Raw genomic sequence first — 214007 nt, 5'->3', positions numbered from 1 at the left:
ACGCGAATTTGCCGGCATCGAGAGATGCAACGTAAAAGAATCGGTGGAGCGGTAGTTCAGTTGGTTAGAATACCTGCCTGTCACGCAGGGGGTCGCGGGTTCGAGCCCCGTCCGTTCCGCCACTTATTTAATTATGCCTGCTTTATTAGCAGGCATAATGTTAAGCGAGATTTAGGGGCGTAGCTCAGTTGGTAGAGCACCGGTCTCCAAAACCGGGTGTCGCGAGTTCGAGTCTCTCCGCCCCTGCCATATTAAGAACCCTTTGCGAAAGCAAAGGGTTTTTTTTTACCTATTATCCCTTCCCTTAGTGCATTCCCGCTTTGGAAAAGAGCGCTTTTGACGCTATATGCCGAGGTTTGCCCGATCCTGGCTGCTTCATGTTCTTCCGAGCTTTACCCTGCACGCCTCCGGATTCTCTTATCGTTTTGCATTATCTTCTCTCAGAAGGCGATGGGCGGCTTTTAGCATGATAGACAGTCATTACCACGATGACGGCATTTAAGGCCGCCATAATGCTTTAGGCTGCGGTATTTAAAGGTATTTTAAGTAATTGCCGAATCAAAGGCTGTTGATCGCTGTTTTGCAACCAGACGGCATACAGTGGGCGGATAATCGGCGGGATCTCAGTAGTGGCCACCAGCTGCGGATACTCCTTTTCCCACTGGCTGGGCAGGAAAGCGCATCCGCCCGTGGTTTCCAGCAACTGACGCGTCAGATGAGCGGAGGTAGTCGTGAGGACCGGCACGTTATCACCTTCCAACATGCGGCTTTCCTGTTGGTGGAAGTCGGCTCCCCATTCCAGCTTGATGTAGGGCATTGGGGCCTGTTTGTCACGATACGCGGATGAGAACAGGCGTAATGAGAAATTGCTCAGCTGTTGGCTGGCCAATTCGTCCATCTTCGGCGGTTCGGTGGTGATCAGTAAATCGAGCTGCCTTTCATGCAGTTGTTTTACCAAAGAGTGCCTTAATGCCACCCTGGCTTCGAGCTGCAGCGCCTCGCGTTGTTGATAGAGCGCCTGCAACCAGGGGGTCAGGTAGGCCTCCCACAGCGAAGCGGTAGCTCCGATCGACAACTCGGTGTGTTGCAGTGAACGCACGACCTCCTTCTTCGCCAGCTGCCAGGTGTTCATCAGGCTTTCGGCATAAGGCAGAAGCCGCTCACCGGCAGGCGTCAGGCGGATATTGTTGCGATGACGGGTAAATAAATTTGCGCCCAGCTGGTTTTCTAACTGGCGGATGCGGAAACTGACCGCAGACTGCGTTAAGTACAAAGATTCTGCGGCTCTGCCAAAGTGACGCGTTCTACTGACCTCCAAAAAGGTTTTCAGTAATTCGGTATCCACACCTATCTCCAAAAAAATTTGTCGTTAAGATTTAAATGTTTTGTTTTACACGCTGTCAAGCCTATCTAATACTCCGCGCCATAAACAGCACGGCCATAAGAGAATTAGGAGCGTGTCAGATGGCGGATAGCTTCACCACGACCAATCGTTTTTTTGATAATAAACATTACCCTCGCGGGTTCTCCCGTCACGGCGATTTCACCATTAAAGAGGCGCAATTGCTAGAGCGTTTCGGCTACGCGTTTAACGAGCTGGACTCGGGTAAACGCCAGCCAGCGACTGAAGAAGAACAGCTGTTCGTCGCAGTGTGCCGAGGTGAGCGCGAAGCGGCTACCGAGCAGGAAAAAGTATGGGCTAAATATCTGGCGCGCACACGTCGCCCGAAGAAATTCCATACTCTGTCCGGCGGTAAACCGCAGGCTGACGCAGTGGAAGATTACAGCGACAGCGAAGACTAAAGACGATGGGGCCTGCGGGCCCCATTTTCATTCCAGACTACGATGCAGCTGTAACAACAGACGGTCCATACTGCGATAGCCCAGCGCTTCGCTGAGGTGGCGCCTGTCGAGCTCAGTATCTCCCGCCAAATCCGCCAGCGTGCGAGCCACTTTCAGGATGCGCTGCCAGGCGCGTACCGATAGCCCTAACGCGTTTAATGTCGCTTCCAGAAACTCGGCGTCTGCCGGCTGCAACATGCAATCCCGTTCTACTTCGCGGTTGCTCAACAGCGCATTGACTTTACCGGCGCGTTCGAGCTGGCGGGCGCGTGCCAGTTGCACTCTTTCCTGAACCAGCTCACTGCTTTCTCCCTGCGTTTGCCGCTTACTGAGCGTACCCGGCGGCAACAGCGGCACTTCGATAGACAGATCGAAACGGTCGAGAAAAGGCCCTGACAGCCGAGCCAGATAGCGCAACACCTGCTGCGGCGAGGCGCGGTTGTGCAACCCATGATAATGCCCTGTCGGGCTGGGGTTCATTGCCGCGATCAACTGTACTCTGGCAGGGAAACAGACCTTGGCGTTGGCGCGTGAAATCACGATCTCGCCGGATTCCAACGGCTCGCGCAGCGCATCCAGGACCTTACGCTCGAATTCCGGTAGCTCATCCAGAAACAGCACGCCGTTATGCGCCATCGAGATCTCGCCCGGACGCGGCAGTGAGCCGCCGCCGACCAATGCCGCCATCGATGCGCTGTGATGCGGCGCGCGAAACGGCCTCTGGCGCCATGGCAGAGCGCTAAGAACAGGGTGTTGCAAGCTGGCGATCGCCAGGCTTTCCAGCGCCTCAGGCTCCGTCAGCGGCGGCAGTAGGCCCGTCAGTCGGCTGGCCAGCATGGTTTTGCCTGTGCCCGGCGGCCCAATCAGCAGCAGGTTATGCCCGCCGGCGGCGGCGATCTCCAGCGCCCGCTTGGCCTGCTCCTGGCCGATGATGTCGCGCAGATCGGCGTTTTCGTACGCATTGCCGGCTGCGGGAGGTGTGACGGCCACCGGCAGTTCGCCCTGGCCGAGTAAAAAAGCACAGACCTCCAACAGGTGTTGGGCGGTATGGGATTGTGACTGTGCGATCAGGCCGACCTCGGCGGCGTTGTCCGTCGACAGGATCAATTGTCGCCCGGCGTCAGCCGCCGCCAGTGCCGCCGGGATGGCGCCTCTGACCGCACGCAGTGCGCCGGACAGCGCGAGCTCGCCAAGAAACTCGTAGCGTGCCAACGGTGCGAGGGGCAGTTGCTCGGAGGCGGCGAGGATCGCCAGCGCTATCGGCAGATCGTAACGCCCGCCTTCTTTCGGCAGATCGGCCGGTGCCAAATTGACGGTGATGCGCCGGGCGGGAAAGGTGAAACCGTTGTTGATCAGGGCGCTGCGCACCCGATCGCGCGCCTCTTTTACCGTGGTTTCTGGCAGACCGACCAGCGTCAGGCCGGGCAGGCCGTTGCTGATATGCACCTCCACCGTCACGGAAGGGGCCTGAACGCCGATGATGGCGCGGCTATAGATTACCGCCAGTGACATATCGCTCTCCTTGCTGAGGGCGGCATGATGCGCGATTTATCCAGGTACCGCGCGGCGTTCTTGGCATTTTTTCCATGAAACTCGCAGCATAATCACTGATTTTCATCGAATTGAACGAGATTGTGCGAACCGCCTCGCAACCTGCGGCAATACCCATTAACAATTCGCTGAAGGCTGCAACACATTAGCGGCCCATACGCATTGCAACCATAGGGTTAACGGGTGTATTTAACAATTGATTAAAAGAAAAATCACTTCTTTAACACACTCCGACCGCCGCCGCAGTCTGCCCGGCAGCCGCTAAACCTCCTGACTTCGTACTCTACGGTAGGGATAACACTATGTTTGGTTGGACCCCGCTGCAACGCAACGCGGCAATTGCCAGTTTTTCAAGCTGGACGCTCGACGCTTTCGATTTTTTCGTGCTGGTATTTTTACTCAGCGACATCGCGCAATCTTTTCACGTCGGTCTGGAACAGGTCACGTTGGCTATTCTGCTCACGCTGGCGGTGCGCCCGATCGGCGCGCTGATCTTCGGGCGTGCGGCGGAAAAATATGGCCGCAAACCGATCTTGATGCTGAATATCGTCTTCTTCTCGGTGTTTGAGCTGCTCTCCGCCGCCGCGCCCTCGTTGACGGTCTTCTTGCTGTTACGAGTGTTGTACGGCGTTGCGATGGGCGGTATCTGGGGTGTGGCGTCGTCATTGGCGATGGAAACCATACCGGACCGCTCGCGCGGCCTGATGTCGGGCATTTTCCAGGCCGGCTATCCGTTCGGTTATCTGCTGGCGGCGGTGGTGTACGGCCTGCTGTTCGAAACGGTCGGCTGGCGCGGCATGTTCGTTATCGGCGCGGCGCCGATCCTGCTGCTGCCGTTTATTTATTATTGCGTGCAGGAGTCGCCGGTGTGGCTGGCGGCACGTGAGCGCAAAGAAAGTACGGCTTTATTGCCGGTGTTGAAGAGCCACTGGAAGCTATGCTGCTATCTGGTGCTGCTGATGGCGGCGTTCAATTTCTTCTCTCACGGCACGCAGGATCTGTATCCGGTGTTTCTGAAAGTTCAGCACGGTTTCGACCCTAAAACCGTCAGTATCATCGCTATTAGCTACAATATTGCGTCAATTATCGGTGGCGTTTTCTTCGGTTCATTATCGGAAAAAATCGGTCGTAAAAAAGCGATCATTATCGCCGCGTTGCTGGCCTTACCGGTGATCCCATTGTGGGCATTTTCCAGCGGTTCGCTAATGTTGGGGATCGGCGCTTTCCTGATGCAGTTCATGGTGCAGGGTGCCTGGGGCGTGATACCGACCTACCTGACCGAACTGGTGCCGGCCAACACCCGTGCGGTGCTGCCGGGGTTCGTGTACCAGCTGGGTAATCTGATCGCCTCGGTCAACGCTACGCTGCAAGCCACCATCGCCGAGCATCATGGGCATAATTACGGCTTGGCGATGGCGATCGTTGCCGGTACGGTGGCGGTGGCGATCGCCCTGTTGGTGTTCTTCGGCAAGGATACGCGCGGCAAGGCGATCACCGACGCGGTGAGAAATCCGGGCGTGCGCGCCAACGTGTGAAAGAGAGGCGATTCGCGTGAGGTATGACCAGATTGCGCCGAATAATAACGCAAAAAAAGTGTTGTCATGTCGCGCGCGGCTGTGGTACCTCTGTAAGCATTAGTTCTGAATGAGCACAGTGAACAAACCCATTATGAAAGCCTTTGCCCAAGTGATTAGCCTAGTCGTGATTAGCGTGGTGGTGATTATTATCCCACCGTGCGGGGCTGCACTTGGACGAAGAAAGGCTTAGCAAACAAGCCGGAATCGCAAGAGAACCCCCGCACCGTCAGGTCCGGGGGTTTTTTATTGGCAAGAGAAAAGTGGAGCAAGGGGCAGAGCATGAAAAACAGAACAAAATCCTGCGGTTGTCGAAGTAAGGCGGGGAAATAACTATGAATGGCGCTCAGTGGGTAGTTCAAGCGTTGCGTACGCAGGGGGTGGATACCGTATTCGGCTATCCGGGCGGGGCAATCATGCCGGTGTATGATGCGCTGTACGACGGCGGCGTGGAACACCTGCTGTGCCGCCATGAACAGGGCGCCGCCATGGCCGCCATCGGCTACGCCCGCGCCACCGGCAAAGTCGGTGTCTGTATCGCCACTTCCGGCCCCGGCGCCACCAACCTGATCACCGGCCTGGCTGATGCGCTGCTCGATTCCGTTCCCGTTGTCGCCATCACCGGTCAGGTGGGGTCCGCGCTGATCGGCACCGATGCCTTTCAGGAGATCGATGTTCTCGGCCTGTCTCTGGCCTGCACCAAGCACAGCTTCCTGGTGGAATCGCTGGACGCCTTGCCGGGCATCATGGCGGAAGCGTTCGCCATCGCCGCCGGCGGCCGTCCCGGCCCGGTGCTGATCGATATCCCGAAAGACATCCAGCTGGCGCAGGGCGACCTGCATCCGCACCTGATGCCGGTCGATGAAGCGCCGGCGTTCCCGGCGGCGGCGTTGGCAGAGGCGGCCGAGCTGCTGGCGCAGGCGCACAAACCGATGCTGTACGTCGGCGGCGGCGTGGGCATGGCCCAGGCGGTGCCGGCGCTGCGCGAGTTCATCGCCGTGACCCGCATGCCGAACGTCGCCACCCTGAAGGGGCTGGGCGCGCCGGATGCGCAAGATCCGCTGTACCTCGGTATGCTGGGCATGCACGGCACCAAGGCTGCCAACCTGGCGGTGCAGGAGTGCGATCTGTTGATCGCCGTCGGCGCGCGTTTCGATGACCGCGTGACCGGCAAGCTGAACGCCTTCGCGCCGCACGCCAAAGTGATCCACATGGATATCGACCCGGCGGAGATGAGCAAGCTGCGCCAGGCGCATGTCGCCCTGCAAGGCGATTTGAAAACGTTGCTGCCGGCGTTGCAGCGCCCGCTGAACATCGCCGCCTGGCAGCAGCAGGTGATAGCGCTGAAAGCCGAGCACGTCTGCCGCTACGATCACCCCGGCCAGCCGATCTACGCGCCGCTGTTCTTGCGCCAGCTGTCCGCCCGCAAGCCGGCCAACAGCGTGGTGACCACCGACGTCGGCCAGCACCAGATGTGGAGCGCGCAGCACATGACGTTCGAGCGCCCGGAGAATTTCATCACCTCCAGCGGCCTCGGCACCATGGGGTTCGGCGTGCCGGCGGCGGTCGGGGCCCAGATCGCGCGTCCGCAAGATACGGTGATCTGCGTCTCGGGCGATGGTTCCTTCATGATGAACGTGCAGGAACTGGGCACCATCAAGCGCAAACGGCTGCCGCTGAAGATCGTGCTGCTGGACAACCAGCGTCTCGGAATGGTGCGCCAATGGCAGCAGCTGTTCTTCGACGGCCGCTACAGCGAAACCAACCTGTCCGATAACCCCGACTTCCTGATGCTGGCCGCCGCCTTCGGCATTCCCGGCCAGCGCATCAGCCGCAAGGATCAGGTGGAGGGCGCGCTCGAGGCGCTGTTCAATACCGAGGGCCCTTATCTGCTGCAGGTCTCTATCGACGAACTCGAAAACGTCTGGCCGCTGGTGCCGCCGGGCGCCGGTAACGAAACCATGTTGGAGGAAATATCATGATGCAGCATCAACTCTCGATCCAGGCGCGTTTTCGCCCCGAAATGTTAGAGCGCGTATTGCGGGTCGTGCGTCATCGCGGCTTTCAGGTTTGTGCTATGAATATGGTTTCCCCGGCCAACGCCGACAGCATCAATATCGAATTGACCGTTGCCAGCCCGCGCCCGGTCGCCCTGTTGTCATCTCAATTAAGCAAACTGATGGACGTCTCCTGCGTCGAGATCCAGCAGCCAACATCACAACAAATACGCGCCTGAGGCGCTGAGAAGGATAAATAACAATGACTAAGAAAGCCGATTACATTTGGTTCAATGGTGAGATGGTGCCTTGGGCCGAGGCCAAAGTGCACGTGATGTCGCACGCGTTGCATTACGGCACGTCGGTGTTTGAAGGCGTACGCTGCTATGACTCGCACTTGGGGCCAGTGGTATTCCGTCATCGCGAGCATATGCAGCGCCTGCACGATTCGGCGAAAATCTACCGCATGCCGGTGTCGCAAAGCGTCGACGAGCTGATGGAAGCCTGCCGCGCTACGCTGCGCAAGAACAACCTGGTCAGCGCGTACATTCGCCCGCTGGTGTTCGTCGGCGATGTCGGCATGGGCGTCAACCCGCCGGCCGGTTACAAAACGGACGTGATTATCGCGGCGTTTCCTTGGGGCGCTTATTTGGGTGAAGAAGCGCTGGATCAAGGCATCGATGCGATGGTCTCCTCCTGGCACCGCGTCGCACCAAACACGATCCCCACTGCGGCCAAGGCCGGCGGCAACTATCTTTCCTCCCTGTTGGTGGGCAGCGAAGCGCGTCGCCACGGCTATCAGGAAGGCATTGCGCTCGACGTGCACGGCTACATTTCCGAAGGGGCGGGCGAGAACCTGTTTGAAGTGAAAGACGGCGTGCTCTATACCCCGCCGTTCACCTCGTCGGCGCTGCCGGGCATCACCCGCGACGCGATCATCAAGCTGGCGAAAGACATGGGCTTCGAGGTGCGCGAGCAGGTGCTGTCGCGCGAATCGCTGTACCTGGCCGACGAAGTGTTCATGTCTGGCACCGCGGCGGAAATCACGCCGGTGCGCAGCGTGGACGGCATTCAGGTCGGCATCGGCAAATGCGGCCCGGTGACCAAACAGATCCAACAGGCGTTCTTCGGCCTGTTCAGCGGCAAGACCGAAGACAAATACGGTTGGCTGGATCCGGTAAACCCGTAACGACAAGGCTCGCCGCGCCGCGTGGCGGACGACAAGACAGACAAGATAAGAATATCCAGGCGGTTCGTTCGCCGCCTGTCATAAATACATTTGGAGTGAAAAGAGCATGCCTAAGTACCGTTCCGCCACCACCACCCATGGCCGCAATATGGCGGGTGCCCGCGCATTGTGGCGCGCGACCGGGATGACCGACGCCGATTTCGGCAAGCCGATCATCGCCGTGGTCAACTCCTTTACCCAGTTCGTGCCGGGCCACGTGCATCTGCGCGATCTGGGCAAACTGGTCGCCGAACAGATCGAAGCCTCCGGCGGCGTGGCCAAAGAGTTCAACACCATCGCGGTGGATGACGGCATCGCCATGGGCCACGGCGGCATGCTCTATTCCTTGCCGTCGCGCGAGCTGATCGCCGACTCGGTCGAATACATGGTGAACGCCCACTGCGCCGACGCGATGGTGTGCATCTCCAACTGTGACAAAATCACCCCAGGCATGCTGATGGCGGCGTTGCGCCTGAACATTCCGGTGATCTTCGTTTCCGGCGGCCCGATGGAAGCCGGCAAAACCAAACTCTCCAACCAGATCATCAAGTTGGATCTGGTAGACGCGATGATCCAGGGTGCGAACCCGAACGTCAGCGACGCCGACAGCGAGCAGATCGAGCGTTCCGCCTGCCCGACCTGCGGCTCCTGCTCCGGCATGTTTACCGCCAACTCGATGAACTGCCTGACCGAAGCGCTGGGCCTGTCGCAGCCGGGCAACGGCTCGCTGCTGGCCACCCACGCCGATCGCAAGGAACTGTTCCTCAACGCCGGCAAGCGCATCGTCGAGCTGACCAAACGCTATTACGAGCAGGATGACGAAAGCGCGCTGCCGCGCAATATCGCCAACAAGGCGGCGTTTGAAAACGCCATGACGCTGGACATCGCCATGGGCGGCTCGACCAACACCGTGCTGCACCTGCTGGCTTCGGCGCAGGAAGGCGAGGTGGACTTCACCATGGAAGACATCGATCGCCTGTCGCGCAAAGTGCCGCACCTGTGCAAGGTGGCGCCGAGCACGCAGAAATATCACATGGAAGACGTGCACCGCGCCGGCGGCGTGATCGGCATCCTCGGCGAGCTGGACCGCGCCGGCTTGCTGAACCGCGAAGTGAACAACGTGTTGGGGCTGACCCTGCCGCAGACGCTGGAAGCTTACGACGTGATGCTGACCCGCGACGAAAGCGTCAAGAAAATGTACTCCGCCGGGCCGGCCGGTATCCGCACCACGCAGGCATTCTCTCAGGATTGCCGCTGGGATTCGCTGGACACCGACCGCAAGGAAGGCTGCATCCGCACCCGTGAGCACGCCTACAGTCAGGACGGCGGGTTGGCGGTACTGTACGGCAACCTGGCGGAAAACGGCTGCATCGTCAAAACTGCCGGCGTGGACAAAGAAATCCTCACCTTCCGCGGCCCGGCCAAAGTGTATGAAAGCCAGGACGACGCGGTAGAAGCGATCCTCGGCGGCAAAGTGGTGGCGGGCGACGTAGTGGTGATTCGCTACGAAGGGCCGAAAGGCGGGCCGGGCATGCAGGAAATGCTTTACCCAACCACCTACCTGAAATCGATGGGGCTGGGCAAGGCGTGTGCGCTGATCACCGACGGGCGTTTCTCCGGCGGCACCTCCGGGTTGTCCATCGGCCACGCTTCGCCGGAAGCGGCTAACGGCGGCCTGATCGCCCTGGTGCAGGACGGCGACATGATCGCGATCGACATTCCTCATCGCGGCATCCAGCTGGATGTCAGCGAGCAGGAGTTGGCGGCGCGGCATGAGGCGGAACTGGCGCGCGGCGACGCGGCCTGGACGCCGAAAAATCGTGAACGTCAGGTGTCCTTCGCGCTGCGCGCTTACGCCTCGTTGGCCACCAGCGCCGACAAAGGCGCGGTGCGCGACAAGAGCAAACTGGGGGGATAAGCAGCATGGCGGTCTCTCAACCCCTACCCAGCGCCCCCTGCGGCGCGGAATATCTGCGAGCGGTACTGCGCTCGCCGGTTTACGAGGTGGCGCAAGTCACCCCGTTGCAGGCCATGAGCAAAATCTCTTCGCGCCTCGGCAACACCATTTTGGTGAAGCGCGAAGATCGCCAGCCGGTGCACAGCTTCAAGCTGCGCGGGGCCTATGCGATGATTGCCGGGCTGGACGAAGAGCAGAAGGCGCGCGGCGTCGTGACGGCTTCGGCCGGCAACCACGCGCAGGGCGTCGCCTTCTCCGGTAAACGGCTGGGCATCAAAACGCTGATCGTGATGCCGGTGTCCACCGCGGACATCAAGGTGGATGCGGTGCGCGGCTTCGGCGGCGAAGTGTTGCTGCACGGCGCCAATTTCGACGAGGCCAAAGCGAAGGCAATCGAGCTTTCCCATCAGCAAGGCATGACCTTCGTGCCGCCGTTCGATCACCCGACGGTGATCGCCGGGCAGGGCACGCTGGCGATGGAGCTGTTGCAGCAAGACGCGCATTTGGATCGGGTCTTCGTGCCGGTCGGCGGCGGCGGCTTGGCCGCCGGGGTGGCAGTGCTGATCAAACAGCTGATGCCGCAGATCAAAGTGATCGGCGTCGAAGCGGAAGACTCCGCCTGCCTGCGCGCGGCGCTGGATGCCGGCCATCCGGTGGATCTGGCGCGCGTCGGGCTGTTCGCCGAAGGCGTGGCGGTGAAGCGCATCGGCGACGAAACGTTCCGCCTGTGCCGTGAGTATCTGGACGACGTGATCACCGTGGACAGCGACGCCATCTGCGCGGCGGTCAAAGATCTGTTCGAGGACGTGCGCGCCATTGCCGAACCTTCCGGCGCGCTGGCTTTGGCGGGGCTGAAAAAGTACGTCCAGCAGCACAATATTCAGGGCGAGCGTCTGGCGCACGTGCTGTCCGGCGCCAACCTCAACTTCCACGGGCTGCGCTACGTTTCCGAGCGCTGCGAACTGGGTGAACAGCGCGAAGCGCTGCTGGCGGTGACCATTCCGGAACAGCAGGGCAGCTTCCTCAAGTTCTGCCAACTGCTGGGCGGCCGCTCGGTGACCGAATTCAATTACCGGTACGCCGATGCCGACAACGCCTGCATTTTCGTCGGCGTGCGGCTGACGCGCGGCCACCCCGAACGGCGGGAGATCATCGACGAACTCAACGCCGACGGTTACCAGGTGGTGGATCTGTCGGACGACGAGATGGCCAAGCTGCACGTGCGCTACATGGTGGGCGGGCGTCCGTCGAAGCCGCTGCGCGAACGGCTGTACAGCTTTGAGTTTCCGGAGTCGCCGGGCGCGCTGCTGAAGTTCCTGCAGACGCTGGGCACGCACTGGAACATCTCGCTGTTCCACTATCGCAGCCACGGTACCGACTTCGGCCGGGTGCTGGCGGCCTTCGAGCTGGCGCAAAGCGAGCCGGAATTCGAGCGGCACCTGCAGGCGCTGGGCTACGATTGCCACGACGAAACCGACAACCCGGCGTTCCGCTTCTTTTTGCAGGGGTGAGTCGGATTGATAAGTAACCGTGACGCATGAGTCAGTTTATGGGTTGCGCGGTTGTGATTTTGTCGTGCATTTTTATACTGCCAAGACTTCTGACGTATAGGGATGCACGACAATGAACACTGCTTTTTCTACGCCGTTCGGTTCTCCCGAAGACGATTTGACCAACGCCGAGTTTGCCCGCCTGTTGGGCAATACCGGCGTACAAGAATTCTATCGCGATATTAATCTGCAAGCCTTGCAGGACTCGCTGGACTGCAGCCTCGCCTTTCATGGCGTGGGAATTATTTTTTCCGACGGGCAAAACTCATTTTTAGTCCGCCCGACGCAGCACACCGGTTACTCGAACGCTTCGCAGGTTACCCACGTGGTCATCAGCAAAACGGTGGCTCATACCTCGCGCGTTGCCGCGACCAATACGCTGTCGGAAGCGTTGAGCAAACCCAGCGTCAGCAAAGAGCTGGCCTCGGCCGCGCTGTCGTGTGGAACGCTGCTGGTATCGGTCTTTTTACTGGCGTCGGGCAGCGTCGCCGTGCCATTTACCGGCGGTACCAGCTCAGCGGTGGCTTATCTGGGCTATGCCGGCATGGCCGCCAGCGCGTTGCAGTGCGGTAATGGGCTGTACCGCGTCAACAAGCTTTATGACGGGAAAGGCGATGAATTGGCTCAGCTCGATTCAGAGCAGTGGTATATCGCCACCAGTACCGTGCTCGATGTGATCTCGCTGGCCAGCGCCGGGGCCGCCCTGAAGGAAGCGACGATGACCTATCGCGCCATGCGCCGCATTTCGGCGCGCAAGGCGACGGAGTGGCTGAAAAGCATGCCCCGCAGCGAAAGGAAGCGACTGACCGAAAACATCATTCGGGCGGAAAATCCGGGAATTTCCAACAACGTCTTGAAAGAGATGGTGAAGAACGGCCTGTACCCGAAACGCTACCCGACGGAAGCGATCCAAAACGGGCTGCGCCAGCAATTGCACTCGGCGCTCAATAACGCGTTGACGTTTGTCGGCAGCGGCATCAGCGGCACCCTGTCGGCGCCGGTGAATGTGAAAACCACCGGGCAGTATTTTGTGGGCATTATGCAGAAATTGCCGCAGATGGTGAGGTAATGGCGGAGTGGATGATTAAACGCCTGATCGTGCAGGGTCGGGAGATGGAAAGCCAAATCGCGGCGCGCGATCGCGCTCTTTTCGCCGGTGTGGATGCGCAGCTCGAGCAGCATTTCATGACGCCGGGCCAGCGGTTGTCGCCGCCGGGCGTCGGCAACGTCATGTTGCTGATGGTGTGCCTGACGCTGGGGCTGGCGGGCGTGATGGGTCTGGTCACGGATGTGGCGGCCGCCTGGAGCGGCAAGACCTCCGCCGCCGTGTTGATGGGCAGCGGCGCGATCGTGGCGGTGTGGATGACGTTGATCCTGTTCCAACTGGTGCAGGGTAAAAACAGCGGGGTGGTATTGTTGCAATATTACCTTGGCATGCTCGGTCTGTGTTGCCTCGGCGCCGCGGCGGCGTGGGCGGCGGGCATGACCGGCATCGCCACCGGCGCCCTGCTGCTGGGGGGCGTGGTTGGCGGTGCGCTGTTCAGCAACCGGGCGGCGTTCTACCTGTATGTCGCCTATTTCCGCACGCGTCGGCGCGTGTTTATCAAACGCCGTTGGCAGAGGGAAGATCTGCGCAACACCCGATAAACCGTCAGAACGGAAAAACTTATGACGCAACCTTTCTCCGGCTTTAGCCAGCAGGGCCTGAATTTCCTGCAGCAGGTGCGGATCGAGAACGATAAGGCCTGGTTCGACGGCAATCGCGACATCTACGATCGCGAGCTGCTGGCGCCGTTTCGCGCGCTGGTGGAGCAACTGGCTCCCGGCATGCTGGCGATCGACCCGCAGTTCGAGACCCGCCCGGCGATCGGCAAAACGCTGTCGCGCATTCATCGCGATACGCGGTTTTCTCACGATAAATCGCGCTACCGCAGCCGCATGTGGCTGACGTTCAAGCGCCCGAGTAAAGACTGGAAAGACGCGCCGGTCTACTTTTTCGAACTGGGGCCGGACATGCTGCGCTATGGGCTCGGCTACTACAGCGCCAACAAGCCGACCATGGATCTGTTCCGCCATACGCTGAGGCAGCGGCCGCAGCCTTTCCTGGAGGTGGCCGCCTGCTGCCGGCCGCCGTTCGAGCTGGTGGGCGAGCGCTACAAGCGCCCGCTGGTGAAGGAACAGGCGGCGGAGATCGCCACCTGGTACAACCGCAAGTCGTTTGCGGTGATGGTGACGGACAGCGAAGTGGAAAAGCTGTTCAACGCCGATCTGGCGCCGCTGCTGGCCGGGGCATTTTTGCAGCTTGAGCCGCTCTACCACTGGTTGATGCAGGTAGAGACGATGAAGCAGATCGATCCGGCAGACCTTTGAAACCCCGCGTCAGCGGGGATGCAGCAACCGCCAAAAGGCGTCGATCAACGGATCGCTGAGGCGCTTTTTCTGAACGCAGACCCCCAGTTCAAACGGTTCGACCATCGAGATGTTATCCAGCTGCGAGATGCGGTTGCGCACCGGCTCCGGGCTGTTGTCCACCACCACGCTTGGGATCAGCGCGATGCCGCAGCCCAGGGCCACCATCGACACGATGGCCTCGTGGCCGCCGACGGTAGCGTAAATCAGCGGATTGCTGATGCGATGGCGGCGGAACCACAGCTCGATGCGTTTTCGCGAGGGGCCGTGCTCCGGCAGGATGAAGGGGATCTCGGCCCAGTCGGGCTTGTCGGCGAACGCCTGGCTGCGCACCGCACAGGGCAGCGCCGGCGCGATCAGCACCAGCGGAATTTCGCCGATTTTGGTGAACGCCACGCTGGCGGGCAGCGTTTCCGGCCGGCCGGCGATGCCGAGATCGGCCTCGTTGGATTGCACCTTGTCGACCGCGTCGGCGGCATCGCCGGTGGTCAGCTTAATCTCTACCAGCGGGTGCTGCGCACGAAAGCGATCGAGGATCGGCGGCAGGTGGCTGTACGCCGCGGTCACCGAGCAGAACAGCCGCAGTTCGCCGCTCAGCGAAGGGCCGTGCTGGCCGAGCGAGTGCTTCAGCTGCTGATACTGCAGCAGCGTTTGCTGGGCGAATTCTTTCAGCTGTTCGCCGGCGTCGGTGAGCTGCACGGTGCGGTTATCGCGCAGGAACAGCGGCTGCCCGAGGATCTCTTCCAGCCGCTGGATCTGGCGGGAGAGCGTCGACGGGCTGACGTGCATCGCCTTGGCGGTGCGCCCGAAGTGATGGCTTTCGGCCAGATGCAAGAACAGCTTTAAATCACGTAAATCCATATCGATACGCTCGCAGTGAGAGTGTTGCAAAAATTGCAATGTCACGTTCTCAATATATCAATTTAAGCAACGCATTTCCTGTTATACATTGAGTTTAACGAATCTCCGCACAGACAGGGCGGGGAATGAAAATAACAATGCAAGACAACATCAAACCGGAGTACCACCATGGCTAACTATTTCAACACATTGAACCTGCGTCAGCAGTTGGCGCAATTGGGTAAATGCCGCTTTATGGCGCGCGACGAATTTGCTGACGAAGCCGGCTACCTGAAAGGTAAAAAAGTGGTGATTGTCGGCTGTGGCGCCCAGGGCCTGAACCAGGGGCTGAACATGCGCGATTCCGGTCTGGATGTCGCCTATGCCCTGCGCAAAGAAGCGATCGACGAGAAGCGCGCTTCCTGGCGCAAGGCGACCGAAAACGGCTTTAAGGTCGGCACCTACGAAGACCTGATCCCGCAGGCGGATCTGGTGGTCAACCTGACGCCGGACAAGCAGCACTCTTCCGTAGTGCGTGCGGTGCAGCCACTGATGAAAGACGGCGCGGCGTTGGGTTACTCCCACGGCTTCAACATCGTTGAAGTGGGCGAGCAGGTGCGCAAAGACATCACCGTGGTGATGGTCGCGCCGAAGTGTCCGGGCACCGAAGTGCGTGAAGAGTACAAGCGCGGCTTCGGCGTGCCGACCCTGATTGCGGTTCACCCGGAAAACGATCCGAAAGGCGAAGGCATGGCGATCGCCAAGGCCTGGGCGGCGGCGACCGGCGGCCACCGCGCCGGCGTGCTGGAGTCTTCCTTCGTCGCTGAAGTGAAATCCGATTTGATGGGCGAGCAGACTATTCTGTGCGGCATGCTGCAGGCGGGTTCGCTGCTGTGCTTCGACAAGCTGGTTGCTGAGGGTACCGATCCGGCTTACGCCGAGAAACTGATTCAGTTCGGCTGGGAAACCATCACCGAAGCGCTGAAGCAGGGCGGTATCACCCTGATGATGGATCGCCTGTCCAACCCGGCCAAGCTGCGTGCTTATGCGCTGTCCGAACAGCTGAAAACCATCATGGCACCGCTGTTCCAGAAGCACATGGACGACATCATCTCCGGCGCTTTCTCCAGCGGCATGATGGCCGACTGGGCGGAAGACGACGTGAAACTGCTGACCTGGCGCGAAGAGACCGGCAAAACCGCGTTCGAGAATGCGCCGCAGTTTGAAGGCAAGATCGGTGAACAAGAGTACTTCGATCATGGCGTGCTGATGGTGGCGATGGTGAAAGCAGGCGTCGAGCTGGCGTTCGAAACCATGGTCGATGCCGGTATCATCGAAGAGTCGGCTTACTACGAGTCACTGCACGAGCTGCCGTTGATCGCCAACACCATTGCGCGTAAGCGTCTGTATGAAATGAACGTGGTCATCTCCGATACCGCGGAGTACGGCAACTACCTGTTCGCCAACGCGGCGGTGCCGTTGCTGAAAGACTTCATGACCACTCTGCAGGCGGGCGATTTGGGCAAAGCCGTGGCGGGTACGGCGGTGGACAACGCGCAACTGCGCGACGTGAATGAAGCGGTGCGCAGCCACCCTATCGAAACCGTTGGCCGTAAACTGCGTGGCTACATGACTGACATGAAACGCATCGCCGTCGCGGGCTGATTTTCCGCAAGGCAAAGCACAAAGAGCCGGCAGCGATGCTGGCTTTTTTATGCTTCCGGCGGTGCGATAAGCTGCCGCTCGAGACAGCGCCGGATCGCGTGTTTGGCGTTCGTGACCCCCAGCTTACGCACCGCATTGCCGATGTGAAACTTCACCGTACGGGTTTTGATCCCCAGGATCAGCGCGATCTCGTGGTAGGTTTTGCCCTGGCTGGCCCAATAGAGAATTTCCCCTTCGCGCGGCGAGAGTCGATCCGTCCGGTTCGCCTCGGCATTGGCCAATGTCAGCGCGTGCTGGTGGGTATCGACCAAGACCATCTGCAGGTTGGCCCTTTCGTCTTCCATCAGCTGCCGCAGTTCGGCGTCATCGGCCGCCGTCGCGCTGATCGACAAGATCGCCAGGTTGTTGTCGTGATCGTGCAAAACAAAGCTGCAGCCGTGCACGATGTCGTACTCCCGTGCCTGGCTGAAGATCTTCCGGTAATGCCGATCCTCGGTGGTGATTGGGGTGTCGTGCCACATAAAGGGCGCGCAGCGACTATGGGCGGCGCGCACGACGGGGTCGATGCGTTGATAGCGATTGTCGCTGTAGATGTTCAACCATTCTTGCGGGTAGCTCGATACCAACAGATGGCGATCGGGATGGTGTTTGTTGAAGGTCAAATAAGCATATTTGAATCTGCCGAAGGCGTGCAGCCGGCTGTCCAGATGCAGTCTTGCGGCGACGGCGTTGGCGAATGCGACGGCCATCGGTAACCTCCCTGTCGTTCGGCGATTCAGCCCGACCTGCACCAAAGTCCAGCTAGTCAGTGCGGCGGATTGAAATTTATACTCGGCTAATAAATTCAAAAAGTCGGCAATGCCAAGACCTGAGCTTAGCAGTTCTGGGTATCAATAAGCCAACGCCAGGGAAATTCTTCAATCATCCTCTCATCAATACGTCTGGGAGCCATTGCGCCGGCGGCGAGGTCACCTCGCCGTCGTCTTATTGGTTGGGCATCGCTGCTGCGGGAATGATGGCGCCGCGATGTTGGATCACCGATGCGGCGAGCAGATGGCCGCGCTGCGCCGCCTGCTGGGCGCTGCCGCCGTTCAGGCGTACCGCCAGGTAACCGGCGCTGAAAGAGTCGCCTGCTGCGGTGGTATCCACCACGCGCTCCGGCGGCAGTGCGATCGCCGGTACCTCAAGCCGCTCTCCCTCCACGCTGAACACCAGGCAGGCCTCTGCGCCGCGTTTGATAACGATCTCGCCGACGCCGAGCGCCTGCGTGCGTGCCACCACCTGTTCAACCGGCTGCGCGCCCCACAGCAACGCTTCGTCATCCAGCGTCAGGAAGGCGATGTCGGTGCAGGCCAGCACCTCACGGTAGGCCTGCTGCGTTTCCTCACGGCTTGGCCACAGGCGCGGACGGTAGTTGTTGTCGAAGATGACTAGACCACCGTTGGCACGGCAGCGGCGCAGCAGCGCCAGCAGCTTCGTGCGGTCGGCAGGCGCGAGGATCGCCAGGCTAATGCCGCTGAGGTACAGGTAATCGAATTGCGCCAATCGGTCGCACAGTGCGTCGGCCTGGGGGCCCGCAAGCCAATACCGGGCGGCGGCGTCGTTGCGCCAGTAGTAAAAGGTGCGTTCGCCGGCGGCGTCGGTTTCGATCACGTACAGGCCCGGCAGTTTGTTGTCCAACTGCTGAATCAACCCGGTTTTGATGTTCTCCTGCCGCCAGGCCAGCAGCATCTCGCCGCTGAAGCTGTCGGTGCCGAGTGCGGTGACGTAATGCACCTGCAGCGTCTGTTCCGGCATTTGGCGGGCAAGGTAGACGGCGGTGTTGAGGGTATCGCCGCCAAAGCCGCGCGTCAGCTGTGCGCCCTGCTGTGACAGCTCGATCATGCATTCGCCGATCACGGCGAGATTTCGGATAGTCATCGTCAATAAGCCCTGGCTAAAGAAGAAGCAACAGCCGCCAGTCTCCACGTAAGGCGGTCAGGGAGTCAATAAATTAAAACAGTGTTTTAATTTTTTATGATCGCGATCGACCAACGCCAACAGGGTGAAGAGGAAAGCCTGCGGTAATTCGTGCTTAAAGTTTTACGCGGCGCGGCCGATAAGCTGGGTAAAGAAACAGCGGCAGCGCTCTCACTTCCCCGCCACGGCGATAGTACCGATGATAACCAACCTGATCTCGGGTCTGCTGGCGCCCTGTTTTGCCCTCTATGCCTGCGCCAAATCGCGGCGCTACTGGCGGCAATGCCGGCGCTTGTATACCTTCCAGCCGATTTATCGCACCAGCGGCGCGTTGCTGGCGGTGGAACTGCTGACGGCGGTGTATCACCCTAATGAGCCGGACAAACGGCAATCCCCGGAACAGTATTTTGCCTCGCTCGGCGTCGCCCAGCGTTTGCGGGTGATCCAGGAGCAGTTGGCGCTGTTGCAGCGCTGGCAGGCGTTGTTCATTCGCCACGCGGTGATGGTGTCGGTCAATATCGATGGTATGGCGCTGCAAGCGTTGCAGCGTCATGATGCGTTGCAACGGCAGATCGCCGAGATGCCCTACCTGCGCTTCGAGCTGGTGGAGCAAGCCGCAACGGCGTCAAACCGCCCGTTACAGCAGATCGTCGGCGGCGAACGGTTGTGGCTGGACGATTTCGGCAGCGGGCTGGCCAACTTCTCCGCCGTCGGCGCCTGGCGCTATCAATACATCAAGGTGGCGCGCGAATTGTTCACCTTGCTCAAACAGTCGGAAGAGGGCGTACAGCTGCTCGGCACCCTGATCAAGATGATGAATCAGCACAGCGACGGGGTGATCGTCGAAGGCGTGGAAACCGAACAGGAGTGGCGGCTGGTGCAGCGTTCCGGCGCGTTGGCCGCGCAGGGTTACTATCTTTCCCGCCCGGCGTGCTTTGAAACTTTACACAGCGTACCGACGCTGTTTGCCGCGCCCGGCGCGCCGGCGTGAACTCCGGCCTATCCTCAGCTAGGCTTAAACGGGGCTGCTCATTCCTTTTCCTTTCATTCGGCAGCCCGGTTTATGTGCTGAGGGAGCCCTATGACAAGAACAGGAAAGGTTTTCAGCTGGCTGGGCGGCATTGTGCTGCTGGTGCTCGCCGCGCTGGCGATCTTCATCGCCACCTTCGACTGGAATCGACTCAAGCCCACCATCAACGACAAGGTGTCGGCCGAACTGCGGCGGCCCTTCGCCATCCGCGGCGATCTGGGCGTCGACTGGTCGCGTAACCCGGATGAGGGCGGCTGGCGCGCCTGGGTGCCCTGGCCGCATATTCACGCCGAAGACGTGTGGTTGGGTAATCCGAAAAACATCCCCGGCGACAGCATGGTGACGCTGCAGCGCGTCGACGCCAGCATCGCACCGCTGGCGCTGCTGAGGAAAGAACTGCTGATCCCGCGCATCTGGCTCAAGCAGCCGAATGCGTCGTTGCAACGCCTGGCCAACGGCGACAACAACTGGACGTTTGACCTGGCCGGCGGCCAGGATCCCAAGCAGCCGCCTTCCGCCTGGTCGTTCACTGTGCACGATATCGTGTTCGACAAGGGACAGATCGCCTTTAAAGACGCCACGCTGAAGGCGGATTTCCGCGCCGTTATCGATCCGCTCGGCAAACCGCTGCCGTTCAGTGAAGTGACCGGCAAACAGAGCGGCGGCAAGGTCGCTACACCCGATTATGTTTTCGGCTGGCAAGTGAAAGGCAAATATAACGGCGAACCGCTGAGCGGCAGCGGCAAGATCGGCGGCATGCTGTCACTGCAGAGCGCCGATCTGCCGTTCCCGCTGCAGGCCGACGTGCGCTCCGGCAGCACCCGGGTGGCGGTGGCGGGCACCTTGTCCGATCCGCTGAACCTCGGCGGCCTGGACGTGCAGCTGAAATTTTCCGGCGAAAGCCTGGGCAATCTCTATGGCCTGACCGGCGTGCTGCTGCCGAACACGCCGCCGTATGCGACCGATGGCCATCTGATAGCCCGCCTGCATCAGCCGGGCGGCGCCGTGTTCGAATATCAGAAGTTCGACGGTAAAATCGGCGACAGCGACATTCATGGCGACTTGAAATACGTTGCCGGTAAGCCGCGGCCGACGCTGAGTGGCGCGGTGAGCTCCCGGCAGCTGAGGCTGGCGGATCTGGCGCCGCTGATCGGCGCGGATTCCAACGCTGCCAAAGCCGGCCGCGGCGAGAAGAGCCGCCAGCCGGCGGATAAGGTGCTGCCGGTTGAACAGTTCGATACGCAAAGCTGGAGCAAGATGGATGCGGACGTGAAGTTTGCCGCCGCGCGCATCGAGCGCGGCAGCGATTTACCGCTGAGCGATCTGGCCACGCACCTGAAGCTGAACAATGGCGAGTTGCGTCTGGATCCGCTGCGCTTCGGCATGGCGGGCGGCAGCCTGAACGCCGTGGTGCGCCTCGACGGCGGCAAAAAGCCGATGCGCGGCCAGGTAGATATGCACGCGCGCAAACTCCAGCTCAAACAGCTATTGCCTAACGTGGCGGCGATGAAGCGCAGCCTCGGGCAGATGAACGGCGACGCGAGGCTGACGGGCAGCGGTAATTCAGTGGCCGAGCTGCTGGCGACCAGCAACGGCGATCTGCGCCTGCTGATCAATAACGGGGTGATCAGCCGTAGCCTGATGGAGATCCTCGGTCTGAACGTCGGCAACTATCTGGTGGCGCAATTGTTCGGTGACGACGTGGTAGGCATCAACTGCGCGGCGGCGGACGTCGGCATCCGCAGCGGCGTCGCCGCGCCGCGGCTGTTCGTGTTCGACACCGAGAACGCGGTGATCAACATCACCGGTAACACTAACCTCGCCACAGAGCGGCTGGATTTATCCATCGATCCGGAAAGCAAGGGGATGCGCGTGCTGACCCTGCGATCGCCGCTGTACGTGAAAGGCACCTTCAAGCACCCGGACGCCGGGGTGAAAGCCGGGCCGCTGATCGCGCGCGGCGCGGCGGCGGTGGCGTTGGGGGCGGTGCTGACGCCGGCGGCGGCGCTGCTGGCGCTGGTCTCGCCCAGTGAAGGCGGCGAGGAGAACCAGTGCGGGCAGATCCTGCGGGAGATGAAAGGCAAAAAATAATCAGGCGCGCGGCGGTGGCGTAAGCAGCCGGCAGTCGTGATCCTGGATCTCTTCCGCCGAGGCCAGGGTGAACGGCAGCAGGCTGCGCTCGGTCGCCAGCAGCAGGAAATCGCCGTCCGGCAGCGCGGTCATCGCCAGGCCGAAGCTGCCCATGCGCCCGTCGGCGCGCGGCAGGCCGGCAGCCAACAGGCGGAAGGCGCCCTGTTGCTCCAGCTCGGCAGGGGTTACCCGCCGCCCCAGATAGTCATGTCCCAACAGGCCGCCGGGCAGCGGTTGCCATTGCTCGATGAAATCGGGGCCGATCTGCGCCAAGCGCTGTTTTACCGCCGGCAACAGGCAGGAGATATGAATGTGCAGCTGGTTTTGCGTGCGGCCATATTCCGAATTGATGGCCAGTGAAATATCACCGTCGTCGATGGGTTTGCCATAGCGTTCCGCCATCACGTGGCGCGCGCGCCAGGCCTGGGCGAAGAAATTCGGCGTGGCGGCATCCAGCACCGCCGGGCTTTCTATCCCGGTGATTTTGGCGCTGGGCATCAGCAGGTATTGCAGCGGTCCGTTGCGATCTTTAAACACCACGAAGCCGGCCTGCACATCCACCTGCTTGCAGGGCGCCGGGTTGTCATGCGCTTGCTGATTGGGCAGACATTGCTGGCTGACGATGCGCCACAGCGCATCGGGATGGTCGGGCTTCAACCCGTAATAGAGCGCGATGGCGAGAGCCGCCAGCAGCGCAACGCAGACAAATACCCCACGACGCAGAGACATCGGCCGATCCTGTTACCGAGATAAACATCCAGCATAGCCCGGTTTTATGACAGGAAACGAACAACGCGTGCGGCCCCCGCAGTGAGGGGGCCGCAGGGGATCACAGCGACTGGTGGCGGGTTTCTTTCATCAACAGCAGAGCCAGTAGCGTCAACCCGGCCATTGCCGCCAGGTACATGCCGACGTAGAACAGCCCGTAATGGGCCGCCAGCCAGGTGGCGATATAAGGCGCCACGGACGCGCCGAGGATCGACGCGACGTTGTAGGAGAACGACGCGCCGGTATAGCGCACTTCGGTAGGGAACAGCTCCGGCAGCAGCGCGCCCATCGGGCCAAAGGTCAGCCCCATGATGCTCAGGCCGCACAGCAGGAAGCCCATTACCAGCGCCTGGTTGCCGGAGCCCAGCAGGGTCGGGAACAGAAACGCGAAGCCGATCATCAGCAGGGTAATGGCGATCATGGTCTTGCGGCGGCCGAACGCGTCCGCCAGCAGGCCGGCGATCGGCACCATCACGCCGAAACCGATCACCGCCACCATCAGCATCCACAGGAAGCTGTTACGGGAGTAGCCGAGGCCCAGCGGCTGCGGCGCGGTGCCGTAGGTCATCGAATACACCGTCATCAGATAAAACAGCGTGTAGGTCGCCAGCATGATGAAGGTGCCGAGGATGGTGGCTTTCAGATGCTTGCTCAGCAGCGTGCCGAGCGGCACTTTTACCTGTTTGCCGGCCTTGGCCGCTTTGGCGAACACCGGCGTTTCATGCAGCGATACCCGCACGTACAGGCCAATCAGCACCAGCGCGGCGGAGAGAATGAACGGCACGCGCCAGCCCCATTCCATAAACTGCTGGTCGCTCAGCAGCCAGGAGAGCAGCAGGAAGGTGCCGTTGGCGAAGAAGAAGCCGATCGGGGCGCCCAACTGGGGGAAAGAGCCGTATAGCGCGCGCTTTTTGGCCGGCGCGTTCTCCGTTGCCAGCAGGGCGGCGCCGCCCCATTCGCCGCCCAGCCCCAGGCCCTGGCCAAAGCGCGCCAGCGCCAGCAGGATAGGGGCGAAGATGCCGATGGTTTCATAGCTCGGCAGCAGGCCGATCAGCACGGTGGAAATCCCCATGGTCAGCAGCGAGGCGACCAGCGTCACCTTGCGCCCCACGCGATCGCCGAAGTGGCCGAACAGCGCAGAGCCGATAGGGCGCGCGACAAAGGCGACGGCGAAGGTGGCCAGCGACTGCAGCGTCGCGGTGGTCGGGTCGCCCTGCGGGAAGAAGATGTGCGGGAACACGATCACCGCGGCGGTGGCATAGATGTAAAAGTCGAAGAACTCGATGGCGGTGCCGACCAGCGAGGCGACGATGACTTTCCCGCGGGAATTCACCGGTGTAGACGCGTCGTCGGCGTCGAGTGGGGGTGCGATGGTGGCTTGCATATCTATTTCTTATTGTTGGAGGGGGTAAAAATCCATCTTAGTGACAGCATTCCGCCTTTTCAACGCTGTAACTCTGGGCTGCGCCGCCGCTAACCGGTTAAAAAGACTAATGTTTTACCGGGCTTCTTTTCTGTAGCGTTAAACGTTGAGAAATGGGTTTCATACAGAGGGAATGGCTGTAAAAACGGGAAAGAAAAGTGAATGGGTAGTTTGTTATGCTGGTTTTCCGAATGTCATGCCGCATGATTTAGAGGGATTGACTGGGTTTTTGCTTATTAACCAGAGGAAAGTGCCGGCGTGTGCGATAACACCGGCACGATTGCATGGCTTCAGGGGGCCGGTGGCTCGCGTTCCGGCAAGGCTTTGTCACCTTTGTAGTCGGCGGTAGCGATCCAGGCGGCACAAAACAGCGTCAAACGGGCGAAGAAGTAGAAGAACGCCATCAGCCCGATCACCGAGCCGAAGGCCGCGCCGGAAGGCGATTTCGCCACCTGCGGCAGCGTCATCGTCATCACGAACTTGATCACCTCAAATCCGATGGCGGCGAGCAAGGTACCGCGCAGCAGCGCTTTTTTCTTCGGTTTGTGGCGCGGCAGCATCCAGAAAATCCACAGGAACAGCAGATAGTTGGCGAAAATCGAGATCGACAGCGCGATCGTCGTCAACGCCGGCCGCAGCCATTCGATGCCGTCCAACCCCAGCGCGTTGACGATCGCCGCCTGTGCCGATCCGGCGACCGAGGTCAGCGACAGCGTAATGATCAGCGCGACCACCAGGCCGGTCAGCGAGATGAAGTCGCGGGTGTACTTGAAATAGATTTTCTCCTGATCCTGCGGATTGCGCTCCCAGACGTCACGCGACTGTGCGCGGATCGCCTCGCGCAGGTTGCCCATCCAACTGATGCCGGAATAGAGCGCCAGCGCCAGACCGGTCAACCCCACGGTGGTACGCTGCTGAATGGCGGTGTTGACGGTGTTCTTCAGCGTGCTGGCCAGCGTCGGATCGCTGATGCTGCCGACGATCCGGTTGATCAATCGGGCCAGCAGATCCGGGTTGGAGGCCAGCACGAAACCGGCGGCGGCGAATGACACCATCAGGATCGGGATCAGCGAGAGGAATGAAAAATAGGTGATGGCGGCGCCGAACTGGCTACCCAGCCGATCGTTAAAGCGTTCGGCCGCGCGCAGCAGGTGCGCAACGCTCGGCCAGGCTTTGATGCGTTCAATCAGACGTGAAAAACCACCAATGCGGCGGTCGAGGGTCTCATGGCCGGTCTTGATGGCGATAAGCGGCTTCGGCGGCGTGTCTTGTGCGGGCTGGCGGCGTTCCTGGTCTGGTCCTGTAGGCATTACTTCACGATTTCCTTAACGTTAAACGGCATGTATCCGTATTGATTATAGCCAAAGCCTCGCAGCGTTTTGAGCGCCGGGGCGGCAAACGGTCAATTTCCGAGCTTAACGCGTTAGCGCCCGGCATGAAATGCCGACGATGGCGCGATAGGTAAAATTCCTATGAAAAGCCCGTGGCGCCTCGGTTTTTTTCACTTCCCTACCTCCAATTTTTATCTGTTTCGTCGGCGAGAAAGCGTTTACTCATGATGTGGCGTCGCGCTTTACCGACCGCCGCTCCGCTGCAGCCGTAGGGGCTGGAACGGTCTCATCCGTCATCAACAGAAAAACTGGAAGGTCTTATGAAATGGCTTAATCACCCCACCTGCCGTCCGTTTACCGAAGCGGGCAATCTGTCGCAGCTTTCCGCCTACTATGAAGAGGAGAGGCATATCATGTGGATGCTGCTGCGCGCTGCGCCCCGCCCCTGCTTCAACCAGGCGCTGATCGAAGACATCATGACGCTGGCGCAGGCGGCGAAGGAGTCTTCGCTGCGATTCGATTTCTGGGTCACCGGCTCGCTGGTGCCGAACATGTTCAACGTCGGCGGCGATCTGCAGTTCTTCGCCGAAGCGATCAAAAACCGCAGGCGCGAGGCGATGATGGCCTACGCACGGGCCTGCATCGACTGTGTGCATGCCGCTGCGCGCGGTTTCGACACCGGCGCGGTCAGCATTGCCATGGTTGAAGGTAGTGCGCTGGGCGGTGGCTTTGAAGCAGCGCTGGCGCACCATTTCGTGTTGGCGCAGAACAATGCGCGCATGGGGTTCCCGGAGATCGCGTTCAACCTGTTTCCCGGCATGGGCGGTTACTCGCTGGTGGCGCGCAAGGCGGGCATGCGCTTGGCTGAGGAGCTGATTTGGGGCGGCGAGTCGCACACCGCAGAGTGGTTCGAGAGCCGCGGGCTGGTGGATCAGCTGTTCCAGCCCGGCGATGCCTATATGGCGACGCGCACTTTCATCGATACCATCCGGCCGAAGCTCAACGGCATGCGCGCCATGCTGCGGGCGCGTCAGCGCGTATTGCAACTGACGCGTTCCGAGCTGATGGATATTACCGAGGATTGGGTCCACTCGGCCTTCACCATTGAGGAAAAAGATCGCGCCTACATCGAGCGGCTGGTGATGTTGCAGGATCGCCACACCCTGAACCTGCGTCGTGCCGGCTAACGTTAACGCGCCCGCCTCACGCGGAAGGTGAGCGCGGGCGATAGGACTGCAGCCAATGCTCCAGCTGTTCCGGGAGCATTGGCCGCGCAAACAGAAAGCCCTGTTTTTCGTCCACGCCGACCTCGTCGAGGAAGTGGTTTTCGCTCTCGGTCTCCACCCCTTCGGCGATCACCCGGAAGGCCAGCGCCTCCGCCGCCGCGACGATCGCGCGTACCAGGGATTGCGATACCGGATTGAAATTCACCCCGCGCACGAAGCTTTTATCCAGCTTGATGGCGTCCAGAGGTATACGCGCCAGCTGCGCCAGTGACGAATAGCCGGTGCCGAAGTCGTCGAGATGCACCTGCGCGCCCAGTTCGCGTAGCCGGGTGATCAGCGCGCGCGCGCGGTTCTCGTCTTCAATCAGGCTGCTTTCGGTCAGCTCGAAGTCCAGCAGACAGGGGGCCATGCGATGGTGGCGCAGCACCCCGAGCAGGTCGTTGACGATGCCGTCGTCGGCCAACTGCCGGGCGGAGAGGTTGACCGCTACCCGCAGGTTCAATCCCTGTTCTTGCCACTGCGCTGCCTGGCTGGCGGCGGTCTGCAGCACCCATTGGCCCAGCGGGCCGATCAGGCCGGACTCCTCGGCGTAGGAGATGAACTGCAGCGGCGGGATCAGGCCGCGCTCCGGCGAATCCCAGCGCACCAGCGCTTCCACACTGTGCACTTCGCCGCTGCGCGCGTCGATTTTAGGCTGGTAATACAACACCAGCTGATTTTGCTCCAGCCCTTTACGCAGATTGGTGTCCAGCCACATGTATTCGGCGACGCGTTTGTTCATCTCCGGCGAGAAGACGGTATAGGTGCGTTTGCCGTGCTCCTTGGCGACGTACATGGCGGTATCGGCGCTGCGGATCAGGCTGTCGAGATCGTTGCCGTGCTCCGGGCACAGCGCGATACCGATCGAACAGCCGGTATACACCTCAATCAGGCCGATGCGGAAAGGGGTTTTCAGCCTGTCGATAATGCGCTGCGCCAGCGTTTGCAGGCGCTCGCGATCGGTTTGCGGCGCCAGCACCAGAAATTCGTCGCCGCCGAGGCGGGCGAGCACCTGATCCGGGCTCAGGCAGCCGAGGATCGCCAGCGCGACTTCGACCAGCAGCCGATCGCCGAACATATGACCGTAGGCGTCGTTGACCTTTTTGAAGTTGTCGAGATCGAGGTACACCAGGCCGAAGCTCTCTTCGCTGCGCGTAGCGATGGCGTGGTTGATCTTATCCTGGATGGCGTTACGGTTAGGCAGGCCGGTGATAAGATCGGTGTTGGCCAGCACCCGCAGCCGTTCCTGCGCACGGCGTTCTTCGGTGATGTCGGTGCCGGAGCAGATCAAAAACACCTCGTTCTTGCCGCTGCCGCTGTGCACGAACTTATTGCGGAACAGAAACAGTCGTTCGCCCTTGACCGTCTTTACCCAACGCTCCACCTCATAAGACGATCCGTTGCGGAAGAAGCCGGCGATGTTGCGCCGCGAGGCGGCGGCTTCTTCCGGGCTCATAAACAGCTGGAAAACGTTTTTGCCGATCACCTCGTGTTCGTGCAGCCCGGTGTACTCCTCGCTCAGCCGGTTGAAACGCTGAATGCGGCCGTGCTGATCGACGATCACGATCACCGAGTTGGCTTCGGACACCACCTGCTCGGCAAAGGAGAGGCCGTGCACCAGATCGCGCGCCACGGATGGGGTGTCGCTGAAGGCGGAAGCGGTGCCCGCCCATTCGAGGTTGTTGACGCGGCGCCCGACCAGATGCAGATGCAGCGGTTCGCCGGCCAGCGTAATGGTCAGCTCAAGGCTGGCGGTTACGCCGCTCAGACGGCGAATTTTCGCCGCGTCCATGGCGCTGAGTGCCACCGCGACGTGGGCTTTGCCCTTAACGGCGGACAGCTCCAGGGCATTGCTGTCAAACGCCAGCCGCCAGTGGGGGCTTTGGGTGCCGAAGTGGGCGTTAAGAAGCTCAGGGCCTTGGTCTGCGGGCATGATGATTCCTCAAAAGAGCACGGGCGGCCGGTCGGCGCAGCTCCGGGCAGCCTGTTGGCCCGAAAGCGATCGCCGTACGCATCTGTGCATCATATAACAGGTTTTTGCAGGCGGGACGGGTGATGGAAACTATTATATAAGCAATGATTAGTTTTGCGGTGTAAACGTCGCCCGGCGGCCGCTTGCCTTAAAGTGTAGGAGAACATCGGATCCTATGATGCTTGTACTGACTTCCCCCTGCTATCGGAAAACGGTTGAGGCAAGATTGCCGTGCTGGCGAGTAAATTATAGCGGTGAGGGGAAAGCGGAAAAATAACTCCACCGGGGGGATTTTTGCCGAGAAATTAAAATTTCCATCAAATAAACGCCATCTTCATAGTTTTCTCATAATTGGTGAATAAATCCGAGACGGGTTTTAAAAAGTTTACACACCCTCGCATTACTTGAATTTTATCAGCCTATTATTATCTCCGACGACGAATGGGCCTGTTAACGTACAGCGCTCCTGATGAAGAAAAACTTTTAAGGAAATGATTATGCGTAAATTGACGGCTTTATTTATTGCTTCCACGCTGGCTCTGGGTTCTGCTTCCGCGGCGTTCGCCGCCGATACGGTGACTGCCCCGGCGGCGGATGCGGCGCCGATGAAAATGATGCATCACAAGGGTGAAGGTAAAGGCGGCCCGTTCGCCGGGTTGAACCTGACCGAGCAGCAGCGCCAGCAGATGCGCGATATCATGAAAGAGTCGCACCAGAAGCGCGGGCCGGGCATGAAAGAAGAACGCCAGGCGCTGCACAATCTGGTCGCTTCCGACAGCTTTGACGAAGCGAAGGCGAAGGCGCAAATTGACGCGATCGGCAAAGCACAATCCGAACGCATGCTGGAACGCGCCAAAGCGGAAAATAAAATGTATAACCTGCTGACGCCTGAGCAGAAAAAACAATACAATGAGAATTATCAGAAACGCGAGCAAAAGATGATGGACCACATGAATAAAATGAAGGAGCAGATGTCCTCCGGTCAGTAATATCCGCTCGCGGTGAGTAAAAAAGGGCCAGGCTATTTGTCTGGCCCTTTTTCTATTTGGCGTTATCGCCGGCAGACTTTGTCGTGAGTGATAATCATTCTCCGCCGACAATGTGCTGGAAATGTTCGGCAACGGCCTGCGCAAAGCACGGGTCGTTAATATGATAAGGCGTTTTTATCAACCGGCGTTTGTCGGTGGCGTGCACCGTTTCTTCCAGCGCCTGCGTAAAGGCGGCCAGCGCCGCCGGATCCCAGAACGGTTGCCCGGGCGCATCCAAAGCCGATACGCCGCCTGTCGGGATAACGAAACGCACTTCGCCCGCGCAGGCGTTGATTTTTTCGCCCATCCAACGCCCCATTAACGCATTCTCCCGCGCGCTGGTACGCACCAGCGTCACTTGTGGGTTGTGATGGTGACGCAGACGGTTGGCATAGCGAGCCGGCACCGTATTCGGCGCGCCGAAGTTGATCATGTCTATCGCGCCGCAGGAGAGCACGCACGGGATGCCGGTACGCGCGATGGCACCGAAACGATCCATATTGCAGGGCAGCACACCGCCAAACAGGTAATCGGCCATTTCGGTGGTGGTCAAATCGATGGCGCCGTGCAGTTGGCGGTTATCGATCAGTTTTTCCAACGACCTGCCGCCGCTGCCAGTCGCATGAAACGTCAGACAATCCCATTGTGTTCCCAGTTCGGCCACCAACGCCTGAACGCAGGGCGTGGTGACGCCAAACGTCGTCAGGCCGATCGCGGGTTTGTTGTCGTGATAGTCGACGGCGGCGAAGTGCACTGCGCCGGCTATCTGGCGTGCCGCGTTGCCTAGCACCTGTCGCGAGATGCGGTTAAGACCGGCGAGATCGGTGACCGAATACAGCATGTTGATATCGCTGGCGCCGACATAGGCGGAAACGTCTCCTGCCGCCATGCTTGAGACCATTATTTTCGGCAGGCCAATCGGCAGCTGCTGCATGGCCGGCGTGATGATGGCGGTGCCGCCGGAGCCGCCCAGACCCAGCAAGGCGGCGATATCGCGGCGCGTCAGGATAAAACGTTCGAAAGCGGTTGCCATAGCGGCGATCGCCTGGCCGCGACTGGCGCAAAAGACCGCACCGGCGCCTGCCGGATGGTGGCGAGCAACGTCCTCTGGACCGATATCGGCCGGGGAGTCAAACGGCAAGCGACGAGTGGAAAGATCGACGGTTCGCGTGGGTAAATTCAGGGCAGCGATTAGCCGCCGTACATACTCCAACTCTTGTCCTTTCGTATCTGCTGTGGTAGCAATATAGACAAAATTTGAAGTTTCTTTCATGTGTCTTCCTGGGGTGTTTCTAATTTTTATTTAAAAATCATTTTATTATATTTTTTAGGGTGCCCTGGTGTTGGCATTTAAATTAAATTGATTAATGTATTTATATAATGAGACGGCAGTATCATTTTTGCAAGGGCAGCTCAGTGCAAAATGGGACTCCTGTCTCATTTTTGAGCTTTTCAACGTGGCCGGCGCTTTGCCGGCAGCCAGTCGACAGAGGCGCATCCTCTGTTGCGCAAGCGTGTGCAGATGTATGAGGTTTAAGTGCCGATAAATGCTTTTCCCACCCCGTTCGATCCTTCACTGACTTCCACACGGGCAAAAACCTACCGTTTGTTGCTGGCCAGCGCGATGGCGCTGTATGACGAAGGGGCGTTTCCTTCGATCACCGAGCTGGCGGCGCATGCCCAGGTATCGCGCGCGACCGCCTACCGTTATTTTCCGACCCAGAGTGCGCTGATTAGCGCCGTGGTGGCGGAAAGCCTGGGGCCTATTCTGGAATGGCGCCCGCAGGACGACGATGCCCTGAAGCGTATCCAGCAGTTGCTGACCTTCGCCTATCCTCAGATGGAACGGCACGAGGGAGCATTGCGTGCGGCACTGCAGCTCTCTTTGCAGCAGTGGGCGCACGCCACGCCGGGCGAAAAATTCGTGCGCGGCAACCGCAAGCGTCTGTTGGCGCTGGCGGTAGAACCGTTGCAGGGCAAACTGCCGCCGGATTCTCTACAGAGAGTGATTCATGCTTTCTCGCTGATTTACGGCTCGGAGGTATTCCTGGTGTTGAAAGATATCTGGGGGCTGGAACTTGAGGGCATTCAGGACGTCACGCAATGGATGGCCAAAGCCATCCTGCGTCAGGCGGAAGAGGACGCGACGAACCGCAAAAAAACATCAGCAGGATAATCCAATTTTTGCCGATGACCGAGTGAAAAACCAGCATAATTCACTGAGTGAATATTGGCAAAATTTATAATTAAAAGTGATAAAAGACGCCTGTTAAGCACTTTTCAGGCGGCCATCTCCTTCATTCGATCTTTGTTTATATTTTTATTTATCAGCGTATTAAGGTTTTTCCTCTCGCTTATTATCGCCGCTTCGCTACCGGCAAACGTCATTGCCATTTCTTATTGGCGTTGGCCTGATTCACCCCTGAAACGTTCTCTCCCCCCGCCGAACTGCCGAGTGACACATTAAGCGCACTTGAGATTGTTGTGCTTTATTTATTTGGTGTTACCAAACTGTTACACAAAAAATCTTATAAAACATTTGCAAACAACAACGGACGGTATCTGGGATGGAGAAGAAACTTAGAGGAGTCAAATCCGCTCGGGCGGCCTTCGGCTGGCCTGAAATCGGAGTTCATCGCGCACAATGGAGCGCGATGCTGATCTGCCTGACGGCGATCGGCGGGGCGCAGGCCTCCAGCTATATAGAGAACGGCAAAGCGGGCGATCCGGCCAGTTGGCGCAGCAGTGAGTTCAACGCGGAATGGGGGCTGGGAGCGATCCACGCCGACCAGGCCTACGCCGCCGGTTATACCGGAAAAGGCATCAAACTCGGTATTTTCGATCAGCCAGTCTACGCCAAGCACCCCGAATTTTCCGGCCCAGATAAGGTGATCAATCTGGTTACCCATGGCACTCGCGAATACACCGATCCCTATATTCCAGTGAAAAAAGGCGATGACTTCCGCTATGACGGTACGCCAAGCACCGACTCCAGCGGCAAATTAGGCTCGCACGGCACCCACGTGGGCGGCATCGCCGCCGGCAGCCGCGACGGTGGCGCCATGCATGGGGTGGCATTCAACGCGCAGATCATCAGCGCAGAAAACGGCGACCCCGGCCCGGAGGACGGCATTGTGCTCGGTAACGACGGCGCGGTTTACCAGGCCGGCTGGGAGGCGCTGGTGGCCAGCGGCGCGCGCATCATCAATAACAGTTGGGGCATCGGCATCACCGAGAAATTCGATGAAGGCGGGTATGACCCGGCTTATCCGCACTTCACGGTGAACGATGCGCAAAAGCAGTTCGATCAGATCAAAACGATCCTGGGCACCAAGCCCGGCGGCGCCTATCAGGGCGCGATCGACGCGGCGCGCAGCGGCGTGGTCACCATCTTCGCCGCCGGCAACGACGGTAACCTCAACAACCCGGATGCCATGGCCGGCCTGGCCTATTTCGTGCCGGACATCGCGCCGAACTGGCTGTCGGTCGCCAGCCTGCAGGATCCCACCAATAGCGGTGATTACAGCATCAGCACCTTCTCTTCCCGTTGCGGCTATACCGCCAGTTTGTGCGTCTCGGCACCGGGTACCCGGGTGTACAGCTCGGTGATCGCGGGCACCGGTGTGGACGACCTGACGACCGGCTATGCCAATAAAAGCGGCACCTCGATGGCGGCGCCGCACGTGGCCGGCAGCGTTGCGGTGCTGATGGAGCGTTTCCCGTATCTGAATGGCGCGCAGGTGGCGGAAGTGCTGAAAACCACCGCCACCGACATGGGCGCGCCGGGCATCGACGCGCTCTACGGCTGGGGGATGATCAACCTGGGCAAAGCCATCAACGGTCCGGGCATGTTGGTGACCGCCGAGGATATTCCCGAAGAATTCCGTATTCCGGATCCGACGGGCGTGGCTTATGGCCCGACCCAGTTCGTGGTCGATCTGCCGGGCGTCGGCGCGGTGCTGGACAAGGGTAAACCGACCGAGCGCGTCTGCAGCAGCGATCTTTGCGGCCTGGACTTCTGGAGCAACGACATCTCCGGCCACGGCGGCCTGACCAAGCAGGGCATCGGCACCCTGGTGCTGACCGGTAACAACACCTATGCCGGCCCGACGCTGGTCAATCAGGGGCGGCTGGCGATCAACGGCTCGGTCACCTCGGCCGTCAGCGTGCAGAGCGGCGGTATTGTCGGCGGCAGTGGCACGGTCGGTTCGCTGACCGCCCGTGATGGCGGCACCGTGGCGCCGGGCAACTCGATCGGCACCCTGAACGTGGCCGGCAACGTCAGCTTCGAGCCGGGCTCGCGCTACGCGGTGGAAGTGGGCCCGAACGGCCAGAGCGATCGGATCCAGAGCAGCGGATCGGCGACGATCGGCGGCGGCGAGGTGGCGGTGACGCTGGAGAACAGCCCCAACCTGCTGACGCAAAGCGAGGTGCGCAGCCTGCTGGGCCAGCAGTACACCGTCCTGAGCGCGCAGCAGGGGGTCAGCGGGCAGTTTGACGCGGTGGCGCCGAACTACCTGTTCCTCGGCACCGGGCTGAGCTACCAGCCGACCGGGGTGACGCTGAGCGTCGGGCGCAACGGCACGAGCTTCGCCAGCGTGGCGCAGACCTCGAACGAGCGGGCGGTGGCGGTGGCGGCGGATGCGCTGGCGGCGGGCAACCCGTTGTACGAGAGCCTGCTCACCAGCGGCACGGCGGGCGAAGCGCGGCAGGCGTTCCGTCAGCTGTCGGGGCAAATCCATGCGGATATCGCCTCGGCGCTGGTGAACGACAGCCGCTACCTGCGTGAGGCGCTGAACGGGCGTCTGCGTCAGGCGGAAGGGCTGGCGAGCTCGTCGGCCATCAAGGCGGACGAGGACGGCGCCTGGGCGCAGCTGCTGGGGGCATGGGACCACGCGTCGGGCGACGCCAACGCCACCGGCTATCAGGCCTCGACCTACGGGGTGCTGGTGGGGCTGGACTCGGCGGTTGCGGGCGACGGGCGACTGGGGGTGGCGACCGGCTACACCCGCACCTCGCTGCACGGCGGTTACGGGTCGAAGGCGGACAGCGACAACTACCACCTGGCGGCGTACGGCGACAAGCAGTTCGGGGCGCTGGCGCTGCGCGGCGGGGCGGGCTACACCTGGCACCGCATCGACACCAAGCGGTCGGTGAACTACGGGATGCAGTCGGACCGTGACACGGCGAAGTACAGCGCGCGCACCGAGCAGCTGTTCGCGGAAGCGGGCTACGGCGTGCAGGGTGAATGGCTGAACCTGGAGCCGTTCGTCAACCTGGCGTACGTGAACTTCGAAAACAACGGCATCGCGGAAAGCGGCGGCGCGGCGGCACTGCGCGGCGACAAGCAGCATACCGACGCGACGGTGTCGACGCTGGGGCTGCGTGCAGACACCGCGTGGCAGGTGACCCCGGGCACGACGGTGGCGCTGCGCAGCGAGCTGGGGTGGCAGCACCAGTACGGCGGTCTGGACCGTGGCACCGGGCTGCGGTTCAACGGCGGCAACGCGCCGTTCGTGGTGGACAGCGTGCCGGTGTCGCGTGACGGCATGGTGTTGAAGGCAGGGGCGGAAGTGGCGGTGAACGAGAACGCCACGCTGTCGCTGGGCTACGGCGGACTGCTGTCGCAAAACCATCAGGACAACAGCGTCAACGCCGGTTTCACCTGGCGCTTCTAAGCAACATCGACTCAATCCTTGTACGGGAACCGTCTGCGGGCGGTTCCTTTTTCACATCCTGCTAATGAGAACCCGGCGCACCTGGGGCGTCGGCCAATAACAAGCAAAAGGTAAGGAAATGACAACAACAATGGGTTTTGATAGCAAAGGAAACGCTCGCCGCTTGCCGTGGCGGCTGAACGCGTTGGTCTGCTGCATGGCGCTGGCGGGGTATGCACAGGCGGCGCCGCACGAGGTGAACGGCCAACCCGGCGATCCGGCCAGCTGGCGCAGCGCCGAATTCAACGCCAACTGGGGGCTGGGGGCGATCCACGCCGATGAGGCCTACGCCGCCGGCTACACCGGCAAAGGGCAGAAGGTGGGCATTTTCGACACTCCGGTCAACCGTCATCCCGAGTTCGCCGGTGACGGCAAACTGATCAACGTCGTCACCGAGGGCTACCGCGCCTATACCGATCCACACCGGCCGGGGATTAACGCCGGCGATCGTTTTTACTTCGACGGCACCTTCCACTTCTACAGCGGCTCGCAGGGCATGCTGAGCAATCACGGGGTGCACGTCGCGGGGATCAGCGCGGCGAACCGCGACGGCATCGGCATGCACGGCGTGGCCTTCGATTCGCAGGTGATCAGCGTCGATAACGATAACGACGGCCCGGCCTACGGCGAATTCCTCGGCCTGGACGGCGCCGTCACCAATGCCGGCTGGCAGGCGATGATCAACAGCGGTGCACGGGTGATCAACAACAGCTGGGGCGTCAGTATTCCCGATTTCCTGTCCGACGGCGGCCGCGATCCTAACGCGCTGCACTTTGAGCTGAAGGATGCGCAGGAACAATTCGATCAGGTCAAACCGCTGCTCGGCAGCCTGGCCGGCGCAGGCTATCAGGGCGCGATCGATGCGGCGCGCAAAAACATTCTGGTGCTGTTCGCCGCCGGCAACGACGGCAACTACAACCAGCCGGATGTGATCAGCGGGCTGGCCTACTTCGTGCCGGACATCGCGCCGAACTGGCTGTCGGTCGCCAGCGTGGCGCAGGATGCGGCATCGACCAACAGCGTGCCTTATACCATCAGCAGCTTCTCTTCCCGCTGCGGCTATACCGCCAGCTTCTGCGTCTCGTCGCCGGGCAGCAAAATCTACAGCACCGTGGCCAACGGTTCCGATCCGGCCAACCTGGTGTCGGACTACGGCAATAAAAACGGCACCTCGATGGCGACGCCGCACGTGACCGGCGCGGTGGCGGTGTTGCTGCAGCGCTTCCCGTACATGAGCTCGGCGCAGATTGCCGACGTGCTGAAAACCACCGCCACCGACATGGGTGCGCCGGGCATCGACGCGCTCTACGGCTGGGGGATGATCAACCTGGGCAAGGCCATCAACGGCCCGGGCATGTTCTATACCGTCGAAGATATTCCTGCGGAGTTCCGCATCCCGGATCCGACGGGCGTGGCCTATGGCCCGACCCAGTTTGTCGCCAATATTCCGGGGAGGGGCGCCGAGGTGGATGCCGGTACGCTGCACGCCAGGAAATGTGATGATGTCCACTGTGGATGGGAAATCTACTCCAACAACATTTCCGGTCACGGCGGCCTGACCAAAGAGGGCGCGGGAATCCTGGTGCTGACCGGTAACAACACCTATGCCGGCCCGACGCTGGTCAATCAGGGTCGGCTGGCGATCAACGGCTCGGTCACCTCGGCCGTCAGCGTGCAGAGCGGCGGCATCGTCGGCGGCAGCGGCACGGTCGGTTCGCTGACCGCCCGCCGCGGCGGCACCGTGGCGCCGGGCAACTCGATCGGCACCCTGAACGTGGCGGGTAACGTCAGCTTCGAACCGGGCTCGCGCTACGCGGTGGAAGTGGGGCCGAACGGCCAGAGCGATCGGATCCAGAGCAGCGGAGCGGCGACGATCGGCGGCGGTGAGGTGGCGGTGACGCTGGAGAACAGCGCCAACCTGCTGACGCAAAGCGAGGTGCGCAGCCTGCTGGGCCAGCAGTACACCATCCTGAGCGCGCAGCAGGGGGTGAGCGGGCAGTTTGACGCGGTGGCGCCGAACTACCTGTTCCTCGGTACCGGGCTGAGCTACCAGCCGACCGGGGTGACGCTGAGCGTCGGGCGCAACGGCACGAGCTTCGCCAGCGTGGCGCAGACCTCGAACGAGCGGGCGGTGGCGGCGGCGGCGGATGCGCTGGCGGCGGGCAACCCGGTGTACGAGAGCCTGCTCACCAGCGGCACGGCGGGCGAAGCGCGGCAGGCGTTCCGTCAGCTGTCGGGGCAAATCCATGCGGATATCGCCTCGGCGCTGGTGAACGACAGCCGCTACCTGCGTGAGGCGCTGAACGGGCGTCTGCGTCAGGCGGAAGGGCTGGCGAGCTCGTCGGCCATCAAGGCGGACGAGGACGGCGCCTGGGCGCAGCTGCTGGGGGCATGGGACCACGCGTCGGGCGACGCCAACGCCACCGGCTATCAGGCCTCGACCTACGGGGTGCTGGTGGGGCTGGACTCGGCGGTTGCGGGCGACGGGCGACTGGGGGTGGCGACCGGCTACACCCGCACCTCGCTGCACGGCGGTTACGGGTCGAAGGCGGACAGCGACAACTACCACCTGGCGGCGTACGGCGACAAGCAGTTCGGGGCGCTGGCGCTGCGCGGCGGGGCGGGCTACACCTGGCACCGCATCGACACCAAGCGGTCGGTGAACTACGGGATGCAGTCGGACCGTGACACGGCGAAGTACAGCGCGCGCACCGAGCAGCTGTTCGCGGAAGCGGGCTACGGCGTGCAGGGTGAATGGCTGAACCTGGAGCCGTTCGTCAACCTGGCGTACGTGAACTTCGAAAACAACGGCATCGCGGAAAGCGGCGGCGCGGCGGCACTGCGCGGCGACAAGCAGCATACCGACGCGACGGTGTCGACGCTGGGGCTGCGTGCAGACACCGCGTGGCAGGTGACCCCGGGCACGACGGTGGCGCTGCGCAGCGAGCTGGGGTGGCAGCACCAGTACGGCGGTCTGGACCGTGGCACCGGGCTGCGGTTCAACGGCGGCAACGCGCCGTTCGTGGTGGACAGCGTGCCGGTGTCGCGTGACGGCATGGTGTTGAAGGCAGGGGCGGAAGTGGCGGTGAACGAGAACGCCACGCTGTCGCTGGGCTACGGCGGACTGCTGTCGCAAAACCATCAGGACAACAGCGTCAACGCCGGCTTCACCTGGCGCTTCTGACCTTCAACGGTCATCACAATGACAACGGAGCCGGCATGCCGGCTCCGTTTTTATTTGCGGCTGCGGGGTGAGTCCGTATGATGGCGCGGCGCCAGGGCAATAAAAAACCGGGACCCTGACGGATCCCGGCTCAAAAGTGGGTAAAACAGATTAGCGCTAAAGGCTCAAGCCCCGTTTTGCTTGTGCAGTCCGAGCGATGTGATCATCGTCTCAGTAGCGGCAACGGAACAAATTTTCCCTGGTGTTACTATGGTTATTATTAAAAAACGTGCTGGTGTTATTTTTTATAGTGTATTGCTGTATGTCTCTTTTGATACCATGTTTGACGATGCAACATGGTATGTCAAGCAACGTTTTTAACGCATAATTGCATCAGATGCTAGTTTTAGATGTGGCTTTTTCAGCGGAAATAATCAAAACGACTGATAAATCAGTAAAAAAAATCGAAGGAACAAATGGATAACAATCACCAAAAATTCGATTCACAGTCGATTGCCAATCGGGTCAGGGAGCTGTTTTTACATTACGGGATTGGAAAACGTCAGCATGCCCGCGAGCTCAGCCGCATCTTGGATCTGAGTTTTTCACATGCGCACCGCAAACTGAAAGGGCAAAGCCCCTGGACGCTGGAACAGATCAACAGCGTCGCGGCCGCGCTCGGAGAAACGCCGGCGGCGATCGCCGATTTGAGCGCCGAACACGAGACTCCCGAGCCAAACATGGCGCGCGATGCCATCTTTGTCGTGGCGGGGGTGGCGATACCTTGCGTCGGGCACATCGGCGACGAGCTTCCTGCCGGGCGGCCGGCGGAATTTGTGGCGCTGCGCGTGGAAGGGCAGTGGCATATCTATCGCACCGATGAGGCGCCGGCAGGCCCGCGTTACGGCGTCGATCTGATCGAAATCCGGCCCGGCTTCGGCGACGACGAGCGGCTGAGCATCGCGGTATTGGACGATTCGCATCAGGCGGCCGATGAACTGGCCAAGTATCTGGGTGGCTGCGGGTTCAACGCGGTGGCGTTTTACGACGTCGACAGTTTCTGTCAGGCGTTGCAGCAAAGCCTGTTCGACGGTTACGTGGTGGACTGGTTGATCGGTGAGGAAACGGCGGATCGCTGTATCGCTACCATCCGCGCCTCCGACAATCCGGACGCGCCGGTACTGGTGCTGACCGGTGAACTGGGCACCGACCGACGCGAATCGGAAATCGCTCAGGCGATGCGCGAGTACGACGTGCTCGGCCCTTATGAAAAACCGGTGCGGCTCCATGTGATCGAAGCCGCACTGCAACGCTGTTTTAATCTTTAGCGGGGAACACCTCGGCCAGCGCGCTCGACAGCGCATCCAGTCGAACCGGCTTCATCAGGTAGTTATCGAACAGGGCGCGCTGATCCGCCGTTAACTGCTCCGGCGTGTAGGCGCTGATGCCGATGATCGGCACATGGCGGTTGGGGCCGCGACGGTTGCGCAGCTGCCTGGCCAGAGCAGCGCCGTCGATGCCCGGCATCTGCAAATCCAGCAACAGCGCATCGTAAGGACGTCTGAGCAGCTTCTGCAGCGCGCGTTCCGGCGAGTCGCACAGTTCGTGCTGGTAACCCAGCTTGTCCAGCAGCGCCGCAAAGGCGTCACCCACCGACTTGTTGTCATCCACCACCAGAACCTGCTGCGGCTTATGCTGCAGAGAGGCATTGGCAGCGGCGGGCTCGTCGGCACGTTCGTCTTCACTGATCTGCACCGGAATGCTGACGATAAAGGTGCTGCCCTTCTTGATTTCGCTGTACACCGTGATGGTGCCGTTAAGCAACGTCACCAGGCCGTGCACGATCGCCAACCCCATCCCCACGCCGGCGTACTGCTTGGTATGCGACTGATCCAACTGGGTAAAGGGCTTGAAGATCTGATCGAGCTGGTCTTTTTCGATACCGATGCCGGTGTCAGTCACTTCGATAATCAACGAACTGCCGCCCGGTTGGCGGCGCAGGCAGCTGTGCAGCGTAATGCTGCCGCTTTCGGTGTACTTGTAGGCGTTGGTCAGCAGGTTGACGATAATCTGCCGGATGCGCAGCGGATCGGAGTGCACCAGCAGGTGGCTGCATTCCACTTCACAGCTGAGTTTGACCTGTTCTTTGCGGGTCAGGGTGGCGATTTCGTTGGCGGTCTCCGCGATCAGCTTCTGCGCGTCGAACGGTACGATGCGCAATTCCATCATGCCGCTGTCGAGGTGCGCGTAGTCGGTCAGATCTTTCATCTGGCTTTCGATTTGCTGCGCGGCGGTCTCCAGCCGCTGGAAGGTGTCCGCATGCTCTGCCGACACCCGGGTATTCACCAGCACGTCGATGGCCGACATCACGCTCTGCAATGAGGTGCGCAGCTCGTGGCCAATAGCGCCGAGGAAGGCGTTTTTGGTGCGCGTCGCTTTCTCCGCCTCAATCGCCTTGGCCTGTTGGCGAATGGTCAGCCGCTGCTGGCGGAACACGATCAGGGTGATGGCGATCAGCGCGATCACCGAGAACATGACGATCACCAGCCCATAGAAAATAATGTGCCGCTTCTCGATGTAGTCCTCATAGGCGGCGGTGCGCTGCTTCACCTCGGCATGGTCGGTCAGGTTGGCCATTTCGATGGAGTAAGGCTTGATGGCCTTCATGGCCGCGAAAACCTGGTCGAAGTCGATTTTCGGGCTGTCCAGCAGCTTATCGATGCGATCCATCTGCAGGCGCATCTGTTTGACCACTTCCGGATAACCCGGCTCGGCGTACAGCGGCTGGGTCGATTCGGAGACGGTTTCCAGCACGTAAAAACGCGAATAGAGGATTTCGAACCGCAGCCGCAGGTTGTCGTTGTCCACCTGCGGCGCGTGACTTTGCTGTTCGACCAGCGTGTCGAACTCCGCCAGCTTGATGGAGAACTTGGCGATCGACCAGGAGTAGTTCTCCTGCGTGCCGGCGATGGCATACAGCCCTTTCTTCGACAGGGTGGCGCTGTAGTAATAGAGCGTGACGGTCGAAGCCACTAAAAACAGCGCGGCAAAGATGGCCGGGATCGCCAGCCTGCTGCCGTTCTTAAAGGTCGTCAGCTTCATTTGATCACGATCCTGTCGACTTGCCAGATAAAGCGTGAATTGTACAACGGCGAGTTCAGTTCAGGCCCGGCGGCGTCACGCGGGTACACCAGGAACAGCGGGCCGAAGTTTCTGAGCTTCAGCATTTCCCCGTCCATCCTGTAGGCTAGGATCATGTTGTATTTCGTGACGTCGGACAGCGGCACGTCGATGTAATAATCGTTCAGCGCGTAGAAAGTCAGCGTCTCGCCCTTGGCGCCGACGCGCTCCAGGATATCGGCCACCGAAATCCCTTCAAATTTTCTCTGCGGCGTCCAGGAAGTGGAGGTGGTGATGCTGCGCACCGGCATCGCCAACAGCTGCTTATCGGTGAACAGATAGCTTTTTTTGACCGGGTCGGTCACGTTGTCGATCTTGCCCGCCACTTCCAGGGTAAAGCTGAGGGCGCTGCTCTGGGCGATAATCAGGGCCACGCAGGCCATCGCAAGGGTTTTGCATAGTTTGAACAGCATCGGTGTTCTCCAGAGGCGCGGGGAGGTTGTATCAGTCCCGCTAATTTATCAGGCAGAATAATGGCAGAAAAAGCAGGCGGGTGCGAAGGGAATAGTAAACCGCACAAAAAGAACAGGTCTGGGTCGGTCGGCCCGTGCGCGTAACCTTTCCCTTCCGTTTGTCAGCCGTTCCGATGTGCTTTCAACAGCTGGGCCAGCTGCGTCAGGCCTGCCGTTAGCTCGTCCAGTGAGGGGGAACCCAGGCACAGGCGAATACCCGATTCACTTTTGCCGTCATTGACCATGACCGCGGCCGGCGGCGTGACTTTAACGCCCGCCAACGCGGCGGCGGCGGCCACAGACTCGGCGGTTTCGCGCGGCATCGGCAGCCAGACATGGTAAGCGTCGGGATGCGATACGCATTCGTCGGCATCGAATATCGAGGTAGCCAGATGCACTCTTCGCTGAGCCTCATGGCGCAACGCTTGCGGTATCGCCTCGATCGCGCCGCTGGACAACCACTCCCCCACCACGGCGCAAGACAGTGGCGAAGGTGCGAAGGGAATATCTTGCAAGGCTTCTTCCGCCGCGGTTTGCATGTCGGGCGGTAGAGTCAGCATACCGATCCGCAACCCCGGGCCGAGCGTTTTCGACAGGCCATTGACATGGAACACCCGCTCGGGTGCCAACGTCGCGAGCGCAGGCACTGCTGAATGCCCTAGGGCATACACGCCATCCTCGATGATCCAGACATTCGCCTGCCGGCATATCTCGACGATAGCCCGCCTGCGCTCGGCGCTCATGGTGGCGGTCGTCGGGTTATGCAGCGTCGGTGTCAGATAGACCGCAAGATGGCCGGAGGAGACGCGCTCGAGCGCGCTCGCCAGCGCCTGCGGCACCATGCCTTGCGCATCGATCTCCACGCCGATCAGGCGATGGCCTTTACGTCGGGCCAGCGCGATCGCGCCGGGGTAGGTCAGCCTCTCGGTCAGTATCGTCCCGCGTGGCCCGCAGGCCAGGTCAAATGCCAACGAAATCGCCTGACGGGCATTGCTGGTCAGCGCCAGGTGCGACGGTTCGATCGTGACGCCGGCGTTTTCCAGCCAGCGGGCCAACAGACGCCGATGTTCCAAGTGCCCGGTCGGAGGGGAATAGAGGTTCAGATGATCTGCATCCATTTTCCGTGCGATGCCGGCCAGCGTGCGTGCCAGCAAACGGTCAGTCAGCATCGCCGGCGGCGCATTGGACGAGAGATCGATTTCACGTTCTTCACGGGCGCGGCGGATCGCCACGAACATCCCGCGCCCCTTCACGCTGCGGACCAGCCCGCGTCGTTCCAGGATGGCGTAGGCTTTGGTCACCGTGCCCAGACCGATCGCCAATTGCCAGGCGAGGGGGCGGTGTGCCGGCAAACGATCGCCTCCTTGCAGCTTGCCCTCGATAATGTCGTCAGCCAACGCCAGCACCAGCCGTTCGACGGTAGTGGCTTCCACGTTGGCCAGGCGGGGTTGCCAGGGGGATTGAAGCCGCATGGTCGCTCTCCGGAGAAAGAATATAGTGTCACGTGACACTATTTAAATAGGCGAAAAGTGTAACACATACTATGTTGGTGAGGAGTCCCGGCGTTTTCAACAACGGCTCGGCCGTAAGGCGGGCCAGCGGAGTTTTTCCATGATGGTCAGTCAGCTTGCGTTGGTTTACGGCGCCTATCTCCTCGCTACCGCCAGCCCCGGCCCCAGCAACATGGCGATCATGGGCGTGGCGATGCGTGACGGCCGCAGGCCCGCATTGGTGCTGGCCGCCGGCGTGATGACCGGATCGCTGTGCTGGGCGATGTTGGCCGCGACCGGCCTTTCCGCCGTGTTGGCCACGTATGCGCAGGCGCTGTGGACCATCAAAATCGTTGGCGGCGTGTATATGCTGTATCTGGCGCTGCGCGCTGGAAAGTCCGCGTTACGAACGTCCGCCGCGGCGCCGGGCATGGCCGCAGGGCGCGATGCGCGGCCTTATCGGGCGCTTTATCGGCAGGGCGTGCTGATGCACCTCGGCAATCCCAAGGCCATCATGTCCTGGATGGCGATCATGTCGCTGGGATTGCGGCAAGGCCCGCCTGAGCAGGTTTTACCGGCAATTATTGGCGGTTGCGCGCTGCTCGGCGTGACGATTTTCGGGGGGTATGCCCTGCTGTTCTCAACGGCGCCGATGATCGCGTTTTACACCCGGGTGAGGCGCTGGATTGAAGGAACGCTTGCGCTGCTGTTCGCTTTGGCGGGCCTGGAGCTGTTGATATCGCGGGGGTAATGAACGCCCGGCGTTAACCTGAGGAGAGAAGCGATGGTTTTTGGCATGCAGATGGTGGATGTCTTTGGCGCCGGGCCGCTCGCCGGCAATCCGTTGGCGGTGATCACGGGCGCCGGAGCGTTGTCGACGGAAGACATGCAGTGTTTGACGCGTTGGTTCAACCTGTCGGAGACGGCCTTTTTGCTGCCGCCGACGCACCCCCAGGCGGATTACCGGGTGCGGATATTCACCCTGGATCGTGAAATGCCGTTTGCCGGACACCCGACGCTGGGCAGTTGTCATGCCTGGCTCACTGCGGAGGGGATGCCGCGCAATAGGGCGGAGATCATCCAGGAATGCGGGGCGGGCTTGGTGAGCATTCGCCGCGAGGCAGGACGGCTGTGTTTTGCCGCGCCGCCGTTGATTCGCTCCGGGGCGCCCTCAGAAGAGACGTTGGCCGACGCGCTGCAGTTTTTAGGTATCGCGCCTGAGGAGGCGCTCGATGCCGCCTGGATCGATAACGGTCCGGGGTGGCTGGGGATCCGGCTGGCCAGCGCTGAGCGGGTACTTTCCCTTACGCCGGCGAGAAGCTGGCCGCGCAGAGTGGACATTGGCGTCGTCGGCCCACATGCCGATGGTGACGCAGCCTTCGAAGTTCGCGCCTTTTTGAGCGATCATCTTGGCGCTATCGTCGAAGATCCGGTCACCGGCAGCCTCAATGCCTCGCTGGCCCAGTGGTTGTTCGCAAGCGGCGTGGTCAGCGGTGGCTATATCGCCGCCCAGGGCCGCTGCCGTGGGCGCAACGGGCGCGTGCATATCACCCGCGACGAGAGCGGCCGGATTTGGGTGGGCGGCAATACGCGCACTCAGGTCGAAGGGCGGCTGCAAGGGATTGGCACGGCGTAGAAAGCGTCGCCGCACTGTGTGCGGCTGAACGGAATATCGATTTTCATCCGATGATAAGGAGTGAACAGTATGTCTGCGATGCCACCAAACGATACCCCCGTCGAAGCTGATATTATGCAGCCGACGACGGTCACCGAAACGTTGAAAATGCTGGTACGTTACAAAGCGTGGGCGAATGCGCTGACCTTTGACACCGTGATGTCCTTGCCGGCCGGTGAAGCCTTACGGCAGCGGCCGACCCGTTTTGGCAATATGGTGCATACCTTAAATCATGTGTATGTGGTGGACGATATCTTCAGGCACCATCTGCAAGGTCGAAAACATGGCTACCTCGCGCGCAACACCGAGCAAACGCCTGCGCTTGACGACTTGCGGTGTGCGGTGGAGGAAATGGACCGCTGGTATATCGAACAGGTGGACAACTGGTCACCCGAGGCGCTGGCGCAGGTGGTACATTTCGAGTTCGTCGGCGGGGGGGAAGGCCGGATGACGCGCCAGGAAATCGTGCTGCATGTCGTCAACCACGCTACCTATCATCGCGGTTTTGTCGGCGATATGCTCTATCAAGTACCCTTCGCCTCGCCGGCGAACGATTTGCCGGTGTTTCTTCGCGATCATTACCGCCGGGCGCGGTGAGGCGAGCGAGAGAAATAAAAAAGCCAGACGCTTTCGCGCCTGGCCTGTTACGCGCCGAAACCCGGCGAAGTTGCGCCTCAGCGCATGGTGACGAACTCTTCCGCCGCGGTCGGGTGGATCGCCACGGTGTTGTCGAAGTCCTTCTTGGTGGCGCCCATCTTCACTGCCACCGCGAAGCCCTGCAGGATTTCATCCATGCCGAAGCCGATGCCGTGCAGGCCGACGATCTTCTCTTCTTTACCCGCGCACACCAGCTTCATGCGGCACGGCTGGCGGTGCTGCGTCACGGCGCTGTACATGGCGGTGAAGGAGGATTTGTACACCTTCACGTTGTCCGCGCCGAATTTCTCGATGGCTTCCGGCTCGGTCAGGCCGACGGTGCCGATCGGCGGGTGGCTGAATACCACGGTGGCGATGTTGCTGTAATCCAGGTGCTCGTCCGGCTTGTTGTTGAACAGGCGCTCGGACAGGCGGCGGCCGGCGGCCACGGCGACCGGGGTCAGCTCTACCGCGCCGGTGTTGTCGCCCACCGCGTAGATGCCTTTGACGTTGGTGTTCTGGAACTTATCGACGTCAATGTAGCCTTGCTCGTTGGTTTTCACTCCGGTGACGCCGAGGTTCAGGTTGTCGGTCGCCGGTTCGCGGCCGATGGCCCAAATCAGGCAGTCGACGGTGAATGCTTTGCCGTTTTCCAGCTGCAGCGTCAGGCTGCCGTCGGCGTTCTTGACGATCGCTTTCGGCACCGATTCGGTGTGCAGGCTCGGCCCCTCGGTGTTCATTACTTCCACCAGGGTTTCGACGATCATCGGATCGAAGCTGCGCAGCGGCGCGTGCTTGCGCACGAACAGGTACGTTTCCGCGCCGAGCGCGTTCAGCACGCCGGCGATCTCCACGGCGATATAGCCGGCGCCGACTACGGCGACGCGTTTCGGCATGGCGTCCAGCTCAAAGAAGCCGTCGGAGTCGATGCCGTATTCCGCACCCGGAATAGCCGGATGGCTCGGGCGGCCGCCGGTGGCGATCAGGATGTGGTCGGCGGTGATGGTCTCGCCGTTCACCTCCACGGTGTGCGCATCCACGAAGCGCGCGAAGCCTTTGATCACGTCGACCTTGTTCTTGCCCAGCACGTTATCGTAGGAGTTGTGAATGCGGTCGATATAGGCGGTGCGGTTGGCGACCAGCTTCTTCCAGTCGAAGGCGTTGACGGTGGTGTCGAAGCCGTAGTCCGGGCCGTACTGATGGATGGCCTCGGCGATCTGCGCCGCGTGCCACATGACTTTTTTCGGTACACAACCCACGTTTACACAGGTGCCGCCCAGCTCTTTGGCTTCAATCAGCGCACACTTTTGGCCGTACATGGCTGCCCGGTTGATCGATGCGATACCGCCGCTGCCGCCGCCAATTGCTAGATAATCGTAATGTTTCGTCATCTGGGATTTCCATGAGTTGTGAATTTGAAGAGGGTAAGAGTTTAACGCCTGACCGGGGTTTGTCGCAAAGATTGCGTCGATGGCTGCGATAGGTGGACGCAGGGCGCGGCAAACCGCGCCCTGATGGGGATTATTCTGGTACCACCCAGTTCACCAGATGGTGACCGATGCCCGACGGCACCAGCACCTTGTGCAGCCACGGCAGCACGTTTTTCATCTGCTGTTCCAGCTTCCACGGCGGGTTGATGACGATCATGCCGGAGGCGGTCATACCGCGCTGATCGCTGTCGGGTTTCACCGCCAACTCGATCTGCAGGATGCGGCGAATGCCGGTGGCTTCCAGATCGCGCAGCATGCGTTTGATCTGCTGGCGCATCACCACCGGGTACCACAGCGCATAGGTGCCGGTGGCGAAACGCTTGTAGCCTTCCTGAATGCCTTTGACCACGTCCTGGTAATCGGTCTTCATTTCATACGGCGGGTCCATCAGGATCAGGCCGCGGCGCGACAGGGGCGGCAGCTGGGATTTCAGCTGCTGATAGCCGTCGGCGCGCTGCACTTTGGCGCGCTCGTCTTTCTGGAACTCGCTGCGCAGCAGCGGGTAGTCGCTCGGGTGCAGCTCGGTCAGGTGAATTTTGTCCTGTGGGCGCAGCAGCTGGCGGGCGATCAGCGGCGAGCCGGGATAGTAGCGCAGCGTGCCGGAACGGTTAAAGTTGTGCACCACGCTCATGTAGGCCGCCAGCTCTTCCGGCAGATCGTCGCGTTGCCACAGCAAGCCGATGCCTTCCAGGTATTCGCCGGTGCGCTCGGCGTGTTCGCCGCTGAGCTGATAACGGCCCGCGCCCGAGTGGGTATCCAGGTACAGGAACGGCTTCTCTTTTTCCTTCAGCGACTCGATGATCAGGCTCTGAACGGTGTGTTTGAGCACGTCGGCGTGGTTGCCGGCGTGGAAACTGTGGCGATAACTTAACATGACGGGTGGCGGTTCCTTGTGCTCCGCAGACGGAGCATTCAATGCAATAAGGCTTATAATCTGCACAGTATAAACTGTCTGGCCGGGAAAAACCGGACTCCGTTGCCGCAGACGTTAACAGAAAGGGACAGGACGATGAGCAAACAGGCGATTTTGGCGAATTACCCCGACGCGGCGCGCTGGGCGTTCGGCGACGGCCCGGCGTTAGCCGACGAACTGCTGGGATTGGTGCTGAGCGGGGATAAAACCGCCACCTGCAGTTCCTATGCGAGCTATCGTCGGGAACAAACCCCGCGGATCGGCGATTACAGCATCGTTCTCGATGGCCGCGGCGAACCGGCCTGCGTGATCAGAACCCTGGCGCTGCGCCTGGTGCGCTACGACCAAGTGACCGCCGAGATGGCGGCCAAAGAGGGCGAAGGCGACAAAAGCCTGGCGTTTTGGCGCGAGGGGCATCAGGCATTCTTTACCCGCGAGGGGAGCTTTGCGCCGGACATGTGGCTGGTGTTCGAAGAATTCGAACGGGTTGAAACGCTGTGAATCACAAGGAGAAAGGATGAGCTGCATTTTTTGCGACATCGTGGCGGGCAAGGCGCCGTGCCATAAAATCTGGGAAGACGACGACCATCTGGCGTTCCTGTCCATCTTTCCCAACACCGACGGCTTCAGCGTGGTGATCCCCAAGGCGCACCACCCGAGCTACGCCTTTGACCTGCCGGACGAGGTGCTGAGCGCGTTGATGCTGGCGACCAAGCGTGTGGCAAAGCAGCTGGATCGCGCGTTCGACGACGTCGGCCGCTGCGGCATGGTCTTCGAGGGCTACGGCGTTGACCATGTGCATGCCAAACTGATCCCGCTGCACGGCACCGCGTCGCTGGATCAGTGGCGGCCGATCGAATCGACCTCGCCGAAGTTTTTCGAACATTACGAGGGCTACATTTCCTCCCACGACGCCGCGCGCGCCGACGACGAACAGCTGGCGGCGCTGGCCGCACGCATTCGCCAACGCGCCGTTTAAGGCACGAACGATCAACGCCGGGCATTGATTTTCCTGTTGCCTGGCTCCATGTTAGAGATTCATACGCATTTTAAGGCTCGCCCCCGTGGCGGGCCCCAACGCTAATCAGGACTGCCCTATGACAAATCCGTTGCTGACCCCGTTTTCCCTGCCGCCGTTCTCGGCGATCCGCCCTGAAGATATCGTGCCTGCGGTGCAATCCGCGCTGGCGGACTGCCGCGCCGCGGTAGAGCGCGTGGTCGCGCAGCCGGGGCCGTTCACCTGGGACAATTTGTGTCAGCCGTTGGCGGAGTCGGACGATCGCCTGTCGCGCATCTGGTCGCCGATCGGGCACCTGAACTCGGTGAAAAACAGCCCGGAGCTGCGCGCCGCCTATGAGCAGGCGCTGCCGCTGCTGTCCGAGTACGGCACCTGGGTCGGCCAGCACGAAGGGCTGTACCAGGCCTACCGCAGCCTGAAAGAGGGCGCGGCGTTCGAGGCGCTGAGCGTGCCGCAGCGCAAGGCGGTGGACAACGCGCTGCGCGACTTCGAGCTGTCGGGCATCGGCCTGTCGGCGGACAAACAGCAGCGCTACGGCGAGATCGTCGCGCGCCTGTCCGAGCTGGGTTCCACCTACAGCAACAACGTGCTCGACGCCACCATGGGCTGGAGCAAACTGATTACCGACGAAGCCGAGCTGAGCGGCCTGCCGGAAAGCGCGCTGGCGCAGGCCCAGGCGATGGCGCAGGCCAAAGAGCAAGACGGCTGGCTACTGACGCTGGACATGCCGAGCTACCTACCGGTGCTGACCTACGCCGACAACCGCGCGCTGCGCGAAGAGATGTACCGCGCCTTCGCCACCCGCGCCTCCGATCAGGGGCCGAATGCCGGCAAATGGGACAACAGCGAAGTGATGGCGGAAACGCTGGCGCTGCGCCATGAGCTGGCTCAGCTGCTGGGCTTTGACACCTACGCCGACAAGTCGCTGGCGACCAAGATGGCGGAAAGCCCGGAGCAGGTGATCGGCTTCCTGAGCGATCTGGCCAAGCGCGCCCGCCCGCAGGCCGAGCAGGAGCTGGCACAGCTGCGCGCCTTCGCCAAACAGCACTATGGCGTGGACGAGCTCGACGCCTGGGACATCACCTACTACGGCGAAAAACAGAAGCAGCACCTGTTCTCCATCAGCGACGAGCAGCTGCGCCCGTACTTCCCGGAACAGCGTGTGGTGGAAGGGCTGTTCGAAGTGGTGAAACGCATCTACGGCATCACCGCCAAAGAGCGTAAAGACGTGGAGACCTGGCATCCGGACGTGCGCTTCTTCGATCTGTTCGACGCCGACGGCGAGCTGCGCGGCAGTTTCTACCTCGATCTGTACGCCCGCGAAAACAAACGCGGCGGCGCCTGGATGGACGACTGCGTCGGCAGCCTGCGCAAGGCTGACGGCACGCTGCAAAAACCGGTCGCTTACCTGACCTGCAACTTCAACCGTCCGCTGGGCGACCAGCCGGCGCTGTTCACCCATAACGAAGTGACCACGCTGTTCCACGAGTTCGGCCACGGTCTGCACCATATGCTGACGCAGATCGATACCGCCGGCGTCTCAGGCATCAACGGGGTGCCGTGGGATGCGGTCGAACTGCCGAGCCAGTTTATGGAAAACTGGTGCTGGGAGCCGGAAGCGCTGGCGTTTATCTCGGGCCATTACCAGAGCGGCGAGCCGCTGCCGAAGGCCATGCTCGACAAGCTGCTGGCGGCCAAGAATTACCAGGCGGCGCTGTTCATCCTGCGCCAGCTCGAGTTCGGCCTGTTCGATTTCCGCATGCATTTCGAATACAGCCCGGAAAAAGGCGCGCAGATCCTGCCGACGCTGGCGGAAGTGAAGAAAATGGTGGCGGTGGTGCCTTCGCCGAGCTGGGGCCGCTTCCCGCACGCCTTCAGCCACATCTTCGCCGGCGGCTACGCGGCGGGTTACTACAGCTACCTGTGGGCGGAAGTGCTGTCGGCCGACGCCTACTCGCGCTTCGAAGAAGAGGGGATTTTCAACGCCGAGACCGGCAAATCCTTCCTCGACAACATCCTGTCGCGCGGCGGTTCGGAAGAGCCGATGACGCTGTTCAAACGCTTCCGTGGCCGCGAGCCGCAGCTGGATGCTATGCTGCGCCATTACGGCATTAAAGGATAACCCGACACGTGAGCGTGTGTTTATTGTGTGAAGCAGGCGCCGATCCCGGCGCCTTGTCTGTTTTGGCGCAGCGCTGGCAGCTGGTGTCCGATGACGATGCGCCGATGGCGCTGGTACTGACGCCGGAACGGCTGGAGCTGCGTAAGCGCGACGAGCCGAAGCTCGGCGGGATCTATGTCGACTTCGTCACCGGCACCATGGCGCACCGGCGCCGTTTCGGCGGCGGCCGCGGCGAGGCGGTGGCCAAGGCGGTCGGCATCAAGGGCAGCTACCTGCCGGACGTGGTGGACGCTACTGCCGGGCTGGGGCGCGACGCCTTCGTGCTGGCGGCGCTGGGCTGCCGGGTGCGGATGCTGGAGCGCAATCCGGTGGTGGCGGCGTTGCTGGACGACGGACTGCAGCGCGGCTATCAGGATGCGGAAATCGGCCCGTGGCTGCGCGAGCGCCTGACGCTGTTGCACGCCTCCAGCCTGACGGCGCTGGCGGATCTCAGCCCGCGCCCCGAGGTGGTGTATCTCGATCCGATGTTCCCGCACAAGCAAAAAAGCGCGCTGGTGAAGAAAGAGATGCGGGTGTTTCAATCGCTGGTGGGCAGCGACGATGACGCCGACGGCCTGCTGGAGCCGGCGCGCCGCCTGGCGACCAAGCGCGTGGTGGTGAAACGCCCGGACTACGCGCCGCCGCTGGCCGACGTGCCGGCGCACGCCGCCACGCTGACCAAAAGCCACCGTTTCGATATCTACATGCCGCTGTAATGTCAGCCGGGCCCGCCGTGTCGGGCCCTCAGTTTTCCTCCCGCAAACTTTTCCCCACGCCGCCGCCCGGATGCACCGCCAGCAGGGTCTCCTTGTCGTAACCGCTGCGCGCCATCAGGCAGGCGCAGGCGGCGTCGAAGATCGCCAGCACCAGCACAATTGAGGTGGTGGCCAGCATGTTCAGCGGATCTATCTCCTTTTGCACCCCGGTGGCGATCGTTAGCTGCGCCGCCTGCGCGATGGCGGAGTGCGGGTTTTCCGTCACCGCGATCAGCGTCACCCCCTTGGCCTGCAGCGTCGGCAGCAGGCGGGTCAGCTCGTCGGAATTGCCGCCGCGCGAGATCAGGATCAGCAGATCGTCGGCGCGCAGAAAACCCAGATCGCCGTGCGCCGCGCCGGTGGCGTCGAGGTAGACCGCCGGCCGTTCCACGCAGGCTAGCATGTGGGCTATCTTGCGCGCCGCAATCCCCGAGGTGCCGACGCCGGTGACGGCGATTTTACCGCGGCAGTCGGTCAGCAGCGCCAGCAGCCGTTGCCAGGTGCGCGCGTCGAGGCGCTCGCCCAGCTGCGCCAGCTCCTGGCTGTAGGTTTGCCAACCCTGCACGGCCTGCCGCCATTCCTGCTGCATCACGCCTCCTCCTGCATCAGCTGGCGGTATTTCATGTGGTCGTTGTACAGCTCATGGAACACCCGGTATTTGCGGTCGTAGTAGCTTTTTATCTGGTTGGTCTGCGGCGTCACCGTCTTGCCGATGCGGCTCATGGCGCTCATCGCCTCCGGCAAGGTGTCGAACACGCCCGCCGCCACGGTGCCCATCATCGCACCGCCGAGCAGCATCGCTTCGCTTTCCTCCGGCAGCAGCATGGCGCAGCCGGTGGCGTTGGCGTGCTCCTGCACGAAGATCGGGTTCTTGGTGCCGCCGCCGCTGGCCATGATGGTGTCGATGCTGTAGCCGCTGTGGTTCATGGTTTCGATGATGTGGCGGGTGCCGAGCGCGATGGCCTGAATGGTGGCCAGGTAGTGCAGCGCCATATCCTCCGGCGTGCGCGACAGCTTCAGCCCGGTCAGGATGCCGGTCAGCGTCGGGTTGGCGCGCGGCGAGCGGTTGCCGTGGAAGTACGGCAGCATGTGAATGTCCTGCGTCAGGAAGGCGATATTCTCCGGCTCGCCGGCCATGCGGCGCAGAATGGCGTTCAGCACCTCATAGATGGTCTGCCCCTGGGTTTTCGCCTGCGCCAGCAGCTCCGGGTAGCACGGGTGCGACTGGATGACGTGGTCGATCAGCGCGCCGGTGGCAGACTGGCCGCCCTCGTTCAGCCAGTATTCCGGCAGGATCGCCGAGTAATACGGCCCCCAGACGCCGCCGATAAAGCGCGCGGTGCGCGACATCGCCATATGACCGGTGGAGGTGCCGCCGATCAGCGCGACGCGGCGGTTGAAGTCGGCCACCTCACCGGAGACGCCGGTGGCGCCCAGCGTGCCGAGGGTGCCGGCGTGGGCATCGATTATCGATACGCTCACCGCCGTGCCGGCGATCAGCCCCATCTCGCTGGCGGCGCGCTGAGTCAGGCCGTGGCCCAGCGGCTCGCCCATCATTTTAACGTCGCTGCCGATCTTGGCCGCGTCGTGTTCCAGCACGTCTTCCAGCCCGATCTGCTGGAAGTAGCTCTTGTCCCAACGCTGCTCGTGGCCGAGATAGGTCCACTTGCACACCGTCGAGCACAGCGAACGGGTGGCGTCCTGGGTGGCGCGCCAGGTGAGGAAGTCCGGCAGATCGAACAGGTAGCCGGCGTTGGCCCAGGTGGTGGGCATGTGCTGTTTCAGCCACAGCAGTTTCGGCGTCTGCATCTCCGGCGAGATAATGCCGCCGACGAAGTCCAGCACCCGGTGTTTGGTGGCGTTGATGCGCTCGGCCTGGGCGATCGCCCGGTGATCCATCCACACGATGATGTTCTGTTCGGTACGGCCGGAGGGGCTGACGGTCAGCGGCTTGCCCTCTTTATCCAGCACCACCAGCGAACAGGTGGCGTCGAAGCCCAACCCCTTGACCTGGATCGGGTTGATGTCGGCCTGGTTGACCGCGTCGCGCACCGCATTGCACACCGCCTGCCAGATGTTATCCGACGACTGCTCGACGAAATCCGCCTTCGGCCGGTACAGATCGATGGCCCGGCTGGCCTGGCCGACCATGCGGCCGTTGAGATCGAATACGCCTGCGCGCGCGCTTCCGGTGCCCACATCTACGCCAATAAAATAGCTTGCCATTATTTTCTCCTCAGGCTTTTCGATTCTGTAACGCGATAAACAGGATCAGCACGCCGCCCCACAGGGCCATGGTCAGGTAGCTGCTGACCCCCAGCAGATTGAGGCCGCTTTCCAACATTTGCAGCACGATCAGCGCCAGCACCAGCCCCAGAATACGGCCGAAACCGCCGTCCGGGTTAATGCCGCCCAGCACCGAGGCCAGAATGGTCACCAGCAGATAAGATTCGCCGTAGCCGGCCTTGGCCGAGTTGAACTTGGCCATCATCAGCAGCGCGGCGCCCCAGCCGAGCAGCGCCGACAGGATATACACCGCGATCTGCACCCGCGCGGTGTTCACGCCGCTGAAGCGGGTGGCCTGCTCGTTGGAGCCGATCAGGTACAGGCTGCGGCCCAGCGTGGTGTGCTCCAGCAGCAGCCACAGCCCGACCGCTACCAGCAGGAACAGGATCAGCGCCACCGGCACGCCGAGTACGGCGCCATTGCCAAGAAATTGAATCGCCGCCGGGAAGCCGGAGATCACCGCGCCGTTGGACAGCAGGATATTCAGGCCGGTGATCAGGGTCATGGTGCCGAGCGAGGCGAGGATGGGCGAGACGCCGATCCAGGCCACCAGCACCCCGTTCAGTGCGCCGATTGCCACCGCCACCAGCAGGCCGGCCAACAGCGCCAGTGCCAGGAACAGCGGCTGGTCGGGATGGCTGACGATGATCGCCGCCATCACCAGTGAACAGGCGTTGGCGCCGGCGATGATCGACAGATTGATGCCGCCGGTCAGCATGGTGATGCCCATGCCGAGCGCCAGCAGGCCGAGGATCGGCAGCTGCGAGGCGATCGACTGGAAGTTGCCAAGGCTGAAGAAGCGCGATCCGAGCAGACCGGCGAACAGCAGCGCCACCGCGATGATGATCGCGCCCTGCAGACGAATGATCCGATCGCTTGGGATCAACCGAGTTAACTGCGTCATGTCAGATCTCCTTGAGCAGCTTGCGTTTTTCGTTCCAGGCGGTGGTGCTGATGCTGATCAAAATGATCGCGCCGCTGAACACCTGGTGCCAATAGGCCGAGACGCTGAGCAGCGTCAGCCCGTTTTGCAGGAAGGCCAGCAGCACCACGCCGAGCAGGGTGCCGGTCAACGATCCGCGGCCGCCGCTCATGCTGGTGCCGCCCAGCACCACCGCCGCCAATACCGTCAGCTCGAAGCCGAGCAGCGAGTTGGGCGCCACCGACTGGGTGATCTGCGCCTGCACTACCGCCGCGACGCCGGCCAGAATGCCCATATAGCCGTAGACGCAGAAGTGCAGCCGCAGCAGGTTCAACCCCAGGCGCGACGCCGCGTCGCGGTTGCCGCCCATGGCGTAGATCTGGCGCCCCAGCCGGGTGCGGTTCATCAGCACGCCGGTGACGACGATGGTCGCCAGCAGGCACAGCAGCGGCAGCGTCAGGCCGTAGTCGTAACCGTCGGCGCCCTGGAACGAGAACCAGTTGATGCCGTTCATGAACCAGTCCGGGAAGCCGTACAGCCAGGTGCCGTTGGTGGCGTACACCAGCAGGCCGTAGAACAGGTTAAGGGTAGCGATGGTGATGATGATCGCCGGCACCTTCAGCCAGTACACCAGGAAACCGTTCACCAGCCCGAGCAGCAGGCCGACGCCGATCGCCAGGGCGAACGCCAGCGGGAAGCTGCCGCCGTGCTGGATCACCCAACTGGCCATCACATACTGGGCGATGGCGGTGACCGCCGGGAACGAAATGTCGATGCCGCCGGCGATCAGCACCACGAACAGCCCGCAGGCCAGAATGCCGAGAATGGCGTAGCTGGTGGCGACGTCGGTCAGGTTGCCGAGCGTCAGAAACTCATCGGTGCCGGCGCTCAGGCCGATCGCCAGCAGCAACACCAGCAGGCCGAGATAAAACTCGTGCCGCCCGGCCAGGCGGGCCAATAATGACTTATCCATTCACCACCTCGGCGATCTGTTGTTCGGTACTCTGGTGCGGCGCGAACTCGGCGATCAGCTCGCCTTTGCGCATCACCATCACCCGATGGCTGTTGTAATAGGCTTCCGGGATCTCGTCGCAGATCATCAGCACCGCCATGCCCAGCTGCGCCAGATCGCGGGCGATCTGGTAGATCCCCTCTTTGTTGGCGATGTCCACGCCGACGGTAGGCGAGTCGAGGATCAGGATCTTCGGCTGGGTCGCCACCCATTTGGCGATGGCGATACGCTGGGCGTTGCCGCCGGACAGGGTTTTCACCGGCAATGCGCTGTCGGACACCTTGATGTTCAGATCGCGGATCAGCCGGTTGACCAGCTCGGTCGCCCTGGCGTGATCCAGCAGCCCGAGCGAGGTATGCAGCCGATCGAAGACGGTGACGATGGTGTTGTCGTAGATCGATTGCTCCATGATCAACCCCTGCGTCAGGCGATCCTCCGACACATAGCCGATGCCGTGGCGCACCGCTTCGCGGTTGTTGTGCAGCTGCACCGTCCGGCCCTCGATGCGGATCTCGCCGCTGTCCGGCCGCGTCATGCCGAAGAGGCTGAGGCACAGTTCGGTGCGGCCGGCGCCGAGCAGGCCGACGATCGAGACGATCTCGCCGCCGCGCAGCGCCAGATTGACGTTGCGGTATTTCTCGCCGCGGCTGAGGTTGCGCACCTCGAGCAGCGGCGCCTGTTCGGCCGGCGGCAGCGGCGGCAGCGGGCTGTAGTGGAAGCGTTGGCCGGTCATCAGGAACGCCAGTTCATGGCTGTCCAGCTCGCTGGCCGGCCAGGTGCCCACCAGCTTGCCGTCGCGCATCACGCTGATGCGATCGGCGACTTCCATCACTTCGTCCAATCTGTGGCTGACGAACACCACGCAGATGCCGGCCGCCTTCAGTTCGTTAACCACCCGCAGCAGGCCGTCGACCTCCTGGCGGGTCAGCGAGGCGGTCGGTTCGTCCATGATAACCAACCGCGCTTCGGCGGCGATGGCGCGGCAAATCGCCACCAGCTGCCGATCGGCGATCGACAATTTTTCCACCTTTTTATCGGGATCGATGTGTACGCCGACCCGTGCCATGGCGTCCAGCGCCGTCTGGCGCATCACCCGCTTGCGCACCCAGAAGTGGCCGCCGGGCAGGTAACGGTGGATAGCGATGTTTTCCGCCACCGTCAGGTTAGGGAACAGCGACAGGTCCTGGTAGATCACCTGTATGCCGTAATAACCGGACAGCTGCGGCGTCAGGGCGTGGAAGAGTTTGCCTTCCAGCGAAATGTTGGCGCCTTTTTCCGGCTGATAGACGCCGGAGATGATTTTAATAATGGTGCTTTTGCCGCAGCCGTTTTGCCCGGCCAGGCAGTGCACTTCGCCTTTATTCAGCGTCAGGTTGATCTGGTCTAATGCCAGCACGCCTGGGAATCGCTTGCTGATATTCTCCAGGGTGATAAATGCGGGGGAGGCTGTCATAACGTTAACCTGTGCTTGCGTAGCGGCCGAAGCCCTGGGCGCAGCAACGCTGCGCCCCTACGAGGGTTTAACTTCTTTCCCGGTGTGGCGAAATTACGCGAAAAATCAGAATCCGAGCGATTTGGCGTTGTCTTTGGTCACTTCCAAAATCTTATTAAACCGAATCACTTTGTGTTCCATATCGACGTCGGCCTTACCGAGGCCCTCAATCGACAGGTCCTTATTCACTTCCTTGCCCTGCAACAGCTGGTCGGCCACCGTCACCAGCGCATAACCGGCGTCTTTCGGATCCCACAGCAGCGCTTTCTTGATGTCGCCGCGCATCAGGTAAGGGGCGGCCTGCGCCGGCATGGCGATGCCCACCACCGCGATTTTGTCCTTGGCGCGTTTCTTGGCCACCGCCTGGCCGGCGCCGATCGGGCCGAGCGAACCGAAGCCGATGATGCCCTTCATCTGCGGATAGGTTTTCATCAGATCCAGCGTGGTGGCGTAGGATTTGTCGATGCTTTCCGCCACCGGCAAGCGCGAGGTGACTTCAAACATGTCCGGGTATTTTTCTTTCTGGTATTTGATGGCGAAGTCGGCCCAGGCGTTGTGCAGCGGCACGGTCAGCGAACCGACGTAGATCGCATAGCCGCCTTTGCCGCCCATGTCTTTCGCCAGCTCATCGACGTTGGCCTGCGCGTATTTCTCGCTGTCGATGGTCTCGATGTCCCACTGGCCGATCTGCTGGTCCGGGGATTCATGGGTCAGCACCACGATGCCTTTGTCGCGCGCTTTTTTCAGCACCGGTTCCAGCACCTTGGCGTCGTTCGGCACCACGATGATGGCGTTGACGTTCTTGGCGATCAGATCCTCAATCACCTTGACCTGCGCGGCCGGATCCGGCGTAGACGGGCCGGTCTGGTAGGCGTTGACGTCGAGTTTTTTCGCCGCTTCGTTGACGCCCACTTCCATGCGGTTGAACCACGGGATGCCGGTCACTTTGGCGACTACGGCAATCTCATACTTATCAGCGGCGAACACAGGTGTTGTCGATAACATGCACGCAGAAACCACACATGCATTTAATAATGCGAGGTTAAATTTCATTAGCTGTACCTTTTTTTATCTGTAGGGGTGGCGGTTTTTCCACCGCTGCAGATTACAAAGGAATGGAAGAGGGGGCGTAGCTGAAGTTAATGAAATGTGATCTGCGCACATTTAAGTAAAATATTGGCGTATTTAGTGTTAAATAAATGTTTAATTATTTGATGGTGGTAAATTTACTACCAATTAAATGGTAATAAATAACTATTTATTAACTTTTATTTAACTAGTTTGCATCATTCTGATGGCGTGAAGGCATAAAATAATGCCGGCGCAGAGGCCGGCATTGAAGCATTTAATCGATGTGTGAACAAGATCACCTTTACGACGGATTACAGCACGCCTTGGGCCAGCATCGCCTCCGCGACCTTGACGAAACCGGCGATATTCGCGCCGTGTACATAGTGGGTTTGCTTGCCCTCGCCGCCGTATTCCACGCAGGCATGGTGAATATCCGCCATGATATGTTGTAAACGTACATCCACTTTTTCCGCCCGCCAGCCGATGCGCGCGGCGTTTTGCGCCATCTCCAGCCCCGACGTGGCCACGCCGCCGGCGTTGGCCGCCTTGCCGGGTGCGAACAGCACCCCGGCGTCGAGGAAGGCGTCGGTGGCCTGGATGGTGGTCGGCATGTTGGCGCCTTCCGCCACCGCCTTCACCCCGTTGCGGATCAGCGTCTGCGCCGCCTCGAGATCCAGTTCGTTCTGGGTGGCGCACGGCAGGGCGATATCCACCGGCACGTTCCACGGCTGTTGGCCCGCCAGATAGGTCAGGCCGCGTTCGCGGGCGTAGTCCGCCACCCGGCCGTAACGCTGGTTTTTGATCTCCGCCAGGTGCGCCAGCTTCTCGGTAGTGAAGCCGTCTTCGTCCACCAGGGTGCCACCGGAATCCGACACGGTGATCACGCGCGCGTCCAGTTCCAGCGCTTTTTCGATGGTGTACTGCGCCACGTTGCCGGAGCCGGACACCGCCACCCGCATGCCCTCAAAGCCCAGGCCGTGGCGCTGCAGCATGGCGTCGGTAAAGTACACCAGGCCGTAGCCGGTCGCCTCGGGGCGGATCAGGCTGCCGCCGAAGGAGAGGCCCTTGCCGGTAAACACGCAGGCGGTGTTGTTGGACAGTTTCTTCATCATGCCGGCCATAAAGCCGACTTCACGGCCGCCGACGCCGATGTCGCCGGCCGGCACGTCGGTGTCCGGCCCCAGATGGCGGTACAGCTCGGTCATCAGCGCTTGGCAGAAGCGCATGATCTCGCCCTGGCTTTTGCCCTTCGGATCGAAATCGGAGCCGCCTTTGCCGCCGCCCATCGGCAGGGTGGTCAGCGCATTCTTGAAGGTCTGCTCAAAGCCGAGGAACTTCAGGATCGACAGGTTTACCGATGGGTGGAAGCGCATGCCGCCCTTATAGGGGCCGATGGCCGAGTTGAACTGCACGCGGAAGGCGCGATTGACCTGCACCTGGCCGCGATCGTCCACCCAGCTGACGCGGAACTGAATGATACGCTCGGGCTCCACCAGGCGCTCCAGCAGCGCCTGTTCGCGATAGCGCGGGTTGCGCTCGATAAACGGCCACAGCGAGGTGAACACTTCGCGCACCGCCTGTAGATATTCCGGCTGGTGGGGGTTATGGCGTTGTAACGAGGACAGGAAAGACTCTACCGATACGGCATATTCCATGGATAACTCCTTTTCGCATTAAATTTCCCCCGCTATTTCTTATAGATTTGGGTGTCGATGATGCCCGGGGGAGGATGTTGTGTCTTTAGCGACTATATCATCGGAGGGCGGTTGATTATCAAGCGATTAATCGGCGTGGCGGCATGAAAAACGCCCGCAGGGCGCGGGCGTGGGGTAGTTAGGTTAGCAAGCGCTTACTTTATTCGTCTTCTTCGTCGCGCAGCGGCACGATCAGCATATCGATGTGCACGGTATTGATCAGCTGGCGAGCGGAAGACATCAGCTTGCTCCAGAAGTCCTGGTGGTGGCCGCACAGCACCAGGTCCATGTCGTATTTCTTGATGGCATCGACCAATACCTGCGCCAGATCGCCGCTGCCGCTCAGGGTCTCGGTGATCGGGTAGCCGGCGTTCTGCGACAGCTCGGTCAGCGCCTGATGGGTTTCCTCAGAGATGCGTTTTTGCATGTCGCCGAGATTGACGTCGATCAGGCCAGTATAGAGGTCGGAATAGTTGACATCGACGTGGATCAGAGAAACTTTAGCGTTGTACGGCCGCGCCATCGAGACGGCTTTTTCTACCAGGATCTTGCTTTCCGGGGATAGGTCCACCGCGATCAGTATGTGTTTGTAAGCCATAAGAATACTCCTTCCATAAACATGCCGATTAAAAAGGGTTAGCAGGCGTTCCGTTTACCCGCCTGGCGCTTTTGGTTCCATAGTATCATTCGGATAACGCAATGATATGTTGGGGCGATCACACTGCGCCGCATCGAAAATCTCTCCGCCCGATACCTTTCGTTGTACACCCGCGCGGCGTAAAAGCCTATGGGTTATGCGGGCTTTAACGGTCTGACCGCTTGAATTATAAGCGTTATTAAACAAAGTATAGCGCTAAATGTGCAATCAGCGCTCCAGATGCGGCTGCAGTAGGCTTTCAAACCACTCATGAAACACCGCCAGGCGGCGCGATCGCTGGCGGCGATGGGGGTAGATCAGGGCGATCGGCATGGAGGCGGCGCGGTAACCGGGCAGGACTTCCACCAGTTCACCGGCGTCGAGCAGGTGTTGCACGTCGTAGCGCGGGATTTGCATCAGCCCCAGCCCGGCGCGGCAGCAGGCGATATAGCTTTCGGCGTTGTTGACCACCACCCGGCTGGGCAGTTCGAGGCGTTGCGTATGGCCGTCGTCGGTCAGGTATTCCCAGGGGGATTCGCGGCCGGTTTTGGGCGAGGCGTAACCGATGCTCCAGTGCCCCTCAGCGAGGTCGGCGGGCTGGCGCGGATGGCCGAATTCGCTCAGGTAGGCGGGGCTGGCGCAGTTGATCAGCGCGATATGGCCGAGCGGGCGCATCACCAGGCTGCTGTCGTGCAGATCGCCGACGCGCACCGCGCAGTCGACCCCTTCCTGCACCAGATCGATGGCGCGATCGGCGGAGCCGAGCACCAGTTGCAGATGAGGGTGGCGCCGCAACAGGCTAGGCAGCGCCGGGGCGATCAACCGGCGAGCGATGCGGCTCGGCACGTCGACGCTGAGCCGCCCGGAGGCCTGCCGTTGGCTGGCCTGAAACGACTGATCGATGTCTTCCACCTCGGCCAGCAGCGGGCGCAGCCGCTCGAGCAGCTGTTCGCCGTCGGCGGTCAGCCGCACTTGCCGCGTGGTGCGGTGCAGCAGGCGCACGCCCAGCTGCGTTTCCAGTTGTTGCACGGCGGCGGACACCGAGGCGCGCGGCACCTCCAGCGCGTGGGCCGCCCGGATAAAGCTGCCCATTTCTGCCACCTGTACGAATACGCGGTATTGATTGAATCTGTCCATCTCGTGACCTGCTGTTCCTTGGCGCCGTTTCTGACAGAGAGTGTAGCCGTATGACGCGGTTGCGCGCGAGCAGGTGCGGGGGCATCTCCGTCCCCCGTCGAACTTATTTGGTGGTGTAGCCGCCGTTGATCAGGATGGTTTGGCCGGTTACCCACCAGCCGTCGCTGACCAGATGGCGGATGAACGGCACCACGTCTTCGATATCGGTCAGGCCGGTTTTGCTGAACGGCGACAGCGCCGCCGCCGTCTTGTGGTAGGCCACGGCGTCCGCACCCTCAGCCGGGTAGAAGAACGGGGTGTCCATCGGGCCGGGGCCGACCGCCGTCACGGAGATGCCACGCTCGCCGAACTCCTTGGCGGCGGCGCGGGTGAAGTGCTCCACCGGCGCTTTGGTGCCGGCGTAAGCGGCGTAAAACGGCGTGAAGGCGCCGAGCAGCGAGGTGACCAGCGTGCAGATTTTACCGTTGTCGTTAAGGTGCTTGCCCGCTTCTTTCAGGAAGAAGAACGCGGTTTTGGCGTTGACCGCCGTCATCTCGTCGTACTCGGCTTCGCTGATGTCGACCATCGGCTTTTTCAGCACTTTGCCGACGGTATTGATGGCGATATCCGGCTTGCCGACGGCGGCGACCGCATCGGCGAACAGCTTCTCGACCGCGCCCGCGGTGGTCAGATCGGCCTGCAGCGCGACGCCTTGCGCACCGGCGGCCTGAATGGCGGCGACGGTTTTCTCCGCTTCGGCTTTGGAGGCGGCGCTGTTGTAGTGGATCACCACCGCTTTGGCGCCTTGCTCAGCCAAATCGCGCGCGATCAGCCCGCCGAGGTTCTTGGCGCCGCCGGCGATGAGGACGGTTTTTCCCTTGATTGAATGGTTTGCCATAACAGTTTCCTTGGATGAACGTAACGGAAACCTGAGTCTAGCCAGCGTGGGGGGAAAGATCAGCGGCGTGGCGCGGGATAGACTATCCATAAAAACCGCCTAATCGAAAACGGGCGGTTATCGCTTATAACGTCCCGGCAGGTGACTTTTCGGCACAGGGCGGTAAATTTTATCCACTGCTCAGGCCAGTTTGCGTTTCATTAACCTACAATGATGGATATGGGCCTCATCATTTCCCCTCTGAGTGGAACCACGCCGTGCAAATCTCTCTGTGCGGTGCGGTAACGTCTCCGGAGGCGGTGGGTTATGGGCATGGCCCGTGCAGGCAAAAAAGGGGATGAGAGCGGTAAGCTCCAGCAGAGTATCGGGTAATGAGGTAGGGCGGTTGGACCCGGCGGAAGGCCGCGGATAACAACGCCTTGAGGGGGTAATCATGATCAGTACCGTCGCGCTGTTTTGGGCCTTATGTGTGGTGTGTGTGGTAAACATGGTGCGGTATTACTCTTCTCTGCGCGCGTTGCTGGTGGTATTGCGCGGCTGTGACCCGTTGCTGTACCAGTACGTCGACGGCGGCGGTTTTTTCACCGCCCACGGGCAACCCAGCAAGCAGCTGAGGCTGGTGCGCTATATCTTCGCGCAGCGCTATGTCGAGCATCACGATCCGGAGTTTATCCGCCGCTGCGAGCGGGTGCGCGGGCAGTTTATGCTGACCTCGGCCCTGTGCGGCCTGGTGGTCATCAGCCTGATAGCGCTGATGATCTGGTATTAATGCCTTCCTGTTTCCCTTGATGCAGGCAAAAAAAAGGCGGCCCTGGGGCCGCCTTCCTCATGATGCTTATCGCTTAGATCAGCTTCAACGCAACCCAATACAGCGCACCGGAAAGCAGGATCGAGATTGGCAGGGTCAGTACCCAGGCCAACAGGATGTTCTTCACGGTTTTGCTCTGCACGCCGCCGCCGTCCACGATCATCGTCCCGGCAACCGCCGAAGAGAGGACGTGGGTGGTGGAGACCGGCATGCCGGTATAACTCGCCACGCCGATAGACAGCGCTGCGGTCATCTGGGCCGATACGCCCTGGGCGTAGGTCATGCCTTTCTTGCCGATCTTCTCGCCGATGGTGGTGGCCACGCGTTTCCAGCCCACCATGGTGCCGAGCGACAGCGCCAGCGCGACGGCGACGATGATCCACATCGGCGCGTACTCGACGGTCTGCAGCAGATCCTGACGCAGGTTCTTCAGGAAACGCTGGTCGGCGGATGAGGTTTCCGGCAGCTTGGCGACTTTATCCGCCGTGTCGGTCACGCACATCAGCAGGCGGCGCAGGTGGCTGCGCTGGTCAACCGTCAGCTGATCGTAGCTTTGCAGGTTGGTCAGCATGCCCTGAGCCAGCTCGATCGCCGGCATGGCGCGCGAACTGTCGCAGTGGAACTCGGCAGGCTTGCCAGGCGCGGCTTCGTCATCCGGGCTTGGCACCAGCGGCGTCAGCGACACCGCATGCGACAGCGCGTCGCCGTGCTGCTGGTAATATTGCTGCAGGTGGGTCACGGCATCACGCGTACGGGTGATGTCATAACCGGTTGCATTCATATTGACCACGAAGCCGGCCGGCGCAACGCCGATCAGCACCAGCATGATAAGGCCGATACCTTTCTGGCCGTCGTTGGCGCCGTGCGAGAAGCTGACGCCAATCGCCGACAGGATCAGCGCGATACGGGTCCAGAACGGCGGCTTGCGTTTGCCGTCGACCTTTTCACGTTCCGCAGGGGTCATGTGGATACGCTGGCGTTTCTTGGTGCCACTCCAATAGCGGCGCAAGGCGAACACCATCACTCCCGCTACCATCATGCCGACCAGCGGCGAGAACAGCAGAGAAAGGAAAATGCCAATCATTTTCGGGACGTTAAGCGCATCCACGACCGAGGTGTGGGTCATCAGGGCGTTGGTTAAACCGACACCGATGATTGCGCCTATCAGCGTATGGGAACTGGAGGCCGGCAAACCGAAATACCAGGTGCCGAGGTTCCAGATGATTGCCGCCAGCAGCATGGAGAAGACCATGGCTAATCCGTGTGCTGAACTGACGTTCAACAACAGATCGGTAGGCAGCAAGTGGACGATGGCGTAAGCAACACTCAAACCGCCGAGCATTACGCCAAGAAAGTTGAACAAACCTGCCATCACGACCGCAAGTTGCGAGCGCATGGCGCGGGTATAAATAACTGTAGCGACCGCATTGGCCGTATCATGAAAACCGTTGATGGCTTCATAAAACAACACGAACAACAATGCGAGAATTAACATCAGGCCGGTATGGAAATCCAGGCCAGCGAACAAATGCAGCATAAGCGTTACGCCAGTTTGTGGACATGAACGCCGCGCATTATCAGTGACAACCGGTGCCGGGGAAAAGGAAAATATGACGTTTTTTTGATTTGGACATGACGAAACGATGACGCGCCTATAACAAAAATATGGAATATCAACGCGTTAATCTGCTCTGACCTCTGTAATATTTTCTTACTATGGCGTTGGCGCCGCCGGGGCTTTACAATCTGCCGCCGTGAATTTGGCGGTGACCGGCGGCGAAACGGCGTAATATGGCGCTCTTTTGTCGCGATTGTGGTTTTGATAAGTGAGGCTCAGGTGGAACAGTTTGATGTCGTAGTGATTGGGGCGGGCGCCGCCGGCATGTTTTGCGCCGCGCAGGCGGGGCAACTCGGTTGCCGCGTATTGCTGCTCGACAACGGCAAAAAACCGGGCCGCAAGATCCTGATGTCCGGCGGTGGGCGCTGCAACTTCACCAACATGTACGCCGAACCGGCGGCCTATCTGTCGAACAACCCGCACTTCTGCAAGTCGGCGCTGGCGCGCTATACCCAGTGGGACTTCATCGATCTGATCAACCGTTACGGCATCGCTTACCATGAAAAAACGCTGGGGCAGCTGTTCTGCGACGATTCGGCGCAGCAGGTGGTGGATCTGCTGGTCAAAGAGTGCGAGCTGGGCCAGGTGACGATGCGCCTGCGCAGCGAAGTGCTGGACGTAGAGAAAACCGAGAATGGCTACGCGCTGGCGCTGAATGGTGAAAAAGTGAGCGCTCGCTCACTTGTGGTGGCCAGCGGCGGATTATCCATGCCGGGGTTGGGCGCGTCGCCGTTCGGTTACAAACTGGCTGAGCAGTTCGGTCTTAAGGTGCTGCCGACGCGCGCCGGGCTGGTGCCGTTTACCCTGCATAAACCGCTGTTGGAGCATGTACAGACGCTGTCCGGCGTCTCGGTGCCGGCGGTGATCACCGCCGAGAACGGCGTCAGCTTCCGTGAAAGCATTCTGTTTACCCATCGCGGCCTGTCCGGCCCGGCGGTGCTGCAGCTGTCCAGCTACTGGCAACCGGGTGAGTATGTGAGCGTTAACTTACTTCCTGAGCTGGATCTGGCGGGCTTCCTGGATGAACAACGCTTGCAGCACCCGAACCAAAGCCTGAAAAATACCCTGGCGCTGCACTTGCCGAAGCGGCTGGTGGAGTGCTTGCAGACCCTGGGACAATTGCCGGAGGCGACGCTGAAGCAGCTGAATGCGCCGCAGCAGGCGGCGCTGGTGGATCTGTTGCAGAACTGGCGCGTGCAGCCGAACGGCACCGAAGGCTACCGCACGGCGGAAGTGACGCTCGGCGGCGTCGACACCAACGAACTTTCTTCCAAGACGATGGAAGCCCACAAGGCGCCGGGGCTCTACTTTATCGGCGAAGTGGTGGACGTGACCGGGTGGTTGGGCGGTTACAACTTCCAGTGGGCCTGGAGCTCGGCCTGGGCCTGCGCCCAGGCGCTGGCAGCGCAGGGGCGTTAACGTTCAGCAGTGACGGGTTAGGTCGATTTTTTTGGCATAAAACGCAGACACAACCCCGCGACAGCGGCATAAAGCATTAGCAGGCAGGTTGTCGAAAGCGCTTGCGGATCGCCGAGACCCCATTCATTAGACTTGTGAACCATTTCCAACGCCATGTCCGGTGTCAGCAGCAGCCGAGAGGGAATGATGTTCGGCAAGACAGCGAATACCAGGACAAAAATCACCGAGGCGATCGGTTTTCTCATATGGGGCAGCGCCTCTCATAGCCAATGACATTGATAGAACCATAAGCTAGCAGCTTATTGTTGGTGCGTGGAACACCTACCCGTGGCGTTCAAACAGATGGGGCCGATAAGGCTCCATTATCTATGGCCCGTTAATCTCATCCCGCCGGCCCTTTCAATTCCACGCGATTACCGTCCGGATCGCTGAAATAAATGGACGGCCCGTCGCCTTCCGCCCCATAGCGCGATTCGGCGGGATCAACGCCGATCCCCTGCGATCGCAGATAGGTCAACAACGCCTCTTCGTTGAACGGATCGATGCGCAGGCAGACGTGATCGACATTTTGCCTATGAGGATCGGGCGCTTCGCCGCCTTTTTTCCCCAGCACGCCATTGATGTCCACCAGGTCGATCATGGAGGCACCGGCGCGCAGGTGCACCAGCCCCAAATCCGGTCGCTGTTTGGCGATATCACAGCCGACGATCTGGGTATAAAAACGCAGGCTGTTCTGCATATCGCGCACGCGCAGAACCACATGATCCAGCCGTTGCAAGTTGAAGGGGCGCACGGTCATCTCCTCAAATGAACATCTCCTTTACAGCATAAGCGGCGATGACGGATTTATCCTGCTGCGCGGCGTGCCCGCTCGTGCACCCAAACCCCAAAAAAAAACGGCCGATGGGTGCAGCCATCGACCGTGGGGCTTAAGTGTTTAAGCGTTAACGAGGGAAGTTGCCGCTCAGCGCATCCAGGCCGCCCTGGTAGATGCCGCTGAACAGGGCGATGGCCTCGTCGTCGCTGATGTTGACCGGCGTGAAGCTGCCCGACCATTCCACGCGCGCCACGTTGGCGTCGTCGGTGGCGTGCACTGACAGGGTGGACAGGTAATTCACCACCGGGAACGGCGCTTGCATGATGGAGTAGCTGTAGCTGCGTTGACGATTGTCGAACGCTTCCAGCCGCTCGATGACGGTACCGCCGTCGGCGGTGGTTAAGGTACGCACGCGGCCGCCTTCAGAAACGACGCTTTTCGGGATGAACGGCAGCCAGTCAGGCAGGGCGTCGAAGCCGCCGATCAGTTGCCATACGGTGTCGGCAGATGCCGGGATGTCCATAGAGACGGATGTAGTAGCCATTTTCTTTCTCTCTTAATATCGGTTTCGGGTACAGGGTTACATTGCCAGCGTATCTACGACGCCGCCGTCAACGCGCAGCGCCGCGCCGGTGGTGGCCGAAGACAGCGGAGACGCGAGGTAAACGGCCAGGTTGGCCACTTCATCGACGTCCGCCGCGCGCTGAATGATGGAGCTTGGGCGTTCGGTTTTAACGAACTCGTCGGCCTGATCGCGTGCGCTGCGCCCGGATTTGGCCGCCGCATCCGCCAGCATTTCTTGCAGGCCTTCGGTAAAGGTTGGCCCCGGCAGGATGGCGTTGACCGTCACACCGGTGCCGGCGAGGCGTTTCGCCAGGCCGTGAGACACCGCCAGGTTGGCGCTTTTGGTGACGCCGTAGTTGATCATGTCCGCCGGGATGGCGACGCCGGATTCGGACGACACGAAAATAATGCGTCCCCAACCCTGCTCGGTCATGCTCCGCGCATAGTGGCGCGCAAGACGCACGCCCGAGAGGACGTTGACGTTATAGAAGTGCATCCACTCGCTGTCGGGCACGGTAAAGAAGTCTTTATCGTTGAAAATGCCCAGGTTGTTGATCAGCACGTCGGCTTTCGGTTCCGCGGCGAACAGGGTGGCAGCCCCTTGTTCCGTCCCGAGATCCGCGACCACGCCGCGCACCTGCGCGCCGGGCACGTTGGCGCTGATGTCGGCGATAGCGTTATCGACCCCGGTTTTCTGACGGCCGACGATCACGACGGTGGCGCCCGTTTTGGCGAGCCCGCGCGCGATGCCGAGGCCGATGCCGGAGGTGGAGCCGCTGACGACGGCGACTTTGCCTGATAGATCCAGTTTCATCATGTATCTCATCGAGTTAATGGGGGTAATGGGGCCATGCGGCCCCATAAAACTTAACGAATCGGCAGCGGCGCGTTGTCGGCCACCAGTTTCTGACGGCGCATTTCGGCCCAGAATTCAGCCGGGATAACGGCGTCCAGCGCAGCCAGATCTTCGGCCATGCGGCCAGGGCGGCTCGAACCGGGGATCACGGCGGCGACCGCCGGGTTAGCCAGCGAGAACTGCAGCGCGGCGGCTTTGACGTCGACCTGGAAGCGAGCGGCGATCGCCTTGATTTGCGCTACCTTTGCCAGCACCGCCGGGGACGCTTTCTGGTATTCGTAGTGCTCGCCGCCGGCCAGCACGCCAGAGTTGTAAGGGCCGCCGACGACGATGTCGACGTTGCTCGCCAGGGCTTCCGGCATCAAACGCTGCAGGGCGCGTTCATGATCCAGCAGGCTGTAACGGCCGGCCAGCAGGAAAGCGTCCGGCTGCGTTTCGCTCAGGCCCAGCGCCAGTTCACAAGGCTCGACGCGGTTGACGCCGAGGCCCCAGGCCTTGATCACCCCTTCTTCACGCAGACGGGTCAGCGCGCGGAAAGCGCCGGTGCGAGCGATGTTGAACTGCTCAATCCAGTTGTCGCCGTAAAAGTCCTGGGCCGGATCGTGGATCCAGACGATGTCCAGACGGTCGGTTTTCAGGCGCTTCAGGCTGTCTTCAATGGAACGCAGCGTGGCGTCGGCGGAGTAGTCGTTGACGATCTTGTTCTTCAAACCGTGTTCGAACAAACCGCCTTTCTCACCCAGATCGCGGGCGGAGGTGTCTTCTTCTTCGTCCAGCATGATGCGGCCCACTTTGGTGCTCAGCACATACTCGTCACGTGGGTATTGCGACAGCACTTCACCCATGCGGATTTCCGACAGGCCGGAACCGTAGAGCGGCGCGGTGTCGAAGTAGCGGATGCCCAGATCCCAGGCGCCGCTGACGGTGGCTTGCACGTCCTCTTGCGGGATGTTGCGGAACATATTGCCGAGCGGCGCGCCGCCCAAACCGATCTTGCCGGGTAAAATATTTTTGATGCTCATAGTCGATCCTCAATACGTTATCTTTTCAGGGAAACTTATGGGGCTCATACCTGTCTGCCCCGTCACGAGGCTAAAGATAACGTGGCAAGTTGTGACTTGATAGGACATAATTCGTCTAAGTTAAGTCCTTTGAGGTCTCACATGATCGATTTACGTCAGTTGAAATACTTTGTCGCGGTGGCGGAAGAGGAGCACGTCGGCCGCGCCGCCGAACGGCTGCACATTTCCCAGTCCCCGCTGAGCAGGCAGATTTCCCAGCTTGAGGAGCGCCTCGGGTTGATGCTGTTTGAGCGCAATCAGCAGCGCATCCGCCTGACGGCCGACGGCCAGACGTTTCTGGCCGAAACCCGCGCGCTATTGACGCACGCCAACCGGCTTGAGTCGCTCGGGCGCCGCCTGGGACGGGGGGAAGACGGCGGGCTGTGCATCGGCTATATCGAAAATGCGATGCACTCCGGCGTTTTGTCGAACGCATTGCGGGCGCTGCGGGTGTCCCGGCCGGATGTGCACATCGTGCTTTACAGCCAGCCTTCTTCCATGCAGCTCGAAGGGCTGCGGCAGCGTAGCCTGGACGTGGCGCTGGTCAATACGGCGCCGGATCGCGACGATCAGGATTTGGACTATACGCAGGTGTTGGACGATCGCATGCTGCTGGCCCTGCCGCAGACGCATCCGCTGGCTGAAAGGGAGACGCTGCAGCCGGCGGATCTCACCGATCAGGCCTGGATCTCGGTGATCCACAAAGAGGATGCCCATTCGCGCGACGACTTCGTGGCGGCCTGCGTGAAGGCCGGGTTCGATCCGGATATTCGGCTGGAAGCGGGCGAACCGCTGACCGCGCTGGGGCTGGTCGCCGCCGGGTTGGGGATGACGCTGATCCAGCACAGCCTGCGGCATAACGCGCCGCAGGGCGTGGTGCTGCGCGAGCTGCCCTGGATGCAATACACCACGCAGCTGTGGGCAGTGTGGCACAAGGCCAACCTGCGCCCGCTGGTCACCCATTTTCGCGAAGTGATGTCGGCCGGGCCGGCCTGCCACTGATTACGCGGCGGCGCCCGGCCCGGATTGCGCCCGCTACGGCACAGCGCGCAGGGTGGCGACGATCGCCGCCAGGTCGGCGCGCTGCTCGTCTGCCAGCGCGGGCTGCGCCTGCGCGGCATTCTCCGCCAGCAGGGTTTGCAGGCCGATCAGCCAGTCATAGATATAAAACGCGGTATTCTTGGTCGGCGTCGGCGCCAGCCGGGTTAGCCGCTGCTGGCCGCTCCAATCCACCGCCGGCTGCGGCGGCGGGGTAAAGATCGGTTGGCCGGGATTGACGCGGCTTTCGGGGCGCGTTGCCACATCGCGCCGCGGGAAGCCGAGCCAGGCGACGAAGTCGCCCAGTAGCGCCAGCGCCTGACTGATCTGCCGATCTTCACCCTGTTCCGGCAGGCCCCCGGCGCACAGTGCACGCTCCAGTTCGTCGTCGAGCTGCAGGCGGCAGGCGGCGCCGATCAGCGCATCGACCAGCAATTCCAGGTGTGGTTTCTCGACGCCGAGCAGATCCAGCAACCGGCGGCTGTCCGGCAGCGCACGCAGATGATTGACCCAGTCTGCGAAGATCCGTGCGGCAAAAGGCGATGCGGGCTGCTCGCCGGGCGCCGCAGGGTCTTGCTCGCCGAACAGATCGATATCCAGCCCGAACGGTGAAGGCGCCATCGTCGGAGCCGGTGCGGTGTGCTGCTGTTGCTGATAAAGCTGGCGCAGCGTATCGCGCTGGGGTAGCAACCGCTCCAGCAGTTCGCCGTGGCGGCCGGCCTGTGCCTGCAGTGCGCGCAGCAGCTGTTGCGCGCGTTGCTGCGTCGCGTGCGGATCGGCGGCGGTGAGCCAGTTGCCGAGCAGGCTTTCCGTCAGCTCGCGCTGCAATTCCTCACGCTGTTCGAGCAGGCGCGCTTGCTTGTGGGCCGGACGCGCCTGAGCGGCCAGGTAGTTCACCATGCGGCGACAGTCCTGTTCATCCAGCGCCAGCAGCGTGGCCCAGCTGTCGCCGGGCTCGCCGACCTGACGCTGGACGGCGTCGTCGGGCCGCGCTTTGCCTTCCTGACGCGAGTCGAACGGCGTGATTGCCCAGATTAAACCGGGCTTGCGGCGTTGGCGCAGCGCCGGGGTTTCCCCCTGGGTGTGGTTGACCCAATCGCCGAGCGCCTGGCCGACGCGCGCAGCGTCCTGCGGCGTGGCGGCGGCATCGGTTACCAGCAACAGATTGGCGTGCAGGCCGTCCGAGCAGCGGGTCAATAAATGGGCGCGCTTTGCCTGTTGCAGACGCTGCGCCGGCTCCGCCTGCGGACAGCTGCGGCTGCCGGGCAGGTCGATCAGCGCCACCTCGGCGGGCAGGCCCGCCTGCGCCGTCTGCGGCAGAACGGTGGTCACTTCGGCGGTCAGCCAGGCCAGATCGCTCAGTGCGATCTCCCGTTCATCGCCGTTTTCGGTCATGACGGCGATCGTGGCGTTTTCCGGTGCGGCGTTTGCGGTCAGCAGCGCCAACGCGCGGCGCGGGGCATGAACCTGTCGGCTGCCGCCGAGGGTATGCAGCGCGTGCGCCAGCTGGCGATAACGCGCCGTCAACGTCGCCTCCTCTCCCCACAGCGGTGCAAACAGGCGCGCGCGATCGTCGATGCTCAGCTGCGGCGCCAGCGCCACGGCCTGCGGCCAGAAGTGCCTGTCGAGCGTGGGTTGCTCTTTGCCGCCGTGGCGGCGTTGGTTGTCCCACAGCGCCAGCACGGCGTTGCCATCGAGGCCATCGAGGGCGACGGCTTGGCGGTGGCGCGCCAACGCTTGCAAATGGCCGGCGATGGCGCGGGCGTCCCAGTCCGGGCGAAAGCCGCGCATCGCGGCGGCGTCGATCGTGATGGCCAACCACTGCGCTTCGTTGAGCAGCGCGAGGGCGATCGGATAATCGGCGGGCCCCGTTTCGGCCGCCGTGCAGTAGCGCACCGCGAGCGACAGGTCCGCGTTGAAGCGTTTGGCGCCAGGCGCCAGCGCCGCCAGCAGATGGGCCTTGGCGGCGGCGTTGTGGCCATACAAACCGATGGCGACCTGCGCAGGCCGGGTGTTTTCCAACTGGACGGCGCGGTTATGGCAACCGCGCAGACGCAGCGTCAGGCGATCGGCTTCCCGCTCCAGGCGGGCGGATTGTCGGCGTGTGGCGTCCACCCAGTCGATCGCCTGCACAATGCCGGCGCTGAGCGCGTTATTCGGAGCCGCTGGGGCAAAGGTGTGCGTTTTCATCGTGGGTAAATGCTCCCGCTGTCTATCCAGTAGTGGGTCGCACCGGAGGCGCTGGCAGCCAGGGTATTGAGTTTCAGTTGCAGGTGGTGAGCCGGGACGGGGCTGCCGTCGGCCAGCACCGCCTGCGCGATCTTGACGCTTTCGGCGCCCTGTTCGGCGCTGGCGGTGATGGCCAGACGCAGGCCGATCACCGCGTCGCCGGCCAGCTTGCGCGCCAGCTGGGCGTCATTGATGGTCAGCGTATAGAGCGGGGAGGCCGGCCAACGTTCGTTGTCCAACTGGCGGAAGCCCAGACGCAGTGGGCCGCGCAGCTGAAAGCTGACGGCGGGATCGAGCGCGAAATCGGCGCGATCCAGATCGATGTCGCGGTAATAGACGTTATCGTCCGCCAGCATATTGTTGCCGTCCAGCATGCCCAGATAGCGAATGGTGGAGTAGGGCTGGAAATCGCCGACGTTGAAGTAAAAGCTCTCCAGCCGCAGATCGATCGCCAGCAGGCACAGCATGGCGCCCACGGCAGCGGTGGATTTCGGGTTGTCGATGCGGCCGCGTTTGTTGAACGGGTACCAACTGCGGGTGTGGTAGCCCTCGAGCGGCAGAATGCGGCTGGCGGGCAGCGGCTGCAGGTGGCGCAGCAGCGCCTGCACGCCGGGGAAACGCGCCGGGCGGCCGGTCAGCAGCAGCACGTCGCAGGTATACAGCGCCACCACTTCGGCCAGCAGGCGCAGGCAGCGGCCGATGCCGATGCGATCGGACAAGAAGGCGGCGTGCAGATCGGCCAGGCGGGTCACCAGCGGGGTGTGCAGAATATCGAAGGCGTCGCTGTCGGCTTCGCGCTGCACTTCGCCGTTGATAAACGCCAGCACCTGCGGCGTCGGCGGCTGCGGCAGCAGATCGCCGAGGTTGGCGGCGATTTCCGCCCGGCTGTCCAGCGGATCGTACTGCTCATAGGCGGCGAGCAGCGCGCGTCCGGCGGGCATGAAGATCTGCAGCGCGGCCTGCTGACGCAGGGTGGAAAGCCCGTCCATGCGCCCTTCGTTGCCGAACAGTTTGTCCATCAGTGCCGCGGCGGCGCTCACGCCGGCGGCCTCGAACGCCTGTTGCACGGCGGGCAGGACAAACTGCTGGATGATGTCCAGCAAGATATCGTCGCCGGCGACCTTAAAGCCCTCGCGGAACAGCAGGCGCGGGTTGATTTTGATGTTGTTGCCTACGCCGTCATCGAGCGAGTAGTGCGTGATCGCCAGATCGGTGGTGCCGCCGCCGATGTCGATGGAGGCGATGCGCAACGTCTTGCCGGGCTGTTCACCCGGCGCCAGCGGCCGATCGGGCCGCGCCATGGCGGCGAAGAAGGCGTCGGTGCGGCCGGCGAAGTTCACCTGGGTTTCGTTGTACAGATAGACCATCTGGCCGCAGGTGGCTTCGTCCCACTCGATCTGCACTTGCGGCGCCGGGAAGCGGGTGTGCTCGCCGTTGAACGGCGCATCCTGCGGGTGCCAGCCGAGGGCTTTCCATACCAGCCCAATCGCTTCCTGCATGCGGCGGCGGAAGATCTCGCGCTCCGGCTTCGGCATCGCCGAAGGCAGCGTCAGGATGATGGCGCGTAAACGGCGCGGCGCGGTGGCGTTCGGCATGCGGCTGCGTTGGGCGATGCTGTTGATCTGCATCAGCGCCTGCGCCAACAGCTCGCTCAACATCAGGCTCATCACCGCACTGCGGCTGTAATGGGCGGCGAACACCGGCAGCCGTTCGGCCGTCGGCAGGGCGGACAGCGGCACGCCCTCATCGTTGATCAGGGTGGTCAACGGCGCGGCGGCGGCCATCGGCTCGTGCCGCTCGTTGAAGCGCCAGCCGGGCGCATAGCGCTCCTCGTCCCACAGATAACGCCGTGGGCTGGAGATGCCGGTGGTGCCTTCATGCCCTTCGCGTCGCTGCGCCAATTGCGCGGCTTCATGGCCGACGCGGGTGATGGACGGCCATTGGAAGGCATCGTCGCGTCCGCTCTGGAAGGACAGATGCGGCTTGCCGAACGCGGCCCGAGAAAACTCCACCCGGCTCTCGAACAGTTCGTTGTAGACCTGATGCGGTTCGGACAGCGAGCGCAGCTGCAGCTCATAGGTTTGCTTCAGGCCGTTGCTCTCTTCCGGATGGTCCTCGACCAGCACGCCGCAGGTGTGAGAATTGCCGACGTCCAGCACCAGATCGACGTCGATCGCCGGTTGTTGCAGCGTCGCCGTCACCATTTTTATCTGCGGCACCGTCAGCTGATGGCCGAGCATGTGCAACAGGTTGAGGTAGTGCGCCTGATACTCGAAGGTTTTCAGCCCGGCGTTGATCTCCGCCTCGGCGCGCTGTTCCCGCTCGGTGGCGCGCTGGCTGAACGCCTCGCGCAGCCAGCCGTCCACCCAGGTCAGATCGAGGAACTCGCCCAGCTCGTGGTTGCGGTGCGCCAGCGTGAAGTTCAGCCCGGTGCCGAGATCGCTTTCGCCCGGCGCCAATGCTTCCTGGCCGGGCGCGGCGGCGCGGGTGTCGAAGGCCAGCACCACGCGCAGCAGGTTACCGTCCTGATCCGGCTCATCCAACTGCACCACCTGCAGACGTGCCCAGTTATCCGGGCCCGATAAAAACATTCCCGAGGTGGTGTAGCGCAGGAACGGCAACGGCAGCCAGAGCTTATCCAGCAGGTGCAGCGACTGCTGCAGCGGATAGCTGAACTCCGGCCGCACCACTTCGGCGGCCTGGTCGCCCACGGCCGGCAACTGGTATTTGCCGCTCTCGGCCTCCCATTGCAGGCGCAGCAGCGGGCCGCTGGCGGTCTTGCGCACGAATTTGCCGGGAAACTCGGCGTCCAGCCGCGGCGTCAGGGCAAAGTCCAGAAACTGAATGCCGCTGTCCTGAATCAGCGTAACGCCGTGTTTGTAGTCAGTAAGGGGGGCCAGCATCATTTACTCTCGCGCTTGAACGTCATGGGATAGGTGGTGTCCGCATCGTAGCGGCCGGTGCACTCCGCCGCGCCGGTCTCGCCTTGGCGGCAGACGATTTCCGGGATCTGATAGCGGCTGCCGTCGCTGCAGCGCGCCTTGGTGCGGCTGTTGATCACCAGATTGCCGGACTGCATCAGGCCGGCTTCGACCGCGACCCGACAGGTGACGCCGTCGCCGTAGGCGATGATGGCGTTGCCTTTGCCCGCGTTCAGGCGGTATTGCAGGCTGGGGCGTTTGCCGGTGATCGGATCTTTCAGCGCCACCGTGGCGCGCCATTTGCCGTTAAGGAAACGGGTGGAGCCAGCCTTCACCGCCTCGGGTGGCAGCACCAGCGCATTTTTGTCCAGCGGTTGCGGGATGGTCGGCGCCGGGGGCGGCGGCATCAGCGTGGCGTGCGCCAGCGGCAAGCGCAGCTTAGGCAATGGCGCGGCGGTTTTTTCCGGTGGTGCCGGAGGGTGCACCTCAGCCGGCATCGCCGGTTGCGGCGTCGGTGAGCGGTGCAGCCAGGCGGCCAGCGCCGCACTGCCTAACAGCAGTACCGGTAACAGCCACAGCGCGTGGCGCCGACGCGGGCGCACGACGGCAGGGGATTCGACGGGGGCCGCCGGAGCGAGCACCGGTTCAGGCTCGGCGGCCGGTGTTGGTTTTGCCGGTTCAACAACGGCCGGCTTGCGTGGTGCGGCGGCGATCGGCGCCGGTTTTTCCACTTCCGATTCGAGCGGGCGCAGGCAGGCTAACGGATCGTCCGGGCTCTGCGCCTGCGGTTTGATAAAGCCCCAAAAGGTCAGCACCGGTCGGTCGTCTACCAGGTAGACGTGGTTGGGATCGGGAATATGCATCGCTTTGGCCAGCAGCGCGCCGAACAGGCGGTGGCTGGGATGATCGGTCGCCCGGGTCTGTTCCGTCAGGCTGCGGAAGGTCGCCAGACAGTGTTCCAGGTGGCGCACCGCCTGCGCGCGCTGGGCGTCGCTTGCCGCCAGCCAGGAGGTCACCTTTCCCGGGAAGGGCGCATACCAGTCGATGCGGGTGCCGCTTTCGTTCGGCTGGGGGATCGCCAGACAGTCGGCGGCCTGCGGATGCCGGCGAAGACGCAGGGTTTCCCGCAGCTGCTGCGCGCAGGCGTAGATCGGTTGCCCGTTCTCGCCTAAAGCGAGCACATCATCCAAACTGCCACTGCGTAAGAAGGGTTTCACCACGGCACCGCACCTTGTCCTGTTCTGCAAAAACGCATAAAAGTCCATGATACCCCGCAGGCGGCGGCGCCAAACGGCCAAGGACAGCCCGAAAAACGCCCTTCTTCGGCGTTAGCGATGCGCTTTGGCAACCGGCACAGTGAAAATCTCGCTATCTGGACCTGTCCGTGAGCCGCTTTATCTGAAAAATAGAACGCAACCCCGGCAAGCGACGCCGGGGAATGCTGTTCTCTTTCACTATGACCTCGCCTCGCGGGTTGCCGATTTCGGTATGCCTCAGGCGTGCGGAGCGTTCGCATCATGGACAGTCAGTCTGAAAAAACTCTCGTTGTTACCCCCGCTCATCCCGTTGTCGGGCATTCCGCTCAGGGCTGGATGAACGGCTTCCTCGGCATGATTATCTTCAGCGGCTCGCTGCCCGCCACGCGGGTGGCGGTGCTGGAGCTCGATCCGCTGTTTCTGACGGCAGTCAGGGCGGCGATCGCCGCCTTGCTGGCCCTGTGCGCGTTGCTGATCACCCGCCAGGCGCGGCCGACGCGGGCCGATTTGCCGCCGCTGCTGTTTGTGGCGCTCGGCGTGGTCATCGGCTTCCCGCTGCTGACGGCGCTGGCGCTGCAGCACACCACCTCGGCGCATTCGCTGGTGTATATCGGCCTGCTGCCGCTGGCGACCGCCGGTTTTGGCGTCTTGCGCGGCGGAGAGCGGCCCAAGCCCGCTTTTTGGGCCTTTTCCGGTATCGGGGCCGCGCTGGTGGGGGCGTTCGCGCTGAGCCAGGAAAGCGGCGGTGCCTGGCAGGGGGATGCGCTGATGATCGGCGCGGTGCTGCTGTGCGGTCTGGGTTATGCCGAAGGGGCGGTGCTGTCGCGCCGGATCGGTGGCTGGCAGGTGATCTCCTGGGCGCTGGTGGTTGCCTTGCCGTTGACGCTGGTGGCGGCGTGGTGGGCGGCGCCGGCCACTTGGCCTGCCGTCAGCGGTGCCGCCTGGCTGTCGCTGGTGTACGTCTCGGTGTTCAGCATGTGGATTGGGTTTATCTTCTGGTATCGCGGCCTGGCGCAGGGCGGCATCGCCGCCGTCGGGCAGCTGCAGCTGCTGCAGCCGTTCTTCGGCCTGATGCTGGCGGCCTGGCTGCTGCAGGAAACCGTTCAGCCGATGATGATCGCCGTGATGGCCGGCGTGGTGGTTTGCGTGTTCGGCGCCAAGCGTTTTTCCCGCTAGGCGCCGCTGCCGGCGCAGGCCAGGATCACTTCGCCGAGCCGTTTCACCGCCTGCTGTACCTGGCGTTCATGGTAACCGCCCAATCCCAGCACCAGACCCGGCTCACCGTGGCCGGGCGCATACATCGGCGACACCGCCCGCAGCGCCAACCCGGCTTCGTTGGCGCACTGGGCGACCCGCACGTCATCGAGATCTTTCCTCAGCCACAGCACCATGTGCATGCCCTGATCGCAGGGCTGCACTACCGCCAAATCGGCGGGGATATGCGTGTTGATCGCCTCGATCAGCACCCGGCGTTTCTCAGCGTAGACGCCGCGCATTTTGCGGATATGCCGGTCGAGATACCCTTCGGCGATAAAGGCGGCCAGTACGTGTTGATCCGCGCTGGGCGGGTGACGATCCATCAGGATCCGGGCGCCGCAAAAGGCGTCGACCAGCGGCGGCGGCACGATGGCGTAACCCAGCCGCAGCGAAGGGAACAGCACCTTGCTGAAGGTGCCGAGATAAAGCGTCCGCTCGGGCGCCAACCCTTGTAGCGAGGGGAACGGGTGGCCGGCGTAGCGCATCTCGCTGTCGTAATCGTCTTCCACGATCCAGGCCTGCCGCTCTTTGGCCCAGGCCAGCAGGGCGCTTCTTTTCGCCATGCTCATCGGCATGCCCAGCGGGTATTGATGCGACGGCGTGACAAAGGCGGCTCGGGCGTCGGCGGCCAGGCGCACGCCGGCGGCGACGTCGATGCCGTCGTTAGCGACGGGTACCCTGATCATGTGCCGATCGCGAAACAGGCTGTTAAAAAGGGCGGTGATGCCGGCGTAGGCGGGGTCCTCGACCCAGGCGCTGTCGCCGGCGTCCAGCAGGATCTGCGCGGCCAGATACAGTCCTTGCTGGGTGCCGGCGGTGATGAGGATTTGCTGCGGCGTGCAATTTACCGAGCGGGAACGGCGCACATAGTCGCAGATGGCTTCGCGCAGCGGCAACGCGCCCAGCGGATCGCCGTAGCCCGACGGGGCGCCGGGGCCGCGCGCCCGGATGCGGTTGCCGAGCCGCCGCCAGACATCGTCGGGCGCGGTATCGCCGATCGGCACCGAGACGGTGAACGGCACCGGCGGCAGCGCCCGCACCTGGGCGGCGAAGCGCGCCAGATGCTGCGCCTGTGAAGAAAGCGGAACCGCTACCGCCGAACTCGCCTGTACCGTGGCGCGTGGCGTGCGGCGCGGCGCCTGATAGTGGGCAACCCGGGTGCCGGAACCGGGTTGCGGTTCGAGAAAGCCTTCCGCCGTCAGCTGAGCAAAGGCCTCCAATACCGTGCCGCGCGCCAGATTCAGCGCCGCCGACAGCCGGCGTGTCGAAGGCAGCAGATCGCCCGCTTTCAGATCGCCTTTGTGGATAGCCCGGCGCAGGGCCTGCGCCAGCTGGTGGCTAAGCTGCCCCGCCTGGCGGTCAATCTCGCCGAGGGCGGGGACGTCAACGACTTGGGCTGTTCTGGGCATGCATTCCGGCTCGCTTTGCAGTACAAAAATGAGTATTCAGAGTAAACCACTCTGATATCACTCGCGAGCCTGTTGTCGCTCAGCCAAGCCCCCGCTGATTCAGCAGCACCTTATTCAACTCGCTGTTTTTACGCACGTTAAGCTTGCGCATCGCCGAACGCTTATGGGCGCTGATGGTTTTCTGGCTGCGCTGCAGCAGGCCGGCGATGCTGCAGGCAGACATGCCGCTGCTCATCAAACCCAGCACCTTTTTTTCGCAGTGGCTGAGCGCGGCGATGCGGCAGGCCTGGCATTTCCACAGGCCGGCGGCGTGCAGCGCCACCCACGGATGCTGGATGAACTTTTCCAGCGCCATCTGCAGCTTGAGACGGATGGCATAGGCCGAATCGCGCCGATGGATGCTGAACAGCGGCGGCAGGTTTTTCACCTGTTGCTGGGTCGTGTCGTCGAGGATCAGCAGGGTCAGCTGCCGCTGGCGCGGGATGCCGTAGGCGCTCTGGTAGCAGCAGGCGCAACCCCAGCGCTCTTCCGGCGTGCGAAACACGATTTCGATGTTATCCAACGCCTGCAGCGCCAGCGGCGAGAACTGCGGGTACAGACGCTGGCATTCGTTCAGGGAGTGCAGATAGTCCTGCAGCAGCAGACGCAGCCCCTGCTGGTAGAAGTTATCGCTGTCGAACAGCGTGAAGCGAATATCTGGCATGGGTGGCTCCTTAAAAGGGCCGTGGCACCGCGCCGGAGCGAACGGTGACGGCCCATTGCCGGCGTTCGCGCGCCGGTCGTTTTCCTGATTTCCCTGGGGTGGTGCGGGCTTATTGGTACGCCAGCACAAAATTGGCGACGGAACTGAATGCGCCTTCGGTAAGGGTTTTATCTTTAATCGCGCTCGGCCGCGCCTGGACATAGGCGCTGAACCTCAGGGCATTGGGTCCGTCTTGCAATGTCACCGCATCAGCCGGCGTACCCAGATCAATCGCTTTGCCCGCACCGTCGAACAGCGCGATGGCGGCGCCGTTGGCGCCATTGTTGATCGCCAGTTTGCCCGGCAGTTCGGCATCTTCAGTGCCGGTAAAGGTGGCGGTGACTGATTTGAAAACGGCGGTTTTACAGTCGGTTAAGCGAATGGAAAATGACACGGGGTTGGTATGGCCGTAGTGGTACAACGTTTTGATCAACACCGTATCCATCTCGACGGTTTGGTGAAGAGACTGCGGGTCGATATTGCAGGGCCTGCTTACCACGGAACCGAAAAAGTCTATTTCCTTATTTTCCGCCGCGACTGCGGAGGAAAATAGAAAACCGATGCCGCACAGAGCGGTGATTGTCCGATAGCTATTCATCATCACCCCCCTTAAATATAATTAATCAGCAAGATTACGGTCTTGCGGAAATTGCCTTCCTGTCCTTCCCCGGTGGCCTGCAATGAGGCGCTGTAGGATTTTTGCACCTGATCGCGACCATTCATGTCGGCGAAACTGTCGAACTGATTGTATTTAATCCATTTGGGGTTGGAATTATCGTGGATGCGCAAGGTTGAGCCATTATCCATATTCAAGCCGGTAGCGTCGGTCAGCGTGCCGTTTTTCACCATGAAATTGGCGTCCAGCGCGAAGCTGTCGCTGCAGCCGTTTTTGCGGATCAAGATGCTGAAATCCTTGCTCGCTACGGTGCCCGCATTGGGTTTCCAGGTGGGGATTTCACCGAAATCAACGCCTTCCGGGGTTGAAAGCTCCACCGACGCGGCGCACTGGATGACTTTGATCTTATCCAACCCGGTTAGGGTGAAACGGTAATTTTTCCCTGGGTGGACGTTGATGCCGCCTACGCCATCGAGCTGAAAAACGGCGATCTGGCTGGCGCCTCCCGCGATGATTTCTCCGGTTTTTTGCAAATACACCTGGTAATTGACGTGACCGAGCTCCCGTTGCTTGGGGGTACGAAACATATCGGTTTGTACCCGGGAATTGATCAGGCCAAGATCCTGGCCGTTATAAATCACCCCCATGGAGATGCCGGCGGCGAATTGCCGGTTATCCGGATTGGGATAGAAATAAACCCATTCCCCTTTGGGTTTGCTGGAGTGCGCCCAGCACATAACGTCGCGGCTCATCGGTTTAGAGGTCCAAAGCCGGCTGCCGACCGGTAAGGTGGCCGGTATTGTCAACCGGCCGATATCCTCGCTCTCTTCGGTAATGCCGTTCTCGGTATTCAGGTGGCATTCCAGCGCCTGAGCGCCGAATGGCGTCGCCAGGCAACCCAGCAACGCCAGGCGTTTATAAATAGACCAACTGGACATGCACCACTCCTTTGAATTGGTTTGCTTCGATGAACTGACGGGTTGATTCCAACTGAGCGCTGAACCACAACGTATTGCCGCCGGGCTGCAAGACATAGGGGGCGCCGGGTTGGTTGAGGGACAATGCGCGGCCCCGTTGATCTTTCAGCCGCAGGCCAACGCCTTGTACGCCGCCGTGCAGCTTCAGCAACTGCGGATTGTCGGGATCGCTTTCACCGAGGAACACCAGCGTGGCGGCCTGCTCCCCCCGCAGGTAGAGCAGGCCGGCATCGCCATTGCGCATCCCGGCCGGATTGTCTGCCAGCGCCCTGGCGCCCAGCAGGCAATGGTAAAAGGCGAGACGAAAACGTACCGGCGCGCTTTGATCGCCGACATGCCGGAAGGCGATCGTACCGATCTCACCGAGATCGACCGACTGATCGCGGCTATCCGGCGCCAGGCTGCAGGGGGAGCTCAGCAGAGCGCCCTGAAAACCGACGGTGCCGCTGGTGCCCTGAACCTCTCCCGGCGGAGAGGCCATTGTGGCGCCGTTACCGAGCAGCAAGGCGCCGATCAGCAGAGGCCGCAGGCGGCCGGTGAAGTCAGCCATGCCGTATCTCCTTATTTTTTTCCGGGTGCGGCGGTGCAGAGGCTAGCGCTGCAGGTGAAGCGCAGCTCGGGGTGGCCGCCGAAATCATTGATATAGGTGACGACGAAGGCGTCGAACCCATTGTCGCGCAAACGCACATTTTCGCTGGATTTGGGGGACAGCATCACCGGCTTAAAATCGCCGATCGCGCCACTGCCTTGCTTCTGCGTCTGACGGGCGATGCCGGTCAGCGTGATGTGGAACGGCGTCGGGTTTTCGATGGTGAAGCCGTCGACGGTTTTGTGGAACACCAGCTGCTCTTGCCATACCTCACCCTGCGGGGCGACGATGGCCTTCGGGCGGAAGAACAGTTTGATCTGCGTTTGCAGCGCCAGTTGCATCACGTTGGCTTTGCTGCTTTTGGGCGGAATTTCGCGCAAATTGAAATAAAACACCGATTCGCGATCTTGCGGCAATAGCTCAGCTTCCGGCGTTTTGGTAATGCGCACGACGCTGCGTTCTCCGGCTTCCACCCGTTGCAACGGCGGCAATACCACCAGCGGCGAAACGATCTTTTGATGTTGCGCATTCTCGATCCAGGCCTGAGCAAGAAATGGCAACTCTTTGTTCTCATTGGTTATGTTAAGGCTGATCGATTTGGCGTCGCTCACATAGATGGCGCGCGTGCGATCCAACGCGATCGCCGCGTCGGCCGTCGAAGCCAGCGTCATCAACGCCAGGCTGCCCGCGGTTACTGCTATCGAATGTTTGTTCATGTTATTCGTCTACTCTCAATGTGTTGCGGATTACGGTTTGGCGCACGGCAACAGCAGCCGGTCCAGCGGTTTGGCGGCGCCTGGGATGGCGATGCGGCACTGACGGCGGCCTTCCCAGGCGACGTCCAACCGTTCTTCCGGTTGGACGCCGGTCAGATATACCGATCCGCCGTCGTTCACCACCGCGATCTCCCGTCCGGTCGCACTCAGCACCGTGGCGCCGAACGGCGGTTCGCTGCCGTCCGCCAGCTTGATGGTGGCCAACAGCTTGCTGCCTTTCACCACCTCGAAGTGGCGATAACCGATGGCGCCTTCAGTCAGCGTGCCCTGCACCACCGCGCGTGTGGCTTCAACGTCGTCCGCCAGCTTGTTGACGTCGATGCGCGTATCGGTGTTGTAGTAGCTGGTGATATCCGAGATCACCGCCAACCCGAAGCGGTTGCTGTAAGCGCGGCCGTTGTTGATTGGCACGCCGGCGACACCGTTGGTATCCAGCATCATGCGGCTGCCGCCGTTGCCGGCGTTCTGGTGCGCGGCGACGCCGTGCCGGGTAGCGGTCAGGCCGCCGCGGAAAGTTCCGCCTATCGAGGAGTAACTGCCCTGCTGATAAGACGCGTTGGCGTTGAGCGTGCCGAACGACGCGTTATGGGTGTAGTAACCGCTCGCCGTCGGTTTGCCGGACTGGGTGACGCCGCTGCCGACCTGCCAGGTATTGTTGATGTCGCTGTTGTCGGTGTAGGTCGCCGTTTGGGTCACGTCGTGATTATTGACCTGCAGCGCGTAGCCCAGGCGGTTGTGCTCGCCGATAGGCACGGTGAAATTGAGCATCGCGCTATCGTCGGTGCGGCCCCGATAGTGAGTGCGATAGGCCGCCAACGAGGCGGTGATGTTGCTGATCCCGCCGAAGTCGAACAGCTTGCTGGTCGACATGCCGTAGCGATTTTGCGCACCGGCGTCCCAGTAAGTCTGGTGTGAGTAGGTCAGATAAGCGGTGATCGCCTGAGCGCTGTCCTCCGCCATAAAGGTTTTGCTGGCGGTGACGGTATACAACTCTTTTTGTCGGCCGCTGTAGCGATCGTCAATGTCGCCGTAGCGCGCCTGCAGGTACTGCGACATGGTCATGAACTTGCGCTGCGAAAAGCGGTAGCCGGCAAAGGTGATTTGGCCGTTGAGTTCGTCGAAACGTTTGGCGTAGTTGACCTTGAATGACATGCCTTTGGCGCTGGATTCATCGGGCAGGCGCGCGATCGACTGCGTGGCGTCCACCGACAGGGCGCCGAACAGGTTCAGGTCACGCCCCAGGCCGAGGGCCCAGGCGTTGTAATCGCCGCCGAGCAGTGCGCCGCCGTATAGCGACCAGGCGTTGCTCAATCCCCAGGAGAAATCGCCGGCAGAGAACACCGGCCCTTGCGTGCGGTGATCGTAGGCAGACGGCTTGCCCAGCGCCATGTTATAGCGCACGTAGCCGGGGCGGGTCAGATAAGGAATGCTGGCGGTATCTACCTGAAAAGTGGAAACGCTGCCGTCTTGTTCTTCCACTTTCACATCCAGTTTGCCGCGTACCGAACTGCTGAGATCCTGGATGGCGAACGGCCCGGCGGGTACCGTGGTTTGATACAGCGTGCGGCCTTCCTGAGAGACGGTGATCCGGGCATTGCTTTTGGCGATGCCGCGCACTTCAGGCGCGTAACCCTGCAGGTTGGGCGGCAGCATGCGCTCGTCGCTGGCGAGATTGAGGCCGGTAAAACGGTAGGCGTCGAACACCGGCGAATTCAGGTAGGTTTCACCCAGCGTCAGCCTGGCGGCCTGCATCGGCAGCGCGCGGTATGCGTAGATCTGATTCCAGTCGAAATTGCTGTCGCGGCGGCCGTATTGTTGGTTGAAGTCGGTCTGGTAATCGGCGCGCAGGCGCCAGGCGCCCAGGTTGGCGCCCAACGTACCGTAGCTGCTGAGGCTTTCGGCGGTGCCGTTGTCGTGGTGCTGTTTGCCTATTTGGCCGCTGAGATTGTAATCCAGCAGTATGCCGGGGATGCCATCGTCCCACTGCTCGGGCGGCGTCCAGTCGGGATCGGAATATTTCATCCAGGCCTGCGGAATGGTGATCGCCAGTACGCCGCCGCTGATGCGATCGGAAACCGTTGCGCCTTTGATGCCGCGAATGTCGGCACACTGGTTGTCGTGCCACAGGGTGACTTTTTTGGCCGCATCTTCTTTCAGCGCCATTTTTTCCACCAGGTCAGGCGGCAGGCACACCTGGCTGCCGCTCTTGTCATCCGGCGACGGGAAATACTGAATGCTGCGCTGGGGCAGCGTTTTCTGGTTGATTTTGATATCCAGCAGATAGGTGCCCGGCATGACGTAACCGGCGTCGGAAAAGCGGGATAAGTCCACTTTGCTGCGTTCGCCGATATCCAACACGTCGGTATTGAATTCCGTGGCGGAAAAGACCGGTTTTGCCCAGAGAAAAGAGAGAATGACGATGATGGGCGTTTTTTTTATTGTCAGTAAAGACGTCATAGAATGATCACTCATGGCAAATCCGCGCCTAATAGCAGGTCATCCCGTACGACCTGAATACGTAATGCTGTACAGCGTTCCTAACGAAAACCGGCTACAGATAAGACAGGGTAAATTTGGCCAATGAGCTGAAACCGCCCGCCCGTGCCCTGTCGGGGTGAATGCGCAACTGGGTGCCAAAGCGCAGCGTGTTGTCGCCGGTGACGATCAGATAATCTGCCGTCGTGCTGCCGAGCGGGATCGGGGTACCGGCGTCGGTCAGCAACTCGATAGCCATGCCGCGCGCCTCGCCTTGGACGGCGAGCCATTGCGGATCTTGGCTATCCGCGATGCCGCTGAAGGTGAGGTTGGCCGCGCGATAAATAAAATCGGGCTTTATCTGGCTGGCCAGTTCGCAGTTCACCAGCCTGATGGCGAAGTGGCGGCGGCTTCCGATGAGGCTCGGCTGGGCATCTCGCCCGGCGTCGCTCATTGAAACCAGCCCGAAATCAACGGTTTGATCCAGACTGTCGCCGGCGATGTTGCATGGCGTTTCGACGATTTCGCCGCCCAGGCTGACTTTGCCGTGGCCCTGAGTTTTCGCCGTGGCGCTAGCGCTGCTGATGCTGAGCGCGATCAGCAATGCGCCTCGCCAATGGATGGTCATGCTGGCTTCTCCCTGTCGAGATCGGTTCCTTTGCCGGAGCCGGCGTCGTTAAGCATGGGGATGCCCGTGCCGGCATCCCCAACGAGGCTTACTGATAAGCCAGGGTAAAGTTCGCCACGCTGGTGAACTTGCCCGGCACGACGGCGCCGGAAGCGCTGTTACCTTGCAGGTATGCGGCGAATTTCAGGGCGTTGTTGCCTTCGTTCAGGCCCTGGCCGTCCGTTGCGGTGCCCAGCTCAACGTCCTTGGCGTGCAACTGGTCGTAAATCACGATGCCCGCGCCGCTGGCGGAACCGCTCAACGCCAGCAGTTTGCTGTTGACGGCATCCGGCGTGCCGGTGAAGGTCACCTTGACGTTTTTCATGGTGTTGAGCGCGCAGTCTTTCAGCTCAATGCTGAAGGGTTCGGCGCTGGATTTGCCTTCTTTGGCCAGGATGCGGCTGCTGATCTGGCCCATCGGGACGGTTTGATCGACGGAGTCCGGCGTGATGCTGCAAGGCGCATCGATAATTTCACCGCTAAAGGTTACGGTGCCGCTGCCCTGGTTCGGGGTCGGTGCCGCATGTGCAACGGAGGCGGTGGAAAAAGCAATGACGGTCGCCAGCATTAATTTATTCAGTTTCATTTCTCAGGTTCCTGTAGAGAGTATTTAAATAAAAAGAAAAGCACACCTAAATCCCCGCAGAGCGGCAACGCCTTGTCAGCTGCGCTGCGACGGGAGCCAGATCCTTTTGCTTTGGGCAATACGCACACCCTTCGTTATTTGTTTTCAATAACGAAATGGTTATGTGATGTTTAGTCGGTTTTATTTGATTTTAAAAACCGAATGTCGGCATGGCGTTTTGCTGGGAATATTCTTGCAAACAATAGCATTGCTTGGAAATAGATTTTATTAAAATAAGTCAAATTCAGAATATAAAACCAAAAGGAAAAAGTTAAATATAAGATCAAAAACCAATAGATCGTATGTAAATATTATCCAGAATAAATCACTGTATAAATAAGGTTATGCGAGATATTAGATCGACTGGAATAGCTGTTGCCCTACAATGCACAATATCGCTTTGCTAATATTACGCTTTGACGGCCATTGAAAAATTTTCTTTATGAAACAAAATGAAAAACATAAGCATTTGTTTTATATAATTTTGTGTGGTTAGTTTTCCGTATGGCGTTCCAACGCCAATTCCTAGGTTGCCGAATTGGTTTTAACAAAAAAATAACAACATAGCAGAGGGAAGATTATTCTTATTGGATGCTATTTTTTGGACGCATTTATGTTATTTAACCCATTGTGATTAACCAGAAAAGGGCAGGAAATGCCATGTTCATCATATAATAATGACCTAAGTGATAATGAAAGGATGAACAATGGAATGATTACTGGGATTAATGCTTTAAGCAGAGGTAAGGCGAATGCGTTGACGATGTTGATAATTATTTCTTCACGGTTCGTTATGGGATTGTTTAAACATCTTCGTACCATGATAACCGTGAAAAAAATTGCACAGAAAAATCCTAGTGAAAAATCCGAGGGTCAATGCATGACATTTTATCTGCAAAGATTGGATTCATTAATAAATATTCATTCTCGCGGTTTTCGACAGCGCCAGGTCTATTTTATCGGAACAACGCTGTTTGCGCGGATACCGCCGTGATTTATCCCCCTGCGCATCGCTGACGTGCAGCCATGAGCGGGGAGCTCAGCAGTAACCACTCAGGAGGAATGCTATGGCCAAGGTGCCGAAAACGTTTGAAAGTAGAAAATCGCTGATGCTGGATGTGTTGCAAGGATTGTGCAGGGAGCGTGTGGAAGGCTCCGGGGGCCATCATCCCCCGCCGGAACAGTGGCCGAAGACGCGCGAGCTGGCGGATAAATGCGGCGAAAATATTTATACCACCCGCACCCTGCTGCTGGCGCTGGAAAAGGAGGGCAAGGTTCACTGCACCCACCGCAGCATCAACAATTCTCTCCGTTGGTACAGCTGCGACGAACAGGCAGCGATAAAAAAAGAGTGATTCGACCCTGGTGGTCGCTTTTGACTATTCCCACAGCTAATCATTAATTAAATTTATCATTTGACGGGGCGTTTCGCTCCGTCAATCCTCGCTCTTCGTTCACTGCCATCCGCACAGCCATTGCTAAGATGTTTTTTGCAGCCATATACTTATCGCTCAGACGGGAACAGGTGTAGGGAGCCGGCATCGTAATGAAGGAAAAGAAAGACATACTGAGATTGGATGATATTCATTATCAAATAGACAGCCAGGTGATCCTGGATTCCGTCTCTTTCACGCTGGGTGAAGGCGAGTTCAAACTGATCACCGGGCCTTCCGGCTGTGGGAAAAGCACCCTGCTGAAAATCATCTCTTCCTTAATGGATCCGACCAGCGGAAAGCTCTATTTCGACGGCCAGGCGATCGACGAGATGTCGCCGGAGGCGTATCGCAAGCAGGTCTCTTACTGCTTCCAGACGCCGTCACTGTTCGGCAATACGGTTTACGACAATCTGGCGCTGCCCTACCAGATCCGTCAACAGCCGCCGGCCGAGCGAAAAATGAAGGCCGATCTGGCGCGTTTCGGCCTGCCGGAGGCGATGCTGACCAAAAGCATCAATGAACTGTCCGGCGGGGAGAAGCAGCGCGTGTCCCTGATCCGCAACCTGCAGTTTATGCCGCGGGTGCTGTTGCTCGATGAGATCACCAGCGCGTTGGACGAGGAAAATAAGCGCAACGTCAACGAAATAGTGCATCAATTGGTGGCGGAACACCGGCTGGCGGTGCTGTGGGTGACGCACGATACCGAAGAGATAGCGCATGCGGACGAGGTGATCACCCTGCGCGCGCATGGCGCCGAGCAACAGGAGCAACAGCATGAATCAGCATAACATCACCAACGAATCCTTGGGCTTGTCGATGGTGCTGGTGGTGGTCGCCATCCTGATCAGCCACCGGGAAAAACTGGCGCTGGAAAAGGACATTATCTGGAGCATCTGCCGCGCGGTGGTGCAGCTGATCATCGTCGGCTACGTGCTGAAGTATATTTTCGACCTGGATAACGCCGTTCTCACCGTGTTGATGGTGCTGTTCATCTGCTTTAACGCGGCCTACAACGCCAAGAAACGCAGCAAGTACATCGAACACGCGTTCGTGACGTCGTTTATCGCCATTACCACCGGCGCGGTGCTGACGCTGGCGGTGCTGGTATTGACCGGCTCCATCGAATTTACGCCGATGCAGGTGATCCCCATCTCCGGGATGATCGCCGGTAACGCCATGGTGGCGGTGGGGCTGTGCTACACCAACCTCGGCCAGCGTTTCAAAGGCGAGCAGCAGAAGATTCAGGAGATGCTCAGCCTGGGGGCGACGCCCAAGTTCGCGTCGGCGGCGCTGATCCGCGACAGCATCCGTGCTTCGCTGATCCCGACCGTGGACTCGGCGAAAACCGTTGGGCTGGTCAGCTTGCCGGGCATGATGTCCGGGCTGATCTTTGCCGGTATCGATCCGGTGAAAGCGATCAAATACCAGATTATGGTGACCTTCATGCTGCTTTCTACTGCCAGCCTGTCAACCATCATCGCCTGCTATTTGGCCTACCGTAAGTTTTACAACGAGCGCCACCAGCTGGTGGTCGGCAACCTGAAGTAACGCCATGAAAAACGGCCTCCGCGGAGGCCGTTTTTTTACCCTTGCAGCAGGGCGATGCTCTGGCGGATTTCCCGTTCGATATCCGCCTCGCTCCAGCTGTCCAGTTGTGAAGAGAAGGGCTCGAAGGCATAGACGCCGGTGTAGCCCAGGCGTTCGAGGTTCTGTACCTGGCGGCGGCTCTCTAGCCGATCGCCCTCGCTCAGCATAATGCGCTCTTCGTCGCTCAACGTGCCTTTATCCCGCCCGTCCTCCACGCCGGACAGATGCACCAGGCCGATCTGCGCCACCTGGATCTGCGCGTCGAAGTCGGCTTGCGTCACGCCGCTCAGATAGTGGTGGAACGTATCGAGCACGATACGGTACGGCGCGCCCGAGTCGCGGATGAGCGCCTGGGTCAGCAGCGACGATCGCAACGAGCTGATGCCGAAGCCCAACGGTTCGACGTATCCCTGTACGCCATAGCGCGCAAACAGCGGTGCCAGCAGCCGCAACGCGGCGAGGGTGTCGTCGCGTTTTTGCTGCTCGCTGCGCGTGTCGTCGGCGCTGCAGTGCGGGCACAGCACCAGCGCCCGGCTGTGGATGGCCTGCGCCTGCGCCAGCAACGCTTCGGCGCGCTGCTGCAGCGCCGCCGGGTCATCCATCAGATTGAACATGCCGAGGGCGTTGATCGTGACGATTTCAATGCCGTATTGCGCGGCGAGCGCGTTGAGCTGCGCGTCGCTCAGATCGTCGGTCACCTTGCCGCTGGGCATGTCGTTGCGCAGCTCAACTTTGCTGAGCCCGCAGCGTTTCACCAGGCGGAAAAAATGGTCCAGATTGAGATTCGGCGCGATCTTGCGGTTAATGCAGAAGCGGTCCAGCGCAATGTTCATGGGCATGACTCCAGCGGTCAGGGTTGAGAGATCAGGATTTGCCGTTTTCCAGCGGCAGCGGCTTGCCGTCGGGCAGGGATTGGCGGTGGCGTTTGGCCATCACCACCTGCTCCATTTTTTCCAGTGAGACGCCTTTGGTTTCCGGAATGTAGCGGCCGATGAACCAGTAGCTGAACAGACAGCAGGCGGCGAAGATCCACATCGGGAAGGCGCCGTGGAAATGCGAGAACAGGTAAGGGTGGTCGTTGATCATCGGGAACGACTGCGACACCGCGAAGTTGGCGACCCACATGCAGCCGACGGCGATGCTCATTCCCTGCGCGCGCATGCGGTTCGGGAAGATTTCCGACACCAGCACCCAGGCGCCGACGCCCCAGGACAGCGCATAAAACACCATGAAGAACAGCATGCCGAACAGCGCGAAATAGCCGGTGGCCTGCGTGTAGAGCGCGTACGAGGTGAGCAGCAGGCCGGCGATGGCGCCCAGCGTGCCGTAACGCATCAAGGGAATACGGCCCATGCGATCCATCAGCATGGCGCCGATGACCGAACCGACCAGCTGCAGCACGCCGATCCAGATGGTCTGGAACAGCGCTTCCTGCGCGTTTTCGGTGACGGTTTTCAGCACCACCGGCGCGTAGTACATCATCACGTTGACGCCGGTGACCTGCTGTAACATGGCGATCATGCAGCCGACGAACAGGATAAACCGCACCCGCACATCGCCGTAGTTCAGCTTCCGGTGCTGCTGCTGTTGATCCTGCTGCAGCGAGTCTTTGATTTCTTTCAGCAGATTCTGCGCGTGGGCGGCGTTGGAGACCTTGGTCAACATCGCCAGCGCCTGATCGTCGCGGCCCATCATCACGTTCCAGCGCGGCGATTCAGGAATGACGAACACCAGGATGCAGAACAGAATGCAGGGGATCACGCCCGAGGCGAACATCCAGCGCCAGCCCATTTCCACCAGCCAGGCTTCGCTGGCGATGCTGGCGATTTTGAAGTTGACGTAGAAAATCACGATCTGGCCAAAGACGATGGCGAATTGCTGCATGCTGAGCGCCCGCCCGCGCATGTCTTTCGGCGACACCTCCGACATGTACATCGGCGACACGGTGGCGGCAATGCCGACCGCCAGCCCGCCGATGATGCGGTAGATGACGAACCAGGTGAAGGTCGGGGCCAATGCGGCGCCGACGGCGGACACGGTGAACAGCAGCGCCGCCAGCATCAGCGCCTTTTTGCGGCCCCAGCGCGCCGCCAGCGGCCCGGCGGCGAAGGCGCCGACCACGCAGCCGATCACCACGTTGGAGACGGCCCAACCGGTTTCGGCCGGGCTGAGATCGAAATAGGTTTTCAACGCTTCGATCGCGCCGGAGATCACGGCGGTATCGTAGCCGAACAGAATGCCGCCCAGGGCGGCGATGCCGCAAATTCGCAATATGTAGCCGGTATTGTGCTTACGCTGATATGACATGTGTTGCTCCGATTTTTATCCTGGCTTCCGTCCGCACGGTCGGGGTGTCGGGAAGAGGGCGAGCGGAAGGGTGTGAACCGTGCCTGTCATCAAGGCGATGTCGTCGATAAATGCTGGAACAAACAAGAACATTTATTTCATAATTAGTGAATAATGGAATATTGATTTTTAGATCCAGTTCAAAAAAAACCGTCACCTCTGCGCCAGGCGCCTTGGGCGTTCGGGGGCGGACGGTAACGGCGGCAGAGCAGGCTCAGTGCGGGTTTTCTGTAGCAAAGTCAGTGTGTATTAGCTCTGTTTTCTCCGCCGCTGTTGTGCTTTCCCTGGCACGACAATGAAAGCGCCAATCCGATCGACACCGCAAAATTGCGACCTCACGCACTAAAAACAAATTTTTCAAAACAATTTATTTGAAACTTTTTTTTCAATGAAATAGAGTTTGCTGCATCCGGTCAGGATTTAGCCGGCTTGCCGACGGAGTTTGGCGAGCGGGACGATTAACGCCGCGCCGCCTGTGAGTGGCCTGGCGACAGCGGACTTGAAAAGAGGGCGTGACATGAAAACCGTGGGTAATTTTATTGACGGGCAGGTGTGCCTGAGCAGCAGCAATCAAACCATCGACGTGCACAACCCAGCCAGCGGGCAGGTTGAGCGGCGCGTCACGCAGAGCACCGCCGCCGAAGTCAAACAGGCCATCGACGTGGCGCATCGGGCGTTCGCCGACTGGTCGCGCACCACGCCGCTGCGCCGTGCGCGCATCATGTTCAATTTCAAGGCGCTGTTGGAACAACACCGCGACGAGCTGGCCGAGCTTATCGTCAGCGAGCACGGCAAAGTGTATTCGGATGCGCTGGGCGAACTGACGCGCGGCATGGAAGTGGTCGAATTCGCCTGCGGTATCCCGCATCTGATCAAGGGAGAGTATTCGCCGGACGTCGGCAGCGGCGTCGACAGCTTCTCGCTGATGCAGCCGCTGGGTGTGGTGGCGGGCATTACCCCGTTCAACTTCCCGGCGATGGTGCCGATGTGGATGTTCCCCATCGCACTGGCCTGCGGCAACACCTTTATCCTCAAGCCGCCGGCGCTGGTGCCTTCGGCCTCGGTGCGCTTGGCTGAGCTGCTGAAAGAAGCCGGCCTGCCGGACGGCGTGTTCAACGTGGTGCACTGCGCCAATGAAGATGCGGCGCAGCTGTGCACCGATCCGCGCATTCAGGCGGTGAGCTTCGTCGGTTCCTCCACCGTGGCGGAACATATCTATACCACTGCCAGCGCGCACGGCAAGCGGGTACAGGCCTTCGGCGCGGCGAAAAACCAGGCGATCGTCATGCCGGACGCCGATCTGGACGCCACGGTCAACGCGTTGATGGGCGGCGCGTTCGGCTCCGCCGGCGAGCGTTGCATGGCGCTGCCGATCGCCGTGGTGGTCGGTGACGATACCGCCGACAAACTGATCGCCAAACTGAAGCCGCTGATCGCGCAGCTGCGCGTCGGGCCGGGCTTGCAGCAGGGTGGCGAAGAGAATGAAATGGGGCCGCTGGTGTCGTCTGCCCACCAGAAAAAGGTGCTGGGCTACATCGATCTGGGCGTGGAAGAAGGCGCAACCCTGGTGGCCGACGGCCGCAATTATCAGGTGCCGGGCTACCCTGAAGGCTACTACGTCGGCGGCACGCTGTTCGACCATGTGAAGCCGAATATGCGCATCTACCGCGAAGAGATCTTCGGGCCAGTGCTGGGCATCGTGCGGGTGCCGGACTATCGCACCGCCATCGACACGGTCAACGGCCATGAGTTTGGCAACGGCAGCGCCATCTTTACCGGCAGCGGCCACTACGCGCGTCAGTTCGTGCAGGAAGTGCAGGCCGGGATGGTCGGCGTCAACGTGCCGGTGCCGGTGCCGATGGCGTTCCACAGCTTCGGCGGCTGGAAGCGCTCGGTGTTCGGCGCGTTGAACGTGCACGGCACTGACGGCGTGCGCTTCTACACGCGCATGAAGACCGCCACCGCACGCTGGCCGGCCGGGCAGCATACGGTGTCCGAATTCAGCATGCCGACGCTGGGTTAAGCGCTGTCATATTCAGGCCAGGCCGTTGCTCCTTCGGGGCAGCGGCCTTTGCACGGGTCATTAACAGGAGAATCGAGATGTCTTCACTGCTTGCCAAATGTCAGACGCCGAATGCCGAGGGGCGTATTCAGCACGTGACGCCGGAAAATGCCGGTTGGCGCTATGTCGGCTTTGACGTTTACCGCCTGGCCGCCGGGCAGTCGCTGCAGCTGGAATGCGGCGACCAGGAACTGTGCCTGGTGCTGGTTGCCGGTATCGCCTCCGTCGCCACGCTGCGCGCCGAATACCCGCATATCGGTAAACGCATGAGCCCGTTCGAACGTACGCCGCCTTACGCAGTGTATGTGCCGCACCACGATCGCATCGACGTGCGGGCAGAAACCGATCTGGAGCTGGCGGTGTGCAGCGCGCCCGGCAGCGGCCACCTGCCTTCACGGCTGATTACGCCGGCGGATATCGGCGTGGAGCGGCGCGGCAAGGGGCGTAACCAGCGGTTGGTGCATAACATTCTGCCGGACAGTGAGCCGGCCGACAGTCTACTGGTGGTGGAGGTTTACACCGACGAGGGCAATACCAGCTCCTACCCGAGCCACAAGCACGATCAAGAAGACTCACCGCACGAAACCTATCTTGAAGAGACGTACTATCACCGCATACAGCCGGAGCAGGGGTTCTGCATGCAGCGCGTCTATACCGACGATCGCACGCTCGATGAGTGCATGCCGGTCTACAATCGTGACGTGGTGAAAGTGCCGCGCGGTTATCACCCGGTGGCGACCCTGGCGGGTTACGACAACTATTACCTCAACGTGATGGCCGGGCCGGTGCGGCAGTGGAAATTCACCTGGGAAAAAGACCACGCCTGGATTAACGGCGACGGCTATCCCGCCGCGCAATAAGCGCCTGAGGCCCGGCTTGCCGGGCTTTTTTGTCAGCCTTACTCGTCCCGGGCGTTATTCAGCGCCAGCGAGACCGCCAGCGTCTGCGCCAGGCACATCGAAGCCACCTGCGAGCGGAACCCGTCCACCTGCGCTTCGCGCACCACGAAACAGACGTCGCTGAAGGCGGCCAGCGGGCTGACCTGGCTGTCGGTGATGGCGATCTGCTGCGCGCCGCGCTTGGCGCCCAATTCCACCAGTTCCACCGCCTCGCGGGCGTATGGCGAATAGCTGATGGCGATCACCACGTCCTTCGGTTTCACCATGCTCAGCTGTTCGGTGAACATCCCGCCCAGGCCGTCGATCAGAAACGCGCGGCGCTCCAGATGGCGCAGCGCATAGGTGAGGTAGGAAGCGACGCTGAACGAGCGGCGCAGGCCGATCACGTAGATGTTTTCAGCGTTGTTGAGCAGCTCGACGGCGCGATCCAGCTGCTCGGGAGCGATCTGCATCGCCAGCTGCTGCAGCGCCTGCGCGTTGACCATGGTGAATACGTTGAGAATCTCCGCCGGCTTCTCCGGCGCGACGTTGTCGTCGGTGGAGGTTTGGCGGAACAGGCGCGCGCGCTCGGTATAGTTCACCGTCTCTTCCATCAGATGCTGACGGAACACCTGCTTCATTTCGTTGAAGCCGCTGAAACCGAAGGCGTTGGCGAAACGGATCAGGGTGGAAGGCGGCACGCTGGCCTGTGCGGCGATGGAGGCAACGGTATCGAAAGCGATGCTGTTACTGTTATCCAAAATATAGCGCGCCACCTGCTTCAAACGCTTGCTCAGCGTTTCATAACGGTGGCGGATCTCGTCCTGTAACAGCGAAAGTTGAGTTGGGTTGTTCATCCATTCGGCTCGCAGTGGGGTGAAGGCGCATTGGCCTGACGCCTGAAATATTGACAGGGTATTTTAACAGACGGAGCGGAAATTTCATTTCCTCAAAAAGCGATTTATTCGATCGCACATTGCGCGACTTCACAGAAAATGGGCAAAAAAATCCCCTTAAAGCGGCGAAATGGCCTTAAGGGGACGTGAACCTGCTCTCGCTGTCAGTGCGTGCCGCCCGCCTGTGGACGGTACTGGCGCCAGAAACCGATCAGCGTCAGGTATTTTTGTTTCACCTGCTCGATCAGGGCCGCGTCGTCGATTTCCCCCTGCAGCCAGCGGCGCGAAGGTTGGCCGAAAATAGTGCGGCCGACGGCGAAACCTTTCACCCAGCGCGCATCTGCGGCGGCGGCAAAGCCCGCCTTCAGCACCGCCTCTGGGGAATCGAGCCCCAGGATCAGCACGCCGCGGCAGTCGGGATCGTAGGCGTCGATCAGCGCGCCGACCTGCTGCCAGTTTTCCGCGCTCAGCGGCGGCAGTTTCCACCAGTCCGGCTGAATGCCCAACCGGTAGAAGTGTTCAATCATCTCCAGGTAATAGCGCTCGTCCTTGTCGGCGTTGCCGTCCGGCAGGATCACTTCCAGCAGCAGCTCATGGCCGGATTTGCAGCAGCCGCGGTAGACGTCGGCGATCAGCTCATCCTGTTCGCGGCGCAGTTCTGCCGCGTCGTGCGGATGATAAAACACCAGGCACTTCACCACGTGCTCCTGCGGCCAGTCGATCAATTGCGAACCGATGTTGCCGTGCTCCAGGCGCAGCGGGCGCGAGCTGGGCAGCTCCACCGGCCGGCCAATCCACCATCCCTGACCGGTGATTTCGTTCAGCGCCGCCTGCCCGTAGGTGGTGTCGGCCAGAATGCCGCTGTTGCCGTTGAGGCCGGCCTGCGCGGCAGCCTGTTGCGCCGCCGTTAACAGCAGGGTTTTCAGGCGCGGAATGCGTTCCTCGCTGACGCCGGCTTCGCGCGCCATGTCCGCCAGCTGCTTGCGGTGATCGAAGGCGAATACGCACAATTCCGGCCACTGTTGCTTGCGGGTGGTGACCCGGTGCAGGTGATTCAGGCGTGCGTCGCGGTCCGGGCGCGTGACCTGTTGTTCACGCTGCAGATAGTCATCCAGCTCCCGTTTGGTCGGCATGGCCGGGGCGCAGCCGTGACGCGAGACCACCAATGCGCCGCAGGCGTTGGCGTAGCGGCAGGCCTGATCCCAGCCCTCATCGTTCAGGTAGCCGCGCAGCAGGCCGGACATAAAGGCGTCGCCGGCTCCCAGCACGTTCAGCACCTCCACTCGCACACCAGCGTGCAGCTTCACCTGTTCCCAGTCGTCGGCGATGTCATCTTCGAACACCGAACAGCCCTGCGCGCCGCGCTTGCACACCAGCGTGGCCGCCGTGGCCCGGCGCACGTTTTTCAGCGCCGTCAGCGTGTCGGTGCTGCCGCCGGCGATATGAAATTCCTCTTCGGTGCCGACGATCAGATCGAAATGGTGCAGCACCTCTTGTAGCTCGCGCGTTACCTGATCCGATTCCACAAAGCGGGTTTCGCCGTCGCCCAGCGACGTCAACCCCCACAGCACCGGGCGGTAATCGATGTCCAGCGCGGTGCGCAGGCCGTGGCGGCGCGCGTATTCCAGCGCCTTCAGCACCGCGGCGCGGGTGTTCGGGTGCGACAGGTGCGTGCCGGTGATGGCCAGCGCGCGCGCGGAAGCAATGTAGGCCTCGTCGATGTCGTCGGGCGTCAGCGCCATGTCCGCGCAGTTTTCGCGGTAGAAGATCAGCGGGAAGGTTTCCTGATCCTTGATGCCGAGGATCACCAGGCCGGTTAACCGACGTTTGTCGGTGATCAGGCAGCGAGTATCGGCCCCGACGCGCTGCAGCTCTTCGCGCAGAAAGCGGCCCATGTGTTCATCGCCGACGCGCGCCAGCATGCCGGATTTTAACCCCTGAATGGCGGTGCCGTAGGCCACGTTGCCGGAAGATCCGCCGAGGTACTTGGCGAATGTGCCGGCGTCTTCCAGCCGCGCGCCGATCTGCTGAGCATAGAAATCGACGGCGATGCGCCCGAGACAAATGACATCAAGCTGTTTTTCTTGTGTAGCCATACCCGTTTCCTTCTGTTTAAGCAAAACTCCGGCGGCGGCCCGAGCGTGGCGCCCTGCAGGAAGCATGTGGATAGTATGGGGAATGAAAATTTCAATTTCAATATAGAATGAAATTTACACCCCGAAAATGTGATGCGTTTAAAACATCGACAGGAGAACGGGAAAAGCCGATGAAGCGGCCATAAGACGGCGACCGGGCGCGCGCAGAAAAGGGGGTTAGATCAGGATAAAAGGCTGTCAGCCCGTGTGGTAACGGTTGTTATCGGCCGGTGCGCGGCGCGAAGCCAGTAAAGGCTGAATCACGAGATGAAACGGGCTTTTCATGTAATATGCGATCTTTATCGCAAAATGAAATGTTTCTTCTGTAATGTGATTTTATGAAAAATATATTTGTTTATAATCGCTTCACGTTTCAGGTTGTCGACTTCGTGAGCAGCGGGCATCGCCTGCTCAAGATAATAGCTGCCGCCGCGTAATACAAACACGGGATTGTCGGCTCGGCGCGAGCCCTTTCCGGGGCGGCCCTCAATCTAAAGGGTGAGTAAATGGGCAAGATCAGGCTAACCATGGCGCAGGCGCTCGTCAGATTTCTCGATAACCAGTATCTGCTGGCCGACGGGGTGGAAACCAAATTCGTCGCGGGCATTTTCGCGATTTTCGGCCACGGCAACGTGCTGGGGCTGGGGCAAGCGCTGGAACAGGATAGCGGCGATCTGCGGGTGCATCAGGGCCGCAACGAGCAGGGGATGGCCCATGCGGCGATCGGCTTCGCCAAACAAAAACTGCGCCGGCAGATCTACGCCTGCACTTCATCGGTCGGCCCCGGCGCCGCCAATATGATCACCGCCGCGGCCACCGCCACTGCCAACCGCATTCCTTTATTGCTGCTGCCGGGCGACGTTTACGCTTCCCGCCAGCCGGACCCGGTGCTGCAGCAAATCGAACAGTCTTACGATCTCAGCATCAGCACCAACGACGCGTTCCGCGCGGTGAGCAAATACTGGGACCGCATCGTGCGACCGGAACAGCTGATGAGCGCCTGCATCAATGCGATGCGCGTGTTGACCGATCCGGCGGAAACCGGCGCGGTGACGCTGTGTCTGCCGCAGGACGTGCAGGGGGAAGCCTACGACTACCCCGACTATTTCTTCCAAAAACGCGTGCACCGGCTCGATCGCCGTCCGGCGACCGACGGCATGTTGGCGGACGCGTTGGCGCTGCTGACGGCCAAACGCAAACCGCTGCTGGTGTGCGGCGGCGGCGTGAAATACTCGCAGGCCGGGCGGGCGCTGCGCGAATTCGCCGAGCGCTTCGGCATTCCGTTCGCCGAGACCCAGGCCGGCAAAGGCGCGGTGCCGAGTGACCATGAGTTCAACCTCGGCGGCATCGGCGAAACCGGCTGCCTGGCGGCCAACACGCTGGCCCGTCAGGCCGATCTGGTGATTGGCGTCGGCACCCGTTACACCGATTTCACCACCTCGTCTAAATGGCTGTTTCAACACCCGGACGTCAGCTTCCTCAATATCAACGTCAGCGCCTTCGACGCCGGCAAGCTCGACGGCGTGCAGGTGCTGGCGGACGCCCGCGAGGCCCTGAGCGAACTGGGCGCGCTGCTGACGCAAACCGAGTACCGCGCCGGCTGGGGCGACGCCATCGCCGCGGCGCGCGCTGCCCAGCATGAAGAGACCGAGCGGGTTTACGCGGTGGAATACAGCGGCGCAGGCTTTGTGCCAGAGATCGACGATCACCTCGATCGCGAGCGGGTGTTCGCCGAATTTATCGCTCAGACCGACTCGGCGATGACGCAAAGCCGGGTGCTGGGGGTACTGAACCGCGAGCTCCCGCCGGACAGCGTGATCGTGGCCGCCGCCGGCAGCCTGCCGGGCGATCTGCAGCGGGTGTGGCATAACCGCGGCGAGCACGGTTATCACGTGGAATACGGCTACTCCTGCATGGGGTACGAGGTGAACGCCGCATTGGGGGTCAAGCTGGCCGAGCCGCAGCGTGAGGTGTACGCGATGGTGGGCGATGGCGCCTTCATGATGCTGCATTCCGAACTGGTCACCTCGATTCAGGAAGGTTGCAAGATCAACGTGGTGCTGTTCGACAACATGACCAACGGCTGCATCAACAACCTGCAGATGGAACACGGCATGGACAGCTACACCACCGAATTCCGCTTCCGCAATCCAGAGGGCGGCAAGCTCGACGGCAAACTGGTGCCGGTCGATTTCGCCATGCTGGCGGCGGCTTACGGCTGTAAAACCTATCGCGTCACCACCGAGCAGCAGCTGCTCGATGCGCTGGCCGACGCCCGCAGGCAGACCGTGTCCACGCTGCTGGACATCAAGGTGCTGCCGAAGACCATGGTGCACAAGTATCTCAGCTGGTGGCGCGTGGGCGGCGCTCAGGTGGCCGACAGCGAGAAAATCGTCGCAGTGGCGCGCAAGCTGCAGGAAAACATCGATAAGGCGCGCGATTACTGATTCGTTTTCGAACACAACACACTTTCCAGAGGGTAGCGAAAATGACATTGAACATTGGGGTTATCGGCACCGGCGCCATCGGCCGCGATCATATCCGTCGCTGCAGCAAAGTTTTGCAGGGCGCCCGCGTCGTGGCGGTGAACGACATCAATCGCGACAACGCCGCCAAGGTGGTGAGCGATCTGCAGCTGGATGCGCGGGTGTATGACAACGGCCACGATCTGATCAAGGCCGCCGACGTGCAGGCGGTGCTGGTCACCTCCTGGGGGCCAAGCCACGAAGAATTCGTGCTTGCGGCCATCGCCGCCGGCAAACCGGTGTTCTGCGAGAAGCCGCTGGCGGTGACCGCGCAGGGCTGCAAGAACATCGTCGATGCCGAAGCGAAGCACGGCAAGCGGCTGGTGCAGGTCGGCTTTATGCGCCCCTATGACCAGGGCTATCGCGCGCTGAAACAGGTGCTGACCAGCGGCCAGATCGGCGAACCGCTGATGTTGCACTGCGCGCACCGCAACCCGACGGTCGGCGAGGCCTACACCACCGATATGGCGATCACCGATACCCTGATCCACGAAATCGACGTGCTGCGCTGGCTGCTCGACGACGACTATGTGTCGGTGCAGGTGGTGTTCCCACGCAAGAGCCCGAAGGCGTTCCCGCATCTGAAAGATCCGCAGATTGTGCTGTTTGAAACCGCCAAAGGCACGCGCATCGACGTCGAAATTTTCGTCAACTGCCAGTACGGCTACGACATTCAGTGTGAAGTGGTGGGGGAAACCGGCATTGCCAAACTGCCGGAGCCGTCCTCGGTGCAGATGCGCAGCGGCGCCCGCCTGTCGACCGAAATCCTGACCGACTGGAAGGATCGCTTTATCGACGCCTATGACGTCGAGCTGCAGGGGTTCATCAACGACGTGGCCGCGGGCCAGCTGACCGGGCCTTCCGCCTGGGACGGCTACGCCGCCGCCGTGACCGCCGACGCCTGTGTGGCGGCCCAGCTCAGCGGTGAGATCGTACCGGTGACCCTGCCGGCGCGCCCGGCGTTTTACAACAAGCCATCGGCTTGAACCCCGTACCCATGATTGCAGAGGAGTGACCATGAAGATCGCTTTTGATGTCGACGTTATCCGGGATTTGGGCGTGACCAAAATGGTTCAGCAGGTGGCGGACTGGGGCTATAAATACATCGAGCAGTCGCCGCACCCGCAGATCAACCCGTTTTACAAGCATCCGAAGGCCAGCCGCGAAATCATGGCGGAGTATAAAAACGCCCTGAAAGCGACCGGCGTGGAGATCTCCTCATTTATCGTGGTGTATCGCTGGTCCGGGCCGGGCGAAGATCGCCGCCAGGCGGCGGTCAAAAACTGGCGACGGATGATCGAGATCGCAGTAGAAATGGGCGTGCAGGTGATCAACACCGAACTGGCCGGCAACCCCAACGAGCCGGAGATCTGCGAGGAGCTGTGGTATCGCTCGATGGAGGAGCTGCTGCCGATCATCGAGCGTGAAGGTATCCGTATGGAGATCCAGTCGCACCCGTGGGACTTCTGCGAGCTGAGTAACGAAACCGCCGATCTGGTGAAATCGCTGCGCAGCGACCACGTCAAATACCTCTACAGCGTGCCGCACACCTTCTACTACGACAAGGGGCAAGGCGATGTGGCCGGCATGTTGCAGTACGCCGGGGACGATCTTTCCCACGTGCTGATTGCCGATACCATGAATCACACCAAGCATTGCCGTTATATCGTCAATCCGCCGGGCGTTGACGCCGCGGTGCATCAGCACGTCGGCATCGGCGAAGGTGAGGTGAATTTCGACGCCCTGTTCCAGACGCTGCGCGACATGGAATTTGCCAACCGCAGCTTCAAGGCCGGCGGCGAATCGATCATCTGCACCTCGTTGTTCGGCTATCCGGAAAAGATGCCGAGCCAGGCGGTGGCGACCAGAGAGCGCATCGAAAGAGAGCTGTTGGGCAAATAATCTTATTTGGCTCGCCGGCGTCATTTGCACCGGCGGCCCTCCAAGGACCGAGGCAGACCATGAATAAAGACAACGTGAAATTGGCCATCGCGCCAATCGGCTGGACCAACGACGACATGCCCGATCTGGGCAAGGAAAACACCTTCCAGCAGTGCGTCAGCGAAATGGCGCTGGCCGGTTTCACCGGCAGCGAAGTGGGCAGCAAATACCCGCGCGATCCGGCGGTGCTGAAACCGATGCTGGATATTCGCGGCATTCAGATCTGCAACGCCTGGTTCAGCACCTTTTTCGCCGACGGCCAAAAAGACAAAACCATCGATGAATTTATCAACCACATGAATTTCCTGCATGCCATGGGCGCCAGGGTGATTGGCTGCTCCGAGCAGAGCAAGAGCATTCAGGGCACCACCAAAGGCGTGTTCGAAGAGAAGCCGTACTTCAGCGATGAAGAGTGGCAGCGCGTGGCCGACGGTTACAACGAGCTGGCGAAGATCGCCGCCGGCAAAGGCATGCAGGTGTGTCTGCACCACCACATGGGTACTGGCATTCAGACTACCGCCGAAATCGATCGCTACATGAGCATGGTCAACGACGACGTTTACCTGTTGTTCGATACCGGGCACGCCTACTATTCGGAAGGCAGCCAGCAGGCGATGATGGCGATCCTGGAGAAGTATCTGCCGCGCATCAACCACGTCCATCTGAAGGACGTGCGCGATGAGGTGGTGGCGGAAGTGAAGGCCAACAAGCTGAGCTTCCTCGATGGCGTGAAGAAGGGCACCTTCACCGTGCCGGGTGATGGCGTGATCGACTTCAGGCCGGTGTTCAAGCTGCTGGACGAGCGCGGTTACAAGGGATGGATGGTGGTGGAGGCCGAGCAGGATCCGGCGCTGGCCAACCCGTTCGAGTATGCGGTGAAAGCGCGCCGCTATATTCGGGAAACCGCCGGTATTTAAGCGGTAAGGGTGAATAAAGATCGAGGGGCGCTGCCAGCGCCCCTTTTTTGATGGCGGCGCGTTAGCCGCCGAGCGTTTGCCAGGTTGCGACCTGGCTGCCTGGCCATGGTGTGGCGGCATGCACGCCACGGGCGATCGCCCGAGCGAGGGTGTCCGCCGCCAGCGCGCCGATTTGCAGCACCGCCAGTTCGCGGCTGCCCTGTACCTCGCGCTGCCCGGTGGACAGGGCGAACACCACGTCGCCGTCAAACGGGCTGTGCAGCGGGCGAATAGCGCGCGCCATACCGTCTTGCGCCATGATGGCCACCCGTTTCAACTCCACTCGCGTCAGCGCCAGGTCGGTGGCGATGCAGGCCAGGGTGGTGTTCTTTCTGCCGCCCTGCGGCTCTTGCACCATCCCGTCTTCACCCTGCGCATGCAGTTGCGCCAGCGCCGCCGCGCCGCCGTTGCCAAATTCACCGTTAATTTCATAAGGCGTCGCCCAGAAGGCGCGGGTGCCGGGTGCGACCACCGCACCCAAACTGTTGACCGCCACCAGCGCGCCGACGGTAGCGCCGTTGGTGGCCACGATCGACGCCGAACCGAGGCCGCCTTTCAGCTTGCCCATGCCGGTCATGGCGCCGTAGCCGGCCCCGACGGTGCCCAGCGGAAAGTCCAGGCCGGCCTTGCCGACCGCCTCGATGCCCAACTGGCGATACGGCGGCGTGAGCTGCCAGTTTTTGTCGCCGCCGTTGGCCAGATCGTACAGGCAGGCGGTGGGCACGATAGGGGAGACCGGCACGCCGGGTGCTGGGCGCAGCGCGTAGCCTTTACCCTGTTGCCCCAGCCAGGCTGCGACGCCATCCGCCGCCGCCAGACCGTAAACCGAACCGCCGCTGAACGTCAGCGCATCGATGGTCTGTACCAAATTGTCCTCACCGAGCGCGTCGGTTTCCCGGGTGGCGGGGCCGCCGCCGCGCACGTCCACGGCGGCAATCGCCGGGCTGTCCGGCAGGATCACCGTCGCGCCGGTGCGCACCCGGCTGTCCTGAGCCACGCCGACCTTCAGGCCGGGCACATCGGTAATCAGGTTGCGGGAGCCTGGGCGCCCGGCGGCGGAAGTTGGCATAGCGGCACCTAATGGGGTGAGAGGAGAGAATATGCCGACGGCGGCGGTCAGGCCGGCCAGCGCGTGTAAAAAGGTTCGGCGGTTGATATGCAGGGGCCGGCACAGCGGCCCCTGCGGGTGGGGAATATTACGCATCGCCGTGCGGCTGCCCGGAGCGCAGACGCGCCATATGGTAGGCATCGACCAGCACGCCGTCGCGCATGGCATAGGCGCGGCTGGTGCCCTCTATCTCGAAACCGAATTTGCGGTACAGCGCGATGGCCGCCGGGTTGTCGGTGAACACCGTCAGTTCGATGCGCTCAATGGCTGCCCAGTTGTCGCACAGGTCGATCATCGCCTGCATCAGGCGGCTGCCGACGCCTTTGCCGTGGTAGCGCGGATCGACGCCGATGCCGAAGGTGGCGACGTGGCGGCGGCGAACGCGCTGATTCAGCATCACAACCAACTGGCCGGCAAGCTGCCCGTCGATGATGGCCGCCAGGTTATGCGTGCCCGGTTCGGGATTGGCGAGTCGCTTCTGCCAGGACTCGACGGACGGTAGCGGGAGCTGCAGCGTATCGCGGTAGACGGGCGTCTGCGAATAAAGATGATGCAGGGCTTGCGCATCCGTTGTTTCCACGTGGCGTATCACGATCTCGCTCATGTCGCTGCTCCTTTTGCTTACCGGTTGAATAACCTCTGAATTTATCCGTTTACTGCCTTGAGTCAATATTATTTCAACGGGTCAAAAAAAACGCTTTACAGGTGCGAATGATAATGATTATTATTGCGATGCGTTCCGGGGAGGGCATCAACCCTTGATACTCTCGCTGCGAAGGCACGACATTGCTCACATTGCTTCCAGTGTTTACTTAGCCAGCTCGGGTGCTGGCTTTTTTTTTGCCCTTTTTCAGCCGTTTCCGCCTTCAACAAATCCGCTGCCCATCCGCTGTTTCATTCCATCGAAATTTTTGAACAGAGGCATGAGTTTTTTACGCTTTCTTATTCTGCTGGCAGGACTAGACTGTAAAAAAACATTGAGGAGAGTTGAATATGATTTATGTACGTAAAGCGGAAGACCGCGGCCACGCCAATCATGGCTGGCTGGATAGCTGGCACACCTTCTCATTTGCCGATTACTACGATCCGAACTTTATGGGATTCTCGGCGCTGCGGGTGATCAACGAAGATGTGATCGATGCAGGGCAGGGTTTCGGTACTCACCCGCATAAAGACATGGAAATCCTGACCTACGTGCTGAGCGGCACGGTGGAACATCAGGACAGCATGGGCAACAAGGAGCAGATCCAGGCCGGTGAATTCCAGATCATGAGTGCGGGCACCGGGGTGCGTCACTCCGAGTACAACGCCAATCAGGATCGTCCGTTGCACCTGTACCAGATTTGGATCATCCCGGATCAGGTCGGGCTTGAGCCACGCTATGAGCAGCGCATGTTCGACGCGCCGCAGGGCCGTCAGCTGGTGCTGTCGCCGGATGCGCGTGACGGCTCGCTGAAGGTGTTCCAGGATATGACGCTGTCGCGTTGGGCGCTGAATAAAGGCGAGCAGGGGGAATGCCCGATCGCCGCCGGCCGTCGCGTTTGGATCCAGGTGGTGCGCGGCAAGGTCTCGGTCAACGGCCAGACCGCCGGCATCAGCGACGCGTTCGCGGTGTGGGATGAATCGGCGCTGACGATCCAGGCCGACGAAGAGAGCGAAATCCTGCTGTTCGATCTGCCGCCGGTGTGATTAAGCGGTAAATATCAAGGGCTCACGGTGTGAGCCCTTGAGGTGAGTGACTCGCCTGCCGACGTTGCCTGACTTAACGCCGGCAAAACATATAAAAACAAGGAAAATCAATTTATTGATTTTCGGCTGATCGTCACAAAGGGGGAGAAACCACGCTTTTTCCCCTTTGTCTGCGTATGAAGGGCTCACGATGTGAGCCCTTTTTGCGTTGGCCGTCGCATAACCGACAATATCGGCCCGCCGTTTTTTTTGCTAAAATGACTGCCCATTCATGGTTAGTCAGTTCATTGATAATGAAGAAAAAACGGCCGGTACTCCAGGATGTGGCGGACAAGGTGGGCGTGACCAAGATGACGGTGAGCCGTTATCTGCGCAATCCCGACCAGGTTTCCGTCGCCCTGCAGCAAAAAATCGCCGTCGCGCTGGATGAGCTGGGCTACATCCCCAACCGCGCGCCGGACATCCTCTCCAACGCCACCAGCCGGGCGATTGGCGTGCTGTTGCCGTCGTTGACCAACCAGGTGTTCGCCGAAGTGCTGCGCGGCATCGAAAGCGTGACCGACGCGCACAACTACCAGACCATGCTGGCGCACTATGGCTACCTGCCGGAGCGTGAAGAAGAACGTCTGACCTCGCTGCTGTCTTACAATATCGACGGCCTGATCCTGTCTGAGCGCCATCACACGCCGCGCACCCTGAAAATGATCGAGGTGGCGGGCATTCCGGTGGTGGAGCTGATGGACTGCGTCTCGCCGTGTATCGATCTGGCGGTGGGCTTCAACAACTTCGAGGCGGCGCGCCAGATGACCCAGCAGATCATCGCGCACGGCCACCGTCACGTGGTCTATTTCGGCGCCCGTCAGGATGAACGTACCATCATCAAGCAGCAGGGGTATGAGCAGGCGATGCGTGAATCCGGCCTGGAGCCGTACAGCATCATGACCGCGCGATCTTCCTCCTATTCCGCCGGCGGTGAACTGCTGCGCGTGGCGCAGCGCGACTATCCGCAGATCGACAGTATCTTCTGCACCAACGATGACCTGGCGATCGGCGCGGCCTTCGAGTGCCAGCGGCAGGGGCTGTCGATCCCGCAGGACATGGCGATCGCCGGCTTCCACGGCCATGACATCGGCCAGGTGATGGTGCCGAAGCTGGCCAGCGTGCTGACGCCGCGTGAACGCATGGGGCAGATCGGCGCCGAGCGCTTGCTGGCCCGGCTGCGCGGTGAAACGGTGTGCCCACGCATGGTGGACGTCGGTTTCACCGTGATCCCCGGTGGCAGTATCTGAGCCATTTTAACGTTCTGTTTTAACACCCTTTCTTTTTGCAGCGCGCTCTGAGGCGCGCTGGTTATCCCGCCTGTAAGCCCGCCGCTCGTTGCCGACATAAGTTTGATCTCTGTCCCAGAACGCGAATTTTAGCCGCTTACCCGGTTCCGGCGCTCATGTTGTTACCGGTATCATGATACCGGTAACAACGAGTGTGCGGTCATCTTGCTGCAAGACTGAACCTCTGACTCAACAACACCTACAGCTCTTCTTAAACACCGGGAAAGAGCCTAAAAATAAAACAACCGCACGCTTTACGCCTATCGTAAAGAGAGTCGCGATAAAAGGTTGGAGAAAAACTATGCCATTAGTGATTGTTGCAGGCGGCGTAGCGCTGCTGCTGCTGCTGATGATCCGCTTCAAGCTGAACGGCTTTATCTCTCTGGTTCTGGTTGCCCTGGCGGTCGGGATTGCACAGGGTATGCCGGTCGATAAGGTCATCGGCTCCATCAAGGCCGGCGTGGGCGGTACGCTGGGCAGCCTGGCGCTGATCATGGGCTTCGGCGCCATGCTCGGCAAGCTGCTGGCGGACTGCGGCGGCGCACAGCGCATCGCCACCACGCTGATCGACAAGTTCGGCAGAAAACACATTCAATGGGCGGTGGTGCTGACCGGCTTCACCGTCGGCTTCGCGCTGTTCTACGAAGTGGGCTTCGTGCTGTTGCTGCCGCTGGTGTTCACCATCGCCGCCTCCGCACGCATTCCGCTGCTGTATGTCGGCGTGCCGATGGCCGCCGCGCTGTCGGTGACTCACGGCTTCCTGCCACCGCATCCAGGCCCGACCGCCATCGCCACCATCTTCCATGCTGACATGGGTAAAACCCTGTTGTACGGCACGCTGCTGGCGATCCCGACGGTGATCCTGGCCGGCCCGGTCTATGCCCGCTTCCTGAAAGGCATCGACAAGCCGGTGCCGGAAGGCCTGTACAACCCGAAAACCTTTACCGACGCGGAGATGCCGAGCTTTGGCGTCAGCGTTGCCACGTCGCTGGTGCCGGTGATCCTGATGGCGCTGCGCGCGGTGGCTGAAATGGTGCTGCCGAAGGGCCACAGCCTGCTGCGCTTCGCCGAGTTCTTCGGCGACCCGGTGATGGCGACCCTGATCGCCGTGCTGATCGCCATCTTCACCTTCGGCCTGAACCGTGGCCGCACCATGGATGAAGTGATGGGCACCATCACCGACTCGATTAAAATCATCGCGATGATGCTGTTGATCATCGGCGGTGGCGGCGCCTTTAAACAGGTGCTGGTGGACAGCGGTGTCGAGCAGTACATCGCCGGCCTGATGGAAGGCAGCAACGTTTCGCCGATTCTGATGGCTTGGTCAATCGCCGCCGCGCTGCGTCTGGCGCTGGGTTCCGCCACCGTGGCGGCAATCACCGCCGGCGGCATCGTCGCGCCGCTGATCGCCACCACCGGCGTCAGCCCTGAGCTGATGGTGATTGCGGTCGGCTCCGGCAGCGTCATCTTCTCGCACGTCAACGATCCGGGCTTCTGGCTGTTCAAGGAGTATTTCAACCTGAGCATCATGGAAACCATCAAATCCTGGTCGGTGCTGGAAACCATCATCTCGGTGTGCGGCCTGGTGGGCTGTCTGCTCCTGGCGACGGTCGTATAATCTTTATCCGGCGCCCTGCGGGGCGTCGGCGTTCCAGAGTATCTTTATCAGTTGGGACGCATTTGGCGCGCTTGCGCCAGTTCCCATAGGGGCATGACACAATGAGCAATCCGCAGAATCACGTATTTATCCTGATGGGCGTATCCGGCAGCGGCAAATCCGCCGTAGCCAGCATTGTCGCCCACGAGGCCGAGGCCGCCATGCTGGACGGCGATTATCTGCATCCGCGCGCCAACATCAACAAAATGGCTGCCGGGCACGCGCTGGACGACAACGATCGCGCCCCGTGGCTGGCGGCCTTGAACGACGCCATCTTCGCCATGCAACGCACCAATCCCGTGTCGCTGCTGGTCTGCTCGGCGCTGAAAAAAAGCTATCGTGACCGCCTGCGCGAAGGGAATAGCAACCTGCATTTCCTCTACCTGAAAGGCGACAAGGCGGTGATCGAGGAGCGCCTGAAGCAGCGCAAAGGTCACTTCTTCAAACCGCAGATGCTGGTTTCGCAGTTCGCCACGTTGGAAGAGCCGGGCGAGCAGGAGCCGGATGTGCAAGCGATTGACATCAACCAGCCGCTGGACGGCGTGGTCGCCGATACGCTCGCCTATATTCGCCGCGTTACCGCCCGCTGAGCGCGGGCCGTTGTCGGCGCCGCCAGGCGCCTACAGCTTCATGTAAGCCCGCACGCCGTCCAGGAACATCTGGGTCGACAGCATCACCAGAATCAGCCCCATCAACCGCTCCAGCGCGCTGACGCCTTTGCTGCCCAGCAGGCGCAGGAACAGGTTCGACATCAGCAAAATGGCCGCAGAGAGACCCCAGGCGATCAACAGCGCTGCCACCAGATGGGGCAGCTGATGCGGATACTGGTGCGACAGCAGCATCAGCGCCGCCAGAATCGATGGCCCGGCCACCAGCGGGATCGCCAGCGGCACCAGGAACGGCTCCTCGCCGGCGGACAGCCCGGAGCTGTTCCCCTCCTGCGTGGGGAAAATCATCTTGATGGCGATCAGAAACAGGATGATGCCGCCGGAAATGGAGACGGTTTCGGTACGCAGGTTGAGGAACGCCAGAATTTTCTCGCCGGCGAACAGGAAGATCAGCATCAGCAGTAGGGCGATCAGCAGCTCGCGGATCAGCACCACCCGGCGGCGGCGCGGCTCCAGATGCTTGAGCACCGACATGAAAATCGGCAGGTTGCCCAGCGGATCCATAATTAAAAACAGCAATACCGTAGCGGAAATCATCTCTGTCATGGTGACCTCGTGATCGGGAAAACGCCTCGGCCTTTTCGGCCGCGTCCTTGCCTATACCTATGGATTTCAAATTGCAGCTAGGCGCCCAGCGATCGCATCCCCAGGAGCTTACTCAAGTAAGTGACTGGGGATGCGATCGTGCAGGTAACAACGCTGCAGTTTGAAAGACGACGGGTATATAAGAAGGATTGCTGAGAAATCCTCAGCCATCGAATAAATTCACTTTGCGCCCGCGCCGACATTTTGTAAGGTGAGGAGATATTGCACACAACTCGTTATCACCTACATAAGCCCTTATCCGGGCGGGATACAGATATTATGAAAAACGTTGGTTTCATCGGTTGGCGCGGAATGGTCGGCTCGGTTCTCATGCAACGCATGACGGAAGAGCGCGATTTCGACGCCATTCGCCCGGTCTTTTTCTCCACCTCGCAGCACGGTTCTGCCGCGCCGGCCTTCGGCGGCCAGCAAGGCACGCTGCAGGATGCGTATGACATCGACGCACTGAGCGCGCTCGATATCATTATTACCTGTCAGGGCGGCGATTATACCAACGAAGTCTATCCTAAGCTGCGCGCCAGCGGTTGGCAGGGTTACTGGATCGACGCGGCCTCGTCGCTGCGCATGCAGGACGACGCCATCATCATCCTGGATCCGGTCAACCACGCGGTGATCCAGCAGGGCCTGGACAAGGGCATCAAAACCTTCGTTGGCGGCAACTGCACCGTCAGCCTGATGCTGATGTCCCTCGGCGGCCTGTTCGCCAACGATCTGGTGGAGTGGGCGTCGGTCGCCACCTACCAGGCGGCCTCCGGCGGCGGCGCGCGCCACATGCGCGAACTGTTGACCCAAATGGGTATGCTGCACGCCGACGTGGCGAAAGAGCTACAGGACCCGGCTTCCGCCATTCTGGATATCGAGCGCAAGGTGACCGAAGCCACCCGCAGCGGCAAACTGCCGACCGATAACTTCGGCGTGCCGCTGGCCGGCAGCCTGATCCCATGGATCGACAAGCAGCTCGACAACGGCCAGAGCCGTGAAGAGTGGAAAGGCCAGGCGGAAACCAACAAGATTCTGAATACCGGCAGCGTGATCCCGGTCGATGGCCTGTGCGTGCGCGTCGGCGCGCTGCGCTGCCACAGCCAGGCATTCACCCTGAAGCTGAAAAAAGACGTGTCGCTGCCGGACATCGAGCAGATGCTGGCGACGCACAACGACTGGGTGCGCGTGATCCCGAACGACCGCGAGCTGACCATGCGCGAACTGACGCCGGCGGCGGTGACCGGTACGCTGAATACGCCGGTCGGCCGTCTGCGCAAGCTGAACATGGGGCCGGAGTACCTGTCGGCGTTCACCGTGGGCGACCAGCTGCTGTGGGGCGCGGCCGAGCCGCTGCGCCGCATGCTGCGCATCCTGTTGTAAACCCGCACTTCCTGGGGGCTGGCTGATTTCAGCCCCCTAAAGCCTTATTTTCCGCCTTTTTGTTCGCCGCGCACCGCGTCGGACAACGTCACCGCAAGCCTCGTTTCACTGGGCTCCACCCCGCATATCGCCTCGTCGGCCGCCGCATTCAGACGCCGCCGGGCTGGCAGTTTTCTTAATGAAGAATTTTCCTGAGCAATGCTGAGCAGTTTTTAACAGACATTGGCTATGCTTAACGCATGGGTGAACACTTTTTCACCATGACTGAAATATTTCAAAAAATAAGCATAAAGAGCGAAATTCAGGTCGGCAGAGTAAAGATTGGTCAATAACCGACCGCAATCACGCTTTAGAGTCCGAATGCATTGCATGATGACCAAAACGGCCAAGGAATAACCAACAAGCCGTGCTTAGATCATGCTGTTAATCTAAGGAAGAAGACTATGCCTGTACTTCCCGATCGTGACGTGATTGATCAGATCATCTCCGGCCATTACGCCGATCCCTTTGCTCTGCTTGGCATGCATGCGACCGATAACGGTCTGCAGGTGCGCGCGCTGTTGCCGGACGCCGGCGCAGTCTGGCTGGTAGAACAGCAAACCGGCCGGCGGCTGGTTCAGCTGAACTGCGACGATCCGCGCGGTTTCTTCAGCGCCGTGGTGCCGCGGCGAAAAAATCCTTTCCGCTATCAGCTGCAGGTCAGCTGGCGCGATCACCAACAGACTGTCGACGATCCCTACCGGTTTGGCCCGCTGCTGCAGGATATCGACAGCTGGCTGCTGGCCGAGGGCACGCACCTGCGCCCCTATGAACGCCTGGGTGCCCACCTCGCCACGCTGGATGACGTCGACGGCGTCAGTTTTGCCGTCTGGGCGCCCAATGCCCAGCGCGTCTCGGTGGTGGGGGAGTTCAACTTCTGGGACGGCCGCCGCCATCCGATGCGTCTGCGGCGTGAAAACGGCATCTGGGAGCTGTTCCTGCCCGGTGTGCGGGCCGGCCAGCTGTATAAATATGAAATCGTCGATTGCTACGGTAATACCCAGCTGAAAGCCGATCCTTACGCCTTCGAGGCGCAGATGCGCCCGGACACCGCCTCGCTGGTGGCGCCGCTGCCTGAGAGAGTGCCGTCGACGCAGGCGCGCTGCCGTGCCAACGATTTTGACCAGCCGATCGCCATCTACGAGGTGCATCTCGGCTCGTGGCGTCGCCACACCGACAACCACTTCTGGCTCAGCTACGGCGAGCTGGCGGTGCAGCTTATCGACTATGTGAAGGACATGGGATTCACCCATATCGAGCTGCTGCCGATCAACGAGCACCCGTTCGACGGCAGCTGGGGCTATCAGCCGCTGGGGCTGTATGCGCCGACCCGGCGCTTCGGCACGCCGGCCGATTTCAGGGCGTTCGTGGCGGCGGCGCATGAGGCGGGCATCAACGTGATCCTTGACTGGGTGCCGGGGCACTTCCCGAGCGACGCCTACGGCCTGGCGAATTTCGACGGCACCGCGCTGTACGAATACGCCGATCCGCGTGAGGGCTACCACCAGGACTGGAATACGCTGATCTACAACTACGGCCGTCACGAGGTGCGCAACTACCTGGCGGGCAACGCGCTGTATTGGCTGGAGCGTTTCGGTATCGATGCGCTGCGAGTCGATGCGGTGGCGTCGATGATTTATCGCGACTACAGCCGCGCCGACGGCGAGTGGGTGCCGAATTACTACGGTGGCAACGAGAACCTGGAGGCCATCGCCTTCCTGCGTTATACCAACCAAACTATTGGCCAGGCGCAGCCGGGCGCGGTGACGCTGGCGGAGGAGTCCACCGACTATCCCGGCGTCACTCTGCCGCCGGACGCCAACGGCCTGGGGTTCCACTACAAATGGAACCTCGGCTGGATGCACGACACGCTCAATTACATGAAGTGCGATCCGGTGCACCGCAAATATCACCACAACCAGATGACCTTCGGCATGCTGTATGCCTATACCGAGAACTTCGTGTTACCTATCTCGCACGATGAAGTGGTGCACGGCAAAAAATCGGTCCTCGACCGCATGCCGGGCGACGCCTGGCAAAAGTTCGCCAACCTGCGCGCCTATTACGGGTTTATGTGGGCGCATCCGGGCAAAAAGCTGCTGTTTATGGGCTGCGAATTTGCGCAGGGGCGCGAGTGGAATTTCGATACCAGCCTCGACTGGCATTTATTGGAAGGGTTGGATAACTGGCATAACGGCGTGCAGCGGCTGGTGCGCGATCTGAACCACTGCTACCGGCAGCAGGCGCCGCTGTACGAGCGCGACTACCGGCCGGACGGCTTCGAGTGGCTGGTGGTCGACGATCACGATAACTCGGTGTTCGCCTTCGCGCGCTACGATTCGCAGGGCAATGAGCTGATCGCCATCAGCAACTTTACCCCGGTGCCGCGCTACCGCTACCGCATCGGCCTCTCGCGCGCCGGTGACTACCGCGAGATCCTCAATACCGATTCGCACCACTATCACGGCAGCAACGCCGGCAATCAGGGGCGGGTCTCTTCTGAAGCGGTCGGCAGCCACGGCCGCGACTTCTCCATCTGCGTAACGCTGCCGCCGCTGGCGACCATTTATCTGCTGCGGGAGGCGCCATGACGGAGCTGACGGCCGGCCTCGCCGCGCCGCTGGGCGCGCATTACGACGGCGAAGGCATCAACTTTACCCTGTACTCGGCGCACGCCGAGCGGGTGGAGCTGTGCCTGTTCGACGGCCAGCAGCGCGAAGTGCGCCTGCCGCTGCCGGCGCGCAGCGGCGATATCTGGCATGGCTATTTGCCGGGCGGAAGGCCGGGGCAACGTTACGGTTACCGGGTCTACGGCCCGTTTGACCCGGCGAACGGACAGCGTTTCAACCCCAACAAACTGGCGCTCGATCCAGCCGCGCGCGCGGTGGAAGGGCCGGTGGGGGACCACCCGCACCTGCACGGCGGTTACGAGCAGCCGGACCCGCACGACAGCGCAGAGCTAATGCCGAAATGTGTGGTGGTGGACGAACGGTATGACTGGCAGGACGATCGCCCGCCTGCCACGCCCTGGGGCCAGACGGTGATTTATGAAGCGCACGTGCGCGGCCTGACGCTGCTGCACCCGAAGATCCCGCCGGCGCTGCGCGGCAGCTTCGCCGCATTGGGGCACCCGGAGATGATCGCCCACTTCAAACGCCTCGGCATCACCGCGCTGGAACTGCTGCCGGTGCAGCAACATACCTCCGAACCGCGCCTGCAGCGGTTGGGGCTGATCAACTATTGGGGCTATAACGTGCTGGCGCCCTATGCGCCGGACAACCGCTACGCCAGCCTGAGCACCGATGCCACGCCGCTGAACGAATTCCGCGATGCGGTCAAGGCGCTGCACCAAGCCGGCATCGAGGTGATCCTGGACGTGGTGTTTAACCACAGCGCCGAGCTGGATAGGGACGGGCCGATGCTGTCGCTGAGCGGCATCGATAACCTGAGCTACTACTGGCTGACGCCCGAAGGGGACTATGTCAACGACACCGGCTGCGGCAACACGCTGCGGTTGGATCAGCCGCAAGGCGTGGCCTGGGTGATGGATTGCCTGCGTTTTTGGGTACGGGAGTGCCACGTCGACGGCTTCCGTTTCGATCTGGGCAGCGTGCTCGGCCGCACGCCGGAGTTCGATCGCGATGCCCCGCTGTTCCAGGCGATGCTGGCGGACGATGTGCTGTCGCGCTGCAAGCTCATCGCTGAACCCTGGGACGTTGGCCCCGGCGGCTATCAGGTGGGGGCGTTTCCCGGCCGCTTCGCCGAATGGAACGACCATTACCGCGATGACATGCGCCGTTTCTGGCTGCAGAGCGGCGTGTCGCTCGGCCAGTTCGCCCGGCGTTTTGCCGCTTCCAGCGATCTGTATAACCAGCGCGGGCGAGCGCCTTACGCCACCGTCAATATGCTGACCGCCCATGATGGTTTTACCCTGCAAGACATGGTCAGCTTCAATGAGAAACACAATCAGCCCAACGGCGAGGGCAACCGCGACGGCAGCGATCGCAATTTCAGCAACAACCACGGCGTCGAAGGCCTGGTGGCCGACGACGCCATTGTACAACGCCGCAGGGCCAGCCAGCGGGCGATGCTCGCTACGCTGTTGCTGTCCCAGGGAACGCCGATGCTGCTGGCCGGCGATGAACAGGGACACAGCCAGCAGGGGAACAACAATGCCTATTGTCAGGACAACGCCACCACCTGGCTCGATTGGGCCACGGCGGACGATGCGCTAACCGATTACGTCGCGGCGCTGATCGCGCTGCGCCGCCAGATCCCCGCGCTGCAGCAGGACCGCTGGTGGCAGCAGGATGACGGCAGCGTGCAGTGGCTGAACGCGCAAGGGCAGGCGCTCGACGCGCAGCAGTGGGAGCAGGGCGAGCCGCTCATGCAGATCCTGCTGTCGCAGCGCTGGCTGCTGCTGATCAACGCCACGCCGCAAACGACGGAGATGAGGTTGCCGGAAGGCGATTGGCAGGTTGTCGCCCCGTTCACTCAGGAAGACTCACGGGCGGTATTGCCCGCCTGGCACCAGGCCGCGCGCTCGCTTTGCGTACTGGTACGGAAATAATAAAAGGAGTCCGCTATGGTTAGGTTTGAAAATAAAGACCCCCTGATGTTGGCGCGCCAGTTGCCGATTAAATCCGTAGCGCTGATCCTGGCCGGCGGCCGCGGTTCACGTCTGAAAGATTTGACCTCCACCCGCGCCAAGCCCGCCGTCCACTTTGGCGGCAAATTCCGCATCATCGACTTCGCCTTGTCGAACTGCCTGAACTCCGGCATCCGCCGCATCGGCGTGATCACCCAATACCAGTCGCACACGCTGGTGCAGCACATTCAGCGCGGCTGGTCGTTCCTCAACGAGGAGATGAATGAGTTCGTCGATCTGCTGCCGGCCCAGCAGCGCCTCAGCACCGAGCATTGGTACAAGGGCACCGCCGACGCGGTGTACCAGAACCTGGATATCATCCGCCGCTACGAGGCCGAATACGTGGTGATCCTGGCGGGCGATCACATCTACAAGATGGATTATTCGCGCATGCTGATCGACCACGTCGAGAAGGGCGCTCAGTGCACTGTGGCTTGCCTGCCGGTGCCGCGCAGCGAGGCCGGTGAATTCGGCGTGATGAAGGTGGATGAAAGCGATCGCATCATCGAGTTTCTGGAAAAACCCACCGATCCGCCGGCGATGCCGGGCAACCCGGATATGTCGCTGGCCAGCATGGGCATCTATATTTTTAATGCCGCCTACCTGTTCCAGCTATTGGAGGAGGATATGTCGACCCCCGGCTCCAGCCACGACTTCGGCAAGGATCTGATCCCGAAAATCACCGCGCAGCAGGCGGCGTGGGCACATCCGTTTACCTTATCCTGCGTGACGTCCAACCCCGACTTGCCGCCTTACTGGCGCGACGTGGGCACGCTGGACGCCTACTGGCGCGCCAACCTCGATCTGGCGTCGGTAACGCCGGAGCTGGATATGTACGACCGCGCCTGGCCGATCCGCACCCACATGGAGCCGCTGCCGCCGGCCAAGTTCGTGCAGGATCGCTCCGGCAGCCACGGCATGACCATGAACTCGCTGGTGTCCGGCGGCTGTATCGTCTCGGGCTCGGTGGTGGTGCATTCGGTGCTGTTCCCGCGCGTGCGAGTGAACTCGTTTTGCACCATCGACTCTACCGTATTGTTGCCGGACGTGAACGTCGGCCGTTCCTGCCGCCTGCGGCGCTGCATCATCGACCGCGCCTGCCATATTCCGGAGGGCATGGTGATCGGGGAAAACGCCGATGAGGACAGCAAGCGTTTTTATCGCTCGGAAGGCGGCATCGTGCTGGTGACGCGCGAAATGTTGTCAAAATTGTGAGTTAACGTGGGCGGCAGAACGATAGCCTGCCGCCCGATGAACGGTTCGATGGCTTGCGCAACGCGGCACACATAACAGCGGCAAGCCTGCTTTATTTCTTATCCAGAGGCCTTCGGCCGACTTTCAGGAGTGATAATGCAGGTCTTACACGTATGTTCTGAAATGTTCCCCCTGCTGAAAACGGGCGGACTCGCAGACGTGGTTGGCGCGCTGCCGGCGGCGCAAATCGCCGAAGGCGCCGATGTTCGGGTGCTATTGCCCGCTTTCCCTGACGTACGCAACGGCATTCCGGACACCGTGCTGGTGGCGGAAATCGATTCGTTCGCCGGCCGGGTGGGCCTGCGTTACGGCACCTATCATGGCGTGGGCATTTACCTGATCGATGCGCCCTGGCTGTATGACCGGCCGGGCAGCCCGTACCACGATCAGTCCATGTACGCCTACCCCGACAACCACCGGCGCTTTGCGCTGCTGGGCTGGATGGCCTGCGAGCTGGCCAAGGGGCTGGATCGCTACTGGCGCCCGCAGCTGGTGCACGCCCACGACTGGCACGCCGGTCTCAGCTGCGCCTATCTGGCCGCCAACGGCCACCCAGCGCGTTCGGTGTTCACGGTGCACAACCTGGCCTACCAGGGGCTGTTCTCCGCCCATCACGTGACCGAGCTGTGGCTGCCGGCGTCGTTTTACAACGTCTATGGCCTGGAGTTCTACGGCCAGATGTCGTTCCTCAAGGCCGGGTTGTTTTATGCCGACCACGTGACCGCCGTCAGCCCGACCTATGCGCGCGAGATCACCCGGCCGGAGTTCGGCTACGGCATGGAGGGGCTGCTGCAGGAGCGGCAGCGGCAGGGCAGGCTGAGCGGCATCCTCAACGGCGTGGACGACAAGATTTGGGATCCGGTCCACGACCCGCGGCTGAGTGCCCGCTACGACGCCGACGATCTGAAAAGCAAGGTCAAAAACAAGCTGCATCTGCAAAAGGCCATGGGGCTGAAGGTGGACGAATCGCTGCCGGTGTTCGCGGTGGTGAGCCGATTGACCAGCCAAAAAGGCCTGGATCTGGTGCTGCAGGCGTTGCCTGAACTGCTGGCGCAGGGTGGGCAGCTGGCGCTGTTGGGCGCCGGCGATGCGGTGCTGCAACAGGCGTTTCTGGCCGCCGCCGCCGATTATCCCGAGCAGGTTGGGGTGCAGATCGGCTATCACGAATCCTTCTCCCATCGCATCATCGGCGGCGCCGACGTGATTCTGGTGCCGAGCCGCTTCGAGCCCTGCGGCCTGACGCAGCTCTACGGTCTGAAGTACGGCACGCTGCCGCTGGTGCGTCGCACCGGCGGGCTGGCGGACACGGTGGTGGACTGCGCGCTGGAGAACCTGGCCGACGGCACCGCCAGCGGATTTGTGTTCGACGATTGCGACGCCGTCGCGCTGGGCAACGCCATCCGCCGCGCCATGGTGCTGTGGAGCCGGCCGAAACACTGGCGCCACGTTCAGCGTCACGCCATGAGCGTGGACTTCGGCTGGCCGGTGGCGGCGAAAGAGTATTTATCGCTTTATCAACGCTTGTAGCCCGCGTTTCGCGTCTCGGGTTGACGCACGGCGGGCAGCCGTAAGGGTAGATTGTCGGGGCGCGGCGTACCGCGTCCATGTTCAGCGGAGCCCGCTATTCCGCGGCGAATGGCGGGGCTCCCTACAAGGGATTAAAAAGCCATGACTTCACCGTTTAGTTACACCTCACCTACGGTCAGTGTGGAAGCGCTGAAACACTCCATCGCCTATAAGCTGATGTTTATCGTCGGCAAGGATCCGGCTATCGCCAACCGGCACGATTGGCTGAACGCCGTGCTGTTCGCGGTGCGCGATCGCATGGTGGAGCGCTGGCTGCGTTCCAACCGCGCCCAGCTGTCTCAAGACGTGCGGCAGGTGTATTACCTGTCGATGGAGTTCCTGATCGGCCGCACCCTGTCTAACGCGCTGCTGTCGATGGGCATCTATCAGGATATCGACAATGCGCTGAATGAGATGGGGCTGAACCTGGCGGAGCTGCTGGAGGAAGAGAACGACCCCGGGCTCGGTAACGGCGGTCTGGGCCGGCTGGCGGCCTGCTTCCTCGACTCGCTGGCCACGCTGGCGCTGCCGGGGCGCGGCTACGGCATTCGCTATGAATACGGCATGTTCAAGCAGAACATCGTCAACGGCCAACAGATGGAATCGCCGGACTACTGGCTGGAGTACGGCAATCCGTGGGAGTTTCCGCGCCATAACACCCGCTACAAGGTGCGCTTCGGCGGCCGCGTGCAGCAGGAGGGCGCCAAGGCGCGTTGGCTGGAGACCGAAGAGGTCGTGGCCATCGCCTACGATCAGGTGATCCCCGGCTTCGACACCGACGCCACCAACACCCTGCGGTTGTGGGGCGCGCAGGCCAGTAACGAGATCAACCTCGGCAAGTTCAACCAGGGCGATTACTTCGCGGCGGTGGAGGATAAAAACCACTCGGAGAACGTGTCGCGCGTGCTGTATCCGGACGACTCGACCTCCTCCGGGCGCGAGCTGCGGCTGCGGCAGGAGTATTTCCTGGTGTCGGCTACGGTGCAGGATATCCTCAATCGCCACTGGCTGATGCACAAAACCTTCGACAACCTGGCGGACAAGATCGCCATTCACCTCAACGACACCCACCCGGTATTGTCGATCCCCGAGCTGATGCACCGGCTGATCGACGAGCACAAATTCAAGTGGCTCGACGCCTGGGAAGTGGTGGAGCAGGTGTTCTCTTACACCAACCACACGCTGATGAGCGAGGCGCTGGAAACCTGGCCGCTGGACATGATAGGCCGCATCTTGCCGCGCCACCTGCAGCTGATTTTCGAAATCAACGATCACTTCCTCAAGATGGTGCAGGACGTGGCGCCGGGCGACAACGACCTGCTGGCGCGGGTCTCAATCATCGACGAAACCAACGGCCGCCGGGTGCGCATGGCGTGGCTGGCGGTGGTGGCCAGCCACAAGGTCAACGGCGTTTCCGCCCTGCATTCCGAACTGATGGTGCAGTCGCTGTTCGCCGACTTCGCCCGGCTGTTCCCGACTCGTTTCTGCAACAAAACCAACGGAGTGACGCCGCGTCGTTGGCTGGCGCTGGCCAACCCGCCGCTGGCGGCGGTGTTGGACGACTGCATCGGCCAAACCTGGCGCACCGATCTCAGCCAGCTGAGCGAGATCCAGGCCAATATCGACTACCCGAGCTTCCTGCAGGCGGTACAGCGCGCCAAGCGGCAGAACAAGGAGCGGCTGGCGCTGTATATCGCCAAAACGCTCAACGTGGTGGTCAACCCGGATGCGTTGTTCGACGTGCAGATCAAGCGCATCCACGAGTACAAACGGCAGCTGCTCAACGTGCTGCACGTCATCACGCTGTATAACCGTTTGCTGGACGATCCGGAGATCGAGCGCGTGCCGCGGGTGGTGATCTTCGCCGGCAAGGCGGCCTCGGCCTACTATGCCGCCAAGCAGATCATCCGCTTGATCAACGACGTGGCCAAAGTGATCAACAACGATCCGCGCGTGCATACCCAACTGAAGGTGGTGTTCATTCCGAACTACGGCGTCAGCCTGGCGCAGATCATCATCCCGGCGGCGGATCTGTCCGAACAGATCTCGCTGGCGGGCACCGAGGCCTCGGGCACCAGCAATATGAAGTTCGCGCTGAACGGCGCGCTGACCATCGGCACGCTGGACGGCGCCAACGTCGAGATGCGCGAGCATGTGGGGGAGGAGAACATCTTTATCTTCGGCAATACCGCCGAGCAGGTCGAGGAGCTGCGCCGCAACGGTTACAACCCGCGCCAGTACTATGAGCAAGACCCGGAGCTGCATCAGGCGCTGACGCAGATCGCTACCGGCTTGTTCAGCCCGGAAGAGCCGAAACGCTATGGCAATCTGTTCGACTCGCTGGTCAACCTCGGCGACCACTATCAGCTGTTGGCGGATTACCGCAGCTATGTGGACACGCAGGACAAGGTGGACGAGGTCTATCTCAATCAGGACGAATGGACGCGGCGTGCGGTGCTGAACATCGCCAACATGGGCTACTTCTCCTCCGATCGCACCATTCAGGAATACGCGGACGAAATCTGGCACATTCAGCCGGTGAAGCTGTAAAGCGGGACAGGAAAAAAGCAAAGGGCCGGATAACCGGCCCTTTTTCGTTACGCTGCGGCTCAGGAAGCCAGAGACAGCGCTTTCGTTTTCGCGTGTTCTGCCAGCCAGGCTTTCACTCGCGCCTGCTGCGCCTCGTCCAGCCACATACCCAGCTTGGTACGGCGCCAGATGGCGTCGGCCAGTTCTACGACCCACTCTTTCTCGGTCAGGTAGCGCAGCTCGGCTTCATACAGACCGTGGCCGAAATCTTCGCCCAGATCGGCGAGGCCGTTGGCGCCGGCCAGGATCAGCTCGCTCTGGCTGCCGTAGGTGCGGGCATAGCGGCGCGCGAGAGCTTCCGGCAACCAGCCGTGCGCACGGCGCAGTTTGGCCGCGTAGCCGTCGCGGTCGCCGTCGATGTCACCGCCCGGCAGCGTGGCGTTTTTGGTCCATGCCGGGCCGCAGCCTGGGTAGTAGTGGGCCAGTTTTTCCATCGCATGCTCGGCCAGCTTGCGGTAGGTGGTCAGCTTGCCGCCGAAGACCGACAGCAGCGGCGCTTTGCCCTGCTCATCGTGCACGTCCAGCGTGTAATCGCGGGTGATCGCCTGCGGTGAATCGGACTCGTCGTCGCACAGCGGACGCACGCCGGAGTAAGTCCAGACGATGTCGTCGCGGCCCAGCTGCTTCTTGAAGTGATCGTTGTACACTTTCAGCAGATAAGCGATTTCGTTCTCGTCGATCTTCACGTCCTTCGGATCGCCTTTGTACTCCACGTCGGTGGTGCCGATGATGGAGAACTCGTCATTCCACGGGATCACGAACACGATGCGGTGGTCTTCGTTCTGCAGAATGTAAGACTGCGGCTGATCGTGCACGCGCGGCACCACGATGTGGCTGCCTTTGATCAGACGGATGCCGTAAGGCGATTTCAGCTTCAGGCCGTCGTCGAAGAAGTTTTTCACCCACGGGCCGGTGGCGTTCACCAGGCCTTTGGCGCGCCAGGTGAAGGTTTTGCCGCTGTCGATATCGACCGCTTCCACCATCCACAGGCCGTTTTCACGCCATGCGCGGGTCACTTTGGTGCGGGTGCGCACTTCGCCGCCGCGTTTTTCCACTTCCTGCGCGTTCAGCACCACCAGGCGAGCATCGTCAACCCAGCAGTCGGAATATTCGAAACCGCGCTTCAGTTCAGGCTTCAGCACCGACTCTGGTCCAAAGCGCAACCCCTTGCTGCCCGGCAGGCTGGTGCGTTTGCCCAAGTGATCGTACAGGAACAGGCCGATACGGATCATCCAGGCCGGACGCAGGTGCGGCTGGTGCGGCAGGCGGAAACGCATCGGGAACGCGATGTGCGGTGCCAGCTTCAGCAGCACTTCACGCTCGGCCAGCGCTTCGCTCACCAGACGGAATTCGTAGTGTTCCAGGTAGCGCAGGCCACCGTGGATCAGTTTGGAACTGGCGGAAGACGTAGCACAGGCCAAGTCTTGCGCTTCCAGTAGCAGTACCGACAGCCCGCGCCCGGCAGCATCCGCCGCGATGCCGGCACCGTTGATGCCGCCACCGATAACGATCAAGTCTTTGGTTTCCACGTCATCTTCCTCCAGATGTTCGAAATAGCTCTTTCATGTTCGTTTTCGCTCATGATTGTAATCAAAAACCAACAAGCAAGCCAAGACTTAACCAAACAAAAACATTTAGGCGTGATAGAGGTAACAGTTTGGTGATGATAGTCACATAAATGATGTGGATATGGCGCGAGCGCGCAAACGGCTGTCGATGAAGAGGGCGGGGAGTAGGAAACGGGGCGGCGGCGCGCCCCGCAGGTTAACAGCGGATCAGCACAGCTCCAGTTGCACGTCGTACTGCTCGATGATTTTCATCACGCTCGGCGGCGGCAGCTGGTCGGTAAACAGGTAGTCGATCAGGTTCATGTTGCCCAGGTTGACCATGGCGTTGCGGCCGAATTTAGAGTGGTCGGTGACCAGCATCACGCAGCGGGAATTTTCGATAATCGCGCGTTTGGTGCGCACTTCGTGATAGTCGAATTCGAGCAGCGAGCCGTCCATATCGATGCCGCTGATGCCGAGAATGCCGTAATCGAGGCGGAATTGAGAGATAAAGTCCAGGGTGGCTTCGCCCATGATGCCGCCGTCACGGGTGCGCACTTCGCCGCCGGCCAGGATCAGGCGGAAGTCTTCCTTGGCGGTCAGCAGGGTGGCGACGTTGAGGTTGTTGGTGACCACGCGCAGGTTCTTGTGGTTCATCAGCGCATGGGCCACCGCTTCCGGCGTGGTGCCGATATCGATGAACAGCGTGGCGCCGTCCGGGATCTGGCTGGCGACGCGCTGCGCGATGCGGGCTTTCTCTTCCGACCACATCACCTTGCGATCGTTATAGGCAGCGTTGACCGAGCTGGAAGGCAGCGCCGCGCCGCCGTGGTGACGCTGGATCTTGTTCTGGTCGGCCAGGTCATTCAAATCGCGGCGAATCGTTTGCGGGCTGACGTCAAAATGTTCCACCAGCTCTTCCGTGCTGACGTAACCCTGCAGGCGCACCAGCTCGATAATTGCGTCATGACGCTGTGTTTGCTTCACGATAATCCCCTAAAACGCCCGCCATGCCCGCTGGGCACAGCTCCCGGCTGTTATTGTTCGTTGTGTGCGCGATGACGCGTATCCCAAAATGCCATCAATAACCCTAACACTAAACCGGCTACGTGTGCCGCGTTGGCGATCGACATTCCTAAAATATCGAAATATCCGGCCACCAGCCACAGCACCGAGAACACCATCAGGCCGCGTGGCAGCATCAGGCCGCGCTCCGGCGCCCGTTCCCCCGTCAGCCACACATAGCCCATCAGCGCATAGACCACGCCCGACAGCCCGCCGAACAGCGCGCCGCTGAACAGCGATTGCGCCCAGCCGCTGAAGAAGGCCGACACCACCGCCAGCACGAACAGCTTACCGGCGCCGAGGCGTTTTTCCATCTGGCCGCCGAGATACCACCACCACATCAGGTTAAACAGGATATGCAGCAGGGAGAAATGCAGGAACGCATGGCTGACCCAGCGCCACAGCTGCGTGTATTGGCTGCTGTCTTGCGGCCAGGAGAGCCAGTACATCACGGTATCGTCACCCAGCACCTGCATCAGGATGTAGACCGCGATGCACAGTACCATCACGCCGAGCGTCAGCGGCCCGGCCTTGCTGCGCAGGGTGTGCAGGTAGGATTCACTCTGATAGTGCAGGCCGGCGTCGGTATGGCCGGTCTGCCAACTGGCGGCCTGATAACGGCGGTTGAGCGGATCGACCAGAAACTGCTGCAGCTCGTGTTGCACCTGCTCGAGGTGGCTGTCGTCGGCCAGCCAGATTTCCGCCGCCTCGCCGCTGTTGCGCAGCTCAAGCCGGATGCCCTGGGTCGCCATATAGTCGACAAAGGCCAGCGCCAGGCGCGGGTTGGATATGGCGATTACTCTAACCATTGCTCTTCCGTCGTAAGTGAATGATTTTGGCCGCGGCTTGCTCGCCGATGACCCTGACGGCCGATTATAACGTCGAAATCCTGAGCGCTGGCAAACGGATCTGCGAAAAACCCGCGAAAACGCGCATAAAATCGAAGGGAAAAGCCCGCCGATGCGCAGCGGGCGGCGGGGATCAGGCAGAGGTTTCCACGTCTTGCGGGTACTGGCGGGCCCAGGCTTCGAAACCGCCGTCGATGCTGTAGACCGCGTCGAACCCCTGGTGCAGCAGGTATTGCGCCGCGCTGCGGCTGCTGTTGCCGTGGTAGCACATCACCATCACCGGCCGCTCGAAGTCGTTTTGCTGCATAAAGGCCGACAGGGTGGCGTTGGTGAGGTGAAAGGCGCCCGGCGTATGCCCGGCTTCAAAACTTTGCGGATCGCGGATGTCGACCAGGGCGGCGCTGCCCTCTTTCCAGCGGGTGTACGCCTGCTCAACGTTGATCGCTTCGAACTGTTCCATACTGCTGATTGCCTCGTTATTGGGGGACGCCGCTATTGTAACCAACTCGGCGGCGTTTAAGACCAGAGGGATATCAGGGTTTTTACGCGCCGTACCCCATCATCTTCAGCAGCTGCTGCGCCTGCTGCACCGCCTCCTGGCGATGGGCCACGCCCAGTTTCTGATACAGGTTGCGGATGTGCGTCTTGATGGTGGTGGCCGCCACGTCCAGCTCGCCGGCGATCTGGTCGTTGCTGTAACCGGAATAGATCAGCCCCAGCACCTGCCATTCGCGCTGGGTGAGAGGGCTGGTGCGGATCAGCTCCGGCACCTGCGGGTGGGTCAGCAGCTTATCGACGAAGTTCTCGTCAAAATGCGCGAACTTGTGTCGATGATGCTGGTTGATGTCGCGCAGGATACGCTGGGCGCGATGCTGCTCCAGCTCCGGCAGCGTGTTGAGCTGGATCAGCTGGCGCAGCTGCTGCGCCATCGCTTCGCCTTCGATGACGAAGTGGCTGATAAAGCCGGTGCGGTTAGCCAGCGACAGTGCTTCGATCAGCGCCTGCTGCGCTTCGCCCTTGCGCTCTTGCAGCCAGTACAGCTGGTTGCTGAGCAGCAGATTGCGGTTGAGATCGCTCACCAGCCGCAGGCGGCGGGCATTTTCGTTCAGTTCATCCAGCACTACGCCGGCCTCTTCATACTGGCCGAGTAGGATCTGCACCCGCGCGATGTTGCGCCATTGGCCCTGCGTGAAGTGGTTGTCCGCCATACCGGGTTTTTCGGTGTGGCGCAGCCACTGGGCGGCGGCGGCGGTGTCGCCGGTCATCTGCCAGTGGATCACCCGCGATTTGTCGGTGTTGGTCAGCCAGTCGCGATGGTAGTGGGCGCCGTGCAGCAGGGCTTCGCACCGCTGCAGGTGGGTATTGGCGTTGTCCAGGTCGCCGCGCGCCAGCGAGCATTTTGCTAACATGGCGATGCACTGCAGCTGCTGTTGCGGTTGGTAGTTCGCCAGAATTTTCAGCCCGGTGCGCGCCGCGTCTTCCGCTTCGTCCAGCCGCGACCACGACCACAGGATCTGCGCGCGAATGCGCAGCAGGAATTCGTGCATCGGCAGCTGTTCCAGGTGCTGTTCGCGGATCAGTTCGAAGGCCTTATCCTGGGTTTCGTAAGCGGCCTGCAGGTAGCCTTGGGCGATAAGAATTTCGCTCTGCTGCAGCAGCGCCCAGAGCGCGTAATGGTTGGCCTGATGACGACGCGCCATCTGTTCGGTTTGCTGCATCATCGGCAGCGCGCGCGCCAGCTCGCCCTTGCAGTGGTGCACTTCGCCGGTCACCGAGGTGGCGACGATGCGGCTGTAGTAGCTGGACAGCGGCAGGAATTTCAACGCTTCGGTCGCCAGCCGCTCGGCTTCTTCCGGTTTGCCGGCGTTGATCGCCACCTGGGCGCGCAGGGCGTCGAACTCGGCGTGCAGCGTTTGGTCTATCTCGATTTTCTGTTCGCGCATGGTGCGCTCGGCGCGCTCCAGCAGGGTATTGACCTCGCTGTAGCGGTGCTGGCTCTGCGCCAGCCAGGCCTGCAGCAGCGCCAGCTTGGGGTTTTGGATCAGGCGCTCATAGGGCAGCGCGTTGAGGCACTCCTCCAGCAAGGCCAGTTCGCTGTGGTGGAACAGCGACCAGGCGTGTTGCAGCAGGATGTCGCGCAGCATGCTGACGTCGCTGGCCGCCAACGCGTGGTGAATGGCCTCCGCCGGATACCCCAGCGCCAGCCAGCCCTCGGCGGCGGCGCGGTGCAACCCCGGCAGCTCCAGCGCCAGTTCCCACTGGCAACGCTGGCGCAGGAAAGAGGCGAACAGCGGGTGGAAGTTGAACCATTCTCCGGTGTCGTCCATGCGGTGGATAAACAGCCCCTGGCGCTCCAGCTCCTCCAGCCGCTGCTGGCCGTTGTCTTCGCCGGTCAGTCGCACGATCAGCGCATCGTTCATCGAACGCAGCACCGAACAGCGCAGAAGGAAAGCGCGCGCATCGGCATCGACGTGGTCCAGCACTTCGTCTACCAGGTAGTCGGACAGGTGACTGGCGTTCAGCCCCGCCAGGCGCTTGGCCGACAGCTGAGCCGACGAGGCGGACTGGCGGGCCGACAGCGCGATCAGCTGCAGCGCGGTGGCCCAGCCTTCGACTTCGTCGCACAGGCGGCTGCTGTCCTGCTGTTCCATCGGCGCCGCCAGGCGGCAGTCGAAGAACTGTTTGGCTTCCTGGTGGGTGAACGCCAGCTGCTGCGTGCCCATTTCCAGCAGCTGATCGCGCACCCGCAAATTGGCGATGCCGAGCGGCGGCAGGGTGCGTGAGAGCAGGATCAGCGTCAGGTTTTCCGGCTGATGGCGCAGGAAGAAGCGCATGGCTTCGTGGATGGCGTCGTTGGTGATCAGGTGGTAGTCGTCGATCACCAGGTACAGCGGCTGGTGCCAGTCGGCCAGCTCGATAAACAGCTGGGCGAACAACGCCGACAGGCTGGCGTACTGGTGTTTCTGGCTCAGCACCTCGCTCTTGACGCAGCGGCCGCCGCTGGCCTGCTGCAGCGCGGCGATCAGGTAGCTGGCGAAGCGCTCCGGCTGGTTGTCGCTCTCATCCAGCGAATACCAGCCCAGATCGGCCTTGCCGGCCGCCCATTGGGCGATCAGCGTGGTTTTCCCGTATCCCGCCGGGCAATTGACCAGTGTCAGGCGATAGTTGCCCGCGCTGGCCAGTTTGGCCAGCAGGCGATCGCGGATCACGGTATTTTGCAGCCGTACCGGGCGGCTCAGTTTTGATGGGATCAGCATAGTATTCCAGGGTATAAATCGCGGTTCCCGCCGGGATTGGAGTGGCGCTAATTATTTTATGGTTCGTAATTAATAGCTCCCCCTAACTTCTGCCAACCCTAAACGTATTGCAACAAGCTTCCGCATCGGCTTGGAGTTAAGTTGCTATCGATCACACTTTTTTACGTTTGGCGCCGGCGCGCGGCGATGCGGTCGCGGATCGCATTTCCGGCCATGGACAAAACTTCAGCAGCGCGAATACTTGTGCTAACGTCATGGTTAACGTTCTCAGTGCTCGCCGCACGCGTTGGCGGGCTTTTTTGCATCGTTGCAAGGGAGTCAAACAGTGCCTGAGATCACAATTCCAGCTACGCCCCAATCCTCCTCCCCAGCTAATCCCCAGGCGGGATGATGCCGTCAGGCTTTCTCACCGGCACGATAGCGGCAATTTGACCCACTTACTGGATAGAGAGTTTTCCTTATGTCACAGCCTACGCTCAAGAAGGATGCTTTTCTGGCGGCGCTCGCCCGTCAGTGGCAACGGTTCGGCCTCAGTTCCGCACAGCAGATGACGCAACATCAATGGTGGGAAGCCGTCAGTGCGGCGCTGGCCGAGCAGTTGGCCGCACAGCCGGCGCCGCGCAAAAGCGCCAAACCGCTGCGCCACGTGAACTACATCTCGATGGAGTTTCTGATCGGCCGGCTGACGGCGAACAACCTGATCAACCTGGGCTGGTACGACACCGTCGAGCAGGCGCTGGCCGAGCAGAACGTCAAGCTGGCGGATTTGCTGGAGCAGGAAACCGATCCGGCGCTGGGCAACGGCGGGCTGGGGCGTCTGGCGGCCTGTTTCCTCGACTCGATGGCGACGGTGGAACAACCGGCCACCGGCTATGGGCTGAACTACCAGTACGGGCTGTTCCGCCAGTCGTTCCGCGAAGGGCAACAGCAAGAGGCGCCGGATAACTGGCAACGCGAGAGCTATCCGTGGTTCCGCCACAACGCCGCGCTGGCGGTGGACGTGGGCATCGGCGGCAAGCTGGAAAAGCAGGCCGACGGCCGCGAACGGTGGCGCCCGGCCTTCACCCTGCGCGGCGAAGCCTGGGATCTGCCGGTGCTGGGGTATCGCAACGGCGTGGCGCAGCCGCTGCGCCTGTGGCAGGCGACCCATCAGCATCCGTTCAACCTGAGCGATTTCAACGACGGCAAATTCTTGCAGGCGGAGAAGCAGGGCGTAGAAGCCGACAAGCTGACCAAGGTGCTTTACCCGAACGACAACCATCAGGCCGGCAAGCGCCTGCGCCTGATGCAGCAGTATTTCCAGTGCGCCTGCTCGGTGGCGGACATTTTGCGCAAGCACCATCAGGCCGGCCGCAAGATTGAAGAGCTGCCGAAGTACGAAGTGATCCAGCTGAACGACACCCACCCGACCATCGCCATTCCGGAAATGCTGCGCATTCTGCTGGACGAGCACCAGCTGGAGTGGGAGGCGGCCTGGGCGATCACCAGCAACACCTTCGCCTATACCAACCACACCCTGATGCCGGAAGCGCTGGAGTGCTGGGATGAAAAACTGGTGCGCAGCCTGCTGCCGCGCCATTTCTCCATCATCAAACAGATCAACGCCAGGTTTAAAAAATTGGTGGATAAGCACTGGCCGGGCGACGAGGCGGTGTGGGCCAAACTGGCGGTGCACCATGACAAGCAGGTGCGCATGGCCAACCTGTGCGTGGTCAGTGGCTTTGCGGTCAATGGCGTGGCGCAGCTGCATTCGGATCTGGTGGTGAAAGATCTGTTCCCGGAATATCACCAGCTGTGGCCGAACAAATTCCATAACGTCACCAACGGCATCACGCCGCGCCGCTGGCTGAAACAGTGCAACCCGGCGCTGTCGGGCCTGATCGACGAGACGCTGAAGGTGGAGTGGGCGAGCGATCTCGACGCGCTGCGCGGGCTGGAAAAATTCGCCGACGACGCGGCGTTCCGCCAGCGTTATCAGCAGATCAAACGCGACAACAAGGTGGCGCTGGCCCATTACGTACACGGCGTAATGGGGCTGACACTTGACCCGGACGCGATCTTCGACGTGCAGATCAAGCGTCTGCACGAGTACAAACGCCAGCACCTGAACCTGCTGCACATCCTGTCGCTGTATCGTCAGCTGCGCGACAACCCCAACCTGGACATCGTGCCGCGCGTCTTCCTGTTCGGCGCCAAGGCGGCGCCGGGCTACTACCTGGCGAAGAACATCATCTACGCCATCAATCAGGCGGCCGAGAAGATCAATAACGATCCGTTGGTGAAAGATCGCCTGAAAGTGGCGTTCATCCCTGACTACCGCGTGTCGGTGGCCGAACTGATGATCCCGGCGGCGGATATCTCCGAACAGATCTCCACCGCCGGCAAAGAGGCCTCCGGCACCGGCAACATGAAGCTGGCGTTGAACGGCGCGCTGACGGTCGGCACGCTGGACGGCGCCAACGTCGAAATCGCCGAGCAGGTGGGCGAAGACAATATCTTTATCTTCGGCAATACCGTGGAGCAGGTGAAGGCGATAGTGGCGAAGGGTTACGATCCGCTCAGCTACCGCAAGAAAGACAAGCACCTGAAGGCGATTCTGGACGAGCTGGCGAGCGGCACCTTCAGCCACGGCGACAAGCACGCGTTCGACATGATGCTGCACAGCCTGCTGGAAGGCGGCGATCCCTACCTGGTGCTGGCGGACTTTGCCTCGTACTGCCAGGCGCAGCGCCGGGTCGACGAGCTGTATCGCGATCGGGACGAATGGACGCGGCGGACTATCCTTAACACCGCGCGCGTCGGCATGTTCAGCTCGGATCGCTCGATCCGCGATTACCAGCAGCGTATCTGGCAAGCCAAACGTTAAGGAGAGCGAATGGATCGCAAGCGTATCGATCAGGCGGCAGCGCAGGCGGGGATCGCCGCCGATTTCATCAATGCCCACGGCAAGCGGCAGGCGATTGAACCGCAGACCAAGCGCAAGCTGCTGGCGGCCATGAACCGAACCGATGCCGAGCAGGAAGGAGCGGCGCCGCCGTTACCGGCGGTCAAGGTGTTCTATCAGGGCGCGCCGCTGGCGCTGACCCCGGCGGGCGAAGGCGAGTACCTGTGGGCGCTGCAACGTGAAGACGGCGAATGCCTGCAGGGGCGCATCGGCGCGCGCAAGACCTTGACGCTGTCCGGCGATCTGCCGGTGGGTTACCACCAATTGACGCTGAGCCAGGGCGAGCAGCAGTGGCCATGCCGCGTGATCGTCGCGCCGAGACGCTGCTTCGAGCCGGACGCCTTGCTGACCGGTAAGAAGCTGTGGGGCGCTTGCGTTCAGCTGTATACGCTGCGCTCCGATCGCAACTGGGGCATCGGCGATTTCGGCGATCTGCGTCTGATGGTGGAGCAGGTGGGGGAGCGCGGCGGCGCCTTCGTTGGCCTTAACCCGATCCATGCGCTGTATCCGGCTAATCCGGAGAGCGCCAGCCCTTACAGCCCCTCGTCGCGCCGCTGGCTGAATCTGGCGTATATCGACGTCAACGCGGTGGAGGATTTCCAGCGCAGCGATGCGGCGCAGCGCTGGTGGCAGAAGCCGGCGACGCAGAAGCAGCTGGCCAAGGCGCGCGCCGCGGAGTGGGTGGATTACACCGCCGTGATGCAGCTGAAGCTGGCGGCGCTGAAGCTGGCGTTTCCGCTGTTTCAGGCGCGCAAGCCAAACGACGGGCAGCGTCAGGCGTTCGAACAGTTCGTCAGCGAGGGCGGCGACAGCCTGTATCAGCAGGCGGCGTTCGACGCGCTGCATGCCCATCTGGCGGCCAAAGATGCCAGCCAGTGGGGCTGGCCGGCCTGGCCAGAGCGCTATCGGCAGGGGCAGAGCGAAGCGGTACGGCTGTTCTGCACCGAACATCAGGATGCGGTCCGCTTTTACCTGTGGCTGCAGTGGCTGGCGGCCACGCAGTTCGCGCAGTGTTTTGACCAGAGCCGGCAGCAGCAGATGCCGATTGGCCTGTATCGCGATCTGGCGGTCGGGGTGGCGGAAGGCGGGGCGGAAACCTGGTGTGACCGCGAACTGTACTGCCTGAAAGCGTCGGTCGGGGCACCGCCGGATATTCTGGGGCCGCTGGGGCAAAACTGGGGCCTGCCGCCGATGGATCCGCACGTGATGGCGGCACGCGGGTACCAGCCGTTTATCGATCTTTTGCGCGCCAACATGACCAACTGCGGCGCGCTGCGCATCGATCACGTCATGGCGCTGCTGCGGCTGTGGTGGATCCCGTATGGCGAAACCGCCGATCGCGGCGCCTACGTCAAATACCCGGTGGACGATCTGCTGGCGGTGTTGGCGCTGGAAAGCCAGCGCCACCGTTGCATGGTGATCGGCGAAGATCTCGGCACGGTGCCGGTGGAAATCGTCGGCAAGCTGCGCGACAGCGGCGTCTATTCCTACAAAGTGCTCTATTTCGAAAGCGACGGTGAATACCATTTCCGCGCGCCGCAGGCCTATCCGGTGCAGGCGATGGCGACCATCACCACCCATGATCTGCCGACGCTGCGCGGCTACTGGCAAAGCGACGATCTAACGCTCGGCAACCGGCTGGGTCTTTACCCGGACGCGGAGATCCTGCGGGCGCTGTTCGCCGATCGGGAACGCGCCAAGCAGGGGCTGCTGGATGGATTGCATCGTTATGGCTGCGTGCCGCAGAAGGTGGGCAAGAAGGCAGCGCTGCTCGGCATGAGCCCGCTGCTCAACCGCGGCCTACAGCGCTATGTCGCCGACAGCGCCAGCGCCTTGCTCGGCCTGCAGCCGGAAGACTGGCTGGATATGGCCGATCCGGTCAATATTCCCGGTACCAGCGATCAGTACCCTAACTGGCGGCGCAAGCTGACCCAGACGCTGGAGGAGATGTTTGCCGACCCGCACATAAACCGCTTACTGAAGGATTTGGACAAGCGGCGCCGCAAGGTGTCGGTGGGGTGACGATGAGGTGTCGTTGTATTAGGTCAAAGGACGAGAACTTTAGTCCCATCCAAATGACGGATACCCGAATTAATTGGAGTTGCAGCTAGGCGGCAAGTGCGTAAATCCCCAGGAGCTTACTTAAGTAAGCTCCTGGGGTGCGCGCATGCGGCCAACAACGCTGCAACTTCAAGTAAGAAGGATATCAATAGTAGGAGTGCTCGCCGCGCTGGTGCTCGGTCAGGTCACGCACGCCTTTCAGCTCCGGGAATTTCTGCAGCAGCTCTTTCTCGATGCCTTCTTTCAGCGTGACGTCGACCATCGAACAACCGTTGCAACCGCCGCCGAACTGCAGGATTGCCATGTTGTCGTCGGTGATCTCCATCAGCGTTACGCGGCCGCCGTGGCCCGCCAGCTGTGGGTTGATCTGCGACTGCAGCACGTATTCCACGCGCTCCATCAGCGGCGCGTCGTCATCGACCTTGCGCATTTTGGCGTTTGGCGCTTTCAGCGTCAGCTGAGAACCCAGTTGGTCGGTCACGAAGTCGATTTCGGCGTCTTCCAGATACGGCGCGCTCAGCTCATCGACATAGGCGGACAGTTTGTCGAACTTCAGTTCGGTATCCGTCGCTTCTACCGCGTCCGGCGGGCAATAAGAGACACCGCATTCGGCCGTCGGCGTGCCCGGGTTGATCACGAATACGCGGATTTGGGTGCCTTCTTCTTGATTTGCCAGCAGTTTGGCAAAGTGTTCCTGTGCAGTATCTGTTATACGGATCATAGCATTAGCTCAATAGTTGACTTCTATAGTCGGTTATAATACGCCCATTGCCGTGGCACTACAACGTGCGGCAAATGCACCATATCTGCACCGAGGCGGCGCCTTGCCGCTGCAGCAGCGCCGCTATCTGCGCGACGGTGCTGCCGGTGGTCACCACGTCATCCACCAGGGCGATATGCCGGCCGGCGACCGATACCACGCAAACGAACGCGCGTTGCAGATTGCGCCTGCGTACCCCGGCGCTCAGCCGCTGTTGCGGGGCGGTTTTGCGCACCCGGCGCAAGGCGGCGGGCTGATAGGTGCAGCCCAGCCAGCGCGCCAGCGGCCGGGCCAACAGATCGCTCTGGTTATAACCACGGTGCCAGCAGCGTGTTGCATACAAGGGTACCGCTAAAATCAGGTCGGGTCTGTTCAGATACTGCTCTCTGCGCGCCTGCTGCCACCGCAACAACATCAGGCGCGCTAGCGTCGGCGCCAGCTCGGGCGCGCGGTGGAACTTGAACTTTTTTACCAGTTGGCTGAGGGGCGCAACGTAGTCGCCGACGAACACCAGCCGTTGCCAGGGCGGTGGCCGTTGCAGGCAGCGGCCGCAGGGTGTTCGCGTCTTCCCGGCGGGCAATCCGCAGCGCGGGCAACACGGCGGGTGGGCCGGCAGATGACGCAGGCAACAGCTGCAGATGCCATGACGGATCAGGCTCAACGGTTGTCGGCATAGCCAACAACGGCTGCGGATTGATAGCATAGCGTCTCCGTGACGGATAAGTATGAAAGGACAATAACCAATGACAGCGCTGTACTGGCAAACAATAGGCGAAGGCGAACGCGATCTTGTGCTGCTGCACGGCTGGGGATTGAACGCCGAAGTGTGGAGTTGCATTCAGGCGCGACTGACGCCGCATTTTCGCCTGCACCTGGTCGATCTGCCGGGGTACGGCCGTAGTCAGGGGTTCGGTGCCCTGTCGCTGGAGCAGATGACGGAAATCGTGCTGGCGGCTGCCCCGCCGCAGTCCTGGTGGCTTGGCTGGTCGCTCGGTGGGCTGGTGGCCAGCCAGGCGGCGCTGATGCAGCCCGAGCGAGTCAAGGGGCTTATCACCGTAGCCTCCTCGCCGTGCTTTGCCGCCCGCGATGAGTGGCCGGGGATCCGCCCGGACGTGCTGAGCGGTTTCCAGCATCAGCTGAGCCTGGATTTCCAGCGCACCGTCGAGCGTTTTCTGGCGCTGCAGACGCTGGGCACCGAGAGCGCGCGTCAGGATGCGCGCCAACTGAAAGCGGTGGTGCTCAACCAACCGACGCCGAGCGTCGAGGTGCTGAACGGTGGGCTGGAGATCTTGCGCACAGCCGATCTGCGTGCACCGCTGGCGGAGTTGACGCTGCCGCTGCTGCGGATCTACGGCTATCTGGACGGGCTGGTGCCGCGCAAGGTCGCCGAGCTGCTCGACGCCGACTGGCCGAACTCTACGTCGCAGATCGTGGCCAAAGCCGCCCATGCGCCATTTATCTCTCATCCCGATGAATTTGTGACGATGATCGAAGCGTTTATTGCAGCACATTGAATGCGGCGGGAAAACGCACGATAGAGCGCGAAAAAAAACGCCGCCGGGTGGATAAAAGACAAAGCTGTTCAATACTTAGTGAGTCAATGCGTTGGCTGCAAAATGAAAAGACCGCGTGCGGCGCTTTTCATTTTGGCGTTTCGTCTCTGGGAAACAGGCCCCGTCAGGGAAAGCAACGAGGCCTGAGGATGTCGCGGCAGCCTGCGGTACTACGCATGGATCCTTGACGGCTTTCATAACAGATAAATTATCCATTGAGAGGTTAGTGTCATGAAATCATTGAAGATGATTATTGCAGCGGCAGTGCTGGGTTCGGTGTCTTTCGGCTCCATGGCGGCAACCCTGCTGACCAAGGAAGATCTGGATAAGAATCCGGGTAAATACGAGAAGATCGGCACCGTCACCACGACGGCGGAAACCACGTCACCGATGGATGCCAAGGAAGAGCTGTCCAAACTGGCAGACGAAAAGGGCGGTCAATACTACGTGATCCTGGCGGGCCGCGAACACGGTAAATTCAGCGCCATCGCCGAAGTTTACAAAGACAAGCAATAAGCCTTGAACGGCAAGGGGCGCCGCTGCGGCGCCCCTGATCGTCAGGCCTTCAGCCGGTAGAACACCGTGCTGCATCCCTGGCCCTGCGGGCAGCTTTTGCAACTGCCGCTCAGACAGGCGCCGCCATCCTGTTCGATACGTTCCACTTTCCCCATTGCCGTCAAACGATCCAGCATCGCCTGCACCAGCGGCAGCGGCGTCGCCAGCGATTGGCTGAGCTGCTGCGCCTGGGCGCTGCCGCGCAGCGCCAGCGCATCGCGCACCTGCAGCAGCCCGGCCATCAGTGACAGCTCCCTTTGGCGCTCTGGCAACAGGCCGCCGGTGTGGCGTTGCCCAGGCGCACCGTGACGCGGCTGCGCGCCCGGCGCAGGCCGAACAGCACCAGCAGGTTCACCAGCACCACCGCCAGGATCGCCGTCAGGCTGTACTGCGGGTGTTGGTTGAAGGTGGCCGCCTGATAGAACAGCGTCGCCAGCGAGTAGGCCACGTTCAGCCCCCACAGGATAGAGAAGGTCATCCAGCCGCGGCTTGATTCACGTGCGATGGCGCCCATCACCGAGACGCAAGGCACATACAGCAGCACGAAGATCAGGTAGCTGTAGGCGGAAATGCCGGAGCCGAATTTGCTGCTCATCACGCCCATCGAACCGACGCCCATCTCGCCGTCGCCCTTGCTGGCTTCGATCGGGTTGGAGAGCACGCTCAGGCTGAAGGTATTTTTCAGGCCGTCCCAGGTTTCCTGCAGCGCGCCACCCAGCTCATCGAGCAGGTTGAAGTTGGCGGCGTCGAACGCCTCTTTGTTGATGTGCTCGGCGGTATACAGTGTATTCAGCGTGCCGACCACCACTTCTTTCGCCATCGCGCCGGTCACCAGACCGACGGTGGCCTGCCAGTTATCGCTGTGGACGCCCATCGGCTGCAGCAGCGGCGTCAGCACCTTGGAGACCGAAGCCAGCGCGGAGTCGTTGATGTTGTCGACCGTTTTGCCGCTGAACGAGAAGCTGTTCAGGCCGCCGATGAATATGCTGGCTACCACGATCACCTTACCGGCGCGCAACACGAAGCCTTTCAACCGCTGCCAGGTTTGCAGCAGCAGGCTTTTCAGGTGCGGCACGTGGTAAACCGGCAGCTCCATGACGAACGGTGAGGCTTCGCCGCGCATGAGGGTATATTTGAGTACCAGGCCGGTCAGGATCGCCACCGCGATGCCGAGCATGTATAGCGAGAACACCACCCCAGCGCCGTCCTGGCCGAAGAAGGCGGCGGCGAACACCGCGAAGATCGCCAGACGGGCGCCGCACGACATGAACGGCGCCATCATGATGGTGATCAGACGTTCGCGCTGGGCGTCCAGCGTACGGGCGCCCATGATGGACGGCACGTTGCAACCGAAGCCGACGATCAGCGGCACGAAGGATTTACCCGGCAGCCCGAGCGCCTGCATCAGGCGATCCATCACGAACGCCGCACGCGCCATGTAGCCGGAGTCTTCCAGGAACGACAGGAACAGGTACATCATGCCGATCTGCGGCACCAGCGGCAGCACGGTGTTGATGCCGCCGCCGACGCCCTGTGCCAGGAATACGGTCAGCCAGCCGGGGAAGTGCAGGGTGTAGCCGAGCCACTGAATGCCCTGAATGAAGATCGCCGCCGAGCCGATATCGAAGATCGGCTGCAGCGCGCCGCCGATATTGATCGCCAGCAGGAACATCAGGTACATCACCAACAGGAAGATCGGCACGCCCAGCCAGCGGTTGAGAATCACGTTATCCAGCATATCGGTCAGGCGGTTGGGCATCGCCTGCTGCGAGTTGCTGACCGCGTCGCTCAGGGTGGCGATAGACTGGTAGCGCGCGTCGGCGATCACCAGCGCCGGGTCTTCTTGCTCCTGCTGTTGCAACGTCTGAATGGCCGCAGGCAGCAGCGCGACGGCGGGACCGGCCAGCCGGTGGCTGTAGATGTCGCCCTCCAGCATCTGCAATGCCAGCCAGCGGCGTTGCACCGCCGGCAGCGTTTGCGGCATGGCGTCGCTTAGCGTGGCGACCGCTTTCAGCAGCAACGGCGGGTAGTTCACCAGCGCCTGCTGCTCGTTGATGCGATGATTGTCGATCATCTGTTTCAGCACGCCGATGCCGTCGGCGCGGGTGGAGATCATCGGTACTACCGGGCAGCCGAGGCGCGCCGACAGCGCGGCGACGTCGATATCGATATGCTGGCTTTTGGCGATGTCGAGCATGTTCAGCGCCACGATGCAGGGGATGCCCAGCTCCAGCAATTGCAGCGTCAGGTAGAGGTTGCGCTCCAGGTTGGAGGCGTCGACCACGTTGATCAGCAGATCGGCGTCGCCGCTCAAAATGTAATGGCAGGCGATCTGCTCATCGAGCGACGTTTGCTCTGAAATGGTGGTCAGGGAGTAGGTGCCGGGCAAATCGACTAGCCGCACGTCGGACTGCGGGGTGGTGAAATGGCCTTCTTTGCGTTCGACCGTCACGCCCGCCCAGTTGCCGACCCGTTGGCGTGCGCCGGTCAGCTGGTTGAACAGCGTGGTTTTGCCGGAGTTCGGGTTACCGATTAAGCCGATGGTGAGTTTTTTCATAGTTCAGCGTGTCGTCTTCAAGGAGAACAGCGCCGGCGCAAGAGCGCGTCGGCAAACGGAGGTCAGGGCTGGCCGTCGAGCTGCAGCAGCGCCAGATCCTTCTTGCGCAGCACCAGGCTGACGCGGCGAGTTTTAATTTCTATCGGATCGCCCAGTGGCGCGACGCGCACTACGTCGAATGAAGAGCCAGGCAGCATGCCGAGCGATAACAATTTCTGGCGGTAGGCCGGCGCAATTTCACCGGAAAAGCCGACAATCTTATACGTGCGTTTAGGTTGAAGCTGCATGTGATTAACCTTCCGGGTGCCGATGAACATCGGGCTGATGATAATTGGACGTTGCCGGCGAAAATGCCACGCCGTCGGCGGTATTCATCCATAAGGTCATGCAATAAAGTGAGCGCAAATAATAGTAATTATCATTATCGCGTTCAATACAAAAAGTAAGGGTATTGTAACCAATTATTATGGTGACGGCAGTTTTTAATGGCGTTGTCTTGATTAACGATGTTTTATCACTGCTTGCACTTGGGAACAAATGAGAATGGCGAGTTAAATCAGTTACGTATTTGTAGCCGAGTTTTCTCGTTTGCAAATATCGATGGCTTTTTCCCTTTATTTATTTCCGCTGAAAGGCAATTCGATAACATTATTCCACCGTAATGCGAGCGGTAACCATTTGTGTTTCTCTCACAATTCGCGAGATGAAAAATGCGTGTTAACGGAGTTGTTAATAAATGGCTGCAGAAGGCATTTTTGTTGCCTGAATAATGGGAGGGTGGTCACTCAGGAACGGGAAATAAAAAGATGATGGTTTATTGAGACGGGTCAAGAAATGCAGCAAGTTTTATTCATCAGAAAGGGCGGAGCAGGCTCCGCCCTATTGGCTCTGACTTAGCGTTTCTTGCCGAATGCCGCCGCCAGCGCGTCGCCCATGGCGCTGTTGCCGGCCGGCGCCGCATTGCGCGGTTTGGCCTTGTTGCCGCCTGCCGAACGGTTGGCGTTGTCGCGTGCCTGTGCCGGCGCGTTGCCGCCGCGGCGCGGTGAACCTTCGCCCGGTTGCTCATCCAGGCGCATGCTCAGCGCGATGCGTTTACGCTGCAGATCGACTTCCATCACCTTCACTTTGACGATGTCGCCGGCCTTCACCACGGTGTGCGGATCTTCGACGAACTTGTCCGCCAGCGAGGAGATGTGCACCAGGCCATCCTGATGCACGCCGATATCCACGAAGGCGCCGAAGTTGGTGACGTTAGTGACCGACCCTTCCAGGATCATCCCCGGCTGCAGATCGTTGAGGGTTTCCACGCCTTCGGCAAAGGTGGCGGTTTTGAACTCAGGACGCGGGTCGCGGCCCGGCTTCTCCAGCTCTTTCAGAATGTCGGTGACCGTCGGCACGCCGAACTTGTCGTCGGTGAAATCGACCGCTTTCAGGCTGCGCACCGCCGAGGCGTTGCCCATCAGGTCCTGCAGCGCCTGCTCGGTGGCGGCCAGGATGCGCTGCACCACCGGGTAGGCTTCCGGGTGAACGGTGGAGGCATCCAGCGGGTTGTCGCCGTGGTTGATGCGCAGGAAGCCGGCGCACTGTTCGAAGGCCTTCGGCCCCAGACGGCTGACTTTCAGCAGCTGTTCACGGTTGCTGAAGCGGCCGTTCTCGTCGCGCCAGTTGACGATGTTCTGCGCCATCATGCGCGTCAGGCCGGCCACGCGGGTCAGCAATGGTACCGATGCGGTGTTCAGATCGACGCCGACGGCGTTCACGCAGTCTTCCACCACCGAATCCAGCTTCTTCGCCAACTGGCTCTGGCTGACGTCGTGCTGATACTGGCCGACGCCGATGGATTTCGGATCGATCTTCACCAGCTCCGCCAGCGGATCCTGCAGGCGACGGGCAATGGATACCGCGCCGCGCAGCGACACGTCGAGATCCGGGAATTCCAGCGCCGCCAGTTCTGACGCGGAGTACACCGATGCGCCCGCTTCGCTGACGATCACTTTCTGCGCCCGGACGTCGCTGAACTGCTTTTGCAGGTCGAGATAGAAACGCTCGGTCTCACGCGAAGCGGTGCCGTTGCCGATGGCCACCAGCTCTACATTGTGTTTGATGCACAGCGCCGCGACGATGGCGGCGGCTTTGGCCGCTTGCCCGGTGTGCGGGTAAACGGTGTCGGTGGCCACCAGTTTACCGGTCGCGTCGACCACGGCGACTTTCACCCCGGTGCGCAGGCCTGGATCGAGGCCCATGGTGGCGCGCATGCCGGCCGGCGCGGCCATCAACAGATCATGCATGTTGCGGGCGAACACGTTGATTGCTTCGTCTTCCGCGCGCTCGCGCACCGTGCCCATCAGCTCGGTTTCCAGGTGCAGGAGCACCTTGATGCGCCAGGTCCAGTTGACCACCGCCTTACGCCAGGCGTCGGCCGGGGCGTTGTTCAGGCGCAGGTTGAGGTGATTGATGATGATCAGCTCCGCCTGGCTTTCGCGCGGCGCTTCCTCAAATTGCGGATCGGCGTTCAGCGCCAGCTGCAGCACACCTTCGTTGCGGCCGCGGAACATCGCCAGCGCGCGGTGCGAAGGCACCTGGGAAATCGGTTCGTGGTGATCGAAGTAGTCGCGGAACTTGGCGCCTTCGTCTTCCTTGCCCTCGACCACTTTGGACACCAGATGGGCGTTTTTCCACAGGTAGTCGCGCACCTTGGCCAGCAGCGCGGCGTCTTCGGCGAAGCGCTCCATCAGGATATAGCGCGCGCCGTCGAGGGCGGCTTTCACGTCCGCCACGCCCTTGTCGGCGTCGACGTAGCGTTCAGCCAGCTGTTCCGGCTGCTGTTGCGGATCCTGCCACAGCGTGTCCGCCAGCGGTTCCAGACCGGCTTCGATGGCGATCTGGCCACGGGTGCGGCGCTTCGGTTTGTACGGCAGGTAGAGGTCTTCGAGTTCGGTCTTGCTCAGCGTGGCGTTGATCGCCCCCGCCAGCTGTTCGGTCAGTTTGCCCTGTTCATCGATCGACTTCAGGATGGTCTGACGACGATCTTCCAGTTCACGCAGATAACCCAGGCGGGTTTCCAGCTGGCGCAGTTGGGTGTCGTCCAGGCCCCCGGTGACTTCCTTACGATAGCGTGCAATAAAGGGCACGGTATTACCTTCATCCAGCAGACGGATGGCGGAGTCGACTTGCTCCGGCCGGGCCTGCAGTTCTGTTGCAATAATGCGGCTCAGTGGGTCATTCATAGGTCTGGTATCTGTATTGAGAACGGTGAATAAACAGGGGACAGTTATACGTATTGATCGCGGAAAATGCCAGTGGAGCGGGCCGCCGCCGCGCGGCCGCGGCGTGGAGAACAGCTCAGGCGGCGGCGTTGGCGGCGGTTCGGAAAAAGCTGAAAGCTTACTTCGGGTAGTTTATCTCATTTACGTACCACTGTGCCTCGCCCAGCGGCGTATTGACGGTGGCGATGTCCCCGACCTCTTTTTTCAGCAGGGCGCGCGCCATCGGCGCATCGATGGAGATGTAATCCTTGCGGCCGAAAATCTCGTCGTAACCGACGATGCGAAAGCGTTTGGTCTCGCCGTCGTCATTCTCCACCTCCACCCAGGCACCGAAGAACACCTTGCCTTCCTGCTGCGGGGAGTAATCGACGATCTTCAACTGCTCCAGGCATTTGGTCAGATAGCGGACGCGGCGGTCAATTTCGCGCAGCCGCTTCTTGTTGTACTGGTAGTCGGCGTTTTCGCTTCTGTCGCCCAGGCTGGCGGCCCAGGTCACTTTTTTGGTCACCTCGGGGCGTTCTTCACGCCAGAGGTAATCCAGCTCTTGTTTGAGCTTGTCATACCCTTCACGGGTTATCAGTTGAGTTCTCATCGTGATTTATCTTTATGGGGCCACCGCCACAGTGTACGTGAATGCGGGGGGCTTTAGAAATGGCGCGCGGGCCTGCGCCTTGTCGCACGGTTTTTATTCAGTTTGCGCAGCTTTTAACAATCGGGAGTATGCTTAGCGATAGCGGAAAAGGAATGTGACGAAAGGAGGATATCTGGCGAGAGAGACAAGGAATTTTGGCGCACAACCCAACACATTGAAGGTATTACCGCATGGAATTTAAAGATTACTACGCCACGATGGGCGTTGAGCCCAACGCCGATCTGAAAACCATCAAAACGGCCTACCGCCGGCTGGCGCGTAAATATCACCCTGACGTGAGCACTGAAGACGACGCCGAGAGCAAGTTCAAGGAGCTGGCCGAAGCCTATGAGGTGCTGAAGGACGACGAGCGCCGCGCCGAGTACGATCAGATCCGGCTGCACCGCAACGATCCGAACTTTGGCCGCCAGGCGCGCGGCGATCACGGCGGCTATCAGCAGAGCGCTTCATGGCACGGCGCTGACGCGCAAGACTTCTCCGACTTCTTCGAGAGCATGTTCGGCGGGCGTGCGGCGGGCGGGCACCGTTCCGCTTCGCACTCGCACGGCGGGCATGGCTTCCGCGGCCAGGATCTGGAGATGGAGGTGCCGCTGTTCCTCGAGGAAACGCTGCATGGCCAAAGCCGCGAGATCTCCTATACGCTGCCGGTGTATGACGAGCTGGGGCGGCAGGTGAGCGAAGCCAACAAAACGTTGAACGTGAAAATCCCGGCCGGCGTGGGCGACGGCGAGCGCATTCGCCTCAAGGGGCAGGGCGTTGCCGGCGTGGGCGGCGGCCAAAACGGCGATCTGTATCTGGTCATCCGCCTCGCGCCGCACCCGCTGTTTGAGATAGATGGCCACAACCTGAGCATCGTGGCGCCGCTCGCTCCGTGGGAAGCGGCACTGGGTGCCAGCATCGAGGTGCCGACGCTGACCGGAAAAATCGCGCTGACCGTGCCGGCCGGCAGCCAGAGCGGCAAACGGCTGAGGGTCAAAGGCAAAGGGCTGGCGGGCAAGAAAGAGCCCGGCGATCTGTATGTCATTCTCAAGGTGGTGATGCCGCCGAAGCCGAACGAGAAGGCCAGCGCCCTGTGGCGAGAGCTGGCTGAACAGGCGGCGTTCAACCCGCGCGCGGAATGGGAGTAAAGCACATGATGAAGAAAGAGATCACATTCACCGTGGTGGAGCTGTGTCAGCGAGTGGAGATTTCAGAGGATGAGCTGGTCGAGATCGTCGGCCTGGGCGTGATCGTGCCGTTGGAGCCGGCGCAGCCGCGCTGGGAGTTTGATTATCCGGCGCTGAGCCATCTGCAGCGCGCGCGCAGGCTGCGGGCCGAGCTGGATCTGGACTGGCCGGGGATCGCCATGGCGCTGACGCTGCTCGATCGGGTTGATGCGCTACAGCAAGAGAACCGGCAGCTGCGTAGGCAGCTGGCACGTTTCCTGCAGACCTCCTGACCCGACAGCTGAACGCCACCGGGCGCTTCCCCGGTGGCGAAATTGCACAAAATTGGGCCGCTGCCCCACATTGTGCCGATAAAGGGCGAAATTTTGACGAACCCCCGTCGACATTCACTGAAAATTGTTGATAAATGGGGAAAAGAATAAGCTTTGTAACAATTTCGTCTAGAATACATACCATTAAACGCTGTCTCAAATGGCAAGGTTTTCTAACAATATTCGAGTCAGGCAATAAAGCCTTTGGGAGTAATACCATGCAAGAGAATCATAAGATCCTGGTTGTCGATGATGACATGCGCCTGCGCGCGCTTTTAGAACGTTATTTAACCGAACAGGGCTTCCAGGTTCGCAGCGTTGCCAACGCTGAGCAAATGGATCGCTTGCTGACCCGTGAATCCTTCCATTTGATGGTGCTCGATCTGATGTTGCCGGGCGAAGACGGCCTGTCCATCTGCCGCCGTCTGCGTAGCCAGAGCAACCCGATGCCGATCATTATGGTCACCGCGAAAGGCGAAGAGGTCGATCGCATCGTGGGGCTGGAAATCGGCGCCGACGACTACATTCCTAAACCGTTCAACCCGCGTGAGCTGTTGGCTCGTATCCGCGCGGTGCTGCGCCGCCAGGCGAACGAACTGCCGGGCGCGCCTTCGCAGGAAGAGGCGGTGATCGCTTTCGGCAAATTCAAACTGAACCTCGGCACCCGCGAGATGTTCCGCGAAGACGAGCCGATGCCGTTGACCAGCGGCGAATTCGCGGTACTGAAGGCGCTGGTCAGCCACCCGCGTGAACCGCTGTCGCGCGATAAGCTGATGAATCTGGCGCGTGGCCGCGAATACAGCGCCATGGAGCGCTCCATCGACGTGCAGATCTCTCGTCTGCGCCGCATGGTTGAAGAAGATCCGGCGCATCCGCGTTATATCCAGACCGTGTGGGGTCTCGGCTACGTCTTCGTCCCGGACGGCAGCAAGGCATGAGGCGATTGCGCTTTTCACCGCGTAGCTCGTTTGCCCGAACCCTGTTGTTGATCGTCACTTTGCTGTTCGTCAGCCTGGTGACGACCTATCTGGTGGTGCTGAACTTCGCCATCCTGCCCAGCCTGCAGCAGTTCAACAAGGTACTGGCTTACGAAGTGCGTATGCTGATGACCGATCGGCTGCAGCTGGAGGACGGCACGCTGTTGGAAGTGCCGCCAGCGTTCCGTCGTGAGATCTACCGCGAGTTGGGCATTTCTCTCTACACCAACTCGGCGGCGGAGGAGAGCGGCCTGCGCTGGGCGCAGCACTACCAGTTCCTCAGCCAGCAGATGGCGCAGCAGCTCGGCGGGCCGACCGATGTGCGGGTGGAGGTGAACAAGAACTCCCCGGTGGTGTGGCTGAAAACCTGGCTGCAGCCCGATATCTGGGTGCGCGTACCGCTGACGGAAATCCATCAGGGCGACTTCTCTCCGCTGTTCCGCTATACGCTGGCGATCATGCTGCTCGCGATCGGCGGTGCCTGGCTGTTTATTCGTATTCAAAACCGCCCGCTGGTGGAGCTGGAACATGCGGCGCTGCAGGTGGGCAAAGGGATTATTCCGCCGCCGCTGCGCGAGTATGGGGCTTCCGAAGTGCGGTCGGTGACTCGCGCATTCAATCAGATGGCGTCGGGCGTCAAGCAGCTGGCGGACGATCGCACCTTGCTGATGGCCGGGGTCAGCCATGATCTGCGCACGCCGTTGACGCGTATCCGGCTGGCGACGGAGATGATGAGCGCCGAAGACGGTTATCTGGCCGAGTCGATCAATAAAGACATCGAAGAGTGCAACGCCATCATCGAGCAGTTCATCGATTATCTGCGCACCGGGCAGGAGATGCCGACCGAAAGCAGCGACCTGAACGCCATTTTGGGCGAGGTGGTTGCGGCGGAGAGCGGTTATGAGCGGGTGATTGAAACCGCGTTGTCACCGGGCGAACTGATGATGAACGTGCACCCACTGTCGATTAAGCGGGCGGCGGTGAACATGGTGGTGAACGCGGCGCGTTACGGCAACGGCTGGATCAAGGTCAGCAGCGGCCGCGAGCTGCAGCGCGGCTGGTTCCAGGTGGAAGATGACGGCCCGGGTATCAAGCCGGAAGAGTTGAAGCACCTGCTGCAGCCGTTCGTACGCGGTGACAGCGCGCGCAGCACCAGCGGCACCGGTCTGGGGCTGGCGATCGTGCAGCGTATTATCGACGCGCATGACGGCGAACTGGATATCGGCACCAGCGAGCGCGGCGGGCTGTTGATCCGCGCGTATATTCCGTTGCCGATGGAGAAAAAAGAGTCGACCAACGGTCATCAAACGGCCAGGGAAAACGCCTGACCTCTGATGTGGGCCGCGTCGCTGCGGCCCCGTCAGGACTTTCTGCTCATCACGTAGTATTCCGCCGCATCCTCATGCAACCGGCGGCCGGTCGGCGCCTGCCACGGATCGATTAATTCGATACCGCAGTGGAGGAAGTCTTTGGTATTGCGGGTGGCCAGGGCGGCACCGTAATGCAGGCAGGTGGCGGCGATTTGGGTATCCGGCACGCTCATCGCTTTACCCAGCAGCCGATTCCTTGCCGTCAATTCCGCGTATTGCATCGCGCACAGCCCATCAAACGGCAATATCTGCCCCTCGAACTTCAATTCAATGGCGTCCGCCAATTTCAGCTTGAGATCCCGCTGGCGCTTGCCGTCAGGCATGCAGGCGACGCCGCTGAACAGTTCGGCGAGGACAATGGCGCTGAGATAGAGCTCGTCATTGTCCTTTTCATTTAACCAGTTAATGACGTTGTAGTACGGGCTGGGACGCAGCGTTTCTGAAATGACGTTGGTGTCGATAATGATCATGCGTTGTCATCTTCATCATCAAAGGTGACGATGCGTGGCGGCACGGCGTCACGCGGTGGGATCTCCAGCTCAACGCCGCCGAATTCGGCGAAGTGCTGATGCATCCAGGTACCCAATCCATAGCGCGGCGGCTTTTTCACCAGCGCCTGTTTCAGGATCATGCGCGCTTCCTCTTCCATAGAATGGCCGTTTTTCGCCGCTGAGATACGCAGCAGCTCTTTGATTTCGTCGTCCAGATTTCTGACGGTGATAGTCGCCATTTAAACCTCCTTTGCTATCAATGATTGCATTGACTTATTCTCTCGCCTTGCTGGTTAAAAAGCAATCGATGAAAATAAAAAAAGGCGCGGGATCCGCGCCTTAGCTGAAGAGGTAACGCTACCGAATTACAGCTTCGGGCCGGCGCTAACCAGCGCGGCGCCCGCAGGCGTGTCGGTGTATTTGTCGAAGTTGGTGATGAAGCGCTCGGCCAGATCCTGCGCTTTTTCCTGCCACTGCTCGAGGCTGGCGTAGGTATTGCGCGGATCGAGGATTTCTGGGTTCACGCCCGGCAGCGCGGTCGGCATCGCCAGATCGAAGATTGGCAGGGTAACGGTTTCCGCCTTGTCGATTTCACCGCTCAGGATGGCGTCGATGATGCCGCGTGTATCTTTGATCGAGATGCGTTTGCCGGTGCCGTTCCAGCCGGTGTTGACCAGGTAAGCCTGGGCGCCGGCGGCCTGCATGCGTTTCACCAACACTTCGGCGTACTGCGTCGGGTGCAGTGACAGGAACGCAGCGCCGAAGCAGGCGGAGAAGGTTGGTGTTGGCTCGGTTACGCCGCGTTCGGTGCCGGCCAATTTGGCGGTGAAACCGGACAGGAAGTGATACTGAGTCTGGTTGGCGGTCAGACGCGATACCGGCGGCAACACGCCGAAGGCGTCGGCGGTCAGGAAGATCACTTTGGTGGCGTGACCCGCTTTGGACACCGGCTTGACGATGTTTTGGATATGGTAGATCGGGTAAGAAACGCGGGTGTTCTCGGTTTTCGAACCGTCGTTGAAGTCGATGCTGCCGTCGGCCAGCACGGTGACGTTTTCCAGCAGCGCGTCGCGTTTGATGGCGTGATAGATGTCCGGCTCGGCTTCTTCAGAGAGCTTGATGGTCTTGGCGTAGCAGCCGCCTTCGAAGTTAAACACGCCGTCGTCGTCCCAGCCGTGCTCGTCATCGCCGATCAGCTGACGCTTAGGATCGGTGGAAAGGGTGGTCTTGCCGGTACCGGACAGGCCGAAGAACACCGCCACGTCGCCTTTCTCGCCCACGTTGGCCGAGCAGTGCATCGAAGCGATGCCTTTCAGCGGCAGCAGGTAGTTCATCATCGAGAACATGCCTTTCTTCATTTCGCCGCCGTACCAGGTGCCGCCGATCAGCTGCATGCGCTCGGTCAGGTTGAAGGCGACGAAGTTCTCCGAGTTCAGGCCTTGTTGCTGCCAGTTCGGGTTGGTGCATTTGGCGCCGTTCATCACCACGAAGTCCGGCTCGAAGTCAGCCAGCTCGTCGTCGCTCGGGCGGATGAACATGTTTTTCACGAAGTGCGCCTGCCAGGCCACCTCGGTGATAAAACGCACTTTCAGGCGCGAGTCAGCGTTGGCGCCGCAGAAGGTATCCACCACGAACAGACGTTTGCCGGAAAGCTGCTCGGTGACCAGGTGTTTCAGATCGGCCCACACTTCCGGGCTGAGAGGTTTGTTGTCGTTTTTGCCTTTGCCCTGATCGGCCCACCACACGGTATCGCGGGTGATGTCGTCGCGGACGATGTATTTGTCTTTCGGCGAACGGCCGGTGAAGATGCCGGTATCGACGGAGACGGCACCCAGCTTGGTGACTACCCCACGCTCAAAACCTTCCAGAGATGGGTCTGTTTCTTCCTTAAACAGCAGTTCATAGCTCGGGTTGTGAACGATTTCGCTAACGTCGTGAATGCCGTAAGCGGCCAGATCCTGAGGGGTTATACCTTTAACGCGCATGTTACTACTCCTTGGTCACAGAATTTCTGGCGGCAATTGTAGGGATCTAACGGTGAGTAACCGCGATGGGTATCAAATATTTAACGTTTTAGGCGGTATTTCGTTACGATCTGAGAGATAGCACACGGAAAAAAGCAAACGTGCAAACGGCGGGCGTTGGCGGGCGCCGGGGGCGCCCGCCGAAAAGGTGTTACTTAGTGCAACTGGTCGCTTTCGCCGGTGTTACCCGCATACAACGCGGCAACATCAACCGGGTCAAAGACATAGTGGCTGCCGCAGTAGTCGCAGTGCATGTCGATGTTGCCGTCCTGCTCCAGCATGTCCGCCACTTCATCGGTCGGCAGGGTCATTAGCGCGTCGGCGCAACGCTGGCGCGAACAGGTGCAACGGAACTGCACGTCCTGCGGTTCGTACAAGGTGACCTCTTCCTGATGGTACAGGCGGTACAACACTTCGTTGGCCGGCAGGCCGAACAGCTCTTCGCTTTTGACCGTGTTGGTCAGTTGCACCAGATGATCGAAATCATCGAGGTTGCCGTCCTGCGCCGGCAGCACCTGCAGCAGCATACCGGCTGCTGCGGCATTGCCTTCCACTTCGCCGGTGCGGATGAACAGGCGGGTTGGCAGCTGCTCGGACTGGCGGAAGTAGGCTTCCAGGCATTCTGCCAGGGTTTCACCTTCCAGGCCGACCACGCCCTGATAGCGCTCGCCTTCCGTCGGGGAAATGGTGATGACCATGACGCCGTTGCCGATCATCTGATGCAGGGTGCTGTCGTCGGCGATAGGCGCCTGGGTGCGCGCAACGCCACGCATCTCCTGGCGGTTGTTGCCGTTGATCACGGCCAGCTTCAGCGGGCCGTCGCCCTGCAGCTGCACGGTGATGTCGCCGTCGAACTTCAGGGTTGCGGTCAACAGACTGGTGGCGACCAGCAGCTCGCCCAGCAGTTTTTGCACCGGTGCCGGGTAATCGTGGTTGTTCAGGATCTGCTGATAGGTTTCGCTGACGGTAACCAGCTCGCCGCGCACCGCGTAGTTTTCAAACAGGTAACGGTGCAATTGGTCATGGTTGGACATAATCTTCTCTCATTACGGTGAGGGGTTATTCCGGCTCACCAAATTTAAATTTCATCAGGTCGCGCCGCTCCTTTTTGTCCGGACGACGGTCCGGATGCGGCATGGTCAACGCGTTCATCTTGCGCGCCAGCGCCATTTTTTCGCGGTTGGCGATGCTGGCTTCGGTTTCCTGATACATTTGCTGCGCCTCGTTGGCACCGCGGCGTTGGCTGGTCAGCGCCAGCACGATCACCGTACGCTCTTCGTTGCCCTGCCGCAGCTTAAGCTCGGCATTGAGTTCGACAATCTTGCTCGGTTTGCCGCGCTGGCCGTTGTAATGCACCTTGCCGCCGTCGATCATTTCGCGCGCCAGCGCGCGAGTCTTATAGAAGCGTGCGGCCCACAGCCACTTATCCAGCCGGACCGCGTCGTCGCGCGTCGCTTTTTCCTTCATGCTTCCCCCTTGGCCAGCGCCGGTATCAGCAGACGGTAGTCGCGCATCGACGGATGGCGCTGGAAGCTTTTTTCCGCCGTGCTGGAGTCCGGGTTTTGCACGCCCAGGCAGTAACGAATGCCGAAAGTGCGCGCCGCGTCGAGGATAGGCTCGCCGTCGTCGACGAACAGCGTGCGCTGCGGGTTGAATCCGGTGTGCTGCTGCACCGCTTGCCACAGACGCTGATCTTCTTTCGGATAACCAAATGTGTGGGTGGAAAACAATAAATCAAGGTGCCGATCGAGGCCGGTATGCTCGATTTTCACCGCCAGGCTGTGAGGATGGGCGTTGGTCAGCAAAATGGTTTGCAGACCGGCGTCGCGCAGCGCCCGTAAAAACGGCTCGGTGTCTTCGCGCAGCCGCGCGCGGCTACCGACTTCGCTGGTCATGCGGTAGATGTCCAGATCCAACCGCTCGCTCCAGTAATCGAAGCAATACCAGTTCATGGTGTGCTGCACCGCCTGATATTCCCGTTCAATGATATGACGGGCTTCGTCGAACGGAATGGCGCGCCTTTCGCTCAGCGCTTGCGGCACCAGGCTGAGCCAGAAGTGGCTGTCGAATTCCAGATCCAGCAAGGTGCCGTCCATATCCAGCAGCACGGTATCGATCTGCGGCCAATCAAACTCGGGAACCATAAAAACTCCATGGGCGGATCGACGGGCGGTCCGCAGATGAGAATAATAGCGTTAGCGTAGCATAAGCAGATGACAGGGCGGAGACCCCCGGCGTCAGGTTCAGGCCATCGGCCGCATTGACATCGGATTGAGCTGCGGATTGAAGCAGCTGTCGTAGTAACGCTGGATATCGGCGACGCGGTGCTGATTGATGCGCCGACGCTGTACCAGCCGCCAGGCGTTATAGCCCAGGCTGACGACCACCGCCAGCAACAGCAGGCTGGTACCGAGGTAGCGCCACAGGGTGATCATGTCCGGTTCGCTGTGCAGCGCCACGTGGCGGGTGCCGTTGGCATCGACGCTGAGGCTGGTGATCACCCCCTGCGCCTGGAATGGGGTATGCAGCAGCAGAGTGGAAAGGCGCTGCAACTCATTCCACTGGTCAAGAGCGTTGTATTCGCTCTGCGGCGCTGAGGATTGCGGATGGCTGACCAACTGTCGACCTTCATCGCTGCGGATCAGGAAACCGCCCGGCGGCGGGCTGTTGAGCGCCGCGGCGGCCAGACGCGTTTCATTGAAGATGAACGACGACGTGGCCACTTTGGTCAGGCTTTCCAGCGACTCGGCGCTTACCGGGCGCAGTAGGACGTTGACGCCTTGCAGCGCGCCTGATCTGGCGCGTTTCACCAGGCCGCTCCAGTTTTTGGCGTTGCCCAGGTTGACCAGCGCGTTTTTCAGCCGCACACAGTCGTTTTCTGCCTGGCATAAATCCTGTGTTTTCAAAACGATATCAGAAAAGTCATCCAACAGGATCATGCCGGATTTCTCGATGGCGCTGGCCAGCTGCGGGTTGATCTTCTGATCGGTACCGCTCGGATGCAGCTGGCTGTTGACCGTGGCCAGCAGGGCCGTCGCTTTGTCTATGACTTCTGATTCCGGCTGCGGCAGCGGGGCGGCGTTGTTCCAGTAAATGCCGGAGCAATCGAACGGCGCAAAATTGACGGCGCCGCCACCGTTGGCCGGCGGCGGCACATAGCACATGCCGCTGCCGCGCACCTTCAGGGTGTCGCCGATGCGCAGCGGCGTAGCTTCCAGCGCCTGTACGCTGGTCACTTCCACTTTTTGCGCGCCTTGCAGCCAGGCCATGCTGAGGGTCAGCGGCAGATTGAGCGGGATATAGATCAGCAACAACAGCAGTACCAGTGCCGAACTGGCGACCAGCACCGCGTTGCGGCCCCACTGCTGCAGCGGAAAATTCTTCACTTCGTCATGCAGCGAGAGGAAACGGCCCTGGCGCACCACCTGCCGATTGAGGTAGACGTCCACATCGGTGGTCTTGCCCAAGTCTTGCGTCAGGTACGGCTGCCAGTGCGGCGGGTAGATAAGATCGATGATGCCGAGTGAAATGTTGCTGATCTGTCCCTGGCCGGATTCGCCGAACAGGCCCCAGCGCTTCGGCGTGCCGCGCAGGCAGTGGATCTCTTTCAGCTCGCGTGACGCCGGACGGCGGAACAGGTTCCAGCATCCCCAGGCGATCATCAGCACCGCCACGAAAATCATCCACGGGATCACCAGCACCGGGCTGATCAGGCTGAAGAACAGCAGCAGCAGCGCGGCGGAGATGATGACGGCTTCACGGATGCCGTTCGGCCGGTTCAGCGCATGCTCTTCCGGCGTTTCCTTACGAATGTTCACCAGCTCGACATGTTCGCTCTCTTCCTTGCGGATGGAAGCGTTTTTGGTCGGCGCGGCGGTCACCACCGGCGGCTGCGGCCGGTCGTGAATATGATCTTTCAGCGAGTGCCCGTTGAGCGAAATCACCAGCGGCAGCGTCTGGGTTCGGATCACTTCCACATGGTTGTCGGCGGTGATGTAGGGTTCCCAAAACGGCGGCAGATGTACCTCTTCGGCATCGAGGTAATAGCGCCATTTATTGGGATCGTCGCTGGCCAGACCGTAGCGGGTGATGGCGTGCGTGACGGGATAAACGTTATCGCTTTGCGGGGTGAGCGCCAGTTTGGCTGCGGGCAGCGTAGCGCCACCGCCGGGCAACAGTTTGTTGCTCAGCTTGTTTTGCTGATTGAGGTAGAACTCGACCGCGGCGCGCTCTTCATCGGTCAGCTTGCGGTGGGCAGGCTTGATAAACGGCAACGCGTGCGCCAGCGCCGACGGGTTGCGGGCCTTGAACCACAGGTACAGGCCGGCGGCAATCAGGCAGACAAGCACTAAGGCCAATATCAACACTATTGTGCTCATGCAATCCCCATCTCACACCCGTGAATTTCGCCAACCTGATGAAAAGCTGAATATTATACGGAGTAAACCGCCAGGAGGCACCCAGAACTAATGAGGGAACAAACAGATTCTCGCTCTGGATCTCATTCCTTCATGACGCAAGGCCATTTTATCACTGATTCTTGCCTGCGTGATACTAGCAACCGGCCTCTGCCGTCGATATCGGCATTATCCTATTTTCATGCGTGCTGTTTGCTGAATCAGTACGGAAAATCGCCCGCCGCTGGCTACGCTTGTTAAAAGAAAGTAAATTACTGTTCATGCTCGTTGCGGCGGAGCTTGCCCTTAACGCACAATGTGATCAGGATCGAATTTGGTCAGCATTTGAGCGCCAACGAGCCGTGCGTTACGCCAATCATTATTTCGGTTGCCCCGTCCACGCCTGGGTAACCTCTTTGAGGCAATCATGGATAAACACCTGCAAAAACCTAAAATTCTGAAAGTGGAAACGGTCGCGCGTTCGCGTTTGTTCAACGTCGAGTCGGTCGATTTGGAATTCAGCAACGGGGTTCGGCGGGTGTATGAGCGCATGCGGCCTTCGGATCGCGAAGCGGTGATGATCGTGCCGGTGATTGGCGATGACCTGCTGCTGATCCGCGAATATGCGGTGGGCACTGAATCCTATGAGCTGGGTTTCCCGAAAGGGTTGATCGATCCCGGAGAGGGCGTGCTGGAAGCGGCCAACCGCGAGCTGATGGAAGAGGTGGGATACGGCGCGAAGCGCTTTGATTTTCTCAGTAAGCTGACGATGGCGCCATCCTACTTTTCCAGCAAAATGAATATCGTGCTGGCCCACGATCTCTACCCGCAGAGCCTGGAAGGGGATGAACCGGAGCCCTTGCCGCAGGTGCGCTGGCCGATCGCCAACATGATGGCGTTGCTGGCGGAACCGGATTTCCGTGAGGCGCGCAACGTCAGCGCGCTGTTTCTCTCCGAGGCGTTTTTGCGCGCGTCGCGCTGATACGCTTCGCGCCGAATAAAAAAAGGGCCAGATTTCTCTGGCCCTTTTCGATCAGAACAGCTCGTGGCTTTCACCGCCCGGATCGGTCAATGTGGTGCCGGTATCGCGCGATGGGTAGTCCGTCGGCTGCGTCCCTTCGATAAAGTACTCGGAACGGCTGCCACCGCCACCGCCGGAGAGCTTGCCGCTGCTTTTGTCGATGGTGACGCTGATGATGCCTGGCGGCGGCGTGACTTTCTGCTCCGGAATGCCTTCCAGCGCGGTCTTCATGAAGTCGTCCCACGCCGGCTGGGCGCTCTTGGCTCCGCCTTCACCGCCGGAAATCTGATCCGGGATAGCGCCGGATACCGTCGAACGGCCCAGATCGCGGCGGTGATCGTCGAAACCGATCCACACCGACGTCACGGTATCCGGGCCATAGCCGGAGAACCAGGCGTCTTTGGAACTGTTGGTGGTACCGGTTTTGCCGCCGATATCATGACGTTTCAGATCGCGCCCGGCACGCCAGGCAGTGCCCATCCAACCCGGTTCGCCGAAGATGTTGCTGTTCAGCGCATCGTGGATCAGGAAGGCCAGCGGCGTGCTGATCACGTGCGGCGCATACTGTTGGTCACCGTCCTGCTGCACCTGAGCCGGGGTAACCTGCTCCAGCTGCGGCATCGGCACCGTGCTGTTGCTGCCTTCCTGCGAGGTGGCGACGTTTTCGATGTTGTCGTCGGACAGCACCGCCGAACGGTGGGTGTCGCCGTAGATCACCGGCAGGTTGCAGCTGCTGCACACCACTTTCGGTTTAGCTTCGAACACCGTATTGCCGTTGTCGTCTTCAATCTTGGTGATGAAGTACGGGTCAACCAGGTAACCGCCGTTCGCCAGCACCGCGTAGCCGCGTACCAGCTGCATCGGGGTGAAGGAGGCGGAACCTAGCGCCAGCGATTCGGTATGCACGATGTTCTGTGCCGGGAAGCCGAAGCGCTGCAGATATTCCGCCGCGTAGTCGACGCCCATCGCACGCATTGCGCGCACCATCACCACGTTCTTCGATTGCCCCAGCCCCTGCCGCAGGCGAATCGGGCCGTCGTAGGTCGGCGGTGAGTTCTTCGGCCGCCAGTCGGTGCCGGCGCCGGCATCCCAGCGGGTGATCGGCAAATCGTTCAGGATGGTGGCCAGCGTCAGGCCTTTATCCATCGCGGCGGTGTACAGGAACGGTTTGATGTTTGACCCCACCTGACGCAGGGCCTGCGTCACGCGGTTGAACTTGCTCTGGTTGAAGTCGAAGCCGCCGACCAGCGCTTTCACCGCGCCGTCGTTCGGGTTGATCGAGACCAGCGCCGAGTTGACGTCCGGCACCTGCGACAGCCACCAGGCGTCGTTCACTTTACGCACCCATACCTGCTGACCTGTCTGCACCACGTCAGTGACGCGTTTCGGCGTTGGGCCTTGCTGAGTGTCTGAACGGTACGGCCGCGCCCAGCGCATGGTGGCCATCGGCAGGGCAATGCTGCTGCCATCGGCCAGCATCGCCGTCGCTTCCTGCGGGTTAGCAGCGGTGATGACCGCCGGCGCCAGTGGGCCGTAGCTCGGCAAGTTTTTCAGCGAGTCGACAATCTGTTTGCGATCCCAGGCCGCTTCGCCGACTTTCCACAACACGTTGGATGGGCCGCGGTAGCCGTGGCGCATGTCATAGGCCAGCACGTTGTTGCGTACCGACTCCTGCGCCGCCAGCTGCAGCCGTTTGGTGACGGTGGTGTAAACCTTGTAACCGTCGGTATAGGCGTTTTCACCGTAGCGCTTGATCATCTCCTGACGCACCATCTCGGAGAGATACGGCGCGGAGAAGCTGATTTCCGGCGCATGGTAGTTGGCGACCAGATCTTCGGCGCGCGCCTGATCGTACTGCGCCTGCGTGATGTAATGCTCGTCCAGCATGCGCGACAGCACCACGTTGCGGCGGGCAACGGCGCGATCGTGCGAATAGAGCGGGTTGAAGGTAGACGGGGCTTTCGGCAGGCCGGCGATGGTCGCCATCTCGCTCAGGGTGAGCTGGCTGACGTCTTTGCCGAAATAGACCTGTGCGGCGGCGCCCACGCCGTAGGCGCGGTAACCCAGATAGATCTTGTTCAGATACAGCTCAAGGATTTCATCCTTGGTGAGCATCTGCTCGATGCGTACCGCCAGGAAAGCTTCCTTGATTTTACGCATCAGGGTGCGTTCCGGGCTTAAGAAGAAGTTACGCGCCAGCTGTTGGGTAATGGTACTGGCCCCCTGCGAAGCGTGGCCGGAGACCAGCGCGATTGAGGCGGCGCGGAAGATGCCGACCGGATCGACGCCATGGTGATCATAGAAGCGGCTGTCTTCGGTGGCGATAAATGCGTGCACCATCACCGGCGGAATTTGTTCCAGTTTCAGCGGAATGCGGCGCTTCTCACCGTATTGGGCGATCAGTTCGCCATCGGCGCTGTAAACCTGCATCGGTATCTGCAGCCGTACGTCTTTCAGCGTTGCGACGTCGGGCAGCTGCGGCTCGACATATTTGTACAAGCCGAAAATCGAGGCTGCTCCCAGCACGATGCAACATACTGCAAGGATTAGTAAATACTTTACGAACTTCACCTGAGATTTCCCATTTCTAAGTCATTTGGGCAGTTTATAAACAACCGCGCGGTAGTATAAAGGCAAGCCTGCGACATGGATATGTTCTTTTATCATCTGATGTTATGGAGGCTTGCGAAACATGTTCCCTCAAGCATGGCAGGTGGGGCTGGATATACAAATCGACTGCGTGCGCGCGGTGGCGGCCCAACGCCGCCGCAATGGCTGGCAGTTGCGCCACTGGTGGCAGCAGGCGCTGCCGCAGGCGGTTTTACGCGATGGCTGCCTGGAACCTTCCGAATTCCTGATCCGGGCGCTGCGGCAATGGCGCGTTCAACTGCCGCGACATATTTCCTTACGCATTGCTCTGCCGGCGCAGCGCGTGTTGCAGCAGCGCATGGCGCAGCCGGACGCGCGGCTGCGCGAGCCGGAACGCAGCGACTATATCGGTGGCCACGGTTTGAAGCAGTTTCCGCTCGATGGCCAGACGCTGGCGCTCGACTATCGCACCGCGCCGGCGGATGAGGCGGCGCTGTTGCTGACCGCCGCGCGGCGGCAGGAGCTGCAGCAGTGGCTGCATTGTTTGCGTCAGGCTGGCCTGCATCCGCAAGCGGTCGATATCACCCCTTGTGCGCTGCGGATGATGGCGACGGCGGCAGGCGTACCGCCCGCTGCGGGGCTGATGCACCGTCTCGAACGAGAATGGCTGTGGGTGGCGCCGGCTGACGGCGCGTTCGCCTTTGGTCTGGCGCCGGGTGACGATGACGCGCAGGCGCTGCGGGCGCTGCAAGCCCAGATGCCGGCGGGCGACGATCGGCCGGTCTATGCCGGCAGCGTGCTGGCAGGTGCCTTGCCCGCCGGTTGCCTTGCCTGGTCGCCGCTCAGCGCCTTCACGCAGTTGCGCCCACCGTTGCCTGCGCATCCTGCGGCGTTCGCATTGGCCGGTGGTCTGGCGCTGCGCGAGGAGGATCGCTGATGTATCAGGTCAACTTTCTGCCCTGGCGACAGTGCCGCGATCGGCGGCGCGGCTGTTTCTGGCTGGGTGCGCTGCTGTTGCAGGTAACGCTACTGCTGCTGGCGCTGTTTCTGGTTGCCGGCCAACTGCGTCACCAACAGGCGCAGCGGCAGGTGCGGCTAACGATGCTGGGTGAAGAGCTGGCGGCCTTGACGTTGCTCGCCCATCAGCAGCAGCAAGAGCGGGCGCAGCGAGCGCTGCACAGCGCCCGCGCCGAACGGCAGGCGCGCAACGGCCAACATAACCGGCGTTATTTGCAGTTGCTTCAGCAATTGTCCTTCAGCATTCCTCCACCGCTGTGGCTCACGGCGCTGGACAGCGATGCGACGAACGGTCTGCGGCTGCGTGGATTGAGCCGCTCTCCTGCGGCCATCACGCAGTTCGAACGGCGGCTGGCGGGGATGCCTGCGTTGCCACGGCTGCGTTTGGCTGAGGTAACGCAACGGGACGACGGTCTGTATTCCTTTCATCTGGCGGCGCAGTGGGGGCGTGATGGATAGCCGTTTGTCATCCGGGCTGCGCTTTTGGCTGAACTTGCCGGGCTGGCTATTGCTGGTGGCGCAAGGGCTGGGCATCGGCACGCTGGCGCTGTTGGGCGGCGGTTGGCTGCTGCAAGACGAATGGCGTCAGCGGGAAAACGCGGCGGAGCGGCAACAGCGCCTGTTGCAACAGATTTCCATGGTACAGCACCAACTGGACGAGGCGCCGGAAGCCCCTATGCCGCCAACGCCGATCGGTCCGACCACCGCCGGCGATCTGGCGAACGTGCTGCAACAAGCGGGGGGCGCCTTGTTGCGCTGGCAGCGGCAGGAAAAACCGCTGCGGCAAACGCTGAGTTTGCGCATTGATTATGCCGGTTTGTTGGCGCTGTTGGAGGCGCTGCCCGCCGATTTGCGTCTCGAACAATTGAGCGTGGAAACGGCGCCGCAGGGCATGACGGCGCGGTTGGTGTTGCAGGATGCCGCCGAGGAGCAGGCCGATGAGTAAAAGACCGGGCCGTTGGTGGTGGCTGCTATGGCCGTGGGCCTTGTGTGCAGAACCGCGCGATCCGTTTGCGCCGCCTCCGCTGCCTGTTTGTGCCCATCAGGAGGCATCGCCGGCGGGTTGGCGACTGAAAGGCGTCATCGGGCAACCGCCGCTGCGCTATGGCTGGGTGGTGACACCGGCAGGGCAGTGGTTGCGCCTGCGGCCGCAGCAGTGGGTGCTGGACGAGCGTTGGCAGGTAGCGCAGGTGCGGGCGCGCAGCCTGACGTTAACGGCGCTGGCGGCCGAACCGGATTGTCCGGCGAGCCAGGGCGACATCTCGCTCATGATGGACAACAACAAGGATGGCAAACCATGAAAGGACTCGCTGGATTGGGCGTGGCGTTGTGGTGTCTGTCGCTCGGCATCGTCCAGGCGCAGGATAAACAGCAGGTTTCCCTGGAGTTCCAGGATGCGCCAGTGACGGTCATCCTGCAGGCGCTGGCGGATTATCGGCAGATGAACCTGATCGTCGCGCCCGGCGTAAGTGGCAATCTGACGCTGCGGCTGGAGAATGTGCCCTGGCCTCAGGCGCTGGCGCTGACCCTGCGTATGGGCAAGCTGACGATGACGCGGGAGGGGAGCGTGATGCTGGTCGCCCCGGAGCCGGACGCGCAGGAAAAAAAACAGCAGCGAGAAGCGCTGGCGCAGCGGCAGCCTTTGCACAGCTTGACCCTGACGTTACAAAACGGCGATGCGGCGGAGATTGCCGAAAGCCTCAATGCTCAACGCGGCGCCTTGCTCAGCGAGCGTGGCAGCGTGCTGGCGGATAAGCGCACCAATACGCTGTTACTGCGCGACACGGCGCCAATCCTGGCGCAGTTGAAAAAAAGGGTGACGGAAATGGACGCGCCGCTGGCACAGGTGCAGCTGGCGGCGCATATCGTGACCATCAACAGCGAAAGCCTGCGTGAACTTGGTGTGCGTTGGGGATTGGCGGCCGACGAAAAACCGACGCGGCCGCTGCGGCCGGGCAATCTCGGCGTTAATCTGCCGTTGGAGCGCAGCGCGGTGAGCGCCGGTTTCCATTTGGCGCGCATCAGCGGGCGTTTGCTGAGCCTCGAGCTGACGGCGCTGGAGCAGGAGAATCAGGTGGAGATCATCGCCAGCCCGCGTTTGCTGACGGCGCACCTGCAAACCGCCAGCATCAAACAGGGGACGGAGATCCCTTATGAAGTGTCGAGCGGCGCCAGCGGTGCGACCGCGATTGAGTTCAAAGAGGCGGTGCTGGGCATGGAGGTGACGCCGAAAGTGTTGCCGGACGGGCGCATCACGCTGACGTTGCACATCAGCCAAAATATGCCGGGGCGTGCCATCAGCCGCGGGGCGGGGGAGGCATTGACCATCGATAAACAGGAGATTAAGACGCAGATCACGGTGAAAAGCGGTGAAACCCTGGTGCTCGGCGGTATTTTTCAACGGCATAGCGGCAAGACGGCGGACAAGGTGCCGGGATTGGGAGATGCGCCACTGCTGGGGGGCTTGTTCCGGCAAAGTGGCGTACAACAGAAAAAACGCGAGCTGGTGATCTTCATTACGCCGACCTTGATTAAGGGATAAGCGGCTGCCTGTCGGCTGGGCGGCAAATCTCCTAAAGTTGATGAGCAGATACACTTTTTTATCCCCTTGGGGGGATCTGCGTTTGACGCTGCGGCCGATTTAGCTTACAAGGGTTACCGAATTGAGCACCGAGGTTTTTTGTTAGCGTCAAGACGCCGTTAAAAACATATGGTTTCCCTCCCGCGGCGTGGATTGCGATTTATTCGGTTGCCAAACTACCAAGAGTGTTGAGATAATTTTTCGTCTGATCTCGCACTATCGCTCATGAGGTTTCAGTTTAGGTCCCGCCGCTGATTTGATTGGCGGGGCGGGTTAACATTAACGAATTGTCTTAGTAATACCGAAAAACATGGCAGAGAAACGCAATATCTTTCTGGTTGGGCCTATGGGTGCCGGCAAAAGCACTATTGGCCGTCAGTTAGCTCAGCAACTCAATATGGAGTTCTTCGACTCCGATCAAGAAATTGAGCGACGTACCGGAGCTGACGTGGGCTGGGTATTCGACGTGGAAGGGGAAGAAGGTTTCCGCGATCGTGAAGAAAAAGTCATTAATGAACTGACGGAAAAACAAGGGATTGTGTTGGCGACCGGCGGCGGTTCGGTGAAGTCGCGCGAAACGCGCAACCGTCTGTCCGCGCGCGGCGTGGTGGTCTATCTGGAAACCACGATCGAGAAGCAGCTGGCTCGCACTCAGCGTGATAAAAAACGCCCGCTGCTGCAGGTTGATTCTCCGCCGCGTGAAGTGCTGGAAGCCTTGGCGAAAGAACGTAATCCGTTGTATGAAGAGATTGCCGATGTCACCATCCGCACCGACGATCAGAGCGCTAAAGTGGTTGCTAACCAGATCATCAACATGCTGGAAAGCAACTGATTGCCAATTTTCGCGTTCGCCGTCGGCCAATGCGAAAAACTGATTTGTGTTCCCCGCTGTTGCGGGGATCAACCACCGCCGCACCATACAGAGAACTGAGCGCGACATGGAGAGAATTACTGTAACGCTTGGGGAGCGCAGCTACCCGATTACCATTGCCGCCGGATTGTTTAACGATCCGGCTTCTTTTATGCCGTTAAAGGCGGGTGAGCAAGCGATGTTGGTCACCAACCAGACCCTGGCGCCGCTCTATCTCGAGCGTGTCCGGCAGGTGCTGGAGCAGAGCGGCGTCGTGGTGGATCAGGTGATTCTTCCCGATGGTGAGCAGTACAAATCTCTGGCGGTGTTGGAGCAGGTGTTTTCGGCGCTGCTCGAAAAACCGCACGGTCGCGATACCACGCTGATCGCCCTCGGTGGCGGCGTTGTCGGCGATTTGACCGGTTTTGCCGCCGCGTGTTACCAACGCGGCGTGCGCTTCATTCAGGTTCCCACCACGCTGTTGTCGCAGGTGGACTCCTCCGTAGGCGGCAAGACCGCCGTCAATCACCCGCTCGGCAAAAACATGATCGGCGCTTTCTATCAACCCGCTTCGGTGGTGGTTGATCTGGATTGCCTGAAAACGTTGCCGACGCGTGAACTCTCTTCCGGCCTGGCCGAAGTCATCAAATACGGGATCATCCTCGATCGCGAGTTCTTCGTCTGGTTGGAAAATAACATCGATGCGCTGATGGCGTTGGATATGCAGGCGTTGGCCTACTGTATCCGCCGCTGCTGCGAACTGAAGGCCGAGGTGGTGGCCGCCGACGAACGCGAAAGCGGTCTGCGCGCCCTGCTGAATCTGGGCCATACTTACGGTCATGCTATCGAAGCCGAGATGGGCTACGGCGTGTGGCTGCACGGTGAAGCGGTGGCTGCAGGCATGGTGATGGCGGCGGAAACCGCGCACCGTCTCGGCCAGTTCTCTGTTGAAGACATCGAACGTATCAAAGCGCTGCTGCTGCGCGCCGGCTTGCCGGTCTGCGGGCCGCAGGAAATGACGCCGGAATCCTATCTGCCGCACATGTTGCGTGACAAGAAAGTGCTGGCGGGTGAACTGCGTCTGGTGCTGCCGACCATGATCGGTGCGGCGGAAGTGCGCGGCGGCGTAGGGCATGAGCTGGTGCTGGCGTCGATCGCCGCCTGCTTGCCTGAGCAGCAGCGTAATTAAATCGGACTAAGTAACAGTGGCTTAGCCGCCATTTGCATCTATATTAATACAGTGAGCAGAGCACGACGGGTGTCGCTTTGCCATCATCGGGTTAATCTGCCCGTGCCACGGTAGGTCTACGGTGGTGGGCTTTTGCCTCTAGTTGGAGGGTTTCAGATGGACGAGTTTAAACCGGAAGACGATCTCAGACCTGATAGCAGCGATCGTCGTCCTACGCGTTCGCGCAAGCCGGCCGCCGCGCCGCGCTTCGCCGTTTCGCGCCAGCATTTGATGATTGGCATCGGCATTTTGGTGCTGTTGCTGCTGATTATCGGCATCGGTTCCGCCCTGAAGGCGCCAACCAAACATGAAGCGGCTCAGGAGAGCGGCGCGCAAAACGGCGCGGCCCGCGATATCAACCTGTCCGGTTCTTCGTCGCTGACCACCGCCAATAACGGCGTGCCGGGCGGCACGACGGATACCCACGATAACAACGGCGTGAGCGCGACTCAGCCGCAGCAACCGCAGAACGTCAGCGTTCCGCCGATCTCCGGCACACCGACCGAAGCGCAAACGCAGCCTCAGCAGGGCGGCGCGCAGCAGCGCGTCGATTTGCCGGGCAACATGGCGGATGCGCTGTCGCAGCAGCAGGGGCAGGTGGATGCCGCGACTCAAGGCATGACCGGCGCAGCGTCGACGCTGCCGACCGCACCGGCGACGGTGATGAGCGGCGCCGCGGCGCGCGAAGCGACGCGTCCTGTGCAGGGCACCGCACCGCAACAGCATAAAACGCCGGCGAAAACCGCCGCCACCAAACCGACCGCGACGCAGCATAAATCACCGACCACGGTGTATACGCCGCCGGCCAAGCCGTCTTCCACCGCGAAAGCGGGAGCGGTCGCCAGCAGCGGCAGTTCACTGCAGTCTGCGCCGGGCAGCCACTATACCTTGCAGCTGAGCAGCGCTTCGCGTTCCGACACGCTGAACGCCTACGCCAAACAGCAGAAGCTGCAGAACTACCTGGTGTACGCCACCAAGCGTGACGGCAAACCGTGGTACGTGCTGGTGAGCGGCAACTATGCGTCTTCTGCGGAAGCGAAGCGCGCCATTGCTTCGTTGCCGGCGGATGTGCAGGCGAAAAAACCGTGGGTCCGACCTGTACACCAAGTGCAGCAAGATCTTAAAAAATAAATCATTTAAATTTGTGCGCTGATGTGCTGTCTGAAACAGAGTACAATCCGCCGCTCTGAATTGTATAAGTAGCTAATTGACGGCATGAAGAAAAACCGCGCTTTTTTAAAATGGGCTGGTGGAAAATACCCGCTGGTAGATGAGATTCGTCGCCATCTGCCGGCGGGAGACTGCTTAATCGAGCCCTTCGTGGGTGCGGGATCCGTCTTTCTGAATACGGATTACGACGCCTACATTCTCGCCGACATCAATAGCGATCTTATCAACCTGTATAACATCGTTAAGCTGCGCACGGATGACTTCGTGCGCGATGCCCGCACGCTTTTCGCCGATGAATTCAATAACTCGGATCAGTTTTACCTGCTGCGAGAAGAGTTCAATACTAGCACCGAGCCTTACCGCCGGGCGCTGCTGTTCCTGTACCTGAACCGTCACTGCTATAACGGCCTGTGTCGCTATAACCTGCGCGGCGAGTTCAACGTGCCGTTTGGCCGGTACAAGAAACCGTACTTCCCGGAAGAAGAGCTCTACTGGTTTGCCGAAAAATCGCGCAATGCCACTTTTGTCTGCGAGCATTACCGCGATACCATGGCGAAGGCCGTGGCCGGTGCCGTGGTGTATTGCGATCCGCCTTATGCGCCGCTGTCGGCGACGGCGAATTTCACCGCTTACCACACCAACAGCTTCAGCATCGCCGATCAGCAGAGCCTGGCGCAACTGGCGCACCAGCTCTCGGTAGAGAGCCAGGTACCGGTATTGATCTCCAATCACGATACCGAGCTGACGCGCGACTGGTACCAGAATGCTGCGCTGTATGTGGTGAAAGCGCGCCGCACAATCAGCCGCAACATTCTCGGCCGCAGCAAAGTGAACGAGCTTTTGGCGCTGTATCGCTAAGCCGGGGCACCCCGGCGCATAACAACTCGACCCTACGTTTGGAGAAGCGGATGAAAAAGTTTTTGATTGCCCCGTCCATTCTGTCGGCAGATTTTGCCCGGTTAGGTGAAGATACCGCTAACGTGCTGGCTGCAGGCGGCGACGTGGTGCACTTCGACGTGATGGATAACCACTACGTGCCCAATCTGACCATCGGTCCGATGGTGTGCGAAGCGCTGCGCAACTACGGCATTACTGCGCCGATTGACGTGCACCTGATGGTCAAGCCGGTGGACCGCATCGTGCCTGATTTCGCCAAGGCAGGCGCGTCTTATATCTCTTTCCACCCTGAAGCTTCCGAGCATGTCGATCGCACCATTCAGCTAATTAAAGAGCACGGCTGTAAAGCCGGCCTGGTGTTCAACCCGGCGACGCCGCTGAGCTACCTCGATTACGTGATGGATAAAATCGACGTGATCCTGCTGATGTCGGTCAACCCGGGCTTCGGCGGCCAATCGTTCATCCACGGTACTCTGGACAAGCTGCGCCAGGTGCGCAAATTGATCGACGACAGTGGTCGAGATATCCGCCTGGAAGTCGACGGCGGTGTGAAGGTGGATAACATCGCTGAAATCGCCGCCGCGGGCGCCGATATGTTCGTCGCCGGTTCCGCCATCTTTGGCCAGCCGGACTACCGCAAGGTGATCGACGAGATGCGCAGCGAGCTGGCGAAGGTTACCCATGGCTGATTTCGGCGCGATCCGCGCATTGGCCTTCGATCTGGACGGCACGCTGGTCGACAGCGCGCCGGGTCTGGCGGCGGCCATCGATATGGCGCTGGAAGAGACGGGCCTGCCGCAAGCGGGTGAGGAACGGGTCGGCACCTGGATCGGCAACGGCGCCGACGTGCTGGTGCAACGCGCGCTGCGCTGGGCGGAAGCGGAAGGCACGCCGGCGCAGTGCAGCCGGCTGCGTGAGCGTTTCGACCATTTCTACGCGCAGACCGTTGACAGCGGCAGCCGCCTGTTCCCGCAGGTGCAAGAGACGCTGGTCCGCCTGGCCGCACACGGTTACCCGATGGCGCTGGTGACTAACAAGCCGACGCCGTTCGTGGCGCCGCTGCTGGCATCGTTGGGCATTGGCGATTATTTCTCGCTGGTGATCGGCGGCGACGACGTGACGGAAAAGAAACCGCACCCGGCACCGCTGTACCTGGTGCTCGGCAAGCTTGGGCTGCGTGCGCATGAACTGCTGTTCGTTGGCGACTCGCGCAACGATATTCAAGCCGCACAGGGCGCCGGTTGCCCGAGCGTCGGCTTTACCTACGGTTATAACTACGGTGAATCGATCGCCCTGAGCCACCCCGATCGGGTGTTGGAGCGCTTCGCCGATTTGTTGCCCGCTCTTGGGCTGTCATCTTTAGAGAATCAGGAAATTTAAACATGAGTAAGCCCATCGTATTTAGCGGCGCGCAGCCGTCCGGCGAACTGACCATCGGCAACTACATGGGTGCGCTGCGTCAGTGGGTGCAGATGCAGGACGACTACGACTGCATCTACTGCATCGTCGATCTGCATGCCATCACCGTTCGCCAGGACGCCGAGAAGCTGCGCAAGGCCACGCTGGATACGCTGGCGCTGTACCTGGCCTGCGGTATCGATCCGGAAAAAAGCACCATCTTCGTGCAGTCGCACGTGCCTGAGCACACGCAGCTGAGCTGGGTGCTGAACTGCTACACCTATTTCGGCGAACTGAGCCGCATGACGCAGTTCAAGGACAAATCCGCGCGCTACGCCGAGAACATCAACGCTGGGCTGTTCAGCTATCCGGTGCTGATGGCGGCGGATATTCTGCTGTATCAAACCAACCAGGTGCCGGTGGGCGAAGACCAGAAACAGCACCTGGAGCTGAGCCGCGACGTGGGCCAGCGTTTCAACGCGCTGTACGGCGACGTGTTCAAAGTGCCGGAGCCGTTTATTCCTAAATCCGGCGCGCGCGTGATGTCGCTGCAGGAGCCGACCAAGAAGATGTCCAAGTCGGACGACAACCGCAACAACGTGATCGGCCTGCTGGAAGATCCGAAAGCGGTGACCAAGAAGATCAAACGCGCAATGACCGACTCGGAAGAGCCGCCTGTCGTGCGTTACGACGTGGTCAACAAGGCGGGCGTCTCCAACCTGTTGGATATTCTCGCCGGTGTGACCGGCAAGAGCATCGCGCAGCTGGAAGCCGAGTTCGAAGGCCAGATGTATGGCCACCTGAAAGGCGCGGTGGCGGAAGCCGTCTCCGGCATGCTGGGTGAGCTGCAGGAGCGCTATCACCGCTTCCGTAACGACGAAGCCTATCTGCAGCAGGTGATGCGCGACGGCGCCGCCAAGGCCCGCGCACGCGCGCAGGAAACCCTGGCGAAGGTCTATCAGGCCGTCGGTTTCGTACCGCCGCAGGCGTAACGTCGGTGCAAATAAAAAAAGCGGCCATAGGCCGCTTTTTTTACGTCGGTCTTACGCCATTTGCGCCAGGCTGGCAGGCGATTCTTCGCTGGCGAACCAATTGAGCTTGCTGCGCAGACTGACCACGCTGCCGACGATGATCAGGCTGGGGCTGGTGGCCTGAAGGGACAAGGCGCCCAGTTGGCCGAGCTCGCCTTCAATCACCCGCTGGCGGCAGGAGGTGCCGTTTTCTACCAGCGCCACCGGCGTGGTGGCCGCCAATCCATTCGCTATCAGCTGGCGCTGGATCTCCGCCGCTTGCGACAGCCCCATATAGAACACCAGCGTCTGTTGCCCGGCGGCCAGCGTCACCCAGTCCAATCCGCCGTCGGCCTTGGCGTGGCCGGTCACCAGGCGCACGCTCTGCGCATGGTCGCGGTGGGTAAGCGGGATACCGCTGTAGGCGGAACAGCCGGAGGCGGCGGTAATGCCCGGCACCACCGAGAACGGCACGTTGGCGTCCGCCAGCGTTTCCAGCTCTTCGCCGCCGCGGCCGAAGATAAAGGGATCGCCCCCTTTCAGGCGCACCACGCGTTTGCCTTGCTGCGCCTGCTGCAGCAGGATTTGATTGATCTGCTCCTGCGGCACGCAGTGGTGGCCGGCGCGTTTGCCGACGAAGATACGTTCGGCGTCGCGGCGCACCAGCGTCATGATCTCTTCGGAGACCAGCCGGTCGTAAACCACCACGTCGGCCTGCTGGATTTGTTGCAGCCCTTTCAGCGTAAGCAGGCCGGCATCGCCCGGCCCGGCGCCCACCAGCACCACTTCACCGCGATCTGCCGGCTGTTCGCTGAACAGCTGCTCGAGCTGGCGTTCAGCCAGCGCGGCGTCGTCGTTGGCCAGCGACTGCGCCAGCCGATCGTGAGCGAACAACCGTTCCCAGAAGCGCCGACGCGCGCCGAGGCTGCTGAAGCGTTGTTTTACCCGCTGCCGCAGCGAGCCGCCCAGTTGGGCCAGCTTGCCGAGGTGCTGTGGCAGCATCGCTTCCAGCTTCTCGCGCAGCAGCCGCGCCAACACCGGCGCTTTGCCGCCGGAGGACACCGCGACCATGATCGGCGAACGGTCGATAATCGACGGCATGATAAAGCTGGCGCGTTTCGGATCGTCCACCACGTTGCAGAACACCCGCTGCTGGTTGGCGCACTGATACACCCGTGCGTTGACCTCTAGCCGGTCGGTAGCGGCGATCACCAGCCATTTTTCCACCAGCAGGGCCGGGCTGAATTCGCCTTCGGCCAGCGTCAACCGGCCTTCTGCCGCCCACTGGCGGAACTGCGGGGTGAAGTCTACGGCGTTGACGGTCAGCGCCGCACCGGCGTCCAGCAGCAGGCGCGCCTTGCGTTCGGCGATCTCGCCGCCGCCGACCAGCAGGCAGGCTTTGTGTTGCAGTTGGCAGAAAATCGGCAGGTAGTCCATCGGCACTCCTCGGGGTAATCAATGTGGGGGCGAAATGCGCCCCCGAAAACTTAGGCGGTCTGACGTACGGCGGCTTTCGCCGCCTGCGGGCGTTCGGCGCGCGGCGTGGCGTACCAATACCCCAGACCCATTAGCACCGAGCCGGAGAGGATGTTGCCCAGCGTCACCCACAGCAGGTTGTGGCCGATGCCGGCGAGGGTGTAGGCCTCGCTGTGGTTGCCGAACCAGGAGAGGGCAAACAGCGTCATGTTGGCGACGGAGTGTTCGTAACCCGAGGCGATAAAGGCCAGCAGACACCACCAAATGGCGATGAACTTGGCGGCGCCTTCTACGCGGATCGCCATCCAGATCGCCAGGCAAACCAGCCAGTTGCACAGCACGCCCTTGAAGAACAGCACCTCGGCCGGCGCGGTGGTTTTTGCCAATGCGGCGCTGTGCACCAGACTGGTATCCACCGGCAGCAGGCTACCGCCGCCGTAGTAATACATCAGCGCCACCAGCACCGAGCCGAGCAGGTTGCCGAACCAGGTTTGCGGCAGCACTGCCCACATCTGGCTTTGGCGGATGGTGCCGGCCTTGACGCCGAGCGTCAGGAACATCGTATGGCCGGTGAACAGTTCGGAACCGGCGATGATCACCAGCGTCAGCGCGATGCCGAAGGTGGCGCCCATCACCAGCGGCCGCACGCTTGGGTCGGCCAGGTTGCCGAGGGTGAAGATCAGGATGATGCCGAGGCCGACGTAGGCGCCCGCCATCGCCGAGCTGATCCAGAAGCCGAGCGGGCTCTCCTTCGCCAGGCGGACGATGCGCGCCGCGTTGGCGGCGCATTTGTTGATCGTGTCGGTAAACATGTTGCCTCCCGAAAGGTTATGCCGCGACTTGCACGATGCCGTCGACCACCCGGCTGGTGAAGCTGGCGACGGAACGGCTGTCATCTTCCAGACAGTGGCCGTCGTACAGGCGGAAATGCTGTTTCTTCAGCGGGCTGGCGACCCACAGTTCGCCTTGATGCTCGGCGATCAGCCCGCGTGACAGCACGCTGGCCTGGGCGAACGGGTCGATATTGCTGATGGCGAACACCTGTTCGTCGGCATAGGGGCGGAACACCGCCACCTGCCGATCGCCGATCAGGGCGCACACGCCGGTGCCGGGCAGAATGTCGGCGACGGGACAAACGGTAATCCACTGGCTCATGCGTGGCTCTCCTCGGTATCGATCAGGGTGACGGGAATGCGCTCATCAGGGCGCGCCGGGCGGTGCTGGTCGCGTTCGGCCACTACCTGCACATTCGGATCGCGCAGCGGGCTGTTGATGAAGTGAGCGAAGCGAAGCTGCGTTTCCGGATGCTCGACGGTCTCTTTCCACTCGCAGACCACCGCGTCGCGCAGGCGGGCGATCTCCGCTTCCAACTGCTCGTTGATGCCGAGCTTATCGTCGACGATCACCTTGCGCAGGTAATCGATGCCACCTTCCAGGCTCTCCAGCCATACCGAGGTACGCTGCAGCTTATCGGCGGTGCGGATATAGAACATCATGAAGCGGTCGAGGTAGCGCACCAGGGTCTCGCGATCGAGATCGGCGGCCAGCAGGTCGGCGTGGCGCGGTTTCATGCCGCCGTTGCCGCAGACGTACAGGTTCCAGCCGTTCTCGGTGGCAATGATGCCGACGTCCTTGCCCTGCGCTTCGGCGCATTCGCGGGTGCAGCCCGAGACGCCGAACTTCATTTTGTGCGGGGTGCGGATGCCTTTGTAGCGATGTTCCAGCGTGACGCCGAAGCCGACGCTGTCGCCGACGCCGTAGCGGCACCAGGTGCTGCCGACGCAGGTTTTCGCCATGCGTAGCGCCTTGGCGTACGCGTGGCCGGTTTCAAAGCCGGCGGCGAGCAGCTTGCTCCAGATGGCCGGCAGATCGTCTTTCTGCGCCCCGAACATGCCGATACGCTGCGAGCCGGTCATTTTGGTGTAGAGGTTGTACTCCTTGGCGATCTGGCCGATGGCCAGCAGGCCGTCCGGGGTGATTTCGCCGCCGGCGGAGCGTGGGATCACCGAGTAGGTGCCGTCTTTTTGGATATTGCCGAGGAAGTTGTCGTTGGTATCCTGCAGCGGCGTATGCTGCGGCTTGAGGATGTACTCGTTCCAGCATGAGGCCAGCAGCGAGCCGACGGTCGGTTTACACACTTCGCAGCCGTAGCCTTTGCCGTATTTGGCCAGCAATGCCTCGAACGACTTGATGCCTTCGACGCGGATCAGGTGGAACAGCTCCTGGCGTGAATAGGCGAAGTGTTCGCACAGGTGGTGGTTGACCTCGATGCCTTGCTTGCTCAGCTCGGCGTTCAGTACCTGGGTGAGCAGCGGGATGCAGCCGCCGCAGCCGGTGCCGGCCTTGGTTTCGGCCTTCAGCGCCGCCACGGTGTGGCAGCCTTTGTTGACCGCCTGGATGATGTCACCTTTGCTGACGTCGAAGCAGGAGCAGATCTGCGCGCTTTCCGGCAGCGAGTCCACGCCGATGGCTGGTTTGCTGCCCGCATGGGCCGGCAGGATCAGGCCGTCCGGGTTCTCCGGCAGCTCGATGCCGTTCAACGCCAGCTGCAGCAGGTTGCCGTAGTCGCTGGTGTCGCCCACCAGCACTGCGCCGAGCAGGATTTTATTGTCGGCGCTGACCACGATGCGTTTGTAGACTTCTTTGCTTTCATCCAGATAAACGTAGCTGCGGGCGCCTTCGGTGCGGCCGTGTGCATCGCCGATGCCGCCGACGTCCACGCCCAGCAGCTTCAGCTTGGCGCTCATGTCGGCGCCCTGGAAGCCGTTTTCGCGGCCCAGCAGGCGATCGACGGCCACCTGCGCCATTTTGTACCCCGGGGCCACCAGACCGAAGGTGCGATCGCGCCAGGCGGCGCACTCACCGATGGCGTACACGTCCGGATCCGACGTCTGGCAGCTGTCGTTGATGGCGATGCCGCCGCGGCGGCCGATCTCCAGCCCGCACTGGCGCGCCAGCTTGTCCTGGGCGCGGATGCCGGTGGAGAACACGATGAAATCCACTTCCAGCAGGCTGCCGTCGGCGAAATGCATGGTTTTGCGCGCCGTGCCGCCGCCGTTGACGATCTCCTGGGTATTTTTGCCGGTGTGTACCTTGACGCCCATGCGCTCGATCTTACGGCGCAGCTGGTCACCGCCCATCGGGTCGAGCTGTTCGGCCATCAGCATCGGAGCGAACTCGATCACGTGCGTTTCCACCCCCAGGCTTTTCAGCGCGCCGGCGGCTTCCAGCCCCAACAGCCCGCCGCCGACCACCGCGCCGCGTTTGCTGCGGCGCGCGCAGGCTTCGATGGCATTCAGGTCTTCGATGGTGCGGTAAACGAAGCAGTCCTGGCTATCCGAGCCTTTAATCGGCGGGATCCACGGATAGGAACCGGTTGCCATGATTAGCTTGTCGTAATAGACGGTGCGGCCGGTGTTGGAGTGGATCACCTTCTCGTCACGATTGATGGTGATAGCGCGTTCGCCGACCAGTACCTTTACGCCGTGTTTTTCGTAAAAGCCTTCGCGCACCAGCGACAGCTCTTCGGCGGTGTGGTGAGAGAAGTAGGAAGAGAGGTGCACGCGATCGTAAGCGATACGCGGCTCTTCGCAAAATACGGTGATTTCGAACTGGTCTTTGTCTGCTTTATCCAACAGATCTTCGATGAACCGGTGGCCGACCATGCCATTGCCGACGACGGCAAGTTTGACTCTGCTCATTATTGCCTCAAAATTCTGGTTTCCTAGGGTTACCTTATCCCTCCCGATGAGCAATTTATTGATGCAAATCAATCACACTCCTATATACCTCCAATGTGGTATATAAATGATTTTTCACGTTTTTTGATAAGTTGCGGATTTTATTCATCTTTAGCTGAAGCGAGTCAGTTTGCAGGTAAATTACCCCGCAGGGAGTAAACGCAAGGGGTAGGCATGGCACGGCGACTTTGTCAGCGCGATCCGCTGCCAGTATGATGAAGAAAACCAGCGCAACGGCAGAGGTGAAGGGTGGCGAAACGTCCATTGAAGTTTATCGACAACCTGCGTTTAAGCGGGCATGAAGGATTGTGGCAACTGGCAATCGAGCAGGGGCGCATCGCGCATCTGGTGCCACAGCCGGAAGGACAGGAGTGGCGCAGCGACGTGCTGGATGCGCAGGGCGGGTTGGCGTTGCCGGCGTTCGTCGAACCGCATATCCACCTGGATACCACGCAGACCGCCGGTCAGCCGGCCTGGAACCAGTCCGGCACGCTGTTCGAGGGCATTGAGCGCTGGGCTGAACGCAAAGCGCTGCTGACTCATGAAGACGTCAAACAGCGCGCCTGGCAAACGCTTAAGTGGCAGATCGCCAACGGCGTGCAGTATGTGCGCACCCACGTCGACGTTTCCGATCCCACGCTGACCGCGCTGCGCGCCATGCTGGAGGTGAAGCAGGAAGTGGCGCCTTGGGTGACGCTGCAGATTGTCGCCTTCCCGCAGGAGGGGATCCTTTCCTACCCCAACGGCGAAGCGTTGCTTGAAGAAGCGTTGCGGCTTGGGGCCGACGTGGTGGGTGCCATTCCGCACTTCGAATTCACCCGCGAGTACGGCGTGGAGTCGCTGCATAAGGCGTTCGCGCTGGCGCAAAAATACGATCGGCTGGTGGACGTGCACTGCGATGAAATCGACGACGAGCAATCGCGCTTCGTCGAGACCGTGGCGGCGCTGGCACTGAAGCTGGAGATGGGAGCGAAAGTCACCGCCAGCCACACCACGGCGATGCACTCTTACAACGGCGCTTACGCCTCGCGGCTGTTCCGTCTGTTGAAGATGTCCGGCATCAACTTCGTCGCCAATCCGCTGGTGAACATTCACCTGCAGGGCCGTTTCGACAGTTACCCGAAACGGCGCGGCGTGACCCGAGTGAAGGAGATGCTGGAGGCGGAGATCAACGTCTGTTTCGGCCATGACGACGTGTTCGATCCTTGGTACCCGCTCGGCACCGCCAACATGCTGCAGGTGCTGCACATGGGGCTGCACGTGTGCCAGCTGATGGGCTATGGCCAAATCGACGACGGACTGAAGCTGATCACCCACCATAGCGCGCGCACGCTTAACCTGAGCGACTACGGCCTGGCGGCCGGCAACAGCGCCAACCTGGTGATCCTGCCGGCGGAAAGCGGCTTCGACGCGGTGCGTCGCCAGACGCCGGTACGTTATTCGATTCGCCAGGGTGCGGTGATCGCCGAAACGCGGCCGGCGGAAACCACGCTGCATTTGCAGCAGGAGGAGACGGTGGATTTTCGGCGCTAAGGCGCAAAAAAAGGGCGCCTTGCGGGCGCCCTTGATGTATTTGATGCGAAGAAATCAGTGCGTCACGTGACCGTGGCTGCGGTGCTTGGTCACGAAGCCCAGCAGCAGACACATCACGAACACCGCCAGATACAGGCCGTTAGCGGTGGTCAGCGCCGCATGCGCGCCGCCTTTCGCCACGATCGGGCCGGTGACCACGAAGGTCAGCATGGTGCCGATGGTACCGCAGGTCAGGATAAAGTTGACCAGCTTCGGCGAGGAGACCTTGGTCTGCAGCGAGCCGAGGGTGATCAGCGTGGTGTAGATGGCGCTGGAAACGAAGCCCAGGGCCATGATGTAGTAGCCCAGGTGCTCCGGATTGTCAGTGCTGACGAACAGGTACATCGCGCCGGTAGCCAGCGCGGCCAGCACGGTGACGATGCGTTGCAGATCGAAGAAGCGCAGGATGAAGCTGAACACCCACATGCCAACCATATAAGAGGTCCAGAAGTCGCTCACCAGCTTACCGGCCTGGCCGATGTCCATGTTGAACGACTTGGTGGCGTACTCAGGCACCCACTGAATGAAGCCCAACTGGCCGAGGATGTAGCACAGCGCGGCGATCGATAGGAACAGCACGCCGATGCCCCATTTTTCTTTCTCGACTGGTTGACCGGCATCGGCGCCTTTCTTGCCCAGCACCGGGAAGTCGGAGCACAGGGTCAGCACGAAGATCCCCACGTACAGCAGGCCGATGCAGGCATAAACCCAGTACCAGCCGATATGGCGGGCCAGCAGCATCGCGGCGACGATCGGGAAGATCATCCCGGCCATGCTGAAGAAGGAATCGGTGAACAACAGGCGCGAACCGCGCTGGCGGCCGGCATACATGTGGGTGATCAGGAAGGTGCCGATCGACATGGTGATGCCGCTCACCACGCCGAGGATAAACATGCACAGCGAGAACATGGTCAGGCTCTTGCCGAGCATCAGCCCTGCGACTGCCAGCACCATCAGGACAAAGCCGAAGATCAACTGACGCTTCAGCGGGATGATTTCCATCAGCCAGGCATTGAGGAAGATCGAAATCAAAATACCGGCGTTGAGGAAAGTAAAGGTGTTACTCATGCTGGAAACCGGCAGATTAAAGTACTCTGCAATGTTTCCCATCACCATCCCTGTGACGATCACTAAAGCACCGGTCAGCGCGTACGAAAAGAAGCTGATCCAGGTAAGCCGTATGCGGTTACTGTCATTCATTGTATAGGCCTGAATATGTCTGTTAGAGGTTTTAAAGCTGGCATAAGGCCGCTGGCTTTTCCTGGCAAACGCAGAAAAAAGTCCCGATCAGGCCACCAGGGGGCGGATCCTAGCACAGACAACGGGATTTTTTGTGATGGCTGTCGATTTTTTGATGCAACCCATGAAGGGATGATACGCATTATTGTGATCTATTTGCGTACCGTCACAATGGAATCACGGTTGATGATCGTCGGCTCAAACCGGTGCGCCGGTGTGGCAGGGTCGATCAGCCTGCGCGCCGCGTATTGGGCCATTTCGCTGATGGGAAAATGTACGCTGCTCAACGCCGGGCGCACGAAAGGTGCGCGTTCGCCGCTGTCGTAACAGATCAAGGAGATATCCTGCGGTACCCGCAGGCGGTGCTCGTTGATCGCCAGCAGCGCGCCGATCGCCATCTCTTCGTTGCAGCAGTAGATGGCGCTGGGCAGTGCGGTTTGCTGCAGCAGATGATCGGCGCAGCGGTAACCGCTTTCCAGATCGTAGACGCCCTCCAGACAGGCTACCGGCTCGATATTCGCCGCCTGCATAGCCTCTTCAAATCCTTGCAGCCGCAGGCGGCTCGACGGGCGCTCGCGCGGGCCGCTGATGCAGGCGATGCGCCGGTGCCCGGCGTCGAGTAACTGCTGCGTCGCCATGCGGCTGGCAAGCGGGTGATCGAAGGTGACGCAGCGGTCTTCCAGCCCCGGCACCAGACGATCGAGCAACACGAAATCACGTTGCTCCGCCGCCAGCTGGCGCAGCCGATCGTCGCTGAGAAAACGCACGTGCAGGATCACGCCGTCGCAGCGCAGGCTGAACAGTCGCTGCACCGCCTGCCATTCGTTTTCGGCACTGTTGCGGCCCTGGGTCACCAGCAGCTGCTTGCCGTGGGATTCGGCCTCGGTCTGAACGAAGTCCATCAGCGCGCCGAAGAAGCCACCGCGGTACGACGTCGTGACCAACCCGAGGGTATTGCTGTGGCTGGAGGCGAGTGCACGGGCCGCCGGGTTGGGGGTATAACCGAGCTGGGCGACGGCGCGTTCAACCTTCTCGCGGGTCGGCGCCTTGACGTTGCTGTCGCCGTTCACTACCCGCGATACGGTGGCGCGCGATACGCCCGCCAGCGCCGCGACATCTTCCAGTGTCACCATCGTCCAACTCCTGATTACGGCTAAAAAAATGGGTTCGGCGTGCCGAACCCCTGTCATACCGCGCCGGCGCTTACCTGAACTGCGGCAAGTACGGCGCGTTTATCGTCAACACCTCGTCCAGCAACGGCTGTGCCAGGTTGGCGTTGCCCACCAGCGGGTTGGCGATCAGCGCCAGCAAGCCGCTGCGGCGATCGCCGTGCACTGCCGCCTCGATGGTCAGGCGCTCGTAGGCTTTTACCTGCTGCGTCAGCGCCTGCATCGGTTCCGACAGCGGGCCGAACGTCAGCGGATGCGCGCCCTGGGCATCGACGATACAGTTGATTTCTATCACAGCATCGTCCGGCAGGCCATGGATTGCGCCGCGGTTTGCGGTGTTGACCACTAATTGCGTGCCGAGATTATTATGGATAGCACGGATCAGCTCCAGCGCAACTTCGGAATAGAAAGAACCGCCGCGGAAGCTGAGTTGCTCCGGTTTACTGTTCAACTGCGGATCGGCATACAGCTCGAACAGCTCTTTTTCTACCTGCATCACCTGCTCGGCGCGGGTGCCGCGCTCGCCGGCGGCAGCCATCTCTTCCGCCAGCATCTCGCGGGTCTGGTAAAAATAGCGGTGGTACGGGCAGGGGATGGCGCCGAGCGCGCGCAGGAAGTCCGGCTGCCAGGGCTCTTCCTTGATGTTGTTCATGGTCAGCGCCGCGCCGTCGCACAGCATGTCGATCACGTTGCCGGTGACGTCGCGCCCCTGCTGCGTGACCTGATGCACCCAGACCATGTGATTCAAACCGGCGAACCGCAGCTGCACGTCGGCGTAAGGCGCCTGCAGCATGTTGGCGATCATGTGATGCATGCTGATCGGTACGTTACACAGGCCGATGATCTTCGCTTTGGTAAAGCGGGACACCGCCTCGGTGACGATGCCGGCCGGGTTGGTGAAGTTGATGATCCAGGCGTCCGGCGCCAGCTTTTCCACCCGACGGGCGATATCCAACATCACCGGAATGGTGCGCAGCGCCTTGGCGAAGCCGCCGACGCCGGTGGTCTCCTGGCCGAGCAGCTGGTATTTCAGGCCCAGCCGTTCATCGGCGGCGCGCGCCGGAAGTTGCCCGACGCGGAACTGGGTCAGCACGAAAGCGGCGCCGTGAATGGCGTCGTCCAGCGCGAAGTGCACGCTGACCTTCACCTGTTCCAGCCCGTGGCGCGCCAGCATGCGGCGGGTCAGGGCGGCGATGGTTTCCACTTTTTGGCGGCCTGGCTCGACGTCCACCAGCGCCAGTTCGGTGACCGGCAGCTCATCGATGCGTTGGATCAGCCCATCGACCAGTTCGGGAGTGTAGCTGCTGCCACCGCCAATCACCGCGATTTTGAGCGTGTTCATGAGCGGCCCTCCGTCTGTGACTGACGGCGATAGAGCTCGATCATGTCGTCGGCCAGATCCTGGATGACCATGGCGTTCATCAGATGATCCTGCGCATGCACGGTGATCAGGTTGATCGCCAGCTTGCCGCAGCCTTCGTCCAGGCCGATCAGCTCGGTCTGGATCAGGTGCGCCTTCTTCACCCACTCTTTGGATTCGACCATGTGTTTGGCCGCGGCGGCGAAGTCACCGGCGCGCGCTTGCCGCAACGCCATCAACGCATTACTGCGCGCGCTGCCGGAGAACACCAGCAGTTCCATGATGGTGCTTTCAAACTCGGGGCTGACTTCAGTCATCAATTCACTCACGTCATTTCTCCAGGGGTTGCGCGGCAACGCCGCCGTGGGATACCTCAGTATCCGTTCTTTTTATAATGAGAGCGCTCTCATTTATATAGGGTAACGGCAACGGGTGTGCAAACTGGGAGGTAGATCGCAAAAAACGCCCCGGGGCGGCGCTGGGCAAAAAATGCGTGACGCGGTTGGCAAAAAAGCCTTCTGCGCCCATACTTTCCGCAGCAAAATTCAGGGCCGCCTAGGATATGTCCCGTAATTGGGTAAATATAGGTAAATGGCTGGTACTTGCCGATACAGCTCTTTAGAATCAAAGCGCTTTTCCGTTGTTTGTCTCTCAGAGAAAGGACCCGTTAATGTTCAAACGTACTTTAGTGACCTTCGTCGCGCTGTGTTCCCTGACAGCGATGGCGCCAGCGGCGCTCGCTGCCGGTGAAACCCACGTCATGCTGACCACCTCGGCAGGGAATATCGAGTTGGCGCTCGACAGTCAGAAGGCACCGGTTTCCACCCAGAATTTCGTCGATTACGTGAACAGCGGGTACTACAACAACACCATTTTCCATCGCGTGATCCCGGGCTTTATGGTTCAGGGCGGCGGTTTCACCGCTGACATGCAGCAGAAATCCACCAAGGCGCCAATCAAGAACGAAGCCGACAACGGCTTGCGCAACCTGCGCGGCACCATTTCGATGGCGCGCACCGCCGACAAGGACAGCGCCACCAGCCAGTTCTTCCTGAACGTGGCGGATAACGCCTTCCTGGATCACGGCCAGCGCGATTTCGGCTACGCCGTGTTCGGCAAAGTGGTGAAAGGCATGGACGTCGTGGACAAGATCGCTCAGGTGCCGACCGGTAACGTCGGCCCTTACCAGAATGTGCCGACCAAACCGGTGGTGATTCTGTCGGCCAAGGTGTTGCCGTAAGTTTTTTGGCCGATCCCGCCGGGGTCGGCCGTCCTTCCTCACGAAGCCTTGCCTTCATCACTGTTTTCTCCCGTGCCCCATGCTCTAATCGGCAGACAATAACCAGACCGGAAATCCGGCGTTCGCCCTTTGTTGTCTCTGGATGAGTTGCTGCCATGTATGAATTTAACCAGGTGCTGTTGCTGTTGCAGCAGATGTGCGTCTATCTCGTCATCGCCTATCTGCTGAGCAAAACCCCGCTGTTTATCCCGCTGATGCAGGTGACTATTCGCCTGCCGCACAAGCTGCTGTGCTACGTGATCTTCTCGGTGTTCTGCATCATGGGCACCTATTTTGGGCTGCACATTCAGGATTCGATCGCCAACACCCGCGCGATAGGCGCGGTCCTGGGCGGGCTGCTGGGCGGGCCGTCGGTGGGCTTTCTGGTCGGGCTGACCGGCGGCCTGCACCGGTATACGCTCGGCGGCATGACCGACGTGGCCTGCGCGATTTCCACGGTGTCGGAAGGCCTGGTCGGCGGCATCGTACACAGCATCGCCATGCGCCGCGGGCGCATCGAGCTGCTGTTCAATCCGCTGTTCGTCGGCGGCGTGGCGCTGGTGGCGGAAGTGCTGCAGATGGCGATCATCCTCGCGGTGGCGCGCCCCTACGACGAAGCGTTGCAGCTGGTAGAGCACATCGCGCTGCCGATGATGATCGCCAATACCGTCGGTGCGGCGATGTTCATGCAAATCCTGCTGGATCGGCGCGCGATGTTTGAGAAATACACCAGCGCTTTCTCTTCCAAGGCGCTGAAGATCGCCGAGCGCACCGAGGGCATCCTGCGCCAGGGCTTCGATCAAGAAAACAGCATGAAGGTCGCCCGGGTGATTTATCAGGAGCTGGGTATCGGTGCAGTGGCGATCACCGATCGTGACAAGCTGCTGGCGTTTATCGGCATCGGCGACGATCACCACCTGCCGGGCACGCCGATCGCCTCGGTGCATTCGCATCGCGCCATCGACAACAACGAGGTGGTGTACGCCGACGGCAATCAGCTCTCTTACTGCTGCTCGATCAATCCGGCCTGCAAGCTGGGATCGACGCTGGTGATCCCGCTGCGCGGCGAAAACCAGCGGGTCATCGGCACCATCAAGCTGTACGAACCGAAAAGCCAGCTGTTCAGCACCATCAACCGCACGCTGGGCGAAGGCATCGCCAGCCTGCTGTCGGCGCAGATCATGGCCGGACAGTACGAGCGCCACAAGCAGCTGCTGGCGCAGTCGGAGATCAAGCTGTTGCATGCGCAGGTCAATCCGCATTTCCTGTTCAATGCGTTAAATACGCTGGTGGCGGTGATCCGCCGCGATGGCGAACGCGCCTGCGATCTGGTGCAGTCCCTCTCGACTTTCTTTCGTAAAAACCTCAAACGTTCGGATGATGAAGTCAGCCTGGCGGACGAGATTGAGCATGTGAACGCCTACCTGCAGATTGAGAAAGCGCGCTTCGCCGATCGGCTGGAGATCGCGGTATCGCTGCCGGAGGCGCTGCTGGCGGCGCGGCTGCCGGCGTTTTCGCTGCAGCCGATCGTCGAGAACGCCATCAAGCACGGCACCTCGCATCTGTTGGGTGTGGGCCGCATCGAAATCGGCGCCTGCTGCGAAGGCGAGCATCTGCTGCTGCAGGTGACGGACAATGCCGGGCTGTTCCAGCCGAAGCCGAACTGCAGCGGGCTGGGGATGAACCTGGTGGATAAGCGCATTCGCGTGCGCTACGGCGAAGGCTATGGCGTGCGGGTGGATTGCCGGCCGGACGCCTATACCCGCATTACGCTCAATGTTCCCATGGAGAGGGCCGCCTGATGTTAAACGCACTGATTGTTGACGATGAGCCTTCCGCGCGCGACAACCTGCGCCATCTGCTGGAGGCCGAAGCGGGGATCACGATCATCGGCGAATGCGCCAACGCCATCGAAGCCATCAGCCAGATCCACCGGCTGCAGCCGGACGTGGTGTTTCTCGATATCCAAATGCCGCGCATCAGCGGGCTGGAAATGGTCGGCATGCTGGATCCCAACCGCATGCCGCACATCGTGTTTCTGACCGCCTACGACGAATACGCGGTGCAGGCGTTCGAGGAGCACGCCTTCGACTATCTGCTGAAGCCGGCGGAGCCGAAGCGGCTGAGCAAGACGCTGCAACGCCTGCGGCAGCGCAGTGCGCCGCAGGACGTGACGGCGCTGGATGAGAGCGCCGGTTACCTGAAATACATTCCCTGCACCGGCCACAGCCGCATCTATCTGCTGCGGTTTGACGAGGTGTTGGCGATCCGTTCCAAACTGAGCGGGGTATTCGTGGTGCGCAGCGACGGCATGGAGTGTTTCACCGAATTGACGCTGCGCACGCTGGAAAGCCGTACGCCGCTGGTGCGCTGCCATCGGCAGTATTTGGTCAACCTGGAGCAGGTGCGCGAGATCCGCTTCGAAGAAGGCGGCGCGGCGGAGATGATCATGTCCGCCGGCGATCCGGTGCCGGTCAGCCGGCGCTATTTGAAAGCGCTGAAGGAGCAACTGGGGCTGCGGGGGTGATGCAGGTCTTAGGGGGATTCTGAAAAGACAGGCATCATGGGCGTCCCGACGGCGCCCATTTTGTTTGTCCTTGACGGGTTTACGCGGCGCTTATAGCTTTATTGCATCAACAGGCGCGTTTCGCGCCGCGTCAGCGTCAAAGGAACAGAAAATGAGTGAACCACGGATTATCGCCAAGGCGATGAAAGACGGAAAACCGGAGCAGGATCTGGTGATTTTGCCGGCGTTGGCCAACCGCCACGGGCTGATCACCGGGGCAACCGGCACCGGTAAGACGGTGACGCTGCAAAAAATGGCCGAGCAGTTCTCGCGCATTGGCGTGCCGGTGTTCCTGTCGGACGTGAAAGGCGATTTGTCCGGCATCGGCGCCGAGGGTGTGCCTTCCGAGAAACTGCAGGCGCGCCTGGCGGCGATCGGCGTCACCGACTGGCAGCCGCAGGCCTGCACCATTATCCCGTGGGATATTTACGGCGAGAAGGGCCACCCGATCCGCGCCACGATTTCCGATCTCGGGCCGCTGCTGCTGGGGCGCCTGTTGGATCTGAACGAGGTGCAAAGCGGCGTGCTGCAGCTGGTGTTCAAAATTGCCGATGACAACGCGCTGCTGTTGCTGGACATGAAAGACCTGCGCGCCATGGTGCAGTTCGTCGGCGACAACGCCAAACAATTCCAGACCCAGTACGGCAATATCTCTGCCGCGTCGGTCGGTGCCATCCAGCGTGGGTTGTTGACGCTGGAAGAACAGGGCGCCAACCAGTTCTTCGGCGAGCCGATGCTGGACATCAACGATCTGATGAAAACTGACGCCAACGGCCATGGCGTGATCAACCTGCTGGCGGCTGACAAGCTGATCAATCAGCCGAAGCTGTATTCGGTGTTCCTGCTGTGGCTGCTGGCCGAGCTGTTTGAGCACCTGCCGGAAGTGGGCGATCCCGAACAGCCGAAGCTGGTGTTCTTCTTCGATGAGGCGCACCTGTTGTTCAACGATGCGCCGGCGGCGCTGCTGACCAAGATTGAACAGGTGGTGCGTCTGATCCGTTCCAAAGGCGTCGGCATTTACTTTGTCACCCAGAACCCGCTGGACATCCCGGACAGCGTGCTCGGCCAACTGGGCAACCGCGTGCAGCATGCGCTGCGCGCCTTTACCCCGCGCGATCAGAAGGCGGTGAAGACGGCGGCGCAAACCCTGCGCGCCAATCCGGCCTTCGATGCCGAAACGGCGATCACCGAGCTGGGCGTGGGCGAAGCGCTGGTGTCATTCCTCGACGAGAAGGGCCGCCCGAACGTGGTGGAGCGGGCGATGGTCATTGCGCCGGAGTCCAAAATGGGCATGCTCGGTGCGGAAGGGCTGAACAGCGCGATCAACAAATCGCCGCTGTATGGTCGCTATGAGGATATGATCGACCGCGAGTCCGCCTACGAGAAGCTGTCGTCGGGCGGCTTCGCCACCGTCGGCACCCCGCAGCAAGGGCAGCAACCGCAAGCGCAGCAACAGCAGGCGGGCGGCGGCCTGATGGACGGTTTGAACGAGCTGCTGTTCGGCTCTACTGGCCCGCGCGGCGGCAAGCGCGACGGTATTGTCCAGACCGCCGCCAAGAGCATGGCGCGCGATCTCGGCCGCCAGATCCTGCGCGGCGTGCTGGGGTCGATCACCGGCGGCCGCAAAAAGTAAGCGGAAATTATCGTCGGCAGCGGCGGGTTAAATCAGTACACTGTGGCGGCGTTTTTCTCTGCCGGATCTAACATGCTGCTGCTGATCGATAACTACGACTCCTTTACCTATAACCTTTACCAGTATTTCTGCGAATTGGGCGCCGAGGTGCTGGTGAAGCGCAACGATGAGCTGCAGCTGGCCGATATCGCGCGGCTGGCGCCGCAGCATCTGGTGATTTCCCCTGGCCCCTGTACCCCGAACGAAGCGGGTATCTCGCTGGCCGCCATTCGTCATTTCGCCGGCAAGCTGCCGATCCTCGGCGTGTGCCTGGGGCACCAGGCGCTGGGGCAGGCGTTCGGCGCCGAGGTGGTGCGCGCCCGCGCGGTGATGCACGGCAAAACCTCAGCGATCCGTCACCTGGGCGTCGGCGTGTTTCGCGGCCTGAGCGATCCGTTGACCGTGACCCGCTATCACTCGCTGGTGCTGAAAGCCGATACGCTGCCGGACTGCTTTGAAGTGACCGCCTGGAGTGAACGCGACGGCGTGCGCGACGAGATCATGGGTATCCGCCACCGCACTTTGGCGCTGGAAGGCGTGCAGTTCCATCCGGAAAGCGTGCTCAGCGAGCAGGGCCACCAGCTGCTGGATAATTTCCTCAAGCGTTAATTCCGGTGCGTTTTTTTCGCCCGTCAGGCGTTTTGCGTTTGCGCTTGATTGGTTTTTTATGCATATTTCGTGATTATGTTTTCAATCTGATATTACGATAGCGCTGAAAAACTTTCAGGGTGGAGCCGAAAATGACTGAAAAATCCGCAGTGAGCCGCAGTACCTTTGACCAGGTGATCCTGCCTGTTTATGCGCCTGCCCAGTTTGTGCCGGTGCGCGGCCAAGGCAGCCGGGTCTGGGATCAGCAGGGAAAAGAGTACATCGATTTTTCCGGCGGCATCGCGGTGACGGCGCTGGGGCATTGCCATCCGGCGCTGGTCGAGGCGCTCAAACGCCAGGGCGAAACCCTGTGGCATACCAGCAACGTCTTCACCAATGAGCCCGCGCTGCGCCTGGCAAGCAAACTGATCGACGCCACCTTCGCCGACCGGGTGTTCTTCGCCAACTCCGGCGCAGAGGCCAACGAGGCGGCGTTCAAACTGGCGCGCCATTACACCATTACTCGTCACAGCCCGTACAAAACCAAAATCATCGCCTTCTATAACGCGTTTCACGGCCGCACGCTGTTCACCGTGTCGGTGGGCGGGCAGGCCAAATACTCCGACGGATTCGGGCCGAAGCCGGCCGACATCGTGCACGTGCCGTTCAACGATCTGGCGGCGGTGAAAGCAGTGATGGACAACCACACCTGCGCGGTGGTGATGGAGCCGATTCAGGGCGAGGGCGGCATTACGCCGGTCGACGCCGACTTCCTCAAAGGCGTGCGCAAACTGTGCGACCAACACCAGGCGCTGCTGGTGTTCGACGAAGTGCAAAGCGGCATGGGGCGCAGCGGCAAGCTGTTCGCCTATATGCATTATGGCGTGACGCCGGACATTCTCACCACCGCCAAGGCGCTGGGCGGCGGTTTCCCGGTCAGCGCCATGCTGACTACCGAAGAGATTGCGTCGGTGATGCAGGTGGGCACTCACGGCACCACCTACGGCGGCAACCCGCTAGCCTGCGCGGTGGCGGAGGCGGCGTTGGATGTGATCAATACGCCGGAAGTGCTGAGCGGCATCGAACAGCGTCACGCGTTGTATGTGCAGGCTTTGCAGCATATCGGCGATAAATACGGTGTTTTCACCGCCATTCGCGGCATGGGGTTGCTGATCGGCGCCGAACTGACGCCGCATTATCACGGCAGAGCACGCGATTTTCTCACCGCCGCCGCTGCGCGTGGGCTGATGATCCTCAACGCTGGGCCGAACGTGATCCGTTTCGCGCCGTCGCTGGTGGTGGAGCTGCAGGACATCGAGGCCGGCATGGCGCTGTTCGAGCTGGCGGTGCAGGATGTGATCAACGCCTGAAGCCCGTGCGGCGAATAACGGGGCGCGGCATGCCGCGCCCTTATTGATCGCGCAGTTTGCGCTTGAGCCAAATGCCGTGGTGCGGGCGCTGGCGCCAGGCCAGCGACGAAATGGTGTGCATCACGCTCAGGTGCGACAAAATGCGCCGCAGATGGCGCTCCATCTCGGTGACGGGCATCTCCGGATGCAGATCCGGCGGCTGCATGATGCCGCTGTTGCCGCTGCTCGGCCCGTCGTATTCCAACCGCTGCTGGCAGCTTTGCAGCGCAATTTCACAGGTTTGCAGATACGTTTCCGCCAGCTTCGGCGTCAGCATGTAGTGCTCGCGCGCCAAAATGGTCATGGCATTCAGGTGTTCGACGATGAACTGGCTGTGAGTGACCCATAAACGCATATCCGCCAGATAGTTCGACGCGAATCCCGGCTCCTGCATCGCCTGATTGAGCGAGGTGAACAGCGCGTTGTGCGCCTGGTTGACCTGCATGCGGGCATAGGCCAACGCGGTGGCGTCCGGCTCCGGCTGTTCCAGCATCAGCCGCAGCGCGGCTTGATCGTTTTCCAGTGCCTGATGGGCATTCTTGCGCAGCAGCCCGCTTTGCCACTGCGGCCATAGCCAAATGGTGCCGCCGAACGCCAGCACGCAGCCGATCAAGGTATCAATCAGACGAGGCACCAGAAAATGCGAGCCGTTCAGCGCCAGCAGCTGCAAGGTGTAAACCGCCGTCACCGTAAAGCCAATCACCGATAGCCCGTAGTTCTTGCGTGAAACCAGGTAGGCTAGCAGCGTGATCACCAGCATGATGCTCAGCGTTTCGCCTTCCGGTAACTGCAGCTGCAGCAGCCCGGCCGCCAGCAACAGCCCGGCAATCGTGCCCAGCGCACGGTGCTGAATACGCACCCGGGTGGCGTTATACCCGTTTTGGCTCACCAGCATGATGGTGAGCAGGATCCAGTAAGGCTTCGGCAGGTTGAACACCGCCCCCAGACTGCTGCCGACCGCCAGCGTCACCCCCAGCCGCGCGGCGTTGCGCAGGGCGGTAGATTTGAACGACAGGTAGCTGGCCAGCGCCGGCCAAAACGGCAGGCGGTGCTGGCCGGGCATCAGATCGCGGCGGTACAGCGGATGCTGGGTGCGCAGCAGGCGGGCGATGCGGCTGAAGTGGTAATAACAAAACTGGCCGACCGGGTTATCGGGATGCTGCGCCGCCATTTTTTCCAGCGCCGCCAGCTCGTGGGCCATGGAAAAGCGCTTCGAATGTTGATGGTAGAGTATATCGTGCGCCACCACGCGCAGCCGGCCGGCGATCACCTGAGCGTTGCGGCGAATGATCGCTTCGGCCTGGCTCTGCTCCACCAGTTTTTGCACTTCCTCCGGCAGATGCAGGCTGACGGTGATGTGCTCCTGCAGATCCATCGCCACCTGAAAGGCGCGCTGCAGACGCTTTTGATCGAGGTTGTTGGCGTGCGGCAGGAAATTAAGCTGTTGGTACAGCAGGCTGATCAGATCCATCACCTTTTGCTGGCGCACCAGCAGTGGCGGCAGCGCGGTCTGCGGATCGGTGTGCTGAGTCAGCAGGGAGTATTTGGCTTCGAAGTAGTCCGCCAGTTCCAGATAGAGCTGGCTGAGCGTCTCGCGCATCGGTTGCTCTTTCCACAGCCGGAACCAGAACCAGGTGAATAAGCCGTACCAGACGGTGCCGATCGCGTACAGCAGCGGCGCCTGCCAGACAGGCACCGTGCCGGCCGTGCTGAGAGCGAAGATGGCGGCCACCAGCGCCGCCGGCAACAGCCGGGCGTGCAGCGGGCTGATTTCGCCGGTAACGCCGAGCAGCAGCGCCAGGCCCAGCATCAGCGCCGGCAGCGGCACGTGCCACAGCAGTGCCTGTTGCAACAGCACGCTGCTGAAGGCGAACAGCGAGCCGCCGACGATCAGCCGTTTAAAGAAGCGCTTATGCGGCGTGTCCAGACCGGCGATATTGCAGCAGGCGGGCACCAGAGAGAACATCAGGCCGAGCTGCAGCTGGCCTATCAACAAGCCAAACAGCACCGGTAGGCACAACACCAGCGTTTGTCGCAGTGCGTAGTTGATTTCCGGGTGGTAGATCAGGCGGCGCCACATGGCAGAGAGCAGACAAAAAAACGGCGCAGATTGCGCCGTTTCTTCAGGGATTAACGGGTGCCGTAGACGACAATGGTTTTGCCGTGGGCGGAAATCAGGTTTTGATCTTCCAGCATTTTCAGAATACGGCCAACGGTTTCACGCGAGCAGCCGACGATCTGGCCGATCTCCTGACGGGTGATCTTGATCTGCATGCCGTCCGGGTGAGTCATGGCGTCGGGTTGCTTCGCCAGATTCAGCAGGGTTTGCGCGATGCGGCCGGTCACGTCCAGGAAGGCGAGGTTGCCCACTTTTTCGGAGGTAACCTGCAGGCGGCTCGCCATTTGGGCGGACAGGCGCATCAGGATGTCCGGGTTCACCTGGATCAGCTGGCGGAATTTCTTGTAGGAAATTTCGGCCACTTCACAGGCGGTTTTCGCGCGAACCCAGGCGCTGCGCTCCTGGCCTTCTTCGAACAATCCGAGCTCGCCGATGAAATCCCCCTGGTTGAGGTAGGACAGGATCATCTCTTTACCTTCTTCATCCTTGATCAGCACCGCGACGGAGCCTTTCACGATGTAGTAAAGCGTTTCGGCCTTTTCACCTTGGTGAATCAGCGTACTCTTCGATGGATATTTGTGGATATGGCAATGAGACAGGAACCATTCGAGAGTAGGGTCTGTTTGCGGTTTGCCGAGAACCATTCGCTGTTATCCTCTGTTGTTATCGCTGCCTTGTGTCACAGGGGTCAGAGTTCCCTGTAAAACCCGCCTGTAGCCGCAGTCATGAGCGAGGGCTACCGGCAAGTTTTGAGGCGTGTCATAAAAATACGCTGTCGCTCTAGCATATTAACTTGCCGTAAGCGCTGCAAGCTACATTCTGTTAACATACCGGTAAAGGAGCCTTTCTCTGGGCGTTTCCCTGAAATTCAGTGTCCCGGAAAGATTTATTGCGGCTCTGTTTGTAGCACAGAGTAAGGCGGGTGTCTCGTGTTGTCTCGCTTCAGCATGATTAGCATCAGGTTACGTTGCCTGTTTCTATGCGAAAGCGTACTCTGATTTTAAGAAATTAACCGGAGTGACCAGAATGCAGGCAAGAGTTAAGTGGGTGGAAGGGTTAACGTTTTTGGGTGAATCGGCCTCCGGCCACCAGGTGCTGATGGACGGCAACGCCGGCGATAAAGCGCCGAGCCCGATGGAGATGGTGCTGATGTCGGTGGGCGGCTGCAGCGCGATTGACGTGGTGTCCATCCTGCAAAAAGGGCGCAACGACGTGCGCGACTGCGAGGTGAAGCTGACCTCCGAGCGCCGTGCAGAAGCCCCGCGGTTGTTCACCCATATCAATCTGCACTTCATCGTCACCGGTCAGGATCTGACCGACAAAATCGTAGAGCGTGCGGTGAACCTGTCGGCGGAGAAATACTGCTCGGTGGCGCTGATGCTCAACAAGGCCGCCACGGTGACCCACAGTTTCGAGATCCGCCAACCGGCGTAATCGAGACGGAGCGCGGCCCGCCGCCGCGCTCAACGCATTTATTCGATCTTCTTGCCTTCCAGCAATCGCTGCACCAGCGGCGCCATGATCAGCTCCATCGCCAGCCCCATCTTGCCGCCCGGCACCACTAACGTATTGATGTGCGAGATAAACGAGCCCTGCAGCATCGCCAGCAAATAGGGGAAGTCAATCTGATCCAGCCCGCGGAAGTGGATCACCACGAAGCTTTCATCCAGTGAGGGAATGGCTTTGGCGGCGAACGGGTTGGAAGTGTCCACCGTCGGCACGCGCTGGAAGTTGATGTGGGTGCGCGAGAACTGCGGCGTGATGTAGTTGATGTAATCTTCCATCGAACGCACCACCGAATCCATCACCGCCTCGCGGGAGTGGCCGCGCTCGCCGGTATCGCGGATCAGCTTCTGGATCCACTCCAGGTTGACGATCGGCACCACGCCGACCAGCAGATCGACGTGGCTGGCCACGTCATGGTGTTCGGTGACCACACCGCCGTGCAGCCCCTCGTAGAACAGCACGTCGGTCGGCGCCGGCAGCGGCTCCCATGGGGTGAAGGTGCCCGGCACCTGATTGTAGGGCACCGCTTCGTCGTAGGTGTGCAGGTACTTGCGCGAACGGCCGGTGCCGTTTTTGCCGTACTCGATAAAGCTCTGCTGCAGCAGGCCGAAGTCGTTGGCCTCGGGGCCGAAATAGCTGATGTGTCTGCCCAGATCGCGCGCCTTGCGGATCGCCGCGTCCATTTCCGGCCGGGTGTAGCGGTGGAAGCTGTCGCCCTCCAGTTCGGCGGCGCGAATGTTGAGCTGTTGGAAGATTTTGCGGAACGCCACGCTGGTGGTGGTGGTGCCGGCGCCGCTGGAACCGGTCACCGCGATAACGGGATGTTTGGCAGACATGGTGGTTGTCACTCCGTGTTGAATGCGCCGGCGTCAGGGGATTATTGTGGCTCTTGTTGACGCTCTCTATGTCAGGAAAAAATGGCGCTCGCTGGTTTGCAATGTCCCATTGTTACCTGATTTTTTCCGTCAGTCATAGAACCGAACGCCACTAAATTTCTTCCTGCCCGGCGCGGAACTGGCCGCGCGGCATGATGTTGACGCTCTCATGCAGTTCTGACCACACCAGCACCACTTCGCCGTTTTTCAGCTGGCGGCGCACGTCCTCCACCTTCTGTTCCAGCGATCGTTCGTGCTCGCCGTAATCGGTGCCTTCGCGCAGCACAAAGGATTCGATCAGGCTGTTCAGGGTGTCGGTTGCCAGTTCTTGCCAGGGAATGATCACGTCGGGATGTCCAGATAAGGGGAAAGCCAGGCCGGAATGCGATGCTCCAGCCACATGTGCGGTTTTTTCAGCGTGCCGCCGACGAAGCCGACGTGGCCGCCGAACTCGGTCAGCTGATATTCGATATTGCGCGGCAGGCCGGCGACGTCGGGGATCACCTCATGGGTCATGAAGGGATCGTCCTTCGCATGGATGATCAGCAGCGGCGTTTGGATCGCCGGCAACAGCGGCAGAGCGCTGCAGCGGCGATAATAGTCGGTGGCGTCGCTGAAGCCGTGAATGCGCGAGGTGATGGCGTCGTCGAACTCGCGGATGCGCCGCAAACCGTTCAGCTGTGACAGCTTGAGCGGCAGGGTGTCCGGGTAGTGCAACAGTTTGCGGGTGGCGTTTTGTTTCAGTTGCCCCAGCAAATAGCGCTGATAGACGCGGGAGAAGCCTTGCTCCATGCGGTAGGCGCAGGGTTCCAGCATCAGCGGCGCTGAGACCACCACCGCCGCCTGCAGCAGGCTGTCGGCGCCTTGCTGCGCCAGATAACAGGCCAGCATGTTGCCGCCGAGCGAAACGCCTACCGCCGCGGTTGGCACCTCGCCGTAGCGGTCGCGCAGCCAGCGCAGGAAGAAGCGCGCGTCTTCGGTTTCGCCGGAGTGGTAGATGCGCTGTTTGCGGTTGGGCACGCCGCTGCAGCCGCGAAAGTGCATCACCACCCCGAGCCAGCCACGTTCGCGCCAGGCGTTGAGCAGGCCATGCGCGTAGGGGCTGTAGAAGCTGCCCTCCAGACCGTGGAACAGCACCGCGCGCGGTTTATCGCGCGCCTGCGCCGGATCCTCGCTCCAGGCAAGATCGACGAAGTCGCCGTCGGGCAATTCCAGCCGTTGCCAATGCGGTTTCAATAACACGCGGCGGCGCACCAGCCGCGGCAACAGCGTTTGCAGGTGCGGGTTACTGGCCCCGGTCAGGGGGCGAAAGGTGTTAGGCATAGGCTGAGTAAAATGTTGTGGGCGGCTATTGTGAGATCCCTAGCGCACTGTTAGCTTCAATACCAAGAATTAACAATGATACTGCAAAAAAGCGCCTTGGGTGAGGAGCACCCGTGCCATGGAACCGAGTTTATTCCTTTCGATGCTGGGCTTCCTGTGGGTCGCCGCCATCACGCCAGGCCCCAATAACCTGCTGCTGACCACCTCCGGCGCTAACTTCGGCTTTATGCGATCGCTGTGGCTGATGATCGGCATCATGCTCGGCATGCAAAGCATTTTGCTGCTGGTGGCCTTCGGCGTCGGCAGCCTGATCCTGGTTTACCCGTCGCTGCACCTGATCCTGAAAATCCTCGGCAGTTTGTACCTGCTGTGGCTGGCGTGGCAAGTCGCCACCGCCGCCTATGAAAAGCTGGAAACCGACGTGGCGCCGCCGCAGCCGGTGCGGCTGTATCAGGGCTGGCTGCTGCAGTTCCTCAACCCGAAAGCCTGGCTGATGGCGCTGGGCGCGGTGGCGAGCTTCAGCCTGGCGGGCGATAAGTACAACGGTTCCATCGCGGCGATCGCGCTGGGCATTTTGGCGGTAAACATCGTCGCCGGCGTTATCTGGCTGGCGTTCGGTACCCTGATCGGCCGCCTGCTGCGCAGCAAAAAGGCCTGGGTTATCTTCAACGTTTCCATGGGGTTGTTGACCGCAGCCTGTGTGTTACTGATCTGGCATTAAGGAGTGAACGATGGCGGAAAATTATTATCACGTGGTTGCTTTTACCGGCAAAGGGCTGCGCGGCAACCCGGCCGGGGTTTGCCTGCTGACGCAGCCGCTGCCGGCGGAGCGGTTGCAGGCGATCGCCAACGAGATCGGCCTGCCGGAAACCAGCTTTGTTTGGGATGACGGCGACATGACCGCCATTCGCTGGTTTACCCCGGAGCGTGAGGTCGATCTTTGCGGCCACGGCACGCTGGCGGCGGCGCATGTGATGTTCAGCGCGGTTAACCCGGCGCTGAAGGATATTCGCTTCCGTTCGGCCGGCGGCGAGCTGTTCGTCAAGCGCGATGAGCGGGACGGGGAGCGGCTGGTGCTTGATTTCCCCGCCAGGCCGCCGCAGAAAGTCGCCGAACCGGCGGGCCTCGCGGCGCTGTTGGGCGTGCAGCCGCAGGAAGTGTGGCAGGCGAAAGCGCTGCTGGTGGTGGTGGAAAATGAGGCGCAGGTGCGCGCGCTGCGCCCGGACATCCCGGCGCTGATCGCATTGGCCGGCCGCGCGGTGATCGTCACCGCGCCGGGTGACACCGTGGACTTCGTTTCGCGCTATTTCACGCTCGACGGCGGCGAGGATCCGGTGACCGGCTCCGCGCATTGCACATTGATGCCTTACTGGACGGCGCGCCTCGGCCGCCATCGGTTGCACGCCCGGCAGATTTCGGCGCGCGGCGGCGAGCTGTTCTGCGAACTGCAAGGGGATCGCACGCTGCTCGGCGGCTATGCTCATGTGTTCCTGCACGGAAGTATCGCGCTGTAATCTGCGGTTATATTACTCAAGGTAATAAAGAAGACTTTTTTATTCTTTTATCGCCCGTCATCGCTCAGATAAAACTGTCAGCAACTGAACAGATTTTTATCAACGGAGCGGAACATGGCGGGCAAACTCTTTTCCTTACGTAACGTGGCGCTGCTGGCGTTGTCGCTCAGCGCGGCCAGTGCCTACGCGGTGGACGTGACCGTGGCGTACCAGACGTCGGCAGAACCGGCCAAGGTGGCGCAGGCGGAAAACAGCTTCGCCAAACAGTCCGGTGCGACCGTCGACTGGCGTAAGTTCGACAGCGGCTCCAGCGTGCTGCGTGCGCTGGCCTCCGGCGACGTGCAGATCGGCAATATCGGCTCCAGCCCGCTGGCGGTGGCCGCCAGCCAAAAACTCCCCATCGAAGTGTTCCTCATCGCCTCGCAGCTCGGCAGTTCTGAAGCGCTGGTGGTGAAGAATGACATCAAAAGCCCGCAGGATCTGATCGGCAAGCGCATTGCGGTGCCGTTTATCTCCACTACCCATTACAGCCTGCTGGCCTCGCTCAAACATTGGGGCATCAAGCCTGAACAGGTGAAGATCCTCAATCTGCAGCCGCCGGCCATCGCCGCCGCCTGGCAGCGCGGCGACATCGACGGCGCCTACGTCTGGGCGCCGGTGGTCAACGAACTGGCCAAACAGGGCAAGGTGCTGACCGACTCCGCGCAGGTGGGCGAATGGGGTTCACCGACGCTGGACGTGTGGGTGGTGCGCAAAGACTTCGCCGAGAAACATCCCGACGTGGTGACCGCCTTTGCCGCCAGCGCCCTGCAGGCGCAAAAGGCCTACCTGACGGCGCCGGAACAGTGGCTGAAAGATCCGAGCCATCTTAGCACCTTGGCGCGCTTGAGCGGCGTACCGGAAGCGCAGGTGCCGGAACTGGTGAAGGGGAACCGTTATCTGCCGGTGGCCGATCAGGTTGCCCAGCTCGGCCAGCCGGTGGACAAGGCAATCCGCGATACCGCCGAATTCCTCAAGCAGCAGGGCAAGATCCCGCAGGTCGACAGCGACTACAGCGCTTACGTCACCGACCGTTTTGTGAAACAGGTGCAGGCTGCGCCGCAGTCGTAAGGAAGCAGGATGCTAAACGTCAATCATCTTTCAGCAGAGTATCAGGGGCGGCCCGCGCTGCGTGACGTGTCGTTCCAGATCGCCGCCGGGCAACTGGTGGTGGTGCTCGGCCCATCGGGCTGCGGCAAGACCACGCTGCTGAATTTGATCGCCGGGTTTATCGAGCCTTCAGCTGGCAGCATCACGCTGGATGGAACGCCCGTTCACGGCCCGGGCGCTGAACGGGGCGTGGTGTTCCAGCATGAGGGTTTACTGCCGTGGCGTAACGTGGTGGACAACGTCGAGTTCGGCCTGCAGCTGGCCGGCGTCGGCAAGGCGCAGCGTCGCCAGGTGGCGGAGCAGATGCTGCAGCGCGTCGGTCTGGCCGGTTACGAGCGGCATTTCATCTGGCAGCTTTCCGGCGGCATGCGCCAACGCGTCGGCATCGCCCGCGCCCTGGCCGCGGATCCACGCCTGCTGTTGCTGGATGAACCGTTCGGCGCGCTGGACGCGTTTACTCGCGAGCAAATGCAGGAGCTGCTGCTGACCATCTGGCGCGATACCGGCAAGCAGGTGCTGCTGATCACCCACGATATCGAAGAGGCGGTGTTCCTCGCCAGCGAGCTGCTGCTGCTGTCGCCGGGGCCGGGGCAGGTGGTGGAGCGATTGTCGCTGAACTTCGGCCAACGCTATGCCGACGGCGAAGCCTGCCGCTCGATTAAGTCCGATCCTGAATTTATCGCGCAGCGCGAATACGTGCTGGGCAAAGTTTTCCAACAGCGCGAGGCCTTGCTATGAGCCTGCATTCCACGTTAAAGGCCGCGGCGCAGCCGCAGGGCAAAGCGGCGCGCCGTTTCAGCGTGCCGCGCAACGTTTGGTTGAGCGGCGCCACGCTGTTGACGGTGTTGATCGTCTGGTGGGGCGTGACGGCGCTGCAGCTGATCAGCCCGCTGTTCCTGCCGGCGCCGCAGCAGGTGCTGCATCAACTGATCACCATCGCCAGCCCGCAAGGCTTTATGGACGCCACGCTGTGGCAGCATCTGGCGGCCAGCCTGGGGCGCATTTTGGTGGCGCTGCTGGCGGCGGTGATCGTCGGCATTCCGGTGGGCATCGCCATGGGGCTGAACGACACGGTGCGCGGCATCCTCGATCCGCTGATTGAGATCTATCGTCCGGTGCCGCCGTTGGCGTATTTACCGCTGATGGTAATTTGGTTCGGCATCGGCGAGACCTCGAAAATCTTGTTGATCTATCTGGCGATTTTCGCGCCGGTGACGCTGTCCGCCGTGGCCGGCGTGCGCAGCGTGGCGCAGGTGCGGGTGCGCGCCGCCCGCGCGCTGGGCGCCACGCGTTGGCAGGTGCTGCGTTTCGTGGTGCTGCCGAGCGCGCTGCCGGAGATCCTGACCGGCATCCGCATCGGGCTGGGCGTCGGCTGGTCGACGCTGGTGGCCGCCGAACTGATCGCCGCCACGCGCGGCCTGGGATTTATGGTGCAATCCGCCGGTGAGTTTCTGGCGACCGACGTGGTGCTGGCCGGCATCGGCGTGATTGCGGTGATTGCATTTGGGTTGGAGCTGGGGCTGCGCGCCCTGCAGCGCCGATTGACCCCGTGGCATGGAGTACAGCAATGAACGAACGTCTGAATATCACCCCGCTGGGGCCTTACATCGGGGCGCTGGTGGAAAACGTCGAGTTGGCCCGGCCGTTGGGCGATGGCCAGTTTGAACAGCTTTATCATGCGCTGCTCAAGCATCAGGTGCTGTTCTTCCGCAACCAGCCGATCACGCCGCTGCAGCAGCGCGATCTGGCCGGCCGCTTCGGCGATCTGCACATCCATCCGGTCTATCCGCACGCCACCGACGTGGAAGAGATCATCGTGCTCGATACCCACGACGACAACCCGCCGGACAACGACAACTGGCACACCGACGTGACCTTTATCGAGAACCCGCCGCTGGGGGCGATCCTGGCGGCCAAGACCTTGCCTTCCACCGGCGGCGATACGCTGTGGGCCAGCGGCATCGCGGCCTACGAGGCGCTGTCGGCGCCGTTCAGAACGCTGCTCGCGGGGCTGCGCGCGGAACATGACTTCACCAAGTCGTTCCCGGAGTACAAGCATCGCGGCAGTGAAGAAGAACACCAGCGTTGGCAACTGGCGGTGCAGAAAAATCCGCCGCTGCTGCATCCGGTGGTGCGTACTCATCCGGTCAGCGGCCGGCAGGCGCTGTTCGTCAATGAAGGGTTCACCACGCGGATCGTGGATGTGGCGCCGAAGGAGAGCGACGCTTTACTGAACTTCCTGTTTGCTCACATCACCAAACCGGAGTTTCAGGTGCGCTGGCGCTGGCAGGAAAATGACGTGGCGATCTGGGATAACCGCGTGACGCAGCACTACGCCAACGCGGATTATCTGCCGCAGCGGCGCATCATGCACCGCGCGACCATTCTGGGGGATAGGCCTTTTTACAAGGACTGAGGCTTAGGCTTCGAACGCCTGCGTTAACTGCTCCAGCTGTTCCTGTGCATCCAGCCAGGTCATTTCCGTCTCTTCGAGCGCGGATTTGGCCTGGCTTTGCTTTTGCAGGCAGTCGGTCAGTTCGGCCTTGCGGCTGATGTCGTACAGTGCGGGATCCGCCAACTGCTCTTCCACCGCCGCCAGTTCGGCGCCCAGTTTTTCCATCTGCTGTTCCAGCTTGGCGATCTGCTTGCGCAGCGGTTGGGTCTGCGTACGGAACTCCGCCTCGCGGCGTTTTTGGTCCTTGCGCGCCTGCGCGCTGTTGCCGCCGCTCTCTTTTTCCGGTGCATCCTGCTGGTTTTCCTGGCGCTGCAGGTCGACAAGCCACTGCTGGTAGTCGTCGAGATCGCCCTCGAAAGGCTCGACCTGGCCGTCATGCACCAAGTACAGATCGTCGGTGGTGGAGCGCAGCAGGTGACGGTCGTGCGAGACCACCACCAACGCGCCTTCGAAATCGATCAGCGCCTCGGTCAGCGCCTGACGCATGTCGAGATCCAGGTGGTTGGTCGGTTCATCGAGCAGCAGCAGGTTCGGGCGTTGCCAGACGATCAGTGCCAGCACCAGCCGCGCCTTCTCGCCGCCGGAGAAACGTTCGGTCACTTCGCTGACCTTGTCGCCCTGGAACCCGAAACCGCCCAGGTAATCTCGCAGCTGCTGCTCCAGCACCCGTGGCGCGATGCGGCTCAGATGCTGCAACGGCGATTCGTCGGCGCGCAGGAATTCCAGCTGGTGCTGGGCGAAGTAACCCAGCTTGATGCCTTTCGCCAGGCCGATCTCGCCGCTCAGCGGTTCCAGGGTGCCGGCCAGCAGTTTGATCAACGTCGATTTACCGGCGCCGTTGCGGCCGAGCAGGCCAATGCGTGAACCGGGTACCAGGTTCAGCTTGATTGACTTCAAGATCACTTTATCGCCATATCCGGCGCTGACTTTTTCCATGCGCAGCAGCGGGTTCGGCAGGCTTTCCGGCGGGCGGAAGCTGAAGGTGAACGGGTTGTCGACGTGCGCCGGGGCGATCAGCTCCATGCGCTCCAGCATCTTGATGCGGCTCTGCGCCTGCTTGGCCTTGGAGGCCTTCGCCCGAAAACGGTCGATATAACTTTGCAGGTGCGCCACTTTTTCTTGCTGATGCTGATACAGCGACTGTTGCTGCGCCAATTTGGTGGCGCGCTGGCGTTCGAACGACGAGTAGTTGCCGGTGTATTCGTTCAGGGTCTGCTGTTCGATATGCAGGATCTTGTCGACAATCGGATCGAGGAAGTCGCGGTCATGCGAGATCAGCACCAGCGTGCCGGGGTAGCTTTTCAGCCAGCGCTCCAGCCAGATCACCGCATCGAGATCCAGGTGGTTGGTCGGTTCGTCGAGCAGCAGCAGGTCGGAACGGCACACCAGCGCCTGCGCCAGGTTGAGACGCATGCGCCAGCCGCCGGAAAAGTCGCGCACCGGGCTTTGCAGCTGTTCGTTGGAGAAGCCGAGGCCGTGCAGCAGGCTGGCGGCGCGGGAACGGATGGTCCAGGCGTCGATGGCGTCCAGCTTACCGTGCAGGGTGGCGATGGCGTGGCCGTCGTTGCGGTCGTTGGCGGCCTGCAGTTCGGCTTCGAGCTGGCGAAACTCGCGGTCGCCGTCGATAACATACTCGATCGCCGGCACGTCCAGCGCCGGCGTCTCCTGGTTGACCCAGGCCAGCGCCCAGTTGCCGGGGAAGGTAAAGCTGCCGCCATCCGCCGCGATCTCGCCCTTCAGCAGCGACAGCAGCGTGGATTTGCCGCAGCCATTTTTGCCCACCAGGCCGACCTTCTGACCTGGATTAACCGTCGCCGTGGCGTTGTCCAGCAGGACGCGGATGCCGCGTCGGATTTGTAGCGAGGAGAATACAATCATAAAGCGCCGTATGTTCAGAGTATGTTAAATTATCATTAAGGTAACAGAACGCGCACCGCGCGCTGTTTTTGTCTTTGCGATGCATGGTAGCGGAAAACCGCTACTCTGACGACGCTTTGGAGGGGAATGATGTCGCAGCCGCCCAAGGTCTTGCTGCTGTATGCCCATCCGGAATCCCATGACTCGGTGGCGAACCGGGTTTTGCTTCGACCGGCGCAGCAGTTGGAACATGTCACCGTGCACGATCTCTACGCGCACTACCCTGATTTTTTTATCGATATTCATCACGAACAACAGCTGCTGCGTGAGCATCAGGTCATCGTGTTTCAGCACCCTCTGTATACCTACAGCTGTCCGGCGCTGCTGAAGGAGTGGCTGGATCGCGTGCTGTCGCGCGGCTTCGCCAGCGGGGTGGGCGGCAATGCGCTGGCGGGCAAATACTGGCGCTCGGTGATCACCACCGGTGAGCCGGAAGGCGCCTACCGCACCGGCGGTTATAACCACTATCCGATGGAAGATATCCTGCGGCCGTTCGAGCTGACCGCCGGGATGTGCCATATGCACTGGCTGACGCCGTTCGTGGTTTATTGGGCGCGGCGGCAGAAGCCGGAGGTGTTGCGCAGCCATGCAGACGCCTACGGCGAGTGGCTGAGCCACCCGCTGCCGCACGGAGGGCGGTGACCATGGAAGGATCGACCTTACTGACCGCCATTTTGCTGTTCCTGTTTGCCGCGGTGGTGACGGTGCCGATCGCCCGTCGCCTGGGGATCGGCGCGGTGCTGGGCTATCTGATCGCCGGCATTGCCATCGGCCCTTGGGGATTGGGCTTCATCCGCGACGTTGACGAGATCCTGCACTTCTCCGAGCTGGGCGTGGTGTTCCTGATGTTCATCATCGGTCTGGAGCTGAACCCCAGCAAGCTGTGGGAACTGAGGCGCTCGATTTTCGGCGCCGGCGCCGGCCAGGTGTTGCTCACCGCGGCGGTGCTGGGCGCGTTGCTGTACCTGACGCACTTCGCCTGGCAGGCGGCGGTGATCGGCGGTATCGGCCTGGCGATGTCTTCCACCGCCATGGCGCTGCAGCTGATGCGCGAAAAGGGCATGAACCGCAACGAAGGGGGGCAGCTCGGTTTCTCGGTGCTGCTGTTCCAGGATATGGCGGTGATCCCGGCGTTGGCGTTGATCCCCATTCTGGCCGGCGCCGGCGGCACCAGCGACGACTGGGCGAAGATCGCGCTCAAGGTCGCGGCGTTCGGCGGCATGCTGATCGGCGGACGCTTTCTGCTGCGGCCGCTGTTCCGCTATATCGCCGCCTCCGGCGTGCGCGAGATTTTCACCGCCGCGGCGCTGTTGTTGGTGCTCGGCTCGGCGCTGTTTATGGAGGCGCTCGGCCTGTCGATGGCGCTCGGCACCTTCATCGCCGGGGTGCTGTTGGCGGAGAGCGAATATCGCCACGAACTGGAGATCTCCATCGAGCCGTTTAAAGGGCTGCTGCTGGGGCTGTTCTTTATCTCGGTGGGCATGGTGTTGAATATCGGCGTGCTCTACACCCACCTGGCCGAGGTGTTGATCGGCGTACTGGCGCTGGTGGCGGTCAAATCCGGCGTGCTCTATGGCGTGTCGCGTCTGTTCGGCCTGCGTAGCTCGGTGCGGCTGCAGTTTGCCGGGGTGCTCAGCCAGGGCGGTGAGTTTGCCTTCGTACTGTTTTCGGCGGCGGGGACGCAAAAGGTGCTGCAGCCGGATCAACTCTCTTTGCTGCTGGTGGTGGTGACGCTGTCGATGATGACCACGCCGCTGCTGATGCAGGTCATCGACCGCATTTTGGCGCGCCGCTATAACGCTAAAGGCGAAGACGAGGAAACGCCGTACGTAGAGGATGACGATCCGCAGGTGATCATCGTCGGCTTCGGGCGTTTCGGCCAGGTGATCGGCCGCCTGTTGATGGCCAACAAAATGCGCATTACCGTACTGGAGCGCGACGTCAGCGCCGTCGGCGTGCTGCGGCGTTACGGTTACCAGGTTTATTACGGCGACGCCACCGAGCTGGAGCTGTTGCGCGCGGCGGGCGCCGAAAAGGCCAAGTCGATCGTGATCACCTGCAATGAGCCGGAAGACACCATGGAGATCGTGCGGCTGTGCCAACAGCACTTTCCGAACCTGAGCATTCTGGCGCGCGCGCGCGGCCGCGTGGAGGCGCATGAGCTGCTGCAGGCGGGCGTGAAACAGTTCAGCCGCGAAACCTTCTCCAGCGCGCTGGAACTGGGGCGCAAGGCGCTGATGGAGTTGGGCATGCACCCGCATCAGGCTTTCCGCGCCCAGCAGCATTTCCGCCGCCTGGATATGCGCATGCTGCGTGAGCTGATGCCGCCGCATCAGGGCGACGTGGCGCAAATTTCCCGCGTGAAAGAGGCGCGGCGCGAGCTGGAAGAGCTGTTCCATCGCGAAATGCAAAAAGAAAGTCGCCAGTTCGACGGCTGGGACGAATACGAATAAGCGGGAGCATAACGATGTCTGCAACACGTAAGAGATTTATCGCCGGGGCGGTGTGCCCGAGCTGTAGCGCTATGGATACGTTGGCGGTATGGCGGGAGGATCAGGTGGAAGTGGTGGAGTGCGTCAAGTGCGGACACCATCAGCGCCAGACCGAACAACAGGTGGAAAAACACGTTCGCCCGCAAGAGCAGGTGATCGGCATTTTCCAGCCGAAGTAGCGTTTTTTTATCCCGGAGGGTACAGCGAGGCAGATTTCCGTTACAATCTGTCCGGAAAAGGCGCGCATCCCGATAACGGTGCGCGTCCTAGTAGCCAACGGTAGGAGATATCATGAAAGTAGCAAAAGACTTGGTGGTCAGCCTGGCTTACCAAGTACGTACAGAAGACGGTGTTTTGGTTGATGAGTCTCCGGTGAGCGCACCGCTGGACTATCTGCACGGGCATGGTTCTCTGATCGCAGGTCTGGAAAAAGCACTCGAAGGCCACGACGTTGGCGATCGTTTTGACGTTCACGTCGGCGCGAACGACGCGTACGGCAACTACGACGAAAACCTGGTGCAGCGCGTACCGAAAGACGTCTTCATGGGCGTTGACGAACTGCAGGTCGGCATGCGTTTTCTGGCTGACACCGATCAGGGCCCGGTACCGGTTGAAATCACCGAAGTTGACGGTGACCACGTCGTGGTTGACGGCAACCACATGCTGGCTGGCCAAAACCTGAACTTCAACGTGGAAGTTGTCGCGATCCGCGAAGCGACCGCAGAAGAGCTGGCGCACGGTCACGTACACGGCGAGCACGACCATCACCACGAGCACGGTGAAGGTTGCTGCGGCGGTCACGGCCACAGCCACGATCACGACCATGGTCACGACCACGGTAAAGGCGGTTGCGGTAACGGTGGTTGCGGCTGCCACTAAGCAGAACGCAATCCCGAGACAAGAGGGCGGCCATTGGCTGCCCTTTTTTATGCGCGGCGCACCAGGCGCCGAACGGCACAACAGGACATGCCATGGCCACCATGAAAGACGTTGCGCGCCGCGCCGGCGTTTCCACGGCCACCGTCAGCCGGGTGATCAATAATTCCGCCTACGTTGAACCGGTGACCCGCGAACGCGTCGAGAAAGCGATGCGCGAGTTCAATTACCACCGCAACGCCGCCGCGCTGGCACTGGCGAAAAGAAGCGGCAATATGCTGGGGTTGCTGACCGGCAACCTCGACGATCCGTTTTTCTCGCGCCTGGCGCGGGGCGTGGAAGACATCACGCGGCAGGCTGGCGTGCGTTTGATGTTGTGCAGCGGCGGGCATCAGGCCGAACTGGAAAAAAGCGGCCTCGACTTTCTCATCAATCAGGGATGCGAAGCCATTGTGGCGCACGTCACGCGCATGGGAGAAGAGGAGCTGCTGCGCTACGCCGCCCACACGCCCGCGCTGGTGCTGGTCAATCGCTACCTGCCGGCCATCGCCAATCGTTGTATTTGGCTCGACAATGCCAAGGCGGCACAGGCGGCGACCGAGCTACTCATTCGCCAGGGGCATCGGAGAATCGCCTGCGTGACGACGGATTTGCCGATCGACGACCGCGCACAGCGGTTAGCGGGTTACCGCAAGGCCATGGCCGCCGCTGGTATTGAGGTGCCCGGAGCCTGGATCATCAGCGTGCCCTTCAACGAGAAAGGGGGCGAGTTAGCGGCCGAGCGCGTGCTGGCCAGCGACCCACGCTTCACCGCCGCAGTGACGTTCAACGACGTGATGGCCGCCGGCATGATGCGCACCTGCCATCAACGGCACATTCAGTTGCCCGAGGCGCTGTCGATCGTTGGCTTTGACGACATTGCCCTGGCGAAATATCTCCACCCTTCGCTGACCACTGTGCATTACCCCATCGAGAAAATGGCCCGACGCGCCGCGCGCCTCGCGCTGCAGATCCACAGCGGCAGCGACGTCGCGCCGCAGAACAACCGCTTTTCGGCCGAGCTTATCCTGCGAGACTCTGTCACCGATGGCGAGCCGCATGAGCAAAGCAAGCGCGGCGAATGAGAGACAAGTCACACAATGTGAGCGCATGAAACCGATTACATGGCCGGTTGCCTGCGCTCACATCCTCCGATTATCGAAGCCATTACGCTGTTGCAGTACCCCATCTTCAACAGGAGCCGTATATGGATAATAAGAAAACGCTCAACCTTGGGTTGGCGACGCTGCCGATTGTGGCCATGCTGTTGCTGCTCATCATCGGCTATGGCCAGTTTGGCCTGCGCATTGAACCGCTTCTGCTGGTTTCCGCCGCCATCACCGCCGCGCTGGCCTGGTGGCAAGGTTACCGCTGGGACGACATCATCGAGGCCATCGTGGCCAAGCTGGCGAAGGCCATGCCGGTGATCATGATCCTGATCTGCGTAGGTGGCCTGATCGGCACCTGGATGATCAGCGGTACAATCCCTTACATGGTGTATTGGGGGCTGAAGCTGATCAGTCCGCAATATATTCTGATTGCCGCGTTCTTCATCACCAGCGTGATCTCGGTGTGCACCGGCACCTCGTGGGGGGCAGCCGGCACCGTGGGCGTGGCGCTGATGGGCGTGGCCGCCGGTTTAGACGTGCCGCTGGCCGCCGCGGCTGGGGCGGTGGTGTCCGGCGCCTACTTCGGCGACAAAATTTCGCCGTTGTCCGATTCGACGAACTTCGCGGCTATCGTTGCGGATACCGATCTCTACAGCCATATCCAGCATCTGATGTACACGACGTTGCCGAGCTTCATCCTGGCCGCCGTGGTGTACCTGATCGCCGGCCACACCGGCGCGGTGGGCAGCGTGGCAACGCCGGAAAAAGTGACCGAAATCGTCAGCGCGCTTGAGGGGCTGTACCATTTCAACCTGCTGTTGATCCTGCCACCGGTGCTGGTGCTGTGGGGCGCAGTGACCAAACGGCCGGTGATCCCTGTCATGCTGGCCGCCTGCGCGCTGGCGATCGCCATCGGCGTCGCGCTGCAGGGTTTTAGCCTGCAACAGGGGCTGAATGCGTTGATGGACGGCTTCAATCTGTCGATGTTCGCCAGCCAGGGCCATAACGTCGAAGGGATCGTCGCCGATGTGCCGCGCCTGCTGAACCGCGGCGGCATGTTCTCGATGATGAGTACGATCCTGCTGGTGTTCTGCGCCTTTTCCTTCGCCGGCGCCCTGACGCTGACCGGCGCCCTGACGGTGATCATCAGCCGGCTGCTGCACGTGGTGCACACCACCGGCCAACTGATCGCCGCCACCGTTGCCACCACGATCCTGGTGACCGGCGCGACCAGCGACGGCAAGCTGGCGCTGCTGATCCCAGCGGAGCTGTTCAAAGGGGCCTATCGGCGCATGGGGCTGGACAACAAAAACCTGTCACGCACCGTCGAGGATGCGGGCACCGTTATCGAGCCGCTGATCCCGTGGACGGCCGCCGGTATTTACATGGCGACCACGCTGGGGGTCAGCACGCTCGATCTGCTGCCGTGGGCGATCCAATGTTATGCCGCGGTGGTGTTCGCCCTGATTTATGGGTTCACCGGCTTCGGTATCGCCAAACTTCAACCTCAGAACGATTTGCAGCGTAAGGAAGCCTGACATGACGAGTCATTTCAACGCCATCATCGATCGCCACAACACCAGCTCCGTGAAGTGGGACTTCATCGACCGCTATCTGCAACTGGATGGCAGCGAACTGTTGCCGATGTGGGTGTCCGATTTCGATTTTCCATGTCCGCCAGAGGTGCAACAGGCGCTGCATCAGCGGGTGGACCACGGGGTCTTTGGCTACAGCGAACGTGACGACGCCTACTATCAGGCGGCGATCGACTGGTTCGCCAAACGGCACGACTTGCCGCTGCGGCGTGAGTGGTTTACGTCGATTGAGGGGGTGGTGCCCGGATTGGCGATGCTGATCCAACTGCTCAGCAAGCCGGGGGACGGTGTGGTGGTGCAGGGGCCGTATTATGGCTCGTTCGCCAAGATAGTCACCATGAATGGCAGAGAGGTGCTTGAGAATCCTCTGTTGAAAACTCCGCAGGGATATCGGATCGATTTCGACCAGTTGGCTGCCTGTCTGGCACAGCGTAAACCGCCGCTGTTGTTGCTGTGCAATCCGCACAATCCGACAGGCCGTTGCTGGCGCCGCGATGAACTGGAGCGGCTCATGGCGCTTTGCCATACCCACGACGTTACGGTGATCTCCGATGAGATCTGGGCCGATCTGCTGCTGCCCGGCGAGACGTTTACGTCGGTGTTGCATCTGGACAAGAAATATCGCGAGCGAGCGATTGCGGCGACGTCCGCCAGCAAAACGTTCGGCCTTTCCTCGCTGCGCATTTCGAATTTCCTGATCCCCAACGCTCGGCTTCGGCAGGCGTTTGTCGATCGGCTGAATGCCCACGGGCTGGATGTGTTCAACGCGCTATCGATGACGGCGGCGACCGCGGCCTATCAACGGGGTGCTGTCTGGCTTGATGAGCTGCTCAGCTACCTGGCGGAGAATCGGCGTTGGTTTGAACGGGCGCTGGCGGCCGCCGCGCCCTGGTGCACGATGACCCAGGCAGAAGGGACCTATCTCGCCTGGCTGGATTGCCGTGCACTGGGTTTGAGCGATGCTGACTTACAGCAGGCGCTGGTGGCGGTGGCAAAGCTGGCTCCGTCGATGGGCAGCGGTTTCGGCCCGCAGGGGAGCGGTTTTATCCGCATCAACCTGGGGTGCCCGCGCCGGTATCTCGAGCGTGCCGTCGATGGGTTGGCACGCCTGAAATAACCGCGCAACGGACCCTCAATAGTGCGGCGGAGGGGTTTCTTCCGATTGCGAGGCGATCATTGAGGTTTGGGTCGAGCGCAGCTTGTCGGTCAACATGCGCAGGTGTTCGCGCATCTTCAGCATTTCCATTTGATGCTGGGTAACGGTCTGGTTGAGCTCTTCGATGGTGAGCTCTTGGAAAGCCTGACGGCTCTCCAGTTCTTCAAGCCGCTGTAGCAGGCGTTGAATGTCGGCGTTGTGCATGAGGCTACCTCTGACGCGATAAAATCCTGATTCGGCGCTATGGTAACAGCTGGCGCCGGGTTTGCTCGCGCTATTTCTTCAGACGGCGCGCAACGTTGCGATCGGCAGTGTAAAGTGCTGAAAAGTTGCGCGCCCGATACGCCGTTTTTTGCTAACCTCGCCGAATATTCTGCAAGAAAAATCTGATTTATCATACGAGTAGCACGCAGGGGGAAACTTCTCGGCAAAGTGGGAGTCACACTTTGACTCGATTGGTTACCTGTGCGACTGTTTTGTTTTGTTTCAGGCAGCTATAGTAGCCCGGTTATCTTACCTAATGATTGTTTGGGGCATTGCTTCAGACACTGGAGAAATGGATGAAATCTTTGTTTAAAGTCACGCTTCTGGCAACCACCATGGCTTTTGCTCTGAATGCGACCCAGGTCATGGCAGCCGATGCCGCCAAACCGGCAGAAGCCGCTAAACCAGCGGACGCGGCAGCAGCGCCAAGCACCGGCAAGTTCAAAAACGACGACGAGCAAGCGGCTTACGCACTGGGCGCCTCTCTCGGCCGTTACATGGACAACTCTCTGAAAGAGCAAGAGAAGCTGGGCATCAAGCTGGACAAAGATCAGCTGATCGCCGGCGTTCAGGACGCGTTCGCCAACAAGAGCAAGCTGAACGATGCCGACATCGAGAAGACCCTGCAGGGCTTCGAAGCGCGCGTGAAGGCTTCCGCTCAGGCGAAGATGGAGCAGGACGCCAAGGACAACGAAACCAAAGGCGCCAAGTATCGCGACAGCTTCGCTAAAGAAAAAGGCGTGAAGAAAACCGAATCCGGCCTGCTGTATCAGGTAGAGAAACCGGGCGCGGGTGAAGCGCCGAAAGACAGCGACACCGTGGTGGTGAACTACAAAGGCACCCTGACCGACGGTACCGAGTTCGATAACTCCTATACCCGCGGCGAGCCGCTGTCGTTCCGTCTGGACGGCGTGATCCCTGGCTGGACCGAAGGTCTGAAGCACATCAAGAAAGGCGGAAAAATCAAGCTGGTGATCCCACCGGCGCTGGCCTACGGCAAAACCGGCGTTCCGGGCATCCCAGCTAACTCCACGCTGGTCTTCGACGTTGAGCTGCTGGACGTGAAAGCGGCGCCGAAAGCCGACGCTAAAGCCGAAAAACCGGCTGATGCGAAAGCCGATACCAAAGCGAAATAATCTCGTCGCTTTGTTTGCCACCGCCGCGGATGCCCTCCGCGGCGGTTTTCATTTTGGCCGCCGCCGCCTCTCTCGCCATTGAACGCTTGACGCCTGCCGGGCATCGGGCTTAACGTCAATACCACGCGCAAACGCAAGGACTTTGCTCCGGCCGCTTTGCTAGACTAATAATTCTGACTTATCAGTCATGCGTCTGCCCCTTAGGGCGTGTACCTAAAATTGTTCCCGGCCGCCTCGCCCGCGGATGTCATCGTGCCGTTTTATGCGGCTCTCAGCCAGCCGCGCGGCGGCATGCCGACGACGGCAGCGATCCGGTCCGAGCGGTTTTAGCTGCGCCCCCTGGCACAGGCGATCTATGAGGGTGGTATCTTCGATGTCGAATTCGCTTTTATCCAGCGAAGCCAGCGAACTTGATTTGCTGAATGAACGTCCGTTTACTCAAACGGATCATGAAATCCTGAAATCCTATGAAGCGGTGGTCGACGGGCTGGCGATGTTGATCGGCGGCCACTGTGAGATCGTATTGCACGCGCTGGAAGACCTGAACAGCTCGGCGGTGCGCATCGCCAACGGGGAACACACCGGGCGCAAAATCGGCTCGCCGATCACCGACCTGGCGCTGCGCATGCTGCACGACATGGCCGGCGACGACAGCAGCGTGTCGAAAGCCTACTTTACCCGCGCCAAGAGCGGCGTGTTGATGAAATCGGTGACCATTGCCATTCGCAATCGCGAGCAGCGGGTGATCGGCTTGCTGTGCATCAACATGAACCTCGACGTGCCGTTCTCGCAGATCATGCAGACTTTTATGCCGCCGGCCACGCAGGACGTGCCGTCGTCGGTGAATTTCGCCTCTTCCGTCGACGATCTGGTGGCGCAGACGCTGGAGTTCACCATCGAAGAGGTGAACGCCGACCGCTCGGTGTCCAATAACGCCAAGAATCGCCAGGTGGTGCTCAACCTCTATGAGAAAGGCATCTTCGATATCAAGGATGCGATCAATCAGGTGGCGGATCGCCTGAATATCTCCAAACACACCGTGTATCTGTACATCCGCCAGTTCAAGAGTGGCGATCTGTTGGGAAGCGACCGTTGATGCTCGATTATTGTCTGTTGGTCACCGGCCCGGCTTACGGCACGCAGCAGGCCAGCAGCGCCTATCAGTTCGCTCAGGCTTTGCTGGCGAAAGGGCACCGGCTTTCCAGCGTTTTTTTCTACCGTGAAGGGGTGTTGAACGCCAACCAACTGACCGCGCCGGCCAGCGACGAATTCGACCTGGTGCGCGGCTGGACGCAGCTGGCGCAGCAACACGGCGTGGCGCTCAACGTCTGCGTTGCTGCCGCGCTGCGCCGTGGCGTCACCGACGAGCAGGAGGCGGCGCAACAGGGGCTGGCAAGCGCCAACCTGCAGCCCGGCTTTACCCTGAGCGGGCTGGGTTCCCTGGCCGAAGCGTCGCTGAGTTGCGACCGTCTGGTGCAGTTCTGAGGATATGATGAAACGAGTCGCTTTTGTTTTCACCCACGGGCCGCACGGCGGTGCCGGCGGCAGGGAAGGGCTGGATGCGCTGCTTGCCACATCGGCGCTCAGTGAGGATTTGGGGGTGTTTTTTGTCGGCGATGGCGTATTGCAGCTGTTGCCGGGCCAGCAACCGGAAAAAATCTTGGCGCGCAATTACATCGCCACCTTCGGCGTGCTGCCGTTGTATGACGTGGAGCGCTGCTATCTATGCCAGGCTTCGCTGCAGGAGCGTGGGCTGAGTCAGGTGACCGATTGGGTGCTGGATGCCGAGGTGCTGGCGCCGGATGAATTGCGCCGCCAATTGGCCGGTTACGACGCCGTGATGACGTTTTAGGATCTTCTGATGCTGTATACCCTGAGCCATTCGCCAAACCAATGTGACTTACCTGCGCTGCTGCGCCTGGCGGCGGAGGGCGACGCGCTGTTGCTGCTACAGGACGGCGTGCTTGCAGGCCTTGCCGGCAGCGCTCATCTTGAATTGCTGCTCGCCGCCCCCATATCCCTTTATGCGCTGCAGGATGACCTGGAAGCCCGGGGATTGGTTGGTCATTTTTCGCACAAAATCACTGTCATCGGCTATAATCACTTCGTTGAATTAACCGAACAACACCGCAGCCAAATGGCCTGGTAATGAGAGTGATGTTGTATATTTCTTGACACCCATACTGGTCAGCCCTAAAATTCTGCGTCCTCGTACTCTGCCAATAGTGCATACGAGGGGATTTATCACATGTTTACGAAGCTAGTACGAAGCAAAAACCAGGAGCTTTTTTAATGGCAACAATTAACCAGCTGGTTCGCAAACCACGCTCTGTGAAGGCTGCTAAAAGCAACGTTCCAGCGCTGGAAGCCTGCCCGCAGAAACGTGGCGTATGCACCCGCGTATATACCACTACCCCGAAAAAACCAAACTCCGCACTGCGTAAAGTTTGCCGTGTGCGTTTGACTAACGGTTTCGAAGTGACTTCCTACATCGGTGGCGAAGGCCACAACCTGCAGGAACACTCCGTAATCCTGATCCGTGGCGGTCGTGTAAAAGACCTGCCAGGTGTGCGTTACCACACCGTCCGTGGTGCACTTGACTGCTCCGGTGTTAAAGACCGTAAGCAAGCTCGTTCCAAGTACGGCGTGAAGAAGCCAAAGGCTTAATGGTTCTCCGTTAAGTAAGGCCAAACGTTTTAACTTTAATGTCAAAATAAACTCGTAGAGTTTTGGACAATCCTGAATTAACAACGGAGTATTTCCATGCCACGTCGTCGCGTAATCGGCCAACGTAAAATCCTGCCAGATCCTAAGTTCGGATCTGAGCTGCTGGCCAAATTTGTAAATATCCTGATGGTAGACGGTAAAAAATCTACTGCAGAAGCAATCGTCTATACCGCGCTGGAGACCCTGGCTCAGCGTTCTGGTAAAGATCACCTGGAAGCTTTCGAAGTCGCTCTCGACAACGTTCGCCCGACTGTAGAAGTTAAGTCGCGTCGCGTTGGCGGTTCTACTTATCAGGTACCAGTTGAAGTCCGCCCGGTTCGTCGTAATGCTCTGGCAATGCGTTGGATCGTTGATGCTGCACGTAAACGCGGTGATAAATCCATGGCTCTGCGCCTGGCGAACGAGCTGTCTGACGCAGCAGAGAACAAAGGTTCTGCTGTTAAGAAGCGTGAAGACGTTCACCGTATGGCCGAAGCCAACAAGGCGTTCGCCCACTACCGCTGGTAATCACCTGGCTGTAGTCATGCTAACCAAGCGGGCGCGTCAAATCGGCCCGCTTGGGTTAACTGAACTTGAACGCCCTAGGAATAGAGGAATCAAATGGCTCGTACAACACCCATTGCACGCTACCGTAACATCGGTATCAGTGCTCACATCGACGCCGGTAAAACCACCACTACCGAACGTATTCTGTTCTACACCGGTGTAAACCACAAAATCGGTGAAGTTCATGACGGCGCTGCCACCATGGACTGGATGGAACAGGAGCAGGAGCGTGGTATTACCATCACTTCTGCAGCGACTACTGCTTTCTGGTCTGGTATGGCCAAGCAGTTCGAACCGCATCGCGTAAACATCATCGACACCCCAGGGCACGTTGACTTCACCATCGAAGTAGAACGTTCCATGCGTGTGCTGGATGGCGCGGTAATGGTTTACTGTGCTGTTGGTGGTGTTCAGCCACAGTCTGAAACCGTATGGCGTCAGGCTAACAAATACAAAGTGCCACGTATCGCGTTCGTTAACAAAATGGACCGTATGGGCGCTAACTTCCTGAAAGTTGTTGGCCAGATCAAATCTCGTCTGGGCGCTAACCCTGTTCCTCTGCAGCTGGCTATCGGCGCAGAAGACAAATTCACCGGCGTTATCGACCTGGTGAAAATGAAGGCGATCAACTGGAACGAAGAAGACGCAGGCGTAACCTTCGAATACGAAGACGTCCCGGCTGACATGATGGATCTGGCTGAAGAATGGCGCCAGAACCTGATCGAGTCCGCTGCGGAAGCTTCCGAAGAGCTGATGGAAAAATACCTGGGCGGCGAAGAGCTGACCGAGGAAGAAATCAAAGCAGCTCTGCGTCAGCGCGTACTGAACAACGAAATCATCCTGGTTACCTGTGGTTCTGCGTTCAAGAACAAGGGCGTGCAGGCGATGCTGGATGCGGTAATCGAATACCTGCCGGCACCAACTGACGTTCCTGCGATCAACGGTATCCTGGACGACGGTAAAGACACTCCGGCTGAGCGTCACGCAAGTGATGACGAGCCGTTCTCTGCGCTGGCGTTCAAAATCGCTACCGACCCGTTCGTAGGTAACTTGACCTTCTTCCGCGTGTACTCCGGCGTTGTTAACTCCGGCGACACCGTGCTGAACTCCGTTAAGTCTGCGCGCGAGCGTTTTGGCCGTATCGTTCAGATGCACGCCAACAAGCGTGAAGAGATCAAAGAAGTTCGCGCAGGCGACATCGCCGCTGCGATCGGTCTGAAAGACGTGACCACCGGGGACACCCTGTGTGATCCAGACTCTCCAATCATCCTGGAGCGTATGGAATTCCCTGAGCCGGTAATCTCTATCGCCGTTGAACCGAAAACCAAAGCTGACCAAGAAAAAATGGGTCTGGCTCTGGGCCGTCTGGCTAAAGAAGACCCGTCGTTCCGCGTATGGACTGACGAAGAGTCTAACCAGACCATCATCGCCGGTATGGGTGAACTGCACCTCGACATCATCGTTGACCGCATGAAGCGTGAATTCAACGTTGAAGCTAACGTGGGCAAACCTCAGGTAGCTTACCGCGAAGCGATTCGCGCGAAGATTACCGACGTTGAAGGTAAGCACGCCAAGCAGTCTGGTGGTCGCGGTCAGTACGGTCACGTTGTGATCGACATGTACCCACTGGAGCCGGGCTCTAACCCGAAAGGTTACGAGTTCGTCAACGACATCAAAGGTGGTGTAATTCCTGGCGAATACATCCCTGCCGTTGATAAAGGCATCCAGGAGCAGCTGAAGTCTGGTCCGTTGGCTGGTTACCCGGTAGTAGACATGGGTATTCGTCTGCACTTCGGTTCTTACCACGACGTTGACTCCTCTGAACTGGCGTTTAAACTGGCCGCGTCTATCGCCTTTAAAGAAGGCTTTAAGAAAGCGAAACCAGTTCTGCTTGAGCCTATCATGAAGGTTGAAGTTGAGACTCCAGAAGAGAACACCGGTGACGTTATCGGTGACTTGAGCCGTCGTCGCGGCATGCTGCGCGGTCAGGAATCTGAAGTGACTGGCGTTAAGATCCACGCTGAAGTACCGTTGTCCGAAATGTTCGGCTACGCAACTCAGCTGCGTTCTCTGACTAAAGGTCGCGCATCATACACCATGGAATTCCTGAAGTATGATGATGCACCGAACAACGTCGCTCAGGCCGTAATCGAAGCCCGTGGCAAATAAGCCGCAGGGTTAAAACCAAAGTCCCGTGCTCTCTCCAGAAGGGGAGAGCGCTATAGTAAGGAATATAGCCGTGTCTAAAGAAAAATTTGAACGTACAAAACCGCACGTTAACGTT

Annotated in this window: 185 protein-coding genes and 2 tRNA genes; 102 read left to right on the top strand and 85 right to left on the bottom strand. The window is 60.8% G+C overall.

Annotated features, from left to right (window positions below):
* Positions 1-45 precede the first annotated feature (45 nt).
* Positions 46-122 (top strand) — tRNA-Asp (locus N6G83_RS37350).
* Between the two features lie 51 nt (positions 123-173).
* A tRNA-Trp gene (locus N6G83_RS37345) sits at positions 174-249 on the top strand.
* 268 nt (positions 250-517) lie between these two features.
* On the opposite strand, the gene hdfR is transcribed toward N6G83_RS37345, so the two are convergent.
* Positions 518-1345: an HTH-type transcriptional regulator HdfR gene (hdfR, locus tag N6G83_RS37340; RefSeq protein ID WP_025304646.1), complete on the bottom strand. Its 828-nt coding sequence runs from the start codon at positions 1343-1345 to the stop codon at positions 518-520.
* Positions 1346-1464: 119 nt separating this feature from the next.
* On the opposite strand from hdfR, the gene N6G83_RS37335 reads away from it, so the two are divergent.
* Entirely contained in the window at positions 1465-1803 is a 339-nt protein-coding gene (locus N6G83_RS37335) for a DUF413 domain-containing protein (RefSeq protein ID WP_004929946.1), read from the top strand.
* Between the two features lie 27 nt (positions 1804-1830).
* Here N6G83_RS37335 and N6G83_RS37330 read toward each other — a convergent pair whose 3' ends face one another.
* Positions 1831-3354 carry a YifB family Mg chelatase-like AAA ATPase gene (locus N6G83_RS37330; protein WP_197770968.1) on the bottom strand — a complete coding sequence of 508 codons (1524 nt, stop codon included), beginning with the start codon at positions 3352-3354 and terminating at the stop codon, positions 1831-1833.
* Between the two features lie 341 nt (positions 3355-3695).
* On the opposite strand from N6G83_RS37330, the gene N6G83_RS37325 reads away from it, so the two are divergent.
* The 10 genes from N6G83_RS37325 (at position 3696) to N6G83_RS37280 (ending at position 14069) form a co-directional block, all read left to right on the top strand.
* Positions 3696-4928, top strand: a complete 1233-nt coding sequence (locus N6G83_RS37325) for an MFS transporter (protein ID WP_060435232.1) — start codon at positions 3696-3698, stop codon at positions 4926-4928.
* A gap of 133 nt (positions 4929-5061) precedes the next feature.
* Entirely contained in the window at positions 5062-5160 is a 99-nt protein-coding gene (ilvL, locus tag N6G83_RS37320; RefSeq protein WP_013814970.1) for an ilv operon leader peptide, read from the top strand.
* A gap of 142 nt (positions 5161-5302) precedes the next feature.
* Entirely contained in the window at positions 5303-6949 is a 1647-nt protein-coding gene (ilvG, locus tag N6G83_RS37315; RefSeq protein WP_049209496.1) for an acetolactate synthase 2 catalytic subunit, read from the top strand.
* The gene (ilvM, locus tag N6G83_RS37310) at positions 6946-7203 is read left to right on the top strand and encodes an acetolactate synthase 2 small subunit (protein WP_004929955.1); all 258 of its coding nucleotides are present in this window, start codon (positions 6946-6948) and stop codon (positions 7201-7203) included. The genes ilvG and ilvM overlap by 4 nt, the downstream gene beginning before the upstream one ends.
* A gap of 23 nt (positions 7204-7226) precedes the next feature.
* Positions 7227-8153 (top strand): branched-chain amino acid transaminase, encoded by a 927-nt coding sequence (locus N6G83_RS37305; protein ID WP_016930475.1) that lies wholly within the window; start codon positions 7227-7229, stop codon positions 8151-8153.
* A 106-nt stretch (positions 8154-8259) separates the two neighbouring features.
* Positions 8260-10110: a dihydroxy-acid dehydratase gene (gene ilvD, locus N6G83_RS37300; RefSeq protein ID WP_015379395.1), complete on the top strand. Its 1851-nt coding sequence runs from the start codon at positions 8260-8262 to the stop codon at positions 10108-10110.
* Between the two features lie 5 nt (positions 10111-10115).
* Positions 10116-11660, top strand: coding sequence for a threonine ammonia-lyase, biosynthetic (ilvA, locus tag N6G83_RS37295; RefSeq protein WP_043142923.1), 1545 nt, complete (start codon positions 10116-10118; stop codon positions 11658-11660).
* Between the two features lie 112 nt (positions 11661-11772).
* On the top strand, positions 11773-12768 hold the full coding sequence (locus N6G83_RS37290; protein ID WP_060435225.1) for a hypothetical protein: 996 nt from the start codon (positions 11773-11775) through the stop codon (positions 12766-12768).
* A complete protein-coding gene (locus N6G83_RS37285; protein WP_025304641.1) occupies positions 12768-13346 on the top strand; it encodes a hypothetical protein in 579 nt (192 codons plus the stop codon). Before N6G83_RS37290 ends, N6G83_RS37285 begins: the two co-directional genes overlap by 1 nt.
* Positions 13347-13367: 21 nt before the next feature.
* Positions 13368-14069 carry a DUF2461 domain-containing protein gene (locus N6G83_RS37280; protein ID WP_025304640.1) on the top strand — a complete coding sequence of 234 codons (702 nt, stop codon included), beginning with the start codon at positions 13368-13370 and terminating at the stop codon, positions 14067-14069.
* 9 nt (positions 14070-14078) lie between these two features.
* Here the strand turns inward: N6G83_RS37280 and ilvY are convergent, their stop codons facing one another.
* Positions 14079-14969: an HTH-type transcriptional activator IlvY gene (gene ilvY, locus N6G83_RS37275; protein WP_004929971.1), complete on the bottom strand. Its 891-nt coding sequence runs from the start codon at positions 14967-14969 to the stop codon at positions 14079-14081.
* 168 nt (positions 14970-15137) lie between these two features.
* Here ilvY and ilvC point away from each other — a divergent pair, with 168 nt between their 5' ends.
* Complete coding sequence (ilvC, locus tag N6G83_RS37270; RefSeq protein WP_025304638.1) at positions 15138-16613, top strand: ketol-acid reductoisomerase; 1476 nt, start codon at positions 15138-15140, stop codon at positions 16611-16613.
* A gap of 47 nt (positions 16614-16660) precedes the next feature.
* Here ilvC and N6G83_RS37265 read toward each other — a convergent pair whose 3' ends face one another.
* Positions 16661-17362: a LuxR family transcriptional regulator gene (locus tag N6G83_RS37265; RefSeq protein WP_043142927.1), complete on the bottom strand. Its 702-nt coding sequence runs from the start codon at positions 17360-17362 to the stop codon at positions 16661-16663.
* Between the two features lie 235 nt (positions 17363-17597).
* Positions 17598-18533 (bottom strand): sugar kinase, encoded by a 936-nt coding sequence (locus tag N6G83_RS37260; RefSeq protein ID WP_149570074.1) that lies wholly within the window; start codon positions 18531-18533, stop codon positions 17598-17600.
* A gap of 238 nt (positions 18534-18771) precedes the next feature.
* Between N6G83_RS37260 and pdeH the strand changes: the two genes are divergently transcribed.
* Together pdeH and N6G83_RS37250 are read left to right on the top strand one after the other, a co-directional pair.
* Positions 18772-19563 (top strand): cyclic-guanylate-specific phosphodiesterase, encoded by a 792-nt coding sequence (gene pdeH / locus N6G83_RS37255; protein WP_043142934.1) that lies wholly within the window; start codon positions 18772-18774, stop codon positions 19561-19563.
* A 90-nt stretch (positions 19564-19653) separates the two neighbouring features.
* Positions 19654-21693: an AsmA family protein gene (locus tag N6G83_RS37250; RefSeq protein ID WP_197827005.1), complete on the top strand. Its 2040-nt coding sequence runs from the start codon at positions 19654-19656 to the stop codon at positions 21691-21693.
* Here N6G83_RS37250 and N6G83_RS37245 read toward each other — a convergent pair whose 3' ends face one another.
* The 3 genes from N6G83_RS37245 to yhjD all read right to left on the bottom strand — a co-directional run bounded on the left by N6G83_RS37245 (position 21694) and on the right by yhjD (position 25233).
* A complete protein-coding gene (locus tag N6G83_RS37245) occupies positions 21694-22461 on the bottom strand; it encodes a CDP-diacylglycerol diphosphatase (RefSeq protein WP_025304633.1) in 768 nt (255 codons plus the stop codon).
* Positions 22462-22561: 100 nt separating this feature from the next.
* The gene (locus N6G83_RS37240; RefSeq protein WP_016930463.1) at positions 22562-23884 is read right to left on the bottom strand and encodes an MFS transporter; all 1323 of its coding nucleotides are present in this window, start codon (positions 23882-23884) and stop codon (positions 22562-22564) included.
* A 329-nt stretch (positions 23885-24213) separates the two neighbouring features.
* Complete coding sequence (gene yhjD / locus N6G83_RS37235) at positions 24214-25233, bottom strand: inner membrane protein YhjD (protein ID WP_025304632.1); 1020 nt, start codon at positions 25231-25233, stop codon at positions 24214-24216.
* Positions 25234-25574: 341 nt separating this feature from the next.
* Between yhjD and N6G83_RS37230 the strand changes: the two genes are divergently transcribed.
* Positions 25575-26441 (top strand): crotonase/enoyl-CoA hydratase family protein, encoded by an 867-nt coding sequence (locus N6G83_RS37230; protein WP_260516222.1) that lies wholly within the window; start codon positions 25575-25577, stop codon positions 26439-26441.
* A 16-nt stretch (positions 26442-26457) separates the two neighbouring features.
* Here N6G83_RS37230 and pdeR read toward each other — a convergent pair whose 3' ends face one another.
* A complete protein-coding gene (gene pdeR, locus N6G83_RS37225; protein WP_043142947.1) occupies positions 26458-28452 on the bottom strand; it encodes a cyclic di-GMP phosphodiesterase in 1995 nt (664 codons plus the stop codon).
* 536 nt (positions 28453-28988) lie between these two features.
* On the opposite strand from pdeR, the gene spy reads away from it, so the two are divergent.
* Positions 28989-29480, top strand: a complete 492-nt coding sequence (gene spy, locus N6G83_RS37220; RefSeq protein ID WP_043142950.1) for an ATP-independent periplasmic protein-refolding chaperone Spy — start codon at positions 28989-28991, stop codon at positions 29478-29480.
* 94 nt (positions 29481-29574) lie between these two features.
* Here the strand turns inward: spy and N6G83_RS37215 are convergent, their stop codons facing one another.
* Positions 29575-30792, bottom strand: coding sequence for a Tm-1-like ATP-binding domain-containing protein (locus N6G83_RS37215; protein WP_043142954.1), 1218 nt, complete (start codon positions 30790-30792; stop codon positions 29575-29577).
* A 264-nt stretch (positions 30793-31056) separates the two neighbouring features.
* Here N6G83_RS37215 and N6G83_RS37210 point away from each other — a divergent pair, with 264 nt between their 5' ends.
* The 4 genes from N6G83_RS37210 to N6G83_RS37195 all read left to right on the top strand — a co-directional run bounded on the left by N6G83_RS37210 (position 31057) and on the right by N6G83_RS37195 (position 39727).
* Positions 31057-31695 (top strand): TetR/AcrR family transcriptional regulator, encoded by a 639-nt coding sequence (locus N6G83_RS37210; RefSeq protein WP_038630005.1) that lies wholly within the window; start codon positions 31057-31059, stop codon positions 31693-31695.
* A gap of 478 nt (positions 31696-32173) precedes the next feature.
* Complete coding sequence (locus N6G83_RS37205) at positions 32174-35197, top strand: autotransporter serine protease (RefSeq protein WP_260516221.1); 3024 nt, start codon at positions 32174-32176, stop codon at positions 35195-35197.
* Between the two features lie 118 nt (positions 35198-35315).
* Positions 35316-38420, top strand: a complete 3105-nt coding sequence (locus N6G83_RS37200) for an autotransporter outer membrane beta-barrel domain-containing protein (RefSeq protein ID WP_409529440.1) — start codon at positions 35316-35318, stop codon at positions 38418-38420.
* Positions 38421-38875: 455 nt separating this feature from the next.
* Complete coding sequence (locus tag N6G83_RS37195; RefSeq protein ID WP_025304624.1) at positions 38876-39727, top strand: helix-turn-helix domain-containing protein; 852 nt, start codon at positions 38876-38878, stop codon at positions 39725-39727.
* Here the strand turns inward: N6G83_RS37195 and N6G83_RS37190 are convergent.
* From N6G83_RS37190 to N6G83_RS37180, 3 genes are all read right to left on the bottom strand, one after another.
* The gene (locus N6G83_RS37190; protein WP_025304623.1) at positions 39717-41501 is read right to left on the bottom strand and encodes a hybrid sensor histidine kinase/response regulator; all 1785 of its coding nucleotides are present in this window, start codon (positions 41499-41501) and stop codon (positions 39717-39719) included. The two genes, N6G83_RS37195 and N6G83_RS37190, sit on opposite strands and share 11 nt — an antisense overlap.
* A complete protein-coding gene (locus tag N6G83_RS37185; RefSeq protein ID WP_025304622.1) occupies positions 41498-41992 on the bottom strand; it encodes a molybdopterin-dependent oxidoreductase in 495 nt (164 codons plus the stop codon). Before N6G83_RS37185 ends, N6G83_RS37190 begins: the two co-directional genes overlap by 4 nt.
* Before the next feature lie 161 nt (positions 41993-42153).
* Positions 42154-43503: a PLP-dependent aminotransferase family protein gene (locus N6G83_RS37180; RefSeq protein ID WP_197769836.1), complete on the bottom strand. Its 1350-nt coding sequence runs from the start codon at positions 43501-43503 to the stop codon at positions 42154-42156.
* Between the two features lie 139 nt (positions 43504-43642).
* Between N6G83_RS37180 and N6G83_RS37175 the strand changes: the two genes are divergently transcribed.
* The 3 genes from N6G83_RS37175 (at position 43643) to N6G83_RS37165 (ending at position 45793) form a co-directional block, all read left to right on the top strand.
* Positions 43643-44272 carry a LysE family translocator gene (locus N6G83_RS37175; protein WP_164064075.1) on the top strand — a complete coding sequence of 210 codons (630 nt, stop codon included), beginning with the start codon at positions 43643-43645 and terminating at the stop codon, positions 44270-44272.
* A 33-nt stretch (positions 44273-44305) separates the two neighbouring features.
* Positions 44306-45157, top strand: coding sequence for a PhzF family phenazine biosynthesis protein (locus N6G83_RS37170; protein ID WP_060435210.1), 852 nt, complete (start codon positions 44306-44308; stop codon positions 45155-45157).
* Positions 45158-45226: 69 nt separating this feature from the next.
* Entirely contained in the window at positions 45227-45793 is a 567-nt protein-coding gene (locus N6G83_RS37165; RefSeq protein WP_260516220.1) for a DinB family protein, read from the top strand.
* Between the two features lie 77 nt (positions 45794-45870).
* Here the strand turns inward: N6G83_RS37165 and gorA are convergent, their stop codons facing one another.
* On the bottom strand, positions 45871-47223 hold the full coding sequence (gene gorA, locus N6G83_RS37160) for a glutathione-disulfide reductase (protein WP_260516219.1): 1353 nt from the start codon (positions 47221-47223) through the stop codon (positions 45871-45873).
* A 130-nt stretch (positions 47224-47353) separates the two neighbouring features.
* On the bottom strand, positions 47354-48196 hold the full coding sequence (locus N6G83_RS37155; protein WP_004931012.1) for a 23S rRNA (adenine(2030)-N(6))-methyltransferase RlmJ: 843 nt from the start codon (positions 48194-48196) through the stop codon (positions 47354-47356).
* Between the two features lie 135 nt (positions 48197-48331).
* Between N6G83_RS37155 and N6G83_RS37150 the strand changes: the two genes are divergently transcribed.
* The 4 genes from N6G83_RS37150 to rsmJ all read left to right on the top strand — a co-directional run bounded on the left by N6G83_RS37150 (position 48332) and on the right by rsmJ (position 52130).
* Positions 48332-48736 (top strand): ASCH domain-containing protein, encoded by a 405-nt coding sequence (locus tag N6G83_RS37150; protein WP_025304616.1) that lies wholly within the window; start codon positions 48332-48334, stop codon positions 48734-48736.
* Positions 48737-48752: 16 nt separating this feature from the next.
* Positions 48753-49214, top strand: a complete 462-nt coding sequence (locus N6G83_RS37145) for an HIT family protein (RefSeq protein ID WP_049209146.1) — start codon at positions 48753-48755, stop codon at positions 49212-49214.
* A gap of 118 nt (positions 49215-49332) precedes the next feature.
* Positions 49333-51375, top strand: a complete 2043-nt coding sequence (prlC, locus tag N6G83_RS37140; protein WP_193402973.1) for an oligopeptidase A — start codon at positions 49333-49335, stop codon at positions 51373-51375.
* Between the two features lie 8 nt (positions 51376-51383).
* Entirely contained in the window at positions 51384-52130 is a 747-nt protein-coding gene (gene rsmJ / locus N6G83_RS37135) for a 16S rRNA (guanine(1516)-N(2))-methyltransferase RsmJ (protein WP_049209145.1), read from the top strand.
* A gap of 28 nt (positions 52131-52158) precedes the next feature.
* Here rsmJ and N6G83_RS37130 read toward each other — a convergent pair whose 3' ends face one another.
* From N6G83_RS37130 to N6G83_RS37085, 10 genes are all read right to left on the bottom strand, one after another.
* Complete coding sequence (locus N6G83_RS37130) at positions 52159-52758, bottom strand: SIS domain-containing protein (protein WP_049294970.1); 600 nt, start codon at positions 52756-52758, stop codon at positions 52159-52161.
* Positions 52758-54395 carry an FGGY-family carbohydrate kinase gene (locus N6G83_RS37125; protein ID WP_025304611.1) on the bottom strand — a complete coding sequence of 546 codons (1638 nt, stop codon included), beginning with the start codon at positions 54393-54395 and terminating at the stop codon, positions 52758-52760. Before N6G83_RS37125 ends, N6G83_RS37130 begins: the two co-directional genes overlap by 1 nt.
* A gap of 10 nt (positions 54396-54405) precedes the next feature.
* Positions 54406-55359 carry an ABC transporter permease gene (locus N6G83_RS37120; protein WP_049294968.1) on the bottom strand — a complete coding sequence of 318 codons (954 nt, stop codon included), beginning with the start codon at positions 55357-55359 and terminating at the stop codon, positions 54406-54408.
* A 1-nt stretch (position 55360) separates the two neighbouring features.
* The gene (locus N6G83_RS37115; RefSeq protein WP_015379367.1) at positions 55361-56350 is read right to left on the bottom strand and encodes an ABC transporter permease; all 990 of its coding nucleotides are present in this window, start codon (positions 56348-56350) and stop codon (positions 55361-55363) included.
* Entirely contained in the window at positions 56343-57842 is a 1500-nt protein-coding gene (locus N6G83_RS37110) for a sugar ABC transporter ATP-binding protein (RefSeq protein ID WP_197825329.1), read from the bottom strand. The genes N6G83_RS37115 and N6G83_RS37110 overlap by 8 nt, the downstream gene beginning before the upstream one ends.
* A 105-nt stretch (positions 57843-57947) precedes the next feature.
* Positions 57948-58934, bottom strand: a complete 987-nt coding sequence (locus tag N6G83_RS37105; protein ID WP_025304608.1) for an autoinducer 2 ABC transporter substrate-binding protein — start codon at positions 58932-58934, stop codon at positions 57948-57950.
* 329 nt (positions 58935-59263) lie between these two features.
* Positions 59264-60607 carry an NADP-specific glutamate dehydrogenase gene (gdhA, locus tag N6G83_RS37100; RefSeq protein ID WP_021505207.1) on the bottom strand — a complete coding sequence of 448 codons (1344 nt, stop codon included), beginning with the start codon at positions 60605-60607 and terminating at the stop codon, positions 59264-59266.
* Between the two features lie 199 nt (positions 60608-60806).
* On the bottom strand, positions 60807-61244 hold the full coding sequence (gene uspA / locus N6G83_RS37095; protein ID WP_004930988.1) for a universal stress protein UspA: 438 nt from the start codon (positions 61242-61244) through the stop codon (positions 60807-60809).
* A 267-nt stretch (positions 61245-61511) separates the two neighbouring features.
* A complete protein-coding gene (locus N6G83_RS37090; RefSeq protein ID WP_025304607.1) occupies positions 61512-62420 on the bottom strand; it encodes a LysR family transcriptional regulator in 909 nt (302 codons plus the stop codon).
* A gap of 103 nt (positions 62421-62523) precedes the next feature.
* Positions 62524-63297 carry an SDR family oxidoreductase gene (locus tag N6G83_RS37085; RefSeq protein WP_025304606.1) on the bottom strand — a complete coding sequence of 258 codons (774 nt, stop codon included), beginning with the start codon at positions 63295-63297 and terminating at the stop codon, positions 62524-62526.
* 433 nt (positions 63298-63730) lie between these two features.
* On the opposite strand from N6G83_RS37085, the gene uspB reads away from it, so the two are divergent.
* The gene (gene uspB / locus N6G83_RS37080; protein WP_016930435.1) at positions 63731-64066 is read left to right on the top strand and encodes a universal stress protein UspB; all 336 of its coding nucleotides are present in this window, start codon (positions 63731-63733) and stop codon (positions 64064-64066) included.
* 73 nt (positions 64067-64139) lie between these two features.
* Here uspB and pitA read toward each other — a convergent pair whose 3' ends face one another.
* Positions 64140-65642 (bottom strand): inorganic phosphate transporter PitA, encoded by a 1503-nt coding sequence (pitA, locus tag N6G83_RS37075; protein ID WP_025304605.1) that lies wholly within the window; start codon positions 65640-65642, stop codon positions 64140-64142.
* Between the two features lie 300 nt (positions 65643-65942).
* Between pitA and N6G83_RS37070 the strand changes: the two genes are divergently transcribed.
* Positions 65943-67142: an NAD(P)/FAD-dependent oxidoreductase gene (locus N6G83_RS37070; protein ID WP_043139059.1), complete on the top strand. Its 1200-nt coding sequence runs from the start codon at positions 65943-65945 to the stop codon at positions 67140-67142.
* A gap of 17 nt (positions 67143-67159) precedes the next feature.
* On the opposite strand, the gene N6G83_RS37065 is transcribed toward N6G83_RS37070, so the two are convergent.
* From N6G83_RS37065 to N6G83_RS37045, 5 genes are all read right to left on the bottom strand, one after another.
* Positions 67160-67387, bottom strand: a complete 228-nt coding sequence (locus N6G83_RS37065) for a hypothetical protein (RefSeq protein ID WP_197825330.1) — start codon at positions 67385-67387, stop codon at positions 67160-67162.
* A gap of 137 nt (positions 67388-67524) precedes the next feature.
* Positions 67525-67941 carry a VOC family protein gene (locus N6G83_RS37060; protein WP_049205612.1) on the bottom strand — a complete coding sequence of 139 codons (417 nt, stop codon included), beginning with the start codon at positions 67939-67941 and terminating at the stop codon, positions 67525-67527.
* Positions 67942-68086: 145 nt separating this feature from the next.
* On the bottom strand, positions 68087-68503 hold the full coding sequence (locus tag N6G83_RS37055; RefSeq protein WP_049294966.1) for an SRPBCC family protein: 417 nt from the start codon (positions 68501-68503) through the stop codon (positions 68087-68089).
* Between the two features lie 36 nt (positions 68504-68539).
* Positions 68540-69337, bottom strand: a complete 798-nt coding sequence (locus N6G83_RS37050) for an SDR family NAD(P)-dependent oxidoreductase (RefSeq protein ID WP_025304600.1) — start codon at positions 69335-69337, stop codon at positions 68540-68542.
* A gap of 53 nt (positions 69338-69390) precedes the next feature.
* Entirely contained in the window at positions 69391-70401 is a 1011-nt protein-coding gene (locus N6G83_RS37045) for an aldo/keto reductase (protein WP_025304599.1), read from the bottom strand.
* Between the two features lie 141 nt (positions 70402-70542).
* Between N6G83_RS37045 and N6G83_RS37040 the strand changes: the two genes are divergently transcribed.
* Entirely contained in the window at positions 70543-71442 is a 900-nt protein-coding gene (locus tag N6G83_RS37040; protein ID WP_025304598.1) for a LysR substrate-binding domain-containing protein, read from the top strand.
* Positions 71443-71475: 33 nt separating this feature from the next.
* On the opposite strand, the gene N6G83_RS37035 is transcribed toward N6G83_RS37040, so the two are convergent.
* Genes N6G83_RS37035 through N6G83_RS37025 form a run of 3 tightly spaced genes read right to left on the bottom strand, consistent with a single transcriptional unit; the run spans position 71476 to position 77848 of the window.
* The gene (locus tag N6G83_RS37035) at positions 71476-73668 is read right to left on the bottom strand and encodes a virulence factor SrfC family protein (RefSeq protein ID WP_260516218.1); all 2193 of its coding nucleotides are present in this window, start codon (positions 73666-73668) and stop codon (positions 71476-71478) included.
* Entirely contained in the window at positions 73665-76610 is a 2946-nt protein-coding gene (locus N6G83_RS37030) for a virulence factor SrfB (protein ID WP_197825342.1), read from the bottom strand. Before N6G83_RS37030 ends, N6G83_RS37035 begins: the two co-directional genes overlap by 4 nt.
* Positions 76610-77848, bottom strand: coding sequence for an SrfA family protein (locus N6G83_RS37025; RefSeq protein WP_049209139.1), 1239 nt, complete (start codon positions 77846-77848; stop codon positions 76610-76612). Before N6G83_RS37025 ends, N6G83_RS37030 begins: the two co-directional genes overlap by 1 nt.
* Positions 77849-78145: 297 nt before the next feature.
* On the opposite strand from N6G83_RS37025, the gene N6G83_RS37020 reads away from it, so the two are divergent.
* Positions 78146-79060: a DMT family transporter gene (locus tag N6G83_RS37020; RefSeq protein WP_049205608.1), complete on the top strand. Its 915-nt coding sequence runs from the start codon at positions 78146-78148 to the stop codon at positions 79058-79060.
* Here the strand turns inward: N6G83_RS37020 and N6G83_RS37015 are convergent.
* The 9 genes from N6G83_RS37015 to N6G83_RS36975 form a co-directional block, all read right to left on the bottom strand.
* Positions 79057-80550, bottom strand: coding sequence for a PLP-dependent aminotransferase family protein (locus N6G83_RS37015; protein ID WP_025304593.1), 1494 nt, complete (start codon positions 80548-80550; stop codon positions 79057-79059). The two genes, N6G83_RS37020 and N6G83_RS37015, sit on opposite strands and share 4 nt — an antisense overlap.
* A 79-nt stretch (positions 80551-80629) precedes the next feature.
* Complete coding sequence (locus N6G83_RS37010; RefSeq protein ID WP_025304592.1) at positions 80630-81253, bottom strand: helix-turn-helix transcriptional regulator; 624 nt, start codon at positions 81251-81253, stop codon at positions 80630-80632.
* Between the two features lie 109 nt (positions 81254-81362).
* On the bottom strand, positions 81363-81893 hold the full coding sequence (locus N6G83_RS37005; RefSeq protein WP_239666003.1) for a fimbrial protein: 531 nt from the start codon (positions 81891-81893) through the stop codon (positions 81363-81365).
* Between the two features lie 8 nt (positions 81894-81901).
* The gene (locus N6G83_RS37000; protein WP_049209137.1) at positions 81902-82846 is read right to left on the bottom strand and encodes a fimbrial protein; all 945 of its coding nucleotides are present in this window, start codon (positions 82844-82846) and stop codon (positions 81902-81904) included.
* Positions 82824-83435, bottom strand: coding sequence for a fimbrial protein (locus N6G83_RS36995; RefSeq protein WP_049209136.1), 612 nt, complete (start codon positions 83433-83435; stop codon positions 82824-82826). The genes N6G83_RS37000 and N6G83_RS36995 overlap by 23 nt, the downstream gene beginning before the upstream one ends.
* Before the next feature lie 11 nt (positions 83436-83446).
* Entirely contained in the window at positions 83447-84190 is a 744-nt protein-coding gene (locus tag N6G83_RS36990) for a molecular chaperone (RefSeq protein WP_049209134.1), read from the bottom strand.
* 30 nt (positions 84191-84220) lie between these two features.
* Positions 84221-86722, bottom strand: coding sequence for a fimbria/pilus outer membrane usher protein (locus tag N6G83_RS36985; protein WP_260516217.1), 2502 nt, complete (start codon positions 86720-86722; stop codon positions 84221-84223).
* Positions 86723-86801: 79 nt separating this feature from the next.
* The gene (locus N6G83_RS36980; protein WP_260516216.1) at positions 86802-87353 is read right to left on the bottom strand and encodes a fimbrial protein; all 552 of its coding nucleotides are present in this window, start codon (positions 87351-87353) and stop codon (positions 86802-86804) included.
* 88 nt (positions 87354-87441) lie between these two features.
* Positions 87442-87978 carry a fimbrial protein gene (locus N6G83_RS36975; RefSeq protein ID WP_049209131.1) on the bottom strand — a complete coding sequence of 179 codons (537 nt, stop codon included), beginning with the start codon at positions 87976-87978 and terminating at the stop codon, positions 87442-87444.
* A gap of 1106 nt (positions 87979-89084) precedes the next feature.
* Here N6G83_RS36975 and N6G83_RS36970 point away from each other — a divergent pair.
* The 3 genes from N6G83_RS36970 to fetB all read left to right on the top strand — a co-directional run bounded on the left by N6G83_RS36970 (position 89085) and on the right by fetB (position 91001).
* On the top strand, positions 89085-89372 hold the full coding sequence (locus N6G83_RS36970; RefSeq protein WP_099817019.1) for a FaeA/PapI family transcriptional regulator: 288 nt from the start codon (positions 89085-89087) through the stop codon (positions 89370-89372).
* Between the two features lie 191 nt (positions 89373-89563).
* Positions 89564-90241, top strand: a complete 678-nt coding sequence (fetA, locus tag N6G83_RS36965; protein ID WP_049205592.1) for an iron efflux ABC transporter ATP-binding subunit FetA — start codon at positions 89564-89566, stop codon at positions 90239-90241.
* Positions 90228-91001 (top strand): iron efflux ABC transporter permease subunit FetB, encoded by a 774-nt coding sequence (gene fetB, locus N6G83_RS36960; protein WP_025304582.1) that lies wholly within the window; start codon positions 90228-90230, stop codon positions 90999-91001. Before fetA ends, fetB begins: the two co-directional genes overlap by 14 nt.
* 35 nt (positions 91002-91036) lie before the next feature.
* Here the strand turns inward: fetB and N6G83_RS36955 are convergent, their stop codons facing one another.
* Both N6G83_RS36955 and N6G83_RS36950 read right to left on the bottom strand, forming a co-directional pair.
* Positions 91037-91873, bottom strand: a complete 837-nt coding sequence (locus tag N6G83_RS36955; protein WP_049205590.1) for a TIM barrel protein — start codon at positions 91871-91873, stop codon at positions 91037-91039.
* A gap of 31 nt (positions 91874-91904) precedes the next feature.
* The gene (locus tag N6G83_RS36950; RefSeq protein ID WP_025304580.1) at positions 91905-93347 is read right to left on the bottom strand and encodes a sugar porter family MFS transporter; all 1443 of its coding nucleotides are present in this window, start codon (positions 93345-93347) and stop codon (positions 91905-91907) included.
* Positions 93348-93903: 556 nt separating this feature from the next.
* On the opposite strand from N6G83_RS36950, the gene N6G83_RS36945 reads away from it, so the two are divergent.
* Entirely contained in the window at positions 93904-95409 is a 1506-nt protein-coding gene (locus N6G83_RS36945) for a CoA-acylating methylmalonate-semialdehyde dehydrogenase (protein WP_049205588.1), read from the top strand.
* Between the two features lie 77 nt (positions 95410-95486).
* Complete coding sequence (gene iolB, locus N6G83_RS36940; RefSeq protein WP_025304578.1) at positions 95487-96308, top strand: 5-deoxy-glucuronate isomerase; 822 nt, start codon at positions 95487-95489, stop codon at positions 96306-96308.
* 38 nt (positions 96309-96346) lie between these two features.
* On the opposite strand, the gene N6G83_RS36935 is transcribed toward iolB, so the two are convergent.
* Entirely contained in the window at positions 96347-97183 is an 837-nt protein-coding gene (locus tag N6G83_RS36935; RefSeq protein WP_004930856.1) for a MurR/RpiR family transcriptional regulator, read from the bottom strand.
* Between the two features lie 203 nt (positions 97184-97386).
* Positions 97387-99318 (bottom strand): bifunctional 5-dehydro-2-deoxygluconokinase/5-dehydro-2-deoxyphosphogluconate aldolase, encoded by a 1932-nt coding sequence (gene iolC / locus N6G83_RS36930; RefSeq protein ID WP_025304577.1) that lies wholly within the window; start codon positions 99316-99318, stop codon positions 97387-97389.
* Positions 99319-99863: 545 nt separating this feature from the next.
* Between iolC and iolD the strand changes: the two genes are divergently transcribed.
* The 4 genes from iolD to iolE are packed head-to-tail and all read left to right on the top strand — an operon-like array spanning position 99864 to position 104740.
* Positions 99864-101804, top strand: a complete 1941-nt coding sequence (iolD, locus tag N6G83_RS36925) for a 3D-(3,5/4)-trihydroxycyclohexane-1,2-dione acylhydrolase (decyclizing) (protein ID WP_025304576.1) — start codon at positions 99864-99866, stop codon at positions 101802-101804.
* A 41-nt stretch (positions 101805-101845) separates the two neighbouring features.
* On the top strand, positions 101846-102868 hold the full coding sequence (locus tag N6G83_RS36920) for a Gfo/Idh/MocA family protein (RefSeq protein ID WP_025304575.1): 1023 nt from the start codon (positions 101846-101848) through the stop codon (positions 102866-102868).
* Between the two features lie 31 nt (positions 102869-102899).
* Positions 102900-103784 (top strand): sugar phosphate isomerase/epimerase family protein, encoded by an 885-nt coding sequence (locus tag N6G83_RS36915; protein ID WP_049205585.1) that lies wholly within the window; start codon positions 102900-102902, stop codon positions 103782-103784.
* Positions 103785-103843: 59 nt separating this feature from the next.
* On the top strand, positions 103844-104740 hold the full coding sequence (gene iolE / locus N6G83_RS36910; RefSeq protein WP_019455194.1) for a myo-inosose-2 dehydratase: 897 nt from the start codon (positions 103844-103846) through the stop codon (positions 104738-104740).
* A 61-nt stretch (positions 104741-104801) separates the two neighbouring features.
* Here iolE and N6G83_RS36905 read toward each other — a convergent pair whose 3' ends face one another.
* Together N6G83_RS36905 and N6G83_RS36900 are read right to left on the bottom strand one after the other, a co-directional pair.
* A complete protein-coding gene (locus N6G83_RS36905; RefSeq protein ID WP_049205584.1) occupies positions 104802-105983 on the bottom strand; it encodes a P1 family peptidase in 1182 nt (393 codons plus the stop codon).
* Complete coding sequence (locus N6G83_RS36900) at positions 105976-106491, bottom strand: GNAT family N-acetyltransferase (RefSeq protein WP_197770981.1); 516 nt, start codon at positions 106489-106491, stop codon at positions 105976-105978. Before N6G83_RS36900 ends, N6G83_RS36905 begins: the two co-directional genes overlap by 8 nt.
* A gap of 389 nt (positions 106492-106880) precedes the next feature.
* Between N6G83_RS36900 and N6G83_RS36895 the strand changes: the two genes are divergently transcribed.
* The 4 genes from N6G83_RS36895 (at position 106881) to gntK (ending at position 111151) form a co-directional block, all read left to right on the top strand.
* Positions 106881-107576: a pirin family protein gene (locus tag N6G83_RS36895; RefSeq protein ID WP_004930835.1), complete on the top strand. Its 696-nt coding sequence runs from the start codon at positions 106881-106883 to the stop codon at positions 107574-107576.
* A 293-nt stretch (positions 107577-107869) separates the two neighbouring features.
* Positions 107870-108865, top strand: a complete 996-nt coding sequence (gene gntR / locus N6G83_RS36890) for a gluconate operon transcriptional repressor GntR (protein WP_025304569.1) — start codon at positions 107870-107872, stop codon at positions 108863-108865.
* Between the two features lie 340 nt (positions 108866-109205).
* Positions 109206-110522 (top strand): gluconate transporter, encoded by a 1317-nt coding sequence (gntT, locus tag N6G83_RS36885; RefSeq protein ID WP_016930400.1) that lies wholly within the window; start codon positions 109206-109208, stop codon positions 110520-110522.
* A gap of 101 nt (positions 110523-110623) precedes the next feature.
* Positions 110624-111151, top strand: a complete 528-nt coding sequence (gene gntK, locus N6G83_RS36880; RefSeq protein WP_213928355.1) for a gluconokinase — start codon at positions 110624-110626, stop codon at positions 111149-111151.
* A 30-nt stretch (positions 111152-111181) separates the two neighbouring features.
* On the opposite strand, the gene N6G83_RS36875 is transcribed toward gntK, so the two are convergent.
* A complete protein-coding gene (locus N6G83_RS36875) occupies positions 111182-111775 on the bottom strand; it encodes a YhgN family NAAT transporter (RefSeq protein ID WP_004930825.1) in 594 nt (197 codons plus the stop codon).
* A 318-nt stretch (positions 111776-112093) separates the two neighbouring features.
* Here N6G83_RS36875 and asd point away from each other — a divergent pair, with 318 nt between their 5' ends.
* The 6 genes from asd (at position 112094) to glgP (ending at position 123254) form a co-directional block, all read left to right on the top strand.
* Complete coding sequence (gene asd, locus N6G83_RS36870; protein WP_049205578.1) at positions 112094-113197, top strand: aspartate-semialdehyde dehydrogenase; 1104 nt, start codon at positions 112094-112096, stop codon at positions 113195-113197.
* A gap of 443 nt (positions 113198-113640) precedes the next feature.
* On the top strand, positions 113641-115827 hold the full coding sequence (glgB, locus tag N6G83_RS36865) for a 1,4-alpha-glucan branching protein GlgB (RefSeq protein WP_260516215.1): 2187 nt from the start codon (positions 113641-113643) through the stop codon (positions 115825-115827).
* Positions 115824-117806 (top strand): glycogen debranching protein GlgX, encoded by a 1983-nt coding sequence (glgX, locus tag N6G83_RS36860; protein ID WP_260516214.1) that lies wholly within the window; start codon positions 115824-115826, stop codon positions 117804-117806. The genes glgB and glgX overlap by 4 nt, the downstream gene beginning before the upstream one ends.
* A gap of 15 nt (positions 117807-117821) precedes the next feature.
* Entirely contained in the window at positions 117822-119099 is a 1278-nt protein-coding gene (glgC, locus tag N6G83_RS36855; protein ID WP_025304566.1) for a glucose-1-phosphate adenylyltransferase, read from the top strand.
* A gap of 135 nt (positions 119100-119234) precedes the next feature.
* Positions 119235-120665, top strand: a complete 1431-nt coding sequence (glgA, locus tag N6G83_RS36850; RefSeq protein WP_260516213.1) for a glycogen synthase GlgA — start codon at positions 119235-119237, stop codon at positions 120663-120665.
* Positions 120666-120806: 141 nt separating this feature from the next.
* Positions 120807-123254, top strand: a complete 2448-nt coding sequence (gene glgP / locus N6G83_RS36845) for a glycogen phosphorylase (protein ID WP_260516212.1) — start codon at positions 120807-120809, stop codon at positions 123252-123254.
* A 59-nt stretch (positions 123255-123313) separates the two neighbouring features.
* Here glgP and glpD read toward each other — a convergent pair whose 3' ends face one another.
* The 5 genes from glpD to malT form a co-directional block, all read right to left on the bottom strand.
* The gene (gene glpD / locus N6G83_RS36840; RefSeq protein ID WP_043138961.1) at positions 123314-124822 is read right to left on the bottom strand and encodes a glycerol-3-phosphate dehydrogenase; all 1509 of its coding nucleotides are present in this window, start codon (positions 124820-124822) and stop codon (positions 123314-123316) included.
* 246 nt (positions 124823-125068) lie between these two features.
* Positions 125069-125827: a DeoR/GlpR family transcriptional regulator gene (locus tag N6G83_RS36835; protein WP_004930797.1), complete on the bottom strand. Its 759-nt coding sequence runs from the start codon at positions 125825-125827 to the stop codon at positions 125069-125071.
* 50 nt (positions 125828-125877) lie between these two features.
* Positions 125878-126714, bottom strand: a complete 837-nt coding sequence (glpG, locus tag N6G83_RS36830) for a rhomboid family intramembrane serine protease GlpG (RefSeq protein ID WP_043138958.1) — start codon at positions 126712-126714, stop codon at positions 125878-125880.
* A 172-nt stretch (positions 126715-126886) separates the two neighbouring features.
* A complete protein-coding gene (glpE, locus tag N6G83_RS36825) occupies positions 126887-127213 on the bottom strand; it encodes a thiosulfate sulfurtransferase GlpE (protein ID WP_004930790.1) in 327 nt (108 codons plus the stop codon).
* 82 nt (positions 127214-127295) lie between these two features.
* The gene (gene malT, locus N6G83_RS36820) at positions 127296-130010 is read right to left on the bottom strand and encodes an HTH-type transcriptional regulator MalT (RefSeq protein WP_049205572.1); all 2715 of its coding nucleotides are present in this window, start codon (positions 130008-130010) and stop codon (positions 127296-127298) included.
* A gap of 460 nt (positions 130011-130470) precedes the next feature.
* Here malT and malP point away from each other — a divergent pair, with 460 nt between their 5' ends.
* Positions 130471-132876: a maltodextrin phosphorylase gene (gene malP, locus N6G83_RS36815; RefSeq protein WP_049205569.1), complete on the top strand. Its 2406-nt coding sequence runs from the start codon at positions 130471-130473 to the stop codon at positions 132874-132876.
* 9 nt (positions 132877-132885) lie between these two features.
* Positions 132886-134976 carry a 4-alpha-glucanotransferase gene (gene malQ / locus N6G83_RS36810; protein WP_260516211.1) on the top strand — a complete coding sequence of 697 codons (2091 nt, stop codon included), beginning with the start codon at positions 132886-132888 and terminating at the stop codon, positions 134974-134976.
* Positions 134977-135160: 184 nt separating this feature from the next.
* On the opposite strand, the gene nfuA is transcribed toward malQ, so the two are convergent.
* Positions 135161-135736, bottom strand: a complete 576-nt coding sequence (gene nfuA / locus N6G83_RS36805) for a Fe-S biogenesis protein NfuA (RefSeq protein ID WP_025304558.1) — start codon at positions 135734-135736, stop codon at positions 135161-135163.
* A gap of 58 nt (positions 135737-135794) precedes the next feature.
* Entirely contained in the window at positions 135795-136478 is a 684-nt protein-coding gene (gene gntX / locus N6G83_RS36800; protein WP_260516210.1) for a DNA utilization protein GntX, read from the bottom strand.
* Positions 136479-136518: 40 nt separating this feature from the next.
* Here gntX and bioH point away from each other — a divergent pair, with 40 nt between their 5' ends.
* Positions 136519-137289: a pimeloyl-ACP methyl ester esterase BioH gene (gene bioH / locus N6G83_RS36795; RefSeq protein ID WP_025304556.1), complete on the top strand. Its 771-nt coding sequence runs from the start codon at positions 136519-136521 to the stop codon at positions 137287-137289.
* 270 nt (positions 137290-137559) lie between these two features.
* Positions 137560-137844, top strand: coding sequence for a YdgH/BhsA/McbA-like domain containing protein (locus N6G83_RS36790; protein ID WP_004930765.1), 285 nt, complete (start codon positions 137560-137562; stop codon positions 137842-137844).
* A gap of 41 nt (positions 137845-137885) precedes the next feature.
* Here N6G83_RS36790 and N6G83_RS36785 read toward each other — a convergent pair whose 3' ends face one another.
* The 5 genes from N6G83_RS36785 to greB all read right to left on the bottom strand — a co-directional run bounded on the left by N6G83_RS36785 (position 137886) and on the right by greB (position 144298).
* Positions 137886-138125, bottom strand: a complete 240-nt coding sequence (locus N6G83_RS36785) for a FeoC-like transcriptional regulator (protein ID WP_033639206.1) — start codon at positions 138123-138125, stop codon at positions 137886-137888.
* Complete coding sequence (gene feoB, locus N6G83_RS36780; protein ID WP_260516209.1) at positions 138125-140440, bottom strand: Fe(2+) transporter permease subunit FeoB; 2316 nt, start codon at positions 140438-140440, stop codon at positions 138125-138127. The genes N6G83_RS36785 and feoB overlap by 1 nt, the downstream gene beginning before the upstream one ends.
* A gap of 62 nt (positions 140441-140502) precedes the next feature.
* Complete coding sequence (gene feoA / locus N6G83_RS36775; RefSeq protein ID WP_043139125.1) at positions 140503-140727, bottom strand: ferrous iron transporter A; 225 nt, start codon at positions 140725-140727, stop codon at positions 140503-140505.
* A 606-nt stretch (positions 140728-141333) separates the two neighbouring features.
* Entirely contained in the window at positions 141334-143667 is a 2334-nt protein-coding gene (locus tag N6G83_RS36770; protein WP_043138931.1) for a Tex family protein, read from the bottom strand.
* A 157-nt stretch (positions 143668-143824) separates the two neighbouring features.
* The gene (gene greB, locus N6G83_RS36765; RefSeq protein WP_025304551.1) at positions 143825-144298 is read right to left on the bottom strand and encodes a transcription elongation factor GreB; all 474 of its coding nucleotides are present in this window, start codon (positions 144296-144298) and stop codon (positions 143825-143827) included.
* A 230-nt stretch (positions 144299-144528) separates the two neighbouring features.
* On the opposite strand from greB, the gene cbpA reads away from it, so the two are divergent.
* From cbpA to envZ, 4 genes are all read left to right on the top strand, one after another.
* Positions 144529-145485, top strand: a complete 957-nt coding sequence (cbpA, locus tag N6G83_RS36760; protein ID WP_043138927.1) for a curved DNA-binding protein — start codon at positions 144529-144531, stop codon at positions 145483-145485.
* A gap of 5 nt (positions 145486-145490) precedes the next feature.
* Entirely contained in the window at positions 145491-145796 is a 306-nt protein-coding gene (locus tag N6G83_RS36755) for a chaperone modulator CbpM (protein WP_004930739.1), read from the top strand.
* 257 nt (positions 145797-146053) lie between these two features.
* A complete protein-coding gene (ompR, locus tag N6G83_RS36750) occupies positions 146054-146773 on the top strand; it encodes a two-component system response regulator OmpR (RefSeq protein ID WP_004709363.1) in 720 nt (239 codons plus the stop codon).
* Positions 146770-148140, top strand: a complete 1371-nt coding sequence (gene envZ / locus N6G83_RS36745; RefSeq protein ID WP_015379311.1) for a two-component system sensor histidine kinase EnvZ — start codon at positions 146770-146772, stop codon at positions 148138-148140. Before ompR ends, envZ begins: the two co-directional genes overlap by 4 nt.
* 32 nt (positions 148141-148172) lie before the next feature.
* Here the strand turns inward: envZ and N6G83_RS36740 are convergent, their stop codons facing one another.
* From N6G83_RS36740 to N6G83_RS36710, 7 genes are all read right to left on the bottom strand, one after another.
* Positions 148173-148652, bottom strand: coding sequence for a type II toxin-antitoxin system VapC family toxin (locus tag N6G83_RS36740; RefSeq protein ID WP_016930378.1), 480 nt, complete (start codon positions 148650-148652; stop codon positions 148173-148175).
* A complete protein-coding gene (locus tag N6G83_RS36735) occupies positions 148649-148912 on the bottom strand; it encodes a FitA-like ribbon-helix-helix domain-containing protein (RefSeq protein WP_004930730.1) in 264 nt (87 codons plus the stop codon). The genes N6G83_RS36740 and N6G83_RS36735 overlap by 4 nt, the downstream gene beginning before the upstream one ends.
* A gap of 126 nt (positions 148913-149038) precedes the next feature.
* Entirely contained in the window at positions 149039-150658 is a 1620-nt protein-coding gene (pckA, locus tag N6G83_RS36730) for a phosphoenolpyruvate carboxykinase (ATP) (protein ID WP_043138920.1), read from the bottom strand.
* 194 nt (positions 150659-150852) lie between these two features.
* Positions 150853-151731: an Hsp33 family molecular chaperone HslO gene (hslO, locus tag N6G83_RS36725; protein ID WP_025304548.1), complete on the bottom strand. Its 879-nt coding sequence runs from the start codon at positions 151729-151731 to the stop codon at positions 150853-150855.
* 25 nt (positions 151732-151756) lie between these two features.
* Positions 151757-152164 (bottom strand): ribosome-associated heat shock protein Hsp15, encoded by a 408-nt coding sequence (gene hslR / locus N6G83_RS36720; RefSeq protein ID WP_025304547.1) that lies wholly within the window; start codon positions 152162-152164, stop codon positions 151757-151759.
* Entirely contained in the window at positions 152161-152841 is a 681-nt protein-coding gene (gene yrfG / locus N6G83_RS36715) for a GMP/IMP nucleotidase (RefSeq protein WP_025304546.1), read from the bottom strand. The genes hslR and yrfG overlap by 4 nt, the downstream gene beginning before the upstream one ends.
* Before the next feature lie 99 nt (positions 152842-152940).
* A complete protein-coding gene (locus tag N6G83_RS36710; RefSeq protein ID WP_025304545.1) occupies positions 152941-155076 on the bottom strand; it encodes an intracellular growth attenuator family protein in 2136 nt (711 codons plus the stop codon).
* A gap of 445 nt (positions 155077-155521) precedes the next feature.
* Here N6G83_RS36710 and nudE point away from each other — a divergent pair, with 445 nt between their 5' ends.
* Entirely contained in the window at positions 155522-156076 is a 555-nt protein-coding gene (gene nudE, locus N6G83_RS36705; RefSeq protein WP_015379304.1) for an ADP compounds hydrolase NudE, read from the top strand.
* A gap of 51 nt (positions 156077-156127) precedes the next feature.
* Here the strand turns inward: nudE and mrcA are convergent, their stop codons facing one another.
* Positions 156128-158686: a peptidoglycan glycosyltransferase/peptidoglycan DD-transpeptidase MrcA gene (gene mrcA / locus N6G83_RS36700; protein WP_049294950.1), complete on the bottom strand. Its 2559-nt coding sequence runs from the start codon at positions 158684-158686 to the stop codon at positions 156128-156130.
* Positions 158687-158807: 121 nt separating this feature from the next.
* Between mrcA and pilM the strand changes: the two genes are divergently transcribed.
* The 12 genes from pilM (at position 158808) to trpS (ending at position 168837) form a co-directional block, all read left to right on the top strand.
* Positions 158808-159641 carry a type IV pilus biogenesis protein PilM gene (pilM, locus tag N6G83_RS36695; RefSeq protein ID WP_060435129.1) on the top strand — a complete coding sequence of 278 codons (834 nt, stop codon included), beginning with the start codon at positions 158808-158810 and terminating at the stop codon, positions 159639-159641.
* Positions 159641-160180 (top strand): PilN domain-containing protein, encoded by a 540-nt coding sequence (locus N6G83_RS36690; RefSeq protein ID WP_260516208.1) that lies wholly within the window; start codon positions 159641-159643, stop codon positions 160178-160180. Before pilM ends, N6G83_RS36690 begins: the two co-directional genes overlap by 1 nt.
* Positions 160173-160667 carry a hypothetical protein gene (locus N6G83_RS36685; protein ID WP_025304541.1) on the top strand — a complete coding sequence of 165 codons (495 nt, stop codon included), beginning with the start codon at positions 160173-160175 and terminating at the stop codon, positions 160665-160667. Before N6G83_RS36690 ends, N6G83_RS36685 begins: the two co-directional genes overlap by 8 nt.
* On the top strand, positions 160660-161022 hold the full coding sequence (locus N6G83_RS36680; protein ID WP_025304540.1) for a HofP DNA utilization family protein: 363 nt from the start codon (positions 160660-160662) through the stop codon (positions 161020-161022). The genes N6G83_RS36685 and N6G83_RS36680 overlap by 8 nt, the downstream gene beginning before the upstream one ends.
* A complete protein-coding gene (hofQ, locus tag N6G83_RS36675; protein WP_049294948.1) occupies positions 161019-162263 on the top strand; it encodes a DNA uptake porin HofQ in 1245 nt (414 codons plus the stop codon). Before N6G83_RS36680 ends, hofQ begins: the two co-directional genes overlap by 4 nt.
* 349 nt (positions 162264-162612) lie before the next feature.
* Positions 162613-163134 (top strand): shikimate kinase AroK, encoded by a 522-nt coding sequence (aroK, locus tag N6G83_RS36670; protein ID WP_004391482.1) that lies wholly within the window; start codon positions 162613-162615, stop codon positions 163132-163134.
* A 106-nt stretch (positions 163135-163240) separates the two neighbouring features.
* The gene (aroB, locus tag N6G83_RS36665; RefSeq protein WP_025304538.1) at positions 163241-164341 is read left to right on the top strand and encodes a 3-dehydroquinate synthase; all 1101 of its coding nucleotides are present in this window, start codon (positions 163241-163243) and stop codon (positions 164339-164341) included.
* A gap of 156 nt (positions 164342-164497) precedes the next feature.
* Positions 164498-165511: an SPOR domain-containing protein gene (locus N6G83_RS36660; RefSeq protein WP_049206049.1), complete on the top strand. Its 1014-nt coding sequence runs from the start codon at positions 164498-164500 to the stop codon at positions 165509-165511.
* Between the two features lie 84 nt (positions 165512-165595).
* A complete protein-coding gene (gene dam / locus N6G83_RS36655) occupies positions 165596-166408 on the top strand; it encodes an adenine-specific DNA-methyltransferase (protein ID WP_025304536.1) in 813 nt (270 codons plus the stop codon).
* A gap of 50 nt (positions 166409-166458) precedes the next feature.
* Complete coding sequence (rpe, locus tag N6G83_RS36650; protein WP_004930320.1) at positions 166459-167136, top strand: ribulose-phosphate 3-epimerase; 678 nt, start codon at positions 166459-166461, stop codon at positions 167134-167136.
* On the top strand, positions 167129-167827 hold the full coding sequence (locus N6G83_RS36645) for a phosphoglycolate phosphatase (protein WP_043138894.1): 699 nt from the start codon (positions 167129-167131) through the stop codon (positions 167825-167827). Before rpe ends, N6G83_RS36645 begins: the two co-directional genes overlap by 8 nt.
* Before the next feature lie 2 nt (positions 167828-167829).
* Entirely contained in the window at positions 167830-168837 is a 1008-nt protein-coding gene (gene trpS, locus N6G83_RS36640) for a tryptophan--tRNA ligase (RefSeq protein ID WP_025304534.1), read from the top strand.
* Positions 168838-168888: 51 nt separating this feature from the next.
* Here the strand turns inward: trpS and cysG are convergent, their stop codons facing one another.
* The 4 genes from cysG to nirB are packed head-to-tail and all read right to left on the bottom strand — an operon-like array spanning position 168889 to position 174032.
* A complete protein-coding gene (cysG, locus tag N6G83_RS36635) occupies positions 168889-170292 on the bottom strand; it encodes a siroheme synthase CysG (RefSeq protein WP_142591547.1) in 1404 nt (467 codons plus the stop codon).
* A gap of 50 nt (positions 170293-170342) precedes the next feature.
* Complete coding sequence (nirC, locus tag N6G83_RS36630; protein WP_043138885.1) at positions 170343-171143, bottom strand: nitrite transporter NirC; 801 nt, start codon at positions 171141-171143, stop codon at positions 170343-170345.
* Between the two features lie 16 nt (positions 171144-171159).
* Positions 171160-171486 (bottom strand): nitrite reductase small subunit NirD, encoded by a 327-nt coding sequence (gene nirD, locus N6G83_RS36625; protein WP_038878129.1) that lies wholly within the window; start codon positions 171484-171486, stop codon positions 171160-171162.
* The gene (gene nirB, locus N6G83_RS36620; protein ID WP_169541280.1) at positions 171483-174032 is read right to left on the bottom strand and encodes a nitrite reductase large subunit NirB; all 2550 of its coding nucleotides are present in this window, start codon (positions 174030-174032) and stop codon (positions 171483-171485) included. Before nirB ends, nirD begins: the two co-directional genes overlap by 4 nt.
* 303 nt (positions 174033-174335) lie before the next feature.
* On the opposite strand from nirB, the gene N6G83_RS36615 reads away from it, so the two are divergent.
* Positions 174336-175604, top strand: coding sequence for a cytosine deaminase (locus N6G83_RS36615; protein WP_038629982.1), 1269 nt, complete (start codon positions 174336-174338; stop codon positions 175602-175604).
* 54 nt (positions 175605-175658) lie between these two features.
* Here the strand turns inward: N6G83_RS36615 and tsgA are convergent, their stop codons facing one another.
* The 4 genes from tsgA to N6G83_RS36595 all read right to left on the bottom strand — a co-directional run bounded on the left by tsgA (position 175659) and on the right by N6G83_RS36595 (position 179728).
* Entirely contained in the window at positions 175659-176843 is a 1185-nt protein-coding gene (tsgA, locus tag N6G83_RS36610) for an MFS transporter TsgA (protein ID WP_025304528.1), read from the bottom strand.
* A 191-nt stretch (positions 176844-177034) separates the two neighbouring features.
* Positions 177035-178015, bottom strand: coding sequence for a LacI family DNA-binding transcriptional regulator (locus N6G83_RS36605; protein ID WP_025304527.1), 981 nt, complete (start codon positions 178013-178015; stop codon positions 177035-177037).
* A gap of 70 nt (positions 178016-178085) precedes the next feature.
* Positions 178086-179393, bottom strand: a complete 1308-nt coding sequence (locus N6G83_RS36600) for a 6-phospho-beta-glucosidase (protein WP_025304526.1) — start codon at positions 179391-179393, stop codon at positions 178086-178088.
* Positions 179390-179728 (bottom strand): PTS lactose/cellobiose transporter subunit IIA, encoded by a 339-nt coding sequence (locus tag N6G83_RS36595; RefSeq protein WP_025304525.1) that lies wholly within the window; start codon positions 179726-179728, stop codon positions 179390-179392. The genes N6G83_RS36600 and N6G83_RS36595 overlap by 4 nt, the downstream gene beginning before the upstream one ends.
* A gap of 353 nt (positions 179729-180081) precedes the next feature.
* On the opposite strand from N6G83_RS36595, the gene ppiA reads away from it, so the two are divergent.
* The 6 genes from ppiA (at position 180082) to N6G83_RS36565 (ending at position 186886) form a co-directional block, all read left to right on the top strand.
* Positions 180082-180651, top strand: coding sequence for a peptidylprolyl isomerase A (gene ppiA, locus N6G83_RS36590; protein WP_025304524.1), 570 nt, complete (start codon positions 180082-180084; stop codon positions 180649-180651).
* 155 nt (positions 180652-180806) lie between these two features.
* Complete coding sequence (locus tag N6G83_RS36585; RefSeq protein WP_043138870.1) at positions 180807-182492, top strand: sensor histidine kinase; 1686 nt, start codon at positions 180807-180809, stop codon at positions 182490-182492.
* Entirely contained in the window at positions 182492-183217 is a 726-nt protein-coding gene (btsR, locus tag N6G83_RS36580; RefSeq protein WP_025304522.1) for a two-component system response regulator BtsR, read from the top strand. The genes N6G83_RS36585 and btsR overlap by 1 nt, the downstream gene beginning before the upstream one ends.
* Positions 183218-183368: 151 nt before the next feature.
* Positions 183369-184889: a DUF853 domain-containing protein gene (locus N6G83_RS36575; protein WP_260516207.1), complete on the top strand. Its 1521-nt coding sequence runs from the start codon at positions 183369-183371 to the stop codon at positions 184887-184889.
* A 72-nt stretch (positions 184890-184961) separates the two neighbouring features.
* Positions 184962-185537, top strand: coding sequence for an aminodeoxychorismate synthase component II (locus N6G83_RS36570; protein ID WP_141972208.1), 576 nt, complete (start codon positions 184962-184964; stop codon positions 185535-185537).
* 131 nt (positions 185538-185668) lie between these two features.
* Positions 185669-186886: an aspartate aminotransferase family protein gene (locus tag N6G83_RS36565; protein WP_260516206.1), complete on the top strand. Its 1218-nt coding sequence runs from the start codon at positions 185669-185671 to the stop codon at positions 186884-186886.
* A 40-nt stretch (positions 186887-186926) separates the two neighbouring features.
* Here the strand turns inward: N6G83_RS36565 and N6G83_RS36560 are convergent, their stop codons facing one another.
* Together N6G83_RS36560 and crp are read right to left on the bottom strand one after the other, a co-directional pair.
* Entirely contained in the window at positions 186927-189005 is a 2079-nt protein-coding gene (locus tag N6G83_RS36560; protein ID WP_260516205.1) for a YccS/YhfK family putative transporter, read from the bottom strand.
* Positions 189006-189055: 50 nt separating this feature from the next.
* Positions 189056-189688, bottom strand: coding sequence for a cAMP-activated global transcriptional regulator CRP (crp, locus tag N6G83_RS36555; protein ID WP_004090925.1), 633 nt, complete (start codon positions 189686-189688; stop codon positions 189056-189058).
* A gap of 382 nt (positions 189689-190070) precedes the next feature.
* Here crp and N6G83_RS36550 point away from each other — a divergent pair, with 382 nt between their 5' ends.
* A complete protein-coding gene (locus N6G83_RS36550) occupies positions 190071-190478 on the top strand; it encodes an OsmC family protein (protein ID WP_025304517.1) in 408 nt (135 codons plus the stop codon).
* Between the two features lie 38 nt (positions 190479-190516).
* On the opposite strand, the gene N6G83_RS36545 is transcribed toward N6G83_RS36550, so the two are convergent.
* The 3 genes from N6G83_RS36545 to N6G83_RS36535 all read right to left on the bottom strand — a co-directional run bounded on the left by N6G83_RS36545 (position 190517) and on the right by N6G83_RS36535 (position 192748).
* Entirely contained in the window at positions 190517-191386 is an 870-nt protein-coding gene (locus tag N6G83_RS36545) for a phosphoribulokinase (protein WP_025304516.1), read from the bottom strand.
* Positions 191387-191537: 151 nt separating this feature from the next.
* Positions 191538-191771, bottom strand: coding sequence for a YheU family protein (locus N6G83_RS36540; RefSeq protein WP_004930376.1), 234 nt, complete (start codon positions 191769-191771; stop codon positions 191538-191540).
* Positions 191768-192748, bottom strand: a complete 981-nt coding sequence (locus tag N6G83_RS36535) for a hydrolase (RefSeq protein ID WP_025304515.1) — start codon at positions 192746-192748, stop codon at positions 191768-191770. Before N6G83_RS36535 ends, N6G83_RS36540 begins: the two co-directional genes overlap by 4 nt.
* A 118-nt stretch (positions 192749-192866) precedes the next feature.
* Between N6G83_RS36535 and N6G83_RS36530 the strand changes: the two genes are divergently transcribed.
* From N6G83_RS36530 to tauD, 6 genes are all read left to right on the top strand, one after another.
* Positions 192867-193469 (top strand): LysE family translocator, encoded by a 603-nt coding sequence (locus N6G83_RS36530; RefSeq protein ID WP_260516204.1) that lies wholly within the window; start codon positions 192867-192869, stop codon positions 193467-193469.
* Positions 193470-193479: 10 nt separating this feature from the next.
* The gene (locus N6G83_RS36525) at positions 193480-194262 is read left to right on the top strand and encodes a PhzF family phenazine biosynthesis protein (protein ID WP_260516203.1); all 783 of its coding nucleotides are present in this window, start codon (positions 193480-193482) and stop codon (positions 194260-194262) included.
* A 114-nt stretch (positions 194263-194376) separates the two neighbouring features.
* A complete protein-coding gene (tauA, locus tag N6G83_RS36520; RefSeq protein ID WP_025304512.1) occupies positions 194377-195372 on the top strand; it encodes a taurine ABC transporter substrate-binding protein in 996 nt (331 codons plus the stop codon).
* Positions 195373-195381: 9 nt separating this feature from the next.
* Entirely contained in the window at positions 195382-196149 is a 768-nt protein-coding gene (gene tauB / locus N6G83_RS36515) for a taurine ABC transporter ATP-binding subunit (protein ID WP_025304511.1), read from the top strand.
* The gene (tauC, locus tag N6G83_RS36510; RefSeq protein ID WP_033631937.1) at positions 196146-196982 is read left to right on the top strand and encodes a taurine ABC transporter permease TauC; all 837 of its coding nucleotides are present in this window, start codon (positions 196146-196148) and stop codon (positions 196980-196982) included. The genes tauB and tauC overlap by 4 nt, the downstream gene beginning before the upstream one ends.
* A complete protein-coding gene (tauD, locus tag N6G83_RS36505; protein WP_043138862.1) occupies positions 196979-197827 on the top strand; it encodes a taurine dioxygenase in 849 nt (282 codons plus the stop codon). The genes tauC and tauD overlap by 4 nt, the downstream gene beginning before the upstream one ends.
* 3 nt (positions 197828-197830) lie before the next feature.
* Here tauD and N6G83_RS36500 read toward each other — a convergent pair whose 3' ends face one another.
* Positions 197831-199744, bottom strand: coding sequence for an ABC transporter ATP-binding protein (locus tag N6G83_RS36500; protein ID WP_060435113.1), 1914 nt, complete (start codon positions 199742-199744; stop codon positions 197831-197833).
* A gap of 129 nt (positions 199745-199873) precedes the next feature.
* Between N6G83_RS36500 and kefG the strand changes: the two genes are divergently transcribed.
* The 7 genes from kefG (at position 199874) to N6G83_RS36465 (ending at position 207011) form a co-directional block, all read left to right on the top strand.
* Positions 199874-200425, top strand: a complete 552-nt coding sequence (gene kefG, locus N6G83_RS36495; RefSeq protein ID WP_025159909.1) for a glutathione-regulated potassium-efflux system ancillary protein KefG — start codon at positions 199874-199876, stop codon at positions 200423-200425.
* A 2-nt stretch (positions 200426-200427) separates the two neighbouring features.
* Entirely contained in the window at positions 200428-202236 is a 1809-nt protein-coding gene (kefB, locus tag N6G83_RS36490; protein ID WP_043138857.1) for a glutathione-regulated potassium-efflux system protein KefB, read from the top strand.
* A gap of 14 nt (positions 202237-202250) precedes the next feature.
* A complete protein-coding gene (locus N6G83_RS36485; protein WP_015379274.1) occupies positions 202251-202454 on the top strand; it encodes a YheV family putative zinc ribbon protein in 204 nt (67 codons plus the stop codon).
* A 112-nt stretch (positions 202455-202566) separates the two neighbouring features.
* Entirely contained in the window at positions 202567-203154 is a 588-nt protein-coding gene (slyD, locus tag N6G83_RS36480; protein WP_004930407.1) for a peptidylprolyl isomerase, read from the top strand.
* A 92-nt stretch (positions 203155-203246) separates the two neighbouring features.
* Positions 203247-204275 carry a LacI family DNA-binding transcriptional regulator gene (locus tag N6G83_RS36475; RefSeq protein ID WP_089196320.1) on the top strand — a complete coding sequence of 343 codons (1029 nt, stop codon included), beginning with the start codon at positions 203247-203249 and terminating at the stop codon, positions 204273-204275.
* A 122-nt stretch (positions 204276-204397) separates the two neighbouring features.
* Entirely contained in the window at positions 204398-205837 is a 1440-nt protein-coding gene (gene nhaC / locus N6G83_RS36470) for a Na+/H+ antiporter NhaC (protein ID WP_049206071.1), read from the top strand.
* Position 205838: 1 nt separating this feature from the next.
* Complete coding sequence (locus N6G83_RS36465; protein ID WP_025304504.1) at positions 205839-207011, top strand: MalY/PatB family protein; 1173 nt, start codon at positions 205839-205841, stop codon at positions 207009-207011.
* 15 nt (positions 207012-207026) lie between these two features.
* Here the strand turns inward: N6G83_RS36465 and N6G83_RS36460 are convergent, their stop codons facing one another.
* Entirely contained in the window at positions 207027-207254 is a 228-nt protein-coding gene (locus N6G83_RS36460; RefSeq protein ID WP_025304503.1) for a SlyX family protein, read from the bottom strand.
* A 356-nt stretch (positions 207255-207610) separates the two neighbouring features.
* On the opposite strand from N6G83_RS36460, the gene fkpA reads away from it, so the two are divergent.
* The 8 genes from fkpA (at position 207611) to fusA (ending at position 213892) form a co-directional block, all read left to right on the top strand.
* Entirely contained in the window at positions 207611-208450 is an 840-nt protein-coding gene (fkpA, locus tag N6G83_RS36455) for an FKBP-type peptidyl-prolyl cis-trans isomerase (protein ID WP_025304502.1), read from the top strand.
* Positions 208451-208823: 373 nt separating this feature from the next.
* A complete protein-coding gene (locus N6G83_RS36450; RefSeq protein WP_004930418.1) occupies positions 208824-209546 on the top strand; it encodes a transcriptional regulator in 723 nt (240 codons plus the stop codon).
* Positions 209546-209935 (top strand): sulfurtransferase complex subunit TusD, encoded by a 390-nt coding sequence (tusD, locus tag N6G83_RS36445; protein ID WP_033636259.1) that lies wholly within the window; start codon positions 209546-209548, stop codon positions 209933-209935. Before N6G83_RS36450 ends, tusD begins: the two co-directional genes overlap by 1 nt.
* A 7-nt stretch (positions 209936-209942) precedes the next feature.
* Positions 209943-210302 (top strand): sulfurtransferase complex subunit TusC, encoded by a 360-nt coding sequence (gene tusC / locus N6G83_RS36440; RefSeq protein ID WP_025304500.1) that lies wholly within the window; start codon positions 209943-209945, stop codon positions 210300-210302.
* 9 nt (positions 210303-210311) lie between these two features.
* Entirely contained in the window at positions 210312-210599 is a 288-nt protein-coding gene (tusB, locus tag N6G83_RS36435; RefSeq protein WP_025304499.1) for a sulfurtransferase complex subunit TusB, read from the top strand.
* A 143-nt stretch (positions 210600-210742) separates the two neighbouring features.
* A complete protein-coding gene (gene rpsL, locus N6G83_RS36430) occupies positions 210743-211117 on the top strand; it encodes a 30S ribosomal protein S12 (protein WP_004930426.1) in 375 nt (124 codons plus the stop codon).
* Positions 211118-211213: 96 nt separating this feature from the next.
* The gene (gene rpsG, locus N6G83_RS36425; RefSeq protein ID WP_004956203.1) at positions 211214-211684 is read left to right on the top strand and encodes a 30S ribosomal protein S7; all 471 of its coding nucleotides are present in this window, start codon (positions 211214-211216) and stop codon (positions 211682-211684) included.
* Between the two features lie 93 nt (positions 211685-211777).
* Entirely contained in the window at positions 211778-213892 is a 2115-nt protein-coding gene (gene fusA / locus N6G83_RS36420; protein WP_025304497.1) for an elongation factor G, read from the top strand.
* The last annotated feature ends 115 nt before the right edge of the window (positions 213893-214007 follow it).

This window comes from Serratia sp. PL7, assembly GCF_945957435.1.
Note: the sequence above shows the minus strand (reverse complement) of the source record. Positions and strands in the feature narration are given on the sequence as shown.

Bases quoted from the DNA above. Each gene is read 5' to 3' on its own strand.
- N6G83_RS37335 (WP_004929946.1), top strand. From the start codon at position 1,465: ATGGCGGATAGCTTCACCACGACCAATCGTTTTTTTGATAATAAACAT.
- N6G83_RS37330 (WP_197770968.1), bottom strand. From the start codon at position 3,354: ATGTCACTGGCGGTAATCTATAGCCGCGCCATCATCGGCGTTCAGGCC.
- N6G83_RS37325 (WP_060435232.1), top strand. From the start codon at position 3,696: ATGTTTGGTTGGACCCCGCTGCAACGCAACGCGGCAATTGCCAGTTTT.
- ilvL (WP_013814970.1), top strand. From the start codon at position 5,062: ATGAAAGCCTTTGCCCAAGTGATTAGCCTAGTCGTGATTAGCGTGGTG.
- ilvG (WP_049209496.1), top strand. From the start codon at position 5,303: ATGAATGGCGCTCAGTGGGTAGTTCAAGCGTTGCGTACGCAGGGGGTG.
- ilvM (WP_004929955.1), top strand. From the start codon at position 6,946: ATGATGCAGCATCAACTCTCGATCCAGGCGCGTTTTCGCCCCGAAATG.
- N6G83_RS37305 (WP_016930475.1), top strand. From the start codon at position 7,227: ATGACTAAGAAAGCCGATTACATTTGGTTCAATGGTGAGATGGTGCCT.
- ilvD (WP_015379395.1), top strand. From the start codon at position 8,260: ATGCCTAAGTACCGTTCCGCCACCACCACCCATGGCCGCAATATGGCG.
- ilvA (WP_043142923.1), top strand. From the start codon at position 10,116: ATGGCGGTCTCTCAACCCCTACCCAGCGCCCCCTGCGGCGCGGAATAT.
- N6G83_RS37290 (WP_060435225.1), top strand. From the start codon at position 11,773: ATGAACACTGCTTTTTCTACGCCGTTCGGTTCTCCCGAAGACGATTTG.
- N6G83_RS37285 (WP_025304641.1), top strand. From the start codon at position 12,768: ATGGCGGAGTGGATGATTAAACGCCTGATCGTGCAGGGTCGGGAGATG.
- N6G83_RS37280 (WP_025304640.1), top strand. From the start codon at position 13,368: ATGACGCAACCTTTCTCCGGCTTTAGCCAGCAGGGCCTGAATTTCCTG.
- ilvY (WP_004929971.1), bottom strand. From the start codon at position 14,969: ATGGATTTACGTGATTTAAAGCTGTTCTTGCATCTGGCCGAAAGCCAT.
- ilvC (WP_025304638.1), top strand. From the start codon at position 15,138: ATGGCTAACTATTTCAACACATTGAACCTGCGTCAGCAGTTGGCGCAA.
- N6G83_RS37265 (WP_043142927.1), bottom strand. From the start codon at position 17,362: ATGGCCGTCGCATTCGCCAACGCCGTCGCCGCAAGACTGCATCTGGAC.
- N6G83_RS37260 (WP_149570074.1), bottom strand. From the start codon at position 18,533: ATGACTATCCGAAATCTCGCCGTGATCGGCGAATGCATGATCGAGCTG.
- pdeH (WP_043142934.1), top strand. From the start codon at position 18,772: ATGATAACCAACCTGATCTCGGGTCTGCTGGCGCCCTGTTTTGCCCTC.
- N6G83_RS37250 (WP_197827005.1), top strand. From the start codon at position 19,654: ATGACAAGAACAGGAAAGGTTTTCAGCTGGCTGGGCGGCATTGTGCTG.
- N6G83_RS37245 (WP_025304633.1), bottom strand. From the start codon at position 22,461: ATGTCTCTGCGTCGTGGGGTATTTGTCTGCGTTGCGCTGCTGGCGGCT.
- N6G83_RS37240 (WP_016930463.1), bottom strand. From the start codon at position 23,884: ATGCAAGCCACCATCGCACCCCCACTCGACGCCGACGACGCGTCTACA.
- yhjD (WP_025304632.1), bottom strand. From the start codon at position 25,233: ATGCCTACAGGACCAGACCAGGAACGCCGCCAGCCCGCACAAGACACG.
- N6G83_RS37230 (WP_260516222.1), top strand. From the start codon at position 25,575: ATGAAATGGCTTAATCACCCCACCTGCCGTCCGTTTACCGAAGCGGGC.
- pdeR (WP_043142947.1), bottom strand. From the start codon at position 28,452: ATGCCCGCAGACCAAGGCCCTGAGCTTCTTAACGCCCACTTCGGCACC.
- spy (WP_043142950.1), top strand. From the start codon at position 28,989: ATGCGTAAATTGACGGCTTTATTTATTGCTTCCACGCTGGCTCTGGGT.
- N6G83_RS37215 (WP_043142954.1), bottom strand. From the start codon at position 30,792: ATGAAAGAAACTTCAAATTTTGTCTATATTGCTACCACAGCAGATACG.
- N6G83_RS37205 (WP_260516221.1), top strand. From the start codon at position 32,174: ATGCTGATCTGCCTGACGGCGATCGGCGGGGCGCAGGCCTCCAGCTAT.
- N6G83_RS37200 (WP_409529440.1), top strand. From the start codon at position 35,316: ATGACAACAACAATGGGTTTTGATAGCAAAGGAAACGCTCGCCGCTTG.
- N6G83_RS37195 (WP_025304624.1), top strand. From the start codon at position 38,876: ATGGATAACAATCACCAAAAATTCGATTCACAGTCGATTGCCAATCGG.
- N6G83_RS37190 (WP_025304623.1), bottom strand. From the start codon at position 41,501: ATGAAGCTGACGACCTTTAAGAACGGCAGCAGGCTGGCGATCCCGGCC.
- N6G83_RS37185 (WP_025304622.1), bottom strand. From the start codon at position 41,992: ATGCTGTTCAAACTATGCAAAACCCTTGCGATGGCCTGCGTGGCCCTG.
- N6G83_RS37180 (WP_197769836.1), bottom strand. From the start codon at position 43,503: ATGCGGCTTCAATCCCCCTGGCAACCCCGCCTGGCCAACGTGGAAGCC.
- N6G83_RS37175 (WP_164064075.1), top strand. From the start codon at position 43,643: ATGATGGTCAGTCAGCTTGCGTTGGTTTACGGCGCCTATCTCCTCGCT.
- N6G83_RS37170 (WP_060435210.1), top strand. From the start codon at position 44,306: ATGGTTTTTGGCATGCAGATGGTGGATGTCTTTGGCGCCGGGCCGCTC.
- N6G83_RS37165 (WP_260516220.1), top strand. From the start codon at position 45,227: ATGTCTGCGATGCCACCAAACGATACCCCCGTCGAAGCTGATATTATG.
- gorA (WP_260516219.1), bottom strand. From the start codon at position 47,223: ATGACGAAACATTACGATTATCTAGCAATTGGCGGCGGCAGCGGCGGT.
- N6G83_RS37155 (WP_004931012.1), bottom strand. From the start codon at position 48,196: ATGTTAAGTTATCGCCACAGTTTCCACGCCGGCAACCACGCCGACGTG.
- N6G83_RS37150 (WP_025304616.1), top strand. From the start codon at position 48,332: ATGAGCAAACAGGCGATTTTGGCGAATTACCCCGACGCGGCGCGCTGG.
- N6G83_RS37145 (WP_049209146.1), top strand. From the start codon at position 48,753: ATGAGCTGCATTTTTTGCGACATCGTGGCGGGCAAGGCGCCGTGCCAT.
- prlC (WP_193402973.1), top strand. From the start codon at position 49,333: ATGACAAATCCGTTGCTGACCCCGTTTTCCCTGCCGCCGTTCTCGGCG.
- N6G83_RS37130 (WP_049294970.1), bottom strand. From the start codon at position 52,758: ATGCAGCAGGAATGGCGGCAGGCCGTGCAGGGTTGGCAAACCTACAGC.
- N6G83_RS37125 (WP_025304611.1), bottom strand. From the start codon at position 54,395: ATGGCAAGCTATTTTATTGGCGTAGATGTGGGCACCGGAAGCGCGCGC.
- N6G83_RS37120 (WP_049294968.1), bottom strand. From the start codon at position 55,359: ATGACGCAGTTAACTCGGTTGATCCCAAGCGATCGGATCATTCGTCTG.
- N6G83_RS37115 (WP_015379367.1), bottom strand. From the start codon at position 56,350: ATGGATAAGTCATTATTGGCCCGCCTGGCCGGGCGGCACGAGTTTTAT.
- N6G83_RS37110 (WP_197825329.1), bottom strand. From the start codon at position 57,842: ATGACAGCCTCCCCCGCATTTATCACCCTGGAGAATATCAGCAAGCGA.
- N6G83_RS37105 (WP_025304608.1), bottom strand. From the start codon at position 58,934: ATGAAATTTAACCTCGCATTATTAAATGCATGTGTGGTTTCTGCGTGC.
- gdhA (WP_021505207.1), bottom strand. From the start codon at position 60,607: ATGGAATATGCCGTATCGGTAGAGTCTTTCCTGTCCTCGTTACAACGC.
- uspA (WP_004930988.1), bottom strand. From the start codon at position 61,244: ATGGCTTACAAACACATACTGATCGCGGTGGACCTATCCCCGGAAAGC.
- N6G83_RS37090 (WP_025304607.1), bottom strand. From the start codon at position 62,420: ATGGACAGATTCAATCAATACCGCGTATTCGTACAGGTGGCAGAAATG.
- N6G83_RS37085 (WP_025304606.1), bottom strand. From the start codon at position 63,297: ATGGCAAACCATTCAATCAAGGGAAAAACCGTCCTCATCGCCGGCGGC.
- uspB (WP_016930435.1), top strand. From the start codon at position 63,731: ATGATCAGTACCGTCGCGCTGTTTTGGGCCTTATGTGTGGTGTGTGTG.
- pitA (WP_025304605.1), bottom strand. From the start codon at position 65,642: ATGCTGCATTTGTTCGCTGGCCTGGATTTCCATACCGGCCTGATGTTA.
- N6G83_RS37065 (WP_197825330.1), bottom strand. From the start codon at position 67,387: ATGAGAAAACCGATCGCCTCGGTGATTTTTGTCCTGGTATTCGCTGTC.
- N6G83_RS37060 (WP_049205612.1), bottom strand. From the start codon at position 67,941: ATGACCGTGCGCCCCTTCAACTTGCAACGGCTGGATCATGTGGTTCTG.
- N6G83_RS37055 (WP_049294966.1), bottom strand. From the start codon at position 68,503: ATGGCTACTACATCCGTCTCTATGGACATCCCGGCATCTGCCGACACC.
- N6G83_RS37050 (WP_025304600.1), bottom strand. From the start codon at position 69,337: ATGAAACTGGATCTATCAGGCAAAGTCGCCGTCGTCAGCGGCTCCACC.
- N6G83_RS37045 (WP_025304599.1), bottom strand. From the start codon at position 70,401: ATGAGCATCAAAAATATTTTACCCGGCAAGATCGGTTTGGGCGGCGCG.
- N6G83_RS37040 (WP_025304598.1), top strand. From the start codon at position 70,543: ATGATCGATTTACGTCAGTTGAAATACTTTGTCGCGGTGGCGGAAGAG.
- N6G83_RS37035 (WP_260516218.1), bottom strand. From the start codon at position 73,668: ATGAAAACGCACACCTTTGCCCCAGCGGCTCCGAATAACGCGCTCAGC.
- N6G83_RS37030 (WP_197825342.1), bottom strand. From the start codon at position 76,610: ATGCTGGCCCCCCTTACTGACTACAAACACGGCGTTACGCTGATTCAG.
- N6G83_RS37020 (WP_049205608.1), top strand. From the start codon at position 78,146: ATGGACAGTCAGTCTGAAAAAACTCTCGTTGTTACCCCCGCTCATCCC.
- N6G83_RS37015 (WP_025304593.1), bottom strand. From the start codon at position 80,550: ATGCCCAGAACAGCCCAAGTCGTTGACGTCCCCGCCCTCGGCGAGATT.
- N6G83_RS37010 (WP_025304592.1), bottom strand. From the start codon at position 81,253: ATGCCAGATATTCGCTTCACGCTGTTCGACAGCGATAACTTCTACCAG.
- N6G83_RS37005 (WP_239666003.1), bottom strand. From the start codon at position 81,893: ATGATGAATAGCTATCGGACAATCACCGCTCTGTGCGGCATCGGTTTT.
- N6G83_RS37000 (WP_049209137.1), bottom strand. From the start codon at position 82,846: ATGTCCAGTTGGTCTATTTATAAACGCCTGGCGTTGCTGGGTTGCCTG.
- N6G83_RS36995 (WP_049209136.1), bottom strand. From the start codon at position 83,435: ATGGCTGACTTCACCGGCCGCCTGCGGCCTCTGCTGATCGGCGCCTTG.
- N6G83_RS36990 (WP_049209134.1), bottom strand. From the start codon at position 84,190: ATGAACAAACATTCGATAGCAGTAACCGCGGGCAGCCTGGCGTTGATG.
- N6G83_RS36985 (WP_260516217.1), bottom strand. From the start codon at position 86,722: ATGAGTGATCATTCTATGACGTCTTTACTGACAATAAAAAAAACGCCC.
- N6G83_RS36980 (WP_260516216.1), bottom strand. From the start codon at position 87,353: ATGACCATCCATTGGCGAGGCGCATTGCTGATCGCGCTCAGCATCAGC.
- N6G83_RS36975 (WP_049209131.1), bottom strand. From the start codon at position 87,978: ATGAAACTGAATAAATTAATGCTGGCGACCGTCATTGCTTTTTCCACC.
- N6G83_RS36970 (WP_099817019.1), top strand. From the start codon at position 89,085: ATGGCCAAGGTGCCGAAAACGTTTGAAAGTAGAAAATCGCTGATGCTG.
- fetA (WP_049205592.1), top strand. From the start codon at position 89,564: ATGAAGGAAAAGAAAGACATACTGAGATTGGATGATATTCATTATCAA.
- fetB (WP_025304582.1), top strand. From the start codon at position 90,228: ATGAATCAGCATAACATCACCAACGAATCCTTGGGCTTGTCGATGGTG.
- N6G83_RS36955 (WP_049205590.1), bottom strand. From the start codon at position 91,873: ATGAACATTGCGCTGGACCGCTTCTGCATTAACCGCAAGATCGCGCCG.
- N6G83_RS36950 (WP_025304580.1), bottom strand. From the start codon at position 93,347: ATGTCATATCAGCGTAAGCACAATACCGGCTACATATTGCGAATTTGC.
- N6G83_RS36945 (WP_049205588.1), top strand. From the start codon at position 93,904: ATGAAAACCGTGGGTAATTTTATTGACGGGCAGGTGTGCCTGAGCAGC.
- iolB (WP_025304578.1), top strand. From the start codon at position 95,487: ATGTCTTCACTGCTTGCCAAATGTCAGACGCCGAATGCCGAGGGGCGT.
- N6G83_RS36935 (WP_004930856.1), bottom strand. From the start codon at position 97,183: ATGAACAACCCAACTCAACTTTCGCTGTTACAGGACGAGATCCGCCAC.
- iolC (WP_025304577.1), bottom strand. From the start codon at position 99,318: ATGGCTACACAAGAAAAACAGCTTGATGTCATTTGTCTCGGGCGCATC.
- iolD (WP_025304576.1), top strand. From the start codon at position 99,864: ATGGGCAAGATCAGGCTAACCATGGCGCAGGCGCTCGTCAGATTTCTC.
- N6G83_RS36920 (WP_025304575.1), top strand. From the start codon at position 101,846: ATGACATTGAACATTGGGGTTATCGGCACCGGCGCCATCGGCCGCGAT.
- N6G83_RS36915 (WP_049205585.1), top strand. From the start codon at position 102,900: ATGAAGATCGCTTTTGATGTCGACGTTATCCGGGATTTGGGCGTGACC.
- iolE (WP_019455194.1), top strand. From the start codon at position 103,844: ATGAATAAAGACAACGTGAAATTGGCCATCGCGCCAATCGGCTGGACC.
- N6G83_RS36905 (WP_049205584.1), bottom strand. From the start codon at position 105,983: ATGCGTAATATTCCCCACCCGCAGGGGCCGCTGTGCCGGCCCCTGCAT.
- N6G83_RS36900 (WP_197770981.1), bottom strand. From the start codon at position 106,491: ATGAGCGAGATCGTGATACGCCACGTGGAAACAACGGATGCGCAAGCC.
- N6G83_RS36895 (WP_004930835.1), top strand. From the start codon at position 106,881: ATGATTTATGTACGTAAAGCGGAAGACCGCGGCCACGCCAATCATGGC.
- gntR (WP_025304569.1), top strand. From the start codon at position 107,870: ATGAAGAAAAAACGGCCGGTACTCCAGGATGTGGCGGACAAGGTGGGC.
- gntT (WP_016930400.1), top strand. From the start codon at position 109,206: ATGCCATTAGTGATTGTTGCAGGCGGCGTAGCGCTGCTGCTGCTGCTG.
- gntK (WP_213928355.1), top strand. From the start codon at position 110,624: ATGAGCAATCCGCAGAATCACGTATTTATCCTGATGGGCGTATCCGGC.
- N6G83_RS36875 (WP_004930825.1), bottom strand. From the start codon at position 111,775: ATGACAGAGATGATTTCCGCTACGGTATTGCTGTTTTTAATTATGGAT.
- asd (WP_049205578.1), top strand. From the start codon at position 112,094: ATGAAAAACGTTGGTTTCATCGGTTGGCGCGGAATGGTCGGCTCGGTT.
- glgB (WP_260516215.1), top strand. From the start codon at position 113,641: ATGCCTGTACTTCCCGATCGTGACGTGATTGATCAGATCATCTCCGGC.
- glgX (WP_260516214.1), top strand. From the start codon at position 115,824: ATGACGGAGCTGACGGCCGGCCTCGCCGCGCCGCTGGGCGCGCATTAC.
- glgC (WP_025304566.1), top strand. From the start codon at position 117,822: ATGGTTAGGTTTGAAAATAAAGACCCCCTGATGTTGGCGCGCCAGTTG.
- glgA (WP_260516213.1), top strand. From the start codon at position 119,235: ATGCAGGTCTTACACGTATGTTCTGAAATGTTCCCCCTGCTGAAAACG.
- glgP (WP_260516212.1), top strand. From the start codon at position 120,807: ATGACTTCACCGTTTAGTTACACCTCACCTACGGTCAGTGTGGAAGCG.
- glpG (WP_043138958.1), bottom strand. From the start codon at position 126,714: ATGGTTAGAGTAATCGCCATATCCAACCCGCGCCTGGCGCTGGCCTTT.
- glpE (WP_004930790.1), bottom strand. From the start codon at position 127,213: ATGGAACAGTTCGAAGCGATCAACGTTGAGCAGGCGTACACCCGCTGG.
- malT (WP_049205572.1), bottom strand. From the start codon at position 130,010: ATGCTGATCCCATCAAAACTGAGCCGCCCGGTACGGCTGCAAAATACC.
- malP (WP_049205569.1), top strand. From the start codon at position 130,471: ATGTCACAGCCTACGCTCAAGAAGGATGCTTTTCTGGCGGCGCTCGCC.
- malQ (WP_260516211.1), top strand. From the start codon at position 132,886: ATGGATCGCAAGCGTATCGATCAGGCGGCAGCGCAGGCGGGGATCGCC.
- nfuA (WP_025304558.1), bottom strand. From the start codon at position 135,736: ATGATCCGTATAACAGATACTGCACAGGAACACTTTGCCAAACTGCTG.
- gntX (WP_260516210.1), bottom strand. From the start codon at position 136,478: ATGCTATCAATCCGCAGCCGTTGTTGGCTATGCCGACAACCGTTGAGC.
- bioH (WP_025304556.1), top strand. From the start codon at position 136,519: ATGACAGCGCTGTACTGGCAAACAATAGGCGAAGGCGAACGCGATCTT.
- N6G83_RS36790 (WP_004930765.1), top strand. From the start codon at position 137,560: ATGAAATCATTGAAGATGATTATTGCAGCGGCAGTGCTGGGTTCGGTG.
- N6G83_RS36785 (WP_033639206.1), bottom strand. From the start codon at position 138,125: ATGGCCGGGCTGCTGCAGGTGCGCGATGCGCTGGCGCTGCGCGGCAGC.
- feoB (WP_260516209.1), bottom strand. From the start codon at position 140,440: ATGAAAAAACTCACCATCGGCTTAATCGGTAACCCGAACTCCGGCAAA.
- feoA (WP_043139125.1), bottom strand. From the start codon at position 140,727: ATGCAGCTTCAACCTAAACGCACGTATAAGATTGTCGGCTTTTCCGGT.
- N6G83_RS36770 (WP_043138931.1), bottom strand. From the start codon at position 143,667: ATGAATGACCCACTGAGCCGCATTATTGCAACAGAACTGCAGGCCCGG.
- greB (WP_025304551.1), bottom strand. From the start codon at position 144,298: ATGAGAACTCAACTGATAACCCGTGAAGGGTATGACAAGCTCAAACAA.
- cbpA (WP_043138927.1), top strand. From the start codon at position 144,529: ATGGAATTTAAAGATTACTACGCCACGATGGGCGTTGAGCCCAACGCC.
- N6G83_RS36755 (WP_004930739.1), top strand. From the start codon at position 145,491: ATGATGAAGAAAGAGATCACATTCACCGTGGTGGAGCTGTGTCAGCGA.
- ompR (WP_004709363.1), top strand. From the start codon at position 146,054: ATGCAAGAGAATCATAAGATCCTGGTTGTCGATGATGACATGCGCCTG.
- envZ (WP_015379311.1), top strand. From the start codon at position 146,770: ATGAGGCGATTGCGCTTTTCACCGCGTAGCTCGTTTGCCCGAACCCTG.
- N6G83_RS36740 (WP_016930378.1), bottom strand. From the start codon at position 148,652: ATGATCATTATCGACACCAACGTCATTTCAGAAACGCTGCGTCCCAGC.
- N6G83_RS36735 (WP_004930730.1), bottom strand. From the start codon at position 148,912: ATGGCGACTATCACCGTCAGAAATCTGGACGACGAAATCAAAGAGCTG.
- pckA (WP_043138920.1), bottom strand. From the start codon at position 150,658: ATGCGCGTTAAAGGTATAACCCCTCAGGATCTGGCCGCTTACGGCATT.
- hslO (WP_025304548.1), bottom strand. From the start codon at position 151,731: ATGTCCAACCATGACCAATTGCACCGTTACCTGTTTGAAAACTACGCG.
- hslR (WP_025304547.1), bottom strand. From the start codon at position 152,164: ATGAAGGAAAAAGCGACGCGCGACGACGCGGTCCGGCTGGATAAGTGG.
- yrfG (WP_025304546.1), bottom strand. From the start codon at position 152,841: ATGGTTCCCGAGTTTGATTGGCCGCAGATCGATACCGTGCTGCTGGAT.
- N6G83_RS36710 (WP_025304545.1), bottom strand. From the start codon at position 155,076: ATGAGCACAATAGTGTTGATATTGGCCTTAGTGCTTGTCTGCCTGATT.
- nudE (WP_015379304.1), top strand. From the start codon at position 155,522: ATGGATAAACACCTGCAAAAACCTAAAATTCTGAAAGTGGAAACGGTC.
- pilM (WP_060435129.1), top strand. From the start codon at position 158,808: ATGTTCCCTCAAGCATGGCAGGTGGGGCTGGATATACAAATCGACTGC.
- N6G83_RS36690 (WP_260516208.1), top strand. From the start codon at position 159,641: ATGTATCAGGTCAACTTTCTGCCCTGGCGACAGTGCCGCGATCGGCGG.
- N6G83_RS36685 (WP_025304541.1), top strand. From the start codon at position 160,173: ATGGATAGCCGTTTGTCATCCGGGCTGCGCTTTTGGCTGAACTTGCCG.
- N6G83_RS36680 (WP_025304540.1), top strand. From the start codon at position 160,660: ATGAGTAAAAGACCGGGCCGTTGGTGGTGGCTGCTATGGCCGTGGGCC.
- hofQ (WP_049294948.1), top strand. From the start codon at position 161,019: ATGAAAGGACTCGCTGGATTGGGCGTGGCGTTGTGGTGTCTGTCGCTC.
- aroK (WP_004391482.1), top strand. From the start codon at position 162,613: ATGGCAGAGAAACGCAATATCTTTCTGGTTGGGCCTATGGGTGCCGGC.
- aroB (WP_025304538.1), top strand. From the start codon at position 163,241: ATGGAGAGAATTACTGTAACGCTTGGGGAGCGCAGCTACCCGATTACC.
- N6G83_RS36660 (WP_049206049.1), top strand. From the start codon at position 164,498: ATGGACGAGTTTAAACCGGAAGACGATCTCAGACCTGATAGCAGCGAT.
- dam (WP_025304536.1), top strand. From the start codon at position 165,596: ATGAAGAAAAACCGCGCTTTTTTAAAATGGGCTGGTGGAAAATACCCG.
- rpe (WP_004930320.1), top strand. From the start codon at position 166,459: ATGAAAAAGTTTTTGATTGCCCCGTCCATTCTGTCGGCAGATTTTGCC.
- N6G83_RS36645 (WP_043138894.1), top strand. From the start codon at position 167,129: ATGGCTGATTTCGGCGCGATCCGCGCATTGGCCTTCGATCTGGACGGC.
- trpS (WP_025304534.1), top strand. From the start codon at position 167,830: ATGAGTAAGCCCATCGTATTTAGCGGCGCGCAGCCGTCCGGCGAACTG.
- cysG (WP_142591547.1), bottom strand. From the start codon at position 170,292: ATGGACTACCTGCCGATTTTCTGCCAACTGCAACACAAAGCCTGCCTG.
- nirC (WP_043138885.1), bottom strand. From the start codon at position 171,143: ATGTTTACCGACACGATCAACAAATGCGCCGCCAACGCGGCGCGCATC.
- nirD (WP_038878129.1), bottom strand. From the start codon at position 171,486: ATGAGCCAGTGGATTACCGTTTGTCCCGTCGCCGACATTCTGCCCGGC.
- nirB (WP_169541280.1), bottom strand. From the start codon at position 174,032: ATGAGCAGAGTCAAACTTGCCGTCGTCGGCAATGGCATGGTCGGCCAC.
- tsgA (WP_025304528.1), bottom strand. From the start codon at position 176,843: ATGAATGACAGTAACCGCATACGGCTTACCTGGATCAGCTTCTTTTCG.
- N6G83_RS36605 (WP_025304527.1), bottom strand. From the start codon at position 178,015: ATGGTGACACTGGAAGATGTCGCGGCGCTGGCGGGCGTATCGCGCGCC.
- N6G83_RS36600 (WP_025304526.1), bottom strand. From the start codon at position 179,393: ATGAACACGCTCAAAATCGCGGTGATTGGCGGTGGCAGCAGCTACACT.
- N6G83_RS36595 (WP_025304525.1), bottom strand. From the start codon at position 179,728: ATGACTGAAGTCAGCCCCGAGTTTGAAAGCACCATCATGGAACTGCTG.
- ppiA (WP_025304524.1), top strand. From the start codon at position 180,082: ATGTTCAAACGTACTTTAGTGACCTTCGTCGCGCTGTGTTCCCTGACA.
- N6G83_RS36585 (WP_043138870.1), top strand. From the start codon at position 180,807: ATGTATGAATTTAACCAGGTGCTGTTGCTGTTGCAGCAGATGTGCGTC.
- btsR (WP_025304522.1), top strand. From the start codon at position 182,492: ATGTTAAACGCACTGATTGTTGACGATGAGCCTTCCGCGCGCGACAAC.
- N6G83_RS36575 (WP_260516207.1), top strand. From the start codon at position 183,369: ATGAGTGAACCACGGATTATCGCCAAGGCGATGAAAGACGGAAAACCG.
- N6G83_RS36570 (WP_141972208.1), top strand. From the start codon at position 184,962: ATGCTGCTGCTGATCGATAACTACGACTCCTTTACCTATAACCTTTAC.
- N6G83_RS36565 (WP_260516206.1), top strand. From the start codon at position 185,669: ATGACTGAAAAATCCGCAGTGAGCCGCAGTACCTTTGACCAGGTGATC.
- N6G83_RS36560 (WP_260516205.1), bottom strand. From the start codon at position 189,005: ATGTGGCGCCGCCTGATCTACCACCCGGAAATCAACTACGCACTGCGA.
- crp (WP_004090925.1), bottom strand. From the start codon at position 189,688: ATGGTTCTCGGCAAACCGCAAACAGACCCTACTCTCGAATGGTTCCTG.
- N6G83_RS36550 (WP_025304517.1), top strand. From the start codon at position 190,071: ATGCAGGCAAGAGTTAAGTGGGTGGAAGGGTTAACGTTTTTGGGTGAA.
- N6G83_RS36545 (WP_025304516.1), bottom strand. From the start codon at position 191,386: ATGTCTGCCAAACATCCCGTTATCGCGGTGACCGGTTCCAGCGGCGCC.
- N6G83_RS36535 (WP_025304515.1), bottom strand. From the start codon at position 192,748: ATGCCTAACACCTTTCGCCCCCTGACCGGGGCCAGTAACCCGCACCTG.
- N6G83_RS36530 (WP_260516204.1), top strand. From the start codon at position 192,867: ATGGAACCGAGTTTATTCCTTTCGATGCTGGGCTTCCTGTGGGTCGCC.
- N6G83_RS36525 (WP_260516203.1), top strand. From the start codon at position 193,480: ATGGCGGAAAATTATTATCACGTGGTTGCTTTTACCGGCAAAGGGCTG.
- tauA (WP_025304512.1), top strand. From the start codon at position 194,377: ATGGCGGGCAAACTCTTTTCCTTACGTAACGTGGCGCTGCTGGCGTTG.
- tauB (WP_025304511.1), top strand. From the start codon at position 195,382: ATGCTAAACGTCAATCATCTTTCAGCAGAGTATCAGGGGCGGCCCGCG.
- tauC (WP_033631937.1), top strand. From the start codon at position 196,146: ATGAGCCTGCATTCCACGTTAAAGGCCGCGGCGCAGCCGCAGGGCAAA.
- tauD (WP_043138862.1), top strand. From the start codon at position 196,979: ATGAACGAACGTCTGAATATCACCCCGCTGGGGCCTTACATCGGGGCG.
- N6G83_RS36500 (WP_060435113.1), bottom strand. From the start codon at position 199,744: ATGATTGTATTCTCCTCGCTACAAATCCGACGCGGCATCCGCGTCCTG.
- kefG (WP_025159909.1), top strand. From the start codon at position 199,874: ATGTCGCAGCCGCCCAAGGTCTTGCTGCTGTATGCCCATCCGGAATCC.
- kefB (WP_043138857.1), top strand. From the start codon at position 200,428: ATGGAAGGATCGACCTTACTGACCGCCATTTTGCTGTTCCTGTTTGCC.
- N6G83_RS36485 (WP_015379274.1), top strand. From the start codon at position 202,251: ATGTCTGCAACACGTAAGAGATTTATCGCCGGGGCGGTGTGCCCGAGC.
- slyD (WP_004930407.1), top strand. From the start codon at position 202,567: ATGAAAGTAGCAAAAGACTTGGTGGTCAGCCTGGCTTACCAAGTACGT.
- N6G83_RS36475 (WP_089196320.1), top strand. From the start codon at position 203,247: ATGGCCACCATGAAAGACGTTGCGCGCCGCGCCGGCGTTTCCACGGCC.
- nhaC (WP_049206071.1), top strand. From the start codon at position 204,398: ATGGATAATAAGAAAACGCTCAACCTTGGGTTGGCGACGCTGCCGATT.
- N6G83_RS36465 (WP_025304504.1), top strand. From the start codon at position 205,839: ATGACGAGTCATTTCAACGCCATCATCGATCGCCACAACACCAGCTCC.
- N6G83_RS36460 (WP_025304503.1), bottom strand. From the start codon at position 207,254: ATGCACAACGCCGACATTCAACGCCTGCTACAGCGGCTTGAAGAACTG.
- fkpA (WP_025304502.1), top strand. From the start codon at position 207,611: ATGAAATCTTTGTTTAAAGTCACGCTTCTGGCAACCACCATGGCTTTT.
- N6G83_RS36450 (WP_004930418.1), top strand. From the start codon at position 208,824: ATGTCGAATTCGCTTTTATCCAGCGAAGCCAGCGAACTTGATTTGCTG.
- tusD (WP_033636259.1), top strand. From the start codon at position 209,546: ATGCTCGATTATTGTCTGTTGGTCACCGGCCCGGCTTACGGCACGCAG.
- tusC (WP_025304500.1), top strand. From the start codon at position 209,943: ATGAAACGAGTCGCTTTTGTTTTCACCCACGGGCCGCACGGCGGTGCC.
- tusB (WP_025304499.1), top strand. From the start codon at position 210,312: ATGCTGTATACCCTGAGCCATTCGCCAAACCAATGTGACTTACCTGCG.
- rpsL (WP_004930426.1), top strand. From the start codon at position 210,743: ATGGCAACAATTAACCAGCTGGTTCGCAAACCACGCTCTGTGAAGGCT.
- rpsG (WP_004956203.1), top strand. From the start codon at position 211,214: ATGCCACGTCGTCGCGTAATCGGCCAACGTAAAATCCTGCCAGATCCT.
- fusA (WP_025304497.1), top strand. From the start codon at position 211,778: ATGGCTCGTACAACACCCATTGCACGCTACCGTAACATCGGTATCAGT.